The following is a 228903-nucleotide window of genomic DNA, read 5'->3' as shown; positions in this document are numbered from 1 at the left end:
TGCTGATCTTCCTCGCCGCGCTGCAGGCGATCCCCGGCGAGCTGTACGAGGCGGCCCGGATCGACGGTGCCAACGCCTGGCAGGTGGCCACGCGGATCAAGGTCCCGATGGTGCGCGGCGCCGCGATGCTCGCCGTGCTGCTGTCGATCATCGGCACGGTCCAGCTGTTCAACGAGCCCACGGTGCTGGCGGTGCGCAACGGCTGGATGGGCCCGGGCTACACGCCGATGATGATGGCGTACAACACCGCGATCGGCGGCCAGATCTCACCGTCGGGGGTGGGCCCGGCCTCCGCGATCTCCCTGGTGATGGCGGTCCTCGCCGGACTGCTCGCCCTGGTGTACATCCTGGTCCAGAGGAGGCTCGCCAAGTGAGCGCTGCATTGCCGACCCGTCGGAGCACCAAGGTGCTCACCATCATCGTGCTCTCGGTGGTGCTGATCTACTTCCTGTTCCCCATCTACTGGCTGCTGCTGGCCTCCACGAAATCCAATGCGGAGATGACCACGAGCAACGGCTTCTGGTTCGCGGACGAGATCCGCCTGAAGGAGAACTACCAGACGCTGATCGCCTGGACCCGCGGCCACTTCTGGCGCTGGGTGGGCAACTCCCTGCTCTACTCCACCGTGGCCGGCGCGGCGGGCACCCTGATCTCGGTCTCCGCGGGCTACGCGATCGCGAAGTTCCGCTTCCCGGGGCGCACCGCGAGCGTCGGCATCATCTCGGCGGGACTGCTGCTGCCGATCGCCCTGCTGACCATCCCGATGTTCATCGTGTTCCACTCGCTGGGGCTGACCGACACCATCTGGGCGATCATCCTCCCGTCCTGCGTGAGCCCCTTCGGGGTCTTCCTGGGGATGATCTACGCGGATTCCTCGGTCCCCACCGAGCTGATCGAGGCGGCCCGCATCGACGGCGCCTCCGAGCTGCGGATCTTCGTCGATATGGTGCTGCGCCTGCTGGCTCCGGCGATGGTCACCATCTTCCTGTTCATCTTCGTGGCGACCTGGAACAACTTCCTGCTGCCGCTGATGATGCTCAACTCCGACGCGCTCAAGCCGATCACGCTGGGGCTCTACGGGATGATGAGCTACTTCGACCCGACCTACGGTGCCGTGATGCAGGGCGCCCTGCTGGGTGTGCTGCCGCTGATCGTGCTGTTCCTCGGCCTGCAGCGGTTCTGGCAGGCCGGCCTCGCCGCCGGCGCGGTCAAGGGGTGAGGACCCCGCACGGCGGGCCGGGCCCGCGCAGCGCGATGTGAGAGACGTCGCTGCTCAGGGTCCGTCCCAGCAGCGGCTCGTACCATGGGCCCATGCTCCGCGTCGCCCTCCGTCCCCGCTTCCTGGGGATGCTCGCCCTGATGATCGTGGCGACCCTCGTGTGCGGGCTGCTGGCCACTTGGCAGTGGGACCGTGCGCACCAGGTCATCACCGACCAGGCCGCCGAACCCGCGCAGCTGGGCGACCTCCGCGGCGTGCTCGCGGTGGGAGATCCGGTCACCAACGAGATAGCGGGGGAGATCGTCACCGTGACCGGCAGCTTCGTGCCCGGTGAGCAGGTCATCGTGCCCGGACGGAACATCGGCGGCACTCCGGCCGTGCTCGTGATCTCCTCCCTGCTGGTGGACCAGGGCGACGGCACCCGGGCCCGCCTGCCCGTGGCCCGTGGCTGGCTCCCCGCTGCGGAGGTCACCGACGCCGACGGCCGCATCACCCCCGCACTCGTCCCCGCGGCCCCGCAGGGCGAGATCGAGATCTCCGGCCAGCTGGAAGCCAGCGAAGCGGCCTCCGGCGGTGTGGACGGGGGAGTGGCGCCCGAGATCGCGACCCCGATGCTGGTCAACGAATGGGGATCGCCGATGTACTCCGGCTACGTCTCCCTCGCCGAGCCGTCCGGGACGCTGCGGACGCTGCCCGAGGCGGAGTCCGATTTCTCGCGCGGCCTGAACTGGCAGAACATCGGCTACTCCTTCCAGTGGGTCGCCTTCGGCGGCTTCTTCCTCTTCCTGTGGTGGCGCTCCGTGCGGGCGACGCATCTCGACGAGGTCGCCGACCGTCGCGAGGCGATGCAGAAGCTGCTCGGCGAGGACGACTCCCTCCCCACCCGCTCACCGGCCGTCGTGACGACGACCGCCCCTCCCTCTGACAAGGACGTGTGACCCGTGCCCGCTCCCCGCCCCCTCGACGAAGTCGCCTGCAGGACCGCCTTCGCCCGTTTCCGCGTGGCCTCCTTCGTGGAGGGCATCGCCCTGCTGGTGCTGGTGGGCATCATGACGATGCGCTACGTCGTCTTCGGCGGCGACACCTGGTTCTCCTCGGTCTCCCCGTTCTGGGACCAGGTCTCCTCCGTCTGGTCCCCGATCCACGGCCTGATCTACATGATCTACGTGGTCCTCGGCTTCGACCTGTGGATGAAGATGCGCTGGGGCCTGCCGCGGATGCTGCTGCTGATGTTCTTCGGCATCGTCCCGGTGCTGTCGTTCTTCGGGGAGCGCTGGACCCACCAGCGGGTCGAGTCCGACCTCACCCGTCGACCCACCCTGCAGGACGATGCCCGCGCCGGAGCTCCGGGTGGGGAGTGAGCCCGGCCGGCGAGCGTGACGAGGATTGCGCTCGCGGTGGGCGGACTCCCGCGCCCGAGCGGAGCGCTCGCACGTAGACTCTCTCGGGTGAACGACACCGACCAGCGCCCCGTCCTCGTCGTCGACTTCGGCGCCCAGTACGCACAGCTCATCGCCCGCCGGGTCCGTGAGGCCCAGGTCTACTCGGAGGTCGTCCCGCACTCGCTGACGACCGAGCAGATCCTCGCCAAGCAGCCCAGAGCGATCATCCTCTCCGGCGGACCCAGCTCCGTCTACGCCCAGGGCGCCCCGCGCCTGGACCCGGCGCTGCTGGAGGCCGGAGTGCCCGTGCTCGGGCTCTGCTACGGCTTCCAGTCGATGGCCGCGGCGCTGGACGGCACCGTCGCCCCGACCGGGGTGCGCGAGTACGGCGCGACCCGTCTGGAGAGCATCGACGGCAGCTCGCAGCTGCTCGCCGCGCAGGACACGGAGCAGAACGTGTGGATGAGCCACGGCGACTCCGTGACCGCCGCCCCCGCCGGGTTCGAGGTGGTCGCCACCTCGTCCGGCAGTCCCGTCGCGGCCTTCGAGAACACCGAGAAGCGCCTCTACGGCGTGCAGTGGCACCCCGAGGTCGGCCATTCCGACCGCGGTCAGGAGGTGCTGGAGAACTTCCTCGTGCGCGGCGCCGGCATCGAGCCGACCTGGACCACCGGAGGCGTCATCGAGGAGCAGCTCGAGCGGATCCGCGCCCAGGTGGGCGAGGGCTCCGCGATCTGCGGCCTCTCCGGCGGCGTGGACTCCGCCGTCGCCGCCGCTCTGGTGCAGCGCGCCATCGGTGACCGTCTCACCTGCGTGTACGTGAACCACGGCCTCATGCGCCAGGACGAGTCCGAGCAGATCGAACAGGCCTTCGGCGCGTCCACCGGCGGCGCGAAGCTGGTCATGGTCGACGCCGAGCAGCAGTTCCTCGACGCGCTCGCCGGGGTCACCGATCCCGAGACCAAGCGCAAGATCATCGGTCGCGAGTTCATCCGCACCTTCGAGCAGGCCCAGGCGGACATCCTGCGGGAGCAGGGCGTGGTCGAGGGGGACCACGCCGAGGCGACGGCCTTCCTCGTCCAGGGCACCCTGTACCCGGACGTCGTCGAGTCCGGCGGCGGCGAGGGCGCCGCGAACATCAAGAGCCACCACAACGTGGGCGGCCTGCCCGAGGACCTCTCCTTCGAGCTGGTCGAGCCGCTGCGCGCCCTGTTCAAGGACGAGGTGCGCGCTGTCGGCTCCCAGCTGGGACTGCCCGAGGAGATCGTCTGGCGCCAGCCCTTCCCCGGGCCCGGTCTGGGCATCCGCATCATCGGCGAGGTCACCAAGGAGCGCCTGGACATCCTGCGCGCGGCCGATGCGATCGCCCGCGCCGAGCTCACCGCCGCGGGACTGGACCGCACCATCTGGCAGTGCCCCGTGGTGCTGCTGGCCGACGTGCGCTCCGTGGGCGTGCAGGGCGACGGCCGCACCTACGGCCACCCCGTGGTGCTGCGCCCCGTCACCAGCGACGACGCGATGACCGCCGACTGGGCCAAGGTCCCCTTCGATGTGCTCTCGCGGATCTCCACCCGCATCACCAACGAGGTCAGCGAGATCAACCGCGTCACCCTCGACATCACCAGCAAGCCCCCGGGCACCATCGAGTGGGAGTGAGCTCCCGCTGAGCCCTGGCGCCAGCGCCCCGCACCGATCCGCCGGATCCGGTCGCGGGGCGCTGTGCTGCCCGGGCACGGGTGCTGCCGTGCCCTCTCGCCCCGAGTCGTGAGAAGTGCGGCCTGCGCAGCGTCATGGGCCGCGGAACTCACGACTCGACCGTGCCCGGCGCGGTGATGGCCCGGGTGGATCACCTCGTAGGCAGCCGGAAGCACGGCACCGCCGCGGCGAGGGTCAGCCCGAGCCACACCGAGGTCGCGAGCGTGGTGCCCAGCAGCGTTCCGAGGAGCCCGATCAGCAGCGCGCTCACGGGCATGATGCCCATCGTCGCCGTGCGCTGGGCGCCGGCGACCGCGCCGAGCTTCTCACCAGGGGTGAAGCGCGCGATGAGGTCTGCGCCGGCGACGGCGGAGACCGAGGTGCAGACCCCGGAGACCGCGGAGAAGGCTCCGAGCCAGAGCACCGCCGGTCCCGGGAGGAGCCCGTCACGGACGGTGAGGAGCAGGACCAGCAGCACCCCGGAGCCCGCAGCGAGCGCGGCGCCGATGCGCACCCGGCGCAGTCCGTGGCGCGCCGTGATCCGCGACGCGGAGGCGGCACCGATGACTCCGGCGACCGCTCCCGCCCCGCCGATCGCGGCGAATGCGGCGGGGGAGAGGCCCAGCTCGGTCAGGGCGATGACGGGCAGCAGCGTGTTGGCGGCCATCACCGCGGCGTTGTACAAGGCGCTCGAGGCAGTGACCCGGCGCAGGGTGGGCTCGGAGAGGAGATGGGAGATGCCGTCCTTGAGGGGGACTCGTCGCCCTCTGCGCTGCCCCGAGGAGTCGCCGGCCGGGATATCGATCCCTCGGTACCTCCCTTGCGAGAGGACCGACATCAGGTAGGCGAGGATCACGGCGACCCACGCCAGAGGCGGGACGGCGACGGCGAGCAGCGCAGTGAGCGCCAGCGGGGCCAGGACCGTCCCGATCTGTGCCGTGGTGTGCACTGTGCCCATGGCGGATCGGATCTGATCGAGAGGCACCAGGCGGGGGACCGCGATCCCGCGCCCGGTGGTGAAGGCGACGTCGGCGATGCCGATCACGGCCATCAGCCCGAGCAGGATCATGATCCCGGCAGAGCCCTCGAGCCGATCGAGGGCCCAGGCGAGCAGAGCGAGGGCGAGGACCACCATCCGCAGCACGGTGCTCGTGGTCTTCATCGTGATGGGCCGGGAGAGACGGTCCCCGAGGTGGCCCAGCGGGATGCTGAGCAGCAGGAACATCCCGAGCCCGAGAGAGTGCAGGAGACCGATGGTCGCAGTCCCTGCCCCGAACATGCTCACGACGATGATCGGAGCGAGTGATCGCGCCATCTGGTCCCCGAGCGCCTCGCTGAAGCTGGTGGCGGCGAACCAGCCGAGAGAACGGGACCCGGGTGAGCTTCGTAAGGTCATGCCTGACAGTCTGTCAGGCAATGCCTGACGTTCGCCACCTCGGGATCCAGCGAGATGCGCAAGAATGTCGTGGTGAGATCCGATGACATGTGCAGCCATTGCCTGCTGCCGCGAGCGACAGTGGGCCCTCTGCTGCACAGCCCGCTGGCGACGATCTGCCGGAGTTGTGCGCTCGGTGCCGTCGAGAGGTTCGAGGCCGAGGGGGTGACCGGTGCCGATGACCCCCGGCGTCTGGCCCCGCAATGGCAGCAGGTCGACGACGACACTCTGCTGGGCCGGATCGCCGACATCGCCGGCGCTCGCGACGGGGTCGAGGAGCATCTTGGCGAGTGGGTGGGCAGGCTGCGCGAGCGTGGTGTGAGCTGGGCGCGGATCGGGGCAGCTCTCGGCATGACCCGGCAATCCGCCTGGGAGCGCTTCGAGAAGCGGCGGTGAGGGCCCTGCTGCGGTCCGACGGAGCCGAGGACGTCTCCGCAGCGCGCTGGGCTCCCTCTGGCGGCTGACGGCTCCCGCCCCGACCGATCGGCGGGGCGACTGCTTGCCGCCCCGGAGGCGGAGGGGTTATGTTCCCTGGACGTTGCGCAACGGGGCCCTCTGGTGGCCGTCGCGGCGTCGTCGACCGCAAGGAGGGCAGACCGATGTCCCAGCCTCGGACGGGCACCATCACGACCCAGGTGCCCTCCCGCCTCGACCGGCTGCCCTGGTCACGTTTTCACTGGCGGGTGGTGCTCGGCCTGGGCGGCGTCTGGATCCTCGACGGCCTCGAGGTGACGATGGTCGGCAACGTCGCCGCGCGGCTCACCGAGGACGGCAGCGGGCTGGAGATCAGCGCCGCCCAGATCGGCGTCGCCGGGGCCATCTACATCGTCGGCGCCTGCCTCGGTGCGCTGTTCTTCGGTCAGCTCACCGACCGGCTCGGCCGCAAGAAGCTCTTCCTGTGGACGCTCGTGCTCTACCTGGTGGCGACCGTCGCGACGGCGTTCTCGTTCTCTCCCTGGTTCTTCTTCCTCTGCCGCTTCCTCACCGGCGCCGGGATCGGCGGTGAGTACGCGGCCATCAACTCCGCGATCGACGAGCTGATCCCCGCGAAGGTGCGGGGCCGGGTCGACCTCGTCATCAACGGCTCCTACTGGCTGGGCTCCGCCGCGGGCTCCGCGCTGGCGCTGGTGCTGCTCAGCACGGCCCTGTTCCCCATCGATCTGGGCTGGCGTCTGGCCTTCGGCTTCGGCGCGGTGCTCGGCATCCTCGTGCTCCTCGTCCGGCGCCATGTGCCGGAGAGCCCCCGCTGGCTGTTCATCCACGGCCAGGAGGAGGAGGCCGAGCGGATCGTGCGCGGGATCGAGGAGTCCATCGAGGACGAGAAGGGCGTCGAGCTGCCTCCGGCGGAGGACTCGCTCACCGTCCGCCAGCGCACGGCCATCCCGTTCCGTGAGATCGCCGAGGTCGCGTTCCGGACCTACCCCAGGCGCTCGCTGCTGTGCCTGGCGCTGTTCGTCGGGCAGGCGTTCCTCTACAACGGCATCACCTTCAACCTGGGTGTCCTCCTCTCCACCTTCTACGGCATCGGGGAGGCTCTCGTCCCGCTGTTCATCATCTTCTGGGCGCTGTCGAACTTCGCCGGTCCGGTGATCCTGGGCCACTTCTTCGACTCCGTCGGGCGCAAGCCGATGATCACGCTGGCCTACCTCGGCAGCGCACTGGTGACGTTGCCGCTGGCATGGGTCTTCCTCAGTGAGACCGGTGGACTCACAGCATTCATGATCCTGCTGGTGGTGACCTTCTTCCTGGCCTCCTCCGGGGCCAGCGCCGCGTATCTCACGGCGAGCGAGATCTTCCCGATGGAGACCCGGGCGCTCGCGATCGCCTTCTTCTACGCGGTCGGCACGGCAGTCGGCGGCATCGCCGGTCCGCTGCTGTTCGGCACCCTCATCGGGACCGGGGAGAGGATGCCCGTGGCAGTGGGCTTCCTCATCGCGGCGGCCGTGATGTCCCTGGGCGGCCTGGCCGAGCTGTTCCTCGGGGTCAGGGCGGAGGGCCAGAAGCTCGAGGACCTCGCCACCCCGCTGACCGCTGAGGAGGCCGAGGGCACCGACGGTGACGGCGACAGCGCCGACGGGTCCTCCGGTCGCAATGGTGGCGGCCCGGGTCCGGCGCAGGAGCTCACCTGATGCCCGTGGGATGTCGGGTCTTCGGCCACCGCCCCGCCTTCCGCGCCGACGGCCCCGTCATGCGCTGGGAGTGCGAGCGCGGCTGCGGCGAGGGCGGCGAGAAGGTCTACGCCACCGCGGCGGAGGCGCAGCAGTTCGCTGCGGCCTTCGACCGGCGGGGTGACGCCGGGCTCGGAGAGCGCGCCCCCTTGCTGGGCATGTTCCCGTTGCGGATCTGGCGATGGCTGCGCCGCCGCGACGCCCGCTCCGGCTGAGCGCTGCGCGGTGCAGGGCCGGCTCAGGCCGTCGGCGGCTCGAGCAGGCGGGAGGGGTGCGTGGGGGCCGAGGAGTGCCAGGATCGGGTGCGCTCGTAGGTCGCCCAGCCCATCGCGGCGTAGAGGCCGTCGGCGCCGGTGGGGGAGTCGTCGTCGACCTCGAGCTCGACGTGCGTGCGGCCCCGTTCGGCGGCGTCCTGGAGCGAGGCGTTCAGCAGCGCCTTCGCGATGCCGTGGCCGCGGGCGGAGCGGTGCACCCCGAGGTACTCCAGGTAGGTGCCCTCGCCACGGGCGGCCGTCGCGGGGACGACGGCAGCGACCAGCCCGCCGGCGGGGAGCCAGGTCCCGTCGCGATCGATCTCGGCGATCCACCAGTGGTCCCAGCCCGCCTCGTCCGGGTTCTCGATGAGCCGCTGGACGAACTCGGCGAAGGACTCGCGGTAGGAGTTGAAGTGGTCGGCGAAGGACTCCTCGAGCATCCGGTGCACGGTGCGCACGTCCTGGGCGACCGGCAGGCCGGACTCGTGGCGGTGGACCTGCCGCACGCGGGTGCCCTCGCGGGGTGCGGGCAGCTCCGCGAGCTCTCCAGGATCGACGGGCCGCCGCATGTGCAGCCAGGTGCGGACCCTCTCGTAGCCCGCCGCCTCCAGCAGCCGCGCCCGATCGGTGTCCAGCTCGTTCGCGTCGGCGTCCAGCTGGGTGGTCTCGACCCCGCGTGCCCGGGCGAAGGAGCCGCCCACCTCGACCGCCCAGTCCAGCAGGGCGGCGGCCAGAGCATCGCGCTCGGGGCAGTCCTGGTCGAGCACGAACTGGACGTTGGTGCGACCGGTGGCCCGATCCTCGACGGCGATCCAGGCGACCGGGGGCTGGTCGAGGGAGGGGGAGCCGTCGGCGGCCGTCGGCACCACCACCACTTCCCGGCGGGCCCAGGACTTCAGCCCCACCATCCGTGAGCGCATGCCGGCCTCATCGGCGGCTCCGTCCGGCGTGTGACGGCGGATGTCCGCGGTGACCAGCGCGACGACCGCCGGGACGTCCGCCTCGATCGGCACCCGGGTGGTCAGTCGACCCTCCAGGGCCGCGGGCATCGTGGGCGGGAAGTGATCGGTCAGCAGCATCTGCCCATCTTTTCATGATTCGGTCCCGAACCGCGGTACGGCTCCGGTGCCCTCGAGCTGCTCCCGACCGCTCACCGGGATCGGGCCGGTGTGCGGGTACGGCTCCTGCGGGGTCGGGGCGCGCGGTGGTGGCCGGTGCCGGGCGTTCGGCGGCTGCGGCTCGACAGCAGACCTCGACCGAGTCCTGCGCGCCAACTGTTGCATCCACTGCACTATTTCACTGAGTGCAGAAGCTGTGCTGTGCCGGGCCTACGATGGTCCGGTGAACGAGGAGATGACCACGCCCGATCAGGCCTTGGGGCTGCGGGCGCTGAAGAAGCGCCAGTCCCGCATCGCCATGCATCGCGCCGCCCTCGAGCTCGTCCACGAGAACGGGCTCAGCGGCGTCACGGTCGAGGCCATCGCCCAGCGTGCCGGGGTCTCCACCCGCACCTTCTTCAACCACTGGACCACCAAGGAGTCCGCGATCATCGGCGTGCTCCTGGAGAGCGGCGAAGGGGTCGCCGAGAAGCTGCGGGGGCGGATCGAGGAGGTCGGCCCGCGCGCGGCGCTGCGCTCCGTGATGCGTGAAGCGCTCGCCGCCGCACCGGCGGAACCGGAGCTGCGGGAGCTGAAGCAGCGGGTGATGGCGTCCGAACCGAAGCTGCACACGCTCTCTTCGGGCAATCTGCTGTCGGTGCAGACCGAGATGGTCGAGGCGCTGGCCGATGCTCTCGAGGGCGAGCACGCCCGGGAGCAGGCGAACCTCTCGGTGCAGATCGGTTTCGCGGTCACCCGCAGCGCCTTCGCCGTCTCGATGACCCGCGGCATCGATCTGGGCACCGCCTTCGACGAGGTGCTCGAGCGCTACGACGAGGGCGCCTCGGTCTTCTGAACCGCTGCCTCAGCGCACCAGGCGTCCGTGGCCCACCTCCCAGCCTCCGCGGTCAGCCAGCTGCTCACCGACCACCCGCTCCAGACGGGTGGTGCGCGGCAGGGTCGCGGGGTCGTAGGGCGGGCGTGAGCCGAACACGAAGAACGCGGCGGAATCGGCCCCCGCGGTGCGGGAGACGATCTCCCAGCGGCGCACGAAGGCGCCGAGATTCGATTCCTCCCCGAGCTCCTGCAGCAGCAGTTCGTTCATCAACCAGGAGTCGCAGACGAACTCGTGGCCGAAGGGCGGCGCTGGTTCAGGACGCCCCGTGCCGAGATCTGCGTAGTGGGTCGTGAAGTACTCGGTGGCGCGGGCGAAGGAGTCCTCCACCGCGGCGGGATCCAGAGGGCCGGAGGCCGGGATGTGGGTGCCGATCACCCAGCGCTCCTGCGGCGTCCCCTGCTCGACCCGGTGCAGATCGAACTGCAGTCGGCCCAGATGCACGAGCCGGCCGCGCCAGTTCAGCGCCATCCAGGGCAGCTGGTGCAGTCCCAGCTCCCCGCTGCTGCGGCGGTGGACGCGCATCTGCTGGCCGAGGTCGGCGAGCACCTGCCAGGACTGCTCGGTGCTCAGCCCCCGCTCCCGATGCCAGGCGCGCACCGTGGAGGTGCTCACGGCGAGGGCGAGGATCGAGATCAGGCCCTCGCCGGGTGCGAGACGCTGCTGCAGGGAGTTGTGCGTCGCCTCCAGCGCGCCGAGATCGGCCGCCGGAACCTCGAGCCCGGCGGCCTCGCGCAGCAGGTTCGCCGTACGGGTGATCTCGGCGAGGATCTCCGGATCCTCGAGGGCCGGACCGATCAGGGCGCTGAGCTCGACATGGTCCTGTCCGGTGATGCCCAGCAGCTCCAGCAGCGCGGGGGCCGACGGGGCCCGCAGCATGGCCGCCACCGCGGGGGGTGGCAGCTCGTCGCGGGCGCGGACGGCGCGCGGCGGATCACCGAGGACTTCGAGCTGGTCATGATCGGACATGCCGATACATTAACGTCCCGCGCCCACCATAAGTGAGCTGGGCCGCATGCAGGGGAGCGTCAGCTCACTTCTTGCCCTGATTCGCGACCGCCTCGGCGGCGGCCTTCGCGGCGACCGGGTCGAGGTAGCGGCCACCCCTGGTCACGGGCTGGAAGTCCTCGTCCAGCTCGTACACCAGCGGCTGGCCGGTGGGGATGTTCAGCCCGGAGATCTCCTCGTCGGAGATGCCGTCGAGGTACTTCACCAGTGCGCGCAGCGAGTTGCCGTGGGCGGCGATCAGCACGGTCCTGCCCTCGACCAGGTCGGGCTTGATGCCCTCCTCCCAGTACGGCAGGAAGCGCTCGACGACGTCCTTGAGGCACTCGGCCTTCGGCAGCTGGTCGCCGAGGTCCGCGTACTGGGGATCCTGGTCCTGGGAGAACTCGGTGCCGAACTCGATCTCGGGCGGCGGGGTGTCGTAGGAGCGGCGCCAGGCCATGAACAGCTCCTCGCCGTACTTCTCGCGGATCTCGGCCTTGTTCATGCCCTGCAGCGCGCCGTAGTGGCGCTCGTTCAGCCGCCAGTCCCGCTTGACGGGGATCCAGTGGCGGTCCGCCGCGTCCAGGGACAGGTTCGCGGTCATGATGGCGCGGCGCTGCAGCGAGGTGTGCACCACATCGGGGAGGATCCCGGCCTCCTTGAGGAGGTCGCCGCCCTCCGTGGCCTCCTGGCGGCCCTTCTCGGTGAGGTGGACGTCCACCCAGCCGGTGAACAGGTTCTTCGCATTCCAGTCGCTCTCGCCGTGGCGGAGCAGCACGAGTGTGTAGGTCATGGGGTCAGGGTACGCGGGCCGGCCGGGGGAGTGCAGATCGTGCTCACGGGGTGCCGGGCGCTCGGTGCTCAGGCCTCGAGCAGCAGGGTGAAGGGACCGTCATTGGTGAGCCCCACCCGCATCATCGCGCCGAAGCGGCCGGTCGCGACGGTGACCCCGCGCTCACGGATCGCCTCGACCACCTGCTCCACCAGCGGCTCGGCGACCGGGCCCGGCGCGGCGCCGCTCCAGGACGGCCGGCGCCCCTTGCGCACATCGCCGTAGAGGGTGAACTGGGAGACCACCAGCACCTGCGCCGCGGCATCGAGCACCGAGCGCTCGCCGTCCAGGATCCGCAGCTCGCAGATCTTGCGGGCGATCGTGGCCACCTGCTCGGGACCGTCCGCGTGGGTCACGCCCACCAGGGCCAGCAGGCCCTCGCCCTCGATCGCGCCGACCACCTCGCCACCGACCTCGACCTGGGCACCGTCGACCCTCTGGAGCACTGCACGCATGCCCCGATGGTGGCACAGCCGGCAGGGGCTGGGCGCAGCCGGCGACGCTCGGTGGCGGTGCCGTCAGCCCGGGAGGATCGAGTCGATCCGTCGCTCCTGGGTGGGGGAGTCGTCGCCGGTATCGGACCGGCTGCCGGACGGCTGCGGAGGCGGTGCGTGCGGCTCGTTGGTCTGGACCGGCCTGGGGGAGAGGGACTGCGGAGGCAGGGGGCCGGTGTTCTCCGGCGGCCCCGACTGCGGGGCGGCGTGCTGCGGCGGAACCGGGCGCACCCCCGTCGGGCCCTGCGTCGGCGAGGCGGGATCGGCCGGTCCGGAGTCGGTGACCGGTGGGTTCGCCGCCTGCTTCGCGGCCGTGCGGGCATGCCGCTGGGCCTCGGCACGTCGGGCCGCGGAGACCCACTCCTCGGCGACCCGCACGATCGCCTCGGTCGCGGCCTCCCAGGCCGCCTCCTGCTGGCGGTGCGGACCGGTGGCCAGGGACAGCACCACGCCGGCGGAGCGCAGCGCGAGCTCGGTGGGATCGACCCGCTCCGAGAACATCTCGTGCCAGGTGCCGATGGCCTCCTCGACCCGCTCCTGGGTGGCGCGATCGATGCGGCCGGCGTTGCCGTAGTCGGCCAGGACGCTGAGGTGGGCGAGCAGGCAGGCCAGATCATCGGCCCGGCGGCCCGGACCCACGGTGTCGATGTCGAGCAGGCCCACCACCTTGCCGCTCTCGACGAACACCTGCGCCTCGTAGAAGTCTCCGTGCACCACGTCGTGCGGGCGCATGTCCATCCGCTGCTCGAGGGCGGTGAGGCCATCGCGGAGCGAGCGCACCAGGGCATCCAGCCGCGGCCCGAGCGAAGGGACCGAGGAGCTGACGATCCCGGAGTAGAACTCCACCGAGTCGGTCCACGGCGGGCGCAGCGAGAGCGAGTACATCGAGGCGGGCAGCCGGTCCAGCAGCGCCACCAGATCCTCGGCCCGGCAGGCGTCCACGCCCTCGTCGATCACCGCACGGGCCAGGGGGCGGCCGGGGAGCTCGGCGAGGACCACGAGTCCGTTGTGGTGGGCGATCACCTCGGGCACCGGGACACCGGCCGCGTGCAGTCGATGATGACGGTCCACGATCTCCCCGCTGCGATGGGGCTGCATCACCTTGAGGTAGACCGCCCGGTCTCCCTGCGAGGCGCGCAGCACCGCCCGCCGCCCCGGGCGGTAGGAGACGACGTCGATCGCGATCGGCACCGACGGGTCGGGGCCGATCGCGGCGCCGAGGTCGTGGAGGGTGCGGCCGACGATGTCCGGATAGCAGACCAGCGGCAGCATCGGCAGCCAGGGATCGTGGGGGTAGCGCCACACGCGCACGTTGATGTCGCCGTCGGTCATCACCAGGGTCTGCTCGGCGACGTAGAGGTTCTTCTCGCGCTCGCCGATGTGGGCGCTGGCGCCGAAGAGCTCCTCGCGGGCGGGTGCCTGCGGCCCGTCCAGCTCGGGCCAGGACACCTGGGTGCGGTACAGCGCCTTGGTGCTGCGCCCGGGACGGTGGTCGACGTGGTCGAGCTGCCAGCTGTGCAGCACTCCACCGGAGTTGCCGACGGCCGAGCGGAGCAGTCCTCCCGCGCCGGGCCCGGTGAGGAGCTCGGACCCGTCCTGCGTGTGTGACATGGGTGAATCATTCCGGTCATGTGGTCATCAGGCGACACCGCCTACGATGCTTGCATGGCTGATCGTACCGATAACCTCACCAGCGGGAACCTTCTGGGCATTCCCGAGACCCGACTTCCCGACGACTTCGTCGATGTGCAGGTGAGCGAGGAGCTGGTCGACGGTGACCCGCGGGAGATCACCGCGCGTCATCTCGACTCCCCGCTCGCCTGGGCCACCCTCGCCCAGGACGCGGTGACCGACGGCGACGACGTCGCCGCCTACGCTTACGCCCGCACCGGGTACCACCGCGGCCTGGACGCGCTGCGGAAGTCCGGTTGGCGCGGTCAGGGGCCGATCCCCGCCTCCCACGCCCCGAACCGCGGCTTCCTGCGGGCGCTGGCGATGCTGGGGGAGACCTCGCGCCGGCTCGGCGACGAGGCCGAGGCCGATCGCGTCACCGGCTTCCTCCGCGAGGCGGATCCGAGCCTGCTGGACTGAGCGCACCGGCCGGGCGCCCCGGTTCGCAGGGGGCGTCCGGCCGTGCTTGGTAGGATCTGCGCGGCCCTGTGCACCGCATGCGGCCACCTGTCCGCAAGACCATTCCCCGTTCCCCAGGAGTCGCCATGCCCGCCGTCGTGATCGTCGGAGCCCAGTGGGGTGACGAGGGGAAGGGCAAGGCCACCGATCTCCTCGGCGAACGGGTCGACTACGTGGTCAAGCCCAACGGAGGCAACAACGCCGGCCACACCGTGGTCGTCGACGGCGAGAAGTTCGAGCTCAAGCTCCTCCCCGCCGGCATCCTCTCGCCACAGGTCACGCCGGTCATCGGCAACGGCGTCGTGGTCCACCTCGGCGCGCTGTTCGAGGAGATCGGGATGCTGGAGTCCCGTGGCGTGGACACCGCCCGCCTGCGCATCAGCGCCAATGCGCACATCGTGGCGCCCTACCATCAGACCCTCGACAAGGTCACCGAGCGCTTCCTGGGCAAGCGGGCGATCGGCACCACCGGTCGCGGCATCGGCCCGGCCTACATGGACAAGATCGGCCGCCTCGGGATCCGCGTCCAGGACCTCTTCGACGAGTCGATCCTGCGGCAGAAGATCGAGGGTGCGCTGCGCCAGAAGAACGAGCTGCTGGTCAAGCTCTACAACCGGCGGGCGGTCGAGGTCGACGAGATCGTCGAGGAGCTGCTGAGCTACGCCGAGCGGCTGCGGCCGATGGTGGTGGACACCACGCTGCTGCTGAACGATGCCCTGGACCGTGACGAGGTGGTGCTGATGGAGGGTGGCCAGGCCACCTACCTGGACGTCGATCACGGCACCTATCCGTTCGTGACCAGCTCCAATCCCACGGCGGGCGGCGCCTGCACCGGCACCGGCATCGGCCCCACCCGGATCGACCGCGTGATCGGGATCGTCAAGGCGTACACCACCCGCGTGGGCGCCGGGCCGTTCCCCACCGAGCTCGAGGACACGTGGGGGGAATACCTCCAGCGGGTCGGCGGCGAGGTGGGCGTGAACACCGGTCGACCGCGCCGCTGCGGCTGGTACGACGCGCTGATGATCCGCCACGCGGTGCGCATCAACGGCTTCACCGACATCGTGCTGACCAAGCTCGATGTGCTCACCGGGATCGATGAGGTGCCGATCTGCACCGGCTACGACGTCGACGGCGTCATCCACCGCGAGGTGCCGATGACCCAGACCGAGTTCCACCACGCCACCCCGGTCTACGAGACCCTCCCGGGCTGGACCGAGGACCTCTCCGCGGCCCGCACCTTTGACGAGCTGCCCGAGAACGCGCGGAACTACGTGCGTCGCCTCGAGGAGCTGGCCGAATGCCGGATCAGCGCCATCGGCGTGGGTCCGGACCGTGCGGCGACCATCGCCGTCCACGACCTGTTGCCGGAGGCGACCCGCTGACGTGGTGACCCGTCGTACCGATCCCGAGGCGGGCCGGCAAGCACTGACCTCCTGGGCGACCGCCCCGGACGGTGCGGGTCGCGCGGTGCTCGCCCCCGCCGTGCGCCACACCCTGGAGCTGTTCGCCGAGGAGTACCCCGGCGGCGCCGTCGAGCTGCGGGTCCCGCCCTACGCCGCGGTGCAGGCCATCGCCGGCACCCGGCACACCCGCGGCACCCCGCCGGCGGTGGTGGAGACCGATGCGGCCACCTGGTTGGCGCTGGTGAGCGGCGACCTCGACTGGCAGCAGGCAGCGGCCGAGGGACGCGTGCGTGCCAGCGGGGAGCGCAGCGTCCTGGCCGAACAGCTGCCGCTGCTCGGTCCCCGTCGGACGGTGCGCACCGCCCGTGAGCAGGCGGCCCAGGATCAGCCAGCCCGAGAGCAGAAGGAGTGATGAGTTTGGCCGTGGAGATTGCCGTCGAGGACCTCGCCGGTCTCGAGGTCGCCGCGCATGCCGGCGCGGACCGGGTGGAGCTGTGCGTGGATCTCGCCCGGGGCGGGCTCACCCCACCTGCCCAGCTGGTCCAGGAGTGCGCGGCCCGCGCCTCCGCGCTGGTCGGAGCGAGGGATGCCAAGCCCCACTTCGACGTGCACGTGCTGATCCGCTGTCGCGCCGAGCACGGCGACTTCCTGGACCGGCCCGAGGAGTTCGCCTATTCGGCCGACGAGATCGCGCTGATGGCGCAGCAGGCCGAGGAGAGCGTCGCCGCGGGCGCGGCCGGCGTGGTGATCGGTGCGCTCACCGAGACCGGTGAGCTGGACCTGCCCGCGATCGAGGCCGTCCGGGACGGTGCGCTGAGGTCCGGCAGCGCCGCGATGCGAGGTGTCACCCTCACCGTCCACCGCGCGGTCGATGCCCTGCCCGGTCGTGCGCAGCGGGCGGACGCGGTGCGGACCCTGCTGGGCCTCGGCATCCACCGGGTGCTCAGCTCCGGGGGTGCATCCCGGGCCCTGGACGGCGCGGACGACCTGGCCGCCATGGTCGACGCCGCGGAGGGGCTGTTGGACATCTGCGCCGGGGGAGGGGTGCGCCCGGCCGACATCGGTGATCTCGTGCGCCGCACGGGGGTGGCCGATGTCCACCTGTCCGCGCGTCGCAGACCCGGTGCTCCGGTCGAGGACGGCGCACCCGATACCTGCACCGACCCGGCGATCGTCGCCGCGGCGGTCGACGCCGCTGGAGGACTGTGAGCACTGTGAAGGACCCTGAGAACGCCGAGAACCCTGGGAACCTCGAGAACGGTGAGTTCGGCGAGCGCCCCGAGGGCCACCAGAGCAACGGGCACGCCGAGATCCCCGAGCCACCGGAGTACGCCGGGGACTCCGAGCAGCCGAGGGTCGATGCACAGGGTGAGAGCGAGGTCACCAGTCTGTACGTGCGCCGGAGCCGCACCCCGACCCTGGGATTCTGGGTCACCCTCGCGCTCATCGCGCCGGCCGTGGTCGCTCTGCTCGGTTCCTTCTTCCTCCCGTTCACGGATATCAGCAGTGTCCTGAACTTCATGCTGGTGGCCGTGGTGTTCGTCGGCCTCCCGCTGGCCGCGATCGCCGCGCTGGTGGATGCGATCAGGCATCGCCGCGGGCCGAAGCGACGCCGCTGACCCCTGGGGAGAAGACCGCCGGGGCCCGGCGACGATCGCTCCCGATCCCCGCGGACGCCGCGCCGCCCGGCACGCCGCCTGTGGCACTATGGACCAGTGGCACGTGGCGACGGAAAACTCTCCCATGACCTGCTCCCCGGGGAGAAGGGCCCGCAGGATGCCTGCGGTGTCTTCGGCGTCTTCGCCCCCGGTGAGGACGTCTCCAAACTGACCTACTACGGTCTCTATGCCCTGCAGCACCGCGGGCAGGAGTCCGCCGGCATCGCGACCAGCGACGGCTCCCAGATCATGGTCTACAAGGACATGGGCCTGGTCTCCCAGGTCTTCGACGAGGCCTCCCTCGAAGCGCTCCAGGGGCACATCGCGATCGGGCACACCCGGTACTCGACCACCGGCGGCTCCACCTGGTCCAATGCCCAGCCCGCGCTCGGTCCACGCCCCGACGGCACCGTGGCCATGGCGCACAACGGCAACCTGGTCAACACCGAGGAGCTGCTGGACCTGATCGAGGAGCGCCACGGCAGGCCGCGCACCGGCGAGATCGCTCGCGGCAACACCACGGATACCGCCCTGGTCACCGCACTGCTGAACACCGAGGGAAGCCTCTCGGACGCGCTGCGCGAGCTGATGCCCCTGCTCCACGGCGCCTACTGCTTCACCCTGATGACCGAGACGACCCTGTACGCGGCGCGGGACGCGCAGGGGATCCGCCCGCTGGTGCTGGGCCGTCTCGAACGCGGCTGGGTGGTCGCCTCCGAGACCGCGGCCCTGGACATCTGCGGCGCGAGCTTCGTGCGCGAGGTCGCCCCCGGCGAGATGATCGTCATCGACGAACAGGGACTGCGCTCCGAGCAGGTCATGGAGCCCGTGCCCAAGGGCTGCGTCTTCGAGTACGCCTACCTCGCCCGCCCCGACACCCGCATCGCCGGGCGCAGCGTCAACGAGGCCCGCACCGAGATGGGCCGGCAGCTCGCCCGGGAGCATCCCGTCGAGGCCGACCTGGTGATCCCGACCCCGGAGTCCGGGACACCGGCCGCGATCGGCTACGCCCAGGAATCGGGCATCCCCTACGGCCAGGGCATGGTGAAGAACGCCTACGTGGGCCGCACCTTCATCCAGCCCTCCCAGACCATCCGCCAGCTCGGCATCCGCCTCAAGCTCAACCCGCTGCGCGAGGTGATCGAGGGCAAGCGACTGGTGGTGGTCGACGACTCGATCGTGCGCGGGAACACCCAGCGCGCCGTGGTGCGGATGCTGCGCGAGGCCGGCGCCGCCGAGGTCCACGTGCGGATCTCCTCCCCGCCGGTGCGCTGGCCCTGCTTCTACGGCATCGACTTCGCCTCCCGGGCCGAGCTGATCGCCAACGGGCTGGGCATCGAGGAGATCGCCCGCTCGCTCGGCGCCGACTCCCTCGGCTACATCACCGAGGAGGGGATGATCGCCGCCACCGAGCAGCCGGAGTCGGCGCTGTGCACCGCCTGCTTCTCCGGGAGGTACCCGGTCTCCCTGCCCGAGCCCGTCGCCCGAGCCCAGGGCATCGTCCAGGGTTCCGAATCCCAGCCCGCCGCCGAGAAGGACGCATGAACTCCACGAATCCGCACCCCGAGGACTCCCGCTCCTCCGGAATCACCTACGCCGACTCCGGTGTGGACACCGCCGCCGGCGATCGCGCCGTCGAGCTGATGAAGGAAGCGGTCGCCGCGACCCACGGACCGCAGGTGCTCGGCGGGATCGGGGCCTTCGCCGGCCTGGTCGACGTCAGCGCGCTGAAGTCCTACGACCGTCCGCTGCTGGCCTCCTCCACGGACGGCGTGGGCACCAAGATCGCGATCGCGCGTGAGCTGGACATCCACGACACCATCGGCCGTGACCTGGTGGGCATGGTGGTCGACGACATCATCGTCGTCGGCGCCGAGCCGCTGGCCATGACCGATTACATCGCCTGCGGCGCCGTGGTGCCGGAGCGGATCGCCGACATCGTGCGCGGCATCGCCGAGGGCTGCCGACTGGCCGGCTGCGCGCTGGTGGGTGGGGAGACCGCCGAGCACCCGGGCCTGATGGCCGCCGAGGACTACGACGTGGCGGGCGCTGCGGTGGGCGTGGTCGAGGCCGGAGAGCTGCTGGGCCCCGAGCGGGTCCGTCACGGCGACGTCGTGATCGGGCTGGACGCCTCCGGCCTCCACTCCAACGGCTACTCGCTGGTGCGCGCCGTGATCGCCGCCGCGGACCTCTCCCTCGAGTCACCGGTGGCGGACTTCGGCCGCACCCTCGGCGAGGAGCTGCTCGAACCGACCCGGATTTACACCGCGGATCTGCTGGCCGTGCTGAGGGACGCTCGCACCCGCGGCGCCGTCCACGCGCTGAGCCATGTCACCGGCGGGGGACTGGCCGCGAACCTCGCGCGCGTGATGCCACGGGGCCTCGCCGCCCGGATCGACCGCTCCCGCTGGGAGCCGGGCGCGGTGTTCTCCCGGGTGGCCGGGTGGGGTTCGGTGCCCCAGCTGGATCTCGAGGGCACCTTGAACATGGGCATCGGCATGGTCGCACTGGTCGAGGCGGAGGCGGCCGATGCGACGCTCGCGGTGCTGGCGGAGCGCGGGCTCGGGGCCCGGGTGATCGGGGAGGTCGTCGGCGAGGACTCCCTGCCCGAGCCGGGCTCGGCGCTGGAGCACGTCGTCACCGGCGCCAAGGGCGTCGACGGCGGTGCGGTGCTGATGGCCGGTCAGCATGCCGGCTGGGCCTGAGCCCGGGCATCGTCAGCCGTCGAGCACATGAGACAGCACGAGGGCCGACCCGTGGGTCGGCCCTCGTGCTGTGTCACGGTGCTCTCCGGCGCATGCCGGTGTCCTCAGCGGCGGTGTGCGGACGGCGCGTCCTCGTCGGCCCACTCGTCGCTGTCCTCGGCCCGGTCGTCTCCGTCGGCGCTGGAGATCTCGCCTCGCTGGGACTGCAGTTCGCGCTGCAATGCCGTGAGGTCCGTCGGCGGGCTGTAGTACTTGAGGTCCCGTGCCACCTTGGTGTGCTTGGCTTTCTGTCGGCCGCGACCCATGGATCTGACCCCCTGTGCGTCGGCTGCCGGGTGTTCTTGTCGACCCGGAAGATGGCATTAGTTTCGTGATCTCAGGGTACATGAGCGTCCTGCGGTCCGGCGAACTCCGAGGCGTGAGACGTGCCGGACATCCCTTCGGAGACTCCGGCGAGCCGGAAATCCGCCTAAGCTACCGACACGTAGGATCTTGGTCGGACACGGAGGGTTTGTTTACCAGTACGTTGAGCGTACCGATTAGTCTATAGCCGGTGCCCGCACCAGACCGCGCTGAACCGGCGTGGCGGCGCCCCGAATACCGCAGTGAAAGGTCGCACGCCCCATGAACTCAACCACGGAGGACCCTTCCGCGGGGGACGAGGACTCCACCGAGCTGCTGACGCCAGCCGAGGTCGCCAAGATGTTCCATGTCGACCCCAAGACGGTCACGCGCTGGGCACAGGCCGGCAAGCTCACGTACATGCGCACGCTCGGCGGTCATCGCCGGTACCGCAGGAACGAGGTCGCCGAGCTGCTGCGGGACAGCTCCAAGGACGTGTGAGCACCGATCCGCTCCTGGGGGAGGGGTACGAGACGCACCGGATCGACCTCGGGGTCGACGACGAGGGACCGCTGGTCGCCACCCTGATCCACCGTGAAGCGGGGAGCATGCGGCAGGCGGACGTCCCGCGTCCCCCGGTCCTGTTGATGCACGGCTGGTCGGACTACGTCCTGGATCGTGGCCTGATGGAGCATCTGGGCCGCCAGGGCCATGACGTATGGGGACTGGATCTGCGCAAGCACGGTCGCAGCCTGCTGCCGGGCCAGACCGCCACCGAGATCGACCATCTCAGCCGCTATGACGCGGAGATCGGCACCTCGCTGCGGATCATCGGCCGCGATCGCCCCCCGGTGCTGCTCGCACATTCCACCGGCGGCCTCACCGCCGCGCTGTGGGCCCAGCGGAATCCCGGCACGGTGGCCGGCCTCGCCCTGAACTCCCCCTGGCTCGAGATGCATCTGGGGCCGGTCACCCGGGCCCTCGCTCAGGTGCCCGTGCGGATGCTGGCCGAGCGCCTGCGACGGCGACCGATCCTCCCCACCGGCAGCGATCACATCGCCCGCGCCAGCCACCGGGACTTCGGCGGCGCCTATGACTACGACCTCGCCCTGAAACCGCCGGGTGGCCATCCGTTCCCGGCCGTCACCCTCAACGCGATCATCGACGGGCAGCGTCGCCTGGCCGCCGCCGGGCCGCTCGCGATCCCCGTGCTGGTGCTCCATGCGGACCGCTCCCGGATCGGACCGCGGTTCAGCGAGCAGATGCGCCGCTCGGACTCGGTGCTGAACGTGCGCACGCTCGCCACGGCGGCCGCCGCCCTGAGCCCGCAGGTGCGGATCGACGCGGTCCCCGGTGCCCGCCATGACGTGTTCCTCTCCGACGCCGATGCCCGGGCCCGCTCGATCGACATCCTCGACGACTGGCTGGAGACATCCTTTCCGCGGGTGCCTACGATGAGGGCGTCCGCTCACGCCGAGGACCCTTGCACCCCGCTACCGGCCCCGTCCGGGGAGGAGCTGCCCGATGACCGCTGATCCGCGCTCGATGCGGGGGCAGGCGGAGGCGCTGCGGCGCGCCGCCGATCGGCTCACGATCCTGCGGCTGCGTCTGGCCAACGCCATCGCGGACCTCTCCATCGCGGAGGAGGGTGGGACTCGGCAGGTGGGCGCGGAGATCCACGAGCACTGGACGCGGGAGGAGTATCCCGAGCTGGGTCGCATCGCGAGCGGTCTGCGTGCGAGCGCCCGACGTCTGGACGCGACCGCGATCGCCGCAGAGCGCAGCACCGGTCGGCGCCTGGGCGGCTACACCGGTGCCGGGTTCCTGGGTCGGGGTGACGAGGCGCACCGGCATGTGGCCGATGTCGCCGCGTTCGTCGGCACCCAGCAGGGGGCGAGCATCGGCGGATTCCCCCTGCTGCCCGGCGCCGAGGAGGGCATCCTCGCCCACCCCTCGCACACCCTCGGCATCGACACCCCCGACTACGACGAGGACGCCTGACCCGCCCGTGGAGTGCAGGCCCTCGGGCTCAGCCGATCTCCCGCCGGTCCGGGGCGAACGCGAGCGCCACCACCGTCGTGAGCGCGCCGGTCAGCACCGGCACCAGCAGCATCGTCACCAGCAGCAGGAGCATCGCGGCCGCGGCATCGGGTGCTGCGACCCCCAGGGCCACCAGCGCCGCTGCGCCGACGGTCTCGGTGACCCCGGCTCCGCCGGGCGTCAGCGGCACCAGGGACAGCACCCGCCCGAGCGCGAAGATCGCCACCGTCAGCAGCAGCGGCACCTGCGCACCGACCGCCTCGATCGCGAGCACCAGCGCGACCCACTGCAGCACCCGGGCGCCGAGCGTCGGTGCCACCAGGGCCGGCCAGCGGTGTCGCAGCATCTCGACCAGCACGTCGCGCTGGGTGAGGATCGCGCCGGCGACATGCTCCGGGACCAGCTCACCGAGCTGGCCCAGCAGCGCGGACAGCACGCTGCGGCGCAGCATCACGAGGGTCAGGACCAGGGCGAGCACCGCACCCAGGACGGCCAGCAGCGCCGCCCACAGCGCCCCGGGCAGCGAGACCTCGACCGGGGCCAGCACCGGGCTCAGTGCGTAGGCGGCCAGGCCCAGCAGCGGGATCAGCACCGAGGTGACCACCATCTCCACCAGGGAAGCGGCGACGATGCCGGTGAGGATCACCGGCAGCACCAGCCCGGAGCGGCGCAGGATCCAGCCCATCAGCCCCAGTCCGATCACACTCCCACCGGGGATCGCCAGCGCGGTCGCGCCCGCGGCGGGGTGCGCCAGCAGCACCGGGGACCAGCGCGCTCCCGGGAGCGCGGCGCGCACCGTCACCGCCTCCAGCAGCAGGGTGCAGAGCCCGAGCAGCACCATCGCGGGCACCGCCCATCCGGGCAGCGCCAGCAGCGTGCCGGTGATCCCGGCCCAGCTCGCCCCCGTGGCCCACGGCAGCACCCAGCCGAGCAGCGCGATCACCAGCACCGCGGAGAGGAGCCCGGCGACGAGACGACCGGGGGTGAGCCGGGGCGGACGCTCGGCGTCGAGCTCAGCGAGATCGCCGGGGAGCCAGGAGAGTTCCGCGGGCAGCTGCGGCGAGTCCTCCGCCTCGCGGGCATCGGGGGCGGGTCCCGGGGAACCGGGGGAGCCGGGGGAGTCGGAGGGGACCGCTGACATGCGGCGATTCTCGCACGGGACGGGCAGGGACCTCCCAGGTGAAAGGACCTAACATGGTGTCATGTCCTTCCTGTTGTCCCTCCTCGTCGTGCTGCACCTGATCTGCTGGGCCGTGGCGCTCGGCACCTGGGTGGCAGCTGCCCGCACCCGTCAGCCGAACCCCGGCATGGCCCATGCCGTCGCCGGTGCCGTCGTGATCGGCATCCTGCTGGCCGTCCTGGTCTCGATCCCCGGCCTCACCGCCGGCGACCCGAACCACATGAAGCTCGGCATCAAGCTGCTGGTCGGGCTGGTCGCCGTGGCGCTCGCCTACATCGCGCAGAAGAAGGGGCCCGAGACCCCGTCCGCGGTGTGGTTCGGGGTGCCCACCGCGATCGTCCTGAACGTGATCATCGCCGTGTTCGTCTGAGCCGCCCCGGAGCGACCTGCCATGACGGGTCCTCCCCGCGCACGCTCCGTCCACACCGGGCCCGACAGCATCCCCGCTGTCGGGCCCGGCCCTATCCTGGAACCCTCATGAGCTCTCTCTTCGACGACCTTTCGCTGCCCGATGCCTTCCGCCGCCTCGACGGGGTGTCGGTGAGCCCGGACGCCACCGGGCTCCCGGCCACCCAGGAGCGCCCGGCCGCCGCGCACGCCCCCGGCCCGGGAGCACCGCCGCTGGACGAGGAGCCGCCGTTCGATGAGGAGCCTCCGTACGACGACGCCCCGCCCCCGGAGGCAGAGGACGTGCCCCAGCCCCCGGCAGAGCTCATGCAGGCCCCGCATCCTCTCGAGCGCCCCGCCGCGGGACTCACCGTGCTCACCGACGGCCTGAACCCGGCCCAGCGCGAGGCCGTCGAGCATCGCGGCTCCCCGCTGCTGATCGTCGCCGGGGCCGGGTCCGGCAAGACCCGGGTGCTCACGCGGCGCATCGCCCATCTGCTGCGCTCCGGAGAGGCGCTGCCGGGCGAGATCCTCGCCATCACCTTCACCAACAAGGCGGCCGCGGAGATGCGTGAGCGCGTGGGCGAGCTGGTGGGTCCGGTCGCCCGCAGCATGTGGGTCTCCACCTTCCACAGCGCCTGCGTGCGGATCCTGCGCCGCGATGCCGCCGCGGCCGGGCTGAAGAGCTCCTTCACGATCTATGACAGCGCCGACTCGCTGCGCCTGATCACCACGATCGCCAAGGATCTCGAGCTCGACACGAAGAAGCACGCGCCCCGCGCGCTGGCCTCCCGGATCTCCACGCTGAAGAACGACCTGATCGACCCGGTCGATTTCGCGGACCAGGCCGAGAGCGCGAAGAACCCCTTCGAGCGGACCCTCGCGCGGATCTTCACGAACTACACCGAGCGGCTGCGCCAGGCCAATGCGGTGGACTTCGACGACCTCATCGGTCTGACCGTCACGCTGCTGCGGGAGCACCCGGCGATCCGGGAGGGCTACCGGCGCCGCTTCCGGCACCTGCTGGTGGACGAGTACCAGGACACCAACACCGCCCAGTACCAGCTGGTGCGGGAGCTGGTGGGGGAGGACCCCCGCGCCGATCTCACCGTGGTGGGCGACTCGGACCAGTCGATCTACGCCTTCCGCGGCGCGACCATCCGCAACATCGTCGAGTTCGAACAGGACTTCCCCACCGCGCGCACCATCGTGCTGGAGCAGAACTACCGCTCCAGTCAGAACATCCTGTCCGCCGCGAACTCCGTGATCGAGGAGAACGCCGGCCGGCGCAAGAAGAACCTGTGGACCGACCAGGGCGAGGGCGAGCAGATCACCCTCTACGTCGCCGACGACGAGCGGGAGGAGGCGAGGTACATCGGTCGCCAGATCGATGCCCTGGTCGACGACGGCCGCAGCGCCGGGGACATCGCGATCTTCTACCGCGCCAACGCCCAGTCCCGTGCGCTCGAGGACCAGCTGATCCGCGTGGGTCTGCCGTACAAGGTGGTCGGCGGCACCCGCTTCTACGAGCGCCGGGAGATCAAGGACGCGATCGCCTACCTCCAGGTGCTCGCCAACCCTGCCGACGAGATCAACCTGCGCCGCATCCTCAACGTCCCCAAGCGCGGCATCGGCGACCGTGCCGAGGCCGTGATCGCGATGCTCGCCGAGCGGGAGCGGATCGGGTTCGGCGAGGCGCTGCGCCGGGCGGAGGAGGCCCCCGGGATCGCCACCCGCTCGCTGAACGCGGTGCGCACCTTCGTGGCGATGCTCGAGGACCTCCAGGAGATGGCTGCCGACGGCGCCGGTCCCGCCGATCTGCTCGAGGCGATCCTGCAGCGCTCGGGCTACTACGCCGAGCTGCAGGGCAGCGACGACCCGCAGGACGAGTCCCGGCTGGAGAACCTCGCCGAGCTGGTCAGCGTCGCCGCCGAGTTCGAGGCGCAGATGGAGGAGGCCGACGCGGTCGCCAGCGAGTACGACGACGAGGAGGAGCCCGAGGCACCGGACACGGCGCCGGCTGCGGCGGCCGACACCGGCGCGCCCGGATCGGTCCCCGCGCCCGGTGCCGAGTCCGCTCCCGGCGCCGACATCGCTCCCGACGCCGCACTGACCGCCCCGGATGATCCCGAGGCCGGCCTCGTGGACCGCTTCCTGGAGAAGGTCTCCCTGGTGGCCGATGCGGACCAGATCCCCGGCGAGGAGGATCAGTTCGTCACCCTGATGACCCTCCACACCGCCAAGGGCCTCGAGTTCCCGGTCGTGTTCCTCACCGGGATGGAGGACGGCACCTTCCCCCACAACCGCACCCTGAGCGATCCCGACGAGCTGCAGGAGGAGCGGCGCCTGGCCTACGTGGGCATCACGCGCGCCCGCGAGAAGCTCTTCCTGACCCGCGCCCAGATGCGCTCGCTGTGGGGACAGACCCAGTTCATGCCCGCCAGCCGCTTCCTCGACGAGGTGCCCGAGAGCGTGCTGGACGTGGCGCGCGCCGGCTCCACCCTCGGCGGTGCCGGTTTCGGTGGCGGCTACGGCGGCTCCGGCGGCTACCGGGCCGGTGGCCACGGCACCGGTTCCGGCACGGACAGCCGTCGCGGGCCCTCCTTCAGCGGCGGCATCGGCGGTGGGCGCAGCGACATCAAGCGGCCCAGCCTGGGCTCGGGCCGCACAGCCACCCCGGCGGACAAGCTGCCCCAGCTCGTGGTGGGCGACCGGATCACCCACGACTCCTTCGGGATGGGAACGGTCACCGAGGTCGCAGGCCAGGGCGAGAGGACGCAGATCGAGGTGCAGTTCAAGGCCCCGCACGGCTCCAAGCGCCTGGTGCTGCGCTACGCCGCGATCACCAAGCTCTGAGACGAGGCTCAGCCCGCGGCGACGAGCTCCACCTCGATGCCGTGGGGGTCCTCTCCGTACCACGCCACGTGGTCCTCCCCACCGGCGTGCGGGTACCGGTCGGCGAACAGCTCCCGCCAACCGCGCCCTGGGGCCGTGGCCCGGATCTCCTCGAGCACAGCGCGGTCGGCGACCCGCAGCGCGAGGTGGTTCATCCCCGGTGAGCGCCGCTCGGCCCGAGACCCGAGCACGTCCGCGGACTGCTCGAGCACGAGGTAGGAGTCGTCGCGATGGCGCCAGATGCGCCCCAGCCCCCAGCCCTCGACCTGTTCGCGCCTCCAGCCCAGAGTGGTCAGCAGCCAGTCCCAGGCAGGTTCGGAGACAGCGAGATCTGCGGTCCACAGCTCGAGGTGATGGAGTCCGGAGCTGTGCGGCGAGGCGGTCATGGGGCGACGTTACCCGAGCGGTCGCCGGCTCAGCGGGAGACCCGGATCAGCGCCCGGGCCCCGCGCTCCAGGTCCACGAAGGAATGGTTCACCGCGGTGTAGGTGCCGGGCTCGTCGAAGACCAGCTCGACGAAGCCGCCCTGCGCGGCGGCCAGATCCAGAGCCTGCGCCCCGCCGCCGTTCTCGTTCTCCGGCCGCAGCAGGTACTCGCCCTCCTTGAACACGGTGTCGAACACGCCGCCCACCACGTGGAAGGAGATCCCGCGCGAGGGCCCGGCCGCGAGCACCCACAGCCGCACCCGCTCGCCCACACGGGCCTCGAGCGGGGAGTGCACATACTGGTTCGCGTGCCCGTTGAACACCGTCGCATCCGGGCGCTCGGCCGCGATCTTCGCCGGGCTCACCGGGTGGGCGCCCGCATGCATCGTGGCCTCGGATCCGGGAGCCCCCGCCGGCACCAGGTAGTGCTCGGACTGGACCAGGACGTATTCGCGATCCACTGCGGCCAGCCCCGCCGGCGGCACGATCAGCGCGCCCGCCATGCCCGCGGCCAGATGGACCGACATCGGCATGGTCGCGCAGTGGTACAGCCAGATCCCGGCGTGGTCGGTGGTGATCGGGTACTCGAGCGAGTCCCCCGGCGGGATCGTGGCCATCACCTCGTCGGGGGCGACGCGACCGGCATGCAGATCCAGCGAGTGCCCCATCGCGCCGGCGTTGAACAGCTCCACGGTGAGACGCGCACCCAGCTCGGAGCGGAGGATCGGGCCCATCACGGTGCCGTTGTAGGTCATCGCGTCCATGACCACGCCGGGCGCGATCTCGGCGGCCTCGTCGGTGATCTCGAACCGCACCCGCTGATCGGGACCGGAGGCCGCGGGCAGGCGTGCATCGCGCACCTGATGACCGTTCCCGGGCTCGGCCTGCAGGTCGAGCGGTACTCGGGCCAGCTCCTCGACACCACCTGCGCCGGTGGCGGGTGCGGTCCCCGCTGCGGTGCCGTCCGCTCCCGTCGCGACGAGGGAGAGGACCATCCCCATCGCCCGATGACCGACGATCGAGCACCAGCCCTCGAGGTCGTGCGAGATCACCCCGGCCTCCACGGTGGTGCCCGCCCCAGGCTGCAGCCGGCCCGAGGAGACGCCGGAGGCCAGCACGAGGTCGTGGACGTCATGGGGGTCGTCGTTGCGCAGCTCGATCACGAGCGAGTCGCCCGCAGGCACCTCGAGCACGTCGGGATGGAACCGCATCCCGGCCATGCTCACCGCGATCGTCGTGGTCCGACCGGTGGGGGCGACGGGGCCGGCGCCGGGGTCGTGCCCGCCGAACCCGGCATCGGGCGGCAGCGAACCCTGGGCGCGGTCCAGAGCGGACCCCAGAGCCGTCACCCCGAGCACCGTCCCGAGACCGAGCAGCACGCTGGTCAGTGCGCGGCGGTCCATGCCCCCGGGACGCATCGCCGGGCGGTCCCTAGCGGCGGGCCCGCCGGTCGCGCCGCTCGTGCCGGTCACGCCGGTCGCGGCGGCAGGCGCAGCGGCGGTCGGTGCGCTGCGCGCTGCGGCGCCGGCGGGCGGACCGACGGGCAGGCTCGTGCCCGGTCCGGCCCCGGGCCCGGACGGCATCGGCAGGTCGGTGCGCCGGTGCCGGATGCTGGCCCGGATCGCGATCACCAGCAGCACCGGGAACGAGAGCAGCACCAGGAAGGCCAGCACCGACAGCGCCACGCGGGAGAGGGAGCCGAAGGAGGCGATGTCCGTCGTGCCGAGGCTGAGGGCGGAGAAGAGCGCCGACGCACCGGTGCCGGCGAACCCCGCCAGCACGAGCAGCGCCAGCGCCAGGTTGTAGGTGACCACGCGCAGCACCGCGAACCGGCTCATCGCCGCGTGCGCTGCGGTGGTGGAGCGCGGCCCGCCCCGCATCGTCACGGGCAGCAGATAGCTCATCGCCCCGAAGAGCACCTGCAGCAGGAACCCGGCGACGAAGGGGACCGTGAGCTGCTGGAGGTCCGCGGCCACCAGCGCGGTGCCGAGATGCTCGTCCGCCGAGCGCCACCACATGGCCAGCAGGCCCACCACCGCCAGCGCGAACCAGGCCACGCCGGACGTGATCGAGAGGATCGGGAACAGGGGCAGGGGGACCTTGCGCTCCTGGCGGGCGGAGTTGAGCCCCAGCTTGACCAGGGTGATCGCCACCCAGGCGAAGGAGCCCAGATAGACGATCAGGAAGGCGCAGCCCAGCAGAGCGGAGCCCAGCAGCGCCCCCGCGGTCGCGCCCAGCACGGAGACCAGCATGCCCAGCAGACCGTGCGCCGCACGCTTGGCGGCCGGCAGGTCGATCCGGGTGCGCAGCACGGTGGGCCACAGGGTCAGCAGGGTGCCGGTCACGGTCACCCCCACGAAGCCCAGGATGTTCACGAGCTGATGCGCCAGCAGCAGGCGGCCCTGCCAGGGCTCACCCGGGCTGAACGCCATCACCGCGCCGAGCGTCGCCCCGACGGGGATGAGGCAGGCGGCGGCGATGTACGCCTTGACCGTGAACTCGAAGCGAGGGGCCAGAGCCGCCCTGACCTGCGAACCCAGGGAGATGGCGTACCAGACCAGTGCCGCAGAGACCATCAGTGCGCCGAGCACCACCACCCAGGGCCAGGAGGGGAGCATCCCCAGGATCGTCACCAGCACACCGGCGCTCAGCAGCAGGATCCTGCGCACCTGCCAGGGGCGGGACTCCTCACCGAGCCGGGTCTTCAGCAGCGCCTCGGCGAAATGCTGCCCCCACACCATGATGGAGGTGGTGATCAGCCCCAGGGTGACCATGTGCACCATCAGCCAGCGCGACTGCGGGATCCACTGATGGGTCAGCACCACCACGATCAGCGCCAGCATCCACCATTGCACCGGGCGCGAGGCCTTCCGATGCCATGCGCCGCGATCCATGGCGGGGGAGTTCCCCGAGCGGCCGGGTCGCCGCGGGCCGGAGGCGGAGGGGGCAGGGGAGGGCGACAGGGTCATGACCACCTCGGACGGAGCCCCGACCAGGGCTCGGCGCGGCAGGTCGGGACGCGGACAGGGACCGCTCCAGCGTACGACCGGGGCTCTCGGCCCGGTGGTGCCGAACGTCCCGCAGGCGAAGGCGCCCCCTCACGTGCTCCCTCAGCCCGGGCGCAGCCGGGCGGTGCTCGCAGCCGGGCGGTGCCCGCCGGTCAGCGGTCGCGCGGGTCCTCGGTGGCGTCGAGCACCTCGCGGGAGCGCTTCCACTGCGCGTAGAGCCCGCCGGCGAAGCTGACCACCACGATCAGGCCGACGATGATCAGCACCGTGGTGAAGGGGATCGGGATCCCGGCCGCGAAGAGCACGCCCCAGATGATGAGCAGGGACAGACCGATCAGCAGGGCATCGCGCAGGGCGCGCATGACGCGCGGGACGATGTTCACCGAGGCCACGCGCCGGCTGGCCACCGTGTAGTAGGCCGCGGCATCCTGGCGCAGACGTTCCTTGTCCACCGCCGGACGCGCTGCCGTGGCCGCCCCCGAGGGGGAGGACGACGACCGGGCACCGGTCGCCCGGGGAGCCCCTTCGGCGTCCCGGCGCGGGCCGCCCCGCTCCCGCGGGCCGTCGCCGTCACGGGTCGGTCCGGACGGCGCCCCGTCCGGGCGGTGGCCCTCGTCGATCGCCTTCCCGGCGGCACGCACGTAGGCGCTCGCCTGCCCGGAGGCCCGCCGGGCGGCATCCTTCGCCCCGGGCGCCTGCTTGCGGGCGGTGTTCCGTGCGGCCTTCGCATAGGTCTTCCAGTCGGCCATGGCGTCTCCTCGCCTCAGCGGTTCTCGTCGCGCGGGCCGCGGCGCCGCGGCTCTGCACGCTCGCGGATGTCGGCCTCACGGAGGTCGTCGCGGCGGTCGTCCTCGCGGAAGCGGATGTCGCCGCCGCCCCGCGCCTGTCGCTGCGGGCGCGGATTCCGCGCCCGGTGGTCGTTGTAGTACGACAGCCCCACGTTCAGCCCCAGCGTGATCACCACGGAGAGGGCGAAACCGGCGAAGGTCGAGCGCACCCCGGCCACGCGCAGCAGGATGAACAGCACACCGATCGTGACCACACTGAACCCGATGTGATCACGCACGCGCTGGACCAGGCTGCGGGGTCGTCGACTCATCCCGCCATCGTAGTCGCCGCACCTGAGTGTCCTCCGCAGCCGCGGCGGAGCGGTGCTCCTGGGACGAGCCGGAGACGCGATGCGGGAGGGGCCGCTCGAGTGAGACTCCCCGCACGCAGCGGCCCATGGTCCGAGCCGCGAGACAGAAGCGATACCCTGACCGTGTTCCCAGGGGTGGCATCGAGGCCAGTGCGGCCTGCCGCCCACTGCCGACATCGAGAGGAAATGCACCCCGTGGACCTGTATGAGTACCAGGCCCGCGATCTCTTCGAGAAGCACGGCGTGCCCGTGCTCGGAGGAGTCGTCGCGGAGGATCCGGCAACTGCCAAGGCCGGAGCAGAGAAGCTCGGCACCCCGGTCGTCGTCGTCAAGGCCCAGGTGAAGACCGGTGGCCGCGGCAAGGCCGGTGGCGTCAAGATCGCGAAGTCCCCCGAGGAGGCGGAGCAGAAGGCCTCCGAGATCCTCGGCATGGACATCAAGGGCCATACCGTCCACCGCGTGATGATCGCGGCCGGAGCCGACATCGCCGAGGAGTACTACTTCTCGCTGCTGCTGGACCGGGCCAACCGCAACTACCTCGCCATGTGCTCCGTCGAGGGCGGCGTGGAGATCGAGCAGCTCGCCGTCGAGCGCCCCGAGGCCCTCGCCCGCGTGGCCGTCGACCCCAATGTCGGGATCGACCAGGCCAAGGCCGAGGAGATCGTCGCGGCCGCGAAGTTCGACGCCGAGACCGGTGCCAAGGTCGCCCCCGTGCTGGTGAAGCTCTGGGACGTCTACCAGAACGAGGACGCCTCCCTGGTCGAGGTGAACCCGCTGGTCAAGACCGGTGCCGGGGACATCGTGGCCCTGGACGGCAAGATCACGATCGACGAGAACGCCGGGTTCCGCCACCAGGATCACGCCGCGCTGGTCGACGTCACCTCCGAGGACCCGCTGGAGACCAAGGCCAAGGCCCTGGACCTCAACTACGTCAAGCTCGACGGCGAGGTCGGCATCATCGGCAACGGCGCGGGACTGGTCATGTCCACCCTCGACGTGGTCGCCTACGCCGGGGAGAAGCACAGCGTCAAGCCCGCGAACTTCCTCGACATCGGCGGCGGCGCCTCCGCCGAGGTGATGGCCAACGGCCTCGACGTCATCCTCGGCGACGAGCAGGTCGCCGCCGTGTTCGTCAACGTCTTCGGCGGCATCACCGCCTGCGACGCGGTCGCCAACGGCATCGTCGGCGCCCTGAAGAAGCTCGGCGACGCGGCGACCAAGCCGCTCGTGGTCCGCCTCGACGGCAACAACGTCGAGGAGGGTCGCACGATCCTCGCGGACTTCGCCCACCCCCTGGTCACCCAGGCCGACACCATGGACGGCGGCGCCGCGAAGGTCGCCGAGCTCGCCGCCGCAGGAAAGTGAGCAGCACCCGACATGTCTATCTTTCTCGATGAGAACAGCAAGGTCATCGTCCAGGGCATGACGGGCTCGGAGGGCATGAAGCACTCCCAGCGCATGCTCGACTCGGGCACGAACATCGTCGGCGGCGTGAACCCGCGCAAGGCCGGCCAGACCGTCGCCTTCGAGGGCGGTGCGGAGGTCCCGGTCTTCGGGTCCGTCGCCGAGGCCATGGAGGCCACCGGCGCGAACGTCTCGGTGGTCTTCGTGCCGCCGAAGTTCGCCAAGAGCGCCGCGGTCGAGGCCATCGACGCCGAGATCGAGCTCCTGGTGATCATCACCGAGGGCATCCCGGTCAAGGACGCCGCCGAGTTCTTCAACTACTCGCAGGCCAAGGGCACCACCCGCATCATCGGGCCCAACTGCCCGGGCCTGATCAGCCCCGGCAAGTCCAATGCGGGCATCACCCCCTCCAACATCACCGGTGCGGGGACGCTGGGCCTGGTCTCGAAGTCCGGCACCCTGACCTACCAGATGATGTACGAGCTGGCCGACATCGGTTTCACCACTGCCATCGGCATCGGTGGGGACCCGGTCATCGGCACCACCCACATCGATGCGCTCGAGGCGTTCGAGAACGATCCGGACACCGCCGGCATCGTGATGATCGGTGAGATCGGCGGCGACGCCGAGGAGCGGGCGGCCGAGTACATCAAGGCGCACGTGACCAAGCCGGTCGTCGGCTACGTCGCGGGCTTCACCGCCCCCGAGGGCAAGACCATGGGCCACGCCGGCGCCATCGTCTCCGGCTCCGCGGGCACCGCGCAGGCCAAGAAGGAGGCCCTCGAGGCCGCCGGCGTCAAGGTGGGCAAGACCCCCACCGAGACCGCTGACCTGATGCGCGCGATCATCAAGGCCCAGGCCTGAGCGCCGAGCCCCAGGACGGCGACGGCTGAGTCCGTCGCCTCCGTGCGGCGCCCCGGATCCCCAGCGGATCCGGGGCGCCGCGCTTTCGTGGCCGAGAGCCCTGACGCCCGCGGTGAAAACGTTCCTCACCCCGCTGAGCGCCGACTAAGCTGGCCGGAACCCGCTGTGCGCCCGATCAAGGAGGAGACCCTGTGTCCGGAGATCTCATCGACACCACGGAGATGTACCTGAAGACGGTGTTCGAGCTCCACGAGGCCGGTATCGCCCCGATGCGGGCCCGGATCGCCGAGCGGCTGGGCCATTCGGGCCCCACGGTCTCCCAGACGGTCGCGCGGATGGAGCGCGACGGACTGCTGTACCTCGACGACCAGCGCCGCATCCGGCTCACCGACCAGGGCTCCGAGGTCGCCACCGATGTGATGCGCAAGCACCGCCTGGCCGAGCGGCATCTGCTGGACGTGATCGGGCTGGACTACGCCCACGTCCACGAAGAGGCCTGCCGCTGGGAGCACGTGATGAGCCTCGAGGTCGAGAAGCGCATCGCGCAGCAGGTCGCGCCCCCCTATCTGGACCCCTACGGCAACCCGATCCCCGGTCTCGCAGCCCTCGGGATCGAGGAGACCCACGCCACGCCGGAAGGTAAATTCCCGTCCACCCGGAGTCGAGAGCTGAGCGAGAGCGTCGCCGACGGGCAGAGCCTCCGGGTGCGTCTGGCCCGGATCGGGGAGCGGGTCCAGAGCGATGTCGACCTTCTCGGTGAACTCGCACGTCACGGCATCATTCCAGGAGCGGAGCTGGGGGTCGAGCGAGTGGGCGGCAGCATCATGCTGACCGGTCCCGACGGGGGAGAGGTGGCAGTGACCGAGCTCGTCGCTGATCAGCTCCATGTGACCCCGCTCCCGGCTGGGTAAAGGCTCCGTCAAGCTCTTCCCAGAACCTTCCAGTCATCCTGACTTTTCGAGCGCCCACCCCCTAGTGTCGAGGGCGTGCCGCGGCGAGAAGAGCCGGGGCATTCCCACCGGAGAGCCCCGTCGCGCACCGGATCGGGAGCAGAGACGTCCACCTGCGCGAGGGCATTGTCCGGGGGCTGGGAGCCATACGTGTCGAAGACTGCGAACTCTACCCACCGTCGCACCATGCGCACCGTGACCCCCGCCGTCCGTGCGGGCCGCGCAGGCGCCGGAGCGGCGATGGCCGCGGCGATGCTGTTCGGCGGTGCCTCCGCCGCCACTGCGGAGACCCAGGTCGAGGCCCCGCAGGCCGACGCGGCTCCGTCCCTGATCGCCCCCGCCGTCGCCCCCGCGGTCGGGATCCCGGCCGCTGAGGCCGCCACCGAGGAGGCGGAGCCCGCCCTCGCCCCCGTCGCCGGCACCATCTCCATCGAGGTCGGCCCGACGGAGGAGGAGATCGCCGCCGCAGAGGCCGCCGAGCGTGCCGCTGCCGAGCGCGCCGCCGCCGAGCGCGAGGCCGAGCAGCAGGACGAGCAGAGCACCGAGACCCGTCAGGACGAAGGCTCCTCCCGCTCCACGGAGCGCTCCAGCCGCGACGACGATCAGGACGACTCCTCCCAGGAGTCTTCCTCTGCTTCCTCCTCCTCGTCCGAGGAGTCGCAGCAGGAGAAGGCCGCTCCGGCACCCGCGGCCGGCAAGGGCAGCTCGATCCTCGCCACCGCCCGCTCCGGGGTCGGCACCCCGTACGTCTACGGCGGCACCTCCACCTCGGGCTGGGACTGCTCCGGTTTCGTGCAGTGGGTCTACGGCCAGCACGGCATCAACCTGCCGCGCGGCGCCGCCGGCCAGGCCGCTGCCGGCACCGTGATCCCGCGCTCGCAGGCGCAGCCCGGAGACCTGGTCTACAAGCCCGGCCACATCGGCATCTACGCGGGCGGCAACCAGTTCGTCGACGCCGGCAACTCCCGCGTGGACACCTCCGAGCGCAACATCTACTCCGGCAGCTGGACCTTCATCCGCGTCGGCTGAGTCCGCACGCCGCAGCGGCCCCGTCCCACCACACGTGGGGCGGGGCCGCTCCCCTTCCGGGACCCGTGCCGTGCGTGCTCGGACCGGACCGTACGCCTCGGGCGGAACCTCACAGGGCGGGCGGAGCTGCGGCGGATGCCTCCGGGTCACCGTCCCGGTAGCGTGGGGGCGTGAGCACCGCCCGCGACCTCCTCGCCCTCGTCCTGCTGCTGGGCGCCACCGTGCTCGGAGCCCTCTGGCTGCCGGCCACCTGGATCCACGACAACGTGGTCGACGAAGACGGCTTCCTGGCCATCACGGTGCCCCTCGCCGAGGATCCCGAGTTCCAGCGCCTGCTGAGCGACAGCGCGGTCGAGGAGATCCTCGGCGGCGATCGGGTCCCGGGCTGGCTCCAGCAGCGGCTGACCCCGCTGGCCGAGGAACAGGCCGAGAAGCTCACCGACACCGACGTCTACGGGACGCTCTGGGGGGCCTCGATGGCTGAGCTGCATCATGCCCTTTTCACCCCGGGTGCCTCGGAGCTCGACGTCGATCTCGCTCCCGCGATCGACCGGATCCTCACCCCGGTGGAGGAGAAGCTTCCGATCGACATCCCCCGCCCCGAGGATGCCACCGTCACCCTGGCCACCATTCCTGACGTCCCCCTGCTGACCGCACTGTCCGCAGTGACCCCCTGGGCCCACTGGGCCGGTCCTGCCGCGCTCGTGCTCCTGGTGCTCGCGCTGCTGCTCGGTGCGCACCGACGCACCCTCCTGGTGGTGGCCGGGCTCGGCGGCATCCTGGCCGGGGCCGCGGTGTGGTGGCTCGGCACCCGGATCGAGACCGTCGTGCCCGACGCCGTGGACCAGGCGACCTTCCTGGGGCCGATCGTCCTGGAGTTCGAGAGCCGGTTCCAGACCGCGATGACGCCCCAGGGGGTCATCCTGCTGGGTGCCGGAGCACTGGTGACGGCGGTCGGCGTGGTGCTGATGGGGCTGCACCGACGCTGACGCCGCTGCCCCCAGCGGCGTCCGGCGCGAGCACGGGCACCGAGCCGGCCGCCCGGCGAGAGCTGCTCGGGAGGACCGCCGTGGAGGCGCTGCTCAGAGCAGTCCGAGACGCTCGAACGCGGTGACGATGCCGTGCTGCTGCGGTCCCGGGACGCTCACTCCGCCCGCCGCCTCGAGCACGGCGGCCGGAGCACCGTCGACGGCGATCGCGGTGCCGGCGGCGCGCAGCATCCCCAGGTCGTTCATCCCGTCACCGATCCCCACCGTCGAGGCATGGTCCATGCCCAGGTGCTCGGCGACCACCCGCACTCCGTCGGCCTTGTCGACCGAGACCAGGTGCAGCTCGCCGGAGCTGACGTCATCGGTGATCGAGTTGGGCAGCGCCCCCACCTCGGGCCCGATCTCGGACGCCAGGTGCTCCACCCGGAGCGGGGAGCCCCACAGGGAGATCTTCGCGAAGGAGGCGGAGACCAGGTCCGCGGGCAGGACGATCGCATCGATCAGGTCCTGCAGCCCGTGGCCCACCCCCTCCTGCGGGAGCGGAGGACGCACCCGTGCCCGCAGCTCAGCGGCGGAGCGCGGGGTGCACAGCAGCGCCTCGGGGGTCTCGAGGGTGAACGGGATGTCGTGGTGCTGAAGCACCTCCACGGCGCGCCGGCCCAGCTCCTCGGGGAAGCGCTGATCCTGCAGCAGCTGCTCGCCGACCCGGATCCAGCCGCCGGCGGAGGCCACCACCCCGTCGAAGAGCGCGGCGACCTCGGGGGCCACGATCGAAGCCGGACGACCCGTGCACAGCAGGATCAGGTGTCCGTTCTCCCGCGCTCGGCGGACGGCCTCCGCATGCGCTCGCGGGGCCACCCCCCGATGTGCGAAGGTGCCGTCGAAATCGATGAATACGCAGCGGCGATCTGCCACGGACGCTCCCTCTTCCCTGGTGTTCTCGGAGCCCTCAGAGTAGGGGAAGGGGGCTGGGCGTCACCGGAGTCTCCGGCCCGGGGCGGGACGAGGGGTCAGCGACGCCGATGGAGGCTCGCCAGCACCGAGACGGTGACGGTCCCGTCCGCCAGTTCCTCGAGCGCCTGCGGTGCCACGTGCCGGGCGCTCGGGGTCATCGCGACCAGGTCCCGGGCGGCCCGGCCCGACACCGCCAGCGGGAAGCGCACCTCCCGCACCTCCTCCGTCGTGAACAGGGGATCCAGCACGGCATGCAGCCGCTCCTCCTTGCGCGGGTCCAGGCCCACCATCCCGGGCACCGCGGCGCGCAGCTCGGCGAGATGATCGACCGCCGGCCGCACCACCAGCAGGTGGCCGCCCGGCGCCAGCACCCGTGCGAACTCCGGCGGATTGCGCGGGGCGAACACGTTCAGCACCAGATCCGCGGACCCCTCGGCGAGGGGGAAGCGGGTGAAGACGTCCCAGGCCGCTGCGGCGGCCCGCTCATGGGCGCGGGCGGCGAAGCGCAGGGCTCGCACCGAGGTGTCCACGCCCAGCCCGTGGGCCTGCGGCAGCTCCTCCAACAGCCCGGCGAGGTAGTACCCGGTGCCGCCGCCGATGTCGAGGACTCGCTCGGTGGTCCTCGGGGCGAGGTCGCCGATCGCGTCCCGCAGCGGCGCGTAGGCACCGGTGGCCAGGAAGCCGTCCCGGGCCCGGGCCATGGCGTCGTCGTCACCGCTGGTGGCAGGGGCGCCGGTGAGCAGGGAGACATATCCGGCCCGGGCCAGGTCGAAGCTGTGGCCGGACGGGCAGCGCAGGGTGCGCTCATCGATCCGCATCCGATGGTGGCAGTGCGGGCACTGCAGGACCTCGAGCCAGGAGGTCAGGGCGGCGGGGGCGGGGCGGGACACGTCAGCCAGGGTACGTCCCGCCCGGGACGGCATGTGGACCGACACCCAGCTCAGGCGCCGATGTACTCCTTCAGGTGCCTCCCGGTGAGGGTCGAGGCGTCGGCGACGAGCTCGGCGGGAGTGCCCTGGAAGACGATCCGCCCGCCGTCGGCGCCCGCGCCGGGACCGAGGTCGATGAGGTGATCGGCATGGGCCATCACCGCCTGGTGGTGCTCGATGACGATGACGGACTTCCCGGAGTCCACGAGACGGTCCAGCAGGGCCAGCAGCTGGTCGACATCGGCCAGGTGCAGGCCGGTGGTGGGCTCGTCGAGCACGAAGATCCCGCCCGCGTCGCGCAGGTGGGTGGCGAGCTTCAGCCGCTGCCGCTCACCACCGGAGAGCGTGGTCAGCGGCTGGCCGATGGTCAGGTATCCGAGCCCCACATCGTCCAGGTGCCCCAGCAGCTTCGCCGCCGCCGGCACCGCCGTCCCCGCGGCGGAGAACAGCTCCCGGGCCTGGGCCACGGAGAGGGCGAGCACCTCGGCGATGTCCTTCCCGCCGAAGCGGTGCTCGAGCACGTCGGCGCGGAAGCGCCGGCCCTCGCACTCCTCGCAGACGGTGGCGACGGTCTCCATGAAGCCGAGCTCGGTATAGATCATCCCGGCGCCCTTGCAGACCGGGCAGGCGCCCTCGGAGTTGTTCGAGAACAGGGCGGGCCTCACCCCGTTGGCCTTCGCGAACGCCTTCCGGATCGGCTCCAGCAGCCCGGTGAAGGTCGCGGGGTTCGAGCGGCGGGAGCCGCGGATCGCGGTCTGGTCCACCACGATCGCGCCGGCGTCCTTCGGCATCGAGCCGTGCACCAGGGAACTCTTCCCGGATCCGGCCACGCCGGTGATGACCGTGAGCACGCCGAGCGGGATGTCCACGTCCACGGACTGCAGGTTGTGGTGGTCGGCGCCGCGGATCTCGAGGGCCCCGGCGGGCGTGCGCACGGTCTTCTTGAGGGAGATCCTCCGGTCCAGGTGGGTGCCGGTGAGGGTGCCCGAGACCCGCAGCCCGGCCAGATCCCCCTGGTACTGCACGCTCCCGCCCTCGGCGCCCGCCCGTGGACCGAGGTCGACCACGTGATCGGCGATCGCGATGGCCTCGGGCTTGTGCTCGACCACCAGCACCGTGTTGCCCTTGTCCCGCAGGTCCACGAGCAAGGCGTTCATGGTCGCGATGTCGTGGGGGTGCAGCCCGATCGTCGGTTCGTCGAAGACGTAGGTGACGTCCGTGAGCGCCGAGCCGAGATGCCGGATCATGCGGGTGCGCTGGGACTCGCCGCCGGAGAGGGTGCCCGAGGGGCGGTCCAGGGACAGATAGCCCAGGCCGATCTCGGTGAACGCGTCCAGCAGCTCCGAGAGGTTCTGCAGCAGCGGAGCGACCTGTGCGGAGGTGTTCTGCTCACGCAGCCGGCGGACCCAGGCGGCGAGCTCGGAGATCTGCATCGCGCAGACATCGGAGATCGAGCGCCCGTCGATCCGTGAGGTGCGGGCGTGCTCGGCCAGGCGCGTGCCCTCGCACTCCGGGCAGACGATGAAGGTGACCGCGCGATCCACGAAGGCGCGGATGTGGGGCTGCATCGAGTCGCGATCCTTGGACAGCATCGACTTCTGGATCTTGGGGATCAGGCCCTCATAGGTCATGTTCGCCCCCTCGAGCTTCACCTTGGTGGGCTCCTTGTACAGGAAGTCGTGCAGCTGGCGCTCGGTGAAGGACCGGATCGGCTTGTCAGCGGGGAAGAAGCCGGAGGAGGCGAACAGCTTCTCGTACCAGCCGCCCGCGGAGTAGCCGGGCACCAGGAACGGGCCCTCCTCGAGGGACTTGTCCTCGTCGTACAGCTCGGTGCGGTCGAGGTCGGTGAGAGTCCCCATGCCCTCGCAGCGCGGGCACATGCCGCCCACCCGGGAGAAGGTGGTCCTCTCGGCGATGGTCCTCGCACCCTTCTGCACGGTCATCGCCCCCGCGGCGCTCACGCTGGGGACGTTGAAGGAGAAGGCGCCCGGGCCGCCGACGTGCGGCTCGGCGAGCCGGGAGAACAGGGTGCGCAGGTAGGCATTCGCATCGGTGACGGTGCCGACGGTCGAGCGGACGTTCGCGCCCATCCGCTCCTGGTCGACGATGATCGCGGTGGTCAGCCCCTCCAGGGAGTCGACGTCGGGCCGGGCCAGCTGGGGCATGAACCCCTGCACGAAGGAGCTGTAGGTCTCGTTGATCATCCGCTGCGACTCGGCGGCGATGGTCCCGAACACCAGAGAGCTCTTGCCCGAGCCGGAGACCCCGGTGAAGACGGTCAGCCGGCGCTTGGGGAGGTCGAGGGAGAGGTCCCGGAGGTTGTTCTCGCGCGCGCCGCGCACCCGGATCAGATCGTGGGCGTCGGCCGGATGGACGGGAGCGGACATCGGGAGCCTCCTGGGACACAGCGGGGCGCGGGGCGTCCCACGCCCGAGACATTCTGCCACCGCTCCGCGCGGTCCCGGCTAGCCTGGGGCGGTGACCGACACGACGCACTTCGACATCGCCCTGATCGGCTCCGGCTCCGCGAACTCCTTCCCGGGGCCCGAGTTCGCCGGCCGTAGCATCGTCCAGATCGACCGGGGGGTGGGACCCGACCGCGTCTTCGGCGGCACCTGCATCAACCTCGGGTGCATCCCGACCAAGATGTTCGTGCACACCGCGGAGCTCGCCCACACCCCGGCGGACGCCGCCCGCTTCGGCCTCACCGAGCAGCTTCGGCACGTGGACTGGCCGGCGATCCGGGATCGCATCTTCGGCCGCATCGACGCGATCTCCGCGGGCGGCGAGGAGTACCGCCGTGACCACGAGGACAACGCGAACCTCACCCTGCTGCGCGGCAGCGCCCGCTTCGTGGGACCGAAGACCCTCCGGGTGAGCGCGAACGACGGCGGCGAGCAGACCCTCAGCGCCGACACCATCGTGCTCGGCACCGGCTCCCGGCCGGTGCTCCCCCCGATCGAGGGCCTGGCCGAGGCGGCACCGCACACCTCAGACACGATCATGCGGATCGACCAGCTGCCGGCCTCGCTCGCGATCCTCGGTTCCGGGGTGATCGCCGTGGAGATGGCGCACATCTTCGCCTCCCTCGGGGTGGAGGTCACCCTGATCGCCCGCTCCCAGCGGGTGCTGCGCGCCGCGGACGCGGACGTCTCCGCCCGGCTGACCGAGCTCCTCGACGAGCGCCTCCGGCTGGAGCGGGGGCTCTCCACCACCTCCGTGCGCCGCACCGCGGACGGCATCGAGCTGCGCGGCGAGCGGGACGGGGCCGAGGTGCTGATCCGGGCCGAGGAGCTGCTGGTCGCCGTCGGCCGCCGGCCCAACTCCGACCTGCTGGACGTCTCCGCCGCGGGGATCGACACGGCCGAGGACGGCAGGGTGGCGGTGGATGCGCAGCAGCGGGTGCTCGGCGACGGGAAGGTGCTCGAGGGCCTGTGGGCCTTCGGCGACCTCTCCAGCGCGCACCAGCTCAAGCACGTGGCCAACCACGAGCAGCGGATCGTGCGGCACAACCTCCTGCATCCGCAGCAGCTGCGCCGCAGCGACACCATGCCCGTGCCCAGCGGCGTGTTCACCCATCCGCAGGTCGCGTGGGTGGGGATGGACGAGGAGACGGCGCGGCGCAGCGGCCGCGAGGTGAAGGTCGCGGTCCAGGAGTACGGTGACATCGCCTATGGCTGGGCCATGGAGGACACCACCGGCTTCGCGAAGCTCGTCGTCGACGCACGGACCACCGAGATCCTCGGCGCCCACCTGATCGGACCCGAGGCCACGACCCTCATCCAGCTGCTGATCCAGGCCATGAGCACCGGGCAGACCGCCCGGGACATCGCCGCCACCCAGTACTGGATCCACCCGGCCATGCCCGAGCTGATCGAGAACGCGCTGCTGCAGCTGGTGCCCTGACCTCCGGGCGGTGCACTCGGGCCCGGTCAGCTCACTGCTCGGCGCCGGGGAGGCAGGACTGCAGCGGATCCTGCTCGATCTCGGGCGCCGGGGTGGACTCCTCCCCGCTGCCGACGGCGTCCGTCGGCGTCGAGCTCTCCTCCGCGGAGGTCGGCTGCTCGTCCTCCGGGGGCGTCTCCGTGCCGGCGCTCTCCTCCTCCTCCGGCGGGGCGCCGGTCTCGGCGGGAGCGGTGGAGCCCGGCTCGGTCTCCCCGAGCACGGATTCCGGTGACTCCTGCGTCATCGAGTCCTCGATCGAGGCCTGGACCCACTCCTCGAGGTACGCGTAGTCGGGGTCGCCGGAGAAGGTGACGTCCTGGGTGATCGGGTAAGACGTGAATCCGGCGTCCTTGATCCGCAGGGCGAGGTCCACGAAGGCATCCAGGTTCTTCACCGGGATGTCCGTCTGGATGTTGTCCTCGGTGGCGTTGACCAGCCCCGGGATCGAGAGCGCGAGCGTGGTCGGATCCGCCTCCTCGGTCACGGCGCGCACGATGCGCTGCTGGCGGCACATCCGGTTGAAGTCGTTGGACCCCTCCCGGGACCGGGCGTACCAGAGCGCGTGGAAGCCGTCGAGCTTCTGCATCCCGGGCTCGATGTAGCCGTCGATCGCGCTGGCGCCGCCACCGATCGGGATCCTGCGCTCGACGACCAGGTCCACGCCGCCGAGGGCGTTCACCAGGTCCTCGAAGCCCTGCAGGTTCACCATCGCGTAGTAGTCCATCTGCAGCCCGAGGGTCTCCTCGACGGCCCAGCGGGTCACGGTCAGCCCGGGCTCGGGATCGTTCGGGAACAGATCCGGGCGGTCGTCCGCCCAGGTCCACACCGCGTTGATCAGGGACTGGTCCGGCCCGAAGTAGTCGAAGCCGTCCGGGAACACCTCGGCGGCGGGGGTGCCCTCGGGGAACTGCACCTTCTCGAGGTTCCGGGGGATGGAGAACAGGGCGGTGCGGCCGCTGGCCGTATCGATCGAGGCGACCATGATGGTGTCGGGCCGGGTGCCGGTGCGGGTCACACCGGCGTCCTGGCCCAGCAGCATGATGTTGACCCGCCCGGCGTTCGCCCACGGGTCCTCGCCGGAGGTGAAGGGGTGCGCCCCGCCCTCCCCGCCGCCGAACACGGTCCGGGAGCCGACCAGACCCTGCAGCGCCCACAGCGACTGGACCCCTCGGGTCGCGGGCACGGCCACGGCGACCACCATCAGCGCCGCGAGGGCCAGTGCCAGGGAGCGCTTCGCGCCCGCGAGCCGTTCCCGGGTGGAGTGGGCGAGGTTCGCCAGCACGATCTGCAGGGCCCAGAGGAGTCCCACCGCGCCGAGGGCGATCATCGCCCCGATCAGGATGCCGCGCTGGGTCAGCAGCATCATGCCGGTGCGCAGCGGGTCGCCGAACAGCAGGAAGGCGCAGATGACCACGAGTGCGAGCAGCACCACCGTCAGCAGCACCCAGCCGAGCCGGCGCATCCGGGTGGTCACCAGGCCGGAGCCCGGGAGCAGCGAGGTCAGCACGGTCCAGAACGCGACCTTCGGCAGCGATCCGGAGCTCTCCCGGTCCTCGTCGGCGGGCCGGGCGTCGTCCGTGGCCCGAGGGGCGGCGTGGGTGGGGGAGACGGGAGCGGACGCGGCGGCGGCAGGGGTGCGGGGCGAGGTCGCCGCCCACACGTCCTGCTCGGCGGCGGGCTCGGCGGGCAGGGCCGCGCGGCGGCGACCGCGGGCCCCGGGCGCAGCGCCGCCGGTGCCACCGGCGTCACCGCTGCGCGCGGCGGCAGGGTCCGCGTCGAGGTCGTCAGCGGCCGCGGCGGGGGACTGTGCGCCGGCGGCGGGGGACTGTCCGCCGGCGGCGGGGGAGTGCGCGAGCTGCTCGAGCGGGAAGGCTGCGCGGCGGCCGCGCGCGCGGCCCTCGGACTGCCCCGCGGGCGGCTCGACCTCGGCCCGCGGGGGACGGGCGGCGCCGGGCTCGGGAGCGGCGGCCTCGGAGCCGGTGGCCTCGGCGGGACTGGCCCCGGAGGGTGCGGACGGCGCCGAGGCGGCGCTGCCGCCGAGCCAGGTGCGCTTCTCTCCCGACGCGCCGAAGGCGGCATTCCGATTCCGGCGTGCCTCGTCCGGTGACAGCGGCGGCGAGGCACGTCGACGGGCCGGCTGCTGGTGTCTGCCGGACCGACGGCGCCTGCGGGGGGAGTCCGAGGAGTGGTCCGTCATGGACCCCATCCTAGATTCACCAGCTCTCCTCGTCATGCCACGGCCTGTGTGGGGGTCGTGGAGGAGACGCGGGCGGTTCCGTATCCTGGACGCATGCGTCTGATCCATACCCCGTCGACCGACCTCACGTACGACGACTGCTTCTTCCTGCCGAATCGTTCGGCCGTCACCTCACGCTTCGACGTCGACCTCGGCAGCGACGACGGCTCGGGCACCACGATCCCGCTGGTCGCGGCCAACATGACGGCCGTGACCGGGCGCCGCATGGCGGAGGTGATGGCTCGCCGCGGCGGGCTCGCCGTGCTGCCCCAGGACCTCTCCCCGGAGCGGATCGACTCGATCGTCCGTTCGGTGAAGTCCCGTGATCTGCTGGTCGATCATCCGCTGACCCTCACCGCCTCGGGAACCCTCGGCCAGGCTGCGGACCTGCTGCCCAAGCGTCCGCACGGCATCGTGGTGGTGATCGACGAGCAGCATCGCCCCCTCGGGACCGTCTCCACCGAGGAGATCGCCGGGCGGGACTCCTTCTCCGAGGTGGGGGAGGTGCTCAGCGAGGACGTCCCCGTGCTGCGACCCGCGGATCTCACGGTCGATCCCGCGCAGCTCCATGCCCGTATCGCGGCCACCCACCACGATGCGGCCGTCGTCGTGGATGAGGACGGCGCGCTGCGCGGCGTCCTCACCGCCACCGGGGTGCTGCGCTCGACGATCTACCGCCCGGCCACGGACGCCGCGGGTCGGCTCCGCATCGCGGTCGCCGTCGGGGTCAACGCCGACGTCGCCACCCGGGTGCGGGAGCTGGTCGAGGTCGGAGCCGACGTGATCGTGCTCGACACCGCCCACGGCCATCAGGACAAGATGCTCGAGGCGCTGCGCACCGCGCGCGAGGCCCTCGGCCCCCGGGAGGGCACGGCGGTGCGGCTCGCGGCAGGCAACATCGTCACCGCCGAGGGCACCCGTGAGCTCCTCGAGGCCGGCGCCGACATCGTCAAGGTGGGCGTCGGACCGGGCGCCATGTGCACCACCCGGATGATGACCGGCGTGGGGCGCCCCCAGTTCTCCGCGGTGCTGGAGTGCGCGGCCGAGGCCCGTCGCCTCGGCGGGAGCGTCTGGGCGGACGGCGGGGTGCGCCACCCCCGCGATGTCGCGCTCGCTCTCGCCGCCGGCGCCTCCAACGTGATGATCGGATCCTGGTTCGCCGGCACCTTCGAGTCGCCCGGTCAGATGCGCACCGATGAGAACGGTCGACGCTTCAAGGAGTCCTTCGGCATGGCCTCCAAGCGCGCGGTCTCCCACCGCACCGCGCACGAGGACGCCTTCGCCCGCGCCCGCAAGGGCCTGTTCGAGGAGGGCATCTCCACCTCGCGCATGTACCTCGCCGAGGGGCGGGGCGGGGTGGAGGACCTGCTCGACCAGATCACCGCCGGGGTGCGCTCCTCGTTCACCTACGCGGGGGCCGCGACCACTGCCGAGTTCCGGGAGCGGTCCGTGATCGGCCTGCAGGGGGCGGCCGGATACGCCGAGGGGCGCCCCGTCTCCGATTCCTGGAGCTGAGGCCGGCCCGCTCAGGACGCGCCCGGCGGCCGCAGCCGTATCGGCGACGCCGCCGCCGGGACGTCGGACCACTGGCACCGGGTACGATCACCCCATGACGACTCTCGTGATCGGTGGCGCTGGATACATCGGATCGCACGTGGTGCGACTCCTCCTGGAGCAGGGGCAGAAGGTGATCGTGGTCGATGACCTCTCCACCGGCCTGCGCCGGCGCACCGAGGGGGCGGAGCTGATCGAGCTCGACGTCACCCTCCCGGACGCGCGCGAGAAGCTCGCCTTCCAGATGCGTGCCTCCGGTGCCGATTCGGTGATCCACTTCGCTGCCCACAAGCAGGTCGGCGAATCCGTCGAGAACCCCGAGATGTACTGGCACGACAACATCGGCGGGCTCGCCAACGTGCTGGCCGCCTGCGCGAGCGCCGAGGTGCGGGACGTGGTGTTCTCCTCCTCGGCCGCGGTCTACGGCATGCCCGATGTGGACCTGGTCACCGAGGACCTCGCCCCGCAGCCGATCAACCCCTACGGCGCGACCAAGTACGTGGGGGAGTGGATGCTCGCCGACGCGGAGCGCGCCCATGACATGCGCACCGTCGCCCTGCGCTACTTCAACGTCGCCGGGGCCGGCTGGCCGGAGCTGGCGGACACCGCGGTGATGAACCTGGTGCCGATCGTGCTGGACCGGCTCGAGAGGGGACAGGCCCCGGTGGTCTTCGGGGACGGCTACGACACGCCCGACGGCACCTGCATCCGCGACTACGTGCACGTGCTCGACCTCGCCCACGCCCACATCGCCGCCCTGGACTACCTCCGGGGCGAGGAGCGCCCGCACCGGACCTTCAACGTCGGCACCGGCGAGGGCTCCAGCGTGCTCGAGGTGATCGACGCGATCGCGCGGGCCCAGGGCATCGAGATCACCCCCGAGATCGGAGAGGCGCGCGCCGGGGACCCGGCCCGGCTGATCTGCTCCGGGGACCGCATCGCCCGGACCCTCGGCTGGAAGTCCGAGCACGGCCTGGACGACATCGTCCGCTCCGCCGTCGAGGCGCGCACGGCCGGGATCACCCCCGACGTCGAGGCCTATCCCGAGGGGTGACCCGGCGCCGCGGGGCGGTGGGGCTCGGGCTGGAGTCCGGTCCGGCGCGGCTCGGGCCTGAGTCCGGTCCGGCGCGGCTCGAGCTGGAGTCCGGTCTGGTGGGGCTCGGGCCTGTCATCCACTGGCGTCATATGAGCAGACGTCCCCGTATGCGGGGACGTCTGCTGGCACAGCGCCAGTGGATGCGATCCTGGACCGAGCCGGGTCGGCTCAGGTGAGATAGCGGTAGATCGGGTCCTCGGGATCCACGCGCTCGATCTCCATGTTCGAGGCGGCCATCCGCGCCATCAGCGGCTCGAGATCCTCACGATCACCGATCTCGAGCCCGACCAGCGCCGGGCCCGCCTCACGGTTGTTGCGCTTGATGTAGTCGAACAGCACGATGTCGTCGTCCGGTCCCAGCACCCGGTCCAGGAAGCGGCGCAGCGCGCCCGGCTCCTGCGGGAAGGTCACCAGGAAATAGTGCTTGAGGCCCTCGTGCACGAGGGAGCGCTCCACGATCTCGTTGTACCGCGAGACGTCGTTGTTGCCGCCGGAGACGACCACCACCACGTCCCCGGTCTCCTCCTCGGGATCGGCGGCCTCGTGCCCGCCGCGGCCGAGGTGCTCGATCGTGCCGGTCGCCACCGCGGTCGAGGTCAGCGCACCGGCGGGCTCGGCGATGATCCCCTCGACCTGATAGAGCTCGAGCATCTCGGTGCAGATCGCGCCCTCGTCGACCGAGATCAGCTCGGGACTGATGGCCTGCACCATCCGCAGCGGTCCGGCGCCGACCCGGCGCACGGCGGCGCCGTCGACGAAGCGGTCCATCTCGTGGAGGGTGACCGGCCTGCCTGCGCGCACCGCCGCGGCCATCGAAACCGCCCCGGCCGGCTCGACCCCGATGATCCGGGTCGAGGGGCTCCGTTCGCGCAGCCAGGCACCGCAGCCGCCGAGCAGACCGCCGCCGCCGACGGGCACCACCATCGTGCCCATCTCACGGCCGTGCTCGGTGCGCAGCTGCTCCGCCGCCTCGAGGGCGACCGTGCCCTGACCCGCCATGATCAGCGGATGGTCGAAGGGCGGGACCTGTGTGGCGCCGGTGCGCTCGGCATCGTCGGCAGCCGCCTCGGCGGCATCGTCGAAGGTGTCCCCGATCAGGATCAGCTCGACCAGCTCGCCGCCGATGGCGGTGATCCGCTCGCGCTTCTGCCGCGGCGTGGTGCCGGGGACGTAGATGCGCCCGCGGATGCCGAGGGCGCGGCATGCCTGGGCGACGCCCTGGGCGTGATTGCCGGCGCTCGCCGCGACCACGCCTGCCTCCCGTGCCGCCCGGTCGAGGGAGTCGAGGAAGAGATGGGCGCCGCGGAGCTTGTACGAGCGCACGGACTGCAGGTCCTCGCGCTTGAGCCACACCGGCACCCCGGCCAGCTCGCTCAGCCGTTCGCTGTGCTGGAGCGGGGTGCGCCGGAGCACCGGGGCGAGGCGCGCCGCGGCGGCCTCGATGTCCGGGGCGCGCACCGGCAGCTCCGCAGCCTGCACGGTCTCCGTCGTGGTGGGCTCCCTCATGCTGTGTCCTCCTCGCTCGCTCCGGAAAGTGCGATGACCAGGGCCGTCGCCATCGCGGCCACCCCTTCGCCGCGCCCGGTGAGTCCCAGGGCGTCGGTGGTGCTGCCCGAGACCGTGACTGCTGCGCCGGCGGCGGCGCTCATCGCGGCGCACGCCTCCTCGCGGCGTCGGGACAGGCGGGGCCGATTGCCGATCACCTGCACCGAGATGTTGCCGATCCGGAAGCCGGCCTCCCGCACCAGACGGGCCGCCTCGCCCAGCAGTCGCGCACCGGAGGCACCGGCCCACTCCGGCCGGTCCACCCCGAAATGGGATCCGAGGTCACCGATCCCGGCGGCGGCGAAGAGCGCGTCACAGGCGGCATGGCAGGCGACATCGGCGTCGGAGTGGCCGGCCAGTCCCGGCTCTCCCGCCCAGTGCAGTCCCGCGACCCACAGCTCCCGGGCGGGGTCGGCCGGGGCGAAGGCATGCACATCCACCCCGATGCCCACCCGCGGCAGCGGTGCCGGGACGGGCGCGGTCATCACCGCCCGTCCCCGGACCCCGTGCCGGCGGCGTCGATCCGCGCCAGCAGCCGGTCGATGTCGTCGTACGTGACCTGTGGGCTCGTGCCCAGCAGGAGCGGCATCCCGGACACCTGCGGGATGCCGAGGGCGTCCGGGAGATCCACGGTGCTGATCACCAGGTCCGCCCGGAAGTCGGCCGAGAGCAGATCCATCACGGTGGCCTGGACGACGTGCGCCTCGCGGCTGCGGGCCGCGAGGTGATCGCGCACCTGCTCCGCGATCAGTGCGGACGTGGCGATCCCCGCGCCGCACACGATGGCGATGGTGAGCATTCGTTCTCCTGGACTGTGGTGGGGTGGAGGGCGGTGCCCCGAGCTGCTGAGGTGCTCCGCAGCGGCAGCACCGGCGAGGACCGATTCTGTCATGTCCTGGCTGGGCGATCCACGGGAGGTGCGCGGGCGTCTACGATTGCCCGCGTGACCCAGCCCCGCCGCGCCCGCACCCCCCGCCCGCCCGGGCGGGCCGCCGGTGTGGTGCTCGCCGGCGGATCGGGCACCCGGGTGGGGGCCGGGATCAACAAGGCGTTCCTGCCGCTGGCCGGGCGCAGCATCGCGGCCTGGGGCCTCAATACGCTCGCCGCTGTCGAGGGCATCGGGATCCTCGTCTTCGTGGTCCGTCCCGACGATCTCGAGCATGCACGATTCGTCAACGCCCGGGAGACCGACTCCCCGCTGGAGATCATCACCGGGGGAGAGACCCGCCAGGAGTCCGAGCTGCTCGCCCTGCGGCACCTCGCCGACCGCATCGACGCCGGCGCCATCGACACCGTGCTCATCCACGACGCGGCCCGCCCGCTGGTCTCCCACGGCCTCGCCTCGGCGGTGCTGCACGCGGCACGGGAGGTCGGGGGCGCCGTTCCCGGCACCCCGGCCTCCGACATCGCTCCCGTGGGCACGGACGACACCCTCGTGGCGGCACCCGCCCCCGGTCGGGGCGCCCTCGTGCGCGTGCAGACCCCGCAGGGCTTCCATGCCGCGACGATCCTCGACGCCTACGAGGCGGCCGCGCGGGACGGCTTCGTGGGCACGGACACCGCCTCCTGCGCCGAGGAGTACACGGAGATCCCGGTCGCCTGGGTGCGCGGCGAGGAGACCAACTTCAAGATCACCTACGCGCAGGACCTGCTCCTGGCCCAGGACGTGGTCAGCGCGCTAGGTTTGAGGTCACGGTGAGGAGGAGCCGATGAGCGTCGAGGAGAGCAACCTGCGCTGCACCGCCTGTGAGCGGGAGGCGGAGCACGTGGTGGTCTATGCGGGCCGCTTCGTGTCCCAGATCCAGTGCACCGGATGCGGTGCGGTGACCAGGCTCGATGTCTCCGAGGCCTATCTTCCCGATCTGCGCCAGCGCATCTCCAGCAAGCCCCGGCGCCTGCTGCGGAGGCTGCGTCGGGATCCCGGGGAGCTGGCGAGCAGCCTCCCGATGAGCACGCTGTCCAAGCCGGCCCGGATGGCCGGGGAGTTCCGGGCGGTGTGGAGGAGCCGGCGGGGCGGCTGAGCGCGGCGCAGCGGCGGGACGCCCCCCGCGGGATCAGCTGCGGCGCGCGAGCCCATGGCGGTGAGAGGTGTCCCGGGCCAGTCCCAGGGAGATCTGCGCCTGCCAGAGGCTGAGGCGGTCCAGCACGGCGAAGCCGGCGTGCGAGCCGTGCACCGTGCGCACCCGCGCCCCGTGCTCCAGCGCCGCCCGGATCTCGTCGAAGCCGCCGGCGTCCTCGGGAGCCTCACCACCGGTGAGGACCACGGACTCGAGCATCCCTCGACGCACCAGCCGCGGGCTCTGCAGTCCGGCCAGGGTCGAGCGGTCGATGTTGCGCAGACCGTCGGGGCGGACCTCCTTGACGGAGTCCGTCATCGTGATCACCGGGACCACGGCGTCATCGTCCTGCTGCAGCGCTCCCAGCACGTCGCGCACGACCGAGCTCGGGGTGAGGGCGCGCTCGGCGTCATGGAGCAGCAGCAGCTCCTCCTCGCACCGGTCGAGGGCGGCGCGCAGCGCCGCCTCCCGGCCGCCGGCGACCCTGATCACCGGCAGGCTCCGTCCCAGACTCGTGCGCAGCTCGGCGTGAGCGGCCTCGCCGGTGATCACCAGCGGGGCCGGCAGGCCGCTGCCGTGCAGGGTGCCCAGCAGCCGATCGATGAGCCGGGAGCCTCCGAGCCGTTCGAGGCACGGGGTCGCCGCGCCCCGGGGCAGGCCCGGGGCGGGGGGTGCGAGTGCGAGGATGATCGGACGCACGGTGATCGGTCGCGAGGTGGAGGACACGGGGGAGGGCGTGCTCAGGAGGCGAGGACCTCGTCGAGGATGGTCTCGGCGCTGACCTCGTCGGTCTTCTCCGCCAGTGCGAGCTCGGAGACGAGGATCTGCCGCGCCTTGGCCAGCATCCGCTTCTCCCCGGCGGACAGCCCGCGGTCCTGATCGCGGCGCCACAGATCGCGCACGACCTCCGCGACCTTCTTCACATCGCCGGAGGCGAGCTTCTCGACATTCGCCTTGTAGCGGCGGGACCAGTTGGTGGGCTCCTCGGTGTAGGGCTGGCGCAGCACCTCGAAGACCTCCTCGAGGCCCTCCTTGTCCACGACATCGCGCACGCCGACGAGGTCGACGTTCTCCGCGGGGACCTCGATGGTCAGATCACCCTGGGCCACCTTCAGCTTGAGGTAGGTGCGGTCCTCGCCCTTGATGGTGCGGGTCTTGACCTCTTCGATGAGCGCGGCACCGTGGTGCGGGTAGACGACGGTCTCGCCGACGGCAAAGTTCATGTGGTGGGTCCCCTTTCCGCGCGCCAGTCTAGCATCGCGGGCCCGTGATAAAATGCCTGCCGACCTGGTGGATAGCCTTCTCCGAGGGCCTTCTTCGAGGGTCTTCTCCCCGAGCTCCTCCAGGGATGCGGGTGGATCCGTCGCGTCACGTGTCCCGGCATCTCGGGGAGCTCGCGGTGGGGTACCCTGTCAGGGCTGTCCCAGTACGTCCCCGCCGCTCAGCGGTATCGAACAGGAGTCCTCCGTGCGCCGTTCCCGCCGTTCCGTGCTCTCCGCCGCCGCCCTGGGCCTGGCGCTCGCGGCCACCGGCTGCACGTACTTGTCCCCGGTGCAGACCAAGGTCTTCTACAATGCGGCCGATGGCACCAATGCGACGATCCTGAAGGACGAGTCGTTCTTCGCCGGCGTGCGCAATGCGGTGCTCGTGTTCGGCTACGAGGGCGAGGGCCCGATCTTCTACACCTCGGTGGTGAACTACTCGGACGAGGAGACCACCGTCGAGCTCGAAGGGCTCGTCGAGGGCGAGAGCGTGTTCACCGCCAGCATCCAGGTCCCCGCCCACAGCACCGTCGAGATCGGGCCGGAGGAGGGTCAGCAGTCCGTGCCGGTCGGTGCTGTCGACGTCCTCCCCGGGTCGGTCATCACGCTGGACGTCGTCGCCGCCGGTCAGAGCACCACCATCTCCCTGCCGACGCTCACTACCTCGCTCGACTACTACGAGCTCGAGGAGCCGGCCGCGGGCTGAGCCCCGCCCCACCGATCCCCTCGCGGAGCGCCCCGCAACCGAGGCTGCGGGGCGCTCCGCGTCGCCGGGGCCGGCCTGCCGGACGCCGTCCTGTCAGCTGCCGGACTCGAGCTTGTAGCCCAGGCCGCGCACCGTGATCAGACGCACCGGATTGCGGGGGTCGTCCTCGATCTTCGCGCGCAGCCGCTTGACGTGCACGTCGAGGGTCTTGGTGTCGCCGACGTAGTCGGCTCCCCAGACCCGATCGATGAGCTGGCCGCGAGTGAGCACCCGGTCCACGTTGCGCAGCAGCATCTCGAGCAGCTCGAACTCCTTCAGCGGCAGCGCCACCTCCTGGCCGCGCACCTCGACCACGTGCCGCTCCACGTCCATCGTGATGTCGGCGGTGCTCAGGACGGAGTCGCCCTCCTGCTCCGCGGAGTCCTGGCCGCGACGCAGCACTGCCCTGATCCGGGCCAGCAGCTCGCGTGAGGAGTAGGGCTTGGTGACGTAGTCGTCCGCACCGAGCTCCAGCCCCAGGACCTTGTCGAACTCGTCGTCCTTGGCGGTCAGCATGATGACCGGGACGCTCGAGCCGCGCCGGATCTCGCGGCACACCTCGGTGCCGCTCATCCCGGGGAGCATGAGGTCCAACAGCACCAGGTCGGCCCCGTGGGCGGTGAAGATCCGCAGTCCATCGGTGCCGTTGTCCGCCACGGCGACCTCGTACCCCTCCTTCCGCAGGGAGTAGGAGAGCGGATCGGAGAAGGACTCCTCGTCCTCCACGATCAGGATGCGCGTCATATCAGTGTGCCTTCCCCGACCGGTGACCGGTCGATGTGGTGCGTGCGGGGGCGGGGTGCTGCGCGGCATCGGCGGCCGCGGCCCGTCGTGCCCCTGCGGTGATGGTCTCGGTGCGGCCCATCTCGGGCAGTCGCAGCGTGAAGGTCGAACCCTGACCGGGCAGCGACCAGGCGGTGACCTCTCCGCCGTGGTCGCTCGCGATGTGCTTGACGATCGCGAGACCGAGCCCGGATCCGCCCGTGGCCCGGGAGCGTGCGCGGTCCACCCGGAAGAACCGTTCGAAGACGCGCTCCAGATGCTCCTTGGCGATGCCCATGCCCTGGTCCTTGACGCAGATCTCGACCATGCCGTCATCGCGCCGGACGGAGACCCCCACCCGGGTGCGGGGGTCGGAATAGGTGATCGCGTTGGAGATCAGGTTGGACAGCGCGGTGGTGAGCATCGAGGCGGAGCCGAAGACCTGCAGGCCGGCCGCGCCTCCGACGGCGACGTCGATCCTCGCACCGAGGGCGTAGTTGCGGTTCAGGGCGATCGCGCTCTCGACCACCTCGTCGATCTCGATCGGCTCCGCATCCGGCAGTGCGGAGTGGCCCTGGACGCGGGAGAGCTCGATGATCTCCTGGACCAGATGGGAGAGCCGGTGGGTCTCGCTCTGCATGCGCGCGGCGAAGCGGCGCACCGCCTCCGGGTCCTCGGCGGCGTCCTCCATGGTCTCTGCCAGCAGCGTGATCGCGCCGACGGGGGTCTTCAGCTCGTGGGACACATTGGCCACGAAGTCCCGGCGGGTCTCCTCGACGCGCACCGCCCGCGTGAGGTCGTCGGCCAGCAGCAGCGCTCCGTGCTCGCCGAGAGCCCCGATCCGTACATCGATCACGGACTCGGAGCCGCCCTGGCTCGCACGCTGCAGCGTCAGGCGCTCGTCCCGGAAACCGCCGTTGCGGCCGACGTCGGCCGCCAGCTCCATCAGCTCGCTGCTGGCCAGGCGCGGATAGTCGCCCTCGGCCGCGCGGACGATCCCGTAGGAGTAGGCCAGCGGCGAGGCCCGCAGCACATCGCCGGCGGCGTCGAGCACCACGTAGGCGGAGGACAGGATCGCCAGCACCTCCGTCGCCGCCTCGGGGATCATCGGATCGAGTGGGGCCGGGCCCGAGCCGCGTCGCCGGTCCGAGCGGGCGAGCGTCAGCGTGGCGGCGACGCCGATCACCAGACCGATCGCGCCGGCGAGCACGAGGAGCGCAGTCAGGGGCACATGCACAGCGTAGGCCCCCACCATGCTCCGACCGGCGCAGCACCCGGCCGCGAGGCCGATCCGGCCACGAGTTCACCTGGGGGATGCTCCGGGTTCATGGCCTGTCGCCTCCTGTTCATCCCGCGCTGGGAGGATCACGGCACGAAGCCCCATCGGAGTGAGGAGAACCCCCATGCGCGAGGCGTACCAGAGCGATCTGCGGCACATCGTCGACGACCTGGTGGATATGGCCGAGATGGTCGGGACGGCGCTCGACGGTGCGACCTCCGCACTGCTCGAGGGCGAGCTGGCGCTGGCGGAGCGGGTGGTCACCGCCGATCCGCACCTGGATGCCCGGCAGCTGGAACTGGACGCGAAGGCGGTCGAGCTGCTGGCGCGGCAGGCTCCCGTGGCCACCGATCTGCGCCTGCTGGTCGCGACGCTGCGCATGAGCTCCTCGCTCGAGCGGATGGGTGATCTGGCCGCCCACGTCGCACTGGTCGCGCGCCGGGCGCATCCCGAGATCGCGGTGCCTGCACAGCACCGGGAGCAGATCGCTCGGATGTCCGAGCTGGGCCTGACCGCCCTGCGGACTGCCGCCCAGGTGATCCAGGACCGGGATCTGGCGCTCGCGGCCCAGGTCGAGAAGCAGGATGACGAGCTCGACGAGCTGATGCTCACGATCTCGCGCGAGATCTCCCGCAGCGACGAGGACACCTACACCAATGCGCAGGTGATCGACCTCACGCTGCTGATCCGCTTCTACGAGCGGATCGGCGACCACGCGGTCTCGCTGGTGCGTCGCGTCGGCTTCCTGGTCACCGGTGACTCGCTGGACACGCTCAGCGAGGGCGTGGACGTCCAGGAGTTCTGAACCCCCGGCCCCGCCGAACGCCGCAGGGCGCCCCGCAGCTGCGGGGCGCCCTGCGGCATGGTCGAGCCGGGATCAGCCGCGGTTGGGGCGCGGCCGGCGCGTGGTGAGCCGTTCCGCACCGGTCTGTGCGCCGCGCTTGGCCGCCACCCGCAGCCCCTGCAGGATCACGCCGGAGACGGTGGCCCACAGCATCATCTTCCAGACGGGCTGGTCGTGCGAGGGATCCTTGATCGCGGCGATCTCAGCCTTCGCCAGGCCGTCCTTCTTCGCCTGCTTCCGACGCCGGGCGACATCCTTCTTCACGGCCTTCTGCGACTTCACGGTCGGTGCGTCCTCGCCGAAGACGGCGCCCCAGCCGGCCGCGGCGGCCTTGTTGCCGATGACGCCGGCGATGATGCCCGCCACGGGGACGGCGATGCTCACGAGCGGATTGGCCACTGTTTCCTCCAGGCGTCGGGTGCTCCGGTACCAGGACCGGGGCGATCAGTAGGTCCCTGCATGCTGAGCGTAATAGGTTCCCATGTCATCCGTGCGCAGCGCATCCCGCAGCACGTCCATGGGTTCCTCGGCGGTGGCGACGACGCTGGCGCCGCCGCTGGTCATGTACGGATCGCCGTGCGGCACCGAGAGGAAGTACAGGTCGTTGCTGCGGATCGACCGCATGGACAGGCCCAGCTCCACCATCGCCGTCGCGCTCAGCCCCTCGTCGGTGGTGAGGAACGGGGAGATGGTCTCGATGGTGTCGGCGAGCTTGCCCGGATCGCTGAGGGTCTCGCCGCTGATCAGCTTCTGGGTGATGCCCTTGAGCACCGCCTGCTGGTTGCGATTGCGCTGGAAGTCCCCGTCGGCGAACTGCTTGCGCTCGCGCACGAAGGTCAGCGCCTCCTCGCCGTCGAGCGTCTGGACGCCCTGGGTGAACTGGTGGCCGCCCGCCGTGAAGTCCTCGGGCACCTTGACGTCGATCCCGCCGAGGGTGTCCACGAGCCCCTCGATGCCGTCGAAGTCGATGAGGGCCACGTGGTCGATGGGGACCCCGGTGAAGTTCTCCACCGTGGTCACTGCCAGCCCCACACCGCCGTAGGCCAGGGCGGAGTTGATGCGGTCCTTGCCGTGGCCGGGCACGTCGACGTAGAGATCGCGCGGGAACGACATGACGTAGACGCTCTCCCCGTCCTCGGTGACGTGCACGAGCATCATCACATCCGAGCGCTGACCGCTGACACCCTGGGAGGCCGCGTCCTCCGGGGAACGCTTGTCAGAGCCCAGCAGCAGGAAGTTGCGACCGGTGCCCTCGATCTCCTCGGGCCGCTCCCCATCGGAGGCGCCGCGCGTGATCTGCACGACCGTGCGCTTCTGGTAGGAGTTCTGGATACCGCTCAGATAGTTCCCGATCACCAGGCCGACGCCGATCACCAGCGCGGCCACGACCAGCAGCGAGATGAGGGCGGCGCGCCGGCCGCGTCGCCGCCCGGGTTCGGGCTGGTCGTCGTCCTCCCAGTCGCCGGGGAGTTCGACGTCGGCGGGGTCGTTCATTCAGGTCCCTCTCTGACGGTGCCGCCGGGGCGGTCACGGGTCCGTCGGCCCCTCGATGTCCGAGGCGCCGTCCGGTCCCGGGTGCCGAGGCACCCGGGTGTACGCGAGATCCCATATTAGGCGTCCTGCGGCACGACCCTTGCTCTCGAAGCCGGTCTTCACACGACCCTCGAATCGCGGGGCCCAGCCGGTGGTCGCGATGTTCGGCGGGATCGCGTCCGAGGAGCGACCCTCCGGGCGCGGACCGTCCGGGTGCAGCAGAGCGAGCTCGGGGCGCACGTCCAGCTGCGAGCGCATGTGATGGGCGTACTGCGCCCAGTCGGTGGCCAGGCGGAACGTGGCGCCGTCGGCCAGCAGTGGCAGCACCGCGTCCAGGAACGGCGGGTTGAGCAACCGGCGCTTGTGGTGTCGCTGCTTGGGCCAGGGGTCGGCGAAGTACACCCACAGCTGGTCGATCGAGCCCTCGGGCAGCAGGGCCGGCAGCGCCCGCTGCGCGTCCAGCGGCAGCATGCGGAGATTCTGCGGGCTCCCGGACCGCTCCACCCGGCTGAGGGTCTGTGCGAGCCCGGGCAGGTACACCTCGACGCCGAGATGATCGCGCTCGGGGTGGGCGAGGGCGGCCGCGACGATGTTCTCGCCGGTGCCGCTGCCCACCTCGACCACGACCTCGGCGCGTCGGCCGAAGACCTCCGCGAGGTCCAGTCGGGTGCCCGCGGCGGGCAGGGTGTCGCGGTGCCCCCGCGGCGGGTCGATCACATAGGCGGGGGAGAGGCGATCCCAGGCGTTCTGCCTGCCCTGCGTGAGCCGCTCCCCCCGCCGGACGAAGGAGACCACCTCCCGATGCGTGTTCCGCCCCTTGCCGGTCTCCGCCTCGTCCTCCGGGGCGGGAGCCGGGGCAGCGTCGTGCGAGCGCGGGTCCGAGGTCATCGGCGCGTCACCGCACCCGATGGACGACGTCGCCCTCGACGACGACCTCGACCTCGGGCAGATGACGGGTGGCGGGGCCCCGCAGCACCTCTCCGGTCTCGGCGTCGAAGCGCGAGCCGTGGCACGGGCAGTCGAGCACGCTCTCCTCCTGGCTCAGGGCGCAGCCGTTGTGGGTGCAGTAGCCGGAGTAGGCGGCGAGATCATCGCCGGCACCGCGGACGATCAGCACGAACGGCTGCTGGCCGCCGAAGTTCACCATGGTGCTCGCGTTCTCGGGGATCTCGGTGAGCGGGATCGTGCCGTCCTCCGCGCGCAGCGGCCCGGAGGTGCCGAAGCCCTCGTCCTCGGGGGCGCAGGCCGCGAGCCCGCCGAGTCCTGCGGCGGTGGCAGGGAACAGGAGGGCATGACGACGGGAGAGGCACGGGCGTTCCATCCTCCCAGGATAGCGAGCCGGTGATGGTCGGTGCATCCAGCGACCTGCCCGTGTGACCGCTCAGACGTCCGCGGCGTCCACCTCGCGGGGGTCCCAGGTGAGAGTTCCGCGGGCGCGCCAGCCGCGGTCCGTCACCGCGTCCAGGGCCTCGCGCCTGCGGGCCGGGGTGAGGCGGTCGAGGTAGAGCGAGCCGTCGAGGTGGTCGACCTCGTGCTGGAGGGCACGGGCCAGGACCCCGCCCTCGTCCTCGAGGACGACCTCGGCCCCCTCGAGGTCGGTGCCGGTGACCCGGGCCCCGCGATGTCTGGCGGTGGGGAAGCCCTCACCGGGCACGGACAGGCAGCCCTCGAGGGTCTCCTCGTCCAGGGCGATGCCGCCGAAGCGCTGCAGCACCGGATTGAGCACCACGCCGCGCCGCAGCGTGCCGCCCGCGTCCTCGCACGAGACGATGAACAGGCGCCAGCGCGAGCCGACCTGGGGGGCGGCGAGACCGGCTCCGGAGGCGGCGTCATTGGTCTCGAACATGTCCGCCACCAGGGTGCGGAGGTCATCGGTGACCTCGCGGACCCGTCGTGTGCGCTGGGAGAGGGCACGGTGGCCGACGATGGTGATCGGGCGGACGCTCATGCGGAGGGCGCTCCTGTGCTGGGCGGACCGGGCTGGTCCTCGGGGGTGTCGGGGGTGCTGGTGAGCTGATGGCGCGCGGAGGGGTTCACTGCGAGCGGGTTGCGGGCGTCGACGATCCAGGGCCCGCGCGGACGCCGCAGCGGCTGCCCGCTGCGGGCGGAGTCGGCGACCAGTCGGCTCAGCTGCTCGGACTCGGCGGCGTCGGCGGCCAGGAAGTCCAGGGTGTGGGAGGCGTGGGGCTCGAGCACGATGTGGTCCCAGGCATCGAGGCCGCTGGCGATCTGCCGGGCGCGCAGGAACTCCGCATCCAGCGCCGCACCGGTGATCACCACGATGTTCGCCAGCCACAGCAGGATCAGGATCGCGATCAGGCCGTTCAGCGCGGTGAGGATCTCCGCGAAGCGGGTCGCGTAGACCAGCAGCTGCCCGGCCACCAGTGCGGCGCCGAACAGCACCAGCACGCTGAGGGTGGACCCCAGGGTCATCAGCCGATAGCGGGGCAGGCGCACGTTGGGGAACAGGTAGTAGGCGAGGGACACCCCGATGATCAGGATGACCAGCAGGATCGGCCATTTCACGAGGTTCCAGGCCGCGAAGGCGATCTGGGGGATCCCGATGAACTCACCGATGCGCTGCGAGGCCTCGCCGCCCATGATGATCATGCCGACCGCCAGCAGGACCACCGACACGATCAGCATCGTCTCGCCGAACACGATGGTGCGGAACCAGAGGAAGGGACGCCCCTCCCGGGTGTCGAAGACCCGGTGGAGCGCCCGATGGAAGGCGGCGACCCCGTTGGAGGCGGACAGCAGGGAGCCGGCGGTGCCCAGCAGCAGGCCGAGCACGCCGCCGCTGGTGGTGGAGACCGTCTCGATCGCCCGGAGGAAGGGACGGGGATCCAGGGTCGGGAAGATCTCGGTGATCATCTCGGACAGCGCTCGGAGGGTGTCCATCTCGACCCCGATCAGCGACATCACCGAGACCGCGGCGACGGCGCCCGGGAACAGCGACAGGAGCAGGTAGAAGGTCATCGTCCCGGCCACGTCCCACACCTGGATGTCCAGCAGCCGCATCCGCACGCGGTTCAGGACGTGCAGGATGCTCAGCCGGGGTCGGGGGATCTCGACCTCCGACGTCGACCGACGTGGACGGGATGCTGTCACCGTGCTGCTGCTCCGGGGTCGGGGGCGGGGCGCCCGGGACGGGCGCTGGTGGGAACCATTCCACCAGGTGGGCGAGGTCCCGGGGTGGTGCCGCGCCCGTCAGCTCTGTTCGATGATGTCATCGGGGTCGCTGGCGACGGGATACTCCCAGGGGTCCTCGGGGTCGGTGGGGACGTAGGAGGTCATGATCGAGCCGTCAGCACGCTCGTCCCCCAGGCCGACGGGCCTGTCCAGCACCGAATCGTCCAGCAGCGGGCCCTGGTCCGCGAGGGCGACCGAGACGCCGTCCGCGGTGACCAGCACCGTCTGACCGCGCACGGTGACCTCGATCTCGTCACCGGTCTCGAGGGTGAAGGAGATCTCCTCCCGCACCAGGCGCACCCGGAACCGGGAGCCGTGCACGGTGAGCGGGAAGCCCAGCTCGGGCCAGTCGACGGGCAGACGCGGGTCGAAGGAGATCCGGCCCTCGTCGTGCCGCATCCCCCCGAAGCCGTGCACCAGGGCGTTCCAGACCCCGCCGGCGGAGGCGATGTGCACTCCGTCGGCGGTGTTGTGGTGCAGATTGGCCAGGTCCACGAAGAGCCCGGTGCGGAAATAGTCCTGTGCGGCCCGCTGGTGCCCGACCTCGGCGGCCATGATCGACTGCACCACCGCCGAGAGCGAGGAGTCCCCGGTGGTGATCGGGTCGTAGTACTCGAAGTTCGCGCGCTTCTCCTCCGCCGTGAACTCGCTGCCGCGCAGGAACAGGGCGAGCACCACGTCCGCCTGCTTGATCACCTGGAAGCGGTAGATCACCAGCGGATGGAAGTTCAGCAGCAGCGGGAAGGCCTCCTCCGGGGTGCTGGAGAGGTCCCAGATCTCCCGCTCGAGGAACCGGTCCTCCTGGAGGTGGATCCCGAGCGACTCGTCCTTGGCCACATGCATGCCGTCCGCGCAGGCCGTCCACTGCTCCAGCTCCAGCTCGTCCAGGTCGAGCTCGATCCGCATCGTCGCATACGCGCTCTCGTCGGCCGTGCGCAGATCGTTGACCGCGAGCGCGGCGCGGCGCAGGTTGTAGCGGGCCATGACATTGGTGAACATGTTGTTGTTCACCACGGTGGTGTACTCGTCCGGGCCGGTCACCCCGTTGATGTGGAAGCTCGAGGTGCCATCGGCCCGCAGCCGCCAGAACCCGAGATCGGCCCACATCCGGGCGGTCTCCACCAGCACCCGTACGCCGTCGCGGTGCTGGAAGTCGAGATCACCGGTGACGTCCACGTACTGCGCGAAGGCGTAGGCCACGTCGGCGTCGATGTGGTACTGCGCGGTGCCGGCGGCGTAGTAGGCCGAGGCCTCGTCGCCGTTGATGGTGCGCCAGGGGAACAGCGCCCCGCGCTGATTGAGCTCGCGCGCCCGTTCCCGGGCCTTGGGCAGCAGGTTCGTGCGGAAGCGCAGCGCGTTGCGGGCCCAGCGCGGCTGCGTGAACGTCAGGAACGGGACCACGTAGATCTCGCTGTCCCAGAAGTAGTGCCCCTCGTACCCCGAACCGGTCACGCCCTTGGCGGGGATGCCCCACTGGTCCGAACGGGCCGCGGCCTGGGCGATCTGGAACAGGCACCACCGGGTGGCCTGCTGGGCCGCCGGCTGGCCGGGCAGCTCGACGTCCGAGGTGCGCCAGAAGTCCTCGAGGTACTCCCGCTGTTCACGGAACTGGGCCTCGAACCCGGTGCTGCGCACCCGGTCCAGGGTGCGGCGACAGCGGTCGAACAGCTCGCGGTGGGGGACCGAGCGGGAGGAGTGGTAGGTCACCGCCTTGCGGACGGTCAGCGACTGGCCCTGCTCGAGATGGGCGCGGACCACCTGGCGCCCCTTGTCCTCGCTGGTGTCCACCAGCTGCTCCACCTCGGCCTCGGACTCCACCTCGTGATCGGCGCCGACGGCGAGCGTCATCCCGGAGTTCGCCACCCGGTAGCCCAGCAGCATCCGTCGCGCGCTGTGCCAGTTCTGCAGCGGCTCGAGCACGCGATGGGTGAAATCTGTGGTCTGCCGCGGGTCGGCCTTGTCGGTGAGCGGGCCGCCCTCGAGCCCCGCCCCGAAGTCGTCGCGGAAATCCTCCCGATTGATGATCTGGGAGGAGATCGCGATCGGGGCGGCGCCGTCCAGCATCTCCACCCGCAGGGTCATCAGTGCCAGATGCCGCTGCGGGAAGGAGACCATGCGGGAGGAGCTCACCCGGACCCGCTTCCCGGCGGGGGTGCGCCAGATCAGCTCGCGGCGCAGCACTCCCTCGCGGAAGTCGATCCAGCGCTCGTACTCCTCGAGGTCCGCGATCGACAGCAGCAGCGGCTCGTCGTCCACGTACAGCTTCAGCACGGAGGAGTCGGGCACCGTGACCATCGTCTGCCCGGTGCGGGCGAAGCCGAAGGCGGATTCGGCGTGGTTGATGGTCCAGGTCTCGTGGAAGCCGTTGAGGAAGGTGCCATGGCGTTCCGCGTCGCGGCCCTCCTCCGGGGTGCCGCGCATGCCGAGATAGCCGTTGGCGGTCGTGAAGAGGGTCTCCGCCAGGCCCAGGTCGTCGTGGGGGCGGGATTCGACCAGGCGCCACTCGTCCAGCGGCAGCTGGGTGCGGTCGACGGGGTCGACGGGCAGCACGCGGCGGCGGCTCATGCGATCTCCTCCAGATCGGCGACGACCAGGGTGGCGCCGGCGGCGGTGAGCTCCTCGGCACCGGCGCCCCGGTCCACACCGATCACGGCGCCGAAGTCGCCGGCAGCGCCGGCGCGGACCCCGGAGACGGCGTCCTCATAGACCACGGCCCGTGCGGGCTCGACGCCGAGCAGCTGCGCGGCGTGCAGGAACGTGTCGGGAGCGGGCTTGCCGGACAGCCCCTCCCGGGCGGCGACGTTGCCGTCGACGATGTGCTCGAAGCGGTCCAGCAGACCGGCGGCGGTCAGCACCTCCTCGGCGTTGCGGGAGGAGGAGACGATGGCCAGGCGCGCTCCGCCGGGCAGGGCGTCGAGGAAGGCGACCGTGCCCGGATAGGGCGCGACGCCCCCGGCGCGCAGCAGCGCGAGGACCAGATCGTTCTTGCGATTGCCGAGGCCGCGCACCGTCTCCGAGCCGGCGGGCTGGTCCCCGGGGTCGGAGTCCTCGCCCTCGGGCGGGGTGATCCCGCGGGAGGCGAGGAGGGCACGGACCCCGTCGTAGCGGGGGCGCCCGTCGACATGGGCGAAGTAGTCCGCATCGGTGTACGGCTCCGCGACGCCCCGGGAGGCGAGGAACTCCTCGAACATGCGGGCCCAGGCGCGCATGTGCACCTCGGCCGTCGGGGTGATGACCCCGTCCAGATCGAAGAGGTGGGCCGTGAACCCGGCAGGTCGGAAAGATTGCTCTGCAGTCACACCCGTCATGCTACGGGCAGGCTCGACCGGGTGCGGGAGCATGTCGTGGCACCGGGGCGCGTCGGTGGGCTACTCTGCGGGGGTCCGCCTCCGCGCCCGGCGCCGATGCGGAGCGGCTGAGACCTTTCCGAGGAGACGATGACTGTCACGGAGTCGCTGCCCGTGGTGGATGCGGTGCGACGTTCGCTCGAGATCGACGAGCAGGTCCCCCTCGCCACGAGGGGCCCTGGAGGGCCCGGCCGGGTACGGGCGGTCCTCACCCTCACCACGAACATCGCCCTGGCGCCGGCCCGTCTGTGGCCGCTGCTCACCGCGCCGCGCGAGCTCGCCGGCTGGTTCGGTCCGATCGACGGCGAGCTTCGCGAGGGCGGCCGGTTCCGGGCGCCGGGAGGCGCCGGTGGCCGCATCCTCCAGGTGCAGGAGCCGCACCGTCTCGGTCTGACCTGGGAGCAGCCGGCGGGGGAGGATCCGCTGCTGCTCCGGCTCGACCCGGAGGACGACGGCACCACGCTGCTGGCCCTGCACCACACGGCGCTGCTCGACGCCGAGGAGTTCGCCCGCACGGGACCGGGAGCCCTCGCCCTCGGCTGGGAGATCGCGCTGCTGGCACTGGCCGCGCACACCGACGGCTGGCATGCCACCTGCCTGGAGCCGGTGCCCGTGCCGACCCCGGAGTGGCTGCACGGGCCGCAGGGTGCGAGATACGTACGGGCCTGGGCGGTGCGCTGGGCGGCGGAGGCCGTTGCGGCCGGGGTCGACGAGGCCACCGCCCGTCGCGGCGAGAGCGAGACCGTCCGGCGCCACCTGGGTCGCTGAGCCCGGTCACCAGGGTTCCGCGGGCCCGTGCACCGCGCCGCCCGTCCGCCCCACGGAACTCTTTGCCCAGGCTCACCATCTGCTGACAGACTTCGCCGGTGACCACCCCCGCAGCGCGCTCCCCGTCCGGGGACCCGCGCACCCCGGGCCAGGTGCTGCGCGGCCTGGTGCCCTCCGTCTACGCCCCGACCCTGCTGGAGTTCGTGGGCCTGGCGGCGCTGATGCCGGTGATCCCGCTGCTCGCCCGGGAACTCGGATTCTCGGTGCCGCAGGCCGCGGCGCTGACCACCATCTTCGGACTGACCTCCTTCCTGGGGCCGATCCCCGCGGGGCGGCTGATCGCCGGGATCGGGGCGCGACGGGCCCTGAAGGTCACGGGGATGCTGCTGGTGGTCTCCAACCTCGCTGCCTACCTGGTCATCGGACCGGCGCTCGGCGGCGCTGCCGTCACCCTCCACCACCGGCTCGCCCTGGTGGGGCTGCTGCTGGTGATGGCGCTGAGCATGCAGGTGTGGCAGCTGGGGCGGCAGACCTACCTGGGCACCGCGCTGCCACCGTCGATGCGGGCCCGCGGCATGACGCTGTTCGGCGGCGTGATCCGCATCGGCCAGGTGATCGGCCCCCTGCTCGGCGCGGCGGTGATGGCACTGGGCTCGATGGCCGGGGTGTTCCTGCTGTTCGCCGTCAGCGCCGCCGCCGGCACGGTGATGATCACCGTGTTCCTGCCCCCGGGGGAGACCGGTCCCGAGCCCGCCGTGCCGCGCGAGAGGCGGCGTCGACCCAGCCCCGCCAAGATCCGCCTGGACCGGGCGGTGCTGGGACGGATGGCCGCCGTGGGGGCGGGCATCGCCCCGGTGATGATGGCCCGGGTGAACCGCCCGGTGATCGTGCCCCTGCTCGGGGACGCCCTGGGCCTGGATCCGGTGTGGATCTCGATCGTGTTCGGGGCCAGCGCCGTGCTGGAGATCCTCCTGGTCCTGCCCGCCGGCACGCTCATGGACCGGTACGGACGCGCCGCCGTGGCCGTCCCCTGTGCGCTGCTGATGGGCCTGGGATTCCTGCTGCTGGGGCTGCTCGGCACGGTGCTGGCCGCCGGGGGCACCGTGGCCGCACTGGTCGCGCTGATGGTCCCCACCCTGCTGATCGGGCTGGGCAACGGCCTGGGATCGGGGATCGTGATGACCCTCGGCATCGACGTCTCCCCGGTGCACGGACGCACCCGGTACCTCGCCTGGTGGAACACCATGCTGGGCTCGGGCAGGCTCGCCGCACCGCTGATCGTCACCGGGATCACGCTGTTCGCGCCGGTCGCGGTGGCCGGGGCGGCCACCGGTGCCGTCTGCATCGCGGGCGGGCTGTGGTTGACACGCATACTGCCCCGCGTCACCCCCTCCGGGAGCACCCGGGGGAGGTGAGACGGGGCAGTCGTGGGCCCGCGGCGCCGTCGGCCCCAGGGCCGCGGCATCGCCGGGACGGGTCTCAGGCGGCGGCGGACTCGAGGGCGTTCTCGGCGGTGCTCTGCAGGAGCAGCTGGGCGTCCTCGCGGGCGACGGAGCGGGCGATGGCGATCTCGGAGGCCAGCGGGTCGATGGCCTGCTTGAGCAGGTTGCGCTCGGCGAGGCTCGACGGAGTGCCACCCGAGTCGCGCATGATCGAGCGGATGACCTCGATGCGATCGGTGAGGCGCCCCGTCTGCAGCTGCATCTGCAGGGACTTGATGCGGTGGGCCCAGGAGGCCTTCTTCTCCGGGGCGGGGATCGGCTCCCCGAGCTGCTCGAGCAGAGTGACGATCTCGGCCTCCTCGAGCAGGGCGCGCAGTCCGATGACGTCCTTGCCGTCGGAGGGCACCGAGATCTGCATCTCGTCATCGATGACCACCAGGTCGACGTACTCCCGCTCGGTGCCGCGCACCGTCCGGGAACGCAGGGAGACGATGCGCACCGGCCCGTGGACGGGGTGGGTGAGCACGTCGTCGATCTTCGGAGCGGAGCTGTCGACGGGCGCAGTGGCGACGGGCAAGGGGTTCCTCCTCTGTGGACCTGCGCACCGCCGGTACCGCGGCCCTGGTGGGGTCGAGGCGGCTGCACACGGCACGACACGGACCCGGACAGAACCCGGATTCGCGAAGGTCTCGGAGCAACTCGAGTGCCGCTCGACCTGTAGGAACAGGGTGGCGGCACCTACGACGGCGCACCCCTATTCTCTCACGGATCTGACAACATTTCCAGAGGGTGACGTTTCCACCTGGATCACACCGGGCCAAGGGCGAGGCACGGCAGCACCGGAGCGACGGAACGAGACCAAGGTCGGACCTCATCGCCGCACCGGATGCGGTTCCATGGACACATGGCCCCTGCTGCAGCACTCCCGGCTCCCGAGCGCGCTATCGTCCGTTTCGACGACGTCGGCGTCGTGCGCGACGACCAGGTGCTCCTGCTCGGGGCCACCGGCAGCGTGCAGACGGGAGAGATCCTGGCCCTCACCGGCGCCAACGGCTCCGGGAAGACCACCCTGCTGCGGGTGCTCGCCGGACTGCTCGCCCCCACCGCGGGCACCGTGCGCATCGCCGGGGGAGCCCCCGACGACCGCGACCGCCGCTTCCGCACCGCGCTCGGCGCCCTGATCGGCCCGCCGCAGACGGCCCGCGACCTCACCGTCGCCGAGCATCTGCGGTTCATCGCCGCCACCTGGGGCATGCCCGCCCCGGCCGCGGCCCAGCGGGCCCAGGAGCTGCTCGAGGAACTCGAGATCGTGCCGCTCGGCCGCCGCTTCCCGCACGAGCTCTCCAGCGGCCAGACGCAGCTGGTCTCCCTCGCCCTCACCTTCGCCCGCCCGGCTCAGGTGCTGCTGCTGGACGAGCCCGAGCAGCGCCTGGACGCACAGCGCCTGGAGCTGGTGATCGGTGCCCTCCGCGCCCGCGTCGACGCGGGCGCCGCGATGGTGCTGGCCACCCACAGCCCGCGACTGCTCGAGGCGCTCGCCGACGTCCGCCTGCACCTGGAGGAGGCCTCGTGAGCGGTGACCTCTCGGCGGTGCGTGAGGTCTGGGCGCAGCGCAGCGGGGCCCGCACCGGCTCCGATGTGCTGTACCTGCTCTACCTGGGGGCGCTGAGCGTGCTGGTCCTGGGAGTCCCTGCGCTGCGGTTCGGGGGCGCCCTCCTGGCCCGACCCGATGTGCTCCCGGTCCTGCAGCATCCCCTGGCTCCGCGCCTCGCCGGCATCGTCGTCCTCATCGCCGCGGCGGCGCTGGTGCTGCTCGGCGGTGTCCGCGGACCGGCGCTGATGGCACCGTTCTTCACCACCACCCTCGCCTCGAGCGGGATCCGGCGGCGCACCGTGCTGTGGCGCCCGTACGTCCGGGCACTGCTGGCGCCCACGGCCTCGATGGCCGTGGTGGCCTCCCTGATCGCCGTGACGCTGAGGGCCGCCGGAGGCGGAGACGGCGCCGCCGGTGGTGGAGCCGATGGCGCCGCAGCGGTCCGGTTCGTCCTCGCGGCGACGGGCGCCGGCCTGCTGCTCGGCGCGGCATGGCTGGCGGGAGAGCTGCTGACGGCGCGGCCGCGCCGGCTCCTGGTGGGAGCGCTGCTGCTGGCGGGGGGCCTCTCCGCACTGCTGCCCCAGGGCACGGGGCTCGGTGGCTCCTGGCCGGGGGCAGAGGCGCCTCACGGGCCCGGGGCGCTGCTCGTGCTGGGGGCGGGGATCGCCGCCACCGCGGCCGGGATCACCCTGCTCGACCGGCTGCGGGGCACCGTGCTGCGCGAGCAGTCGATGCGCTGGGAGTCGGTCACCACCGTCGCCACCAGCGGGGACCTGGCCGGGGCCGCCGCGACGTTCCGTCCTCCGCCGTCGGCCGGCCGGCGCCTGCGTGCCGTCGGGCCGCGGCCGCTGGTGCTGCTGTACGCCCGCCGTGATGCGGTGGCATGGCTGCGCAGCCCCGATCGGCTCGTCGTCGGCATCGTGGTGGCGCTGCTGGCCGCGGCCGCGCTGGCCGGCTCCACCCAGCTCACCGGACCGCTCGCCGGGGGAGCGGTGCTGCTGGGTGCGGTGGCGCTGTGGGGCGCAGGCTCCACCCTGGTCGAGGGGATCCGGCACGGGGTCCACACGCTCGGGGCTCCCCGGCTGTTCGGGCAGACCGTCGCGGTCCAGGTGCTGCTGCATGCCCTCGCCCCGGCGCTGCTGCTGACCGCGCTCGCCGCTCTGGGCGGAGGCGGCCTCGTGCTGGCGGGCGGCATCGGCGAGGGCGCGCTGCGGGCGGTGCTGCTGCCGGTCGCGCTGGCGCCGGTGCTGATCGCCGGACAGGTGCGGGATGCGGCGAAGGGCCCGATGCCGCTGCAGCTGATGACCCCGATGCCCACCGCCCAGGGCGACAGTTCGGTCCTGGTGATGCTGGCCTGGCAGTCCGATGCGCTGCTGCTCGCGCTGCTTGCGGGGACGCTGCTGGCCGGTCTCGGGCTGCTCGGCCCGGTCTGGACGCTGGGCGGTGCCGCGCTCCTGACCGCGCTGATGGCACTGATGGCCCGGGGCCGGCTGCGGGCGCTGGGGAGCTGACGCGGCGGGAGGCCGCGCCCTCGGACCTGCTCAGCGGCGGGGGTGAGCGGCGATGACCTCGCCCAGCCGCCCGATGGCCGTCCCGATGACGGCGGGGGAGTGGGTGACGAAGCTCAGGCGCATCGTCGAGCGGTCCGCGTGATCGGCGAAGAACGACCAGCCCGGCAGGTAGGCGACCCCGGCCGCGACCGCATCGGCGAGCATGGCCTGGGCGTCGAAGCCCTCGCCGAGCGCGGCCCACAGGAACATCCCGCCCTCGGGATGGGTGACGTGCGCCCCGTCGGGCAGCACCGGCGCGATCGCGGCCGCCATCGCGTCACGGCGCTCGCGATAGACCGCGCTCACCCGCGCCACATGGGCATCCAGATCCGCGGTCGCCAGATAGCGGGCGACGGTCAGCTGGTCCACCACCGAGGACTGCATGGAGATCGCGGCCTTGGCGACCGCGAGGGTGTCCAGGACCGGTCCCTCGGCGCGCATCCACCCGATCCGCACCCCGGGGCTCATCAGCTTGCTCATCGAGTTCAACAGGATCGTGCGCGCACCCATCCCCGGCAGCGCGGCGATCGGTGCCCAGGTGTGCCCCGAGAAGGACAGGGCGCCGTAGGGGTCGTCCTCGATCAGCGGCACATCGGTGCGCTGCAGCACCTCGGCCACTGCCTGCCGGCGCGCCACGGGCATGGTGCGCCCGGTGGGGTTCTGGAAGGTGGGGATCAGATAGACCATCCGCGGGTGATGGGTGCGCAGCGCCTCCTCGAGGGCCTCGGGGATCACGCCGTCGTCGTCGGTGTCCACCCCGATGATGCGGGCACCGTGCACGGAGAACGCCTGCACCGCCGCGAGATAGGTGGGCGACTCCACCAGCACCACGTCGCCGGGCTCCAGCAGCGCCTGGGCCACGACGAACAGCCCTTCCTGGGAGCCGGAGGTCACCCGGATCTGGGAGGCGTCCGTGGGCAGGTCGCGGGAGAGACGGCGCGCGGCCTGCTCACGCAGCTCCGCCTCGCCCTCGCTGACCCCGTACTGCAGGGCGCGGTGGCCCTGATGGGTGAGCACCCAGTCGTAGGCCGCGGTGACGTCCTCCAGCGCGAAGAGCTCCGGGTCCGGGATCCCGCCGGCGAAGGAGATCACGCCGTCGAGGGCGGCGAGGGCGAAGATGTCCTTCAGCGGTGAGGACTCCATCCCCGCGTACCGGGCGGCGACGGGGAAGCGGAAGGGATGCTGCAGGGGGGCCTGGGGGGCGGACGGCGTCATCCGCCCATGGTGTCACGCGAGCAGGGCCCCCTCGAGGAGCAGCAGTGCCTGCTTCGTCTCGATCCCGCCCGCGTATCCCGTCATCGATCCGGTGCTGCCCACCACCCGGTGGCAGGGCACCACGATCGAGAGCGGGTTCGCGCCGACGGCCGCGCCGACCGCCTGCGCCGCGCGGGGCCTGCCCAGGTCGCGGGCGATCTGTCCGTAGGTGGTGGTGGTGCCGCGCGGGATCGCCCGCAGACGGTGCCAGACCGTGCGCTGGAACTCCGTGCCCTCGGGGGCCAGCGGCAGCGTGAAGTCCTCGCGGCGTCCGGCGAGGTACTCCTGCAGCTGGCGCTCCGCATCGTCGAGGACGGCATGGGGGCCGGCGGCCGCGGGGCCCAGCCTGGCCGGGAGCGGGAAGTGCTTCTGGTCCCGGCGCCAGACGCCGATGAGACCGTCGGCCCCGGCGGCCAGCACGTAGGTGCCCAGCAGGGTGGTGACGAGGCGATGGGTGCGGACGGGATCGGGGGTCATGAGCGGTCCTTCCTCAGGGTGCGCTGATGCGCGGGGAGCGAGTCGCGGTGGTGCCACAGGTGCATCACCGCGTAGCTGCGCCAGGGCGATGCGTCACGGAGCACGTCGTCGAGATCGGCGAAGTCCTCGGCGAGATCGAGGGCGCGGGCCACGGCGAGCAGTGCCACGTCACGGGGCGGTGCCACGTCGACGGCCCGGGTGCCGCGCAGCAGGGCGTAGTCGGCGGTCCACGGGCCGATCCCGCGGATCGCCAGCAGCTGCTCGCGCAGCTCCGGCACGGGGAGGTGGGGATCCGGGGGAGTGCTGAGCGCGGCGGTCAGGGTGCGCCGGCGGGCACCCGGCCCTCGGAACCACTCCTCGGCCCGGGCGCCGGCCTCGGCCGGAGGGATCGCGAGGCGGTGCACGCGCGCGGTGCGCAGCGCGGGCGGCAGCTCGTGCCCGGCCAGATCGGCGGCCCCCTCGAGCAGGGCGCGGGCGCGGCCGGTGCTGATCTGCTGACCGACGATCGCCCACAGCAGCGCCTCGGCGAGGCTCGGGGTGCCGGGGATCCGCACCCCCGGCCGAGCCTGCACGAGAGGGACCAGGGGCGGCATCGCGGTGCGCAGCCCGGCATCGATGCCACGGGGGTCCGCATCCAGGTCCAGCATCTTCCGGGCCATGGCGACGGCCGCGGCGTAGTCGCGCAGATCCGCCAGGCGCGCCGTCAACGGCAGCGGACCCTCCTCCCTGGCCAGGTCCACCTGCAGCACCCCCGGCCCGTGCGGGAGGGAGACCGCCCGCTGCCACAGCAGCCCCTCGACGTGCTCGACCCCGGGGATCGCCCGGCCCGCGAACCAGCGCGCCAGCCCCGCGCCGTCGAAGGGACGGCGCACCGCCAGCTCGGCGCGGACCACCGCGGCCCCGTCGGCACGATCGCCTCCCGTCTCCGGGGGCGGTCCCTCAGCCGTCCGCGGGCACATGGCCCCGCCACGAGGGCCGGCGAGCTCGCGGATCGCCGACGGCGCCCGGCCGAAGATCCGGCTGACCGTCTCGTGCAGCTGACGCTCGCTGCCGAATCCGGCTGCCGCCGCGACATCGGCCATCGGCCAGGAGGTGGAGCGCAGCAGCTCATGGGCGCGGCGGGCGCGGGCCATGCGGGCATGAGCGACCGCACCGGATCCCGTGCGGGCGACCAGGGACCGGTGCAGGGTCCGCTCGGTGACGTGCAGAGCGGAGGCCAGATCGCTCACCGGAGTGCTGCCGTCCGGCCCGGGGTCCAGGGCCCCGCCGTGGATCAGGGTGAGTGCATGGAGGGCGACGGCACCCGCCGGATCGCCGTCGACCGTGCCCGGCGGCGCCAGCGGCCCGCAGCGCTTGCACGCCCGATACCCGCGCTCGACCGCCGCAGCGGCGCTGGGCACGAACTCCACGCGGTCCCGGCCGGGTGTGCGCGAGGGACAGGAGGGCCGGCAGAAGATCCCGGTCGAGCGCACACAGGTGAAGAACATCCCGTCGAAGCGCGCGTCCCGGGCGCGGATCGCGGCGTAGCGCTCGTCATCGGTCATCTCGGCCATGGGACCAGTGAACCGCGTTGCAGCCTGCGACACCAGCGGGATCCGGACAGCGTGGTGGGGGACGGGGCCGTCGTCAGCGACGGCGGAGCCCCGGACGCGGAGGAGCCGCGGCCCTCGTGGGACCGCGGCTCCTCCGGTTTCGGAGCGGGCGACGGGAATCGAACCCGCGTAATCAGTTTGGAAGTCACCGCCCCGGAAGGGTATTTGCGCAGGCCAGGGGCCGGATCGGCTCTAGCTTGCGGGGCCTACAGTACCCCAGGAATAGGCACAGTGCCCCATGTCCAGACACCGAAAGCCCCGCAATGCCCCGCGATTCTGGAGGGGTCCAGCCGGTCGGATCCGGCGATGGTGCGAGGGTCCATCTCCCTCGGCGGCAGGGTCCTGGGCGGCGCACGGTGCGAGGCGTGCTCGCGGTGGCACCGGCTGAGGACGTGGAACGGCCCCGCACCGTGGGGTGCGGGGCCGGGCAGTGCGTGGCAGTGCTGCGCTCAGGCGGAACGGACCAGGGACAGTCGGCGGGGTGCAGCCGGTGCCGGGGCGATGGGATCCGGTGCCCTCGGCGGGGTGCTCGCGGGCACGGCCAGGCGGTCGAGCTGGTCTGCGATCCAGCGGTCACGGTCGGCGCGGGCGTGCTGGTAGATCGCGGCGGCTCGGGGCGTGCTGTGGCCGATGCGGGCCTGTAGCTCGGCCTGCGTGGCGCCCGCGATCGCGGCGAGGGTGGCCCCGGTGTGCCGCAGGTGGTGCCAGGTGGCATCGGGTCGACCGATCGCCTCGCGGGCGGGGGCCAGTGCTCGGGAGCGTGCACCGGATCCCATGGGGGACCCGTCCGGCGAGCTGAACACCAGCGCCTCGGCGCCCGGGCCGGTGTGCTCGGCCAGGTGGGCGGCGAGGGTGGCGGCGACGGATCCGGGCAGGGAGACGGTGCGGCGCCCGGCTGCGGACTTCGGCGGGCCGTAGGTGATCGCAGCCCCTGGCACCTCCTCCAGCGCACGGCGCACCGTCACGGTTCCCGCCTCGGCGTCCACGTCGGCCTGGCGCAGCGCGAACAGCTCACCAGGGCGCAGCCCGGACCATGCGGCCACCAGCACCGCAGCGCGCAGGTGTGGCGGCATCGCGGCGGCGAGGGCGCTCACCTCGGCTGAGCTCAGGGGCAGGCGCTCGGGGTGGTCGACCTGACCGGCACCCTTCACCCTCGCAGGGTTGTGGGGGATCAGCCCGTCGGCGGCGGCTTGGTTCAGCACGGCCCGCAGCAGCCGGTAGGCCTGCGCGGCGGCTGTGCGGCCCGCTGCGGGGTCGACAGGGGGCGACGGGGCCAGCGGGGCACCTGCGGCCTGCCAGGCGCCCAGAACGGCGGCAGGGACCCGCCCAGTGCGTGCCACGTCGATCCCTCGGCCCAGTGCCCAGACGCGGGCGCTCTGAGCTTGCGTCGGCTCGCGGTGGCGCTGTGCCGTCACGGCCTCGGCGTGGGCGTGCTGGCACAGGGCCGTGTGCCACTCGCGCAGCAGGGGCGTGGTCAGGGTCGACAGCGGCAGCGGCCCAAGGTCGATCCGGGCGGCGTCGGTGCCGACGGGGCGCAGGATCCAGCGCTCAGCGGTGCGGCGGTACAGGTCCAGGGTCCTCGGGCGCAGCCGGGTGGCATTGGTCCGCAGGTACGTGGCGACGGCCTCGGCCACGGTGATGCGCGTCGGGATCACGGCGGCGGTGTTGCCTGCCAGCAGCTCACCGCGCACCCGGGCCAGGTAGTCGGCAGCCTCGCGGCGGCGTGTGAACGTGCGAGGGGCCGACACCAGGCGACCGTCGGGGCCGGTGAACCGGGCGCGGTAGCGGCCTGAGCGCTGGCGGTCGATCTGACCGAACTCACGGCGGCTCATCGGGTGCTCCATTCCCGCAGGGGGCGCCCCTCGGCGTCCACGTGCGTGCTGTAGTCCTGCCAGTCGACCCCGGCGAGCATCACGACACCGGGGGGCGGCTGCGCGGGGTCCAGGCGCCCGTGGCACAGGCGGCACATGGGGGCGTAGTCGCTGGGATCGGCTGCGCGCTTGCCGTCGGTGGTGCGGCGGATGGTCTCGGCGTCGGGGAGCATCGCCCAGTCGACGGCCCCGGCGCCGCAGCGGGCGCAGGGCCATGCGCGGGGATCGCCCAGTGCTGCGCGCACGCGGTAGTGCTCGGCGGCGTAGGTCACGGGGCGGGCGGGGGTGGTGCTCGGCTCGCGGTGGGCGGATCCCGGGGCGTGTCCGAGGCTCAGGCAGGCGGAACGGTAGCAGGGACGGCACAGGCGCTGTACCCGGTGCCAGGATCCATCGGGGCAGCCGGGGGCACGGCAGGGGACGGACCCCGGATCGTCATCGGCAGGGATCGCCGGGGCGTCGACGGGCAGCCAGTACGCCCAGGAGGTCGAGCGGCGGCGACGGCCCCGGATCCTTTCGGGCGCTTTCTGGCCCAATCCGTCGCCCTCGGGCGCATCCGTTGCGATCGCCAGCAATCCGTCGATATCGGCTCTGATCTGGGCAAATAGCGGGGGCTGTGCGGGCGCCTCACGCTCTGGTTCGGGAAATTGGACATGTCCAGTTTTTTCCTGGTCAGTCGGGGGGGGATTTCCAGGGAAGGCGCGGGGTGGTCTGGGGGCCTGTGTCAGAAGAAGAGGGGTCGACCAGGGCGAGGGCGTCGAGCAGTGACGGCTGCGCAGCGGCGAGGTGATCGGCGGCGTTCATCGTGCATCGACCGATGCGTGATGATCCATCGACTGCGGCTCAGCGCTGCGCCTCGCGCGCACAGCTGTACTTACGCTGGCACGTTCGATAGGTGAGGTCAGGTCAGGTGAGGTCAGGTTGTCTCTGGAGAACTGGTCACCAACCCGTGCACCAACCTGGTCACCAACCCGTGCACTAACCCGTGCACCAACCTGATCACTGGTAGACGGCTCAGGTTCGGGATTCTGAACACTAACCCGTGCACCAACCTGGTCACCGCTGCGCAGGCTTGGCAGGAGGTCCAGCCGATACCGGGCGGGGCGCTGTCCCACGGTGGGGGCCAGGGGCAGCAGCAGGGGCGGGCGCCCCATCACAGCGCCGGGGGTGCCCTTGGGCTGGTGGCTGGTCAGGCGGGCGATCGCTTGCACTGCGGTGGTGCGTGAGATGCCGCAGAGGTGAGCCAGGCGCCGGGTGGTGACGGCTACCTCGGCGCCGTCGATCGACAGCAGGGTGAGGGTGGTCAGCACCAGGCGGTCACTCAGGGTCAGGTCGAGCCGGGGCAGCAGTGACAGCAGTCCGGTGGCGGGGCGCTCACCGTCCACAGCCATCTCGGGGTCCTCGGGTGCGGGGTCCGGCAGGGTGAGTACGTACGCGGCGCGGGCGCCCTTGCGGCCCCGTCGGGGGCGCATCAGTGCAGCGTGGTCGAACGGTGCTGCGGGGCGCGGCAGTAGTAGTCCGTTCACAGCGGTGCTCAGGTCGGAAAGGTCCAATGAGGTGAACGTGGCGAGCTTGTCGTGTCCCGGTTCGGTGCTGTCGTTCTGGGCGTAGGTGTCGGCTCCGAGGGCGACCAGGAACAGGCTCTGGCTCGGTGTGTAGTGGCGCAGGTGGGCGTAGATCGTGCGGAGCCAGGGGCGCGGCCCGTCGACGGTGAGCAGGCTCTGGTCATCGTGCGTTGGACCCTCGCGCCCGCCGTCATGCGGTGCGGACGCGGTGCTCATGCGAGGCGCCCTGCCAGGGGGCCGGTGGTCGCGGCGTAGCTGGTGCGGTCGATCAGCTCTGCCACGTCAATCGGGCGGAAGCACACCCGGCGCCCGAGGCGTGTGGGAGCGATACGCAGCGGCGCGGCGGCGTCGGGAGCGGCCCAGCGCTCCAGCGTGGTGCGGCTGATGCGCAGCCAGTGCGAGGTCTCATCGAACCGCAGTAGGCGGGCGCCGCTGAGGTCGGGCACGTAGGACGCTGGCGGGCGGGGCAGTGTCCCGGTGGCGGCGTGAGTGACCAGGGCGTCGAGCGCTGAGGCGCGGACCAGCACGCGGGATCCGAGGCGCACGACGGGCAAGCGACCAGCGGCCAGCCAGCGGTCGAAGGTCCGTTCAGTGGTTGCGGCATGGTCGGCAGCTTCGTGCCGGGCGAGCAGGGTCAGTGCAGCGGGCAGGGGAATGGGCGTCCAGGTGGGCGCAGTAGGGGCAGACATGCGGGTTTCTCCCTAGGTGTGCCGCCTAGGGGTGTGCGCGTGTATGCCGGTGCGGCCTGGTGTCAGGCGGCGAGAGAGACAGCGCAGCGCGGGTACGGCACCGGCATACCCGGGGCCGGTGGCGCTGCGGTCAGGGTCGATCGTGTCAGGGCGAGGCGTTGGGGTGCCGGTGTGGGTAGCTCTGAGGCGCGCAGCAGCAGCCCGGCCACGTACAGCGTGGCGAGGTGCTGAGCGGCCAGCAGCAGGGCGAGCAGGGCCGGGGGCGAGTCCGTGAGCGCGGCGGCACCACGGAGCTGTTCACGGGCCACTGTGTGAGCGATCGCGGCCCGTGCATCGCGGGCGGCGGTGGGCGGCACATCCCGCTCGCGGGGGTGATCGTGCTCGGCCAGCAGCAGCCGGGCGGGGTGATCCGGTGGCAGGTACCCGTCGACGGTGGCGAGGCTGTCACCGTGGCGGGCTGCGGCGCGGTTGCTCGCATCGGTGCGGCGGCGTGTGCGCGTCCGGCGCTCACGGTGCCGGGGGGCGAGGGGTGCCAGGGCGAGGGCGTCGACCTCGGCAGGGGCGGTGGTGCACGTGCACGTGAGCGGGGCACAGGGGGCATCGGCAGCGGCGAGGGTCCAGGCGCTCAGCGATCCCAGCGCGGCGGCGTGGCGGTCGGCGCTCACGGTCACGTCGGCGGCGGGCAGGGCCAGGGCGAGGGCAGCGAGGTCATCCCACAGGGCGGCGTGCTCGGCGCAGGGGTGCTCTATCGCGGCGGCGAGGGCCAACAGCACGCGACGGGGCCGGGGGCGGCGTGTGGCCGTGCCCCGGTCCCGTAGATCATGTGCTGTCTTCATGCCCCACAGCATGACAGCGTGCCCTGCCAGTTGCCAGCCACCCTTCGGTAAAACCGCAGGACAGACGGAAAAGTGAACACCTGCGAGGCGACATTAGACGACATTAGGCGACACTGGCCGACACGCGCACCCGGGCAGGCGGGGGCAGCGGGGTGTCGGCCACGGCGTCGACCACGGACCACAGTTCGTCTACGTCCAGGCCGACGTAGCGCTGCGTCACTGTGGGGGAGCCGTGGCCCAGCAGACGCTGGACGGCGTACAGGTCCCGGCTGGCGCGGTAGATGTTCGTGGCGAAGCGGTGGCGCAGGGTGTGCAGCGTGTGCGAGGGCGGCAGAACCTCGGCGGCGAGCTTGCCGACGTAGCGCGGGGACAGGTGGCCGTCGGGGTGGTCAGACGGGAACAGGTACCCGTCGGGGAGCGTGAGCAGGTAGCGGCCCAGGTGCTCGGGAACGGGCACGATGCGCTCACGGGCGCCCTTGCCGTGCACCAGGAGGGCGACCCGTCCGGCGCGCTCGCGCAGATCGCGGGTGTGGCACGCGGCAATCTCGGCCCGGCGTAGTCCCACCTCGGCAGCCAGGCGCAGGATCAGGCGGCGCCGATCGTCGGCGCGGTCGAGCGCGTCGGCCAGGTCCTCGTCGGGGATCGGGCGGGGCAGCGGCGTGGGGGTGGACACCTCGGGCAGCAGCTTGGCCGGTGAGGCGGCGACGTGGCCCACCAGCTCGGCCCAGCTGTAGAACGCTCGCAGGGTCGAGCGGCGGGCGCGGCGGGTCTCGGGGGCCAGCTCGGCGTCGGCCATGATGTACGCCAGCAGGTCGGCGGCGGTCACTGACCAGGGGTGTGTCTCGGGGTTGCGCCGGGCGAACCGGGACAGCTCCTGCCTGCGGGTGGTGCGGGTCGTCTCGGGACGGCCCCGCATCACCAGATAGGCGTCGAACAGCTCCAGCCCCTCGCGCCACAGGGCGGGCACAACTGCTCGGGGCGGACCGTAGGACCGGGCCGAGGCAGGGCCAGCTGGCGGCAGCCCCTCGGGGCGGGCACCGGGCAGAGTCCCGGCTGGCGAGCTGGTGAGGTGACCGGCGCGCACGGCCCAGGCGTAGAACATGCGCAGGGTGGCGCGGCGTGAGCGCCAGGTGGCGGGCGCGATCTGTTCGCGGGCGAGCCAGGCCAGCAGCGTGTCGGTGCTCAGGTCCCAGGGCGTGTGCTTGGGGTGAGCCTCGCGCAGCTGAGCGAGGATCGCGGCGTGCTTGCGCCGTGAGGTGTCGGCAGCGCCCTGGGCGGCCAGGTCCAGGTCGAACAGCAGCAGGTGATAGCTCCACTGGTCACGCGGGGCGAGGGCGGCGAGGTCGGCGGGGTGCGGCATGGCGGGTCTCGTCTCAGTGCTCGGGGTGGTCGTGGTCGCCGTTGGCGCGGGCGTCGGCCTGCGCGGCCCGTAGGCGGTCCTCGGCGTCGAGGATCGCCAGCGGGTGCGCGTCGGGGTCCCGCGTGAGGTGGTCGTGCTCGGCCTCGGCGGCGGTGAGGTAGTCCGGCGCGGTGCTCGCGGCGGGCGCCTGGTGCGGGGTGGCATCGGGGTGCACCAGGCGCAGCGGGGCGGCATCTGTGGGGGCGGGCAGCGGGTCACCGTCGAGCACGCCACGGGGGCACGCCCAGGCGGTGAACGATGCGAGGGCGGCGGGCAGCTCGGCGTGCTGCGTGATGGTGAGGTCGGCGCCCTCGGCGGCTGCGGCGAGGTCATCGGCGGTCACGTCCAGCGGCGAGGGATCGCCCAGGGCGCGCACGACGGCCAGCAGCACAGCGGGGTGCCCGTTCGGGGCCAGCGGGATCCCGGCAGGGCTGATGCGGTGCGGCAGGTGGGCGTGGCAGTCGTGGTCCCAGGCGAGCATGGCGACCAGCCAGGCGGGCGGGAACAGGTTCAGGTCGAGCGGGGGCAGGGCGGTGTCGGTCATAGCGGGGTGCTTTCTCTCAGGCGCTGCGGACTAGGGACAGGTGACGGCGCGTAGGCGCAGCAGGCGCCGGGGCCGGCTGCGCGGTAGGGAGAGGATCCGGGGCAGGTGCGACAGCGGACGGCGCCTCGGGCGACGGTGACGGGGGCACGGGGCCGGGCGTGGCGAGGGCGTCGAGCTGGTCAGCGATCCAGCGGTCACGGTCGGCGCGGGCGTGCTGGTAGATCGCGGCAGCGCGGGGCGTGCTGTGCCCGATCCGGGCCTGTAGCTCGGCCTGTGTGGCGCCCGCGATCGCGGCGAGGGTGGCCCCTGTGTGGCGCAGGTGGTGCCATGTCGCATCGGGGCGCCCGATCGCCTCGCGGGCACGCCGCAGGGCGCGGGTGCGGTCGGCGCCGCGCCAGGGACCACCGGCAGGGGTGGCGAACACCAGCGCCTCGGCGCCGGGGCCGGTGTGCTCGGCCAGGTGGTCGGCGAGGGCGGCGGCGACGGATTCGGGCAGGGACACGGTGCGGCGCCCGGCTGCGGACTTCGGCGGGCCGTACGTGATGGGGGACCCGGGGACCTCCACCAGTGCACGGCGCACGGTCACGGTGCGGGCGGTGGTGTCCACATCGGTGCGGCGTAGGGCGAACAGCTCACCGGGGCGCAGCCCGGACCATGCGGCGACCAGCACGGCGGTGGACAGCTCGGCGGGGACGGCGGCGGCGAGGGCGCTCACTTCCTCGGCGCTCAGCGGCAGCCGTTCGGGGTGGTCGACCTGACCGGCGCCCTTCACCCTCGCGGGGTTGTGGGGGATCAGCCCGTCGGACGCGGCTTGGTTCAGCACGGCCCGCAGCAGCCGGTAGGCCTGCGCGGCGGCGGTGCGGCCTGCGGTCTCGGGTACGGCGCCCTCGGCGGGGCCGGGGGATCCGGCAGCGTGCCAGGCGTCCAGGATCGCGGGGGACAGGCGCCCGGTGGGGGCGACGGTGTACCCGGCCTGCCGTGCCCAGGCGCGGGCCGGGTGTGAGCGGGTGGCGCGGCGGGTGGCAGAGCGCTGCGCGTGGCCGACGGCCTCGGCGTGGGCCTGGTGTGTCAGTGCCGTGTGCCACTCGCGCAGCAGCGGGGTGGTCAGGGTCGACAGGGGCAACGGCCCGAGGTCGATCCGGGCGGCGTCGGTGCCGACGGGGCGCAGGATCCAGCGCTCAGCGGTGCGGCGGTACAGGTCCAGGGTCCTCGGGCGCAGCCGGGTGGCATTGGTGCGAAGGTAGGTGGCGACGGCCTCGGCCACGGTGATGCGGGTCGGGATCACGGCGGCGGTGTTGCCTGCCAGCAGCTCACCGCGCACCCGGGCCAGGTAGTCGGTGGCCTCGCGCTTGGTGGCGAAGGTGTGGGGTGCGGTCACCAGGCGACCGTCGGGGCCGGTGAACCGGGCGCGGTAGCGGCCTGAGCGCTGGCGGTCGATCTGACCGAACTCACGGTGTGTGCGGCGGGGCATCGGGGGCACCTTTCGGGGCAGTGGCCCCGCAAAGCCCCGCAAACACCCGGTTCCCGCGTGCTCAGCCGTTCGGCCCCGCACACCTGCGCCGCTGTGACCAGCGGTGATACTTGGAGCGGGCGACGGGAATCGAACCCGCGTAATCAGTTTGGAAGACTGAGGCTCTACCATTGAGCTACGCCCGCGCTGCGACTGAGCTACGCCCGCGCTGCGACACCATTGAACCAGATCAGCGGCCTCGGAGCACATCCGCCGTGGCGGAGCCGACATGCATCTGCTCACAGCGCCCCGGCCCCACCCGGGCACCGCGCGCGGAGAGCGGGTAATATTCCCTGGGTTGCCCTCCGGGGTGTAGCTCAGCTTGGTAGAGCACCCGCTTTGGGAGCGGGAAGTCGCAGGTTCAAATCCTGTCACCCCGACTCCGCACCGGGCCGCCGCCGCGCGAGCCCCGGGGCGCCGCGAGAAACGTCCATTCGATGTCCATCCTTAGGGAGACCTGACCAGTGAAGACCGAGTCCGAGAAGCTCAGCCCGACCCGGGTGAAGCTCACCGTCGAGGTGCCTTTCGACGAGCTCAAGCCGGCCGTCGAGGCCGCCACCACAAAGATCGCCGATCAGGTGCAGATCCCGGGCTTCCGCAAGGGCAAGGTCCCCTCCAAGCTCGTCGAGCAGCGCTTCGGCCGTCCGGCGATCATGCAGGAGGCCGTCAACGACGCCCTGCCCGATTTCTACCAGCAGGCCGCCGCCGAGGCGGAGATCAAGCCCGTCGGTCGGCCCGAGGTCGAGGTCGCCGAGGTCCCCGGCCTGGACGGCTCCGAGGAGGGCAACCTCCTCTTCACCGTCGAGCAGGACGTGCGCCCTGAGATCGCCCTGCCCGACTTCTCGGCCTACGAGGTCGAGATCGAGGAGCCCGAGGTCGATGAGGACGCCGTCGAGGTGCGCCTGACCGAGCTGCGTGAGCGCTTCGGCACCCTGGTGGGCGTGGACCGTCCCGCCGCCGACGGCGACTTCGTCTCCCTCGACATGGTCGCGACCATCGGGGACGAGGAGATCGAGTCCGTCGAGGGCGTCTCCTACCAGATCGGTGAGGGCAACATGCTCGAGGGCCTCGATGAGGCGCTCATCGGCCTCTCCGCCGAGGAGACCACCACCTTCGAGTCCGAGCTCGCCGGTGGCGACCGCGCGGGCGAGACGGCACAGGTCAAGGTCACCGCGCAGTCCGTGAAGGTGCGCGAGCTGCCCGAGGCCGACGACGAGTTCGCCGAGATGGCGTCCGAGTTCGACACCATCGACGAGCTCAAGGACGATCTGAGGACCCAGGCCGCCGCCGACGCCGAGGGCAACCGCGTGGCCCTGGCCCGCAACGCCCTGCTCGAGAAGCTCCTCGAGGAGCTCGAGATCCCGGTGCCCGCGCAGCTGGTGGAGGACGAGATCACCTCCCACCTCGAGAACGAGGGCAAGGAGGCCGGCGACGCGCACGGCGAGGAGATCCGCGAGGACACCGAGAAGGCCGTCCGTGCGCAGTTCCTGCTCGACGAGATCAACGGCACCCGCGAGGTGCAGGTCGACCAGGGCGACCTGATGAACTACATGACCCAGCTGTCGGCGCAGTACGGCATCGAGTCCAATCAGCTGCTGCAGATGCTGGCCCAGTCCGGTCAGCTCGAGCAGATCTTCTCCGAGGTCCAGCGCTCCAAGGCGCTCGACGTCGTCCTCGCGGACGTCACCGTGAAGAACGCCGCCGGAGATGTCCTCGACCTGGGCCTGCAGGCCGAGGGCGACGACGCCGAGGCGACGGACGAGGAGACCGAGGAGAAGGCTCCCGCCACGAAGGCCCCGGCGAAGAAGGCTCCGGCCAAGAAGGCCGTCGCCGAGGAGACCGACACCGCCGCCGAGGAGAAGCCGAAGGCCAAGAAGGCTCCGGCGAAGAAGGCTGCTGCCGAGGCGGATGCCGCCGAGGAGAAGCCCGCCAAGAAGGCTCCCGCCAAGAAGGCTCCGGCCAAGAAGGCTCCGGCCAAGAAGGCACCGGCTGCGAAGGCCGAGTCCGACGAGGCCTCCGAGAGCAAGTGATCCTCCGCCCTCGCCAGGGCGCAGCACGACGGCGGGCCGTCACCCCACGGGGTGGCGGCCCGCCGTCGTCGGTGGAAGACTCGTCCTCCCGGACCATCCGATCCGCGGCCCCAGCGCCGGAGGAGCCCCATGTCATCGTCGAGCGCGCCCACCACGAGCAGGGTCACCTGGGGCTTCACCGCCTCGCTGGATGGATTCCTCACCGGCCCCGACCACGACATGTCCTGGCTCGAGGCGTGCCCGCGGATGGACGAGTCCGTGATCGCGCGGCTCGCCGCGCCCGTCGGCGTCATCCTCTCGGGCCGTCGCGGGTACGACGCCGCCCGTGCGCAGGCCGACGAGCGCGGCGAGCTCACGGCGGAGGCGTACGGCGGCGCCTGGTCGGGCATCGAGATCGTGCTGACCCACCGGCCCCAGGAGATCGCCGATGACCCGGCGATCACGGCGCTGGACGCCGATGTCGTCGAGGCCGTGCGATGGGCGAGGGAGCTCGCGGCCGGCAGCGACGTCCAGATCATCAGCGCCGATATCGCGCGCCAGGCGCTGGAGCACGATCTCCTCGATGAGCTGCAGATGTTCACCGCCCCGGTGATGCTCGGCGACGGTACGCGGGTCTTCGACGTCCCCGGCGGGAGGCTGGTCGAGTGGGAGCTCGTCGGCCCGATCGCCGGCGCCGAGGCGGGGCTCGGCAGGATCTACCGTCCACGACGGGTCCGGACATGACAGCGGCCCGGCTCCCCAGGGGAGCCGGGCCGCTGATGCCGCAGAGGCGGTGTCTCAGCGGTAGGTCACGAAGCCGATCGGGTTGCCCCAGATGGAGCGCTCGACGACCTGCTGACGGGACCCGGAGGCGTCGATGATCTGGCCGTTGCCGGCGTAGATCGCGACGTGTCCGGACCAGGCCACGATGTCCCCGGGCTGGGCCTGGGACTGCGAGATCCAGCGGCCGCCGTTCGCGATCTGGCTGGAGGTGCGCGGGATGTCGATGCCGACGGCCTCGTAGGCGTAGTTGACCAGGCCGGAGCAGTCCATGCCGCCGAGCGAGGCGCCGCCCCAGCTGTACGGGGTGCCGAGGGCGGAGCGGGCGGCGTCCACGATCGAGCTGCTCGAGCTCGAGGAGGAGGTGGCGACCGAGGCGCCGCCGGTGGAGACGCCGGCACCGTTGAGGGCGCCGCGGGTCTGCGGGCCGACGACGCCATCGACCAGGAGGCCCTGGGAGGACTGGTAGCTCTTCACCGCGGAATGGGTGCGGGGGCCGAACACCCCGTCGACGGCGAGGCTCGCACCGTGGCCGTTGAGCGCGGACTGGAGATCCTGGACCGCGCCGCCACGGGAGCCCCAGCGGAGCTTCTGCGTGGAATCGAGGACGGCCGACGGGGCGACGACCGAGGGGGCGGTGGGCAGGGCCTGCGCGGCGGGGGCGCTCGCGACCGGGGCGGCGGGAGCGGCAGGCGCTGCGGGGGCGGCCTGGGCCGCGCCACCGGTGAAGGCGGTGCCGAGGACGACGCCGCCGAGGACGGCCGCTCCGCCGAGGCCGCGTGCTGCGCGCTGGGCGTGGTGGGTCGGGAGCTGGGCGCGACCGGGGGTGCGGTGAGTGTTGTTCTGGGCCATGATGTGCGGTTGCTTCCTTCCGGTCCCGACCAGGGGCCGGGTATGTACTGCTGGCTGTTCGTGACGATCCGGTGGCGACTGCTGCCCACCGCTGTCGTGGCGATGGGTCCACCGTAGGAGCGCCGGGTGCGTCAGGTCTGCGGGCTTGGCAGAGCCCGACCGCGATCTTGGGACGGTTTTTACGCATCCGGCCCCTCCGTGACCAGATCGCACCCGGACTTGACGAAGCGGCAACGGGCGCCGCACACCCCGCCGCGGCATCGGGAGGGCACAGGGCAGTGCGCCTGCGGCGAACAGGGCCGGTGCGGGGTCCGCCCAGCGCCTAGAGTCGACCCATCAGCGAATTCCGGCATGAAGGAGACCCCGTGTCCTCGCAGAGCACTCAGACCTCCCCGCCCCGCAATGCGGCCGGCGACACCCCGATGGGCCTGGACGACAACGTCTACCAGCGCCTGCTGCGTGAGCGCATCGTGTGGCTCGGCTCGGAGGTGCGCGATGAGAACGCCAACGCCATCTGCTCGAAGCTGCTCCTGCTCGCGGCGGAAGACCCCGACAAGGACATCTACCTCTACATCAACAGCCCCGGCGGTTCGATCACCGCCGGCATGGCGATCTACGACACCATGCAGTTCGTCAAGCCCGATGTGGTGACCGTGGGCATGGGCATGGCCGCGTCGATGGGGCAGTTCCTGCTCTCCTCCGGCACCAAGGGCAAGCGCTACGCCACCCCGCACACGCGGGTGCTCATGCACCAGCCGCTGGGCGGCCTGGGCGGCACCGCCACGGACATCAAGATCCAGGCCGAGCTGATCCTCTCGATGAAGCGCACGCTCGCCGAGCTGATCGCGGAGCAGACGGACAAGAGCGTCGAGCAGATCACCGCCGACTCCGATCGCGACAAGTGGTTCACCGCCGCCGAGGCGCTCGAGTACGGCTTCATCGACAAGATCGTCAGCGGTTCGAGCGATGTCACCGGCGGCGGCGGCACCGACGACTGATCGCCCCGGCACCCCCCGACCGCCCTTCACGCAAGGAGACCCCGTGACCTTCGATCCCCGTCCCTTCGGCGCGATGCCGATCGCCCAGGCCGGCCGCACGGCCCCGATGCCCAGCTCGCGCTACGTGCTCCCGCAGTACGAGGAGCGCACCGCCTACGGCATGAAGCGCCAGGACCCCTACACCAAGCTGTTCGAGGACCGCATCATCTTCCTGGGCGTCCAGGTCGACGATGCCTCTGCGGACGATGTCATGGCCCAGCTGCTGGTCCTGGAGTCCCAGGACCCGGACCGCGACATCACCCTCTACATCAACAGCCCCGGTGGCTCGTTCACGGCGCTGACCGCCATCTACGACACGATGCAGTACATCAAGCCCGAGGTCACCACCGTGTGCCTGGGTCAGGCCGCCTCGGCCGCCGCGGTGCTGCTGGCCGCCGGCGCGCCGGGCAAGCGGCTCGCCCTGCCCAACGCCCGGATCCTCATCCACCAGCCCGCCATGGGCGGCGAGGGCGGCGGCGGTCAGGCCTCGGACCTGGAGATCCAGGCCAACGAGATCATGCGCATGCGCGAATGGCTCGAGGAGACCCTGGCGGGCCACTCCGGTCGCACCAAGGAGCAGGTCAGCAAGGACATCGAGCGCGACAAGATCCTCACCGCGAAGGCGGCGCTCGACTACGGGCTGATCGATCAGGTGCTGGAGTCGCGCAAGGCGCCCAGCGCACAGATCGCGAACTGACCCGCAGCCGCTGCGGAGGGGCTCTGCGCCCGCCCGCGGTCGACGTCGCACGACCCTCGGCCCCTGGATGCCCACCCTGCGTCCGGGGGCCGAGACAGCCTTCCGGGACGCGCCGCCGCGAGGCGGCACCTCCCGGGTTCCCCCCTCGGTTCGCGATACCGTGGTGAGGGTCCGCAGGGCCCGGGAGACGTTCCCGCGGAACCTGCGGGACGCACGCTTTTGACCTGACGAGAGGACACGGACATGGCGCGTACGAGCGATGGATCCGACGTGTTCAAATGCTCCTTCTGCGGGAAGTCCCAGAAGCAGGTCGAACGGCTGATCTCCGGCCCCGGGGTGTACATCTGCGAAGAGTGCATCGAACTGTGCAACGAGATCATCGCCGAGGAGATCCAGGCCGCGCAGCCCGCCTCGCAGGAGCAGGCCCCGCTGCCCGCCCCGCGCGAGATCTTCGAGTTCCTCGAGGAGTACGTCGTCGGCCAGGAGCCGGCCAAGCGTGCGCTCTCGGTCGCGGTCTACAACCACTACAAGCGCGTGCGCGCGCAGGACGCCGAGCAGACGGCCGGACCGACCAGGAGCGCCGCCACGGCCCTGGCCGCGGACACGGACACCGAGGACGACGACATCGAGGTCGCCAAGTCCAACGTGATGATGGTGGGCCCCACCGGATGCGGCAAGACCTATCTCGCCCAGACCCTCGCGCGGATGCTCGACGTCCCCTTCGCGATGGCCGACGCGACCGCGCTGACCGAGGCCGGATATGTGGGCGAGGACGTCGAGAACATCCTGCTCAAACTGCTGCAGGCCGCCGACTACGACGTCAAGAAGGCCGAGCGCGGGATCATCTACATCGATGAGGTCGACAAGATCGGCAGGAAGTCGGAGAACCCCTCGATCACCCGGGACGTCTCCGGGGAGGGCGTGCAGCAGGCGCTGCTGAAGATCATCGAGGGCACCGTCGCCGCTGTGCCCCCGCAGGGCGGGCGGAAGCACCCGCACCAGGAGTTCATCCAGATCGACACCACGAACGTGCTGTTCATCGTGGCGGGCGCCTTCGCCGGCATCGAGGACATCATCGGCTCCCGCATCGGCCGGCGGGGCATCGGCTTCGGCTCCGAACTGCACTCCCCGCTCGAGCAGGAGCAGCTCTACGGCAAGCTCCTGCCGGAGGACCTGCTGAAGTTCGGTCTGATCCCGGAGTTCATCGGCCGCCTCCCGGTGATCACCAGCGTCTCGAACCTGGACCGCGATGCGCTGATCACGATCCTCACCGAGCCCCGCAATGCGCTCGTGAAGCAGTTCCAGAAGATGTTCGCCCTCGACGGGGTCGAGCTCGATTTCGAGCGCAGCGCCCTGGAGGCCGTCGCCGATCGTGCCATCGAGCGGGAGACCGGGGCGCGCGGACTGCGCGCGATCCTCGAGGAGTCCCTGCAGGAGGTCATGTTCGAGGTGCCCTCGCGGGACGACGTGGTCAAGGTCGTCATCACCGAGGGCGTGGTCACCGAGGGGCGGGCCCCGCTGATGCTGACGGGCAAGGACGCGGACTCCGGGACGAAGCGCGGGCGCCAGGAGCGCTCCGCATGACGTCCACGGACACGGCCGCCGCCGGCGAGCCGCCGCAGGACGTGGAGCGTGCCCAGCAGCTGCTGCTGAGCGAGCGCCGCAGCATCGACAACATCGATGCCGCACTGGTCCATCTGCTCGCCGAACGCTTCTCCCACACCCAGCGGGTGGGTCTGCTGAAGGCCGAGCACGGCCTGCCGCCGGCGGATCCCTCGCGCGAGCAGGAGCAGATCGCTCATCTCCGCGCGCTGGCGGACGAGGCCGGACTGGATCCGACCTTCGCCGAGGCCTTCCTGCGATTCATCGTCACCGAGGTGATCCGTCATCACGAGCGGATCCGGGACGAGGGCTCCGACCCGCGCTGATAGCATGCCGGTATGGCACGCCTCACGTTCCTCGACTGGCCGGTCCTCCGGCAGCTCCGCGGGGCGGATCCGACCGGACGCGGCACCGCAGTCACGTCGGCGACCACCCGCGGCATGATCCCTCGCACAGCCACGGCCGACGGGGTGGCGGACAGCGTCTGCCCCTATTGCGCCGTCGGGTGCGGCCAGCGCGTCTTCCACAAGGATGGCAAGGTCATCCAGATCGAGGGCAACCCGGACTCCCCGGTGTCCCGGGGGCGTCTCTGCCCCAAGGGTGCGGCCAGCCAGCAGCTGGCCAACTCCTACCTCCGCCAGACGACGGTCCGCTACCGTCGACCGTTCGCGACCGAGTGGGAGGATCTCGAGCTCGAGACGGCGATGGACATGATCGCCGATCGTTTCATCGCCTCCCGTCGGAAGTACTGGGAGGACGAGGACGAGCACGGACGCCCGCTGAAGCGCACGATGGGGATCGCCAGTCTCGGCGGGGCGACCATCGACAATGAGGAGAACTATCTGATCAAGAAGTTCTTCACCGCCGCGGGCGCCATCCAGGTGGAGAATCAGGCCCGCATATGACACTCCGCCACGGTTCCCAGTCTGGGAACCTCGTTCGGTCGTGGAGGTGCCACGCAGTCGGTCCAGGACTTCGCCAATGCGGACCTCATCGTCATCGAGGGCTCGAACATGGCCGAGGCCCATCCGGTCGCCTTCCAATGGGTGATCGAGGCGAAGAAGCGCGGTGCGCGAGTGATCCATGTGGATCCGCGCTTCACCCGCACCTCGGCGAACGCTGATCGGCACATCCCGATCCGCGCCGGCACGGACATCGTGCTGCTCGGCGGCGTGATCCGGCACGTGCTCGAGAACGAGCTGTACTTCACGGAGTACGTCCGGGCCTTCACCAACGCCTCGACGATCGTCTCCGAGGAGTACGGCGATCCCGAGGATCTGGACGGTCTGTTCTCCGGCTACGATCCGGAGACCTCGACCTACGACGACAGCAGGTGGGCGTACGCCGGCGATGAGGAGAGCGTCGCCCGCGGCCTGCCCGAGCGTGACGAGACCATGCAGCACCCGCGCAGCGTGCTCCAGATCCTCAGGCGCCACTACGCCCGCTACACCCCGCAGATGGTGCAGGACACCTGTGGCATCGCCCCGGAGGATTTCGAGTACCTGGCGACCTCGATCGCCGAGGCCTCCGGGCGCGAGAAGACCACGATGTTCGCCTATGCGCTGGGCTGGACCCAGCATCAGGGCGGGGCGCAGATGATCCGCACCTCCGGCATCCTGCAGCTGCTCATGGGCAACATGGGGCGTCCCGGCGGGGGCATCATGGCGCTGCGCGGGCACGCCACGATCCAGGGCTCCACGGACATCCCGACCCTCTACCACATCCTCCCGGGCTACCTGCCGATGCCGAAGGTCGGGCAGGACGACTTCGCCGAGTTCACCCGCGGCATCGGCAAGAAGGAGCAGAAGGGCTACTGGGCGGATGCCGACATCTTCACCATCAACCTGCTCAAGGCGTGGTGGGGGGAGCATGCGACGGTCGAGAACGACTGGGGCTATCACCACCTGCCCAAGCTGACCGGCGCCCACGGCACCTACCAGACCACGATGCGGATGCTCGAGGACGGGATCGACGGCTACTTCCTCTTCGGCCAGAACCCGGCAGTCGGCTCCGCGAACGGGCGGCTCCACCGCCTGGGCATGTCGCACCTGCAGTGGATGGTGGTGCGGGACTTCTACATGATCGAGTCCGCCACCTGGTGGCGGGACGGTCCGGAGATCGAATCGGGGGAGCTCTCCCCGGAGCAGATCGCCACCGAGATGTTCTTCCTGCCGGCCGCGAACCACACCGAGAAGGCGGGCTCCTTCACCCAGACCCAGCGCATGGTGCAGTGGCGCGACCAGGCCGTCCAACCGCCCGGTGACGCGAAGAGCGATCTCGAGTTCATGTACGACCTCGGGGTGCGGATCCGCGAGAAGCTCAAGGACTCCACAGATCCTCGGGACCGCGCCATCCTCGACCTCACCTGGGACTACCCGGTGGGCGAGCACGGCGAGCCCGACGCGGAGGCGGTGCTGGCCGAGATCAACGGACGTCACCTCAGCGGCGAGAGGGCCGGGCAGCCGCTCGCCGCCTTCAGTGAGATGAAGGCCGACGGCTCCACCGACGGCGGCTGCTGGATCTACGCCGGCGTCTACGCCGACGGCATCAACCAGGCCCGCCGCCGCACCCCCGGTGCGGAGCAGGACCAGACCGCCGCCGAGTGGGGCTGGGCCTGGCCGGCGAACCGTCGGATCCTCTACAACCGTGCCTCGGCCGATCCTCAGGGCAGGCCGTGGAGCGAGCGGAAGAAGCTGGTGTGGTGGGACGAGGAGGCCGGGCGATGGACCGGTGATGACGTCCCCGACTTCCCGCTGACCAAGCGTCCGGATGATCCCGGCGACCCCAGCAAGGGCGGTGCCGCGGCGCTCTCCGGCACGGATGCCTTCATCATGCAGGCCGACGGGCGCGGTTGGCTGTTCGCCCCCACCGGGATGGTCGACGGCCCGCTGCCGACGCACTACGAGTCTCCCGAGTCGAACATCCGCAATCCGCTGTACGCCCAGCAGTCCAACCCCACCCGCGTCACCTTCCGCAACGAGGACAACCTCAGCTCTCCGGGGGCGATGGGTCCGGGCGGCGAGGTGTATCCCTACGTGTTCACCACCTACCGGATCACCGAGCACCACACGGCCGGCGGCATGAGCCGTTTCCTGCCCTACCTCGCGGAGCTGCAGCCGGAGATGTACTGCGAGGTCTCCCCGGAGCTGGCCGAGGAGGTCGGGCTGGAGCCCTATGGCTGGGCGACCATCATCTCGGCGCGCAGCGCGATCGAGGCGAAGGTGCTGATCACCGAACGGATGAAGCCACTGCAGGTGGGCGAGCAGACGGTCCACCAGATCGGGCTGCCCTTCCACTGGGGCCAGGGCACCGAGGCGATAGTCCGCGGGGACGGCGCCAACGACCTCATCGGGATGAACCTCGATGCCAACACCCAGATCCAGAACAGCAAGAACAACTCCTGCACCCTCGTCCCGGGGCGGCGCCCCAGGGGATCGGAGCGCGGTGACCTGGTCGAGGCCTACCGCCGCCGGGCCGGTCTGATCCTGTCGGAGCACCCGGCGGTCGACGGCGCCGAGGGAGCACCGGGCGCCGGGCCCGCGGACGACTCGGTGCCGCACCCGGTCCGGGGACCGGAGGAAGCCGGAGCGGTGCCCAGCGGAGAACCCTCGATGAAGGAGATGAAGCACCGATGAGTCTGCTCGCCGGACCGGAGGGCCCCGCCGCGGAGTCGGGCTGGGGTCATGACCACGAGCGCAAGGGCTTCTTCACCGATACCTCGATCTGCATCGGCTGCAAGGCCTGCGAGGTGGCGTGCAAGGAGTGGAACCGCAATCCCATCGACGGCGACCTGGAGATCCTCGGCTCCAGCTACGACAACACCGGTGAGCTCGGCGCCAACACCTGGCGCCACGTCGCCTTCGTGGAACAGGGCCAGGAACGGATCGAGGAGGCGAAGGAATCGGGCCGGAAGCTCGTCAGCCTCGGCATGCCCGGGATCGGTCCGAAGTCCTCGGGCGTGCGCGGCGCGACGCCTGCGGGAGACCTCTCGACCACGGATCGCACCCCGCCGGACACTCCCGAGTTCCGCTGGCTGATGTCCTCGGACGTGTGCAAGCACTGCACCAACGCCGGGTGCCTGGACGTCTGCCCGACCGGTGCGATCTTCCGCTCGGAGTTCGGCTCCGTGGTGGTCCAGGAGGACGTCTGCAACGGCTGCGGCACCTGCGTGAGCGCCTGCCCCTTCGGCGTCATCGAACGGCGCGACGACGGCACGATCTCCCCCTTCGCGCATCGCGAGGACAAGGTCGACCGCATGGGCACCGCGAGCAAGTGCACCCTGTGCCATGACCGTCTGGTCGATGGGGAGGACCCCGCCTGCTCCGCGACCTGCCCCACCCAGTCGATCAAGTTCGGCGATCATGCCGATCTGACCACGGAGGCGCAGCAGCGCGTCACCGATCTCCATGAGCGCGGCATGACCGAGGCCCGGCTCTACGGCGCGAACCCCAAGGATGGTGTGGGCGGCACAGGATCGGTGTTCCTGCTGCTGGACGAGCCCGAGGTCTACGGGCTCCCACCGGATCCGCAGGTGCCCACCGCGTCCCTGCCGGCCACCTATGCCCGGGTGGGCATCGCGGCCGCAGGCATGGTCGCCGTCGCCGCACTCTCGTTCCTGGGAGGGCGCCGATGAGCATCACCGAGTTCGACGCCGACCGCCCGCCCGAGCTGCCGCGGACGCGTCGCAGGGGCAGGGGACGACGTCGTCGCGGTCTCACCGAGGTGGGCATGGGAGACGGCTCCCGTGAGGGAGCGGTGGTCGAGGACGTCGAGGTCGAACGTGCGGACGAGTTCGACTCGTACTACGGCCGTCCGGTCGTCAAGGCTCCACCGTGGCGGGAACCGATCGCGGTCTATCTGTTCCTGGGCGGGGTCGCCGGCGGCTCCGGGCTGCTCGCTGTCGGTGCGCAGTGCACGGGACGCCCGCTGCTGCGCCGCAACTCCCGCCTCCTCGCCCTCGGCGCGGTGGGTGCGGGCACGGTCGCGCTGATCGAGGACCTCGGCCGCCCCGAGCGGTTCCTGAACATGATGCGCACCGTCAAGGTGACCTCCCCGATGAGCCTGGGGACCTGGATCCTCGGCGGGTTCGCGAGCCTCTCCGGGCTGCTGGCCGCTCTCGAGGTGGATCGTATGACGGGGGAGCGGCTCCCGCTCGGCGCGCTGCGCCCCGTGCTCGGCGCCCTGGAGGGCCCCTCCTCCCTGGGGCAGGGCGCGCTCGCACCGCTGCTGGCCTCCTACACCGGTGCATTGCTGGGCAACACCATCGTCCCCACCTGGGAGGCGGGGCGCGAGCACCTGTCCTACCTCTTCGTCTCCTCCGCGAGCCTGGCCGCGGGCGGGGCCGCCATGCTCACCACCCCGGTCGCCGAGACCCGGCCCGCACGACTGCTCGCCACCGCGGGCGTCGTGGGTGATGTGGTCTCCATGCGCCGCATGAAGGGGTCGATGCACCCGCTCGAGGCCGAGCCGCTCGAGTCCGGCCGGGCAGGGACGCTGCTGACCTGGGCCGAGCGCCTCGCGATCGCGGGCGGCATCGGGTCCGTGCTCGGCGGCCGGAACCGGTATCTCGCCGCGGCCAGCGGCGTCGCGCTGCTGGCGTCCTCCGCCCTCACCCGCTTCGGGGTGCTGTACGCAGGGCTGGAGTCCGTCAAGGATCCGCGCCGGGTGGTCGAGCCGCAGAAGCAGCGCTTGGCCGCTCGCCGCGCGGCCGGCATCACCGACGACTCCATCACCACCGCCGGCTGAGAAGCTGCGATGAGGGACGAGGTCCGCTGGGCACGACTGTCAGCGACAGATCGTCAGTCCCCGGATCGGACGGGAGTAGATGATTCGTCGGATCCGCCGGTGGAGGACCCGCGCCGATCGTGCAGCATCTGGAGCACCTGGGGTCGGAGAACGAGTGCTGCGATCCCCAGTCCGCAGGAGAGCACCAGACCGAACAGCATCGCGGGCCCGCCGACATTTGCGATCGCGCCGGCATGTACGCAGATCCCCGCCACGATCAGCAGCATGGAGAACCAGGCGGCCGTGGCTGCGTTGACCCAGCGACGGTCCGACGCATCGTGCCCTGTCGTCGACGCCACCATCCACGCCGATAGTAGCGCCAGCTCGAAAGCGACTATCGCGGCGATGGACGCCGTCGAATAGGGCACCTCCAAGTGAGCAACCTCGGGATACCTGTGGGCATAACTCGAGGCCATCCCCGGTATCACCACGAATTGGATCACGAGAGCAAGCGCCAAGAGAAGTCCAATAAATATGCGTCCCGCGAAAACTTCGTTCCTATTCACTTTGGTCGATACCTCGTCCGAGTAGTTCCTCATCCGTGCGTTCCGCTCAAGGTGCAAGCTGAACTCAGGTGAACCTTGGATCGATTCGAGTAGTTCGAATGTTGAAGTTAGTATCCGGCCAGTTGACGCTCAGATTGTCGATGAACTGCACTGTTGCCTCGCTGCCAGCGTGCCATCACGGTAGTATGAAACGTACTCATTACTGATTGCATAGCTCGATCCCCAGGTGGCTTGAGGGCTCACCGAACCTTCTGTGGGCGTAGTGGGGTAGTAGCGTTCCACGGACCCGTCTCCCGGAGTTACTTTGTACGTCTCCGTCGTAACCCGAAGCCCTTCCTCAGGCCCAAACTCTCGTCCGTCGACGACCACCGTTGCGGGCGATTCGGAATTTGCCTCACCCGCTGCGGATGCACTGTTTGCCCCGACGCCTGCAAATATCAAGGCTGCCACGACTGTCGCCCTAATAAATATAGCACGTATGAGTTCTCCGTTGAACTGTGCCGCTGAGGGTCTCTTAATTGCGCCTTCTCTGCCACGACAACACTAAGGGGGGTGGAGTTCAACTCTAAACCCTCAGCTGTTACCGGAACGTGACGTTGGTCAATGAGCCAGCGCTATGGCGCTCGTCGATCTCCCGGGGCATCGAGCTTGGGGGCGCAGAGGATGTATGGAAGTGGTCGGAGATGCCTTCTGCCGCGCTTGACCAGCTCGGGCAAGGCGTCCGGGACTTGCTTGCTCAGTGAGCTGTTGAGCTTCTGCATCATCACCATTGCCTTCGGCCGGTCAGCACACGCCAATGCCCGCCCCCTCCAGGGTCTCGCCGATGATCGGATAGCCGGGCACCTCGCCCACCACCAGCAGTCCGCCAGAGGTCTGCGCGTCGGCCAGCAGCAGCAGGTCCTCCTCGGTGATGCCCGGCCCCGTCTGCACGTGCTCGCGCACCCAGTCCAGGTTGCGGCGGGTCCCGCCGGAGACGTACCCGTCGGCCAGCGCCTCCGCCGCCCCCTCGATCAGCGGCACCGCCGACCGGTTCAGCACCGCCCCGATCCCCGAGGCGCGCACCATCTTGTGCAGGTGGCCCAGCAGCCCGAAGCCGGTCACGTCCGTCGCCGCCCGGGCCCCGGCGGCCAGCGCCGCCTGCGCGGCGTCCCGGTTCAGGGCGGTCATGGTCTCGATCGCCGCCGCCGAGACCTCCCCGGTGGCTCGCATGCGGTTGTTCAGCAGGCCCACGCCGAGGGGCTTGGTGAGGGTGATCGGCAGGCCCGGTCGGGCGGCGTCGTTGCGCAGCAGGCGGTCCGCGGGCGCGGTGCCCGTGACCGCCATGCCGTATTTCGGCTCCGGGTCATCGACCGAGTGCCCGCCGATCACCGGCACCCCGGCCTCCTGTGCGATCGCCAGCCCGCCCGCGAGGACCTCCTGCAGCAGCTCGTAGGGCAGGACCCCGCGGGGCCAGCCCACCAGGTTGATCGCGACCACCGGGTCGCCGCCCATGGCGTAGATGTCCGACAGGGCGTTGGCGGCGGCGATGCGGCCCCAGTCGAAGGCGTCGTCGACCACCGGGGCGAAGAAGTCCGCGGTCGAGAGCACCGCAGTGTCCCCATCGGCCCCGCCGATCCGCACCGCGGCGGCGTCGTCGCCGTCGTCCAACCCCACGATCACCTGCTCGTACTGCGGACCGGAGAGTGCCGAGACCACCTCCTCGAGCTCACCCGGAGGGATCTTCGAGGCGCAGCCGCCGCCGTGCGCCATCGTGGTCAGACGGATCGAGGGCTGGGCCACGGAACGGATCGGGTGCACGCTCATGATCCGAGCCTACGGTGTCCGGGTGGTCCGCGCGGGAGAGGAGTCGCCCCTGGTCCCACGGTGATAACTTGGGCGGCGGAGGCGTACGTGTCCTGGTGGGCGCCCCGGTCTTCAAAACCGGTGAGACCGAGCAGCTCGGTCTGGCGGGTTCGATTCCCGTCCGCCTCCGCCACGCGTCCGCCGCCCCGCTCCCGGGGCGGCGGACACCCGCCTTCGGCCCCAGGAGGTCCCGTGCCCGCGCCCCCGCAGCCCGGTGACAGAGGCACGGATCCGCGCCGTCACATCCCGCGCACCGACCATCTGCTCGCCCATCCCGCAGTGGCCGCCGCAAGCGCCGCGATGAGCGACCGCGTGGTGCGGGACATCGTGCACGCCGCGCAGGACCGCGCCCGGGCAGGCCGGATCCCGCCGGAGCAGGTGCAGGACGAGATCCTCGCCGCCCTCGGTGACCGCCCCGTCACCTCCCTGCGTCCGGTTCTCAATGCCACCGGGGTCATCATCCACACGAACCTCGGCCGTGCCCCGCTGTCCCCGGCCGCCCGGGAGGCGCTGCAGGATGCTGCCGGCTACACCGACGTCGAGTTCGACCTGGCCACCGGTGCCCGGTCGCGGCGGGGCGCCGGTGCACGGGCCGCACTGCTGGCGGCCTGCCCGGAGGCCGAGGACGCCCTGGTCGTCAACAACGGTGCGGCCGCCCTGCTGCTGGCCACCACCGCGCTCGCCGGCACCGGCGAGGTGGTGCTCAGCCGCGGGGAGCTGATCGAGATCGGCGCCGGATTCCGCCTGCCGGACCTGATCACCTCCACCGGCGCACAGCTGCATGAGGTCGGCACCACCAACCGCACCCACCTGGCCGACTACACCGACGCCCTCGGTCCCGGGACCGGTTGCGTGCTGCGCATCCACACCAGCAACTACCGCATCATCGGCTTCACCAGCGAGGTCCCCCTCGCCGAGCTCGCCGGGCCCTGCCGGGACGCGGCCGTCCCGCTGATCGCGGACCTCGGCAGCGGGCTGCTCGCGCCCGAGCCCCTGCTGCCGGACGAGCCCGACGTCGCCACCGCTCTGCGCGACGGCGCGGACGTGGTCATCATCAGCGGCGACAAGCTCCTGGGCGGACCGCAGGCGGGGATCCTGCTGGGCAGCGCCGAGGTCATCGCACGCCTGGCCCGCCACCCGCTGGCGCGGGCGGTGCGCGCGGACAAGCTCGCCCTCGCCGCGCTCGAGGGGACCCTGGTCGGTGCGGTGCCCCCGGTGCTCGACGCGCTGCGCACGGACCCGGCCGCCCTGCAGGAGCGCACCGTCCGTCTCGCCGCGGAGCTCGCCGCCACCGTGGTCCCGCATGAGGGGCGCGTCGGCGGCGGGGGAGGGGCCGAGGTGCCGCTGCCCGGATGGGCGATCTCCCTCGAGCCCGGGCTCGCCGGACCGCTGCGCACCGGGGACCCGGCCGTCGTCACGACCGTCCAGGGCGGGCGGTGCCTGCTCGACCTGCGCTGCCTGCCCGCCGAGGAGGACGAGCGCGTGGCCCGCGCCGTCGCCGCCGCCCGCTCCCGGACCGTCGGCGAGGTCGACCGGCGATGAGGCAGGTGATCGCCACGGCCGGTCATGTCGACCACGGCAAGTCCACCCTGATCCGTGCCCTGACCGGCAGTGATCCGGACCGCTGGGCCGAGGAGAAGCGGCGCGGGCTGACCATCGACCTCGGCTTCGCCTGGACCAGCCTGCCCTCGGGCGATGAGGTGTCATTCGTCGACGTCCCCGGGCACGAGCGCTTCCTCGGCAACATGCTCGCCGGGCTCGGCCCCGCACCGATCGTGTGCTTCGTCGTGGCGGCCGACGAGGGCTGGCAGGCGCAGTCCGCCGACCATCGCGAGGCGATCGCAGCGCTGGGCATCGACCAGGGCCTGCTCGTCGTCACCCGCTCGGATCTCGCCCCCGACCGGGTCGGGGACGTGCTGGCGCAGGCCCGCGCCGAGCTCGCCGGGACCGGCCTGGCCGCAGCTCCCGCCGTGGCCGTCTCCGCGCTCACCGGGCAGGGGATGGAGGAGCTGCGCACGGTGCTGGACACCGTGGTCACCGCCGCCCGGGCACCCGTCCCGGACGACCGGGTGCGCCTGTGGGTGGACCGCTGCTTCACCATCTCCGGGGCGGGGACCATCGTCACCGGCACCCTCAGCGGCGGCACCCTCCGGGTGGGGGAGACGCTCGAGTGGACGGGCGACGGTCCGCGGCGACGGGTCCAGGTGCGCGGCCTGCAGTCTCGTGGGGAGACGGTGGAGCAGCTCGGTCCCGTCAGCCGTGCCGCCGTGAATCTCCGCGGCCTGGACGCGGACGCGGTGGTGCGCGGCGACGCGCTGCTCACCGTCGGTGCCTGGGTGGTGTCGGACCTCCTGGACGTGCGGGCGACCTCGCGGGGAGCGTTCACCGAGGCGCCCTCGCAGCTCGTCGTCCATGCCGGGACCGCGGCGGTGCCCGCCCGGATCCGGCCGCTCGGACCCGATCACGCCCGACTCGCCCTCGAGCGCCCGCTGCCCGTGCGTGTCGGCGACCGGATGGTGCTGCGCGGCAGCGGTGACCGGGTCGTCCACACCGGTGCCCTCGTGCTCGACGTCGACCCTCCCGCGCTCACCCGACGCGGCGACGCCGCCCGACGGGCCGTCGTGCTCGCTGCGAGCGGCGAGACCGGCGACCTCGCCGCCGAGGTGGCGCGGCGCGGTGCGGTGCCCGCCGTCCAGCTGGCCCGACAGGGGATCTCCGTGCCCGAGGTGCTGCCTGCCGGTGTGCTCCGGTGCGGGACGCTGCTGGTCGCCGAGGCCGCGCACGCCGCCTGGTCCGCGCAGCTGCGGACGGCCGTCACCGCCGAGCACGCACAGCAGCCCCTCTCTGCGGGACTGCCCCGCAAAGCGGCCCTCGACGTGCTCGGCGCCCAGCCGGAGCTGCTGCCCGAGCTGATCGATCGTGCCGGCCTCGTCGAGCAGGACGGACGGATCCTGGACCCCCGGCGCCCCCCGGGCCTCGGCACGGTCGAGACCGCGATCGCGTCCCTCGAGCACCGGCTGCGCGGCGATCCCTTCGCGGCTCCCGAGGCGGACGACCTGACCGCGCTGGGCCTCGGCCCGGAACAGCTCGCCGCCGCAGCTCGGCTGGACCGCCTGCTGCGCCTGCGGGGCGAGGTGATCCTGCTGCCCGCCGCCCCCGCGCTCGCCATGCGGGAGCTGGCCCGGCTCGAGCAGCCCTTCACCGCCTCACAGGCACGGCAGGCGCTCGGCACCAGTCGCCGGGTCGTGATCCCGCTGCTCGAGCACCTCGACGCCCGCGGCTGGACCCGTCGGATCGATGCCAGCCACCGTCAGGTGGTGCGGTGAGGGGGTGCGCTCACCGGTTCCCGGCGAGCCACTGCCGGTGGGCCGAGAGCAGGGCGTGCTGCACTGCGGAGTGATCCGGGCCGCCGCTGACGGCCGAGGGGACGGTGGCCGGCTCCCACAGCGCACGCACCGGGACCTGGGAGCCGTCGCGCAGGAGCGCGGTCGCCACCAGACGCCGGTCGCCCGGAGCCGGCGGCAGCAGCCGCTCCAGCACCTGCCAGCGCACCGATCGCTGCGCCCCGACGAACCCGGCCCACACGAAGCCGTCCGCATCGATGCGCAGGCGGGAGCGTCGGGCGCCCCACAGCACGAACGCCCCGCCGCCGAGCGCGAGCGCGGCCGGGATCAGCAGTGCCAGGAATCCGGCGGTCCCCATCACGAGGGACAGGACCACGGCCGCGATCGCCGCGAAGATCCCCACGAGCATCACCATCGGCCCCACGACCACGTTGATGCGCGAGGCGGACGAGCGGAACGTGGACTCCATGAGATCCACTCTAGAGGAGGCATGGGGAGTGCTCCCCATCGCCAGCACGCGCAGGCCACCTTAGGCTCGACGCCACATCGGGGACAGTGGACGGGCAGAACAGGGATGGTGACGGGATGACCGGGTTCTTCGGAGCGGACACCGAGCAGCTGCGGGGGCAGGCGGCAGCCTGCCGGCGGAGATCCGGAACGCTGCACGACCTCGTCGGCGCCGTCTCCGCGCTCATCGAGTCCGTCCAGTGGACGGGACCCGATGCCGAGGCCTTCCGGGAACGCTGGGCTTCCGAGGTGAGGGCACGACTCACGGAGCGGGCCGAGGCGCTCCAGAGCCGCTCCGACGAGCTGAGCGAGCATGCCGCGCAGCAGGACATCACCTCCGAGGGCGACGGCGGTGGGACGGCCTACCCGCCCTTCGGCACCCCGATGCCCTTCCCGTTCCCGTGGTCGCGTCCCGGTGGCTCCGGACCGGGAGGATCGCCGCTCTTCTACGGGGACGAGGGCTACGGCACGGGCAGCGCGGCCGGGGACGAGCGGCCCGTCGGCGAGCACGCTGCCGGCGGCTCGCACGGGGACGGCCGGGAGATCGACGAGGATCTCGGGTATCTCGACGTCTACGCAAACACCCGGGCGAGCTCCGGGACGAACACCACGGTCGACGAGTTCGGGAACACCACCCATACCGCCGGTGCCCGGGCAGGTGCCGAGGTCGGGATCGATGAACAGCTGAACCTGCCCTTCGGCTCCTCGATCGCGGCCGACGGAAGGGTCGGAGCGGAGGCCTACGGGGAAGCCGGCGTGACCTACGGTGACGGCTTCAGCGCCGGTGCCGGCGCCGGGGCCGGGGTGTACGGCGACATGAGCGCCACCGCCACCGGTCCGCTCGGGTCCAGCAACACGATCGGCGTGGACGGGTATGCCGGTGCCGAAGCGCACGCGAATGTGTTCTCCCATGCGACCCGCAGCGACGAGGGCAACCTCAGCGGATGGAGCATCGGCATGGATGCGGGGGCATTCGCCGGGGCGAAGGCGGATGCCGAGTTCGCCTCCGTCTCGCCCGGCGGCTGGATGACGACGTCCGGATCCTTCGGAGCGGAGGCCGGGGCATCGATCGGCGGCGGCGCGGGAGCGGTCGTCTCGACCGACGCGGTCGGACTCAGCCTCGGGGGCGACATCGCAGCCGGACTGGGCCTCCAGGGAGACATCGCGATCTCGATCAGCCCGAACAACATCGTCGACACCTTCACTCCGGGCGACTGCAACGTGGACGATGCGATCTCCGACGCCGCGGGTGCCTTCGACAGCGCCGCGAGCACGGTGGGCGATGCGTACGACACCTTGACTCCCTGGTGATCTGACAGAGCAGGAGCGGGGCGGGCACGACGCCGCGGGCGCCGCACATCATGGACCGGGCCGCGCCGCGGTCGTCCAGAGGCGCGGCGGCGCGGCGCGAGCTCAGCCCTGGCTGCGGGGCTGCTTGACCGGCGGCTCGCCGAGCTCGACGTCGCGGGTGAGGATCTCCTCGCCCTCGCCGACGACCAGCTCGAGCTGCTCGACCCGGCCCAGCGCCGTGAGATCCGCGGCGGCGGCCTCGAGATGGGCGAGCGCCTGCTGCGGGGCCTCGATCGTCACTGCCAGGAGCGGGGTCTTCTGGGAGACCTTGGCGTCGGACTTGAGGCGCCGCAACGTGATCGCGGCCTGGGCCACCGTGTCCACGAGCGCCGGGTCCTGACCGGCGGCGGCCTCACGCAGCGGCGCCGCCACCGGCCAGGCCTGCGTGTGCACGCTGCCACCGCGCCACCACGACCAGACCTCCTCAGTCGCGAACACCACCACGGGGGCGAACAGGCGCAGCAGCACCTCGAGCGCGATCGCGAGCGCGGCGCGGGCCGAGGCGGCCCCGGCCTCGCCGGCGGGGGAGTTGCCGTGCGCGCGCTCCTTGACCAGCTCGATGAAGTCATCGCAGAACGCCCAGAAGAACGGCTCGACCGCTTCCAGACTGCGGGCGTAGTCCATGTCCTCGAAGGCGGCGGTGGCCTGCTCGACCACCTCGGCGAGCTGGGCCAACAGCGCGCGGTCCAGCGGATCGGTGACCACCGCCGGGTCCGCGGCGAGCCGTCCCGCGGGATCGGCCGGCGCCGCCCCGAAGCCGAGCGCGAACTTCGAGGCGTTGAGGATCTTGATCGCCAGACGGCGGCCGATCTTCATCTGCCCCTCGTCGAAGGCGGTGTCCACGCCCTGACGGGCACGGCCCGCCCAGTAGCGCACCCCGTCGGAGCCGTGCTGCTGCAGCAGCCCGATGGGGGTGACCACGTTGCCCTTGGACTTGGACATCTTCTTGCGGTCCGGGTCCAGGATCCAGCCGTTGATCGAGGCGTGCTTCCACGGCAGCGAGTCCTGCTGCAGGTGGGAGCGCACGATGGTGGAGAACAGCCAGGTGCGGATGATGTCGTGGCCCTGCGGGCGCAGATCCATCGGGTACACCTTCTCGAAGAGCCCGTCGGACTCCGCACCCGCGTTCCAGCCGCCCGCCAGCTGCGGGGTCAGCGAGGACGTGGCCCAGGTGTCGAGGATGTCGGGATCGGCGACGAAGCCTCCCGGCTGGTGGCGCTGGGACTCGGTGAAGCCCTCCGGCACATCGATGGTGGGGTCGATCGGCAGCGCCTCGAGCGGCGGGGTGAGCACGGTGTCGTAGTCGGTCTCGCCGTCGGCGTCGACCGCGTACCAGAGCGGGAAGGGCACGCCGTAGAAGCGCTGGCGGGAGATCAGCCAGTCACCGGTCAGGCCCTCCACCCAGTTGCGGTAGCGTGACTCCATGTAAGCGGGGTGCCAGGTCAGCTCCTGGCCACGGGCGATCAGCTCATCGCGCAGCCCGCCCTCGGACTGGTCTCGGCCGCCGTTGGTGAGGTACCACTGGCGTGAGGTCACGAACTCCAGCGGCTTGTCGCCGTTCTCGTAGAACTTCACCGGATGCGTGATCCTCTCCGGCTCGCCCACCAGGTCCCCGGACTCGGTGACCATCTCCACCACGCGCTTCTGCGCGCTGAACACGGTCAGCCCCGCGAGCTCGGCGTAGGCGGCCCGGCCGTCCTCGGTGGTGATCCAGGGCGCCTCGGGAAGGAAGCGGCCGTCGCGTCCCACCACCGAGCGGGTGGGCAGCGAGAGCTCGCGCCACCAGGTGACGTCGTTGGAGTCGCCGAAGGTGCAGATCATCGCGATGCCGGCGCCCTTGTCGGGCTGGGCGAGCGGGTGTGCCATCACCGGCACCTCGACCCCGAACAGCGGCGAGGTGACGGTGGAGCCGAACAGGCCCTGGTAGCGCACGTCGTCCGGGTGGGCCACCAGCGCCACGCACGCCGGCAGCAGTTCGGGACGGGTGGTCTCGATGTAGACCGTGGTGTCCGCGTTCGCGGTCGCCTCGGTGCGGGTGAAGCCGATCCGGTGGTAGGCGCCCTCGCGCTCGCGATCCTCCTGCTCGGCCTGCGCCACCGCGGTGCGGTAGGTGACGTCCCACATGGTGGGGGCCTCGGACTGGTAGGCCTGGCCCTGCCGCAGGTTCTCGAGGAACGCGCGCTGGGAGGTCGCGCGGGAGGCGGCGTTGATCGTCTGGTAGCTGTGGGCCCAGTCCACCGAGAGGCCGAGGGCGCGGAAGACGTCCTCGAAGGACTTCTCATCCAGCGCGGTGAGCTGCTCGCACAGCTCGATGAAGTTGCGGCGGGAGATCGGCAGCTGGTTCGCGGCCTTGGACGACTTGTTCGAGCCGCCCTCCTGCGGGGGAGTGAAGCCCTCCTGGTAGGGCAGCGAGGGATCGCAGCGCACGCCGTAGTAGTTCTGGGCGCGGCGCTCGGTGGGCAGGCCGTTGTCGTCCCAGCCCAGCGGGTAGAACACGTTCTTGCCGCGCATGCGCTGGTAGCGCACGATCATGTCCGCCTGGGAGTAGCCGAACACGTGCCCCACGTGCAGCGAGCCCGAGGCGGTGGGCGGCGGGGTGTCGACGCTGAAGACCTGGTCCCGGGTGGTCTCCGGATCGAAGGCGTAGAGGTCCTGCTCGCTCCATACGCTGTCCCACTTCTCCTCGAGGCCCTCGAGGGAGGGGCGATCGGGGATGGCGGACTCGGGGCGCGGCGCGGTATCGGTCATGAGGGACATTGTTCCAGGTCTGCGCCCCGGTGCAACGCAGGCGGCGACAGTGTGAGCGCGCTCGCGTACGGGAGCGGTGGTGGGCCCTGATCAGGGCTCGATCAGAGCGGCGCGAGGGTCCTACGGTGGGGGCATGTCCCTCCAGCGCCTCGCCGTGGTCTCCGATGTGCACGGCAACCTCACCGCGTACCAGGCGGTGCTCGCCGACATCGCCGCCCGGGGCATCACCCGGATCCTGAACCTCGGCGATGTGGTGGGCAAGGGGCCGCGGGGCAGCGCCTGCACCGCCCTGACCCGCGAGCACTGCGAGGCGACCGTGCGCGGCAACTGGGAGGTGGTCGTCGCCGGGCAGGGCGAGCTGCGCAGCGAGGGGCAGGCCTGGTGGCGCAGGGAGCTGACCGAGGAGGACCGGCGGTGGCTGTTCGCCCTGCCCGGCAGCCTGGATCTCCAGCTCTCCGGCCGCCGGGTGCGGGTCCTGCACGCGTCTCCGGCCGACGAGTTCACGCGGGTCCTGCGAGGGCACAGCGCCCAGGAGTTCGCGATGATGTTCACCCCGACGCCGTTCACCGGCGGCGAGGAGCGGGCGGACGTCGTCGTCTACGGCGACATCCACGATCCGTTCCTGCGCTCGGGCCGGGAGGGGACGCTGGTGAACGTCGGCAGCGTCGGCAACCAGCTCGATGACCCCACGCCCTCCTACGTGATCCTCGACGGAGATCCCGAGGGCGGGGCGGAGGCCCCGTTCGGGATCCAGTTCGTGCGGGTGCCCTACGACGTCGAGGCCGAGATCGCGGCGACCCGCGCACTGGGCATGCCCGAGGCCGGGGCGTGGGAGATCGAGCTGCGCACGGGGATCTACCGCGGGGCCCACGCGGCGCGGGGCCTCACCCCGGGAGCGGGCTGAGCCTCACGGCACCCGCGCGGTCCACTCCTGCGTGGCGAACTTGGTCTCCACCAGCTCCCGGGCCCTGGCGAGCTCGTCCTCGGTGTAGGTCGAGCCCACCGTGTCATAGCGGGCGCGGAAGAACTCCAGGAAGCCGTCGATGATCTGCTCGCGCGCCAGACCCGTCTGCGAGCGCATCGGGTCCACGCGCTTGTTCGCGCTGCGGGTGCCCTTGTCGGAGAGCTTCTCCTTGCCGATCCGCAGCACCTCGCCCATCTTGTCGGCGTCGATGTCGTAGCTCATCGTCACGTGGTGCAGCAGCACCCCGCCGGCGAAGCGGCGCTGCGCGGCGCCGCCGATCTTGCCCTGCTCGGAGGCGATGTCGTTCAGCGGCACGTAATGGGCCCTGACCCCGATCTCGGCCAGTGCCCCCATCACCCAGTCGTCGAGGTACGCGTAGGACTGCTCGAAGCTGAGCCCCTCCACCAGGGAGGTGGGGACCACCAGCGAGTAGGTGATGCAGTTGCCCTGCTCCATGAACATGGCGCCGCCGCCGGTGATGCGTCGCACCACGCCGATGCCGTGCTCCGCCGCGCCCTCGGCGTCGATCTCGTTGCGCAGCGACTGGTAGGAGCCGATCACCACCAGCGGGGAGTCCCAGTCCCAGATCCGGAAGTGCGGGTTGCGGCGCCCGGCGACGACCTCCAGCGGCAGCACCTCGTCGAGGGCCACGTGCATCACCGGCGGCAGCACCACCGGAGCGATGACATCGAAGGTGAGGTCGCTCCAGCTGGTGGCGTGGCCCAGAGCGCGGCGCGTCGCGATCGCCACCGCCTCCTCGTCGAAGCCGATCAGCTGCACCGGGTCCGGGCGCGCGGCCAGCCGTGCCGTGATCGCGGCGGCCAGCTCGGCGGAGGTCGCCGTGGTGGGCATGCCGACGAGTGCTGCGTTCAGATCCTCGAGGGCGTCGTCGGGCTCGAGGAAGAAGTCCCCGAAGACATGGGCGGTCCCGATCCGCCCGTCCGCGATCGTCACGTCGACCGCCACCAGCTTGCCGTCGCGGACCTTGTACTCGCCGTGCCTGACCGGGCTGTCGCTGCGCTCATCCATGCCGCCATTGTCGCGCAGCGGCACGCCCGGTGGCGCGGTCGGCCGTTCCTCCACCCTCTCTGCCATACTGAACATATGAGCAATCATGCAGACATCGGGGGTGGCGCGCTGGACGCGATCCGCGCCAGGATCCCCGGGCAGTCGGCGGTGGCGGACGTCGCGGACGTCTTCTCCCTCCTCGGGGACCCCGCGCGGCTGCGGCTCCTGCTCGCGCTGCTCGAGGGGGAGCTGTGCGTGAGCGACCTGGCCGAGGTCACCGAGCACTCCGAGTCCGCGGTGTCTCATGCCCTGAAGCTGCTGCGCGCCCACCGGATCGTCGCGGTGCGGCGAGAGGGCCGCAGGGCGTTCTACCGCCTCGACGACCCGCACGTGAGGATGCTGCTGGACCTCGCCATCTCCCACACCGCGCACAGCCGGATGGAGCATCCCGAGCGCGAGGGCGCGAGGGAGGTCGCCTCATGACGCACGGCCACGGCCCGCCCACCGGCCACGCCGGGAGCGCCCATCGCTGGCGCCTGGCCATCGCCCTGGTGCTGATCGCCGGGTTCTTCATCGTCGAGCTGGTCGCGGGACTGCTCTCCGGATCCCTCGCGCTCCTCTCCGACGCCGGGCACATGGCCGCCGATGTCGTCACCCTCGCCGCCGCGCTCGCCGCGACGCTGATCGCGGTGCGCCCGGACCGCAGCGGCCGGCGCACCTTCGGCCACTACCGCATCGAGGTGTTCGCCTCCCTGCTCGCGGTGCTGATCATGCTGGGCGTCGCCGCCGGGGTGGTGATCGCCGCGATCGGACGCCTCGGTCGCCAGATCGAGGTCGATTCCGGCCCGATGCTCGTCGTCGGCGCCCTGGGGCTCGTCGTGAACCTCGTGGTGCTGGTGATGCTGCACGGCGGCGCGGGGGAGAGCCTGAACGTCAAGGGTGCCTATCTCGAGGTCATGGCCGACACGGTCGGCTCGCTGGGAGTGATCCTCGCCGCAGTGCTCCTGCGCGTCACCGGTGCCACCTGGATCGACACCGCGGTCGCACTCGCCGTCGGCCTCTTCATCGCGGTGCGGGCGGTGATCCTGGCCCGCGAGGTGCTCGGGGTGCTGGGGCAGGCCGCGCCGGCCGGCATCGACCCGGAGCGGGTGCGCGCCGACCTCGCCGCGATCGACGGGGTCGTCGAGGCCCACGACCTGCACCTGTGGACCCTCACCTCCGGGATGGAGGTCGCCACCGTGCATCTGGTGGTGGATCCCGACCGGGACCCGCATCCGGTGCTCGATGCGGCCCAGGAACTGCTCAGCGTCACCCACGGGATCGCGCACGCCACGGTCCAGACCGAGCCCACCGATCACCACGGCTGCCTGGAGATCGGCTGGTGAGGACCCCCGGACCCGTGGTGCCCGCCTCCCCGGCCCGCGTACTGTGACGCCATGACCTCCGCGAACGCCTCGACAGCCACCGAGCCACCGTCCCGCCTCACCGCCGTCGTCACCGGCGCCTCCTCGGGCATCGGCCGCGCCACCGCACAGCGACTGGTCGCCGACGGCTGGCAGGTCCTCGCCGTCGCCCGGCGCGAGGAGCGCCTGCGCGCGCTCGCCGAGGAGACCGGCTGCGCCGTGCTCGGCGTGGACATCACCGACGACGAGTCCGTCGCAGCGCTCACGGCGCGGGCACACGAGCTGTTCGGCGGCACCCTGAACGCCGTCGTCCACGTCGCCGGCGGAGCCCTCGGCGTCGAGCCGGTCGCCGAGGCGGACCTCGAGAAGTGGCAGGGGATGTACGAGACCAACGTGCTCGGCGCCCTGCGCGTGACACGGGCGCTGCTGCCTGCGCTGCGTCGCAGCGGTCGCGGTGACGTGCTCTTCGTGACCTCCGTGGCCGCGCAGGAGGCCTATCCCGGTGGTTCCGGCTACAACGCCGCCAAGGCCGGGGAGCACATGCTCGCCCGCACCCTCCGCCTCGAGCTCAACGGCGAGCAGGTCCGGGTCATCGAGATCGCCCCCGGTCTGGTCCGCACCGAGGAGTTCTCCCTGGTGCGGCTCGGCGATCAGGAGGCGGCCGACGCCGTCTACGACGGGGTCGAGGATCCGCTGACCGCCGAGGACTGCGCCGACGTCATCTCCTACGCCCTGAACGCGCCCCATCACGTCAACCTCGACCTGGTCACCGTGCGTCCTCTCGCCCAGGCCGCCGCCCACCGCATCGCCCGCCACCACGGGGTCTGATGGTCTTCGGCGGTGGCCCCGGCGGGGGCATGGGCGGGGGCGGCGTCCGGATGCGCGATCAGCCGAAGCTCGCGCCCGGGCAGCGTCCCGACGTGCATCGCATGCTGTCGCTGTTCCGGCCCTACCGCGCCACCCTCGTCGGGGTGCTGCTGCTGATCGTGCTGGCGGCCGCGATCGGGGTGGTCTCCCCGTTCCTGATCCGCGAGATCGTGGACGTCGCCCTGCCGCAGCAGCGGGCCGATGTGCTGGCCTGGTCGGTCGGCGGACTGATCGCGGTCACGGTGGTGTCCAACGCCCTCGGCGTCACCCAGGCGATGCTCTCCACCCGGGTGGGGCAGGCCGTGATGCACGATCTGCGGGTCTCGGTGTTCTCCCACCTCCAGCGCATGGGGCTGGGCTTCTTCACCCGCACCCGCACCGGCGAGATCCAGTCGAGGATCTTCTCGGACATCGGCTCGATGCAGGCTGTGGTCACCTCGGTGATGACACAGATCGTCTCCGCCGGGGCGGGGGTGCTGATGGCCCTGGTCGCGATGGTCGCCCTGGACTGGCGGCTGACGCTGTTCTCCCTGATCGCGCTGCCCTTCGCGGTGTGGATGAACCGGCGCGTCGGCCGCCGTCGGCGCGAGATCGTGCGCACGCGCCAGGAGAAGGCGGCCGATCTCTCCGCCGGCATCCAGGAGTCGCTGTCCGTCTCGGGGATCCTGCTCGGGGTGACGATGGGCCGCACCGAGGCGCTCACCCGCACCTTCTCCACCGACTCCCGCGAGCTCGCCGATCTCGAGGTGCGCTCCACCATGGCCGGCCGCTGGCAGATGGCCGTGTTCACCACCTTGATGGCACTGTTCCCGGCGCTGACCTACCTGCTCGGCGGCCACCTGCTGTTCGCCGACCCCCCGGGGCAGGGCGTCACCATCGGCACCCTGGTCGCGTTCATCGCCCTGCAGTCGAGCCTGTTCCCGCAGCTCAACGGTCTCCTGCGGGTGGCGAACCAGGTCAGCAGCTCCCTCGCCCTGTTCACCCGGATCTTCGAGTACCTCGACGCCCCGATCCTCATCCAGGATGCGCCGGAGGCGGTGGCCCTGGATCCGGCGACGGTGCGCGGCCGACTCCGCTTCGAGGGCGTCACGTTCACCTACCCCGGCGCCGAGGAGCCCGCCCTGGCCGGCCTGGACCTGGTGGTCCCGGCCGGGAAGCACACCGCGCTGGTCGGCGCGACCGGCTCGGGCAAGACCACCACCGGCTACCTGATGGCACGGCTCTATGAGCCGACGGCCGGGCGGATCACCCTGGACGGTCATGACCTGCGGGAGATCACGAGGGAATCCCTCGCCGCGAGCATCGGTGTGGTCACCCAGGAGACCTACCTGCTCCACGCCGGCGTCGCGGACAACCTGCGCTTCGCCCGGCCGGACGCGAGCGACGAGGAGCTCGAGGCGGCGTGCCGGATCGCGCAGATCCACGACCACGTGATGGGCCTGCCCGAGGGGTACGACACGGTGGTGGGGGAGCGCGGCTACCGCTTCTCCGGCGGGGAGAAGCAGCGCCTGGCCCTGGCGCGCACGATCCTGCGGGACCCGCCCGTGCTGCTGCTGGACGAGGCCACCTCCGCCCTCGACGTCGCCACCGAGCGGGCGATGTCCGGGGCGCTGGCCGCCGCCGCCCGCGGCCGCACCACCGTCTCCATCGCGCACCGGCTCTCGACCATCCGCCACGCCGATCAGATCCTCGTGATGGAGCAGGGGCGCATCGTCGAGCGCGGCACCTACGACGAGCTGGTGACCGCCGCCGGACCCTTCGCCGAGCTGGCCCGCCAGGACGCCTGGCGCGAGGACGGGGCGTCCGGATAGGCGGTTCCCCCTCGGGTGCCGCCGGACGCCTCGGGCCGGAGTACGACCAAAGGCGGAGGCAGGTCTCCACCCGGCGCAGGATGTGCGGACCACCTCGTGCGGGAGAGGATCAGGGCCTCGGAGCGCATCGCAGGGCGAGCAGAGGTGCGCTCACCGTCTCAGCACGCACCTGATCAGCAGGGCGGAGAGGACGTCAGCATGGCGACGACGCATCCCCAGAGGTCCGTGACCCGGCTGCGCCGGGCGAAGCCCGCCGTCGGCCGTCCGGTGCTCTTCTCGCTCCTGCTCGCCGCGGCCGCCCTGGGAATGCTGCTCCTGCTGGTGACCGGGCCCAGCATCGGGCTGCCGTTCGCGGTGGGCAGTGCCGCGGCGCTCATCGTCCTGGTGGCGCTGGCCTGGATCGTCGCCGGTCCCCGTCTGTGAGGAGAGCACCCACCGGTGCTCGGTGCGGGGACGCCTCAGACGTCGATCTCGATCTCGCCCTCACCGCGTGAGACGCAGGTGATCATCTGATCGGCGTGCTCATCGTCCATCAGGAACTCGTCCATGTGCTCGACCTCGCCGGAGACCAGCGGCACCACGCAGGTGCCGCACACGCCCCCCTCGCACGAGTAGTCCATCGGGATGTCGGCGTCGAGCAGCGCTTGGAGCAGGGAGCGGCCCTCGTCGACCTCGACCGTGATCCCCGACTTCAAGCACTTCGCGGTGAAGGGCTCTCCGAACAGCGACATCCTCGCTCCTTCTGCAGCGTCCGCCGCATGATGCGGGGCGGATCCGTGAAGAATCCAGTCTTCCACGACATCACCTCTGCGACGAGGTGAGTCTCGCCTCGTCACCGCCTGCCCGGGCCGAGGCGCGGGCCGCTCACCGGGGGGCGGGATCGTCCCCCTCGATGCTCCGACGCGGCACCTCGGACGCCGTCGAGGCGGAGGCGGGGGCGGAGATCGCCGCCCGGGCCGTCGGCGCGGCCTGCGGGGAGGGCGTGACCGCCAAGGCGGAGGGGCCGAAGCTGAGCACCAGCAGCGCTGTGGCGCCCAGGGCCGAGGCTCCGGCCGTCGCCCGGCTGCGTCGGGAAGCGGTGTCGTCGTCCATCTCATCTCCTCCTGCGGGGGAGCGGCGTCCTCATCGCCGCTGCGGCCATTCCACCTGCTGCTCCTGGGCAGGTACTGGGCATTCGATCCGGTGACCCTGGGATCGCGACCAGCCGCGCCGGGGCCGACGAGCTGTTCCCCGGGTCTCCTCCGCCCGCCGCGGACGTGACCCGCCGCGAGCCTCCACGTACACTCCCCACCATCGGCATCGACCCGGCCATCACCGGAGAGCCGCGGGAAGAACCGCCCACCGTCCGCTTCCGGGCGCGGGCCCAGTAGAACCCGCCGGGACCAGCCCGTCACCGCTGAGGAACAAGGGGAGGCCCCTGCGTCGCATCCGTCGGCGCGAGGCATCAACCGAGGTGGTACCGCGCCACCGACCCCCGGGTCGGGAAGCGTCCTCGGAGCGCATGCCGTCCTTTCGCCGCCCCCTGTCCTGCCTCGGAGGTCCGTCCTGATGGTCTACCCGGTCACCGGAGACTCGCTCGTCCCCTCACCGAACCTGCCCGCGCTCGAGAACGCCGTCCAGGAGTTCTGGCGCACCGACGACACCTTCCGCGCCTCGATCGCGCAGCGCGAGGGTGCCGAGGAGTTCGTCTTCTACGACGGACCGCCCTTCGCCAACGGCCTGCCGCACTACGGCCACCTGCTCACCGGCTTCGTCAAGGACGTCATCCCGCGCTTCCGCACCATGTGCGGGGACAAGGTGGACCGCCGCTTCGGCTGGGACACCCACGGCCTGCCCGCCGAGCTCGAGGCGATGCGGGAACTGGGCATGACCGAGAAGTCCGAGATCGAGGCGATGGGACTGCAGGAGTTCAACAACGCCGCCCGGGCCTCGGTGCTGAAGTACACGAAGGAGTGGGAGGACTACGTCACCCGCCAGGCCCGCTGGGTCGACTTCGAGAACGACTACAAGACCATCGACGTCACCTTCATGGAGTCGGTGCTGTGGGCGTTCAAGACCCTGTACGACAAGGATCGCGCGTACGAGGGCTACTACGTGCTGCCCTACTGCTGGAAGGACCAGACGCCGCTGAGCGCGCACGAGCTGCGCATGGACGACGACGTCTACCAGGAGCGCCAGGACCAGACCGTCACCGTCACCTTCCCCTTCACCGGCGAGAAGGCCGCCGAGCTGGGGCTCGCGGGCGTCAGCGCACTGGCCTGGACCACCACCCCCTGGACCCTGCCCACGAACTTCTCCCTCGCCGTCGGCCCCGAGCTCGAGTACGCGGTGGTCCCCGCCGGACCGCTCGGCGCCGCCGACGGCACCGCCGCGGGCGCGGGCCGCTTTCTGATGGCGACCGCACTGCTGGGCAGCTACGCCACCGAGCTCGGCTTCGAGAGCGCCGAGGACGCGCTCGCCGCCCGCGAGGAGCGCACCTTCGCCGGGCGCGAGCTCGAGCACGTGGCCTACCGGCCGCTGTGGACGGTCTACTCCGAGGACCGGGAGAAGTGGGGCACCGAGAACGCCTGGATCGTCACCGTCGCCGATTACGTCTCCACCGATGACGGCACCGGCGTGGTCCACCAGGCCACCGCCTACGGCGAGATCGACCAGCAGGTCAACGCCGCCTACGGCATCCCGGTGATCGTCTCGGTCGACGAGGGCGCGCAGTTCCTGGACTACTTCGCCGGCACCGATCTCGACGAGATCGCCGGGGTGCAGGTGTTCGAGGCGAACCGTCCGCTGATCCGCAACCTCCAGCGCTCCGGGCGCCTGCTGCGCGAGGCCAGCTACGTGCACTCCTATCCGCACTGCTGGCGCTGCCGGAACCCCCTGATCTACAAGGCGGTCTCCTCCTGGTACGTGAAGGTCGCCGACCAGCGCGAGCGGATGCTCGAGCTGAACGAGCAGATCGACTGGGTGCCCGGCAACGTCAAGGACGGACAGTTCGGCCGCTGGCTCGAGGGCGCCCGGGACTGGGCGATCTCCCGCAACCGCTACTGGGGCTCGCCGATCCCGGTGTGGAAGAGCGATGACCCGAACCATCCCCGGACCGAGGTGTACGGCTCCCTCGCCGAGCTCGAGGAGGCCTTCGGCACGCTGCCGCGCGATGAGCACGGCGAGGTCAACCTCCATCGCCCCTACATCGATGAGCTGACCCGCCCGAACCCGGAGGACCCCACCGGGACCTCCACCATGCGCCGCGTCGAGGAGGTCTTCGACGTCTGGTTCGACTCCGGCTCGATGCCGTACGCACAGGTGCACTACCCCTTCGAGAACACCGAGTGGTTCGAGTCCCACAACCCGGCGGACTTCATCGTCGAGTACATCGGGCAGACCCGCGGCTGGTTCTACGTCATGCACGTGCTCTCCACCGCCCTGTTCGACCGGCCGGCCTTCACCTCGGTGATCTGCCACGGCATCGTGCTCGGCGAGGACGGGCAGAAGATGTCCAAGTCGCTGCGCAACTACCCCGATGTGCGCGAGATGTTCGACAAGTACGGCTCCGACGCGATGCGCTGGTTCCTGATGAGCTCGCCGATCCTGCGCGGCGGCAACCTCGTGGTCGACGAGCCGAAGATCCGCGACGCGACGCGCCACGTGGTGCTGCCGCTGTGGAACGTCTGGTACTTCCTGGGGCTGTACGCCAACGCCGCCGGGGAGAAGGACGCCGACGGGACGCCGACCGGATACCGCGGACGGTCCCGCTACGAGTCCACCGACGTCATGGACCGCTACCTGCTGGCCCGCACCGGGGACCTGGTGCGCGAGGTGAAGGAGTCGATGACCGCGCTCGCGATCGCCGACGCCGCCGAACTGATCCAGGACTACCTGGACATGCTCACCAACTGGTACGTGCGCCGCTCCCGGGACCGCTTCTGGGAGGGTGATGCGCAGGCGATCGACGTGCTCTCGACCTGCCTGGAGACGCTGTGCCAGGTGGTGGCCCCGCTGCTGCCCATGGTCGCCGAGGAGATCTGGAAGCAGCTCACCGGCGGGCGCTCCGTGCACCTGACCGACTGGCCGGAGGCGGACCTCTTCCCGCACGATCCGGAGCTGGTGGCGCGGATGGACGATGTCCGCGCCATCGCGAGCGTCGGCAACTCGCTGCGCAAGAAGGAGCAGCTGCGCGCGCGGCTGCCGCTCGCGGAGCTCTCCGTCGTCCACCACGACCCGAGCTCCCTCGAGGCGTTCTCGGCGCTCCTCTCCGACGAGCTGAACGTCAAGGCAGTGCGCCTGCTGGATGTCACCAGCCAGGAGGCGCAGGGCATGGGCGTCGAGCAGCGCCTCAGCGTGAACGCGCGCGCCGCCGGCCCGCGCCTGGGCAAGCAGGTGCAGACGGTCATCAAGGGCTCGAAGACGGGCGACTGGTCCGTGGACGGCGCCGGAACGATCACCTCCGGCGGGATCGCCCTCGAGGAGGGCGAGTACTCGCTGGACCTGGTCGCCGGGGATTCCTCCGCCATGGAGGGCCATGTCGTGGGCGTCCTGCGCGGCGGTGACTTCGTGGCGCTGGACACCCGCGTCACCCCGGAGCTCGAGGACGAGGGCACCGCCCGCGATGTGGTGCGTGCGATCCAGGCGGCCCGCCGCGGAGCAGGCCTGGACGTCTCCGACCGGATCGCACTGACCGTGGACGGCGACGAGCAGGTCGTCGCCGCTGTCGCAGCGCACCGCGAGCTGGTCGCCGGCGAGGTGCTCGCCGTCGAGATCGCCGTCCCGGCCGCTCCGGCCGAGGGAGCGCACACGGCGAGCGAGAAGGTCTCCGGAGGCACGGTGCAGGTGTCCGTGGCCCGCGCTCGAGGCTGATCCCGACGATCGCACCCGGCGGATCCTCGTGCTCCGGACGAGGATCCGCCGGGCGGTGCATTGCAAGTAGGTATCGTCCGGCCACCGAAGGTTCCCGAGCGGCGGGAGCAGGCATATGCTGGGGGGTGGATCCGACCCGGGGATCCCCTGACCTCGGAGATCACCATGGTTCCCACCGCGCCGTCCCGTCGCGCACTCCCGTCGACGATGCCCGCTCTCGCGCGCTCGCGGCGACCGGCACTGCTCCTCCTCGCCGTCCTGCTGCTGGTCGGCACCGTGCTCACCGGTGCGCCGGGGGCCCGCGCCGAGACCCCGCCGGACGGGCTCGGCGGCTTCTCCCCGGGATTCCTGATCACGGACTCGATGATGTTCGACGCGCAGACGATGACCCGCGCCGAGGTCGACGCATTCCTCGACGACAAGGGATCGCGCTGCACGGACGGCACCGATGGCGCACCCTGCCTGAAGAACCTCACCATGGACACCCCGAAGCGCCCGGCCACGAAGTACTGCGCGGCGATCCCCGCGGTCCGGAACGCCACGGCGGGGCGGATCATCACCGATGTCGCCCGCGCCTGCGACGTGAACCCGCAGGTGATCCTCGTGATGCTGCAGAAGGAACAGGGGCTGATCAGCGCCCGGAACGCCACGCCGAAACAGCTCCGTGAGGCGCTCGGGTTCCGCTGCGTCGACTTCGCGGACTGTGATCCCGCCTATCGGGGATTCGTCCATCAGATCTACCACGGCACCTCCCGGCTGCAGGAGTACGGCGACCCCGCCCGCGGCTTCCGCTACCAGGCCGGCAGGACCTACGACATCCAGTACAGCCCCTACCCGTTCTGCGGCTACGGCGAGGTCAGGATCTTCAACCGGTCCACGGCCGCGCTGTACAACTACACGCCGTTCACCCCCACCCAGGCCGCGCTGGATGCGGGTGCGGCGGGGGTCCCCGACGACGTCTGCGCGACCTACGGCAACCGGAACTTCTTCCGGAACTTCTCGCTGTGGTTCGGATCGCCGACGGGCACCCCCGAGAGCCGCTGGCCGATCTCCGCCCCGTGGGGGAAGGACCCGGCCGCGCCCTTCGTCGACGTGCCCTACGGCAGCTCGATCTTCTTCACCGAGATCGCGTGGATGGAGCACACCGGGCTGTCCCAAGGATGGGCGGACGGCACGTACCGCCCGCTGCGGCCCATCGCCCGAGACGCCATGGTCGCCTTCCTCTACCGCTCGGCGGGCTCTCCCGCGTTCACGCCGCCCACGAGGTCTCCGTTCTCCGACGTCACCGCCGGGAGTTCGATCTTCTACAAGGAGATCACCTGGGCGGAGCACGAGGGGATCACCACCGGGTGGCCCGACGGCACCTTCCGCCCCCTGGAGCCCGTGAACCGTGACGCGATGGCGGCGTTCCTGTACCGCTCCGCCGAGGAACCCTCCTTCACCCCTCCCCGCACCTCCCCGTTCAGGGACGTCCCGCGCAGCTCCTTGTTCTACAAGGAGATCTCCTGGGCCGAGGACGAGGGGATCACCACCGGGTGGCCGGACGGCACCTACCGTCCGCTGCAGCCGATCAACCGTGATGCGATGGCCGCCTTCATCTATCGGATGACGGTCGACTGATCCCGCCGGGGTCCACCGGGCCCGGGGCGGGAGCAGCGGTCGGTGCTGCGGCATGGGATGCTCGGTCATGAGCCGTCGGACGAGGGGATGAGCATGGTGAGCAGACGCGGACTGCTGGGAGGGGCCGCAGCCGTGGCGACCGCTGTCCTCAGCGGATGCGGGGTCGGACGCAAGCGGCTGGTGGCCGCGACGGAGGAGGCCGCGGCCGGTGTCGAGGGAGTCTCCGACGTCGCTCTGGAGAGGAGTGACGGAGCGAACTTCGAACGGCTCCTGCACGGCACCGTCTCCCTCGAGACGGCGGACCGCACCACCGGGCTCGCCGTGTTCGACGAGGCGATGCGCGCCATCGTCACCGTCGTCCATGCGGAGCTCGACGACCAGGAGGCACGAAGCCTCAGGGTGGGCGGGGTCGCCGGGGTGCTCGACGGCGGGGAGGTGCTGACCCCGATGGACCTCGACCCCGACATGTCCATCCCTAACCCGCGCCTGGATCGGGTGACGGCCGGATCCTTCTACGAGAAGTACGGACTGAGCTGACCCGCTCGCCGTGGCCGCGCACGGGCGGGATCACGGCTCGCCGCGACCCACCGTGACCACGTGGGACTCCGCGATATAGGTGCCCTCGCCGAGATACGTGCCCGTCAGCTCCTCCTGCAGCGCCGACAGCGTCGGATCGGTGGACGTGGCCCGACCGACGCTGCCCGAGTACCCACCGTCGGACTGGCCGCCCAGGCCCATCGAGTCATGGTTCGACTCGAGGATCCTGACCGGATGGAGCGAGGGGACGGGGTAGCCCGGCAGGGAGACCTCGTGCCGGTTCGGCGCCCCCAGGGTCCCGCCGTCGACCTGCGCGCCGCCGAGGTCGAGCCCGGCGATCAGGTCGCCGCTGACCCCTCCGGGGCCGAGCCCGGCCTCGTGGCTGACATTCACCGACTGGGTCGATCCCTGCGCAGGGACGACCGTCTGCACCGGTGAGCCCACCGAGAAGGTGTTCGTCACGTTGTACGTGCCGGCTGCGCCCGAGGCGCTGTTGAAGCTCGGGTCCGCGGACAGCCGGTTCGCCACGATGCCGCCCTGGGAGTGGCCGACGATCATCACGTCCGCCCCTGGCGGCACGCCGGCGGCCTCCATGGCGGCCCGGACGTCGTCCATCGCGGCGGGATGCTGTCCGGAGACCAGGCGCAGGTTCGAGCCCCAGTCGCGGGAGTTCCCCTGCCCGCCGTAGGCACCGGGGGCGTCGGTGACGGCAGCGCCCTCGGTGGGCGGCACCTGCACGATGTACGCCGGTTCCCCGCCGCCGTCACGATGGACCTCCTGGATGCCGATCTGCCCGTTCTCCAACGGCCCGCCGGTGGGGTTGTCCATGCGCAGTGCGTCGTTCTGCACGATCAGGTCCTGGAGGGTCTGCGGGCTCTGCGCGGGGAAGGAGTCCGTGGTGACCGACTCGACGATGCCGCCGGGACGGTCATCGAGCAGTGCCGTGTCCTCCCCGGAGACGGCCTCGTAGATCCCGACACCGGCCGATCCTGCGGTCAGCAGTCCGGCGGCGCCGACCTCGGCGATGGTCGGGACCCTCTCGCCGGTGGCCCAGTCCTCGAGGATCCCACCGAAGTGGCCCGCATCCTGCTGGAACTGTGCGATCCCGTCCGTGCGCACCCCGAACCGGCCGAGACCGTCCTCGAGCAGGTCGATCCCGGTGTCGAACCCCCAGCCGATCCCGTCGGAGACGATCCCGGCCAGGTCCGAGACAGCTCCTTCGACCGGGTTCTCCAGCCAGTTCGGGACCCAGGGGCTGTCCTCCTGGAGATATCCCTCGGAAGAGCCCGTGGAGCCCGCGGGCGGGATCGCGCCCGGAGCCCCTCCGGTCCCGTCGCCGTCCGAGACGACATCCTGCTCGTCCGCCTCCCCGGACGCCGCCTCGCCGAGGGCGAGCAGCTCTGCGCACACGCTCTCCAGCCGGCCTGTGGCCAAGGACGTCCACCGGCTCCGGAACTCCTCGGCGTCAGCTCCCTGCCACGATGCCGCTCGCACCGCGGTCTCGAGCCGGGCGGTGAGGTCTCCGACCTCGCCGGAGGCCGTGCGCAGGCGCTCGGCATGCTCGCGCAGCTGTGCAGTGTCCATCCCCCAGAACGCGGTCATCACGCACCGCCCGAGGAGGCGCAGGCGGCGGCGAAGCGGAGCCCGTGCTCGAGGATCGGCAGGAGGCTGCCGAGCACGTCGCCGTCCGAGACCGGGTGGACCTCCAGGGCGGGCGTCGCGGGCTGATCCAGCCGGTACAGGCCCCTGTGCCCTCTCACCCAGAGACGGGTCCAGGTCAGCGGCTCCTCCAGCACCCGTCGCTGCGGATCGTGGAGGGTCAGGGCGAGGGAGAGCCGCGGTCCGGTCGCCGTCAGCGCATCCCGCAGGGAGGCGTCGAGGTCGGGGACGCTCGCGAAGGCCTCCTCGGCGGGGAGGCCGCGGGTGAGCGCGGCGTGCGCGATGCGGTGCTGCTCAGGCGTCAGGCGCAGCGCGTCCTCACCGCGTGCGAGGTGCAGACGAGCCGGAGCGAGGTCGATGCCGGTGTCCTCGAGCAGCGCGGCGATCGTCGCCGGGACCTCCTGGACCTCGATCTCCGTCCAGTGCGAGGGCTGGTCGCCGTCGGCCCGCTCGACCGTTGCCCCGACGGGATCCAGAGCGATCCGGAGGCGACGGGTCCGCTCGCCGTCGGTCACCGCCACGACCAGCAGGGCAGGACTGGTCAGCTGCCGCAGCACGAGCTCGACCTCTGTCTCGTCGAGGTCCGCCGCCTCGGGGACGCTGGTCGTTGCCGGTCCGGACTCGCCGATCAGCGCCCGGTACACCGGGTTCCAGCGCGGGGCCGATGCCGGTGCGCGGTCCAGCCACCGTGCCGCATGCTCCACGGTCGCGATCAGCTCGGTCATCGCCGCCCCCGTCTCCCAACGGCCCCGTCGGCCGCTGCTCATGTGCTCGAGGCTATGGGCCGTGCCGCAGCACGGCGATGGGTACTTCTACCCATGTGGATCGGGGCCGGGTGTGGAGGAACAGTCACAGCCTCCCCTCGTACACTGATCCGCGCCCCACCCGTCCGTCATCCCCAGGAGCCGCAGTGCCGAGTTCTCCCCGCCCGGGTCCGTCCCGCCCGGCCATGTCGACCGAGCTGCGAGAGGTCTACGCGGCGCTGCTCGAGCGCGCCCCGGAGAACCGGATCGAACCGGACCTCTCCCGCATCACGCGCGTGATGGAACTGATGGGGGATCCGCAGAACTCCTACCGGTCGATCCGCCTCGCCGGCACCAACGGCAAGACCACCACCGCCCGGATCCTGGAGCGGATCCTGCGCGAATCCGGGCTGCGCACCGGCCGCACCACGAGCCCGCACCTGCGATCGCCCGTGGAGCGGATCGCGATCGACGGCTCCTCCATCGACGAGGAGGGTTTCCTCCAGGCCTACCGCGACGTCGAGCCGTTCGCGGCGATCGTCGACGCCGAGCAGGAGGCCGCCGGCGGCGTGCGCCTGACCTATTTCGAGTACCTCACCGCGATGGCCTTCCAGGCCTTCGCCTCCGCCCCGGTGGACGTGGCCGTGATCGAGACCGGGCTCGGCGGCACCTGGGACGCCACCGGTGCCGTCGACCCCGACGTCACCGTGATCACACCGATCTCCCTGGACCACCAGGACTACCTCGGCGACACCATCGCCGAGATCGCGGGGGAGAAGGCCGGCATCCTCACCGCGAAGGCCACTGCGGTCATCGCCTCCCAGCCCTACGAGGACGCGGCCGACGTGCTGCGTGAGCGGATCGCCGAGCTCGGCACCGAGGCGGCGATCGAGGACCAGCAGATCGGGGTGCTCTCGCACACGCCCGGGGTGGGCGGGCAGATGCTCACCCTGCAGGGCATCGCGGGACGCTACGAACAGGTCTTCCTCTCCCTGCTCGGCGAGCACCAGGCACGCAACGCGCTGCTGGCGGTCGCCGCGGCCGAGGCGCTGCTCGGCGACGGCGGCATCGTCCTGGACGGGGAGATGCTGCATGCCGCGCTGTCGAGCGTGACCTCCCCGGGGCGCGCCGAGGTGGTGCGCCAGGCCCCGACCATCCTGCTGGACGCCGCCCACAATCCTGCCGGGGCGCTGACGCTGGTCGAGACGGTCCGGGAGAACTTCCGCTTCACCCGCACCGTGGGCCTCGTCGGCATCCTGCAGGAGAAGGACGCCGCCGAGATCCTCGATGTCCTGGAGCCGCTCCTGGACAGCGTGGTCATCACCCAGTCCAGCTCGCCCCGCGCCATCCCCACCGACCGTCTGGCGGACCTCGCGCGGGACATCTTCGACGACGAGGACCGGGTGATCGAGCAGGCGAACCTGCCCGATGCGATCCAGGCCGCCGTGGACCTCGCGGAGGAGGGCGGCGATCAGTTCGGCGGCGTGGTGGTCGCGGGCTCGGTCACGCTCGCCGGCGAGGTCCGCGACCTGCTCGGCGTCCCCGAGGAGGAGTGAGCATGGACCTGGACCTCACGCCCTCCCCGCGCCCCCACGGCGCGCAGCGGATGTTCTCGGCCACGATCCTGGTCATCGAGGCCTTCGTGGTGTTCTTCGCCGTGCTGGCCGCCCACCAGCTGGTCCCGGGGGACCGCGTCCTGACCTGGTCCTGGGGGGTGCTCACCGTGCTCGCCCTGGTGCTGTGCTCCGGGATGCTGCGGCGCGGAGCCTGGCCCTACTGGCTCGGGCTCGTCCTGCAGCTGCCCGTGATCCTGCTCGGCCTCCAGCTCACCCCGATGTGGGTGGTGGGGCTCGGATTCGCCGCCCTCTATGCCTATGGTGCGTTCAAGGGCCACCAGCTGGACGCGGAGAAGGACACCGTGGATGCCGCGGTGCACGACGCCCGGGCCCGCGAGGAGCAGGGCCCGACGGACTGAGAGGGGCCGCGCCGAGCACCCCCGGATCCGTGGGTACCCTGGTGCCATGACCGCACAGCGCACACTCGTCCTGCTCAAGCCCGATGCCGTCCAGCGCGGCCTGCGCGGGGAGATCCTCCGCCGCATCGAGGCCAAGGGCTACGGAATCCTCGCCCTCACCCAGCGCACCGCGACCGCCGCGGAGCTCGCCGCGCACTACGCCGAGCACGAGGGCAAGCCCTTCTACCCCGGCCTGGTGGAGTACATGGGCTCCGCGCCCCTGGTCGCCGTCGTCGCCGAGGGCGTGAACGTGATCCCCGGCTTCCGCTCGCTCGCGGGCGCCACCAACCCCACCGAGGCCGCCCCCGGCACCATCCGCGGCGACCTCGCCTGCGAGGACGACCTGCCGGTGATCCAGAACCTCGTCCACGGTTCGGATTCCGAGGAGTCCGCCGCCCGCGAGATCGCGATCTGGTTCCCCGAGCTCGGCTGACCAGCACCTGCTGTGATGGTGAGGCGCACCGCACGGCGCGCCTCACCATCGGCATTCCCCGGCGTGCAGAATGTGAGACATGAATCTGTCCCTCGTCGTCATCGCCTTCCTGGCCTTCGCCGTGCTGCTCTCGGTCGGGATCCTGCTCGCGGTCGCGCTCCCTCAGCTGAGGGCCCCGCACGAGGATGAGGACGAGAGCGAGCCGGCCGATCGCCGGCACACCTCGCGCACCGGGCGCTGAGAGATCCCCGTCACCGATGGTGACCGATGCGGAGCGCTGAACGAACCCGCCTAGACTGACAGCCGACCTCGCCGCATCGTCGGCTTCCCCGACCTCGGAGGTGACCCGTGGATCCCGATGCTCTACTCGCACTGATCGCCGGCAGCGGTGGTGGTGTGCTCGTGCTCGGCGCCGGCGCCTGGGCCTACTTCCGCAGCCGAGGGCGCAAGCCCCCCGCCGGCGGCAGCACCGGTCGCGATGACGCCTCCACCGACTCAGCCGGAGCGGAGACGCCCCGCGCCGCGACCGCGGTCAAGGAGCGTCCCGCCGCTCCGACCTGGGACGACACGCTCTCCGCACCGGCCCCGAAGAAATCGGTGGCAGAGGCAGAGGCAGAGGCGAGCGCGCCGGCACCTGCCGCCGGTGCGGCTCCCGCCGCCGACGAGCCCACCACCGACGGGCCCGCCACCGACGAGAACACCACCGCGCCCGCGGCCACCGGCACCGATGTGCCCTTCGATCAGGAGACCGCTCCGGAGACCGGGACGGTCCAGGAGCAGCCCTCGGGCGGATCGGCTCCTGTCGAGCACACCGCCGAGCAGCCGGCAGAGCCCGCGCGGACGACCGGCGACGGGCCCTCCGCACCGACGGAGCAGGCTGCTCCGAGCGAGCCGTCCGAGGACGCGCCGTCGGTCGCGACCGCCGGCGCGGTCATCGAGACCCCCGAGGCTCCGGGTGACCGCATGGTGCGCCTGCGTGAGCGGCTCTCCCGCTCCGGCGCCCTCGGTCGTGGCATCCTCACCCTGCTCACCCGCGGCAGCACCGTGGACGAGGACACCTGGGACGAGATCGAGGAGACGCTGCTGCTGGCCGACCTCGGTCCCGACGCCACCGACGAGATGCTCGAGAACCTCCGCCGCCGCATCCAGGTGCTGGGCACCGACGATGCGGACGCAGTGCGCGAGGCCCTGCGGGAGGAGCTCATCTCCCTGGTGAACCCGGACCTGGACCGCCGCCTGGCGGCCACCCGCCGGGAGGCTCCCGACGGCACCGAGGTGCCCTCGGTGCTGCTCATGGTGGGCGTCAACGGCACCGGCAAGACCACCACCGTCGGCAAGCTCGCTCGCGTCCTGGTCGCCGCGGGCCGCTCCGTGGTGCTCGGCGCGGCCGACACCTTCCGCGCCGCCGCCGCGGACCAGCTCCAGACCTGGGGATCCCGCGTCGGCGTGGACACCGTGCGCTCGGACCGTGACGGTGCCGATCCGGCCGCGGTCGCCTTCGACGCGGTCAAGGAGGGCATCGCGCAGGAGGTCGATGTGGTCATCATCGACACCGCCGGCCGGCTGCAGAACAAGAAGGGTCTGATGGACGAGCTCGGCAAGGTGCGCCGGGTCGCCGAGAAGGGTCTGCACGGCGACCAGGTCGCCGAGGTGCTCCTGGTCATCGACGCCACCACCGGCCAGAACGGCATGCAGCAGGCCCGGGTCTTCTCCGAGGCCGTGAACATCACCGGCATCGTGCTCACCAAGCTCGACGGCACCGCCAAGGGCGGCATCGTCGTCAACGTCCAGCGAGAGCTGGGCGTCCCGGTGAAGATGGTGGGCCTCGGCGAAGGGATGGACGACCTCACCCCCTTCGACCCCCACGGCTTCATCGACGCCCTGCTCGAAGGGTGAGCGACGTGCTGCGAGCCTGCGGCAGGAGCTGACCGGATCGAGCAGAGGGTGAGCGACGTGCTGCGAGCTCGCGAGCGGCAGGAGCTGACCGGATCGAGCAGAGGGTGAGCGACGTGCTGCGAGCTCGCGGCAGGGGCTGACCGGATCGAGCAGAGGGAAGACAGCAGCTCCCGCCCCACGGCACCGGACCCCCGTCGCCCCGCGACGGGGGTCCGTCGTTCCCGGGGGTGTCCAGCGCACGGGACGGCAGGTCACGGAACGGTCACGGCGGCACCTCGGTCGAGGTGTTCGCACCGCGCGGACGCACCATGAGGCCACGGCCCGCACGGCCGTTCGGTCCGGGGCCGAGGACCTCGCACCCGGACCGGCCCTCCTCCCTCCAGGAGCTGCCATGGAGCCCTTCGACCTCGACACCGGAGCCACCGCCTGGATCCTCACCAGCGCGGCCCTGGTGCTGCTCATGACCCCCGGCCTGTCCCTCTTCTACGGCGGTATGGTGCGCGCCCGCACCGTGCTGAACATGATGCTGATGTCCTTCGGGGCGATGGCGGTGGTCGCGGTCGCCTGGACCCTGGCCGGGTACTCGATCGCCTTCGGCGACGACCTCGGCGGAGTCCTGGGCCACCCGCTGCAGCACCTCGGGCTGACCGGCACCGACGAGGAGTCGCTGCTCGCCGGCAGCGGCGTCCCGTTCCTGGTCGCCGCCGGATTCCAGATGACCTTCGCCATCATCTCCACCGCTCTGATCTCCGGGGCGATCGCCGACCGGGTCAAGCTCGGCACCTGGCTGGTGTTCGCGGCCATCTGGGTGCTCGTCGTCTACGCCCCGCTCGCCCACATGGTCTGGGGCGGCGGGCTGCTCGGCGGCGACGGCCCCTTCGCCGCGATCGCGGAGCCCGTCGACTTCGCCGGCGGCACCGTCGTGCACATCAACGCCGGCGTCGCCGGGCTGGTGCTCGCCCTCGTCGTCGGCGCCCGCAAGGGCTTCGGCAGCCAGCCGATGAAGCCCCACAACCTGCCGCTGGTGATGCTGGGGGCCGCGCTGCTGTGGTTCGGCTGGTTCGGTTTCAATGCCGGCAGCGCCGGGACGGCCGATGGCACTGCGGGCCTGGCCTGGGTCAACACGACCGTCGCCACGGCCGGGGCGATGCTCGCCTGGGCACTGGTGGAGCGCGTGCGGGACTCCCACGTCACCTCGCTGGGCATGGCCTCCGGCGTCGTGGCGGGACTGGTCGCGATCACCCCGGCGGCCGCGGCGCTGACCCCGTCGACCTCGATCGTCCTCGGCGGGGCCGCGGGCCTGGCCTGCGCTCTCGCCGTGGGCCTGAAGCACCGTCTGGGCATCGACGACTCCCTCGACGTGGTCGGGGTGCACCTGGTCGGCGGGCTCGTCGGCACCGTGGGCATCGGTGTCCTCGCGGCGGACGGGGGGCTGCTGCTCGGCGGCGGGTTCTCCCTCCTGGCCGTGCAGGTCCTGGTCGCCCTGGCGGCGATGCTCTTCTCCGGTGTGCTCACGGCGGTGATCGCCCTGGCGCTCCAGCACACGATGGGCTGGAGGATCCCCGAGGACCAGGAGCTCGCCGGGATCGACATCTCCCAGCACGCCGAGGCCGGTTACGATCTGGGCGGTGCTCTCGCCGCCCGACGGGAGCGGTCCCCGCACGTCCGGCCCGAGTCCTTCTCGCCCCGCACCACCGGCCCCGAGCCGCGCAGCTCCCTCCCGGCCGATGCCGGGACGGTCCCCTCCGCCGCGGACGCCGCCCGCCCGCTCACCGCAGGAGAGAACCGATGAAGCTCATCACCGCGATCATCCAGCCCCATGCCCTCCAGCCGGTCGCCGATGCCCTGCGCGAATACGGGATCACCGGGCTCACCGTCACCGAGGTCGCCGGCTTCGGCCGGCAGGGCGGGCACACCGAGGTGTACCGGGGTGCCGAGTACCGGATCGACACCATCCCCAAGCTCAGACTCGAGATCCTCGCCCGCGAGGAGGACGAGGAGGCGGTCATCGATCTCGTCGTCGCCACCGCGCGCAGCGGACGGATCGGGGACGGCAAGGTGTGGAGCAGCGACGTCGGCACTGTGGTCCGGGTCCGCACCGGCGAACGGGGGGCGGATGCCCTCTGACCCGCTCGCGGCCCGACGGATCACCCAGGTGCTCCACGAGGGCTTCGCGGACCCCACCGTCGGCCCCTCCCGCCGCCGCGCCCAGTCCGACCTGGTGGACGACTGGCTGCGCACACTGTGGGGGAGGGCCGAAGGCCCCGCGCAGGGCGCCGCATTGGCCGCCATCGGCTCCCTGGGTCGCCGCTCCCTGGGACCGGCGAGCGACCTGGACCTGGTGCTGCTGCTCGACCCCGCGCAGGTCCACGCGGAGCGCGCCGAGCAGCTCGCCACGGCCCTGTGGTACCCGATCTGGGACTCCGGCACCTCCCTGGACCATGCGGTGCGCAGCCCCGCGGAGTGCGCGGACGTCGCCCGGACGGATCTGCGGGCGGCGATCTCACTGCTGGATCTGCGCCTGATCGCCGGGGACGCGCAGCTGGTCCAGGACACCGCCGCCCGGGTGCGCATCCAGTGGCGCCGGGAGGCGAGGCGCCGAGTGGGGGAGCTGGCGGCCCTCGCGACCGACCGGCAGCGCCGCTACGGCTCCCTCGCCCACTCCTCGGAGCCGAACCTGAAGTCCGACCGCGGCGGGCTGCGGGACATCACCGTGATCCGCGCCCTCGCCGAGAGCTGGCTGGCCGACCACGACCACGCCGTGGTCGATGCCGCCGCGACCGTCCTGCGCGATGCCCGCGACGCGCTGCAGGCCGTCACCGGCACCTCCGGCACCCGGCTGCGCCGCGCCGACCAGGAGGCGGTCGCAGCCCTGACCGGCCACGCCACCGCCGACGAGCACCACCGGGTGCTGGCCGATGCCGCCCGCGCGGTGACCTGGGAGCTGCACCGTGCGGTGCGCGCCGCCGAGGCGGGGCTGGCCCCCGGCGGCTCCGCCACCCGCGGCGCCGGCACCGCCCGCCGTCCCGCCCTGCAGCGCCTGGCCCACGGCGTGCTGGTGCAGACCGGCGAGGTCTCCGTCGATCCCGACTCCACGGACCCGCTGCGGGACGTCGCGGCGGTCCGCCATGCCGCCACCACCGGGCTGCCGCTGTCGGCCGCCACCCTCGCCCGCATGGCGCAGGCGCCCATCGGCACCCTCGGCCCGGCCCAGCGCGACGTGCTGGTCGACGCGCTCGCCGGCGAGCACCTCGCCGACACCTACGAGGCACTCGACGTGAAGGGGATCGTGGCCCGCTGGGTGCCGGGCTGGGAGGAGATCCGCAACCGACCCCAGCGCTCCGCCGTGCACCGCTTCACCGTGGACCGCCACCAGATCGAGACCGTGCTCGAGGCGCAGCGCTTCCTGGCCCGGGTCAGCCGCCCCGACCTGCTGCTGCTCGCCGCCCTGCTCCACGATCTCGGCAAGCGCGCCGGCGCCCGGGACCATGCGGCCGAGGGCGCCGCGCTCGCCGAGGCGGCCGCGCTCCACCTCGGCGTCGAGGCGGACGACGCCCGCACCGTCGCGACGCTCGTGCGCGAGCACCTCACCCTCGTCGACCTCGCCACCGGCCGCGACCTCGCCGACCCCGCGACCCTGCGGGACCTGCTGCATGCCGTCGACCAGGACCTGGGGACCCTCGAGCTGCTGCGCGCCCTCACCGAGGCCGACGCGATCGCCGCCGGTCCCGCGGCCTGGTCCACCTGGCGCACCGATCTCGTCGACCACCTCACCTCGCTGGCCCGCTCCGCCCTCAGCGGCACCGCCCCCGCCCCGCGCACCCGGCTCGCCCCGCAGCGCTCGGCCCAGGAGACGGTGCGGGCCGCGGTGCGCCGCACCGGCAGCGCGCAGGTGCTCTACCCCGCGCACCTCGAGGCCGAGCCGATCTCCCAGATCTGCCTGGGCGCCCCGGACGGCGCCGGAGTGTTCGCGGCGATGGCGAGGGTGCTGGTGCGGCTGCGGCTGGACGTGCACAGCGCCGTGGTCACCACCGGCGACGGGATCGCCGTGAACACCTGGTGGGTCGCGGCCGCACCCGCCGACCTGCCCCATCCCTCGGTGCTGCGCACGGCGCTGGAGCGCGAGCTCGCCCACCGCGACCGGGCCGACGCCCGCGTGCTCGAGCTGCCGGCCGCGCTCCCGCCTCGCACCACCGAGGACACCCCGGTGGTGACGCTGCTGCCCGGCGCGTCCCGGGAGGCGACCGTGGTCCAGGTCAACGCCCGCAACCGCCCCAGCCTGCTGGCCGATGTGGCCGAGGTGATCACCCTGCACGGCATGCAGGTGCGCAGTGCGCACGTGATGACGCTGGGCCGTCGGGCCGTGGACGTGCTCTACCTCACCGACCAGCACGGCCGCGCACTGGATCCGCCCGCCACGGGCAGGATCGTGGCGGCGCTGATGGAGGCCGCCGAGACCTGAGTGAGGTGGCCGGCGGGGGCGAGCTCGGCCGGCCGGAGGGGGCGCACCGGGCGGGGTGGCGGTTCTCTCCTGTGGGTCTGACCGCGCATCCTGGGGTGACCGCCTCCGGCGCACTACACTGATGCGGTCCATACGACCAAGGGGAAGCGCTTCGTGTTCAACAACCTCTCCGATCGCATCACAGCATCGCTGAAGGGTCTGCGCGGCCATGGCCGCCTCACCGAAGCGGACGTCGACAAGACGATCCGCGAGATCCGCCGTGCCCTGCTCGACGCCGACGTCGCCGTCTCGGTGGTGCGCGAGTTCACCGGCCGGGTCCGCGAGCGGGCCCTGGGCGAAGAGGTCTCCAAAGCGCTCAATCCTGCCCAGCAGGTCGTCAAGATCGTCAACGACGAGCTGGTCGAGGTGCTCGGCGGCGCCACCGGTGAGCTCCACTTCGCCAAGAATCCGCCCACCGTCATCATGCTGGCCGGCCTCCAGGGCGCCGGCAAGACCACCCTCGCCGGCAAGCTGGCGACGTGGATGAAGTCCCAGGGGCACACCCCCTTGCTGGTCGCCGCCGACCTCCAGCGCCCCAACGCCGTGACCCAGCTGCAGGTCGTCGGCGAGCGCGCCGGGGTGCCGGTGTTCGCGCCCGAGCCGGGCAACGGTGTGGGCGACCCGGTGCTGGTGGCGATGAACGGTGTCTCGACCGCGCAGTTCCAGCAGCACGACGTGGTCATCGTCGACACCGCCGGTCGCCTCGGCATCGACGAGGAGATGATGGAGCAGGCGCGGAACATCCGCGACGCCGTCGATCCCGACGAGACCCTGTTCGTGGTCGACGCGATGATCGGCCAGGACGCCGCCCGCGTCGCCGAGGCCTTCCGTGACGGCGTCGGCTTCACCGGCGTGGTGCTCTCCAAGCTCGACGGCGATGCCCGCGGCGGTGCCGCGCTGTCCATCACCGGCGTGACCCAGCGGCCGATCCTGTTCGCCTCCACCGGTGAGAGCCTCGACGAGTTCGAGCGCTTCCATCCGGATCGCATGGCCAACCGCATCCTCGACATGGGTGACGTGCTCACCCTGATCGAGCAGGCCGAGAAGGCGTTCGACCAGGAGGAGGCCGAGAAGGCCGCCGCGAAGCTGGCCTCCGGCGAGGACTTCACCCTCGACGACTTCCTGTCCCAGATGCAGCAGCTCAAGAACATGGGCAACATCAAGAAGATGCTCGGGATGCTGCCGAACATGGGCCAGCATCGCGAGGCCCTGGAGAACTTCGACGAGGCCGAGATCGGCAAGGTCGAGGCGATCATCCGTTCGATGACGCCCGAGGAGCGCACCAACCCCAAGGTCATCAACGGCTCGCGCCGCAACCGCATCGCCAAGGGCTCCGGCACCAGCGTCCAGCAGATCAACCAGCTGCTGGAGCGGTTCAAGCAGGCCCAGACCATGATGCGGTCGATGGGCAGAGGCATGGCGGGTGGTGCCGGCGGCGGCATGCCCGGGATGCCCGGCGGCCCCGGCATGGGCATGGGCAAGAAGTCCCGCGGCAAGCAGGCCCCGCAGAAGCAGGTCAAGAAGTCCAAGTCCAAGAATCCCGCCAAGGCCGCACGCGAGCAGGCCGAGGCCGCGAAGAAGGCGACCGCGGGCGGCCAGGGCGGTTCTGCCTTCGGCGGCGGTGCCCAGCAGGCCGGCCAGCCGGACCTGTCGGACTTCGACCCCAACCAGCTCCCGCCGGAGATGCAGAAGCTCCTCGGCGGCAAGTGACCCGCGCCGCGGGAGGGCGAGCTCGTTCCCCGCGCTGCCCGGCCACCTTCGCGTTCCGCGCGGAGTCCTTGTGATCGACGAAACGTTCCAGAGCTTGGAACACCCTGTCGACCAACCTGATGTCGAGGCGGGCCGCAGGCTTCTGCGGGCGGCGCACGACGGTCGGCAGGTCGCCGGCGATCACGGGATCACGGGTGACGGCGCCGGCGGTGCCGACCGACCGTTCCTCCACGGCAGATCTCCACCGACCGCAGGACCTCGCTCTCCGCGTCGAGGAGATCATCCACCGTCGCGCTCGCTCCGCGGCCGGACTCCGACGACCGTGCGGGTCGAGGGCAGCTTCCACATCCTGGAAGAGGCCGTCGACGAACTCCGGTGCCGCGGGCCGAGAACTGCGGTGAAGACCTCTGATCCGGCACCCTGTCCCGGATAGGCTCGGAGCCATGAGTGCCGCCCGGACGTCCACTGCTCAGCAGGACCCCGTCCTCCATCTGCGCGGTCCGGTCCTGCTCGGCCCCGACCAGGAGCTCCTCGACGCCTGGGTGGTCGACGGGCGGATCCATCACGGCCGTCCTGAGCTGCCGGCGGGCACCGAGACGCAGGAGATCGACGGCTACGTGATCCCGGGCCTCGCGGACCTGCACTGCCACCTCGGGATCGGCGACGGCGGAGGGGGCACCACCCTGGAGACCGCACGAGAGCAGGCGTTGACGAACCGGGACACCGGCGTGCTGCTGATCCGGGATGCCGGCTCGATCACCGACACCTCGCCGCTGCAGCGGCAGTCCGATCTGCCGCGCCTGATCCGCTGCGGCCGCCACCTCGCCCGCACCCGCCGCTACCTGCGCGGATACGCCGACGAGCTGGAACCCGAGCAGCTCCCGGCGGCCGTGATCCGGCAAGCAGAGCGGGGAGACGGCTGGGTGAAGCTGGTGGGCGATTGGATCGACCGCGACGTCGGTGACCTCACCCCGTGCTGGGAGGCCGAGGACTTCCAGGCCGCAGCCCGCGCCGCCCATCATGCGGGGGCCCGGATCACGACCCACACCTTCGATGAATCGACCCTGCCGCTCGCCCTCGATGCCGGATTCGACTGCCTCGAGCACGCCACCGGACTCACCGACGAGACGATCATCCGTGCCGCCGAGGCCGGTGTCCCCGTGGTCTCCACGCTGGTCAACGTCGGCGAGTTCGAGAGCTATGCGAGCCAGGGGGCCACGAAGTTCCCCGACTACGCCGCGCATATGCGTCGCCTCCGGGCAGCCCGGTATCAGCGCACCCGCGACGCGCATGACGCCGGGGTGCAGCTGCTGGTGGGCACCGACGCCGGGGGAGTGCTCGGCCACGGCATCATCCATGACGAACTGGACGAGTTCGCGCGGGCGGGGCTCGACGCCCTCACCATCCTGGACGCCGCGACCTGGGCGGCCCGTCGATTCCTGCGGGTGCCCGGTCTGGAGGACGGGGCCCCGGCCGATCTGGTGGTCCTGCCCCGTGACCCGCGCCCGGACCATCGCGCCCTGCGCGAGCGGAGCCACGTCGTGCTGGGAGGGCGGATCGTCGCCTGAACGCTCCGGGGAGCGGCCGCGCACGGCCGGCCCGGCTCCGCCCGACCGGCCCGGCGCACCGGGCCCGGCGTCGCGTGTGCCCTGGTGCACATGCTCGCGGCTGGTGCCGGGGGCGCTTCGCCTGGCATACTCAGTCCCTGTATGTGCACGGACCGGCCCTCTACCCGTCCGTGCGCGACACCCCGAGGACCGTCAGCGCCCGCATGACCCCACAGGCTGCGGCGGGACTCACCCGAACATCCCTGAAGGAGAGTCCACCCACGTGGCTGTCAAGATCCGTCTGAAGCGCATGGGCAAGATCCGTGCACCGCACTACCGCATCGTCGTCGCCGATTCGCGCAAGAAGCGCGACGGCGCCGTGATCGAGCAGATCGGCCAGTACCACCCCACCGAGGAGCCCTCGTTCATCGAGGTCGAGTCCGAGCGTGCGCAGTACTGGCTCGGCGTCGGTGCCCAGCCGACCGAGCAGGTCACCGCCCTGCTGAAGGTCACCGGTGACTGGGCGAAGTTCAAGGGCGAGGGCGACGCCGCCGGCTCGATGAAGGGCTCCGGGGCGAAGAAGACCGCCGAGGAGCTCATTGCCGACGCCGACAAGGCCGCCGCCGAATCCCGCGAGGGCGCGAAGAAGGCCAAGGCCACGAAGGACTCCGAGTCCTCCGCGATCGAGGCTGGCTCCGAGGAGGCTCCGGCCGAGGGCGAGACCACCGAGGACGCCGACGCCGCGGCGACCGACGAGGCCTGACATGAGCTCCCGCGCCGACGCCCTCGACCATCTCGTCCGCGGCATCGTCGATGATCCGGATGCCGTGGCCGTGACCGAGAAGTCCACTCGTCGCGGCCCGCTGCTCGAGGTCAGGGTCGGCGCCGCCGACCTCGGCCGAGTGATCGGCCGGTCCGGTCGCACCGCCCGCGCTCTGCGCACGGTGACGGCCGCCCTGTCGGATGATGACGTGCGGGTCGACATCGTCGACGTCGACCGGCGCTGAGGTGCCGCGAGCCACTCCGAGGAGCGGTGCTGCCGAACGGACCGAGAGGTCCGGGCAGCACCGCTCCTGGCATTCACGGCCCGGACGGCGGCGCCGCGGCCCGGGCCCGACCGGGCCGGCACTGGTGGCTCTGGCGGTGCTGCTGGGCGGATGCGGCGCCGCGGGGCAGGGATCAGCTCCGTCCCCGTCGGACGCCGGGTCGGGCCTCGCGCCCACGGCGGCCCCGGAGGCCGAGGACGCGGCCGGACTGAGCACGGCCTGCACCACCTTCTGGGGCGATCCCGAGTACGCGGACCCTCTGTCCCGGACCGTTCTGGCGCGGGCCGCGTCCGCCCCCGAGGTCGGCCCCTCGGATCCGGACTTCTTCGCCCTCACCGGCGACGACATCGAGACCGCCTTCGAGGGGGCGCCCGCATCGGCGCAGGGGACCGCAGCGGTTCTGGCCGACTGGTTCCGCGCCGAGCCCGTCCGCGGCGCCGAGGCGGATCTGGACGCGTTCCGCACCGCCTGGGAGGGTCTGGCGGCCAGCTGCCAGGAGGTCTCGGCGGCGGCGCAGTGGGCCGTGGCGCCGGGGGAGGACGGCACCAAGCCCGCGGCCCTGGTCTGCGCCGACGTCTTCGACACCCCCGGAACCCTCACCCATTTCGCCAATGCCAACGTGCTGACCTCGAACATGTTCAAGCTCGTGGGCCTGTCGCCCCGTGCGGTCCCGGCCGGCCGGGAGCAGGACCTGCGGGACACCGCCGGACTGTTGGCAGCGGAGATCGCCGCGGTGGACGACGATGCGGTGCGCTCCGCGCTCGAGCAGGTGCGCGCCCCGTTCCAGGATGCGCTGGAGGGCGACACCTGGTCCGACGGGCTGAGCGGACCGCTGACCGAGCTCGGCACCGCCTGCGAGGCGATCGGCTACTCCTCCCCGGGAACCGGGGAGATCGACAACGACGCGGTCCTCGGCGCCAGCGCCGGGGACCAGCACGGCACGAACCTTGGAGGACGCTCATGAGCACGCTCGACGTCATCGTCGCGACCATCGGCAGGGCCCACGGGCTGCGCGGCGAGGTCGCGCTGATCGTGCGCACCGACCAGCCCCGGGAGCGGCTGCAGCCCGGCACCGTCTTCACGGTCGAGGCCGCGGGGCGCCCTCGCTCCCTGACCGTGGGGAGCACCCGGACGCAGCAGGACCGCTGGTACGTGCACTTCGACGAGGTCGCCGACCGCAGCGACGCCGAGTCCCTGCGCGGCATCGACCTGCAGATCGGGGTCGATGCCCAGCAGGAGTCCGACGAGGACCCCGATGCCTGGTACCCCTCGCAGCTGCAGGGCCTGCGCGTCGAGCACATCGACGGGCGCGAGCTCGGCACGGTGGTCGGGATCGAGCACTACCCCGCGCAGGATCTGCTGATCGTGCGCACCACCGACCGTCGCCGCGTGCAGCTGCCCCTGGTCGAGGAGCTCGTGCCCGAGGTGGATCTCGAGGCGGGCGTGGTGCTCGCCGATCCGCCCGGGGGGCTGTTCGACGCCCTCCCCGAGGACGAGCAGGGCCCTGAGCCCGAGACCTCCGCACCCTCCCGCACGCAGCGCTGAGGACCACCATGCGCATCGACGTCATCACGATCTTCCCCGAGTACCTCACGCCGCTGGAGCTGTCGCTGATCGGCAGGGCCCGCCGTGAGGGTCTCGTGGACCTGCACGTGCACGACCTGCGGCAGTGGACCCATGATCGTCATCGCACGGTCGACGACAGCCCGCTCGGCGGCGGTGCCGGCATGGTGATGAAGCCCGAACCCTGGGCGGCCGCCTTCTCCGGGGTGCGCGAGTCCGGGCAGGCGGCGCTGGGGACCGACGTCGAACCGCTGATCATCTTCCCGAATCCGGCAGGTGAGCCCTTCGCCCAGAGCACGGCGCAGGAGTGGTCTCGGTGCGAGTGGCTGGTGTTCGCCTGCGGGCGCTACGAGGGCATCGACGAACGCGTCTACCAGCACCTGGCCGACGTCGGGTGCGAGGTGGCCCTGGCCTCCCTCGGCGACTACGTGCTCAACGGCGGCGAGGTCGCAGTGCTCGCGATCACCGAGGCCGTGGTGCGCCTGGTGCCGGGCGTGGTCGGCAACGCCGAGTCGTTGATCGAGGAGTCCCACGCCGCAGGGCTGCTCGAGTACCCGGTCTTCACCCGCCCGGCGAGCTGGACCGACCCCGCCGGGGTGGTCCGCGAGGCGCCGCCGATCCTGCTGTCGGGGGACCACGGGAAGATCGCGGCCTGGCGCCAGGAGCAGTCCGAGGCCCGCACCCGGGAGCGTCGGCCCGACCTGCTGGCGCCGCTCGACGAGGACGCCGCCGGGTCCTGAGCCTGCCCGGGACGCCGGACCGTGGCGCAGCGGACACCCCGTCACGGTGATGGCCAGCACGGTCGGGGAGCGCCGAGCTTGCCGCGCAGGCGTCGCGCTGGCAGAATGACCCCTCGTGCGCACCGCGCGCCCCTCTGCCTCAGGGGAGGGCGCAGCAAGCGGTCGGGCAGGTCCGTGGCGATGGGAGTCGCCGCCAGAGGCCCAGCACACCGGTACGGGGAGCCTGCTCCCCGCCGGATCGACGGTTCCAGATGGACACCCGCCTCGGGGAGTCCCGCGAACGACGCCGTCCGACCTGAGGCGGAGGGCTGGAGAAAGACTATGCAGAAGCTCGATGAGCTCGACAAGGCGTCCCTGCGCGAGGACGTCCCCGCCTTCCGCGCCGGCGACAACGTCAAGGTGCACGTGAAGGTCATCGAGGGCAATCGCTCTCGTATCCAGATCTTCCAGGGCTACGTCATCGGCCGTCAGGGCCACGGCGTGGGCGAGACCTTCCGCGTCCGCAAGATCTCCTTCGGCGTCGGCGTCGAGCGCGTGTTCCCCGTGCACGCCCCGACCGTCGACAAGATCGAGGTCGTCACCCGCGGCGACGTGCGCCGCGCGAAGCTGTACTACCTGCGCAACCTCACGGGCAAGAAGGCCCGCATCAAGGAGAAGCGCAGCCACTCCTGATCTCAGGCATGTCCTGCGACAGCGTGGACGGACGGCGGCGGCCCCACCCGGTGGTGGTCGCCGCCGTCTGCGTCGTGCTGCTGCTGGCCGGCGCGCTGCTGGTGCGGCACTACGTGGCCCAGCCCTTCCGCGTCCCCTCGGCCTCGATGGCGCCGGCGATCCAACCCGGTGACGTGCTGCTGGTCGACCGCTCCTCCCGCGGCACCGCGGAGCGCGGCGAGATCGTCGTCTTCGACGGGCGCGGGTACTTCGCCCCCTCGGCGGCGGACGGGGACCGGTTCTGGGTCAAGCGCGTCATCGCCGTCGGCGGCGAGCGGGTGCAGTGCTGCGCACCGGACGGGGCGATCACCGTCGATGGGGTTCCACTGGAGGAGCCCTACCTGCCCGAGGGCACGGCGCCCAGCGAGATCGAGTTCGATCTGCGGGTCCCCGAAGGGCACATGTTCGTCCTCGGTGACAACCGGAGCGACTCCACCGACTCCAGGCACCTGCTGGGCGCGCCGGGCGGCGGCATGATCCCGGTGGACCGCGTGGTGGGGGAGGCGGACCGCATCGTGTGGCCTCTCACTCGCCGCGGTGCGCTCTGACCCCCAGCATCTGCCGATAGGATCACCGCGATGAACGCGTCCCACGATTCCCGTCCTGCGGAGCCCCACCACGAGGACCCCGCAGCCGGTGCGGACCCCGCAGCCCGGGGCGCGGGGCGCGACGGGTCGCGCAGACCCCGCCGCCAGCGCATGCCGCTGTGGCTCGACACCGTGGTCACCATGGTGGTCGCGCTGCTGATCGCGGTGCTGGTCAAGACCTTCCTGATCCAGCCGTTCTACATCCCCTCGGCATCGATGAACCCGACGCTGCTGGAGAACGACAAGATCCTGGTCTCCAAGCTCAGCCCCGGCGTCTTCGATCTCCACCGCGGCGACGTCATCGTCTTCGAGGACCCGGACGACTGGATCCCCGGGGACGCCACCGAGAACCCCACCCCGCGGGTACGGGTGATGATGCTGCTGAGCCTCGTCGGACTGGCCCCGGACCCCTCGCAGGACCATCTGGTCAAGCGACTGATCGGGGTGGGTGGCGATCACGTCGTCTGTGACTCCGAGGGGGCGGCGCTCGAGGTCAACGGGGTGACGCTCGATGAGCCGTACATCTCTCCGGAGACCCCAGCCTGCCAGGCGGCCTTCGACGTCACGGTGCCCGAGGGCAAGGTGTGGGTGATGGGCGACAACCGCTACGCCTCCGCCGACTCGGCCTGGCACGAGATCCGGGGCGACGGCGGTTTCGTGGACGAGTCCGACATCACCGGCCGGGCCGAGGTCATCTTCTGGCCGATCAGCAGCTGGCACCGTCTGAACGACGGCCGCGGGACCTTCTCCGACGTGCCGGACCGGCCGTGACCGTCACCGTCCCGACCCTCGAGGTGGAGCGGGCCCTCGCAACTCGCTGCGGGGCCGGTCGACGCCTCATCGTGGGGATCGACGAGGTGGGCCGTGGCGCGCTGGCGGGCCCCGTCGCCGTGGGCGCCTGCGCGCTCGAGGTGCTCGACGGGGCCATCGTCCCGCTGCCCGCGGGCGTCCGGGACTCCAAGCGGCTGAGCGCTCGCCGCCGCGAGGCGCTCGTGGACCCCATCCTGGACTCCGTGCATGCCGGTGCCGTGGGCTGGGCGAGCCCGGCCGAGATCGACGAGCTCGGGATCATGCCCGCGCTGACCCGCGCCGCTCTGCGCGCCCTGGAGGCGATCGAGCTGGACGGCGCGGTCGACGCGATCGTGCTCGACGGCGATGTCGACGTCCTCTCCGCGTCGCTCGCGATGGCGGAGCGTCCCGCGCCGCTGGTCCACCTGCAGGTGGCGGCGGATCGCGACTGTGCGAGCGTGGCCGCGGCCAGCATCCTGGCCAAGGTGGCGCGGGACGCGCACATGGTCGAGCTCGATGCGCAGGCCCCCCACTACTGCTGGGCCGCGAACAAGGGCTACGGCTCCGCGGCCCACCGCGAGGCGATCGACCTGCGCGGCGTCCATGAGCACCACCGGCGCAGCTGGCGGCTCGGCTCCCGGCCCGCCGTCGAGCAGCCGGGCCCCGCCGTCGTGCCCACGGCCCCCGCGCTCGCTCCGTCGATGCCCGCCGTTCGCCCGGAGGCCCCGGCGCCTCGGGGGCCCGCTGTGCCCGCGACGACCTCGGAGTCCATCGACGCTGGCGTACTGTGGGACGACCAATGGCACCCGCAGGATGGGAAGGAGCGTCGGTGAGCGCCCAGGAACTCGAGAACTTTGAGTCCGACCTCGAACTCCAGCTGTTCCGCGAGTATCGCGACGTGGTCAGCCTGTTCACCTACGTGGTCGAGACCGAGCGTCGCTTCTATCTCGCCAACCAGGTGGATCTGCAGGTCCGCTCCGGTGGTGGTGAGGTCTTCTACGAGCTGCGGCTCGCCGACGTCTGGGTGTGGGACATCTACCGCTCGAACCGCTTCGTGCGCTCGGTGCGGGTGGTGACGTTCAAGGACGTCAACGTCGAGGAGCTCAACAAGCAGGACATCTCCCTGCCCTGACCTCCGGCGGCGGCGCACCGTTCCTCCACAGCGCCCCTCCGTCCCCACTCGCGGCGCAGCCACTGCGCCGACCCGCGGATCCGGTCACGCTGGCCGCATGAACAGCCTCGCGAAGAGTCCTCGACCCGCCCCCCGTCCAGCCGCCGGCCCCGTGGACGCCCCGGACCCCGCTCCGCTGCCCGGGGCGGCCGCGGACCCGCCCACGACGGGACCGGTCGCCGCCCCGCCGCCCCGCCGGGTGCGCGATATGACCACCGGTGAGCTCGGACGCGCCGGAGAGGACCTCGCCGCCGCTCACCTGGGCGCCTGCGGCTGGCAGATCGTGGAGCGCAACCTGCGCCTGCGGCACGGCGAGCTGGACATCGTGGCGCTGGCGCACACCACGCTCGTCTTCGTCGAGGTCAAGACCCGGCGCTCCTTCGTCACCGGCGTGCCCCAGGCCGCTGTCACCCCGGACAAGCTGCGGCGCCTGCGCCGGCTGGCCGGCGAGTACCTGATGGAGCGCTCGACCCCGCATCGTGACGTGCGGATCGACGTCGTCGCCGTGCACGCCCGTCTCGACGGCACCTTCGCGATCGAGCACCTCGAGGCGGTGTCCTGATGGGCCACGCGCGCACCCTCTCGGTCAGTCTGCTCGGGCTCGACGGCACCCTGGTGGAGGTCGAGGCCGACGTCTCCCCGGGACTGCCCGCATTCTCCGTGGTGGGGCTGCCCGACTCCTCCACGCTCCAGGCCCGGGACCGGGTCCGCGCCGCCTCCGCCCGCAGCGGCATCCGCCTCGCCGCGCGCCGGATCACGGTCAACATGACCCCGGCCTGGCGTCCGAAGCACGGCTCCGGCTTCGACCTCGCCATCGCCATGGCGGTGCTCGACGCCCAGGGCGACCTGCTCGCCCACGTCCCGGCGGACCTGGTGCTGCTGGGAGAGCTGGGGCTGGACGGCCGGGTGCGGCCGATCCCCGGGATCCTGCCGGCCCTCCTCGCCGCCCGCGCCCACGGCCTCACCCGCGCGGTCGTCCCGGAGGAGAACCTGCCCGAGGCGCAGCTCGTCGACGGTATGGACATCGCGGGCGCCGGGGACCTCACCGAGCTCCTGCATCGCTTCGGCGCCGATGTCCCGCCCTCCCCGGCGAGGCCGCCGTCGATCACCGGCCTGCCGGCGACCGCCCCGGCCCCGCCGCCGGCCCATCGACCGGACTTCGCCGACGTCCTGGGCCAGGCCACGGCGCGGCACGCGGCGGAGGTCGCCGCTGCCGGAGCCCACCATCTGCTGCTGGCCGGACCGCCGGGGGCGGGCAAGACCATGATCGCCTCGCGACTGCCGAGCATCCTGCCGGCACTGGGATCCGCGGACGCCCAGACGGTCTCCGCGATCCATTCCCTGACCGGCCGATTCGACGCCGGTGCCGGGCTGCTGCGGACGCCACCCTTCGAGAGCCCGCACCACACCGCCTCCGTCGCGGCCGTGGTCGGGGGCGGCGCGGGCCTGGCCCGTCCCGGGGCGATCTCCCGGGCGCATGCCGGAGTGCTGTTCCTCGACGAGGCCCCGGAATTCCCCTCCCGCGTGCTCGAGGCGCTGCGCGAGCCTCTCGAGACCGGGGACATCACTCTCCACCGCACCCGGGGAGTCACCCGGTACCCGGCCCGGTTCCAGCTGGTGCTGGCCGCCAATCCCTGCCCGTGCGGGAAGGCCTGGGGCAAGGGCGATGCCTGCAGCTGCACACCGCTGCAGCGCCGCCGCTACCGGGCGCGGCTCTCCGGCCCGGTCCTGGACCGGGTGGACATGCGCGTCGAGGTGGGCCCGGTCGATGTGCACGGCAGCGGCGGCATGCCGGGGGAGTCGAGCGCCGTGATCGCGGAGCGGGTCAGTGCGGCCCGCGAGCGTCAGCACCGCCGCTTCGAGGGGCGGACGTGGAGTCTGAACGCCCAGCTCCCCGGACCTCTGCTGCGCAGGGAGTTCGCCCCCGAGCGCTCCGAGCGCCGCCTGCTGGACCACGCCGTCGCCCAGGGCCGGCTCACCCTGCGCGGCCACGATCGCGTGCTGCGCCTGGCCTGGACGCTCGCGGACCTCGACGATGCCGACCGTCCCGCCGCCGAACACATCGGTCAGGCCCTCACCCTGCGCGAAGGAGACCCGCGATGACCGCTCACGACCCCACGACCGTCCCGGACCCCGCACCGCTCGAGACCCTCGCGAGCGCGACCCGCGAGGACGACCGCAGCGCGCGGATCACCTGGTCGCTGATGGCCGAGCCCTCCGACCTGACCGCCTTCGCCGCCTGCGCCGTGCTCGGTCCCGCCGCCGCGCTGGAGCTCGTCCGGAGCGGGGACGCGGCCACGCTGCTTCGTGAGCTGGGCGGGCGGCTCCCCGGTCAGGCCGCGGATCCCGCGCACGGCTCACCGAGTTCCCGGACGGTGCGGGCGATCGAGCGCTGGACCGCACGCCTGGCACGCATCGACGTCGATGTGGTGCGCGCGGATGCCGAGCGCGGCGGGATCCGCATCCTCACCCCGCACGACGGCGAATGGCCGGAGCTGCTGGGGGACCTGCAGGAGACCGCCCCGCACTGCCTCTGGGTCCAGGGCCCCGGGCGTCTGGATGCCCTGCTGGGCGCCCGCGCCGCAGCGCTGGTCGGTTCCCGGGCCTCCACCCCGTACGGCGAGGACACCGCGGCGATGCTGGCCTCGGCCTTCGCCGCCGGCGGCGGCACCGTCGTCTCCGGCGGGGCCTACGGCATCGATGCCGCAGCCCATCGCGGTGCGCTGGCCGCCGACGGAGGCGCCACCATCGCGGTGCTGGCGGGAGGGCTGGATCGCCTCTATCCACGGGGCAACACCCAGCTGCTGGAGACGATCCGAGAGCGGCATCTGCTGGTCAGCGAGGCGCCGCCGGGGACCGCCCCGACCCGGTGGCGCTTCCTGGCCCGCAATCGGCTGATCGCCGCACTGTCGCGGACGACCGTCGTGGTCGAGGCCTCGTGGCGCTCGGGAGCCCTGTCCACCGCCCGTCTGGCCGATGAGCTCTCCCGCCCGATCGGAGCCGTCCCCGGACCGGTCACCTCCGCCGCGAGCGCCGGGTGTCACCGCCTGCTCCGCGACCGGGGAGCCGTGCTCATCACGGAGCCCGGGGATCTGCTGGATCTGCTCCCCGGTGGGCCCGCCTCCGGTGAGAGCGGATTCGCCGTCCAGGACGAACTGGACCTGCTGACCCCCGCGGACCGCCGGATCCTCGACGCGGTCCCGCCGCGCTCCAGCATCGCCGAGGCCCGGATCGCGGACGAGGTCGGCTACAGGCCCGCGGAGGTGGACGCGGCCCTGGCCCGTCTCGAGCTGCTGGGTCTGGTGGCGCGGTCCTCGCAGCGGGCACGGCGCGCCCGCGCCGCCTCCTGACGCGGCGGTCCACGACCGCCGATGCGCGACACTGGAGCCATGAGCACGCAGCGGGAGCACGACGACGGGACCGTCGTCGACGACTTCGCCGAGCACCTGCGCCTGGAGCGTGGCCGCTCGGAGCACACCGTGCGCGCGTACCGGCGGGAGGCCGCGGGGCTGCTCGAGCACCTTCGCGACGTCGAGCGCATCGCCGTGGGCGAGCTGGATGTGACCGCGCTGCGGTCCTGGCTGGCCGTGCGCGCCGAGTCCGGGGCCGGTGCGAGCACGCTGGCCCGCTCCGCCGCCGTGGCGCGCACCTTCACCAGCTGGCTCGCCGCCACCGGGCAGATCCCGCACGACGTCGGCGGTCGGCTCCGGGCACCGCGCCGCGGCCGCCACCTGCCCACCGTGCTCACCGGTGACCAGACCGGCGCGCTGCTCGACGGGATCGGGGCGACGACGCCCTCCCCGGCCTCCGCACCGGACCGCGCCCGGCCCCGAGGCCCCGAGCCCGGCGCCGAGGAGGCGCCGGCGCCACCGGGATCGAGCGAGCCGCAGCCTCCTGACACGTCGCAGAGCCCTCTCGAACGGGCGGTGCTGCTGCGGGACGCCGCCGTGCTCGAACTCCTCTATTCCTCGGGCCTGCGAGTCTCCGAACTGGTCGCCCTGGACCGTTCGGGGATCGATCGCGGCGGGCACACCGTCCGGGTCCGCGGCAAGGGCGACAAGGAGCGGATCGTCCCCGTCGGCATCCCCGCCCTCGAGGCCGTGCAGCGGTGGGAGGCCGAGGGCCGCCCGGTGCTGCGGGAGAGCTCCTCGGATGCGGCACGGGCCGGCGAGGCGCTGTTCCTCGGGGTGCGCGGGGGGCGCCTCGGTGATCGGGCCGTGCGCACCCTGGTGGATCGCCATGCGCACGAGGCCGGGATCACCCGCCACATCTCCCCGCACACCCTGCGCCACAGCGCCGCCACCCATCTCGTGGAAGGCGGAGCGGACCTGCGCAGCGTCCAGGACTTCCTCGGCCACTCCTCCCTGGCGACCACGCAGATCTACACGCACGTCAGCGCGGAACGCCTGCGCCGCACCGTCGACCAGGCCCATCCGCGCGCCTGAGACCCGTGCCGGCGCGGGCCGGCCCTCACCGCAGCGGCAGGGACGTCGGCGGCACCGCCGCGGCGAGAGCCGAGTCCATCGCCCGGGCGGCCGCCGTCGACAGGGGATCACCGGCCGGCGGCGGCACCGATCCGGCAGCTGCCGCAGGTCCCGGCCCGGTGGACGGCTCATCCCAGGGCAGCAGGACGCTCGGGCCGTGCGCCCCCAGCAGCAGCAGCGGGTCCAGATATCCCGTGCCCCGGCGCGCCCCGAGATGCAGGCACGTGCTGCCCGGGCAGTGCGAGGACCCGGAGGCATCGGCCAGGGTGCCGAGCACCTCGCCCGCCTCCACGGAGGCGCCCTCCTCCAGGACGCCGTGCACCGGCTCGTAGGTCGAGATCAGGCCATCGGCGTGCGTCACCGAGACGACCCCGCGCCCCGCGACCACCCCGCTGAACCGCACCGTGCCCGCCGCCACCGCGCGCACCTCCGCACCCTCGGCCGGGACGGCGATGTCGATCCCGCGATGGCCGGGACCATAGCGGTGCTCGGGTGCCTGGAACGGGGAGATCACGGTATGAGGGGGCGGCAGCGGCCACCGCCAGCGCGGACCGTCGGCCTTGGCGGACCCGGGCAGCGCGACCATCACGGCCAGCACCAGTAGCAGCGCCGCCGCCCGCAGCACGCGTGCCCTCCGCCCGGTGCCGGGGGAGGGAGGCCGGGGGAGGGGGAGCGATGGCAGAGCGAGAGCGGGCGAGGGCGGCATGCCCCGCATCCTCCGACAGTGCCCGCGACCCTGCACGACGCGGGCCCCGGACGGTGGACCCACCGGGGGTGGGGAGGAGCCGTCGCCCCCGACACAACCCTGCCGGCCCTGCCGGCGCTCCGGAGGGTGACGCACGCCGCGCCCGGCAGGGCCGCTGCGTCGGATAGACTCTTTCCAGCATCCGGTCCGTCCGGATGACTTCGCGTGCCCACCAGGGCCCGTCGACCATCGGTCCCCGACCGTTCCCGCACCTCAGGCGCGGGATCTCTCGGGGCGGTCGGCGACCCGGGCACCAGGCCCCGCACCGACCGGTGGCGGGGGAGCAACCGAGAATGCAGGTCCTGCGCGATGACCGCGGACGCCCACGGGCGCGCCGTGTGAGCCCAGGGCCGGAGAACAGAGGACACCATCATGGCAGTCGTCACCATGCGCCAGCTCCTGGAGAGCGGCGTCCACTTCGGACACCAGACCCGTCGTTGGAACCCGAAGGTCCGTCGCTTCATCTTCACCGAGCGCAACGGCATCTACATCGTCGACCTGATGCAGACCCTGACGTACATCGACAAGGCGTACGACTTCGTCAAGCAGACCGTCGCTCACGGCGGCACCATCCTGTTCGTCGGCACCAAGAAGCAGGCGCAGGAGTCCGTCCAGGAGCAGGCCACCCGCGTGGGCATGCCCTACGTGAACCAGCGTTGGCTGGGCGGCATGCTCACCAACCTGCAGACCGTCTCCCAGCGCGTGAACCGCCTCAAGGAGCTCGAGCAGATCGACTTCGAGGATGTGGCCTCCTCCGGCCGCACCAAGAAGGAGCTGCTGATGATGCGCCGCGAGAAGGACAAGCTCGAGCGGACCCTGGGCGGCATCCGCGACATGGGCAAGGCGCCCTCGGCCGTCTGGATCGTGGACACCAACAAGGAGCACCTGGCCGTCGACGAGGCCCAGAAGCTCAACATTCCCGTCGTCGCGATCCTGGACACCAACTGCGATCCCGACGAGATCACCTACCCGATCCCGGGCAACGACGACGCGATCCGCTCCGTCACGCTGCTGACCCGCGTCATCGCTGATGCCGTGGCCGCTGGTCTGCAGGAGCGTCACGCCAAGTCCACCGGCGGCGAGAAGAACGTCTCCGCCGTCGAGGTCGAGCCGCTGGCCGAGTGGGAGCAGGAGCTGCTCAAGCAGTCCGAGGTCCAGCAGCAGGGCGCTCCCGCCGAGCAGTCCGTCGCCGCGGAAGCCGCCGAGACCGCCGAGGAGCCGGCCGGCATCTCCGCCGCGGCCCCGGCCCAGGCGGCCGACAACGCTCCCGCAGCGGATGCCGCCGCCGAGGCAGCTGCCGAGGAGAAGTCCTCCGAGGCTCCGGCCGCCGAGTGACTCACCGGCCCGGGAACGGCATCACCGTTCCCGGGCCCCTCTCCGGGAGGCGCACCCCGCCTCCCTCCCCCTCCCGCAGCTCCCACAAGGAAGAGGAACATGGCCAACTACACGGCAGCAGACATCAAGGAGATCCGCGAGTCCACGGGCGCGGGCATGCTCGACGTCAAGAAGGCGCTCGACGACGCGAACGGCGACAAGGCCAAGGCCGTGGAGCTGATCCGCGTCAAGGGCCTCAAGGGCATCGCCAAGCGCGAGGGCCGCACCGCCTCCGAGGGCCTCATCGCCGTCGATATCCGCGACAGCGAGGGCGGCCGGACCGGCACCCTGGTCGAGCTCAACTCCGAGACCGACTTCGTGGCCAAGAACGACAAGTTCGTCGCCCTGGGCGACGAGGCCGTGGCCGCGGCCGTCGAGTCCGGTGCGGGTGAGCCCGAGGACCTGGCCGCCACCCCGTTCGGCGAGGCGCTCACCAACGCGGGCGCCACCATGGGCGAGAAGATCCTGGTGCGCCGCATCGGCCGCGTCTCCGGCGAGGTCGTCACCGAGTACATGCACCGCACCAACAAGGACCTGCCCCCGCAGGTCGGCGTGCTGGTCGCCACCGACGAGGCCGGCGCCGAGGTGGCGCGCGACATCGCGATGCACATCGCCGCGTTCACCCCGACCTACCTCTCGCGCGAGGACGTCCCGGCGGAGACCGTCGCCGAGGAGCGCCGCATCGCCGAGGACACCGCGAAGAACGAGGGCAAGCCCGAGAAGGCGATGCCGAAGATCATCGAGGGTCGCCTGAACGGCTTCTTCAAGGAGAACTGCCTCCTGGACCAGGCGTTCGCCAAGGACTCCAAGAAGTCCGTCGGCCAGGTCATCGAGGAGGTCGGCGGCACCGTCACCGGTTACCTCCGCTTCCGCGTCGGCAGCTGAGACGCCGGGGCGGGGATCATCCGATCCTCACCCCACCGGCGATGCGTGAGCGTCGCCACCGCTCTGCGGCCCCGCACCATAGGTGCGGGGCCGCACCGGTATCATCGCCGGGAACCCAGCGCGGAAGGACCGACATGACCCAGACGTTCACGTCACCGATTCCTGTTCTCCCCCAGCCAGAGGATGGACGTCGCGTTCTTCTGAAGCTCTCGGGCGAGGCCTTCGGAGGGGGCGCCGTCGGCATCGACCCCGATGTCGTCGCCCGGATCGCCGGGGAGATCGCCGAGGGCGTGGCGCTCGGTGTCGAGTGCGCCGTCGTCGTCGGCGGTGGCAACTTCTTCCGCGGGGCGGAGCTCTCCCAGCGCGGGATGGACCGCCGCCGCGCCGACTACATGGGCATGCTCGGCACCGTCATGAACTGCCTCGCCCTGCAGGACTTCCTCGAGCAGCGCGGTGTCTCCACCCGCGTGCAGACCGCCATCGAGATGGGACAGGTCGCCGAGCCCTACATCCCGCTGCGCGCCGTGCGCCACCTCGAGAAGGGCCGCGTGGTCATCTTCGGCGCCGGTGCCGGCATGCCCTACTTCTCCACCGACACCGTCGCCGTCCAGCGCGCGCTGGAGATCGGCTGCGAAGAGGTGCTGATGGCCAAGAACGGCGTCGACGGCGTCTACGACTCCGACCCGCGCGCCAACCCCGACGCGGAGAAGCTCGACCACGTCACCTACAACGACGCCCTCCAGCGCGGCCTGAAGGTCGTCGACTCCACCGCCTTCAGCCTGTGCATGGACAACGCCCAGCAGATGATGGTCTTCGGTCTCGACGCCCCCGGCAACATCACGCGCGCCATGCGCGGCGACCGCATCGGCACCGTGGTCACCAAGTGACCCCGGCGGGGCGGGTCACCGTCCTGCCGGCACCGCACAGCACCCCCGAATCCGCCTGCCGCCCTTGACGGGGCGGGACAATGGATCACGAACACCTACCGAGAACCGAGGAGCATCCCGTGAGCGACGACACCCCGAGCATCCTGAAGGACGCGGAGTCCAAGATGACGAAGTCCGTGGAGGTCACCAAGGACGACTTCACCGCGATCCGCACCGGCCGCGCGAATGCCGCGATGTTCCAGGGCATCACCGTCGAGTACTACGGCGCTCCGACACCGCTGAACCAGCTGGCCTCCCTGCAGTTCCCCGAGGCGCGCACCGTCATCGTCACGCCCTATGACAAGTCCGCCATGTCCGGCGTCGAGACCGCGCTGCGGGATTCGGACCTGGGCGTGAACCCCACGAACAACGGTGACACCCTGCGCGTGGTGCTGCCCGCGCTGACCGAGGAGCGTCGCAAGGACTACGTCAAGCTCGCGCGCACCAAGGCGGAGGACGGGCGCGTCTCCGTGCGCGGTTCCCGCGGCAATGCGAAGAAGGCGATCGAGAAGCTGGTCAAGGACAAGGAGATCGGCGAGGACGAGGGCATCCGCGCGGAGAAGGAGCTCGAGGCGCTGACCAAGAAGTACATCGAGCAGATCGACGAGTCGCTCGGCCTCAAGGAGACCGAGCTCGAGACCGTCTGAGTCGCACCACAGGAGCGCAGAACCCTGCACCGCAGACCACGATCCGGCGGGCCGTCGGCGTGAGCACCGACCCGGCGCTCACCGTCCCGACCGCCTCGAGCCCGCTCGAGGCGGCCGTCGACGCGCCCGGGAACGAGCCCGAGCACGCCAAGCGCCGCGGTGCCGGCCGGAACCTGCCGGCCGCGATCGCGGTCGGCGCGGGTCTGGCCGCCCTGCTGGTCGTGGCGGTGTTCGTGGTGCCGCAGGCCTTCGCGGTGCTCGCCGCGATCGCGATGGTGATCGCGGTGCTGGAGGTGACGCGGGCGCTGGCGGAGGGCGGCCTGCGACTGCCGCAGATCCCGCTGCTGGTCGGCGTGATCGGGATGGTGGTCTCCACCGTCGTGTTCGGCGCCGAGGGGCTGCTGGTGGCGACCGCCGCCGCCGTCTGCGTGCTCATCCTGTGGCGCGTCAGCGAGTCCATGGGCCTCAGCGCGCTGCGTGATGTGGCCGGGGGAGTGTTCGCGCTGGCCTGGATCCCGTTCCTGGGCTGCTTCCTGCTGCTGCTGTTCGCGAGGGAGCAGGGCCAGATGCTGGTGCTGCTGGCCATCCTCGGACCGGTCGGCAACGACATCGGCGGCTACGTCGCCGGGGTGCTGCTGGGGAGGCATCCGATGGCGCCCCGGATCAGCCCGAAGAAGAGCTGGGAGGGATTCGCCGGCTCCCTGCTCCTGGGCACCGCCGGGGTCACCGCGGTCGGCATCTTCGCCCTGGACCTGCCCTGGTGGGCAGGAGCCGCGATCGGGGTGGTGCTGGTGCTCGTCTCCACCGGCGGCGACCTCGCCCAGTCCCTGCTCAAGCGCGATCTCGGCATCAAGGACATGGGGCACCTGCTGCCCGGCCACGGGGGAGTGCTGGACCGGATCGATTCCATCCTGCTCGCCGCCCCCACCACTTACATCATGCTGGAGGTACTGCTGCCATGAACACCCCCGAGGATCCGACCGACCGCCCCGCCACCCCGGTCGCGCTGCCCCCCACCCCTGACCTCTCCCGGGAAGCGGTGCCCGGGCAGAAGGTCGCCCTGGCCCCGGGCCAGCTCCAGATGCGTCCCTCCCGCCGGGGCAAGCCGCCGGTGCACCTGGCCGACCTCACCCTCGCCGAGCGGAAGGCCGCGGTCGAGGAGATGGGACTGCCGGGATTCCGTGCGAAGCAGCTCTCGGTGCACTACTTCGAGCACTTCACCACCGACCCGGGCGACCTCACGGACCTGCCCAAGGAGCGCCGGGACGAGCTGGTCGAGAGGTTCTTCCCCCCGCTGCTGACGCAGGTCTCCCGGCAGTCCGCCGACCACGGCGCGACCCAGAAGTTCCTCTGGCAGCTGTTCGACGGCCCCATGGTCGAGTCGGTGCTGATGCGCTACAGCGACCGCAACACCCTGTGCATCTCCTCCGAGGCCGGCTGCGGCATGAACTGCCCCTTCTGCGCCACCGGTCAGATGGGCCTGACCCGCAACCTCTCGGCCGCGGAGATCCTCGAGCAGGTGCGCATCGCCAACCGGATGCTCGCCCGTGGCGAGCTGCCCGGCGGGACCGGCAGGGTCAACAACATCGTCTTCATGGGGATGGGGGAGCCGCTGGCGAACTATCGCCCCGTGGCGACCGTGTGCCGGCGCCTGAACGCGCCGGCCCCGGAGGGCTTCGGGATGGGGGCGCGGCACATCACCGTCTCCACGGTGGGTCTGGCCCCGGCGGTCCGCAAGCTCACCGCGGAGAAGATCCCCCTGACCCTCGCGGTCTCGCTGCACGCGCCCGACGACGCGCTGCGCAACGAGCTGGTGCCGATCAACACCCGCTTCGACATCGACGAGATCCTCGATGCGGCCTGGGAGTACTTCGAGACCACCGGGCGCAGGGTCAGCATCGAGTACGCGCTGATCCGCGACATCAACGACCAGCAGCACCGGGCCCAGCTGCTCGCGGACCGGCTGATCGCCAAGGGCGGTGCCCACTGGATCCACGTCAACCCCATCCCGCTGAACCCGGTCAAGGGATCGAAGTGGACCGCCTCGGACCCCCGCGTGGAGAAGATCTTCGTCCAGACGCTGCGGGACAACGGGATCTCCGCCACCATCCGCGACACCCGCGGCTCCGACATCGACGGCGCCTGCGGCCAGCTCGCCGCGGAGGTCATCGAGACCGACACCCACCGGGAGGACCGCGAGGCGCGGGTCGCCCGCGTCGAGGCCATCGCCGGGGCCACCGACTGAGCCCGACGCGGCCCCCGGCCCCGCACGCCTCCCCGCACCACCCCGCCCACGCCGCTACAGTGGGACCCCGACAGCACCGAGGAAGGACCCACTGGTGAGCACATCGTTCGAGCGTGTCTCGCGCTTCAGCGTCGGATATGACATGCGCGAGGTCGACGAGTTCCTCTCCCGCGCCCGCACCGCCTACGAGGGGCGCGACCCCTCGTTCACCGGCGGTGACATCACGGCGGCCAGCTTCGGCACGGAGCGGGGCGGATACGACATGCGCGTCGTCGACGAAGCGCTGGACCGGCTCTCCGACGCCTTCGCCCTCCAGGCCCGGGACGACTCCGTCGCCGAGCACGGCGAGGAGCTCTGGGTCGCGAAGCTCACCGAGCGCGCCGAGGTGCTCAAGGAGCGGCTGGAGCGTCCCGCCGGGGATCGCTTCGCCCCGGCCGCACAGGGCGAGCCCGCCTACGACAAGGCCGACGTCGACGGTCTGTGCGACCAGCTCGTCGCCTACTTCACCGACGGCCACCCGATGAGCGTCGATGATGTGCGCCGGGCGGCCTTCGGCCGTCGCCGCGGCCCGGACGGCTACCGCGAGGCCGTGGTCGACGTCTACCTCGATCATGTCGCGGACGTGATGGCCTCCGTGCCGTGATCGGCCCCCGCGAGCGTCGGCTCGCCCTGCTGGGCGCCACCGGATCCATCGGCACCCAGGCGCTGGACGTCCTGGCCCGGTTCCCCGAGGTCGCCCGGCTGCACGGTCTCGCCGTCGGCGGGTCGCGCCCCGCACTCGTCGCCGAGCAGGTCCTCGCCCATCGTCCCGAGCGCGTGGTGGTCTCCGACCCCGCACGGGCCGAGGAGGTCGAGGCGGCCGTGCGGCGCAGCTGCCGCGCGGAGGGACTCAGCCCCCCGAGGTTCGATGCGGGTGCGGAGGCCGTGGTCGACCTCGCCGGCTCCCTCGGCGACGGGGACGTGGTGCTGAACGCCATCACCGGTTCCGTCGGCCTGCTGCCCACCCTCGCCGGCCTCGCCTCCGGCGCCCGGCTCGCCCTGGCCAACAAGGAATCCCTGGTGGTCGGCGGGGACCTGGTCACGGACGCCGCCGCACCGGGACAGATCCTGCCGGTGGACTCCGAGCACACCGCGATCGCACAGGCGCTGGTCGGCGTGCGCCACGACCAGATCGATCATCTGGTGGTCACCGCCTCCGGCGGACCCTTCCGCGGACGCAGCCGCGAGCAGCTGGCCGCCGTCACCCCGGAGCAGGCCCTGGCCCACCCCACCTGGTCCATGGGCCGGGTGATCACCACCAACTCCGCCACCCTGGTCAACAAGGCGCTCGAGGTGATCGAGGCCTGCTTCCAGTTCGGTCTTCCCGAGGAGCGCGTGCAGGTGGTCGTGCACCCCCAGTCGATCGTGCACTCGATGGTCACCCTCGTGGACGGCTCCACCATCGCGCAGGCGAGCCCACCGGACATGCGCCACGCCATCGGCTGGGCGCTGGCCCACCCCGAGAAGCTCCCCGGGCTGGCTGCGGCGCTGGATTTCTCCGCCGCCCAGTCCTGGACCTTCGAACCGGTCGACGAGGACACCTTCGATGCGATCGCGCTCGCCCGTGCCGCCCACCGCGAAGGCGGCGGGGCGATGGCTGTCTACAACGCCGCCAACGAGGAGGCCGTGGAGGCCTTCTTCGACGGTGACCTCGGCTTCCTGGGGATCACCGCGCTGATCCGTGCCGTGCTCGAGCATCCGGAGCGGCCCCGTGCCCTCCCGGCCGACGGGGTCCAGCCGCTGCTGGACGTCGAGGCGTGGGCACGCCGGAGCGCCCGGCAGCTGATCACGTCCGCGGAGCGCTGAGGCATGCGGCTGTTCTTGCTCGGCATCCTGGTGATCGCGGTGGGACTCGCCGTCTCGATCGCCCTGCACGAGGTGGGCCACCTGGTGCCCGCGAAGCTGTTCGGCGTACGGGTCACCCAGTACATGGTCGGCTTCGGTCCCACCGTCCTGTCCCGCACCCGCGGGGAGACCGAGTACGGCATCAAGGCGATCCCGCTGGGTGGCTTCATCCGGATGATCGGCATGTATCCGCCGCACAAGGGGGAGCCCCCGGGCACCATCCGTGAGGACTCCACGGGCCTGCTGCAGCAGATCACGGAGCTGTCGGAGGAGGCGAAGCAGTACGAATCCTCCCTGTACGGTCCCGGGGACGCCCACCGCACCTTCGTCGCCCTGGCGGTGCCGAAGAAGCTGGTGGTGATGCTCGGCGGCCCGCTGATGAACCTGCTCATCTCCGTGCTGCTGATGGTGGTGCTGGTCAGCGGCATCGGTCTGCCGGCCGTGACTCCGACCGTGCAGACGGTCTCCGAGTGCGTGGTCCCCGCCGATGCCCCGGCGGACGTCAGCTGCGAGGGGCGCGAGCCCGCCCCCGCCCTCGCGGCGGGCATCCGCCCCGGCGACACGCTGACGGAGATCGACGGCCAGGAGATCCACAGCTGGCAGGACGTCACCACCTCGGTGCGCGCCTCCCAGGAGCGCACCGTCGAGATCGTCGTCGAGCGCGACGGCGAGCTGATCCCGCTCGAGGCCACGATGGTGATCGATGACCGCCCGGTGCTCGACGAGGACGGCGCGGCGGTGCGCGACGCCGAGGGGAACCTGGTCACCGAACAGGTCGGCTTCCTCGGCGTCTCCGGGACCCCGGATCTGGTGCCGCAGTCCCCCGCGATCGTGCCGGAGATGGCATGGTCGGCCTTCACCCGGACCGGGGAGCTGGTGCTCACCCTCCCGGTGCGGCTGTGGGAGGTGGGGCAGGCCGCCTTCGGCACCGCCGAACGCGATCCCAACGGCCCGCTCGGCGTGGTGGGGGTCTCGCGCCTGGCCGGTGAGGTCGCCGCCGCCGAGCAGCCCGGCTTCGAGCTGCGCGAGAAGGTGGGCACGATGATCTCGATGCTCGCCTCGCTGAACATGGCGCTGTTCGTGTTCAACCTGGTGCCGCTGCTGCCGCTGGACGGCGGGCACGTCGCCGGAGCGCTGTACGAAGGGGCTCGCCGGTTGCTCGCCCGGCTGCGGGGCAGGCCCGACCCCGGCCCGGTGGACATGTCCCGCATGCTGCCGGTCACCAACGCGGTCGCTCTCGTGTTCATCCTGATGACGGTGCTGCTGCTGTATGCGGACATCGTCGAGCCCATCACGTTCTTCCCCTGACGGCCGTCCGCATCCCGGTGACGCGCGCCACCGGCGTCGTGCAGGTGCGGTGGAGGTGTCTCACCTCGCCTCGCAACCCCTGCCTCGGACGTCCATAATGAGGAGGTGACTTCTGTGAGCCTGGGTATCCCGTCCGTCAAGCAGCCGCCGCCGGTGCTCGCCCCCCGGCGGAAGACCCGAAAGGTCAAGCTCGGCAACCTCCACGTGGGCGGCGACGCCCCGATCACGGTGCAGTCGATGACCACCACCCCCACGCACGACATCAACGCGACCCTGCAGCAGATCGCGGAGCTGACCGCTGCGGGCTGTGACATCGTGCGCGTGGCCTGCCCGCGCCAGGAGGACGCCGACGCGCTGGTCGCGATCGCCGCCAAGTCCCCGATCCCGGTGATCGCCGACATCCAATTCCAGCCCAAGTACGTCTTCGCCGCGATCGAGGCCGGCTGCGCCGGGGTGCGCGTGAACCCCGGCAACATCCGTCGCTTCGACGATCAGGTCAGGGACATCGCCAAGGCCGCGAACGACCACGGCACCGCCCTGCGCATCGGCGTGAACGCCGGCAGCATCGACCAGCGCATGATGACCGGCGACCGCGTCACCCCCGAGGCGCTCGTGGCCTCCGCCAGATGGGAGGCGTCCCTGTTCGAGGAGCACGGCTTCCACGAGTTCGGCATCTCCGTGAAGCACAACGACCCGATCATCATGGTCGAGGCGTACCGCCAGCTCTCCGAGGCCGGTGACTGGCCGCTGCACCTCGGCGTCACCGAGGCCGGCCCCGCCTTCCAGGGCACCATCAAGTCCTCCGTCGCCTTCGGCATCCTGCTGGGCGAGGGCATCGGCGACACCATCCGGGTCTCGCTCTCCGCGCCGCCGGTCGAGGAGGTCAAGGTCGGCAACCAGATCCTGCAGTCGCTGAACCTCAAGCCCCGCAAGCTCGACATCGTCTCCTGCCCCTCCTGCGGCCGCGCCCAGGTGGATGTCTACACGCTCGCCGACGAGGTCACCGAAGGGCTCAAGCACCTCGAGGTGCCGCTGCGAGTGGCCGTGATGGGCTGTGTCGTCAACGGTCCGGGCGAGGCCCGAGAGGCCGATCTCGGCGTCGCCTCCGGCAACGGCAAGGGCCAGATCTTCGTCAAGGGACAGGTCATCAAGACCGTCCCCGAGGCCGACATCGTGCCGACGCTGCTGGCCGAGGCGAACCGGATCGCGGCAGAGATGGGCGAGGACGCGCCCGCCTCCGGCGCCCCGTCCGTCTCCGTGAGCTGATCGGAGATGTTCCGGCGCGGCGGGCGGGTCCGAGCGGTCCGCTCCGGCGGCCATGAGGCCGCGCTCGCCCTCGCGCTGACCGATCCGGTCACCAACGCCCTGCCCGGCGCGCGCCTGCGCGAGCTCGGCCGCTCCGCCTCCCTGTCCCAGGAGTTCTCCGTGGCCGGGGAGGAGCAGAGCCCCGAGGGACTGCTGTGGCACGGGGTGAACCTCGCGCCGATGTCCGCCACCGACCGGGCGCTGTCGGACTTCGGGCGGCACCAGGCGTCCCGGCCGCGCCGCTCCAGCTCGGTGGTCGGCGACCGTCGCGCGGTCGAGATCCTCTGGAGCTCGCTGGCGGAGGTCTGGGGCGCCGAGGTGCGGGAGCACCGCTGGAGCCAGCCGCTGCTGCTGGCCGAGGACCCGGCCGCCGTCCCGCGTCTCACCCCGGTCGGTCTGCGCGCCGCCGTGCCGGGGGAGGAGGCCGCGGTGTTCCCCGCCGCCGTCGCGATGTTCCGCGAGGAGGTGGGGGTGGACCCGGCGGCCGGGGACGGCGGCCGCGCCTACCGGGCACGCATCGCCGACCTGATCCGTCGGGGCCGCACCTATGTCGTCATCGAGGACGGCGAGGTGCTGTTCAAGGCCGATGTCGGTGCTCTGTTCGGCGCCGTCGCCCAGATCCACGGGGTCTGGGTGCGCCCGGACCAGCGGGGCCGGGGGCTGGGCCGGGCAGGCATGGCGGAGCTGGTGCACCTGGTGCGCCGCGATCACGCTCCGCAGGTCTCGCTCTACGTCAACGACTTCAACGAGCCGGCTCGGCGTGCCTATGCCGCCTCCGGCTTCCGCCAGGTCGGCGAGCTGTCCACGATCCTGTTCTGAGCGACGGGCCGCCGCTGGGTCCAGGACGGTCAGTCGCGGAGGAGCTCATCGAGCGCCAGCACCGTGTTCGCCGCGGTCCAGGCCAGCGGCGCCACCTCCGCGGGGCGCCCGTCGAAGAGCACCTTCTCCGGCAGCGAACCGCGCTCGGTGCGGTGCTCGGCGAGCCAGCGGAGGGTCGCCGCGGCCGCCTCGTGCTCCCCGGTCCGGGCCAGGCCGAGGCCCAGCAGACTGGTCGAGGGCGTCCAGCTCACCCCGTCCGCGCGCCAGCCGGCGCCGGGAGCGATCCCGCCGCCGGGACGGGCCAGCTCCTGGCGCAGCGCCAGCAGCTGCGCGCGCGGAACCAGGTCGTGGCTGCCGGTCGCATCCAGCAGGGCCCGTGCGGAGTCGGCGCCTCCGCCTGCGCGGTAGCGCTGGTATCCGCTGCGCCCGAAGGTGCCCTCGAGCAGCAGCGCGAAGGTCCCGGCCGCACGCTCCGCCTCCGGATCGTCCGTGAGTCGTGCCCCGGCGCGCAGCCCCGCCAGGGTCGCGGCCATGGTCCACAGCGTGACCGAGCTCTCGCGCACCTCCCAGTAGTCCGGAGTGACCGGCGGCATCCCGGTGCCGTCCCGCGTCGCCGTGCGCAGGGTGCCCACGGACAGGGTGAGCAGCGGGCCCAGCCGCTCCAGGACGTCGTCCCGGCCCAGCGTCGAGGCCGGCCCCGCCTCCGCAGCGGACTCGGTGCCGTCGGCCGCATCGGCGACCTCGGCCGCCGCCCACAGCAGCAGACCGATGCCGTCGAACTGCCGGGCCCTGCCGTCCGGCGCCCGACCCGTGGCAGGGTCGTACCGGGCCTCGAACCAGCCGTCGGCCGCCTGCAGGGACTGCAGATGGGCCAGCACCTCCAGCGCCCGCTCGAGCAGCCCCGCCCGGGCCAGGGCCACGGCGCAGAAGGCGGCATCGCGCGGCCAGAGATACCGCCAGGACGGGCTCCACCCCGCGACGGGAGCGGGCAGGGCGTCGCCGAGGATCCAGAGGTCCTGCAGCGCGGAGGCGGCGAGCTCGTGCAGCAGCGGCTCCTGCGGGCGGGCGACCGCGAGACGGTCCCGCCAGGCGGCGGTGCCCTCGTCGAAACCGGCGGCGCGCCGCCGCACCGGGGAGGACTCCGGCAGGTCCGCGGCGATCCGGGTGCCGGGGATCAGCTCGAGCGGGTCCGCGCGCCCGCCGACGAGCCTGCGGGTGCCGTCGGCGGCGTAGGCGACGGTCTCGGACCACAGCGGGATCACGGTGCGCGGATCGACCGGGGACCGCGCCAGGTGCCGGGCGCCGAGGGACCCCGCCGCGATCGCGCCGAGCACGGCGGCGGCCCCGGCGCCGCGCAGCAGCTGCCGTCGGGACGCCGCGGGCGGCGGATCGGTGCTCTCCGCGCCCGTGGTGCTGGTCCCGGGCCCCGGAGCTCTCGGGACCCACTGTCCTCGCCGGTGCATCCATCAAGGGTACCGAGACGCCGGGTGCCGGCGCCGGCCGGGCCACCACCAGTACGGCTCGACCGCCGCGCCCAGTACGATGGGGCCGCGCGCGCCCCGGTGGCCCCGCCCCGAACCACCCCGTGTGAAAGGCCTGCCCCATGATCCGTCTGTCCTCGTCCTTCGTCCGCACCCTGCGGGAGGACCCGGCCGACGCCGAGGTCGCCAGCCACAGGCTGCTGGTGCGTGCGGGCTACATCCGTCGCAGCGCCGCCGGGGTGTACACCTGGCTGCCGCTGGGGCTGAAGGTGCTGCGCAAGGTCGAGCAGATCGTGCGCGAGGAGCAGGACGCGATCGGCGGTCAGGAGGTGCTGTTCTCGGCGCTGCAGCCGCGGGAGCCCTACGAGATCAGCGGCCGCTGGGAGGACTACGGTCCGAACCTGTTCCGGCTGCAGGACCGCAAGCAGGACGACTACCTGCTCGCCCCCACCCACGAGGAGATGTTCACCCTCACGGTGAAGGACCTGTTCTCCTCCTACAAGGATCTGCCCACGATGCTGTACCAGGTCCAGTCGAAGTACCGCGACGAGGCGCGCCCCCGGGCCGGGCTGCTGCGCACCCGCGAGTTCATCATGAAGGACGCCTACTCCTTCGACGTGAGCGACGAGGGACTGGACGTCTCCTACGAGAAGCAGCGCGGCGCCTACCAGCGCACCTTCGAGCGGCTCGGACTTCCCACGGTGATCTGTCAGGCCGACGCCGGCGCCATGGGCGGCTCCCGCTCCGAGGAGTTCCTGCACCCCACCACCGTGGGGGAGGACACCTTCGTGGTCTCCGACGGCGGCTACGCCGCGAACGTCGAGGCGGTCACCACGATGGCCCCGGCTGCGCTGGACGACGCAGAGATCGCCGCGCTGCCGGCGATGCACATCGAGGACACCCCCGGCGCGTCGACCATCGCGAAGCTCGCCGAGTTCTCGAACCGGGCCTTCCCGGGGAAGGGCCCGATCACCGAGACGGGGGAGTGGACCCGCTTTGAGATGCTCAAGCACCTCGTCTACCTGCTGACCTCCCCGGACGGCTCCGCGGAGCCGCTGGTGATCGCGGTGCCCGGAGACCGCGAGATTGATCCGAAGCGGCTCGAGGCCGCTGTGGCGCCGGCGCTCGCGACGCCCTTCAGCGAGGCGGACTTCGAGAAGCACCCGGTGCTGAAGAAGGGCTACATCGGCCCCGAGGGGCTCGGGCTGGAGTCCGAGTCGGGGATCCGCTACCTGGTCGACCCGCGCGTCGTGCCCGGCACCTCCTGGGTCGCCGGCGCCGGGGAGCAGGACCAGCACGTCTACGACCTCGTCTTCGGCCGGGACTTCACGGCCGACGGCACCATCGAGGCCGCAGAGGTGCGCGACGGCGATCCCGCGCCCGACGGCTCCGGCCCGCTGCGCCTGACCCGGGGGATGGAGATGGGGCACATCTTCCAGCTCGGCCGCAAGTACGCCGAGGCGCTGGACCTCAAGGTGCTCGACGAGAACGGCAAGACGGCCGTGGTGACCATGGGCTCGTACGGCATCGGCGTCACCCGTGCCGTGGCCGCGGTCGCCGAGCTCTACCATGACGAGAAGGGTCTGGCCTGGCCCCGTCAGCTCGCTCCCGCCGATGTGCACATCGTCGCCACCGGCAAGGGCCAGGAGATCTTCGACGAGGCCGAGCGGATCGCCGGCGAGCTCGAGGCGCGCGGCCTCGACGTGCTCTACGACGACCGGCCCAAGGTCTCCCCGGGCGTGAAGTTCAAGGACTCCGAGCTGCTGGGCGTGCCCACCTCGGTGGTCGTGGGCAGGAGCCTCGCCGAGGGCACGGTGGAGCTGCGGGACCGTGCCAGCGGCGAGATCCGCGAGATCAGCCCGCAGGAGATCGTGGACGCGGTGGTCGCAGAGGTCCGCAGCGCCTGAGCCGGCCCCGCCCGGCGGGGCGCGCGGCCGCCCTTCGGCTCCCGCCCGTCACTCCTCGACGGGCGGGGGCGGCTCGACCTCGAGGCTCGGCAGCGGGTCCAGCCGGTCCACCAGCAGGGCCAGCAGCTCCGCCTCCTGGAGGGCCGCGGCGATCGACAACGGGCGCCGCTCGAACGGAGCGGCCCCGACCAGTGCGATGTGGTCGACCAACAGCCCCTGGGCCAGCAGGGTCGGCAGCTCCGCGGCGGACTGCTCATCGAGGGTCCCCCCGGGTATCGCATAGACCGCCTGGCGGGTCACGACCGGGGCGCCGTCCTCCTCCGCGATCCGGCCCAGCTTCGCAGCACGCTCCCGGTGGAGCGCGGTGAGGTCGAGATGCTGCTGCCGCGCCGCGTCCTCGGAGCGGGCGGCGAGCACCTCGTGGAGGAAACCGGCGTACCACTCCTCCAGCTGGGCCCGCTCGATCGTGCTGTGGTAGTCGGACTCCGCCCCGATCGACGGCGGATCGGTCGCGGGCACCTCCCGGGTCGGCACCAGCTCCTCCGCCGTGGGGGCGGGGGCGACCCCGCCGCTGCCCGCGCCGCCGCGCAGTCGCCGCACCGCCCACGCGGTGTGGGCAGCGATCGCGACCACCGGCCGTGCCAACGATCCGGAGACCTGGCGAGCCGCTGACGCAGCGAGATCGCGCAGCCGGACGAGGGCGTCGACCAGCCCGGGCAGATCGGTCGGCGCCTCCTCGGGCGGCGGGGGCGAGGTCTGCCCCGGAGCGGGGTCCTCGCCGGCCTCGCGCTCGTCCTCCGCCTCCGCGCCGGTGAGCAGTGCGGTGCGCTGCACCGGCAGGGCGGCGGAGAGCGCGGCCACGGTCGAGGACAGCAGCGGGTCGCCGTCGGCATCGCCGTGGTCGGCCACCCGTGCGGTGCCGACGATCGTGCGCTCCAGCAGCTCCAGCAGATCATGACGGTAGAGATCATCGATCCCCGGCGGGGGAGGCGTGTACTCCTCCGGCCCGCCCAGCGCGATCCGCCCGCAGCCCGCCAGCGGCAGCAGCACCGCGACGCCCGCGGCCCGCAGCAGGATGCGGCGGGAGGGAGCGGGGGCGGCGCGGGGCGGGACAGCAGGACGGGACACGGGATGATTCTCGCATCGGCGACCCGGGTGGAGGCACGGACCGGCCGCGGCCACTATCCTGGTGCCATCGCCCCGGGGGACGTCCCGGGCACCACAGACACCCATAGCAGCAGGAGGCGTGCGGGCCATGAGCGCACTCGACGACCAGACCATCCTGCGGGAGACGGCGACCCGGGTGCTGGACGCCCACGGGCTCGTGCTCGAGGACGTCGAGATCCGCCGCAGCAGCGGGATGCCGCAGGTGCGCCTCGTCGTGGATCTCCCCGAGGACCAGCTGGGCAGCGCGGATCTCGATGCCGTCGCCGATGCCTCGCGGGCGCTCTCCGAGGCGGTGGACGCCGACGACGCCGTGCTGGGCAGCGCCCCGGTGCTGCTCGAGGTCACCACCCCGGGCGTGGATCGCGCACTGACGGAGCGGCGTCACTTCCGCCGTTCCCGCGGCCGCCTGCTGGCACTGGACACCGTCGACGGCACCCGCTACCGGGCCCGGCTGCTCGCCGTGCACGGCGAGGACCTGCACCTGCGTCAGGAGCCCGGTCGCGATGACCGCGGCCGCCCGCTGAAGCTGCCCCAGGGCACCCCCGAACGCCCGGTGATCCCGATCGCCGAGGTCACCACCGCCCGGGTCGAGGTCGAGTTCGACCCGCCCGCCGACCTCGCGCAGCTGCTCGCTGATGCCGAGACCACCGCTGCGGACCACCCGGCCGCACAGAAGGAGAGCTGAGATGGACATCGATATGGGTGCCCTGCGGGCCCTCGAACGTGAGCGCGAGATCAGCCTGCCCGTGCTGCTGGACGCGATCCGCTCGGCGCTGCACGCCGCCTACCTCCACACCGACCACCCGGTGCGGGACTCCGAGGTGCTCATCGACGACAGCACCGGGGAGGTCGCCGTGATCGCCCGCGAGCGCGACGGCGAGGGCATCGTGCTGGAGGAGTGGGACGACACCCCCGAGAACTTCGGACGCGTCGCCGCCTCGACCGCCCGCCAGGTGATCTTCCAGCGCATCCGCGACCTGGAGGACGAGGCGGTGCTCGGGGAGTACGCCGACAGGGCCGATCAGATCGTCTCCGGCATCATCCAGCAGGGCCGTGACCCGCGGATGGTGCTGGTCGACCTCGGCGAGGTCGAGGCCGTGCTGCCCCCGCACGAGCGGGTGCCGGGCGAGGACTACTCGCACGGCCGTCGGCTGCGGGCCTACGTCACCGAGGCGCGGCGCGGCCCGAAGGGCCCGCAGATCACGCTGTCGCGCTCGCACCCGAACCTGGTGCGCCGCCTGTTCGACCTCGAGGTCCCCGAGGTCGCCGACGGCACGGTCGAGATCGCGGGCCTCGCCCGGGAGGCCGGCCACCGCACCAAGATGTCCGTGCGGGCGACCGTGTCCGGTGTCAACGCCAAGGGCTCCTGCATCGGCCCGATGGGGGCCCGGGTGCGTGCGGTGATGAACGAGCTGGGCGGCGAGAAGATCGACATCGTCGACTTCGACGAGGACCCCGCCACCTACATCACCAATGCCCTCTCGCCGTCGCGGGTGACCAGCGTGACGGTGCTCGACGAGGTCGGCCGCTCGGCACGCGCCGTGGTGCCCGAGACGCAGCTCTCCCTCGCGATCGGCAAGGACGGGCAGAACGCCCGGCTCGCCGCCAAGCTGACCGGCTGGAAGATCGACATCCGGTCCGACAGCGCACCGGAGCCGGCACCCGCCGACTGAGGTGTGTCCCACGCCTCCCCGCTGCTGGAGGTGCGTGGATGGTCCGCTACACTGGGGAGGCTGTTCGCCGGGTGACGGCACGCATCGTCGATCGATCGTGCCGGCTGTCCGAGCGGAAGCGCACGGAACGGAGGTGGAGGAATGGTCACCCGCTCCTCCCATCGTCCCGAGCGCACGTGCGTCGGCTGCCACCAGGTGGCCCCGCGCGACGACCTGGTGCGTCTGGTCCGGGAGCCTGCTCCCGGCGGTGCCGCTCCGCGAGTCCGCGTCGACCCCTCGGGGTCGGCCCCCGGCCGCGGATCGTGGCTCCATCCCGCCGCGTCATGTCTCGAGCTCGCCCTCCGGCGAGGCGGTTTCCCCCGGTCGTTCCGGGGGCCGGTCGACACCGGGCTCCTCGCCCAGTCGCTCGAGAACCCCGATTTCACCCGAACGTGGAACAGGTAGAAGAACCATGGACATCCGATGAGTACTCACCAATGAGCACCTTCAGGAATTAGTGGTCCGAGCCCTCTTGTCGGCCGGACCGAGACAGGAGAAATGTGGCTAAGGTCCGCGTCCACGAGCTCGCCAAGGAGCTCGGACACCCGAGCAAGGCAGTGCTGCAGAAGCTGCAGGACATGGGCGAATTCGTTCGCTCCGCCTCTTCGACCATCGAAGCGCCCGTCGCCCGCCGACTGCGTGAGGAGCTCCCCGCCAAGAGCGGTGCCGATGCTCCCGCAGCGAAGAGCGGCACCGGTGCGCCCTCCAAGACCCCCGGCGCTCCCCAACCCGGTGGCGCGTCCGCTCCCAAGCCGGGGATGAAGCCTGCCGCGAAGCAGCCGGCCGAGTCCGCCCCCCAGGAGCCCGCCGCCCCCGCCCCGACCGCGGAGAAGGCGGAGAAGTCCGCTCCGGCACCGACACCGGGCGCCGAGAGGCCGGCCCCGGCGCCGAAGCCCGGTGCCGAGAAGCCGGCCCCCGCGCCGAAGCCGGGCGCCGAGAAGCCGGTCCCCGCGCCGAAGCCCGGGGGTGAGCGCCCCTCGCCCCGTCCCGGCAGCGCCCGTCCCGGCAACAACCCCTTCGCCAGCTCGCAGGGCATGCCCCGCCCCGGTTCCCGCAAGCCGGGCCAGGGCGGCGGTCGCCCGCCGCGCGGTGAAGGAGCTCCCCGTCCCGGGAACAACCCCTTCGCCAGCGCTCAGGGCATGCCCCGTCCGGGCCAGCGTCCCCGTCCTGCCGCCGGCGACCAGGCCTCGGGCCGTCCGCCTCGTGAGGGCGCCCCGCGTCCGGCCGGCGGTCGTCCCGGGATGCCGACCCCCGGCATCATGCGTCAGCACTCCAGCGGTGGTCTCACCGAGGCCAACCAGGGCGGCGGCGGTCGCGGTCGCGGCGGCCGTCCCGGCCCCGGTGGCCCGGGAGGTCCCAGCCGTCCCGGCGGCGGTGGCGGCGGTCCTCGCGGCCGTGGCGGTCGCGGCAGCACCCAGGGTGCCTTCGGCCGCGGCGGCAAGCCGGCCCGTTCGCGCAAGTCGAAGCGCGCGAAGCGTCAGGAATTCGAGCAGCAGCAGGCTCCCGCACCGGGTGGCGTCTCGATCCCGCGCGGCAACGGCCAGACCGTTCGTCTGCGCCGCGGCGCGTCACTGTCGGACTTCGCCGACCGCATCGATGTCAACCCCGCGTCGCTGATCACGGTGATGTTCGCGATGGGCGAGATGGCCACCGCGACCCAGTCGCTCGACGAGGTCACCTTCGGCCTGCTGGGCGAGGAGCTGGGCTACAAGATCGAGATCGTCTCCCCGGAGGACGAGGAGCGCGAGCTGCTGGAGCAGTTCGACATCGATCTCGACGCCGAGCTCGCCGAGGAGGACGACGCGGACCGCCTGCCGCGCCCGCCCGTCGTCACCGTCATGGGCCATGTCGACCACGGCAAGACCCGCCTGCTGGACACGATCCGCAAGGCGAAGGTGGGCGCCGGCGAGGCCGGCGGCATCACCCAGCACATCGGTGCGTACCAGGTGGAGGTCGAGCACGAGGAGCAGGACCGTGCACTGACCTTCATCGACACCCCGGGCCACGAGGCGTTCACCGCCATGCGTGCCCGCGGTGCGGACGTCACCGACATCGCGATCCTGGTGGTCGCCGCCGACGACGGCGTGATGCCGCAGACGATCGAGGCGCTCAACCACGCCCAGGCGGCGCACGTCCCGATCGTGGTCGCGGTCAACAAGGTCGACAAGCCCGACGCCAACCCGGAGAAGATCCGGCAGCAGCTGACCGAGTACAACCTGATCGCCGAGGAGTACGGCGGCGACACGATGTTCGTGGACGTCTCCGCTCGCGAGAACCTCAACATCGAGGCGCTGCTGGAGGCTGTGCTGCTCACCGCGGATGCCGCTCTCGAGCTCACTGCGAACCCGGACAAGGACGCGCGCGGCGTGTCCATCGAGGCGAACCTCGACAAGGGTCGCGGCCCGGTCGCCACCGTGCTGGTCCAGCAGGGCACCCTGCGGGTCGGCGATGCGATCGTCTGCGGCAGCGGCCACGGCCGTGTCCGCGCGATGCTCGACGAGAACGGCGACACCGTCACCGAGGCGGGCCCGTCCCGTCCGGTCCAGGTGCTCGGTCTGACCTCGGTGCCCGGCGCCGGTGACTCCTTCCTGGTCGCCCAGGACGAGCGCACCGCCCGTCAGATCGCCGAGAAGCGCGAGGCCGCCAAGCGCGCCGCGTCGCTCTCGAAGGTCCGCAAGCGGATCAGCCTCGAGGACATCAACCAGCACATGGCCGACGGCAAGGTCGAGACCCTCAACCTCATCCTCAAGGGCGACGCCGCCGGTGCGGTGGAGGCTCTCGAGGAGTCGCTGCTGGGCATCGAGGTCGGCGAGGGCGTGGATCTGCGCATCATCGACCGCGGCGTCGGTGCGATCACGATGAACAACATCAACCTCGCGGTCGCCTCGAACGCGGTCATCATCGGCTACAACGTCCGCGCGGAGGGTCTGAACGCGGACTACGCCGATCGTGAAGGCGTGGAGATCAAGTACTACTCGGTCATCTACAACGCCATCGACGAGGTCGAGTCCGCCCTCAAGGGCATGCTCAAGCCGGAGTACGAGGAGGTCGAGCTCGGTTCGGCGGAGATCCGCGAGATCTTCCGCTCCTCCAAGTTCGGCAACATCGCCGGTTCGATCGTGCGCAGCGGCATCATCAAGCGCGGTGCGAAGGCGCGCATCACCCGCAACGGTGTGGTGGTCGCCGAGAACATCGAGGTGGCCGGCCTGCGCCGGTTCAAGGATGATGTCACCGAGGTCCGCGACGGGTACGAGTGCGGTATCAACCTGGGCTCGTACAACGATCTCCAGCTCGAGGACCACATCACCACCTACGAGATGCAGGAGAAGCCCCGCATCTGATCCTGGAGCGTCCGGGCGTCCTGCGGGACGCCCGGACGCCACCCGGCGGGGGAGGAGACCACGATGACCCAGGTGTCCCTCGCCCTGCGAGCACCCTCGGCCAACCGCGTCTACGCGCAGGCCGCGGGTGCTCTTGCGCTCGCGGAGGCGCACTGGGTGCTCGGCGCCCACCAGGGAGCCGCACCCGTCGTGCGCGAGCGCATGGTCAGCGGCATGGACGCTCTCGAGGTGCGCACCGAGGAGGACTCCTCCACCCGCGCCACGGCGGCCGACAGCGCCTCCGCTGCCACCACGGTCCGGCTGCTGGCATCGCTGTCCGCCACGCTCGGCGTGCTGGACGTGATCGAGGAGGCGGCCGCGGGCTCCGCGGTGCCGACCGCGCCGCTGCTGCGCCCCCGTGATCTGCCCGGCCTCCTGCACCATCCCGCGGATCTGGAGACGATCCTGCGCTATCCCGGCAAGACCAACGAGCAGTTCACCGCCCTGCTGATCAACCTCGCCGCGGCCCTGTCGACCCGACGTGCCGGGCTGTTCGACGGCACCCTGTCGCTGCTCGACCCGCTCTGCGGTCGCGGCACCACCCTCAACCGTGCCCTGCGCCTGGGTCTGAGCCCCGTCGGCGCCGAGATCGATCGCAAGGACGTCGAGGCCTATCGCGCGTTCCTGGGCACCTGGCTGCGGGACCACCGCCTCAAGCACACGCTGGACAGCACCCGGCTCACCGTGCACGGCGAACAGCTGGGAACCCGGTTCGAGGCGGAGCTCGCTCCGGACAAGCAGACCCTGCGCGCCGGCGGCGGCCAGCGCCTCACCGTGCTCGGCTGCGACACCGCCCGGTTGGGACAGCTGCTGCCGGCCGCCTCGGTGGATGCCCTGGTCGCCGATCTGCCCTACGGTGTCCAGCACGGCTCCCGCGCCGATGGGGCATGGCGGCGCTCCCCCCTGGAGGTGCTGCGCGCCGCGGCCCCGGGGTGGCGCCGACTGCTGCGGGACGGGGCCGGGATCGCCCTCGCCGTGAACCGCCGCACCCTCGATCACGACCAGGCCTCCGCGGTGCTCGCCGAGTCCGGGCTGCGGGTGCTCAGCACCGACGGCGCCTTCCGCCACCGGGTCGACCAGTCCATCGACCGCGACATCCTGCTCGCGGTCCCCACGAACCACCCCCGCGTCGAGCAGCTCTCCGCTCTCGCCGCCGATCAGGAGAACGAGATCTCATGAACGACAACCCCCGCGCCCTCAAGCTCGCCGACCGCATCAAGGTCATCGTCGCGACCATGCTCGACAACCGCGTCAAGGACCCGCGCCTCGGGTTCGTGACCATCACCGATGTGCGCGTCAGCGGCGACCTCCAGCACGCCACCCTCTTCTACACCGTCTTCGGCACCGACGAGGAGCGGGAGGAGACCGGTGCAGCGCTGGTCAGCGCCACCGGCATGCTCCGTCGCGAGGTGGGCCGCCAGACCGGCGTGCGCCTGACCCCGACCCTCGAGTTCATCGCCGATGCGGTGCCCGAGAACGCCCGCGTCATCGAGGACCTGCTCACCGAGGCCCGTGGGCGCGACGCCGAGCTCGACCAGGCCAAGGCCGGTGCCACCTATGCCGGGGAGGCGGACCCGTACCGCAAGCCGCGTGAGGAGGAGCCGGAGGACGGATCGGTGCCCTCCGACGACGACCTCGGCCGCGAGCAGGCGTGAGCACAGCCCCGCACGGCATCCTCCTGGTCGACAAGGCCCCGGAGCGCACCAGCCACGACGTGGTCGCGCGGGTCCGGTGGCTGCTGGGCACGAAGAAGGTCGGTCATGCGGGGACCCTCGACCCGATGGCGACGGGGCTGCTGATGCTCGGCATCGGACAGGGCACGCGCCTGCTCACCTACCTGGTGGGACTGGACAAGACCTACCGGGCGACGATCCGGCTGGGCCGGGCCACCACCACGGATGATCGCGAGGGGGAGCCGCTGGGCGACGTGGCCGACGCCGGCGTCCTGTCCGAGGACCGGATCGAGCAGTCGCTGAGCGCCCTGCGCGGCGACATCGAACAGGTGCCCTCCACCGTCAGCGCCATCAAGATCGACGGCAAGCGCGCCTATGCACGGGCTCGGGCCGGGGAGGACGTCGAGCTCGCCGCCCGCCCGGTGCGGATCTCCCGCTTCACGGTGACGGGACGGTCCGTCGACGGCCCGTTCCTCGACCTGGACGCCGTGATCGACTGCACCTCGGGCACCTATGTGCGCGCCCTGGCACGTGATCTCGGCGCCGCGCACGGCGTGGGCGGCCACCTCACAGCGCTGCGGCGCACGGCGGTGGGGCCGTTCACCGTCGAGGATGCGCTGCACGTCCCGGCGCGCGGCGAAGGGGACGACGTCGAGCTGCCGCTGCACGGCCTGGGCACCATCGCCGCCCGGGTGCTGCCCACGCTGCCCGTCGATGAGGGGCAGGCCGAGGCGCTCGGCACCGGACGCCGGATCCGGTCCGACGCGGTCGTGGCACCCGCCCCTGCACCGCACGGACGTCACGAGCTCGAAGCGCGGGACCGCCCGGTCGCCGCTCTCGACGCCGCCGGACACCTGATCGCGATCCTGCAGCAGGACGGCTCCTCCTGGCGGCCCCTGCTGGTGGTCCCGGTCGACGCGCGCTGCTGAGGCACCGCCCCGTGATCCCGCCGAGGCTCGCCGCCGGGGTCCTGCCGAGGCGCCGCTGCTGGGCGCCGGGACCACCGACGCGGGGCACCCACCGGCCGGTGGATGCCCCGCGTCAGCTGCCCTCGGGGCAGGATGATCTGCAGATCAGTAGTGGACCACGGTCTTGGTGCCGATGCTCGCCCAGTCGTACAGCCACTTCGCATCGGAGACCGGCATGTTGATGCAGCCGTGCGAACCGGAGTACCCGAAGGAGGAGCGCCACGGCGCACCGTGGAAACCGAATCCGCGGTGGAAGTACTGCACCCACGGGACGTCCTCGGTGAGGTAGTACTTCGGGTGATCCTCGGGGTAGTACGCCGCGTTGGTCATGTCCTGGCGCTCATAGCGCAGGTAGATCTCGTAGGTGCCGGTGACGGTCTCGTTGCCGGGCTTGCCGTCGACCATCGCACGCGGGCCCCACACCGGGGTGTCGCCCACGTAGGCGGTGACGGTCTTCTGGGAGAGATCGACGTCGATCCACTTCTCGCCGGTCGGATTCGCCGGGACCGTGCTCTTCTCCCCGTCCGCGGCCTTCTCCTTCTCGGGCTCGGGAGCGTCCACCTGCTCGACCTCGGCCTCGATCGTCGTCGACTCGAAGGCGGCCTCGAGGGGCGTGATGCCCTTCAGCGCGGTGATCAGCTGTTCCGCGATCGCGTCGGTGTTGGTGATCTTCAGGCCGTCCTGCTTCTCGGCCACGACCTTGACGACCTCGCCGTTCTCGTCGACCTGTTCGATCCCGTCCTCCGCCTCGACGGCATCCTGCTCGGCGCGGGCAGCGACCCACTCGCGCACGGACTCCTCGTCCACGACGATGTGCAGCGACTGGCCGTCCTCGGCAGGGGCCACGGAGATCCAGTCGTTGCGGCGCTCAGGGGAGACCTCGTGGGTCTCGCCGTCGGCGCCGGTGATCGACATCGGCTGCTCGAGCAGGGTGGAGATGGAGCCGACGACCTCCTCCGCCTCGTCGGTGGTGATCGCCGGGGCGATCTCCTCGATGGGCTGCTCGACGGCGAAGTCCTCGAGTGCGGCGGCGTTCTCGGTCACCGCGGCGACCAGGGGCTCCGGGTCGACGCCCTGGCCGTTGCGGCCGGGCTCGGTGGTCCAGGTCCGGGCATCCTCGTCGAAGGTGACCGAGGCGTTGACCGGGTTCGTCCGGTCCTCGGGCACGAGGCCCTCGGCGAAGGCCGCGGTCGCTGTCCGGTCGACGGTCACGACCGGTTCCACGACGAATTCGCCCGACCAGGTCGAGGCGAGCACGCCCGCGAAGGAGTCGTCGCGGTCGACGGCGGCCTGCGCGGTGGCGGCTGCATCGACGCTCACGCCGAGATCTGCGAGGCTCTTGTCGAGCTGCTGGTCCCCGGCGGTGACGGTGACCGTCACCCCTTCTCCCCGCTCGGCCACCAGTGCGGCGATCTCCTCCGGGGTCTGGCCGGCGACGTCCTGACCGAGCACCGTGGTGCCCGGCAGCGCACGGCCCTCGAACTGCTTGGCGTAGGCCAGCGCACCGCCGGCGAGGACGACGGCGATGACGGCGAGGACGGCCACCAGCAGGAGTGCTGCTCGGCGACGGCTGTGACGGCCGGTGGGTCGGGACGGGCCGCCCGGCGCGGCCCCATCGGTCACGTTCGTCATGGAAACAGATCCGTTCTCGGCGGCCGTCGTGACTGCCCCCGCTGGTGTATGCGGGAGGGCACAGGGGTCCCTCCCCGGCGCCGCCTTGTCTCTCAGACTAACGGAGGGGCAATATCCCACGATATGGAGAACCGTCGGACCTTCGTCACAACTCTGCATCGCTGCAGCGGTCGGCGCCTGGTGAGCCGGTCACGGTGGCGGCCGGCGGCGAACCGTCCTCGACTCCGCTGCGGGCAGCGGGCTCGGCCGTGCTGGATGACACCGGCGCTCACCGTGCGACCGGCCGGCGGGCGCTACAGTATGCACCGGCGATCCTCGTTGCCGCGTCGACCCCGGCGCCCCCGAGCTCACTCGAACCCTGTGAACACTGCGCACTCCTGGCAGGAGCGCATCCGGCCCCGGAAGGACATGACCGCGTCGTGACCCGAGTCCCCATCTGGCATTCCGTCCAGGAGGTGCCCGCTGAGCTCGGACCCACCGCGGTCTCGATCGGCAACTACGACGGGGTCCATCGCGGGCACCGGTTCGTGCTCGATCAGCTGCGGCACCATGCCGAGACGCGATCGCTCGCGCCGGTGGCGCTCACCTTCTGGCCCCATCCTCGTCATGTGATGGGCGACCCCGCCCGCACCCCGCTGCTGACCGGTCACGAGGACCGTGACCGCCTGCTCCTGCTGGCCGGGATGCACGGCGTGCTGGATCTCGAGTTCACCGTCGACTTCGCGCAGCACTCGCCCGAGGAGTTCGTGCGCATCTTCCTGGTCGAGGGGCTCGGTGCGCGGTGCGTGGTCCTCGGTGAGGACGCGCTGTTCGGTCGGGGCAACCTCGGCACCATCGAGACCATGCGCGAGCTCGGTGAGCAGTACGGCTTCGAGGTCGTGACCGTGGACGAGCTGGGCCCGGACGGCGTCGGAGCCGGTCGCATCTCCTCCTCGGGGATCCGCCGCGACCTGCTCGACGGGGACGTGGCCGCCGCGAACCAGGCACTGGGTCGGCTGCACACGGTCACCGATGTGGTCCATCACGGCTTCCGCCGCGGGCGCGAGCTCGGCTTCCCGACGGCGAACCTCGGCCCCTCACCGGCCGGACTGATCCCGGCGGACGGGGTCTACGCCGGATATCTGACCGTCGCCGAGCAGATCCCCGCCCACCTGGGGACCTCGCCGCTGGCCGGGGCCCCCGCGACCATCTCCATCGGCACCAATCCGACCTTCGCCCCCGACGGCGAGGGCGGGGCCGGCGGCGCCCCCTGCCGCACCGTCGAGGCGTACGTGCACGGCGACCATGACCTGGACCTCTACGGAGACCTGGTGCGCCTGGAATTCGTCGACTATCAGCGCCCCACGCTGAAGTTCGACTCCATCGAGACGCTGGTCGAGCAGATGGACGAGGACGTCGAGGTGACCCGCCGCACTCTCGCCGCGGAGTACTCCCGGCCCGGCATCCCTGACTGATATTCTGCCCGAGCCGTCTTATCGGCCGCGGAGAGCGATTCCGCCCCACTCGTCGCACCGGCCCCCGGGCAGGCGCGTCGCGGGGCCCGCTCGTCCCAGAGCCCGGACACGAGGTCCCGGAGCGCCGCGCAACGACCCAGGAGAGCCATGGCCTTCGACACCGCTACGAAGCAGCAGATCATCAAGGAGTACGGGACCACCGAGGGCGACACCGGTTCGCCCGAGGTCCAGGTCGCGCTGCTCACCCATCGCATCACCTACCTGACCGAGCACCTCAAGGACCACAAGCACGACCACCACACCCGTCGTGGTCTGATGCTGCTGGTCGGTCAGCGCAAGCGCCTCCTGCAGTACCTGCAGGGCGTCGAGATCGAGCGCTACCGCTCGCTGATCAAGCGTCTCGGCATCCGCCGCTGACGATCGCCGCCGCTCGCCCCTGAGGGCGGGCGGCGGTTTCGTGTGCCCACCGTCCTCGGACGGCGGGACACCCGTCCACCGCCCCGACCAGGTTCGGTCCTCGGCAGTGGCCCGCGGAGCAGGAGACCCGGAGGCCCGGGACCCCGGCACCGCAGGTGACTGACGAAGGCCGCACCGGCAGGGCCCCCGTCATCAAGGAGAGTCACATGGCCATGGAAGGCCCCGACATCACCACCACCACCGCAGTCATCGACAACGGCTCCTACGGCCGGCGCGAGATCCGCTTCGAGACCGGCCGGCTGGCCCAGCAGGCCGCCGGCGCCGTCGCCGTCTACCTCGACGACGACACCATGGTCTTCTCGGCGACCTCCGTGTCGAGCAAGCCGAAGGACCACTTCGACTTCTTCCCGCTCACGATCGACGTCGAGGAGCGCATGTACGCCGCGGGCCGCATCCCGGGCTCGTTCTTCCGTCGTGAGGGCCGTCCCGGCACCGACGCGATCCTGGCCTGCCGCCTGACCGACCGCCCGCTGCGCCCGGCCTTCGTGAAGGGCCTGCGCAACGAGGTCCAGGTCGTCCTGACCGTCATGGCGAACGGCCCCGAGGACGCGTACGACGTCGTCGGCATCAACGGCGCCTCCGCCTCCACCCAGATCTCCGGTCTGCCCTTCAACGGCCCGATCGGCGCGGTGCGCATCGCCCTCATGCCGAACGCCCAGGGCGGCGGCCAGTGGGTCGCCTTCCCGACCTTCTCGCAGCTGGACGAGGCCGTGTTCTCCATGGTCGTCGCCGGCCGCATCGTCGAGGACGAGGCGGGGAACCAGGATGTCGCGATCATGATGGTCGAGGCCGAGGCCACCGACAACGCCTGGACCCTCATCAAGGAGCAGGGCGCGATCGCGCCCACCGAGGCCGTCGTGGCCGAGGGCATGGAGGCCTCCAAGGTCTTCATCCGCAGCCTCTGCGTCGCCCAGCAGGAGCTGGCCGTCACCGCCGCCAAGCCGGTGCGCGAGTTCCCGCTGTTCCTGGACTTCCAGGACGATGCCTACGCCGCGGTCGAGGCCGCTGCCGGCGAGCGCCTCGCGGAGGTCATGTCCATCGCGGCGAAGACCGAGCGCGAGGAGCGCACCGACCAGCTGGTCGCCGAGGTCACCGAGGAGCTCGCCGGCGAGGGCAAGCAGCTCGAGGGCCGCGAGAAGGAGGTCTCCGGGGCATTCCGCGCGCTGACCAAGCAGGTCGTGCGCACCAAGGTCCTCACCGACGGCGTCCGCATCGATGGTCGCGGCCTGCGCGACATCCGTGCGCTCTCCGCCGAGGTCGAGGTGCTCCCGCGCGTGCACGGCTCCGCCCTGTTCCAGCGCGGCGAGACCCAGATCATGGGCGTCTCCACGCTGAACATGCTCAAGATGGAGCAGCAGATCGACTCGCTCGGGCCGGTCACGCGCAAGCGCTACGTGCACCACTACAACTTCCCGCCGTACTCCACCGGCGAGACCGGCCGCGTCGGTTCCCCGAAGCGCCGCGAGATCGGCCACGGCATGCTCGCCGAGCGTGCCCTGGTCCCCGTCCTGCCCACCCGCGAGGAGTTCCCCTACGCGATCCGTCAGGTCTCCGAGGCCCTCGGCTCCAACGGCTCCACCTCGATGGGCTCCGTCTGCGCCTCCACCCTGTCGCTGCTGAACGCCGGGGTGCCGCTGCGCGCCCCGGTCGCCGGCATCGCCATGGGCCTGATCTCGGACACCATCGAGAACGCTGCAGGGGAGTCCGAGGTTCGTTATGCGGCCCTCACCGACATCCTCGGTGCCGAGGACGCCTTCGGCGACATGGACTTCAAGGTCGCCGGCACCGGCGAGTTCGTCACCGCGATCCAGCTCGACACCAAGCTCGACGGTCTGCCGACCTCCGTGCTCACCGGCGCGCTGTCGCAGGCCCACGAGGCCCGCCTGGCGATCCTCGGCGTGCTCGGCGAGGCCATCGACGTGCCCGACGAGATGAGCCCGCACGCCCCGCGCGTCCTCGCGGTCACGGTCCCGGTCGACAAGATCGGTGCGGTCATCGGCCCGAAGGGCCAGATGATCAACAAGATCCAGGACGACACCGGTGCGGACATCACCATCGAGGACGACGGCACCGTCTACATCGGCGCCACCGACGGCCCCTCGGCCGAGGCCGCCCGCGCCGCGGTCAACGCCATCGCCAACCCGATGGTCCCCGAGATCGGCGAGCGCTACCTCGGCACCGTCGTGCGCGTGGTCGACTTCGGCGCCTTCGTCTCGCTGACCCCGGGCAAGGACGGACTGCTCCACGTCACCCAGCTGCGCAAGCTGAACGACGGCAAGCGGGTCGACAACGTCGAGGACGTCGCCAAGGTCGGTCAGAAGATCGAGGTGGAGATCCGCGAGATCGACGCCCGCGGCAAGATCTCCCTCGCCGTGATCGAGGACGAGGCCGAGGAGACCCCCGCGGAGGGCAGCTCCGCAGAGTGATCCGCCTGCCGGCCGCGGTCGGCACCCCAGGACGGGGAGGCATCCGCGCGGATGCCTCCCCGTCCTGCCTCTGCGCCCTCCCTCGCCGCCCCTGTCCGTCCTCGCCGGGGCAGTGACGCACCGCTCGCCCCGTGCAGGCCCCGACCCGTGGAACAATCGATCGATGCCTCTCGACCTCTCCTTCGATGACCCTGCCTCCGACGTGCTGCTGGATCCCGCGACCGGGGTGCGCCGCAGCATCCTGCCCGGGGGAGTGCGGCTGCTGACCCAGACCGACCGCAGCGTGCGCAGCGCGACCATCGGGCTGTGGCTGCCGGTCGGCTCCCGGGACGAGACCCCGGCCCATGCCGGCTCCACCCACGTGCTCGAGCACCTGCTGTTCAAGGGCACCCGCCGCCGCAGCGCGATGGACATCGCCACCGCCTTCGACGAGGTGGGCGGGGACTCCAACGCCCTCACCGCCAAGGAGCACACCCTCTACTACGGTCGGGTCCGCTCGGCGGACATCCCGATGGCCGTGGACGTGCTCACCGACATGATCACCGCGTCCCTCCTCGAGCAGGATGCCCTGGTCACCGAGCGCGAGGTCATCCTCGAGGAGCTCGCGATGGCCGAGGACGACCCCACCGATGTCGGCTACGAGACCTTCCTCGCCGACGTGCTCGGCCCCGAGACGCCGATCGGCCGGCCCGTCGGCGGTACCGCCGCGAGCGTGCAGGCGCTGACCATCGAGGACGTGCGCGCCCACTTCGCCGAGCACTACCGGCCGGACAACCTGGTGGTCACCGCCGTCGGCGATCTCGATCATGACGAGCTCGCCGGGCTGCTCCAGGCCGGGCTGCGCCGCGGCGGCTGGGAACTGGCCGACGGTGCCCTGCCGGATCCGGGCACCCGCTCCGCGCACCGGGCGAGGGACGGCGGAGGCCTCGCCGCCGCCCCCGCCGAGGTCGCCGCGCTCTCCCCGCACCGCCTCGACCGGTCCACCGAGCAGAACCACATCTTCCTCGGCGGCCACGGGCTCACCGCCCTCAGCGAGGACCGCCACGCCCTCTCGGTGCTGATGTCGATCCTCGGCGGGGGGATGTCCTCCCGCCTGTTCCAGAACATCCGCGAGCAGCGCGGGCTGGCGTACTCGGTCTACTCCTTCAGCGCCGGCTATCGCGATGCCGGGCTGTTCGGCATGTATGCCGCCTGCCGGCCCGGCCGCACCTCCCAGGTGGTCGAGCTGCTCGCCGAGGAGCTGACCCGGATGGGGGAGCAGGGCATCGACGAGCTCGAGCTCGCCCGCGCCAAGGGGCAGATCACCGGCTCCTTCGCCCTCGGGCTCGAGGACACCAGCTCCCGGATGGGCCGGCTGGGCACCATCGAGCTCGTCCACGGCCGCTACACCGGCGTCGACGAGACCCTGGCGCGCATCGGTGCCGTCGGCGTGGACGATGTCAGCGCGCTCGCCACCCAGCTCGCCGGCTCCTTCAGCACCCGGGTCGAGGTCGGCCCGGAGCGCTGAGCGCACCCCGCCCCGTTCGTCCCGCACCGTCCCCCGCTCATCGCCCTCGAGGAGAACCATGACCCAGTCGCCGTCCCGCCCCACCCGCGTCGCCGTGCTCGGCGCCTCCGGCCGCATGGGGGCGGCCGCCTGCGCCGCCGTCGAGGAGGCGGAGGATCTCGAGCTGGTGGCCCGCATCGGCCGCGGCGATCCTCTCGACGCCGTGGCCGCGGCCGGCGCCGAGGTCGCGATCGACCTCACCGTCCCGTCCGCGACCGGCGAGAACGTGCACTGGCTGGTCGAGCACGGCATCCACGCCGTGGTCGGCACCACCGGCTGGACCGAGGAGTCCCTCGGCGAGCTCCGGGCCCGGCTCGAGGGCACCGACGGCGTCGGCGTGCTGATCGCCCCGAACTTCGCCATCGGTGCGGTGCTGGCCATGCGCTTCGCGGAGATCGCCGCCCGGTACTACGAGAGCGCCGAGATCATCGAGATGCACCACCCGAACAAGCTCGACGCCCCCTCCGGGACCGCGACCCACACCGCCGCCGCGATCGCCCGCGGCCGGGCCGCCGCGGGACTGGGCCCGGTGCCGGATGCGACCGAGAAGGACCCGGCCGGAGCCCGTGGCGCGGTCGTCGACGGCATCCACGTCCACGCCGTGCGCCAGCGCGGCCTGGTCGCCCACGAGGTCGTCCAGTTCGGCGGGGTGGGGGAGCAGTTCACGCTGCGCCACGACTCCTTCGACCGCATCAGCTTCATGCCCGGCGTGCTGCTGGGCGTGCGCGAGGTCGCCGCCCATCCGGGCCTCACCGTGGGCCTCGACGGCTTCATGGACCTCGGCTGAGCCGGGCGAGCAGATGAAGGAGAAGCTCTTCGTCGCCGCGCTGGTGCTGATCACCGCGGCCTATGCCTGGGGCCTGGGCTGGATCGCCTGGGGCTTCGTCCGCGCCGGCAGCGCGCTGGGCTTCGGCCTCGCCCTCGGCATCGTCATCCTACTGCTGCTCACGATCTGGGTGACCTGGCGGGAGATGCTCTTCGGACTCGGCTCCGGGCGCCTCGCCCGGCAGTACGAGCCCCCGGCCGAGGCCGACGACGAGGATGCCCGGGCCGAGTTCGAGGCCGCCCGCACCGCGATCCAGGACGGCGCCGAGCACGACTGGCGCGCCTGGTTCCGGCTAGCCCTGGCCTATGACGCGCTGCGCGACCGCAAGGGTGCCCGGATGGCGACCCGACGCGCCATCGCCGAGCATCGCGGCTGAGGACCGAGTTCCTTGCCCCCGCAGCATCGGCGATCACCGCCGCAGGGCGCCTGTCGGAGGAGGAGCGGTGAGCGCCTTGCGAAAAGCCGACGGCGAACGACGCGTCGCCGGGGAGACGAGCAGGGTGCCCAGGGAGAGGCGCTCGGCGTGCTCACCTCGATAGGGGAGGACCAGGATGGTCTCGAGCCCCGTGCGCCACGCCGGGACGAGCGCGTCCAGACACACATGCTCGGGTGACGTCCGGGCCGCGGTGAGGTCGACGGGAGCCACCTCGTCGAACCATCGTGACCGTTCGTCGTCGTCGAGAACCTCCCGCCCCGCGTCGTCACGGATCCGGTGCCTCGGTGGAGACTCCGGGGGAGTGTCACGGGTCCTGGTGCGATACCACTGCCGTGTGGCGTCCCAGCTTTGCTCCCACTCGTCCTGCCAGCTCTTACCCGAAGGATGCACGGGCTCAGAGGCGGCGATGATCGGCGGCTCCGAGATCAGCGGTGGGAGGCCGCGCGTATTCTCGAGGCGCAACGCCGAGTGGTCGTACAGCAGGTGGAGCAACCGGCTTCGAGGATCCACTGCGATGACCATGCCCCGAGGCCATCGTGTTCTCCGCATCATGCCCTCACCGTCCTTATCGACGTGCAGGCCATTCCGGGCGGTTCTCAGGCCCAGCCTAGTGCCCGCAGCCCCGCCGCGACCACTGCGGCCCCGACCACGACGACCAGGAACGGGGCGCGCAGTACGAGCAGCACCACCGCCGCCGCGAGCCCCGCCAGGCGCGCATCGAGCACGATCTCGCTGCCGCTGGTCGCCGTCTGGGTCGCGACCAGGGCGCCCAGCAGAGCGATCGGGAGCAGAGTCGTGATCCGGGAGACCCGGGGCCGTTCGAGCACATCCGGTGGGGCCTGGTAGCCGATCCACTTCTGGGCGAAGGACAGCACCGAGGCGGCGATCACCGCGATCCACAGCAGGCTCATCGCTGCTCCTCCTCGATCTCGACTCCGTCGCGGTGGACGGGCCCGCGCCGCGAGGGCAGCAGCCCTGCGACCACGGCCACCAGCGCCGCCGCCAGCACCGGCAGCCCCGAGGGCAGCGCCGGGGTGGTCACCAGGGCCACGAAGGCAGCGGCCACCGCGACCGCCACCGCCTCCCCGCTGCGCAGGCGCGGCCACAGCAGCGCGATGAACGCCCCCGCCGCGGCCGCATCCAGGCCCCATGCTCCCGGATCCGCGATGTGCTGCCCGGCGAGAGCCCCCACCAGGGAGAACAGGTTCCAGAAGAGGTACACCGATACCCCCGCCGCCCAGAACCCGGCCCGCTTCTGGGCGGTGCTGGCGCCGCCGGCCGCCAGCGCGGCCGACTCGTCGATCGTCAGGTGCGCCCGGGCGAGACCCCGGAACCCGCCCCGCGGCAGCGAGGGGGCCAGGATCAGGCCGTACAGCGTGTTGCGGATGCCCAGCAGCAGCGAGGCCAGCGCCGCCCCGAGCGCGGAGCCGCCGCCGCCGACCACGCCGATGAACGCGAACTGGCTGCCGCCGGTGAACATCACCGCCGAGAGCACCATCGCCTGCCAGACATCGAGTCCCGAGGCCGTCGCGAGCGCGCCGAAGGAGATGCCGTACAGACCGGTCGCGACCCCGATGGACAGGCCGTTGCGACGGATGCTGCGCAGGCGCTCGGCGGTGGTGCCCGAGGGGGAGGGGCGCGCCGCTCGCGGGCCGGGTGAAGCGGTCGTCATGATGCTCGCCACTCTACGATCACCAGGGACGACGCCGCCGAGCCGTCCATCGTGCGATGTGAGAATCTAGGACCATGACCGCCTCTTCGGATCCTGCCTCCCGCCGCGAGCACGAGCACGCACTGCCGCTGCACGGAGCAGTGCTGCTGCTGGACATGGACGGCACCCTGATCGACTCCGGCGCTGCCGTCGAGCGGTCCTGGAACCGACTGTTCACCGAGCTCGGCGCCGACCTCGAGTTCGGGGCCGAGCAGCACGGCAAGCCGGCCCGGCAGGTGCTCGCCGAGGTCCTCCCCGAGCTCGGTGAGGACGAGCTCACGGCGGCGCACCACCGGGTGGAGGCGCTCGAGATCGCCGACGTCGACGAGATCGTGGTGCTGCCGGGCACGGCGCGGCTGCTCGCCGAGCTCGATGCCGCCGCCGAGCAGCTGGGCCGACCCACCTGGACGATCGTCACCTCCTGCACGGCGCCGCTGTTCGAGGCCCGCTGGGCCCGGACCGGACTGCCGGTCCCCGCCGGTCTCGTCACGGCGGACCAGGTCACCCGGGGCAAGCCCGACCCGGAGCCCTATCTGCTGGGGGCCGAGAGGCTCGGTGCGGAGCCGGCCGCGAGCATCGTGATCGAGGACTCGATCGGCGGGCTGCGCTCCGGGGCGGCCGCCGGGGCCCGCACCGTCGCGGTGACCAGCACCACGCCGGCGGGGGACCTTGCTCCGCTCGCGGATGCGCTGGTCACCTCGCTGGACGATCTCGAGGTGCGGGTCGACGGCACCGAGCTGCTGCTCTCGCGCCGCGGACGCTGAACCTCACGTCGCGCCTGCATCGACGTGCCCACCGGCGTTGATAGGCTCGGGCGGCCGAACCCGGTCCGTCCGCACGCCCGGAGCCGACGGAGGCGTCCTCGACGCCCCTGCGCCCCGCCGTCGGGAGTCGTGATCGCGGGCGGAAGCCGTCCCCCTCGAAAGGACTCGTCGTATGTGCGGAATCGCCGGTACCTATGGATTCGGTGCTGACACCGAGGACATCGCCCGCCGGATGAGCGGCGCGCTCGCCCATCGCGGTCCCGACGGTGAGGGCCTCTTCGTCGATGACCGGACCGGGCTGGCCCACCGCAGGCTCGCGATCATCGACCGCGAGCACGGCGCCCAGCCGATGACCACCGCGGACGGTCGGTACACGATCATCTACAACGGCGAGGCCTACAACTACCTCGACCTGCGCGCCGAGCTCGAGGGCCTCGGCCACGTCTTCCGCACCGACTCCGACACGGAGGTGCTGCTGGAGGCCCATGCGGAGTGGGGCACCGACGCCTACGACCGCTTCAACGGCATGTTCGCCTTCGCGATCCATGACGCGCACACCGGCACCGTGACCGTGGCCCGTGACCACTTCGGCATCAAGCCGCTCTACTACTGGAGCGACCCCGACGCCGCGGACGGTCCGCGCGTGGTGTTCGGCTCGGAGATCCGCTCGCTGCTGGCCGCGCGCGTGTTCGAGGCCGCGCCGGACGACCGCGCGGTCTACCGCTACCTGAAGTTCCGGGTCCAGGACGACGACTCGCAGACCTTCTTCGCGGGAGTGCACCGGCTGATGGCCGGCGAGGTGCTCGAGATCCGTGCCGACGGCACCGAGGTCTCCTCCTTCACCCGCCTGCAGGACGAGCTGCGCGAGATCGCCGCCCGCCCCGCCCGTCCCTACGACGAGCAGGTCGTGGACGAGTATCGCGAGCGGTTCCAGGAATCGGTGCGTCTGCGTCTGCAGTCCGAGGTGCCCGTGGGCACCTCGCTCTCCGGCGGCCTGGACTCCTCCGCGGTCGCCGCCGTGATCGCCCGTCAGCTGCGTGAGCAGCCCGAGGACGAGCGCTACAGCGCCGTCGGCACCCGCCAGAACACCTTCTCCGCGGTGTTCCCGAACTCCTCGAACGATGAGGAGCGCTACGTGGACGCGCTGCTGGAGGACTACCAGAGCCAGATCGCCTCCCACAAGATCACCCCGCAGCCCGCCGCCTTCCTCGAGGACGTGCACGACTTCGTGCGCACGCAGGAGGAGCCGATCATCTCCACCGGCCCGTACGCCCAGTACGCGGTGATGCGCGAGGCCAGCCAGCACGTCACCGTGCTGCTGGACGGCCAGGGCGCGGACGAGATGATGGCCGGGTACAACCCGTACTTCTACGTCTACCTGCGCCAGCTGCGTCGCCAGAAGCGGTTCAAGGAGCTCGCGAGCGAGATCGTCGGCTCCCGCGACATCCTGCGCAAGCTCGCCCGCACGAAGTTCTCCGGCCGCACCTCGGTGCCGATCGAGGCGCTGCTGAACTCCGGCTTCGTCGCCGAGCACAGCGGCGAGAAGGTCTCCTCCGTCCAGGACGACCTCAAGGAGCGGCTGCTCGAGGACACCTTCCGCTCCTCGCTGCCCTCCCTGCTCCGCTATGAGGACAAGAACACGATGCGCTTCAGCATCGAGGGGCGGGTCCCCTTCGTGGACAAGGAGCTGCTGAAGTTCCTGTTCTCCCTCGATGAGTCCGCGATCATCCACGACGGCTGGAACAAGCGGATCCTGCGCGAGTCCATGGACGGGATCCTCCCCGACATGATCTCCAAGCGGCGCAACAAGATCGGTTTCACCACGCCCGAGGGGGAGTGGTTCCGCTCGATCGCCCCGCAGCTGCGGGAGATCTTCGCCTCGCCGTCCTTCGCCGCGCGCCCCTACTTCGACGCCGCGAGCGTGCTGGCGCTGTTCGACGACTACATCGCCCATCCCGAGAACCACGGCACCCTGATGTTCTGGCGCTTGCTGAACGTCGAGCTGTGGATGCGCACCTTCTTCGACGATGCCGACGGTGCGGTCCGCGCGCTCGGCGGCTCGGCCGACGCCGACGCCGACGGCGCCCCCGCATCCGCGCCGGCGGCGGCCGCCGCGCCGGAGGCGGAGACCGAAGCGCCCAAGAGCGACTACGTCGCCAACCCCGGCAAGCAGCTCGATCTGGTCTCCGCTGCCGATGGACACCCCTGGCGCCGGCTGCCGCTGCAGACCGAGCTGGTGGCGCGCGGGGACGACATCGAGTCGCTCGCCCGGCAGCGGATCGAGCGCTTCGCCGCCGATCTCCCCGCCGACGCCGTGCCCGCAGGTGCGCCGTGGTACTTCGTGATCAGCGAGAAGATCATCGCGATCTCGCAGGGCCGCTCCTGGTTCACCTGGGAGGTCAGGCCGCGTCGCTCGGCGAAGGTGCTCAGCCGCTTCGTCAGCCGCACCCCGGCCGGCATCGGCCTGGGCGACCCAACCACCATGGAGCTGGCCATCCGCGAGGTCGGGCTGCCCCGCGTGCTCGCCGCCTCCGCCGCGGGCGCCGCCGGCAAGGTGGTGGGCCGCAGGGGACTGTTCTACGAGGTCGTCGGCGCGAACGTGCGAGCCATCGACGGCCCCACGCCCTACTCCGCCTTCCCCTCGAACGTCTCCGCCAAGCTCCCGCCGAAGGATCCGGATGCGGTCTCCGCACGGATCTCCGCCGCGATCCGCGCAGCGGACATCCCCGCCTCCCTGCGCGAGAGCTTCGTGGGCACCGTGGTGATGGATGCCAACGACATCGGGCGCAACGTCCTGGGGTCCGATGTGGCGACCCCGCACGAGCACCTCGAGGCGACCTTCGCCGACAATCCCCTCGGTCAGGGCCGCCAGCGCACCCCGATGGCGATCCTGGTGGATCTCGGCATCGCGTCACAGCGGTGAGATCACGCCGTCCTGGTCTAGGCTCCGGGAGTCAGAGTATTTTCGGGAGGAGATCATGACCAGCACCGACCTGCGCCTCGCGCGGCCCTTCGGCGCGGTGGGGACCGCAATGGTCACCCCGCTCACCGAGGACGGCCACAAGGTGGACCTCGAGACCGCCCAGCAGCTCGCCGTCCACCTCGTCGAGCACGGCCACGACATGATCGTGGTCTCCGGCACCACCGGCGAGGCGCCCACCCTCACCGATGTGGAGAAGTTCGAGCTCGCGCGGGCGGTGCGCGACGCCGTCGGCCCCGAGATCACCGTGGTCGCCGGCGTGGGCACCTATGACACCGCCCACTCGATCGATCTCGCACGTGAGCACGCGAAGCTCGGCATCGACGGCCTGCTGGTCGTCACGCCGTACTACTCGAAGCCCAGCCAGGCCGGGATCATCTCGCACACCACCGCGATCGCCGACTCCACGGACCTGCCGGTCATGCTCTACGACATCCCGGGCCGCACCGGGACCCCGCTGGCCTACGAGACGCTCCTGCGCCTGGGGGAGAACCCGCGGATCCGCGCCGTCAAGGACGCCAAGGCGGACCTGCAGCAGGCCTCGCGGATCATGGAGCAGACCGACCTCGTCTACTACTCGGGTGAGGACGGGCTGAATCTCCCCTGGCTGTCGATCGGCGCAGTGGGGATCGTGTCCGTGGTGGGGCAGGTGGCCGGCGACCTCGAGAGAGCGATGATCGATGCTGTCGACCGCTTCGACCTGGCCGCCGCCCGCGAGGCCCATCACCAGCTGGTCCCGGTGGTCGACGCGATCATGAACCACATGCCCGGAGCCGTGGCCGCGAAGGCGGCGCTGCATCTGCAGGGCGTGCTGCCCCACGCCGCGATGCGCGGCCCCCACGTCCCGGCGGACGCCGACCAGCTGCGCATGCTCAGCGCCGCACTGGACGCCGCCGGCCTGCTCTGACCTGCCCCACCAGGCACGTCCACCCGCTGACGCGCTCCCGCCCGCTGACGCGCTCCCGCCCGCAGATGCTCGGAGGTCCCGATGCCCGCCGTCCACTCCCAGCGACTCTCGCCACCACCGCCGCTGCCGGAGGGCACGCTGCGCATCGTCCCCCTCGGCGGGCTCGGTGACGTCGGCCGCAACATGACCGTGCTCGAGTTCGCGGGACGGCTGCTCATCGTCGACTGCGGAGTGCTGTTCCCCGAGGACACCCAGCCCGGGGTGGACCTGATCCTGCCCGACGTCGGCCACATCGCCGACCGGCTCGACGACGTCGACGCCATCGTGCTCACCCACGGCCACGAGGACCACATCGGCGCGGTGCCGTACCTGCTGCGGAAGAGACCGGACATCCCGCTGGTGGGCAGCCGGCTCACGCTCGCCCTCCTCGAGGCGAAGCTCAGGGAGCACCGCATCCGGCCCGTCACCCTCACAGTGACCGAAGGGCAGCAGCAGGGTCTCGGCCCCTTCGACTGCGAGTTCGTCGCGGTCAACCACTCCATCCCCGACGCCCTCGCGGTGCACGTGACCACCCCGGCGGGCACCGTGCTGCACACCGGCGACTTCAAGATGGACCAGCTGCCGCTGGACGGCCGGATCACGGACCTGCGCGCCTTCGCCCGTCTCGGCGAGGCCGGGGTCGACCTGTTCATGACCGACTCCACCAACGCCGAGGTCCCCGGCTTCACCGTCGGCGAGCAGGAGATCGGTCCCACCCTGGACGCACTCTTCGCCCGGGCCGGGCAGAAGATCGTCGTCGCCTCCTTCTCCAGCCATGTCCACCGCGTCCAGCAGGTGCTGGACGCCGCCGCCGCGCACGGACGGAAGGTCGCCTTCGTCGGCCGCTCGATGGTGCGCAACATGGGCATCGCCGCAGAGCTGGGGTACCTCGACATCCCCGAGCACACCGTGATCGACGTCAAGCAGATCGACAGCCTGCCCGCGGAGCAGGTGGTGCTGATGTGCACCGGGAGCCAGGGCGAGCCGATGGCGGCGCTGGGCCGGATCGCGCAGGGCGACCACCGGGTCAGCGTGGGCCCGGGAGACGTCGTCATCCTCGCCTCCTCCCTCATCCCCGGCAACGAGAACGCCGTGTTCCGGGTGGTCAACGGACTGCTGGCGCTCGGCGCCGAGGTGGTCCACAAGGGCAATGCGAAGGTCCACACCTCGGGCCACGCGAGCGCAGGCGAACTGCTGTACTGCTACAACATCGTGCGGCCGAGGAACGTGATGCCGATCCACGGCGAGATCCGCCACCTCGTCGCCAACGGGAAGCTCGCCGAGGCCACCGGAGTGCCGCGCGAGCGGATCGTGCTCGCGAGGGACGGCCATGTGGTCGATCTGAAGGACGGGATCGCGCGGACCGTCGGCCAGGTGCCGAGCGGCTACGTGTACGTCGACGGCTCGAGCGTCGGAGAGCTCTCCGAGGCCGACCTGAGGGACCGCCGGATCCTGGGGGACGAGGGCTTCATCTCCCTGTTCGCCGTGGTCGACTCCGAGACCGGGGCGCTCGTCGCCGGCCCCGAGATCCACGCCCGCGGCGTGGCGGAGGACATGCGGGTCTTCGAGACGATCCGCCCCGAGATCATCGCGGCGCTCGAGCAGGCCGTCGCGGATCAGGCATACCGCCGCGACACCCAGCAGCTGCAGCAGGTCATGCGCCGGGTGGTGGGGCGCTACGTCGGTCGGCGCCTGCGCCGCCGACCGATGATCATCCCCCTCGTCATCGAGTCCTGAGGACACCGTCCCCGGGCCTCCGCCCCCACGTGATCTGTGCCCGGCGGGATGGTGCCGTCCGCGTCGCCTCCCGGGTGCGAGGCGGTGCGGGCGGTAGGATCGGGGCCATGGCGACACGTACGTCTTCCCCCGCACGTGCGTCGAAAGGCTCCTCGCGGACCTCTGCTGCCGGCACCTCGCGCACCAGCGGCTCCGCGGCGAACGACCCCTCGACGCTCCCCCTGCCGGTGCGCGCAGTGCGCTCCGGCTATCTGGCGATCGCCCGGATGGTCGGTGGCATGGTCCGCTCGATCGGCGTGCAGCGCTGGGAGGTGGCGCCCGAGCAGCGGCGCGACGGCTACGCACTGTTCCTGCTGCTGATCGCGACGCTGGTCGCCGTCGTCGAGTGGTGGCAGTCGGCCGGCCCCGTGTTCGGGGCGGTCCACACCGTGGTGGCCGGCACCTTCGGCATCTCCTCGATGGTGATCCCGCTGCTGGCCGCCGGCTGGTCGCTGCGGATGTTCCGCCGTCCCGACCAGGTGCGCGCCAACTCCCGCATCGCGATCGGGATCGCGATCCTGCTCACCGCCCTCTCCGCCATCGCCTCGGTCTCCGCCCGGCTGCCCGCCCCGGCCGACGGCATCGATGCCCTGGCCCGCGGCGGCGGCGTGCTGGGCTACCTCGCCGCCGCGCCGCTTCAGGCGCTGGTGCCCCCGGTCGCCGTGATCGTCCTCCATTCGGTGCTGATCGCCTTCGGCGTCCTGGTGCTCACCGCCACCCCGGTCGAGTCCATCCCGTCGCGCCTGCGCGGCGTGTACGAGGAGATGGTGGGCCGCAGCGAGGAGGAGGACGAGGAGCGCATCGCCTTCGGCCTGCGTCCGCGCCGGGTGGATCCCGCCGTCCACGAGCAGTCCACCGAGGCGCAGCCGACGGGCCGCCCCCGTCGCCGCACCCGGAAGGAGAAGGCCGAGGCCGCCGAGCGCGACCACGAGAGCTTCGGCTACGTCGGCGACGAGGCCTTCGAGCAGGGCGTGGACGAGGACGCCGCGGCCACCGCGACCGCGAAGCGCAAGCGCCGCCGCTCCGCGCCCCGCCGCAGCGCCGCCACGGACTCCGAGGACGTCGTCGACGGCGTCCAGGACGAGAACCATCGCGCGAAGACGTTCCCCGCCCAGGGCGCTGCGGGCGCGTCCCATGCCACCACGCCGATGCCCACCCCGGGCAAGGGCGCGGGGCGGACCGCGGCGGTGCCCGCCACGACGACCGCGCAGAAGCCGGCGGCGCAGGAGAAGCCCGAGCTGGTCCCACCGCCGATGGGCGACCTCCCGCGCGCCGGGGAGCAGCTCGAGCTCGCCGGCGATGTCGTCTACACCCTGCCGGAGTCCTCCTTCCTGCTGGAGGGACCGCCGCACAAGACCCGCTCCGAGGTCAACGACCAGGTCGTCGCCGCGCTCGGCGAGGTCTTCGAGCAGTTCAGCGTCAACGCCGAGGTGGTCGGCTTCTCCCGCGGGCCGACGGTCACGCGCTACGAGGTCGAGCTCCACCCCGGCACCAAGGTCGAGAAGGTCACGGCCCTGGACAAGAACATCTCCTACGCCGTCGCCAGCGCTGACGTGCGCATCCTCTCGCCGATCCCCGGCAAGAAGGCCATCGGCATCGAGATCCCCAACACCGACCGCGAGACCGTGGTCCTCGGCGATGTGCTGCGCAGCTCGGTGGCCCGCCGCAACGAGCACCCCCTGGTGATGGGCGTGGGCAAGGACGTCGAGGGCGGCTACGTGGTCGCGAACCTCGCCAAGATGCCGCACCTGCTGGTCGCGGGCGCCACCGGCGCCGGCAAGTCCAGCTTCGTGAACTCGATGATCACCTCGATCCTGATGCGCGCCACCCCCGAGGAGGTGCGCATGGTGCTGGTGGACCCCAAGCGTGTCGAGCTGACGATCTACGAGGGCATCCCGCACCTGATCACCCCGATCATCACCAACCCGAAGAAGGCCGCCGAGGCCCTCGAATGGGTGGTGAAGGAGATGGACGCCCGCTACGACGACCTCGCCACCTTCGGGTTCAAGCATCTCGACGACTTCAACAAGGCCGTCCGCGCCGGGGAGATCCAGGTGCCCGCGGGCAGCGAGCGCAGGCTGGCCCCGTACCCCTACCTGCTGGTCGTGGTCGACGAGCTCGCGGACCTGATGATGGTCGCCCCGCGCGATGTCGAGGCGTCGATCCAGCGGATCACCCAGCTGGCGCGCGCGGCCGGGATCCATCTGATCCTCGCCACCCAGCGCCCGTCGGTCGACGTCGTCACCGGCATCATCAAGGCCAACGTGCCCAGCCGGCTGGCCTTCGCGACCTCCTCGCTGCAGGACTCGCGCGTCATCCTCGACTCCGTCGGCGCGGAGAAGCTCATCGGTCAGGGCGATGCCCTGTTCCATCCGATGGGCAAGGCCAAGCCGATGCGCGTCCAGGGCGCCTGGGTCAACGAGTCGGAGATCCACAAGGTCGTCGACCACGTCAAGACCCAGATGAAGCCGAACTACCGCGAGGACGTCCAGGTCGTCGCCGCCAAGAAGCAGATCGACGATGACATCGGCGACGATCTCGACGTGCTGCTGCAGGCGACCGAGCTGGTGGTGACCACGCAGTTCGGCTCCACCTCGATGCTGCAGCGCAAGCTGCGGGTGGGCTTCGCGAAGGCGGGCCGCCTGATGGACCTGCTGGAGTCGCGCGAGATCGTCGGCCCCTCCGAGGGGTCCAAGGCCCGCGACGTGCTCATCCATCCCGACGAGCTCGGCACCGCCATCGCCCGCATCCGCGGCGAGGACGTGCCGTCCGAGGACACCGGGGAGGAGCCCTACGGCGCGGACCAGGCCGTCGATCTCACCCCGGGCACCCCGGTCGGGACCGAGGGGGCGGGAGAGCCCCACGACCGCTACGGCGAGGACCCGCTGGCCGAGGACGACTCGGAGCCGGACACCGACTACTACGACGACGACTCCGGCGAGGACGGTGAGGACGCCTGGAGCCTCACCGGGCGCTGAGCACCCTGCGCCACCCTGACCCGTCCCGCCGCTCACCCCACCACCAGCCCAGGAGCTCCTGATGACCGCACCGCGCACCGCAGAGGTCCCGCTCTGGAACATCGCCAACATCCTCACCATGGTGCGGTGCGCGATGGTCCCGCTGCTGGTCGTCCTCGCGATCCTGTACCCGGAGACGGTGCCCGGCCGGCTGCTGGTCGCCGGGGTGTTCGTGCTCGCGATGATCACGGACTTCGCCGATGGCCACCTGGCCCGCAGCCGGAACCTGATCACCGACTTCGGCAAGCTCATGGACCCCATCGCGGACAAGGCGATGACCGGCGCGGCGCTGATCATGCTGTCGGTCTGGGAGTACGTGCCGTGGTGGATGACGATCCTGATCCTGGTGCGCGAGATCGGGATCACCGTCATGCGGTTCACGATCCTGAAGTACGGCGCGCTGCCGGCGAACATGGCGGGCAAGGCCAAGACCATGGTCCAGACCATCGCCATCACCTTCTGCCTGATCCCGTTCGAGGTGTGGTGGGCCCCGGCACGCTGGATCGGGCTGGCCATGATGCTGCTGGCCGTGGTGCTGACCGTGTGGTCCGGACTGGTCAACCTCAAGGACGGCCTGCGGCTGCGGCGTGAGGCCCTGGCCGGCGGTGCCGAGGCCTGATGCCCGACGGCACCACGGCGGGCCCCGAGGACACGACCGGGTCCGCGACGGGCCCCGATCCCGTCGACGTGATCCGGCGGGCCGGGGAGCGGGGATGGACGCTCGCGACCGCGGAGTCCCTGACCGCCGGAGCCGTGGTGGCCCGTCTGGTGGATGTCCCCGGCGCCAGCGCGGTGATCGCCGGGGGAGCGGCCTGCTATTCCCTGGAGGCCAAGACGCGGGTGCTCGGCGTGGATGCGGCTCTGCTCGCCGCCACCGGCGCGGTCACCGCGGAGGTCGCCGCTGCCATGGCCGAGGGCGCGCTGTCCCTGTACCGCGCGGACCTCGCCGTCTCCACCACGGGGGTGGCGGGCCCCGGTCCGGATGAGCGCGGGGCCGCCGAGGGGACCGTCGTGCTCGGGCTCGCCCGACGGGGCCTGCCCACGCTCATCCGTGAACTCCGTCTCAGCGGCGGGAGAGCCCGGATCCGCGCCCTGACGGTCGACGCCGCGATCGAGATGCTGTCCGTCGCGCTCACGGAGTAGACGGCTCCCCAGCTCAGCTGCGGACGGCGGAGGGTTCCTCCCCACCGTCCCACCATGCACACGGTTCAGCGAACTGTCGGGGGTGGGCCACTACACTCGGGGGAACACTTCCGTGGTCCACCGCGTTGGACTGTTCGTGATGACATCGACGTACCGGAATCCCGCACTGCACCACGTGTTCACCCCGAGTCAGAGGAGAGGAGGCAGGTCCATGATCCTGTTCCGCCAGGAGCTGGGCGACGTGCTGCGCGACGCGCGCCGCACGCAGGGCCGCACCCTGCGACAGGTGTCCTCCGATGCCCGTGTGTCGCTGGGCTACCTCAGTGAGATCGAGAGAGGTCAGAAGGAGGCATCCAGCGAGCTGCTGGTCTCGGTGACCGACGCATTGGGTCTCCCCTTGTCCTTCGTCCTCCGCGAGGTGTCCGAGAGGATCGCGATCGCCGAGCAGGTGACGATCCCGGACACGGTCCCGGAGGGTCTCGCGGACGGCACCGCGCCGCTCGTCGGCGCCCGCTGAGGTGCGGCGCAGCGAGTTCTCGGAGCTGGCCGACCACGTGTTCGGCCCTGCCCTCGCCCGCGCCTATACGCACGACCTCGTGCTCGAGGAGATCGGCGGCCTGAGTGCCGCGGAGGCCCTCGAGCACGGGGTCGCCGTGCGTGCGGTGTGGACTGCGCTGTGCGAGGCGATGGAGGTCCCGGAGTCCGCGCGCTGGGAGATCCCCGCGCAGCAGCGGCGCCGCTGAGACCGCAGCGCGCGACACGCCGAGATCTCCCTCGTGTTCGAACGCCTGTTCGGTAGGATGTCCCCTGACGGTCCCTCCAGCACCACCTCCACGTACCGATCTCCCCTCCCCATCGCCCCGCTGTCCACAGCGCGGCGGGGACGACGGCGAATGTCGGGGTCGGCGCCTAGTGTGGCCGCACTGGTCACCCGCGTCGGCACTCCCGGCCCTCAGGAAGGAACAAGCACATGGCTGCACCGAAGTCCGCGTCCAAGCCCCCGGTCTCGAAATCGACCGAGAAGAACCGCAGCTCCTCGCTCGACAACGCCCTCGCGCAGATCGACCGCCAGTTCGGCAAGGGCTCGATCATGCGCCTGGGTGACGACACCCGGCCGCCCGTCGAGGTCATCCCCACAGGCTCGGTCTCGCTGGACGCCGCGCTCGGCATCGGCGGGCTGCCCCGTGGCCGCATCGTCGAGATCTACGGCCCGGAATCCTCCGGCAAGACCACGCTCGCCCTGCACGCGGTGGCCAACGCCCAGCGCAACGGCGGCATCGCCGCGTTCATCGACGCCGAGCACGCGATGGATCCGGAGTACGCGAAGAAGCTCGGCGTGGACACCGACGCGCTGCTGGTCTCCCAGCCGGACACCGGTGAGCAGGCCCTGGAGATCACGGACATGCTGATCCGCTCCGGCGCGCTGGACGTCGTGGTCATCGACTCGGTCGCAGCCCTGGTGCCGAAGGCGGAGATCGAGGGCGAGATGGGCGACTCCCACGTCGGCCTGCAGGCCCGCCTCATGTCCCAGGCGCTGCGCAAGCTCACCGGTGCGCTCTCCGCCTCGGGCACCACCGCGATCTTCATCAACCAGCTGCGCGAGAAGATCGGTGTGTTCTTCGGCAGCCCCGAGACCACCACCGGCGGCAAGGCCCTGAAGTTCTACGCCTCCGTGCGCATGGACATCCGCCGCATCGAGACGCTGAAGGCCGGTGCCGACTCCGTCGGCAACCGCACCCGCGTCAAGGTGGTGAAGAACAAGATGGCCCCGCCCTTCAAGCAGGCCGAGTTCGACATCCTCTACGGAGAGGGCATCTCCCGCGAGGGCGGCCTGCTGGACCTCGGCGTCGAGCACGGCGTGGTGCGCAAGTCCGGTGCCTGGTTCACCTACGAAGGGGACCAGCTGGGACAGGGCAAGGAGAACTCCCGCCAGTTCCTCAAGGACAACCCGGATCTGGCTGCCGAGATCGAGGAGAAGATCCTGCGCACCCTCGGTGTGGGCAAGTACGCGGCCGAGCCGGAGGCCCCGGAGGCCTCGGAGGCTCCGGAGGTCGCGGCGCCGCTCGGCGAGGACGAGTTCCTCGACGAGGACGTTCCCCTCACCATCTGAGTGATGTCCCCGTCTCCCCGCGCCGGCGGCGCCGACGACCAGCCGGTCGTCCCCGCCGCCGGCGTCCCCGTGCCCGGCTCGCCCTCGGACAGCGCCGCCTCCGGGGATGTCGCCGCGCGCCTCGCCGACCGCACCCGGCAGATCCTCGAGGCGCCTCGGCCGGCCCCGGACCCGGAGCGGGCCGCGCAGGAGAAGGCCGTGGTCCACGAGTGTCGGTACCTGATGCGGCTGCTCGCCTCGCGGCGCCGGTCGGCCGGGGAGATGCGGGAACGGCTCCGGCAGCGCGAGGTGCCCGGCGCGATCGCCCACGAGGCGATGGCCCGCATCGACCGGGCAGGCCTGATCGACGACGAGGCCTTCGCCCGGGACTGGGTGCAGCAGCGTCGTGACCTGCGGGCCCTCGGCGACGCGGCACTGCGCCGAGAGCTCGAGACGAAGCAGGTCGATGCGCAGTGGATCGATGGCGCCCTGGGCAGCGGCGACACGGACGAGGAGCGGCGCTGCCGGGACCTGGTGCGCTCCCGTATCGGGCACCGCGACCGGGAGCAGCTCCGCAGCGAACGTGACGGCACCCACCGTCGGCGACTCTCACGGCGCCTGGACGCGCTGCTGACCCGCAAGGGATACCCGGGCTCCCTCGCCGTCCACGTGATCTCCGGCGAACTGCGCACCGCCGCGGAGGTGTCGACGGGCTGAGCGCCGTAAACTCGCCTCACTATGTCCTTCAGCTCGCTCGCCCCGCACCCGGCGCCGGATTCCCCCATCGACGGCGCCGCTCCCCGACCCCGCGGCACCTACCAGGTGCGCACCTTCGGCTGCCAGATGAACGTCCACGATTCCGAGCGCCTCACCGGCATGCTCGAGGACTCCGGCTACGTCGCCGCTCCCGCGGAGTCCGACGCCCGCCGGGGCGAGGTCGACGTCATCGTGTTCAACACCTGTGCGGTGCGGGAGAACGCGGCCAAGAAGCTGTACGGCACCCTCGGCTCTCTGCGGCCCGGCAAGGACGCCAATCCCGGCATGCAGATCGCCGTCGGCGGCTGCCTCGCCCAGAAGGACCGGGACACCATCGTCGAGCGCGCACCCTGGGTGGACGTCGTCTTCGGCACCCACAACCTCGGCTCGCTCCCGGTGCTGCTGGACCGCTCGCGGCACAACGCCGAGGCCCAGGTCGAGATCCTGGAATCCCTCGAGGTGTTCCCCTCCACCCTGCCCACCCGGCGCGACTCCGCCTACGCCGCCTGGGTCTCCATCTCGGTGGGCTGCAACAACACCTGCACCTTCTGCATCGTGCCCTCGCTGCGAGGCAAGGAGAAGGACCGCCGTCCCGGGGAGGTCCTCGCCGAGGTGCGGGACGTCGTCGACTCCGGGGCCCTCGAGGTCACACTGCTGGGGCAGAACGTGAACTCCTACGGTGTGGAGTTCGGGGACCGCGGCGCCTTCGCGAAGCTGCTGCGGGCCTGCGGTGAGATCGACGGCCTGGAGCGGGTGCGCTTCACCTCCCCGCACCCGGCGATGTTCACCGACGATGTCATCGACGCGATGGCGGAGACCCCGAACGTGATGCCGCAGCTGCACATGCCGCTGCAGTCAGGCAGCGACGACGTGCTGCGCCGGATGAAGCGCTCCTACCGGTCCCGAAAGTTCCTGGGCATCCTGGACCGGGTCCGGGAGCGGATCCCGGAGGCGGCGATCACCACCGACATCATCGTCGGCTTCCCGGGGGAGACCGAGGACGACTTCCAGCGGACGCTCGAGGTCGTCGAGGCCTCCCGCTTCGCCAGCGCCTTCACCTTCCAGTACTCGATCCGGCCCGGCACCCCGGCGGCGACGATGGAGGGCCAGCTGCCCAAGGAGATCGTGCAGGAGCGCTTCGAGCGCCTGACCGCGCTCCAGGACCGCATCACCCATGAGGAGAACCTCGCCCTCGAGGGCAGGGCGGTCGAGATCCTGGTCGCCGAGGGGGAGGGCACGCGGGATGCGCGCACCGACCGCCTCTCGGGCCGGGCCCGCGACCACCGACTGGTCCATTTCTCGCTGCCCGAGGGGATCACCGGGACGGAGCGCCCGCGCCCCGGCGACCTGGTGACGGCAACCGTCACCCATGCCGCCCCGCACTACCTGATCGCCGACAGCGCGCTGGAGCCGGCCGGTGCGGGCCGCCCCGGCGGTGAACGCTTCTCGGTGCGGCGCACCCGCTCCGGCGATGCCTGGGAGGCGGGCGAGCCGGGGCCGGACGTCGGCGGCTCCTGCGGCACCGGCGGCGCAGGGACCGGCGGACCGATCACGCTGGGGATGCCGGGGCTGCGTCCGCGCTGAACCGGGACCTCCCGCAGAGCTCTGCGGCCCCACCTCCGGGACGAGGCGGGGCTGCCGGGCGGGGCAGTCGGGGTCGAGCCGGGCACGGGGTCCCGGTCGCGGGTCCTCAGCTGTCGAGATCGTCCAGCTCCGCGCCGAGGCGCTCCTCGAGGCTGTGGAAGAAGGCGATCACGGTGCTCAGCCCGCAGGTGATCGCATTGTCGATCTGGGAATCCAGCGCACCGGCGCGGTAATCCGCGGCGAGCTCGCCGTAGACGCCCAGCAGCCCCTCGGATTCGCGGCGCACGTAGACCTTCGGCCAGATCCGGTTCATGTTCCACTCGTTGCAGAGCTTGACCATCTCGACCTTGCGGGAGACATCCACCGAGTGGCTCCAGCGGCCGCGGGTCTGGAGCACGCCGTGCTCGTCGCCGGAGATCATGAACTGGAAGCGGTAGTCGTCGAAACGAGCGCGCAGGATCTCCGGGTGCTCCTCGTCCTCGACGAAGGCGTAGCCATGCCGCGTGAGGCTCTCCTCGACCCTCGACAGGGACAGAGGGGCCAACTCGTCGGCCGAGTCCTTGCCCAGCTGAACAGGGGACTCGTTCGGTGCAGTCACTTCCCACCTCGGGCGTTCGGTACAGGGGTCCATGGCGATCCGAGGGCTCGGATCGCCGATCACCCTACTCCCTCGGCCTCGGAACGGCCGCCGCGGCCGTCGTGATCCCGCTGACGCTCCGCCGGCCGGGCCGATCCGCGCCGGCGGGGACGCCGCTACCATGCCTGCCATGGACGCCCCCGCCGCACCGCCCGCCGCCGCCGCGACGGGCGCGACCGTGCCGCTGGTGGCGGTGGTGGGCGCGACCGCCACCGGCAAGTCCGACCTCGCGATCGATCTGGCCGAACGACTGGGCGGCGAGGTCGTCAACGCCGACGCACTGCAGCTGTACCGGGGGATGGACATCGGCACCGCCAAGGTCACCGCGCAGGAGCGTCGCGGCATCGCCCACCACCTGCTGGACGTGCTGGAGGTGACCGAGGAGGCGAGCGTCTCCGCCTTCCAGCGGGACGCCCGCGCCGCGGTGGCCGGGATCCGCTCCCGGGGCCGGGTCCCGATCCTGGTGGGCGGCTCCGGGCTGTACGTCCGCGCCGCCCTCGACGAGATCGAGTTCCCGCCGACGGACCCCGAGGTCCGCGCCCGCCTCGAGGAGCGGGCCCAGAGGGAGGGCGCCGAGGCCCTGCACCGACAGCTCAGGGACACCGACCCCGAGGCCGCACGCACCATCGGGTCCCACGACACCCGCCGCATCGTGCGCGCGCTCGAGGTGGGGGAGCTCACCGGGCGCCCCTTCACGGCCTTCCTTCCCCGACCCCACCACCACGACCCCTCCACGGTGCAGCTGGGACTGCGCCTGGACCGTCCGCTGCTGCACGAGCGGATCCGGGCGCGCGTGCACCGGATGGTCGAGCAGGGCCTGCTCGAGGAGATCCGCACCCTGCGGGCGCGGGGTCTGGACGAGGGGCGCACCGCGCGCCGGGCGATCGGCTACGAGCAGGGGCTCGCGGTGCTCGACGGCACCCTGAGCTGTGAGCAGGCGATCGAGGACACGATCGCCGGCACCCGGCGCCTGGTGCGCAAGCAGGACACCTGGTTCCGCCGCGACCAGAGGGTCCGCTGGCTCCCGGCCGACGCCGGTGCGGGGCTCGTCGAGCGGGCGCTGGCGCAGATCGCGGCCGCGGCCGCGATGAGCAGCGCGCCCCCGTCGTAGGCTCGGTGCCATGAGCGAGCGCATCGACTTCACCAAGGGGCACGGCACCGAGAACGACTTCGTGGTGCTGGATGACCCCGAGGGCCTCCTCACGCTCGACGCGGCCGCCGTCGCCGGGCTCACCGATCGCCGCGCCGGCATCGGCGGGGACGGCGTGATCCGCGCAGTCCGCTCCCGCAGCGCCGGGATCGATGCCCCACCCGACGCCCCGGAGTGGTTCATGGACTACCGCAACGCCGACGGTTCGATCGCCGAGATGTGCGGCAACGGGGTGCGGGTGCTCGCCGCGCACCTCCAGCGCGCGGGACACGTCGCCGACGCGCGCTTCGCGATCCTCACCCGTGCCGGAGTGCGCACCGTCGAGATCCTCGATCGCCCCACCAGCCCGGGCCGGCCGTGGAGCGTCCGCGTGGGCATGGGCGCCTCCCGCAGCACGCCCGAGGCCCGTCTCGTCGAGATCGCCGGGCAGCGCCTGCCCGCGACGGATGTCGACATGGGCAACCCCCATGCCGTCGCCTTCCTCCCGGAGGGGATCGTGCTGGAGCAGCTCGACCTGACCCGGCGCCCGGCCCTGGACCCCGAACCCGCCGACGGGGCGAACATCGAGCTGGTCAGCGAGCGAGGTCCCCGGCACGTGGCGATGCGGGTGCACGAGCGCGGGGTGGGGGAGACCCGCTCCTGCGGGACCGGGGTGGCCGCTGTCGCGGTCGCTGCGGCGCGGCGCGCCGGGGACGATTCGCGCGCGCCGTGGACCGTCGACGTGCCGGGCGGGAGGCTGCAGGTGGGCTGGTCCGCGGAGGGGGAGGTGCTGCTCACCGGGCCGGCCCAGCTGGTGGCGGACGGGACCACCCTGGTATGAGCACCCGCTGACCGGGGCCGGGGCGCGGGCATTCAGCCGGCGGGCCCGACCTCGATCACCCGGAACCCCTTCGCGCTGGCGACCTTCGCGACCGGACGGTCGGGCAGCTGCTCGCCGAGCCAGCGGGCCAGCGGATCGGCTCCCAGGTTCCTGCCGACCACGAGCGCCGCGGTGCCCTGTGGGGCCAGTCGCGCGGTCCACTCCTGCAGCAGTGCATGCAGTGCCTCCTTCCCGATGCGGATCGGTGGGTTCGACCAGATCGCCTCCGGTGCGAGAGTCTCCGGCACCTCCTGCGGCGCGAGGACCCGCACATTGGTCAGCCCCGCTCGCCGGGCGTTCTCCGCCGTGAGCTCCCGTGCACGTTCGCTGACGTCGACCGCCCACACCTGCGAGCCCGGATGCAGCAGCGCGGCGGTCAGGGCGATCGGACCCCAGCCGCAGCCGAGGTCCACGATCGTCGCCCCGGGCGGCGGGACGGTGATCTCGTCGAGACGGTCCAGCAGCACCGCGGTGGCCTTGTCCAGGCCGCGTCCGCTGAACACGGAGGCGCTCGAGACCAGGTCGAGGTCACGACCGGCCAGGCGCACCCGCAACGGGAAGCGGCGGTCGTCGGTCGCGGGGGAGGGGGTGAAGTAGTGCTCGTCCACCCGAGCAGGATACGGAGCCCGCGGGCGCTCCGGGGCCGGCGCGGCCATCGCGTGAGTGCGCTCCGCTCCGCCCAGCGCAAAATCCCTCGACCCCCGGGCCGGGACGTGGGATTCTGGAGACCTTCGTATCCCCCACCCGAGGAGTGCCCCGACCGTGCCCATCGCTTTCCATCCCGAACCCGCCTCCGACGCCGACGTCGACGGGACCAGCGCGGAAGGAACCGGGGCCGTGGAGCACTCGAGCAGTGCGGACCGACCCGCACCTGCCCGCGACCCGCTGACCGCACGGATCCTCGCCCGCGGCGACGCCTCCCTCGCGGCGGCCACCTACGGCTCCGAGGCCGACGGCGAGCAGTACGACCTGGCCGACCGGCAGGCGCTGCGACGTGTCGCGGGTCTGTCCACCGAGCTCGAGGACGTCACCGAGGTCGAGTACCGCCAGCTCCGCCTGGAGCGCGTGGTCCTCGCCGGTCTGTTCACGTCCGGCAATGCCGAGCAGGCCGAGACCAGCCTGCTCGAGCTCGCCGCACTGGCGGAGACGGCCGGCTCCGAGGTGCTCGACGGGGTCCTGCAGCGCCGTGCGCATCCGGACCCGGCGACCTTCCTCGGCAAGGGCAAGGCCGCAGAGCTCGCCGAGATGGTCGCCGCCAGCGGTGCGGACACCGTGATCGCCGATGGCGAGCTGGCACCCGGCCAGCGCCGCGCCCTCGAGGACATCGTCAAGGTCAAGGTCATCGACCGCACCGCGCTGATCCTGGACATCTTCGCCCAGCATGCGAAGTCCCGCGAGGGCAAGGCGCAGGTGGAGCTCGCTCAGCTCGAATACCTGCTGCCGCGACTGCGCGGCTGGGGCGAGTCGATGTCGCGTCAGGCCGGTGGCCAGGTGGGCGGCGCCGGCGCCGGCATGGGGTCGCGCGGACCGGGCGAGACGAAGATCGAGCTGGACCGTCGGCGGATCCGCGACCGCATGGCCAAGCTGCGCCGCGAGATCTCCGCGATGGCCCCGGGCCGCGACGCCCAGCGTGCGGACCGCAAGCGCCACAAGATCCCGGCCGTCGCGATCGCGGGCTACACCAACGCGGGGAAGTCCTCCGTGCTGAACCGGCTCACCGGTGCCGGGGTGCTGGTCGAGAACGCGCTGTTCGCGACCCTGGACCCGACCGTGCGGCGCTCGAGCACGCCGGACGGCCGGGAGTTCACCTACGCGGACACCGTCGGCTTCGTGCGACACCTGCCCACGCAGCTGGTCGAGGCCTTCCGCTCCACCCTCGAGGAGGTCGGGGACTCCGACCTGCTGCTGCACGTGGTCGATGTCTCCCATCCCGATCCGGAGGGTCAGATCACCGCGGTGCGCACGGTGCTCGGCGAGCTCGAGGGCTTCGACGTGCCCGAGATCGTGGTGCTGAACAAGGCCGACCTCGCCGAGCCCGAGACCATCGCCAGGATCCGGAGCCAGGTCGAGGAGAGCGTCGTGGTCTCCGCACGCACCGGCCTGGGGCTCCAGGAGCTGCGCGATCTGATCGCCGAGCGGCTGCCCCGTCCCGCCGTCGAGGTGGACCTGGTGGTGCCCTACTCCCGCGGGGACCTGATCTCCCGGGTCCACACCACCGGCGAGGTGCTCGCCGAGGAGCACCTGATGGAGGGCACGCACCTCCGTGCCCGGGTGGACGAGGCCCTCGCCGCCGAGCTGCGCAGCGCGTCCTGAGCGGTGCGCGGCCGCGGCGCGGATACCCTGAGCGGATGACCGCTCCGTCCACCCACCCCGTCGCTCCCACGGCGGGGGACATCCCGCTGTCCACCCTGATGGATGCTGCGGTGACGGCGATCGGCGGGGCCTCCCGCGAGGGCCAGCAGACGATGGCGGAGGCAGTGGACCTGGCCATGTCCGGAGGTCGGCACCTGCTGGTGCAGGCCGGCACCGGCACCGGCAAGTCGCTCGCCTATCTCGTCCCGGCCATGCGCCACGCCCTGGTCAGCGGCCGACCGGTGGTCGTCTCCACCGCCACCATCGCGCTGCAGACCCAGATCGTCCGCAAGGATCTGCCGCGTCTGGTCGAGGCGCTCGCCCCGCATCTGCCCCGCACCCCCACCTTCGCGCTCCTCAAGGGCCGGGCGAACTACCTGTGCAAGCACAAGATCGCCGGCGGCTACCCGGTCGATATCGAACCCGGCGCGCTGTTCGCGGAGGCCTCGGCGGATCCTGCGCGCGGTGGTGGGGAGCGGCTGGGGCAGCAGGTGCGACGCCTGCGCGAATGGGCCGAGGAGACCGACAGCGGAGATCGCGACTCCCTCGAGGACGCCGTCTCCGACCGCGCATGGCGCCAGGTCTCGGTCACCGGCACCCAGTGCATCGGCAGCAGCTGTCCGATGGTGGAGGACTGCTTCGCCGAACGCAGCCGGGAACTGGCCCGGGAGGTCGACGTGGTGGTGACCAATCATGCGCTGCTCGCCATCGACGCCTTCGACAACCACGGCATCATCCCCGACCACGACGTGGTCGTCTTCGACGAGGCTCACGACCTTTCCACCCGTGTCACCAGCGCCGTCACCGATGTGCTGACGCCGGGCATGCTGCGTGGCACCGTCCGCGACCTCCGCGGGCTCGGCGTGGCCGGGACCGCTCTGGAGGACGCCTCCGAGGAGCTGCGCGAGTCCCTCGAGCTCGCTCCCGACGGGCGGGTCATCGGCGAGCTGCCCGAGCGTCTCGACGACGCGGTCACCCAGCTGCGGGTCGAGGCGCGCACGGCGCACTCCGAGGCGAAGGACGCCGGCGACGACACCTCCGCGGGGGCCCGCAAGACCGTCCGGGCGAACCTGCAGGAGATCATCGACGTCTGCGAACGGCTCGCCTCTCCGGGCGAGGATGACGTGGTCTCGATCTCGCATTCCCCGGCCACGGGACGCTCCAGCATCCAGGTCGCGCCGCTCAGCGTCGCGGCGGCCATGCGCGGGGCGATCCTCGAGGAGCGCACCGCGGTGCTCACCTCCGCGACCCTCGCGCTCGGCGGCCGCTTCGAGCCGGCGGCCGGGGAGGTGGGCCTGGCCCGCCGGGATCGGGTCGCCGAGGACGAGCTGCCGCCGCGGGCGGAGACGAGCGCATGGGCCGGGCTCGATGTGGGCAGCCCCTTCGAGTACCGGCGCCAGGGCATCCTCTACACCGCGCGGCATCTGCCGCAGCCGGGCCGGGACGGGCCCTCCCCGGCGATGCTGGATCACCTCACCGAGCTGGTGGAGGCTTCCCGGGGCGGAGCGCTGTGCCTGTTCTCCTCACGCCGCGGCGCGGAGCTCGCGGCCGAGCACGTGCGCGCCCGGTTGGATCTGACGATCGCCGTACAGGGCGAGGACTCGATGGCGAATCTGGTGCGGACCTTCCGCGAGGACGAGGACGCGAGCCTCTTCGGCACCCTCACCCTGTGGCAGGGCGTGGACGTCTCGGGACGGTCGCTGCGGCTGGTCACCATCGACCGGATCCCGTTCCCCCGCCCGGATGATCCGTTGACCGCGGCGCGGCAGGAGCGGATCGGGCGCCATGGCGGCAACGGTTTCATGACGATCTCGGCACAGCACGCCGCACTGCTGCTCGCCCAGGGTGCCGGGCGCCTGATCCGCTCCGACGAGGATCGCGGCATGGTCGCGGTGCTGGATCCGCGCCTGGCGACGGCGCGCTACGGGAGCTTCCTGCGGGAGTCGATGCCGCCGCTGTGGCCGACCGCGGACCCGGAGATCGCCCTGGCGGCGCTGCGCCGTCTCGCGGACGGCTGACCTCGCGGACGACGGAGCGCTGGGCCACTCCGTCCGGAGGGCGGCCAGGGCTGCTCAGACCGCCCGCAGCACCGCCACGACCTTGCCGAGGATCTCGGCGTGATCGCCGAGGATCGGGGCGAAGGCCGGGTTGTGGGGCATCAGCCAGACGTGGTCGTCGCGCTGCACGAAGGTCTTCACCGTCGCCTCGCCGTCGATCATCGCGGCCACGATCTCGCCCTTCTCCGCGGTGCTCTGCGACCGCACGACCACCCAGTCGCCGTCGCAGATGGCGGCGTCGATCATCGAGTCCCCGACCACCTGGAGCAGGAACAGGTCACCGTCACCCACCAGTCGTTGGGGGAGGGTGAAGACGTCCTCGACGTGCTCCTCGGCAGTGATCGGGACTCCGGCGGCGATCCGTCCCACCAGGGGGACGGCCACGGAGTTCGGGATGATCTCGGGCTCCGGCGCGGAGGACGGCGGAGCCGGGGCGTCGTCCGCGTCGGGCATCACCACCTCCATCGCACGCGGTCGCTTGGGGTCGCGACGCAGGAACCCCTTGCGCTCGAGCGACTGCAGCTGATGGGCGACCGATGAGGAGGAGGTCAGCCCGACCGCGTCACCGATCTCGCGCATGGTGGGCGGGTAGCCGTGCGCGGCCACCGCCTCGTTGATCGTCTCCAGGATCAGCCGCTGACGACGCGTGAGGCCCGCGGTGCGCTCATCCGCCGGAGCGTCGTCGCGCAGCGGGATCGGCTGGGGGGTGCTCGGCGTCATCGTGCGGCCTCCTGGCGTCGTCTGTCGGACCCGTGCGGTTCCGTTGTCCTGTCACCCAGGGTAGAGCGGTGCACCCCGGAAGCCAAACATGTGTTCGAGGTTTCTGTTGCGTGTCGCGAGCTGCCCGGGTTACAGTCGCACAGACATTCGATCGAACAGGAGTTCGGATATGCGTACCGATATCGCCACGGTCCTTCCCATCCCGTCGCGGGTCACGTCTCGTCACGACGTCGCTCCTCGAGCGCGCGTTCGACTCGAGCCGACCCGTCGCGGGCGCCTGCTGATCACCGCGCTCGCCTTCGTCCTCGGCCTGCTCGTCGCCGGTGCCGTGCTGCTGTCGGTGGACCTGCCCGCACTGGCGGGCACCGAAAGCGAGCAGCCCGTGACGATCACCGTCGAGGCCGGCGACACCCTGTGGGGCTTCGCCGAGCAGTACGCGCCGGAGGGCGTGAGCGCACAGGAGTTCATCACCGAGGTGCGCGTGCACAACCAGCTGCCCACCGGCCGCGTCACGGCCGGTCAGGAGATCGAGCTGCCGTTCCTGGAGGATGCGGCCCGCTGAGCCGGTCGGGGGCCGGTATTCTGGGCGGATGCACTGCCCGTTCTGCCGCCATCCCGACTCCCGCGTCGTCGACTCCCGCACGTCCGACGACGGCGCGACGATCCGTCGTCGGCGACAGTGCCCCCACTGCTCCCGACGCTTCTCGACGTCGGAGACCGCCTCCCTCTCCGTGCTCAAGCGCTCCGGGGTCAGCGAGCCGTTCAGCCGAGCCAAGGTGATCTCCGGGGTGCGCAAGGCCTGTCAGGGGCGTCCCGTCAGCGATGACCAGCTGGCGATGCTCGCCCAGCGGGTGGAGGAGAGCATCCGCTCCAGCGGCCTCGCGGAGATCGCCGGCGATCAGGTCGGCCTCTCGATCCTGCAGCCGCTCCAGGAGCTCGACCTGGTCGCCTATCTGCGCTTCGCGAGCGTCTACCGGGGCTTCGAATCGCTCGAGGACTTCGAGGCGGCGATCGCACGGCTGCGCGCGGAGATGCCGCAGGACGGGGACCCGGCAGCGGAGTCGAGCGTCTGAGGCCGTCCGCCACAGCGCGGGACGTGTCCGATGGCACGTGATGCGGGCGGAATCTTGCCACATCTCGGATGCGGTGCGGGGGCACCGGCGGATGTGCATAAGATATGCCTCGTGCGCTCATGCAGCGCACAACTGATCGGCGGTCGTGGAGGGGAAGCCACGGCCGCCGATCGCGGTCCGGGGAGGCGGCCGCCGCACTCGCCCCGCCGCACTCGCCCCACCGCACTCACTCCGCGATGCCGGCAGGCAGCTCCCGGGCGTGGACCATGCCGAGATGCTGGGTGGAGCGGCTCATCGCCACGTACAGGTCCCCGGCGCCGTGGGCGTCGATCAGCTCCGCCGGCTCGACGATCACCACGGCGTCGAACTCGAGGCCTTTGGCATCCTGAGCGGTCATCACCGCGATCTCGTCGTCCACGCCCGCCGAGCCCGCACCGATGACCGGCAGCGACCTGCGGGCGCGCAGGGCGCCGACGAGGGTGTCGAGCCGCTCCTGCGCCGCGATCACGGCGATCCGTCCCAGTCGCTGCCCGTGCACCGCCACCACCGCCTCGGCGGTGGCTGCGGCGAGCCCGGTGGCTGGGACCCGCTCGATCAGCGGGCCCCGGTCGCCCTCGCGCACGGAGCTCACCGGCGTCACCGGCAGCTCGTGGGCCTGCGCCATCGCCACCGCGCGATCCATGATCCGGCTCGGCGTGCGGTAGTTGACCGTGAGGTGCTCGACCTGGAGTCGATCCTGGATGTAGGGGGAGAGCGCGGCGGCCCAGGAGTCGGTGCCGCCGGCGGAGGAGGTCTGGGCGACGTCGCCCACCACCGTGAACGATTTCGTGGGCGCCCGTCGCATCAGGGCCCGCCAGCTCATGGGGGAGTGCTCCTGCGCCTCGTCGACCACCACGTGCCCGTAGGTCCAGCTCCGCTCCGAGGAGGCGCGCTCGGCCAGGGTCCGGCCGTCGCGGATGTGGCTGACCTGGTCGGCGAGGTCCTCGGCACGGATGATCCCCGAGGTGTCGATGTTCTCGATCACCTTGCGGGCGTACTCGACCTCCGACCGTCGGCGCTCGGCATCGTCCCGGGCCCGGGCCTCGCTCGGCGCATCGTCCTCGCCGAGCAGCTCGGCGACCTCGTCCAGCAGCGGGACGTCCTCGACCGTCCAGGGGGAGTCCTTGGGGCGGACCAGCAGGTCCACCTGAGCCGCCAGCGACCGTGGGGCGGCCTCCCGCAGCCGCTCGGGACGGGAGAACAGGATCCGCAGGAAGCCCTGCGGGGTGTAGGGGAGCCAGGCCAGGTTCAGCTGGCGCTTGACCTCGGGATCGTGGCGCAGATCCGAGAGCAGGTCCGGGCGATCCTCGGGGATGACGGTGTGGCCCTGTCTGCGCAGGGACTTCTCGTAGCTCTCCACCAGGCGGTCCATCGCTGCACGGACGAAGACCGCACGGGCGGCGTTGTGGGGCTTGTGGGACGCTCGGGCCTCGCGCCGGGCAGAGCGGACCGCGTCCGGCGTGAGGGTGATCGGGGTGCCGTCGATGCGCAGCTCGACCTCGGCCTGCGGGATCACCTGACGCTGCCTGACCGCTCGGCCGAGGAGCTCGGCCATGGCGGCATCGCCCTTGAGGCGGGCGGTGGCGTCCTGGTCATGCAGGAAGGTCTGGACCCCGGGGAACAGCTCGCCGGGCGTGAGCATCACGACTCCGGATTCGCCGAGGCTCGGCAGCACTCGCTCGATGTAGCGCAGGAAGCCCGGGGTGGGGGCCATGATCAGCACGCCGGTGTGCTCCAGCCGCCGACGGTGGGTGTAGAGCAGGTACGCCGCCCGGTGCAGGGCGACGGCGGTCTTGCCGGTGCCGGGCCCTCCCTGGACCACCAGCACGCCGCGGTTCTCGGAGCGGATGATGCGGTCCTGCTCGGCCTGGATGGTGGCCACGATGTCGCCCATCCGGCCGGTGCGCTTCCCGGAGACGGCGGCGAGCAGCGCACCCTCGCCCTGGAGCACGACATCGTGGTCGGGATCCGCGAGCACGGAGGGGTCCAGGACGTCGTCCTCGAGGCCGGACACGGTGCGGCCCCGGTTGATCAGGTGTCGCCGCAGCCGGACCGAGAGCCGGTCGGTGCTGGTGGCTCGGTAGAACGCGGCCGCGGCGGGGGCGCGCCAGTCCACCAGCAGCTGCTCCCGCTCGGAGGTGAACAGGCCGATGCGGCCGATGTAGTGGCGGGCCGCATCATCCATGTCGAGACGGCCGAAGACCAGGCTCCGGGACACGGAGCGCAGCAGCGCGAGTCGGTCCTCGTACAGCGCCATGAAGGAATCGCGCTCGGAGCGGTTCTGGTGGGTCGAGGCGTGCTGTGATCCCTGGATCGTGTCGAGATTGTGCTCGATCTGGGCGATCAGCTCGTCCAGCCGTCGGTAGAGACGGTCGGCGTACGTCTGTTCACGTGCGATCTCCCGGGCGATCTGTTCCTCAGCGTCGTCCACGGCCCTGCCTCTCACCCTGTGCGTCCTCTAGCGGTGCCCGTCTCCGGCGGACCCCGGATCGGCGAAGCACGGTGGTCCATTATGGTGGACGGGCCTGGGTGCGCGCGCCATCAGGTGATCCACGTCCAATCGGCCGCGAGGGAGGAGCCACGATGCGAGACCCTCGCGATCTGTATCGGTTCGAGTCGACCGAGGTCCTGGAGGCCGTTCCGCGCTCCGGGCTCACGCTGGTGCATGCTCTGCCGGGGATGGTCGATGCCGGCAACGCCTGCCGCATCGCCGCCACCTATCTGCGGGACGAGCTGCGCCACCTGCGCCTGGTCTCCTTCGACACCGATGAGCTGCTCGACTATCGCGGTGCCCGCCCGCACGCGACCTTCGACGGCACCTCCTTCGTGGAGGTGGAGGTCCCCGAGCTCACGCTCTCGCTGATGTACGACGAGCAGGACCGGCCCTTCCTCTTCCTCGACGGCCCGGAGCCGGACCTGCAGTGGCGCCGCCTGGCCGAGGCCCTGATCGATCTCGTGGAGTACTTCGACGTCGAACGAGTGGTCGGCATGCAGGGGGTGCCCATGGCCGTGCCCCACACCCGCCCGATCGGTCTGTTCGCGCATGCCAACGACCCCTCCCTGCTGGGCCGTCCGGGCGCCGGGGCGACGCCGGCCCCCGGGACCACTCCCGACCTCGGGGAGGAGGGGACCCCGGAGCTGGTGATCCCGGCGGCCTTCAGCACTCTGCTCGAGCACCGGCTGGGCCGGGCCGGTCACCCCGCGATGGGCTATGCCGCCCAGATCCCGCACTACCTGGCTCGGACCGACTTCCCGGCCGGCGCGCTGGCACTGCTGCGGCGGGTCAGCGAGGCGGCCGGGCTCGACCTCCCGCTGGTCCACCTCGGAGACCTCACCGATGCCGCCACGGTGGCGCTGCAGGGGTCCCTCGAGCAGAACGGGGAGGTGCGTCAGATCGTCGGCGCACTCGAGGAGCAGTACGACTCGCTGGGCGAGAGCGAGGACTCCTCGCCGCTGGCGACCACGATGGACCTCCCGACGGCCGACGAGATCGGCGAGCACTTCGAGCGCTTCCTCGCCGATCACGACAGCGACTCCCCGGAGGATCCCCCGTCGCTGTGAGCGCCGGTGCGGAGCGGTCCGCGGCCGTGAGGGCCCCGATCGACCGCAGTTCGTTACCTCTTCGTGATCCGGTCGTGATCAACTCCGTGTGAACCGGGCCACGGTCATGACAGAATGGAGTCGTTGCGGTGATGCAGGTCCGGCAGGACAGTCCGACGACGGTGCCTCGGCACAGCAGTACGGCTTGCACCTGACGCCACCCGCTCCGGCGGGGGACGGCTTCACGCGGCACCGCGATCGCGTCGTGCGATCGATGAAGGACGACACAGAAGGTGACAGGTATGGCACAGGGCTCGGTCAAGTGGTTCAACGCCGAAAAGGGCTACGGATTCATCGAGATCGACGGAGGCGGCGCAGACGTCTTCGTGCATCACAGCAAGATCGACATGGACGGCTACCGCGCCCTCGACGAGGGTCAGCGCGTGGAGTTCGAGGTCAGCCAGGGCGACAAGGGGCCTCAGGCCGAGCAGGTTCGCCCCGTCTGATCGACGGCACCTCCGTCAACATCACGGACCGGGCAGGAGCAATGCGCTCCTGCCCGGTCCGTCGTCGTCCGGGCCGCTCGCGCTCACCGGGTGATCTCACCGGGTGATCTCACCCGTTGATCTCAGCGTGACCGCAGCACGCGTCCGGCACGGGCGAGCGCCTCGACCTGGGGCCGGCTCGCCAGACGCACCGAGACCGCATCAGAACGCAGGTCGCGGTCGATGCCCTCGGGGAGCGGGCGCCGGGAGGCGAGCAGGACGCAGTTCCCCCGCCGCTTGCCCGAGAGATGGGCGGGCTCGGCGATGACGCCGACGTGCGGGAAGACGGCGGACAGGGTGGCGACCTCGTCCGCCATCAGGCCGCTGCCCGGCGGCGCCGCGCAGTTGGCCAGATAGATCCCGCCCTCGCGCAGCACCCGGTCGGCGTGGGCGGCCGCCTCCGACGTGGTGAGCTCCGCAGGCGTGACCATCCCGCTGAAGACGTCCCTGACCAGGACGTCGAACCGATCCTCGCGCCAGGAGGCGAGGGCGCTGAGCGCGTCCTCGGTGCGCAGTCTCAGCTGTGGTGAACGGGGAAGGTCGAACCAGTCCCGCACCTGCTGGGCGAGCAGCTCGTCGATCTCCACCACGGTCTGCCGGGTGCGCGGATGGCGGGCGACGATCGCCCGTGGCAGCGAGCAGCCGCCCCCGCCCAGGTGCGCGAGCTGGGGCGCGGAGGTCGGGGTGCCGCCCGGTGTGACCGTGGTGCCCGAGCCCTCCGGTGCCGGGAGCTCTGCGAGGTGGCGGTCGATCACCAGCAGCATCCAGCGCATGTACTCGAACACCAGGTGCTCGGGATCGGGATGCAGATGGGAGGAGGGGACCCCGTTGACGTCCAGCAGCACCGAGCCGTCGTTCTCCAGGGTCAGGCGTGCGGTCCCGGTGGAGACGGGGATCGAGGTGTCCAGGGGGCCGAGATGCGTGAAGGCAGCGCGGCGCGAGCGATCGCGGCGGGGCATCGCCCCACTCTAGGAGACCACCGGCAGCACGGACACCGCGGAGATCCGTGAGACCGCCGGGGGCGGCGATTGCTCCTCCCCATCCCGTGCTCGTCCACCACGTCCGTGGACCCTCTTCGTCTGTCGGCCCCCGCGCATAGCGTTCCCGTCATCGAATCCGCGCAGAGAGCGCCCCGTGCCCACGGAGGAGGAGAACGATGACGCGCACCATGTCCCGCCCAGGAGGAGCCGCGAGACCGGTCAGCGCCGGCACCCGCGCCCTGCGTCTGCGCCTGGCTCGCCTGGATCAGGATCAGGCGGACCTCGAACGCGCCCGGGAGCTGCTGCGCCAGGGCCGATCCCAGCTGGAGGCGGATCCGCGCGCGGCCTTCGAGCTGATCCATCGCGCCGCACTGCGAGGAGCCGGGGTGCTGGTCTCCCGCGCCAACCGAGAGCGGCGCCGGGCGCTGCCGCTGAACGTGTGGACCGCGCTCGAGCGTCTCGGCGGGCAGGACGCCGAGCGGGCGGAGCAGCTGGACCCGCTGGTGGCCGAGAGGGCACGACTGGATCGGGAGGGGGCCTCCCTGCCCGATCCGGTGCTGCTGCACCGTCACCTCGAGGGGACCGGTGCACATCTCGAAACGGTCGCGCAGCGTCTGCTCGAGGACCTTCCCAGCCACGTCACCGAGCTCGCCGACGTCGGCTGATCGCGGCGGGAAGGAGGGCGGCGACCCGGGTAGGATCTCCCACGAGGGAGGTGCCGATGGACGAGTGCGGTGATGCGGGGTCGACGCAGGAGATCCCCGGCATCCTGCACCTGGACATGGATGCCTTCTTCGCCTCCGTCGAGGTGCGTGACGACCCCCGGCTGCGGGGCCTGCCCGTGGTGGTGGGCGGTGCCGGTGCGCGCGGTGTGGTCGCCGCGGCCAGCTATCCCGCACGGACCCGTGGCATCCGCTCCGCGATGCCGATGGCCTCGGCGCGGCGACTGGCGCCGGATCTCGTCATCGTCCCACCGCGGATCGAGCACTACCGTCGGATCTCCGCCCGCGTGATGGAGCTGCTCGGCGACGTGGTCGCCGACATCGAGCAGATCAGCGTCGACGAGGCCTTCCTCGACGTGCGCGGCGCGCGTCGGCTGTTCGGCGCCCCGGAGCAGATCGCCGACCTGCTGCGACGCCGGATCCGGGAGGAGCTCGGCCTGCCGAGCTCGGTCGGGGGCTCCGTCTCCCGTGCCGTGGCGAAGATCGCCTCCGCCCGAGCCAAGCCCGATGGGCTGCTCATCGTCCCCGCCGCCCGCACCGCCGAGTTCCTCGCCCCGTTGCCCGTCTCCGTGATCTCCGGCATCGGTCCCAAGGCGCAGGAGGCGCTCGACCGGATCGGCGTGCGCACCATCGGCCAGCTGCGGGAGATCCCCCGCTCCGCATTGGCGCGGGCCGTGGGCCCCCGGGCGCCGGAGATCCTGGCGCTCGCCGACGGCAGCGACCGCACCGGGCTGGGACACCGCACCCGGGACAAGTCGCTGGGGACCGAGCGGACCTGGGACGAGGACCTCACCGACCCCGCAGAGGTGCGGCGGTGCATCACGCAGATGGCGGACGATGTCGCCCGGCAGCTGCGCCGCGGAGACTTCGTGACACGGACCGTCGTGCTCAAGCTCCGCGCCCCGGACGGCACCACCATCACCCGCTCCTCGACGTGGGATCAGCCCACCTCCAGCGGTGAGCGGCTCCGCGAACAGGTGGTCTCGCTGTGGGAGCGGGAGCGCTCCAGGATGCGCCGTGTGCGACTGGTCGGAGTGCGTGCCTCGCATCTGGAGCCGGCCGCCGGCACGCCCGTGCAATCGGAGCTCACCGCCCGGGCAGCGGGCTGGCAGGACCTGGAGGCCGCGATGGATCGGGCGCTCGAGCGCTTCGGCACGCACAGCCTGGGCCGGGGATCGACGCTCTCCGCCGCCGACGGCGCGCAGCGAGGCCCGGCGGACCCCGTCCCGGATCCCGCTGCGTCCTCGCCGGGGCACCCCGCCGAGGACGGGCCGCACCCCCGAGAGCGCGGCGGTCGATGAGGGCGCAGCAGTGACCCCGTGTGATGCCGTACCGTGACTGTTCACATAATCCAGGAACAGGATCTAAACTGGAGGCACCACCGATGAGGGCCAGGTTCCTCGTTCGGTGGATGTGCGCCGACCGGCGCGAGAGGACGGGGACAAGGAGCGGGATCATGCCGCTGTCTGAACACGAGCAGAGGATGCTCGACGAGATGGAGCGTCAGCTCTTCGCTGATGATCCGCGCCTCGCACGAGCTTTCGCACCGAAGACGCCGCCGCGACGCAGCGGGCGTCGGATCCTCATCGGCCTGAGCGCCGTCGTCGTGGGACTCATCGTCCTCGTGCTGGCGGTGAGCCTCCCGGCGATCTGGCTGGGCGTGATCGCCTTCATCGGCATGCTCGCCGGTGCGGTCTACGCGGTCACGGGATCCGGCAGCTCCTCGGAGGGCAAGGGCACCGCCGACGGCGACGGAGGCGGCGGAGGATCCGGTCCCGCCGCTCCCGGCGGGGACGACGGCGGCACCTTCATGCGCAAGATGGAGGAGCGCTGGGAGAAGCGGGCAGGAGACGACCCCCGCTCCTGATCGCCCGCCACGGCGATGCGGCACGACCGCACTGACGGACCACGATGCCCCGGCTCTGCGCCGGGGCATCGTCATGTCCGCAGCCGGCAGGTGACCGATCGGTCGACGCTCCGGCAGGGGCGACTCCGGCAGCGGTGACTCCGGCAGGGGCGACTCCGGTGGGGTGACAGAGCTCGCCGCCGCGCGTCCTCCCCGCGACTCCCCACATTCCTCCACCGCGGCTCTCCCCGCCCCTCCACCTCGCTCCCTGCCTCTCAGCATCCCCGCCGGGGGCGCTCTGGCCTGCGGTTCTGTCGACCGCGATGCTGCGAAGCTGGCGTGAGGGCAGTGGGGGACGGAGCTGGAGCTCCCTGGGAGACATGCCCGACGGGAATTTCCCCCCACCTCACACCACCTCTCTGACCTGGTGCGTTATCGCGTCGAGGGCACGATTCTGGGGTTTCTGGGTCCAGTGGTGGGGGGTAGTGGGGTAAAGTGGAGTGCGTTGGGAGGAGAGGGAGTCCGGATCGCGAGTCGCGGCAGGTGAAGGAGGGCGCTGATGTTTCTCGGCACCTTCACGCCCAAGCTCGATGAGAAGGGCCGCCTGATCTTCCCGGCGAAGTTCCGCGACGAGCTCGCCTCGGGACTGGTCATGACACGTGGACAGGAGCACTGCATCGCCGTGTATCCGCTCATGGAGTTCCGCCAGAAGCTCGAGGACGCCCGTCGGGCGCCCACCACCGACAAGCGCATCCGTGACTACCTGCGGGTGCTGCTCTCCGGCGCGGAGGACGTCATCCCGGACAAGCAGGGCCGCATCACCATCCCGGGCCATCTGCGCGGCTACGCGGACCTGGACCGGGAATGCGCCGTCATCGGTGCTCTGGACCGGCTCGAGATCTGGTCGCTCCCGGCCTGGGAGACCTACCTCGAGCAGAAGGAGGAGGGCTTCGCGGAGACCTCCGAGGAGGTGATCCCCGGCCTGTTCTGAGCTCGGCCCGAAGGATCTCCGTCCTGTGAGACCTCTCGTCGTTCCCGCCCCGACGCAACTTCCCCGGTGGCGGGTCGGGAACGACGAGGAATCTGGCAGGACGGCATCGCGGAGAGTTCGCGGAGCCGGGCAGGTGCAGGACCCGGACCACCACAGACAGCACGGCAGCACCGACCCAGGGGAGGGGTGACATGGATCAGACGCAGAGCGGCCGGTCAGCAGAGGACCGGCACGTCCCCGTCCTCCTGGACACCTCGGTCCAGCTCCTCGCCCCAGCGCTGCAGGAGCCGGGAGCGATCCACCTCGACGCCACGGTCGGGATGGGGGGCCACGCCTCCGCCGTGCTCCGGGCCGCGCCGGGCGCGCGACTGGTCGGCATCGACCGCGACCCCCAGGCGCTCGTCCTCGCACGGGAGCGGCTGGACCGCGACGGGGTGGGGGAGCGGGCCACGCTGGTGCATGCCACCTACGACCAGATCCCCGAGGTGCTCGCGGATCTCGGACTGCCCGGCGCGCACGGCGTGATGATGGACCTGGGTCTGTCCAGCTTCCAGATCGACACCACGGACCGCGGCTTCTCCTATGCCGTCGACGCGCCGCTGGACATGCGGATGGACCCGTCGTCCGACGGGCCCACGGCCGCGGACCTGCTGCGGGACCTGCCGGAGGCGGAGATCGCCCGCATCCTGCGCGACCTCGGCGACGAGCGCTTCGCGAAACGGATCGCGCGCCGTCTCGTCGAGCAGCGCCAGGAGGCGCCGCTGACCCGCAGCGGCCAGCTCGTCGAGCTCCTGGAACGAGCGATCCCGGCGGCCTCCAAGGCCAGCGGGGGGCATCCGGCCAAGCGCACCTTCCAGGCGCTGCGGATCGCCGTGAACGAGGAGCTCGAGATCCTCGCCTCGGCGGTCGAGTCCGCCCTCGACTGTCTCCACCTCGACGGCCGCATCGTCGTGGAGTCCTACCACTCCGGCGAGGACCGGCTGGTCAAGACGGCGTTCACCCGTCGCACCCGCTCCTCCGCGCCACCCGGGTTCCCGGTCGAGCTGGAGGAGCACAAGCCCACCTTCTCCCCGCTCGTGCGCGGCGCCCTCCAGGCCGACGACGCCGAGCGCGCCACCAACTCCCGCGCAGCCTCCGTCCGGCTGCGTGCCCTGACCCGCACCCGACCCGACCAGGGAGCACACTGAGATGGCCAGCACGTCTGCCGTTCATGCACCCGCGATCCGCCCGGTTCGAGGGACCCGGCGCTCCTCCGCTGCGCGACCCGGGCTGACGGTCGTCACCACGCCCAGGACCGCGGGCAGCTCGATGCCGTTCACCATGCTGTGCACGCTGATCGTCGTGGCGACCCTCGCCGCACTGCTCTACCTCAACATCCAGATGTCGGACACGAGCTACGAGATCACCCGGCTGCAGGGTCAGTCCCAGCGGCTCACCGAGGAGAGCCAGGCGCTCGCCGAGACCGATGAGCGCCTGGGCACGCCGCAGGAGCTCGCACGCCAGGCGCGTGAGATCGGCATGGTCCCGGTGTCGGATCCGGCATATATCGACCTCGACACGGGCGAGATCATCGGGGAGACGTCCCCGGCGGCGCAGACTGGTGCCACTCCGGAGCTGACGCAGGTGCCCGAGAGGGTCGCCGTGCCGCCGGCGCAGATCTATGACGAGCCCACCGCCTACCACGGCATGGGCAACGAAGGGGCCTGAGGATGACGCCACCGCACAGCAGCAGGCGGACCACCACCCGCAGCACGGGCGGTGCTCGCAAGCCCCGCTCCGGTGGCACGGGACGAGCCCTCATCCCGCCGGCGAGGGTCGGCGACCCCTCCACCCGGCATCGGCTGCTCATCAGCGTGATCCTGGTGGCCGTCCTCGCACTGTCCGGACGCCTGATCTGGGTGCAGGGCCTGGATGCGAGCGCCCGTGCCGAGGAGGCGATCGCCCAGCGCACCGTCACCCGCACCATCCCCGCCCTCCGCGGCGACATCACCGACCGCCACGGCACCACCCTGGCCAGCTCCGTCGAGCGCTACGACCTGTGGGTCAACCAGCTCCAGGTCGACGGATACCTCGAGAACTCGAAGACCGCCGAGGTCACCGGGGTGAAGGCGGCCGCGCAGGATCTCGCCCCGGTCCTCGGCTGGAGCGTCTCGAAGACCGAGGAGGCGCTCACCGGCGACGCCGGGTTCTCCTATCTGCGCAAGAGCATCGAGCCCGAGGTGCGAGATGCCGCGCTCTCGCTGCGCATCCCCGGCATCGGTGCGGATCGGGTGGCGGAGCGGATCTACCCGGCCGGCTCCGTCGGCGGGAACATCCTGGGATTCGTCGGCGCCGACGGCGCCGCGCTGGCCGGCACCGAGCTCTCGTTCGACGACGAGCTCAGCGGCACCGACGGCAAGACCACCTACGAGCGCGGAGCGCAGGGCCAGATCATCCCCACCGGGAGGCAGGAGACCACCCCGGCGGTCGACGGCGAGGACGTGGTGCTCACCATCGACCGGGATCTGCAGTGGAAGGCGCAGCAGATCGTCGCCGGCGCCGTCGAGACGTGGGGCGCCACCGGGGGCAGCGCCGTCGTCTACAACGCGCACACCGGTGAGGTGCTCGCCCTCGCCGAGCACCCCAGCTTCGACCCCAACACGCCCGGCGCCTTCGCGCCCGAGGACCTCGGCAACCGCTCGATCTCCAACGTGTTCGAGCCCGGCTCCACCGGGAAGCTGTTCACCCTCGCCGCCGCGATCGAGGAGGGGACGGTCACTGCCGAGTCGCAGTACGAGATCCCCTATGAGATGTGGTTCGACGGCCACCGCGTCAAGGATTCGCATCAGCACCCGGACCAGCGCCTCACCCTCGCCGGCGTGCTCAGGTACAGCTCGAACGTCGGCACCGTGCAGATCGCCGAGACCCTCACGCCCGAGGTGCGCTACGACTACCTCAAGGCCTTCGGCCTGGGGACGAAGACCGGGGTGGAGCTGCCGGGCGAGTCCGCCGGGGTCGTCCATCCGGTCGAGGAGTGGCAGGGGCGCACCCGCTACACGACCGCCTTCGGCCAGGGATACAGCGTCAACGCTCTGCAGATGGTCACCGCCGTCGGCACCTTCGCCAACGACGGCGTGCGGGTCCAGCCCTCCCTGATCAAGGGCATCCAGCAGGATGACGGCTCCGTGCGACCGCTCGGCGAGCCGCAGAGCACGCGCGTCGTCTCCGGCGAGACCGCCGCGACCATGCGCGCGCTGATGGACAACTCGGTGGACGAGGAGACGTCCTCCGCCGCGGTGGACGGCTACGCGGTCGCCGGCAAGACCGGCACCGCCCAGGTCGGCGACGGCACCTACACCGCCTCCTTCATCGGCTTCGCCCCCGCGGACGACCCCGATCTGGTGGTGGGCGTGTTCGTCTTCGGGCTGAGCTCCTTCATCTCCGGCAGCCGCGCCGCGGCCCCCGCCTTCTCCGAGCTGACCACCTTCGCGCTCCAGAACCAGGGCATCGCCCCGACCGGCGTGCCCGGTCGTGAGCTCGAGAACGAATGGTGAGCGCATGATGACCTCGATGACCGAACCCGTCCCCGAACCGGCGCGTCCGCGGCGTGCCCGCGGGGCGAGCGCGGCGGACCTCGCCCACCTGCTCGGCGCCCCCGTGCCCGACGTGGCCGGCGGGGCAGCCGAGCGCATGCTGCTCGGCGTCACGCTCGATTCGCGCTCCGTGGAGCCCGGTGATCTCTGGTGCGCGCTGCCCGGCGCCCATGCCCATGGTGCGCAGTTCGCCGCGCAGGCCGCCGGTCTCGGCGCCTCGATGGCGCTCACCGACCCCGCAGGTCGTGAGCGCTGCGAGGCCGCGGGACTGCCCGTGCTCGTGGTCGAGGACCCGCGCACCGCCACCGCGACCGCGGCGGCCGTGGTCCAGGGCAGACCCGCCGATCGCCTGGCCACCATCGGCGTGACCGGCACCAACGGCAAGACCTCCATCACCACCGCGATCACCCGCACCCTGCTCGAGCTCGCGGTCCCGGCCGGGGCGATCGGCACCAGCGGCACCAGCTACCGCGACGCGCGCGGTGCGGACCACGCGATCGGCACCGTCCGCACCACTCCCGAGGCTCCTGAGCTGCACGGACTGCTGGCGCGGATGGTCGAGGACGACGTCGAGGTGGTCTCCATGGAGGTCTCCAGCCACGCCCTGGTCCTGCACCGCGCGGACGAGGTCGTCTACGACGTCGCCTGCTTCACCAACCTCACCCAGGATCACCTCGACTTCCACGGCACGATGGAGAACTACTTCCAGGCCAAGCGGCTGCTGTTCACCCCTGCGCACGCACGGCGGGGCATCGTCTGCGTGGACGACGAATGGGGTCGCCGGCTGGCCCGCGAGGCGCAGATCCCGGTGACGACCTTCACCACCCGGGCCGACGTCGAGGCCGACCACCGGGCCGGCCCTCATCGTCCCCAGGGCTACGGCTCCACCTTCGAGGTCGAGGGCCCGGAGGGTGCCCGCACCCTGCAGGCGGCACTGCCCGGACGCCACTACGTCGCCAACACCCTGGCCGCCGAGCTGCTGCTGGCCGCGATCGGACACACCGGCGAGGAGGTCGCCGAGGCGCTCGGCCGGGCCGGGACGGTCCCCGGGCGGATGGAGCCCGTGGCCCTCGACCCGATCCGCGGCATCGTCGACTACTCCCACACCCCCGACGCCCTCGAACAGACGCTCTCCACCCTCCGCGGGGTCCCCGGGACCCGCCGCGTCCTCGTGGTCATGGGCGCCGGCGGCGACCGCGACCGCGGCAAGCGCCCCCGCATGGGGGAGGTCGCAGCACGCCTCGCGGACGTGGTGATCGTCACGGACGACAACCCGCGCACTGAGGATCCGGCAGCGATCCGTCGCGAGGTGCTCGACGGCATCCCTGACCGCACGAACGCGCAGGTCCACGAGGTGGGTGGGCGCGGAGAAGCGATCGCCCTGGCCGCGTATCTGGCGGACGTGTCCGACACCATCCTGGTCGCGGGCAAGGGCGCCGAGACCGGGCAGCAGATCGGCGGTATCGTCCAGCCGTTCGATGACCGCCTCCGACTGCGGGATGCACTGCGGGATGCGCACACGGCGCGCGGAGACGCCGACGACATGGACGAAGGACGCTGAACATGCTCCAGACCACGGCACGGGAGATCGCCGACCTCACCGGCGGCGCACTCGTGGGAGGTGCGACCGGCGATGAGCTCGTCACCGGCACCGCAGGTATCGACTCGCGCGACATCGGCCCCGGCGACCTGTTCGCCGCCTTCCGCGGCGAGCATGTCGACGGCCATGCCTTCCTCGACGCCGCGCGACGGGCCGGAGCCGTCCTCGCCCTGGTGAGCGAGGACCACGGGATCCCGGCGGTGCAGGTCGACGACGTCCGGGAGGCGCTGTCCGCACTCGCTCGCGGTCAGCTCGCCCGTGCTCGCCAGGAGAACCCACAGCTGGTGGTGCTCGCGGTGACCGGCAGCGCCGGCAAGACCGGCACCAAGGACCTGCTGGGCACGATCCTCGGTGCGGCCGGGCCCACCGTGGCCCCCGTCGGCAGCCTGAACAACGAGCTCGGCCTGCCGCTGACCGTGCTGCGAGCGACCGCGGAGACCCGCTTCCTGGTGCTCGAGATGGGGGCTCGCGGCATCGGGCACATCGCCCAGCTCACCGCGATCGCCCGGCCCGACATCGCGCTCGTGCTCAACGTCGGCTCCGCCCACCTCGGCGAGTTCGGCAGCATCGACGCCATCGCACAGGCCAAGGGCGAGCTGGTGGAGGCCCTGGCACCCGGTGGACGGGCGGTCCTGAACGCCGAGGACCGGCTCGTCGCCGGTATGGCCGAGCGCTCCTGCGCCCCCGTCGTCACCTGGGGATTCACCACCGGTGATGTCCGTGGCGGCGAGCTCTCCCTGGACGATCAGGCCCGGGTGAGCTTCGCGCTCGAGATCCCGGAGGGCCTGACCACCCTGGACGGTGACCCGGTGGGCGCGGGCAGCTTCCCGGTGCGCCCGGATCTGCTGGGCGAGCACCAGGCCGCCAATGTGCTGGCGGCGCTGACCGCCGCCCTGGTCGCCGGGGTCGCACCCGCCGCGGCCGCCGCCGCCCTCGACGGGGCCACCCTCGCCTCTGCGCAGCGGATGCAGGCACTGCGCGCCGGCGGTGCGCTGATCATCGACGACGCCTACAACGCCAACCCCGATTCCATGAAGCAGGCGCTGAAGACGCTCGCGCACCTCGGTCGCAGCCACCGCACCATCGCGGTGCTCGGCGAGATGCTGGAACTGGGCCCGGACAGCGTGCGGCTGCACGACGAGATCGGTCGCCTCGCGGTGCGGCTGAACATCGGCCAGCTGTACGTGGTCGGCGACGGTGCCGCGCCCATCCACCACGGGGCGAGCCTCGAGGGCAGCTTCGGCGGGGAGTCCGAGCACCTCGACACCGTCGAGGAGGCCATCGCCGAGCTGGAACGGACCGTGCGGCCCGGGGACGCGGTGCTGCTGAAGTCGTCCCGTGATGCGGGACTGCGCCGTATCGCGGGCCCCCTCGTGGAGCACCTCGGGCGGCGCGCCGACCACGACGGACTGCAGACAGGAGCCGATCAGTGATCGCGATCATCGTCTCGGGGGCGATCGCACTCGTGCTGTCGATCTTCGGCACGCCCCTGTTCATCAAGGTCCTCGAGCGCCGGGGCTACGGGCAGTTCGTCCGCGACGACGGTCCCACCACGCACGCCACCAAGCGCGGCACCCCGACCATGGGCGGCGTCGCGATCATCCTGGCGGTGATGGCGGCCTACTTCCTCACCCACCTGGTGCTGTGGACCTCTCCCAGCGTCTCCGTGCTGCTGGTGCTGTTCCTGACCGTCGGCCTCGGGATCGTCGGCTTCCTCGACGACTACCTCAAGATCTCCCAGCAGGACAGCACCGGCCTGCGCCCCCGGTACAAGCTGGTCGGCCAGTTCCTGGTCGCGACCGCCTTCGCCGTGATGGCCCTGCTGTTCCCGGACGAGAACGGGCTGACCCCGGCGTCCATGCACGTCTCCTTCGTGCGCGACGTCCCCTGGCTGGACCTCGCCTTCCTGGGCACCGTGGTCGGCTTCCTGCTCTTCGCCATCTGGGCGAACTTCCTGGTCGCCGCCTGGTCCAACGGGGTGAACCTCACCGACGGCCTCGACGGCCTCGCCAGCGGTGCGACCATCATCTTCACCGGTGCCTATCTGATCATCAGCTTCTGGCAGTGGCGGCAGGTGTGCAACGTCGACCTCGACGCCGGGGGCCTCGTGCACTGCTACGACGCCCGGGACCCGTTGGACACCGCCGTGCTGTGCGCGGCCATCATCGGCGCCTGCGTCGGCTTCCTGTGGTGGAACACCTCGCCCGCGAAGATCTTCATGGGCGACACCGGCTCCCTGGCCCTCGGCGGCGCGATCGCGGGCCTGACGATCACCTCCCGCACCGAGATCGTCGGCGCGGTCATCGGCGGTCTGTTCGTGATCATCTCGCTGTCGGTCATCATCCAGGTCGCCAGCTTCAAGCTCACCGGCAAGCGCGTGTTCCGGATGGCCCCGCTGCAGCATCACTTCGAGCTCAAGGGGTGGAACGAGGTCACCATCGTGGTGCGCTTCTGGATCGTGGCGGGCATCCTCGCCGGCATCGGGCTGGGCATCTTCTACCTCGACGCCCTGCCGAGGCTCACCTCATGAGCATCCCCGCGCCCGGGGGTCCCGCCCTGGAGCGCTCCTGGCCGGGCCTGGACGTGAGCGGGCTGCGGATCCTGGTGACCGGCTTCGGGGTCTCCGGCTACGCCATCGCGGACCAGACCCTGCAGCGCGGCGCCCAGGTGCTCGTGGTCGAGGGGGCCGATACCCCGCAGCTGCGGGAACGGGCCCGGATCCTCGAGGTGCTCGGGGTGGAGTTCCGTCTCGGCACCGTCCACACCCTCGAGCTGCCGCAGGATCGCGAGATCGACCTCGTGGTCACCTCCCCGGGCTGGCGCCCCGACCAGCCGCTGCTGGTCGCCGCCCAGGCCGCGGGGATCCCCGTCTGGAGCGAGATCGAGCTGGCCCGCCGGATGCAGGCCGCCGACGGCCCCGCGTGGCTCGGCATCACCGGCACCAACGGCAAGACCACCACTGTCACCATGCTGGAGTCGATCCTGGTCCAGGCCGGGCTGCGCGCCGTCGCCTGCGGCAACGTGGGCCTGCCCGTCATCGAGGCCGCACTGGACCCCGAGGGCTTCGACGTGCTCGCGCTCGAGCTGTCGAGCTTCCAGCTGCACTGGACCGAGCACCTGGACTGCGAGGCGGCCGTGGTGCTGAACGTCAGCGCCGACCACCTGGACTGGCACGGCGGCGCCGCGGCCTACGCCGCAGCCAAGGGCCGCATCTTCGAGGGGGTGCGCACCGCCTGCGTGTACAGCGTCGCCGACCCCGTCACCCGAGAACTGGTCGAGGAGGCGGACGTGGTCGAGGGCGCCCGCGCCGTCGGCCTCACCCTGGGACCTCCCGGCCTCTCCGAGCTCGGGCTGATCGACGGGGTGCTGGTGGACCGGGCCTTCCTCGCCGAGCGGCGCTCGGCCGCCGCCGAGCTCGCCACCCTCGAGGACCTCGCCCACCTGGGTCCGCAGGGCGCCGGCCCCCACCTCGTGCTCGACGCGCTGGCCGCCGCCGCGCTCGCCCGGGCCCACGGGGTCGAGCCCGCCGCGATCCGTGACGGGCTGCGGGCCTATCGGATGGGCAGCCACCGAGCTCAGCACCTCGCCACCATCGACGGCATCGACTACGTCGACGACACCAAGGCGACCAATCCCGCCGCCGCGGCCGCCTCCCTGCGCTCCGCCGAGCGCGTGGTCTGGGTCGCCGGCGGCGACGTCAAGGGCGCGGACCTCGACCCGCTGATCGCCGCGGTGCACGACCGCCTGGCCGGCGTGGTGCTGCTGGGCCTCGACGCCGGTCCGTTCACGACCGCACTGTCGCGACACGCGCCCGAGATCCCTCTGCGGCGCATCGATCCGGGTGACACTGGCGACGACGCCGGGCGATCCCGGCTGATGGAGGATGCGGTGCGGGCCGCCCGCTCGCTCGCCGCCGCCGGTGACGTGGTGCTGCTGGCGCCCGCCGCCGCCTCCATCGACCAGTTCCGTGACTACGCGGAACGGGGGGATCTGTTCGCGGCGGCCGTGTCCCGACTGCCAGGAGAGCACGCATGACGATGGAGGACACCCGCCGGGAGCCCCGTCGGGATGCGCGTCGCTCTGCCGAGGTCGTGCGGCCGGACGAGGAGCACCCGCTGGGCAATATCGGCGGCAGGGTGCGCCAGGGCGTCGGCAGCTGGCTGAAATCCCCGGCGCTCGACTTCTACGGTCTCATCGTCGTCGGCGCGCTGCTGATCAGCGTGGGCCTGGTGATGGTGCTGTCCTCCAGCTCGGTGAGCAACATCTCCCGCGGCGACTCCGGCTTCGCCGGACTGCTGCGCCAGGGCACGTTCGCCGGCATGGGCCTGGTCGCGCTGGCGGTCGCCGCGCTGATGCCGCCGGGCTTCTACCGCCGTGCCGCCTGGTTCCTGTTCGTCCTCGGCCTGGCGCTGCAGTGCCTGGTGCACGTGCCCGGCCTGGGCGTGGAGGTGTACGGCAACCGCAACTGGATCCAGATCGGCTCCCAGCGCCTGCAGCCCTCGGAGTTCCTCAAGCTCGCCCTCGCCGTCTGGCTGGGAGCCGTGCTCGCGATGAAGCGACCGCTGCTGCACCGCCCCTTCCATCTGATCATCCCCCTGCTCCCCGGCGCCGGCGTCGCGCTCGGTCTGGTGATCCTCGGCCACGACCTCGGCACCATGCTGGTGATGGCGATGCTCGTCGCCGGCGCCGTCTGGGTCGCCGGGGTGCCGCGACGCTGGTTCGTCGGCGTCGGGCTGGCCGGGCTGGCGGGCGTCATCGCGCTCACCATCACCAGTGGCAACCGCATGGCCCGCATCAACAACTGGCTCCACGGCACCTGCCCGGGGGACACCTGCCTCCAGTCGGAGCAGGGGCTGATGGGTCTTGCCGAGGGCGGCTGGTGGGGCCTGGGTCTGGGCGAGTCAAGGCAGAAGTGGGGTCGGCTGCCCGCCGCCGAGGACGACTACATCTTCGCGATCATCGGCGAGGAGCTCGGTCTGATCGGCACCCTCGGCGTGCTGGCGCTGTTCACCGCCCTGGCGCTGCTCATGTTCCGGATGATCACCCGGCTCGACGACCACTTCATGCAGATCACCGTCGCGGGCATCAGCGCCTGGCTGCTCGGACAGGCCTTCGTGAACATGATGGTGGTCACCGGGCTGCTGCCCGTCATCGGGGTGCCGCTGCCGTTCATCTCCTCGGGCGGTTCCGCACTGCTGGCCTCCATGACGGCGCTGGGCGTGCTGATCTCCTTCGCGCGGCGGGAGCCGGGCGCGGCGGAGGCGATCGGTGCCCGACTGAGCTCGGTGCGCAGTTCCATCAGCGTGCTGCCCGCTCCGCGCGGGCGCTCCGCCGCGCCCGCGACCGCCCGCTCCGCCCCCGCGAAGCACCCGGTCAAGGGCACGCCGCGTCAGGCTGCCGCGAAGCACCCGGCCAAGGGCACGCCGCGTCAGGCTGCCGCGAAGCGCCCGGCCACGGGCACGCCGCGCTCCTCGTCCTCCCGCACGCGGCGCTCGGGCCGCGGCACCGCTCCCTCCCGAAGGTCCTGATGTCCTCCACCACGCCGCGCATCCTCCTGGCCGGTGGCGGCAGCGCCGGGCACGTCTCGCCGCTGCTGGCCACCGCCGCCCAGATCGCCCGTCGCTGTCCCGAGGCGGAGATCACCGTGCTGGGGACCCCGCAGGGGCTCGAGGTCGACCTGGTGCCCGCGGCCGGCTTCGAGCTGGTCACCATCGACAAGGTGCCCTTCCCCCGTCGTCCGAATGGTGCCGCGCTGCGCTTCCCGGGCCGCTTCCTGAGCACGCTGCGCGAGGTCCGCACCCTGCTGCGCGAGCGCGAGATCGACGTGGTCGCCGGGTTCGGGGGCTACGTCTGCCCTCCCGCCTACCTCGCCGCCGCCTCGCTGCGGCGCCCACTGGTGGTCCATGAGGCGAACCGGCGGCCGGGCCTGGCCAACCGGCTCGGGGCGCCCCGCGCCGCGGCCGTCCTCACCGCCTTCGAGGGCTCGAGCCTGCCCGGCGCCCGCCGCATCGGCATGCCGATGCGGGCAGCGATCGCCCATCTCGACCGCGCCGCACGCCGTGAGGAGGCGGTGCGCAGCATGGGCCTGGACCCCGCCCGCCCCGTGCTGCTGGTCACCGGGGGCTCCCTCGGCGCCCAGCGTCTGAACGCCGCCGTGGCGGAGGCCGCGCAGGCGTTCGTCGACGCCGGTGCGCAGATCCTGCACGTCTCCGGTCGCGGCAAGGCCGAGGACCTCCCCGAGCACGAGGGCTACCGCGTGCTCGAGTACGTGACCGCGATGGAGGACGCCTACGCCGCGGCCGATCTCGCCCTGACCCGCTCCGGCGCCGGGACCGTCAGCGAACTCACCGCCGTCGGCCTCCCCGCCGTGCTGGTCCCGCTGCCCATCGGCAACGGCGAGCAGGCGCTGAACGGGGAGCAGGTCGTCGCCGCCGGCGGCGCCCTGCTGATCCCGGACGCCGAGCTCGACGCCGCGCGCCTCACCGAGCAGGTGCTGCCCCTGCTGCAGGACCGGGACCGGCTGCAGGGGATGAGCGAGGCCGCGCGCGCCTTCGGGATCACCGACGCCGCCGAGGTCATGGCCGACGTGGTGACCGGCGTCGCACGCCGGGCGTGACGCGGGCGAGGCGCCCAGCGGATTACGGTGAGCACATGACTTCTGCCCCCGAGAACGGTTCCCTGCCGCCGGTGACCCCGCGCACGATCCTGCGTGCCGGCGACGTGGTCACCCAGCCGGGCTGGCCGGCGGAGGACGTGCGCTCGGTGCACGTGGTGCGCATCGGCGGAGCCGGGATGAGCGCCGTCGCCCGTCTCGCGCTCGAGTCCGGGCTCACCGTCAGCGGCTCCGACTCGCAGGAGGGCCAGTTCATCGCCCCGCTGCGCGCAGCCGGTGCCCGCATCGGCATCGGCTTCGACGCAGGCCTGCTGGCCCCGGACCTCGACCTGGTGATCGTCTCCACCGCCGTGCGGGCCGACAATCCCGAGGTGCTCACCGCCCGCGAGCGGGGGATCCCCGTCATCCACCGCGCCGCCGCCCTCGCCGGTCTGCTCCGCGACCGCGACCTGGTCGCCGTCGCCGGCACCCACGGGAAGACCACCACCACGGGGATGGCCGTGACCGCGCTGCGCGGCGCGGGGCACGACCCCGCCTGGGCGCTCGGCGCGGCGGTGCCCGATCTGGGCCGCAACGCCGGCCTCGGCGCCGAGGCGTCCCTGCCGCCCGCACCGTCCGATCGCGCCACGGGCAGCGGGCTCGCGGTGGTCGAGGCCGATGAGTCCGACGGCTCCTTCCTCGCCTTCGCCCCGCGCTCCCTGGTGGTGACCAACCTCGAGCCCGACCACCTCGACTTCCACGGCGACGCGGCGCACCTCACCGCGGCGTTCGATGCCCTCACCACGCAGCTCGCCCCGGGCGGCACGCTCGTGGTGTGCGCCGACGACCCGGGCGCCCGCGCGCTCGGGCAGCGCGCGGCCGAGCGCGGCCTCAGCGTCGTGGGCTACGGCACCGGCGAGGACGCCCAGTGGGCGCTGCGGCAGGAGCGCAGCGGCCCCCGCGGCGCCGAGATCGTGATCGACACGCCCCGCGGGGAGCTCACCGCGCAGCTGTCGGTCACCGGGCACCACAACGTGCTCAACGCCCTCGGCGCGCTCGCCGCGAGCGCCGCCGCCGTGCCGGAGGCGGACCTCACCGCCCTCGCCGCCGGGCTGGGGACCTTCACGGGCGCCTCCCGCCGCTTCGACGTGGCCGGGACCGCCGGGGGAGTGACCGTGGTGGACGACTACGCCCACCATCCGCGGGAGGTGGCCGCGACCATCGCCGCCGCCCGCGGGATCGTCGCCGCGCAGCCGGTGCCGGGTCGGGTCCTCGTCGGATTCCAGCCGCACCTGTTCTCCCGCACCCGCGACTTCGCGGTCGACTTCGCCGCCGCGCTCTCGGCCGCCGATCTGGCCTGGGTGCTGCCCGTCTACGCGGCCCGTGAGGACCCGGATCCGACGGTCGATGCGCGCACGATCACCGACCTCGCGGCCGCGGCCGTGGAGCCGGTCGCCGGGGACGAGGACCTCGTGGCACGGGTCGTCGCGACCGCCCGCCCCGATGACCTGCTGCTGATGCTCGGTGCCGGGGACATCGTGGAGATCACCCCCGGGCTGATGGCCGCGCTGGACGCCGCCCGAGGACGCCCCTGATGGCCCGGCGCCCCACCGCCCCTCGGCCCCGGCAGAGCCCCCGACGGCCGGCGGCGTCGGCGAGCTCGCAGCGCACCTCGAAGACCCCGGCCGCCCGGCGGCGCGCGCCCGAGGTCCCACCCGCTCCCGCGCCCTCGCGCACGGCGGGTCCGGCGCGTCCGGCACGCCCTGCGCCGGCGTCCCCGGCCTCGTCGGCCGCCGCCCCGTCGGCCTCGGCGCGCTCCGCCCCCTCCGCATCGTCCGCGCCCGCGCGCTCCGCCCCCGCGACCCGCTCTGTCCCGTCGGCTGCGTCGCCCGCACCGGCTCCCCGCTCCCGGACCGTCGGCCGCCCGCGCCCCGTCGCCGCGGCGGCTGAGGAGCCGACGGACGGCGGCCGGGTGGTCCAGGCCGCCGGCCGCTTCCGCGAGCTGGTGGTGGGCCGTCCCTGGCGCCGTCGCCGCCGCGCGATCGTCATCGGCATCGCGATCACCGCGGCACTGGTGGTCGCCGCCTTGGTCACCGCGATCTTCCTGCCCGCGCTGCAGGTCCACGAGGTGGAGGTCGAGGGCACCGGCTACGTCGAGGACGCGGACATCCGCGCCGCGATGGGGCCCGGCGCCGACGGCAGCGTGCTGCTGCTGCCCTCCGGGGAGATCGCCGAGCAGGTCGGCGCGGTGCCCGGGGTCGCCTCCGTCGACGTCGAGCGGGTCTGGCCGGACGGGGTCCGGGTGAGCATCACCGAGGCCGCCCCGATCGCGCTGCTCACCGAGCTCGACGGCACCTCGGTGGTGGTCGGGGAGGACGGGCAGGAGCTGCCCGCCGCGGCGGGGGAGGGGCAGAGCCTGGTCCCGCTCACGGTCACCAGCGGTTCCACCGATCCCGAGGGAGCGGCCGCCGCGATGAGCGAGGTCCTCGCGGAGATGCCCGCCTCGCTGCGCGGCGCGATCCGGGAGGTCTCGGCCTCCAGCACGAGCGACGTCACCTTCGAGCTCGCCCTCGAGGGCGGGGGTGCCAAGACCGTCGTGTGGGGTGATGCCCGTGACGCGGAGCTCAAGGCCGAGGTGGTCCAGGCGCTGCTCGGCCGGCCGGGCTCCGTCATCGACGTCTCCTCGCCGGTCGCCCCCGTCACCCGCTGACGCCGGCCGAGCTCGCCACGGTGATCTCGCCCGCCCCGGGCGACGACACGCACCCTTTGTGTTTGCGTGCACGTGCACCGGTCCCTAGCGTCAGAGGAAAGGAGAGGCGCCCCGAAGTCCGAACCTCAACTCGAGGTCGAGGGTTTTGGAAGTCCACGACCAGGTGCGACGCAGGCCCCTCTCCGCGGAGGAACGACAAGAGCAAGGACCCAAACGTGGCCGGAACCCAGATCTCACTCGCAGTCATCAAGGTCGTCGGCGTCGGCGGCGGAGGTGTCAATGCTGTCAACCGCATGATCGAGTCCGGGATGAAGGGCGTCGAGTTCATCGCGATCAACACCGACGCCCAGGCGCTGCTGATGTCCGACGCGGACGTCAAGCTCGACGTCGGCAAGGACATCACCCGTGGACTCGGCGCCGGCGCCGACCCCGAGGTCGGCAAGCGGGCCGCCGAGGACCACGCCGAGGAGATCGAAGAGGTCATGCGCGGGGCCGACATGGTCTTCGTGACCGCCGGCGAGGGCGGCGGCACCGGCACCGGCGGCGCCCCCGTGGTCGCCAAGATCGCCCGCAGCCTCGGCGCGCTGACCATCGGCGTGGTCACCCGCCCCTTCACCTTCGAGGGCCGCCGTCGCTCCACCCAGGCCGAGTCCGGCATCGCCGGGCTGCAGGCCGAGGTCGACACCCTCATCGTGATCCCCAACGACCGGCTGCTGTCCATCGCGGACAAGCAGGTCTCCATGCTCGACGCCTTCAAGAGCGCGGACCAGGTCCTCCTCTCCGGTGTCCAGGGCATCACGGACCTGATCACCACCCCGGGCCTGATCAACCTCGACTTCGCGGACGTCAAGTCCGTCATGCAGGGCGCCGGCAGCGCCCTGATGGGCATCGGCTCGGCGCGCGGCGACGACCGCGCCCTGCAGGCCGCCGAGCTCGCGGTCTCCAGCCCGCTGCTCGAGGCCTCGATCGACGGCGCCTACGGCGTGCTCCTGTCCATCCAGGGCGGCAGCGACCTGGGCCTGTACGAGGTCTCGGAGGCGGCCCGCCTGGTGCAGGAGGCCGCGCACCCGGATGCGAACATCATCTTCGGCTCCGTCATCGACGACGCCCTGGGCGATGAGGTCCGCGTGACCGTCATCGCCGCCGGCTTCGAGGGCGGCGGTCCGGCCCCGCGCCATGACATCGCCCCCCAGCAGCGCGCGACCCCGCGCGTCGAGCAGGCCGCGGCGCCGCGTGCCGCCCAGCCCCGCCCGGCGGCCCAGGAGCAGCGCCCCGCCCAGAGCGGGCACGGCGCCGCGCCCGGCGCCTGGGGTCTGCCGCAGCAGGCCTTCTCCCCGTCGCGCGGCAGCGCCGCGGAAGCCGAGACCGAGGTCATGGATGCCGCGGACACCGAGGGAGGCCAGGACGCGGCGCAGAGCCAGGCCGCCCCGCAGCCGGCACCGCGGGCCCCCGAGCGGGAGCCCGCGCGCCCGCCGCACATCGAGGAGCCGCCGTCGGACGACGACGATCTCGATCTGCCCTCGTTCCTCAAGTGAGCTCACCGCTCACCGCACGGGCCCCGCGTCTTCGCGGGGCCCGTGCCCTGTTCACGGGCCGGGACGGGGGAGTGAGCACCGGGGACCACGCCGGGTTGAACCTGGCCCGCCACGTCGGGGACGTCGAGGACCGCGTCCAGCACAACCGCGCCCTGCTCGCCGCGGAGATCGGAGCACCGTTGGTCTTCGTCGACCAGGTCCACTCCGCTGACGTCCACGTGCTGCCGGCGACGGGGGAGGTGCCGGTGCGCACAGCGGATGCGATCGTCACCGACCGGGACGACGTCGCCCTGGCGATCATGGTCGCCGACTGCCTGCCGGTGCTGCTGTCCGATCCCGTCGCCGGCGTCGTGGCGGTCGCCCACGCCGGCCGCCAGGGCCTGCTGACCGGGGTGCTCGAGCGCACGGTCGAGGCGCTGATCGGGCTGGGGGCGCACCCGGGGGATCTCGAGGCGAGCATCGGCCCCTCGATCTGCGGCGCCTGCTACGAGGTGTCCGCCACCATGCGCGAGGAGGCCGCGGCCGTGCTGCCCGAGACCTGGGCACGGACCTCCTGGGGCACGCCGTCACTGGACCTGCGCGCCGGAGCGGCTGCCGTGCTCGAAGCCTCGGGGGTGGCGCGCGCCGCGCTCGATGTGGAGCATCCCTGCACCCTCGAGGACGAACGCTTCTTCTCCTACCGCCGCGCTGCGCGCACCGGCCGCTTCGCCGGGGTGCTCCGCCGCGCGTGAGCCCGCGGGCCCGGCGGCGCCGGCCGGGTGAGCCCTGCCGCACCGGACACGCCCACGACACGCCGGTCGCCTCCCGTCGCGGAGGAAATGCCTACGGTACTTTCAGTGGGCAAGGGCTCCCGCGCACTCCCCGTGCTTCCCTGGAGCCCAGGTCAGCGTGAACAACAGACTGGGAGATCTGCGATGGGAAACTGGCGCAACGCCATGGTCGCCCTCGGCCTCGCCAACGAGGTCGACGACGAGTACTACGAGGACGAGCGGCTCCGCCATGACGAGGCCGTCGCTGCGCCCCGCCGCACCGAGCGAGGCCCTGAGCCCGCACCAGACCGGGAGGCCCAGGTGACCCCGATCCGTCAGCATTCCAACGTGGTCTCGATGGCCCCGGCAGTGGAGGAGTCGATGCACCGCATCACCACGATCCATCCGCGGTCCTACAACGACGCGAAGGCGATCGGCGAGTCGTTCCGTGACGGCGTGCCGGTCATCATGAACCTCACGGACATGCAGGACGGCGACGCCAAGCGCATGGTCGACTTCTCGGCGGGCCTGGTGTTCGGTCTGCGCGGGACCATCGAGCGCGTCACCTCCAAGGTGTTCCTGCTCTCCCCGGAGTTCGTCCAGGTCGACGGAGACAGCTCTGCCGACGAGGGCAGCTTCTACAACCAGAGCTGAGATCCCGTGCAGCTCATCGCGGGAGCGCTGTACCTCGCAGTCCTGATATATCTGATCGTGCTCATCGCGCGACTGGTGCTCGAATGGATCCAGTCCTACGCGAGGGAGTACCGGCCCTCGGGACTGGTGCTCGTGCTGTTCGAGGTCGTCTACACGCTGACCGACCCGCCGGTGAAGGGGCTCCGGCGCCTGATCCCGCCGCTGCGCATCGGCGCCGTCTCCCTGGACCTGAGCCTGATGCTCCTGCTGATCGTCGGATGGATCCTGCTGCGGGTCCTCGGCAGCCTGGCGATGTGACGACCTTCCGGTTCGGGAAGTTCCGCGGCATCCGCTAGGCTGACGGCACTGCGCGCACCGCGCTTCTGACGTAATCACTAGGAAAAGGTGACCCATGGCTCTGATGCCCGAAGACCTGCAGAATCAGCGGTTCACCCCCGTCCGGTTCTCCGAGGGCTACGACATGGACGAGGTGGACAACTTCCTCGACAACGACGTGGAACCTCGTCTCAAGGAACTCATCGCCGAGAACGAGCGGCTGAAGAAGGAGCTCGAGGAGGCGCACAACCGCATCGCCGAGCTCGAGACCGGCGAGACCGCCGTCGCCCCCGTCGCGGACGTGTCCGCGACCGGCGAGACCGACGCGATCATCGACACCGCCCCGGTCACCGACGCCGATGAGACCGCGGACGAGACGGACGCGGTCGCGGCCGACGAGGACACCGTCGTCGCCGACACCGCCGTGCAGGAGACCGCCTCCGCGGACGCCGCCACCGCGCCGCAGCCCGCCGTCGAGGCCGCTCCCGTGCAGGAGACCCCGGACCAGTCCGCGGCCGGCATCATCGCCCTGGCGAACCGTCTGCACGACGAGCACGTCAAGAACGGTGAGGACGAGCGCGACCGCC

212 protein-coding genes and 3 tRNA genes (2 of these 215 running past the window's edge) are annotated in these 228903 nt (G+C 71.8%); 149 read left to right on the top strand and 66 right to left on the bottom strand.

Annotated elements, in window-relative coordinates; translation table 11 throughout:
- From CFK38_RS17425 to guaA, 5 genes are all read left to right on the top strand, one after another.
- Positions 1–374, top strand: the 3' portion of a protein-coding gene (locus CFK38_RS17425; RefSeq protein ID WP_157773506.1) for a carbohydrate ABC transporter permease. The gene continues 619 nt to the left of window position 1, outside the view; only the last 374 of its 993 coding nucleotides appear in the window; its start codon lies beyond the left edge, outside the window; its stop codon occupies positions 372–374.
- The gene (locus CFK38_RS15105; RefSeq protein WP_245851110.1) at positions 371–1219 is read left to right on the top strand and encodes a carbohydrate ABC transporter permease; all 849 of its coding nucleotides are present in this window, start codon (positions 371–373) and stop codon (positions 1217–1219) included. Before CFK38_RS17425 ends, CFK38_RS15105 begins: the two co-directional genes overlap by 4 nt.
- A 92-nt stretch (positions 1220–1311) precedes the next feature.
- Positions 1312–2157 carry an SURF1 family protein gene (locus tag CFK38_RS15100; RefSeq protein WP_096803815.1) on the top strand — a complete coding sequence of 282 codons (846 nt, stop codon included), beginning with the start codon at positions 1312–1314 and terminating at the stop codon, positions 2155–2157.
- 3 nt (positions 2158–2160) lie between these two features.
- Positions 2161–2580: a DUF3817 domain-containing protein gene (locus CFK38_RS15095; protein WP_096803814.1), complete on the top strand. Its 420-nt coding sequence runs from the start codon at positions 2161–2163 to the stop codon at positions 2578–2580.
- A gap of 87 nt (positions 2581–2667) precedes the next feature.
- On the top strand, positions 2668–4257 hold the full coding sequence (gene guaA, locus CFK38_RS15090; protein ID WP_096803813.1) for a glutamine-hydrolyzing GMP synthase: 1590 nt from the start codon (positions 2668–2670) through the stop codon (positions 4255–4257).
- 190 nt (positions 4258–4447) lie between these two features.
- On the opposite strand, the gene CFK38_RS15085 is transcribed toward guaA, so the two are convergent.
- Positions 4448–5692 carry an MFS transporter gene (locus CFK38_RS15085; protein ID WP_172895812.1) on the bottom strand — a complete coding sequence of 415 codons (1245 nt, stop codon included), beginning with the start codon at positions 5690–5692 and terminating at the stop codon, positions 4448–4450.
- Between the two features lie 72 nt (positions 5693–5764).
- Between CFK38_RS15085 and CFK38_RS17320 the strand changes: the two genes are divergently transcribed.
- The 3 genes from CFK38_RS17320 to CFK38_RS15070 all read left to right on the top strand — a co-directional run bounded on the left by CFK38_RS17320 (position 5765) and on the right by CFK38_RS15070 (position 8114).
- Complete coding sequence (locus CFK38_RS17320; RefSeq protein WP_172895750.1) at positions 5765–6127, top strand: hypothetical protein; 363 nt, start codon at positions 5765–5767, stop codon at positions 6125–6127.
- Positions 6128–6330: 203 nt separating this feature from the next.
- Positions 6331–7860, top strand: coding sequence for an MFS transporter (locus tag CFK38_RS15075; RefSeq protein ID WP_096803811.1), 1530 nt, complete (start codon positions 6331–6333; stop codon positions 7858–7860).
- Positions 7860–8114 (top strand): hypothetical protein, encoded by a 255-nt coding sequence (locus CFK38_RS15070; protein WP_157773505.1) that lies wholly within the window; start codon positions 7860–7862, stop codon positions 8112–8114. The genes CFK38_RS15075 and CFK38_RS15070 overlap by 1 nt, the downstream gene beginning before the upstream one ends.
- 23 nt (positions 8115–8137) lie before the next feature.
- Here CFK38_RS15070 and CFK38_RS15065 read toward each other — a convergent pair whose 3' ends face one another.
- Entirely contained in the window at positions 8138–9232 is a 1095-nt protein-coding gene (locus CFK38_RS15065; RefSeq protein ID WP_096803809.1) for a GNAT family N-acetyltransferase, read from the bottom strand.
- Positions 9233–9494: 262 nt separating this feature from the next.
- On the opposite strand from CFK38_RS15065, the gene CFK38_RS15060 reads away from it, so the two are divergent.
- Positions 9495–10106 (top strand): TetR/AcrR family transcriptional regulator, encoded by a 612-nt coding sequence (locus tag CFK38_RS15060; protein WP_245851109.1) that lies wholly within the window; start codon positions 9495–9497, stop codon positions 10104–10106.
- A 9-nt stretch (positions 10107–10115) separates the two neighbouring features.
- Here CFK38_RS15060 and CFK38_RS15055 read toward each other — a convergent pair whose 3' ends face one another.
- The 4 genes from CFK38_RS15055 to CFK38_RS15040 all read right to left on the bottom strand — a co-directional run bounded on the left by CFK38_RS15055 (position 10116) and on the right by CFK38_RS15040 (position 14069).
- Positions 10116–11114: an acyltransferase domain-containing protein gene (locus CFK38_RS15055; RefSeq protein WP_096803808.1), complete on the bottom strand. Its 999-nt coding sequence runs from the start codon at positions 11112–11114 to the stop codon at positions 10116–10118.
- Between the two features lie 64 nt (positions 11115–11178).
- Complete coding sequence (locus CFK38_RS15050) at positions 11179–11925, bottom strand: phosphoglyceromutase (RefSeq protein WP_096803807.1); 747 nt, start codon at positions 11923–11925, stop codon at positions 11179–11181.
- Positions 11926–11993: 68 nt separating this feature from the next.
- Positions 11994–12419 (bottom strand): D-aminoacyl-tRNA deacylase, encoded by a 426-nt coding sequence (gene dtd / locus CFK38_RS15045; RefSeq protein ID WP_096803806.1) that lies wholly within the window; start codon positions 12417–12419, stop codon positions 11994–11996.
- 63 nt (positions 12420–12482) lie between these two features.
- A complete protein-coding gene (locus tag CFK38_RS15040; protein WP_096803805.1) occupies positions 12483–14069 on the bottom strand; it encodes a phosphotransferase in 1587 nt (528 codons plus the stop codon).
- Positions 14070–14123: 54 nt separating this feature from the next.
- Between CFK38_RS15040 and CFK38_RS15035 the strand changes: the two genes are divergently transcribed.
- From CFK38_RS15035 to purM, 7 genes are all read left to right on the top strand, one after another.
- A complete protein-coding gene (locus CFK38_RS15035; protein ID WP_096803804.1) occupies positions 14124–14549 on the top strand; it encodes a DUF3151 domain-containing protein in 426 nt (141 codons plus the stop codon).
- A 125-nt stretch (positions 14550–14674) separates the two neighbouring features.
- The gene (locus tag CFK38_RS15030; protein WP_096803803.1) at positions 14675–15973 is read left to right on the top strand and encodes an adenylosuccinate synthase; all 1299 of its coding nucleotides are present in this window, start codon (positions 14675–14677) and stop codon (positions 15971–15973) included.
- 1 nt (position 15974) lies between these two features.
- Entirely contained in the window at positions 15975–16406 is a 432-nt protein-coding gene (locus tag CFK38_RS15025; RefSeq protein ID WP_096803802.1) for a sterol carrier family protein, read from the top strand.
- A complete protein-coding gene (locus CFK38_RS15020; RefSeq protein ID WP_096803801.1) occupies positions 16406–17203 on the top strand; it encodes a copper homeostasis protein CutC in 798 nt (265 codons plus the stop codon). The genes CFK38_RS15025 and CFK38_RS15020 overlap by 1 nt, the downstream gene beginning before the upstream one ends.
- Positions 17200–17613: a hypothetical protein gene (locus tag CFK38_RS15015; RefSeq protein WP_096803800.1), complete on the top strand. Its 414-nt coding sequence runs from the start codon at positions 17200–17202 to the stop codon at positions 17611–17613. Before CFK38_RS15020 ends, CFK38_RS15015 begins: the two co-directional genes overlap by 4 nt.
- A 96-nt stretch (positions 17614–17709) precedes the next feature.
- Positions 17710–19197 (top strand): amidophosphoribosyltransferase, encoded by a 1488-nt coding sequence (gene purF / locus CFK38_RS15010; protein ID WP_096803799.1) that lies wholly within the window; start codon positions 17710–17712, stop codon positions 19195–19197.
- Positions 19194–20357: a phosphoribosylformylglycinamidine cyclo-ligase gene (gene purM / locus CFK38_RS15005; RefSeq protein WP_096803798.1), complete on the top strand. Its 1164-nt coding sequence runs from the start codon at positions 19194–19196 to the stop codon at positions 20355–20357. The genes purF and purM overlap by 4 nt, the downstream gene beginning before the upstream one ends.
- A gap of 104 nt (positions 20358–20461) precedes the next feature.
- Here the strand turns inward: purM and CFK38_RS15000 are convergent, their stop codons facing one another.
- Positions 20462–20662 carry a DUF3073 domain-containing protein gene (locus CFK38_RS15000; protein ID WP_096803797.1) on the bottom strand — a complete coding sequence of 67 codons (201 nt, stop codon included), beginning with the start codon at positions 20660–20662 and terminating at the stop codon, positions 20462–20464.
- 319 nt (positions 20663–20981) lie between these two features.
- On the opposite strand from CFK38_RS15000, the gene CFK38_RS14995 reads away from it, so the two are divergent.
- The 3 genes from CFK38_RS14995 to CFK38_RS14985 are packed head-to-tail and all read left to right on the top strand — an operon-like array spanning position 20982 to position 22700.
- Positions 20982–21200 (top strand): BldC family transcriptional regulator, encoded by a 219-nt coding sequence (locus CFK38_RS14995; RefSeq protein ID WP_096803796.1) that lies wholly within the window; start codon positions 20982–20984, stop codon positions 21198–21200.
- Positions 21197–22234 carry an alpha/beta hydrolase gene (locus CFK38_RS14990; RefSeq protein ID WP_096803795.1) on the top strand — a complete coding sequence of 346 codons (1038 nt, stop codon included), beginning with the start codon at positions 21197–21199 and terminating at the stop codon, positions 22232–22234. The genes CFK38_RS14995 and CFK38_RS14990 overlap by 4 nt, the downstream gene beginning before the upstream one ends.
- Positions 22224–22700, top strand: coding sequence for a hypothetical protein (locus tag CFK38_RS14985; protein ID WP_096803794.1), 477 nt, complete (start codon positions 22224–22226; stop codon positions 22698–22700). The genes CFK38_RS14990 and CFK38_RS14985 overlap by 11 nt, the downstream gene beginning before the upstream one ends.
- A 28-nt stretch (positions 22701–22728) precedes the next feature.
- Here CFK38_RS14985 and CFK38_RS14980 read toward each other — a convergent pair whose 3' ends face one another.
- Positions 22729–23880: a lysylphosphatidylglycerol synthase domain-containing protein gene (locus tag CFK38_RS14980; protein ID WP_245851107.1), complete on the bottom strand. Its 1152-nt coding sequence runs from the start codon at positions 23878–23880 to the stop codon at positions 22729–22731.
- A gap of 61 nt (positions 23881–23941) precedes the next feature.
- Between CFK38_RS14980 and CFK38_RS14975 the strand changes: the two genes are divergently transcribed.
- Together CFK38_RS14975 and CFK38_RS14970 are read left to right on the top strand one after the other, a co-directional pair.
- Positions 23942–24289: a hypothetical protein gene (locus tag CFK38_RS14975; RefSeq protein WP_096803793.1), complete on the top strand. Its 348-nt coding sequence runs from the start codon at positions 23942–23944 to the stop codon at positions 24287–24289.
- A gap of 107 nt (positions 24290–24396) precedes the next feature.
- Complete coding sequence (locus CFK38_RS14970) at positions 24397–27162, top strand: UvrD-helicase domain-containing protein (RefSeq protein ID WP_096803792.1); 2766 nt, start codon at positions 24397–24399, stop codon at positions 27160–27162.
- Positions 27163–27170: 8 nt separating this feature from the next.
- On the opposite strand, the gene CFK38_RS14965 is transcribed toward CFK38_RS14970, so the two are convergent.
- From CFK38_RS14965 to CFK38_RS14950, 4 genes are all read right to left on the bottom strand, one after another.
- Positions 27171–27587 (bottom strand): VOC family protein, encoded by a 417-nt coding sequence (locus tag CFK38_RS14965; RefSeq protein WP_096803791.1) that lies wholly within the window; start codon positions 27585–27587, stop codon positions 27171–27173.
- A gap of 29 nt (positions 27588–27616) precedes the next feature.
- Positions 27617–30595 (bottom strand): multicopper oxidase domain-containing protein, encoded by a 2979-nt coding sequence (locus CFK38_RS14960; protein ID WP_096803790.1) that lies wholly within the window; start codon positions 30593–30595, stop codon positions 27617–27619.
- Positions 30596–30786: 191 nt separating this feature from the next.
- A complete protein-coding gene (locus tag CFK38_RS14955) occupies positions 30787–31383 on the bottom strand; it encodes a hypothetical protein (RefSeq protein ID WP_096803789.1) in 597 nt (198 codons plus the stop codon).
- 14 nt (positions 31384–31397) lie between these two features.
- Positions 31398–31733 (bottom strand): hypothetical protein, encoded by a 336-nt coding sequence (locus tag CFK38_RS14950; RefSeq protein ID WP_245851105.1) that lies wholly within the window; start codon positions 31731–31733, stop codon positions 31398–31400.
- Between the two features lie 234 nt (positions 31734–31967).
- Between CFK38_RS14950 and sucC the strand changes: the two genes are divergently transcribed.
- From sucC to CFK38_RS14925, 5 genes are all read left to right on the top strand, one after another.
- Positions 31968–33137, top strand: a complete 1170-nt coding sequence (gene sucC, locus CFK38_RS14945) for an ADP-forming succinate--CoA ligase subunit beta (RefSeq protein ID WP_096804392.1) — start codon at positions 31968–31970, stop codon at positions 33135–33137.
- A gap of 12 nt (positions 33138–33149) precedes the next feature.
- Positions 33150–34040 carry a succinate--CoA ligase subunit alpha gene (sucD, locus tag CFK38_RS14940; protein WP_096803788.1) on the top strand — a complete coding sequence of 297 codons (891 nt, stop codon included), beginning with the start codon at positions 33150–33152 and terminating at the stop codon, positions 34038–34040.
- Positions 34041–34231: 191 nt separating this feature from the next.
- Positions 34232–34951: a metal-dependent transcriptional regulator gene (locus CFK38_RS14935; RefSeq protein WP_096803787.1), complete on the top strand. Its 720-nt coding sequence runs from the start codon at positions 34232–34234 to the stop codon at positions 34949–34951.
- Positions 34952–35176: 225 nt separating this feature from the next.
- Complete coding sequence (locus CFK38_RS14930; protein ID WP_245851103.1) at positions 35177–36019, top strand: C40 family peptidase; 843 nt, start codon at positions 35177–35179, stop codon at positions 36017–36019.
- 170 nt (positions 36020–36189) lie between these two features.
- The gene (locus CFK38_RS14925; RefSeq protein ID WP_096803785.1) at positions 36190–37008 is read left to right on the top strand and encodes a hypothetical protein; all 819 of its coding nucleotides are present in this window, start codon (positions 36190–36192) and stop codon (positions 37006–37008) included.
- 93 nt (positions 37009–37101) lie between these two features.
- On the opposite strand, the gene CFK38_RS14920 is transcribed toward CFK38_RS14925, so the two are convergent.
- From CFK38_RS14920 to CFK38_RS14910, 3 genes are all read right to left on the bottom strand, one after another.
- Positions 37102–37923: an HAD hydrolase family protein gene (locus CFK38_RS14920; protein WP_096803784.1), complete on the bottom strand. Its 822-nt coding sequence runs from the start codon at positions 37921–37923 to the stop codon at positions 37102–37104.
- Positions 37924–38018: 95 nt separating this feature from the next.
- The gene (locus CFK38_RS14915) at positions 38019–38852 is read right to left on the bottom strand and encodes a putative RNA methyltransferase (RefSeq protein ID WP_096804391.1); all 834 of its coding nucleotides are present in this window, start codon (positions 38850–38852) and stop codon (positions 38019–38021) included.
- 50 nt (positions 38853–38902) lie between these two features.
- Positions 38903–41278 carry an ATP-binding cassette domain-containing protein gene (locus tag CFK38_RS14910; protein ID WP_096803783.1) on the bottom strand — a complete coding sequence of 792 codons (2376 nt, stop codon included), beginning with the start codon at positions 41276–41278 and terminating at the stop codon, positions 38903–38905.
- A gap of 91 nt (positions 41279–41369) precedes the next feature.
- On the opposite strand from CFK38_RS14910, the gene CFK38_RS14905 reads away from it, so the two are divergent.
- Positions 41370–42797 carry a mycothione reductase gene (locus CFK38_RS14905; RefSeq protein WP_096803782.1) on the top strand — a complete coding sequence of 476 codons (1428 nt, stop codon included), beginning with the start codon at positions 41370–41372 and terminating at the stop codon, positions 42795–42797.
- 31 nt (positions 42798–42828) lie between these two features.
- Here CFK38_RS14905 and CFK38_RS17800 read toward each other — a convergent pair whose 3' ends face one another.
- Positions 42829–45033, bottom strand: a complete 2205-nt coding sequence (locus CFK38_RS17800; RefSeq protein WP_096803781.1) for an LCP family protein — start codon at positions 45031–45033, stop codon at positions 42829–42831.
- A 93-nt stretch (positions 45034–45126) separates the two neighbouring features.
- On the opposite strand from CFK38_RS17800, the gene CFK38_RS14895 reads away from it, so the two are divergent.
- Both CFK38_RS14895 and galE read left to right on the top strand, forming a co-directional pair.
- Positions 45127–46587 (top strand): GuaB1 family IMP dehydrogenase-related protein, encoded by a 1461-nt coding sequence (locus CFK38_RS14895; protein WP_096803780.1) that lies wholly within the window; start codon positions 45127–45129, stop codon positions 46585–46587.
- A gap of 94 nt (positions 46588–46681) precedes the next feature.
- Positions 46682–47680 (top strand): UDP-glucose 4-epimerase GalE, encoded by a 999-nt coding sequence (gene galE / locus CFK38_RS14890; RefSeq protein ID WP_096803779.1) that lies wholly within the window; start codon positions 46682–46684, stop codon positions 47678–47680.
- A gap of 210 nt (positions 47681–47890) precedes the next feature.
- On the opposite strand, the gene ilvA is transcribed toward galE, so the two are convergent.
- The 3 genes from ilvA to CFK38_RS14875 are packed head-to-tail and all read right to left on the bottom strand — an operon-like array spanning position 47891 to position 50066.
- The gene (gene ilvA, locus CFK38_RS14885) at positions 47891–49228 is read right to left on the bottom strand and encodes a threonine ammonia-lyase IlvA (protein ID WP_096803778.1); all 1338 of its coding nucleotides are present in this window, start codon (positions 49226–49228) and stop codon (positions 47891–47893) included.
- Positions 49225–49752 carry a 2-C-methyl-D-erythritol 2,4-cyclodiphosphate synthase gene (gene ispF, locus CFK38_RS14880; RefSeq protein WP_096803777.1) on the bottom strand — a complete coding sequence of 176 codons (528 nt, stop codon included), beginning with the start codon at positions 49750–49752 and terminating at the stop codon, positions 49225–49227. The genes ilvA and ispF overlap by 4 nt, the downstream gene beginning before the upstream one ends.
- Complete coding sequence (locus CFK38_RS14875) at positions 49752–50066, bottom strand: PTS sugar transporter subunit IIB (protein WP_096803776.1); 315 nt, start codon at positions 50064–50066, stop codon at positions 49752–49754. The genes ispF and CFK38_RS14875 overlap by 1 nt, the downstream gene beginning before the upstream one ends.
- A 144-nt stretch (positions 50067–50210) precedes the next feature.
- Between CFK38_RS14875 and CFK38_RS14870 the strand changes: the two genes are divergently transcribed.
- Positions 50211–50966 (top strand): IspD/TarI family cytidylyltransferase, encoded by a 756-nt coding sequence (locus CFK38_RS14870; protein WP_096803775.1) that lies wholly within the window; start codon positions 50211–50213, stop codon positions 50964–50966.
- A 10-nt stretch (positions 50967–50976) separates the two neighbouring features.
- Positions 50977–51288, top strand: coding sequence for a hypothetical protein (locus CFK38_RS14865; RefSeq protein WP_096803774.1), 312 nt, complete (start codon positions 50977–50979; stop codon positions 51286–51288).
- Positions 51289–51321: 33 nt separating this feature from the next.
- Here CFK38_RS14865 and CFK38_RS14860 read toward each other — a convergent pair whose 3' ends face one another.
- Positions 51322–52050 (bottom strand): IspD/TarI family cytidylyltransferase, encoded by a 729-nt coding sequence (locus CFK38_RS14860; protein ID WP_096803773.1) that lies wholly within the window; start codon positions 52048–52050, stop codon positions 51322–51324.
- Between the two features lie 14 nt (positions 52051–52064).
- Positions 52065–52547 carry a CarD family transcriptional regulator gene (locus CFK38_RS14855; protein WP_096803772.1) on the bottom strand — a complete coding sequence of 161 codons (483 nt, stop codon included), beginning with the start codon at positions 52545–52547 and terminating at the stop codon, positions 52065–52067.
- Positions 52548–52791: 244 nt separating this feature from the next.
- Here CFK38_RS14855 and CFK38_RS14850 point away from each other — a divergent pair, with 244 nt between their 5' ends.
- Positions 52792–53292, top strand: a complete 501-nt coding sequence (locus CFK38_RS14850; RefSeq protein WP_096803771.1) for a hypothetical protein — start codon at positions 52792–52794, stop codon at positions 53290–53292.
- 93 nt (positions 53293–53385) lie between these two features.
- Here the strand turns inward: CFK38_RS14850 and CFK38_RS14845 are convergent, their stop codons facing one another.
- Together CFK38_RS14845 and CFK38_RS14840 are read right to left on the bottom strand one after the other, a co-directional pair.
- Positions 53386–54075, bottom strand: coding sequence for a response regulator transcription factor (locus CFK38_RS14845; RefSeq protein ID WP_096803770.1), 690 nt, complete (start codon positions 54073–54075; stop codon positions 53386–53388).
- Position 54076: 1 nt separating this feature from the next.
- A complete protein-coding gene (locus tag CFK38_RS14840; RefSeq protein WP_096804390.1) occupies positions 54077–55324 on the bottom strand; it encodes a sensor histidine kinase in 1248 nt (415 codons plus the stop codon).
- Positions 55325–55496: 172 nt separating this feature from the next.
- Between CFK38_RS14840 and phoU the strand changes: the two genes are divergently transcribed.
- Positions 55497–56177 carry a phosphate signaling complex protein PhoU gene (phoU, locus tag CFK38_RS14835; protein ID WP_096803769.1) on the top strand — a complete coding sequence of 227 codons (681 nt, stop codon included), beginning with the start codon at positions 55497–55499 and terminating at the stop codon, positions 56175–56177.
- Between the two features lie 72 nt (positions 56178–56249).
- Here phoU and CFK38_RS14830 read toward each other — a convergent pair whose 3' ends face one another.
- From CFK38_RS14830 to CFK38_RS14795, 8 genes are all read right to left on the bottom strand, one after another.
- Positions 56250–56600 carry a DUF4235 domain-containing protein gene (locus CFK38_RS14830; RefSeq protein WP_245851101.1) on the bottom strand — a complete coding sequence of 117 codons (351 nt, stop codon included), beginning with the start codon at positions 56598–56600 and terminating at the stop codon, positions 56250–56252.
- A 60-nt stretch (positions 56601–56660) separates the two neighbouring features.
- Positions 56661–57710 carry an LCP family protein gene (locus CFK38_RS14825; protein ID WP_096803767.1) on the bottom strand — a complete coding sequence of 350 codons (1050 nt, stop codon included), beginning with the start codon at positions 57708–57710 and terminating at the stop codon, positions 56661–56663.
- A gap of 33 nt (positions 57711–57743) precedes the next feature.
- Positions 57744–58637 carry a tRNA (guanosine(46)-N7)-methyltransferase TrmB gene (gene trmB, locus CFK38_RS14820; RefSeq protein ID WP_096803766.1) on the bottom strand — a complete coding sequence of 298 codons (894 nt, stop codon included), beginning with the start codon at positions 58635–58637 and terminating at the stop codon, positions 57744–57746.
- 7 nt (positions 58638–58644) lie between these two features.
- On the bottom strand, positions 58645–59070 hold the full coding sequence (locus CFK38_RS14815) for a QcrA and Rieske domain-containing protein (protein ID WP_096803765.1): 426 nt from the start codon (positions 59068–59070) through the stop codon (positions 58645–58647).
- 60 nt (positions 59071–59130) lie between these two features.
- Positions 59131–59697 (bottom strand): peptide deformylase, encoded by a 567-nt coding sequence (gene def, locus CFK38_RS14810; protein ID WP_096803764.1) that lies wholly within the window; start codon positions 59695–59697, stop codon positions 59131–59133.
- The gene (locus CFK38_RS14805) at positions 59694–60860 is read right to left on the bottom strand and encodes a YihY/virulence factor BrkB family protein (protein WP_245851099.1); all 1167 of its coding nucleotides are present in this window, start codon (positions 60858–60860) and stop codon (positions 59694–59696) included. The genes def and CFK38_RS14805 overlap by 4 nt, the downstream gene beginning before the upstream one ends.
- Before the next feature lie 99 nt (positions 60861–60959).
- Complete coding sequence (locus CFK38_RS14800) at positions 60960–63506, bottom strand: glycoside hydrolase family 65 protein (protein ID WP_096803763.1); 2547 nt, start codon at positions 63504–63506, stop codon at positions 60960–60962.
- Positions 63503–64249, bottom strand: a complete 747-nt coding sequence (locus CFK38_RS14795) for an HAD family hydrolase (RefSeq protein WP_096803762.1) — start codon at positions 64247–64249, stop codon at positions 63503–63505. The genes CFK38_RS14800 and CFK38_RS14795 overlap by 4 nt, the downstream gene beginning before the upstream one ends.
- Positions 64250–64378: 129 nt before the next feature.
- Between CFK38_RS14795 and CFK38_RS14790 the strand changes: the two genes are divergently transcribed.
- Together CFK38_RS14790 and CFK38_RS14785 are read left to right on the top strand one after the other, a co-directional pair.
- The gene (locus tag CFK38_RS14790) at positions 64379–65056 is read left to right on the top strand and encodes an SRPBCC domain-containing protein (protein ID WP_096803761.1); all 678 of its coding nucleotides are present in this window, start codon (positions 64379–64381) and stop codon (positions 65054–65056) included.
- A 98-nt stretch (positions 65057–65154) separates the two neighbouring features.
- Positions 65155–66471, top strand: a complete 1317-nt coding sequence (locus tag CFK38_RS14785) for an MFS transporter (protein WP_096803760.1) — start codon at positions 65155–65157, stop codon at positions 66469–66471.
- Positions 66472–66535: 64 nt separating this feature from the next.
- Here CFK38_RS14785 and CFK38_RS14780 read toward each other — a convergent pair whose 3' ends face one another.
- Positions 66536–67075, bottom strand: coding sequence for a CarD family transcriptional regulator (locus CFK38_RS14780; RefSeq protein WP_096803759.1), 540 nt, complete (start codon positions 67073–67075; stop codon positions 66536–66538).
- Between the two features lie 327 nt (positions 67076–67402).
- On the opposite strand from CFK38_RS14780, the gene CFK38_RS14775 reads away from it, so the two are divergent.
- Together CFK38_RS14775 and CFK38_RS14770 are read left to right on the top strand one after the other, a co-directional pair.
- Positions 67403–68071 carry an ABC transporter ATP-binding protein gene (locus CFK38_RS14775; protein ID WP_245851097.1) on the top strand — a complete coding sequence of 223 codons (669 nt, stop codon included), beginning with the start codon at positions 67403–67405 and terminating at the stop codon, positions 68069–68071.
- Entirely contained in the window at positions 68068–69603 is a 1536-nt protein-coding gene (locus CFK38_RS14770) for a hypothetical protein (protein WP_096803757.1), read from the top strand. The genes CFK38_RS14775 and CFK38_RS14770 overlap by 4 nt, the downstream gene beginning before the upstream one ends.
- A 30-nt stretch (positions 69604–69633) precedes the next feature.
- Here CFK38_RS14770 and CFK38_RS14765 read toward each other — a convergent pair whose 3' ends face one another.
- The 12 genes from CFK38_RS14765 to CFK38_RS14710 form a co-directional block, all read right to left on the bottom strand.
- Positions 69634–70857: an aminotransferase-like domain-containing protein gene (locus CFK38_RS14765; protein WP_096803756.1), complete on the bottom strand. Its 1224-nt coding sequence runs from the start codon at positions 70855–70857 to the stop codon at positions 69634–69636.
- 12 nt (positions 70858–70869) lie between these two features.
- Entirely contained in the window at positions 70870–71373 is a 504-nt protein-coding gene (locus CFK38_RS14760; protein ID WP_096803755.1) for a methylated-DNA--[protein]-cysteine S-methyltransferase, read from the bottom strand.
- On the bottom strand, positions 71370–72926 hold the full coding sequence (locus CFK38_RS14755) for an Ada metal-binding domain-containing protein (protein ID WP_096803754.1): 1557 nt from the start codon (positions 72924–72926) through the stop codon (positions 71370–71372). Before CFK38_RS14755 ends, CFK38_RS14760 begins: the two co-directional genes overlap by 4 nt.
- 488 nt (positions 72927–73414) lie before the next feature.
- On the bottom strand, positions 73415–74797 hold the full coding sequence (locus tag CFK38_RS14750) for a tyrosine-type recombinase/integrase (protein ID WP_096803753.1): 1383 nt from the start codon (positions 74795–74797) through the stop codon (positions 73415–73417).
- Positions 74794–75108, bottom strand: a complete 315-nt coding sequence (locus tag CFK38_RS14745) for a hypothetical protein (protein ID WP_096803752.1) — start codon at positions 75106–75108, stop codon at positions 74794–74796. Before CFK38_RS14745 ends, CFK38_RS14750 begins: the two co-directional genes overlap by 4 nt.
- A 525-nt stretch (positions 75109–75633) precedes the next feature.
- Positions 75634–76614: a hypothetical protein gene (locus tag CFK38_RS14740; protein ID WP_096803751.1), complete on the bottom strand. Its 981-nt coding sequence runs from the start codon at positions 76612–76614 to the stop codon at positions 75634–75636.
- Positions 76611–77087, bottom strand: a complete 477-nt coding sequence (locus CFK38_RS14735) for a MerR family transcriptional regulator (protein WP_157773504.1) — start codon at positions 77085–77087, stop codon at positions 76611–76613. Before CFK38_RS14735 ends, CFK38_RS14740 begins: the two co-directional genes overlap by 4 nt.
- Before the next feature lie 62 nt (positions 77088–77149).
- Entirely contained in the window at positions 77150–77923 is a 774-nt protein-coding gene (locus CFK38_RS14730; RefSeq protein WP_157773503.1) for a hypothetical protein, read from the bottom strand.
- 103 nt (positions 77924–78026) lie between these two features.
- Positions 78027–79283, bottom strand: coding sequence for a tyrosine-type recombinase/integrase (locus CFK38_RS17420; protein ID WP_157773502.1), 1257 nt, complete (start codon positions 79281–79283; stop codon positions 78027–78029).
- Positions 79284–79296: 13 nt separating this feature from the next.
- The gene (locus CFK38_RS14720; RefSeq protein ID WP_096803748.1) at positions 79297–79866 is read right to left on the bottom strand and encodes a hypothetical protein; all 570 of its coding nucleotides are present in this window, start codon (positions 79864–79866) and stop codon (positions 79297–79299) included.
- 16 nt (positions 79867–79882) lie between these two features.
- Positions 79883–81337 carry a tyrosine-type recombinase/integrase gene (locus tag CFK38_RS14715; RefSeq protein ID WP_096803747.1) on the bottom strand — a complete coding sequence of 485 codons (1455 nt, stop codon included), beginning with the start codon at positions 81335–81337 and terminating at the stop codon, positions 79883–79885.
- 111 nt (positions 81338–81448) lie between these two features.
- Positions 81449–81522: transfer RNA gene (locus CFK38_RS14710), tRNA-Gly, on the bottom strand.
- Positions 81523–81682: 160 nt separating this feature from the next.
- On the opposite strand from CFK38_RS14710, the gene CFK38_RS14705 reads away from it, so the two are divergent.
- The 3 genes from CFK38_RS14705 to CFK38_RS14695 all read left to right on the top strand — a co-directional run bounded on the left by CFK38_RS14705 (position 81683) and on the right by CFK38_RS14695 (position 84129).
- Positions 81683–81756, top strand: a tRNA-Pro gene (locus CFK38_RS14705).
- Positions 81757–81840: 84 nt separating this feature from the next.
- The gene (tig, locus tag CFK38_RS14700; protein WP_096803746.1) at positions 81841–83406 is read left to right on the top strand and encodes a trigger factor; all 1566 of its coding nucleotides are present in this window, start codon (positions 81841–81843) and stop codon (positions 83404–83406) included.
- Between the two features lie 129 nt (positions 83407–83535).
- Positions 83536–84129: a dihydrofolate reductase family protein gene (locus tag CFK38_RS14695; protein WP_096803745.1), complete on the top strand. Its 594-nt coding sequence runs from the start codon at positions 83536–83538 to the stop codon at positions 84127–84129.
- 54 nt (positions 84130–84183) lie between these two features.
- Here the strand turns inward: CFK38_RS14695 and CFK38_RS14690 are convergent, their stop codons facing one another.
- Positions 84184–85017: a C40 family peptidase gene (locus tag CFK38_RS14690; protein WP_096803744.1), complete on the bottom strand. Its 834-nt coding sequence runs from the start codon at positions 85015–85017 to the stop codon at positions 84184–84186.
- 422 nt (positions 85018–85439) lie between these two features.
- On the opposite strand from CFK38_RS14690, the gene CFK38_RS14685 reads away from it, so the two are divergent.
- The 7 genes from CFK38_RS14685 (at position 85440) to nrfD (ending at position 94098) form a co-directional block, all read left to right on the top strand.
- On the top strand, positions 85440–86015 hold the full coding sequence (locus CFK38_RS14685) for an ATP-dependent Clp protease proteolytic subunit (protein ID WP_172895892.1): 576 nt from the start codon (positions 85440–85442) through the stop codon (positions 86013–86015).
- Positions 86016–86088: 73 nt separating this feature from the next.
- Positions 86089–86751 carry an ATP-dependent Clp protease proteolytic subunit gene (locus tag CFK38_RS14680; RefSeq protein WP_157773593.1) on the top strand — a complete coding sequence of 221 codons (663 nt, stop codon included), beginning with the start codon at positions 86089–86091 and terminating at the stop codon, positions 86749–86751.
- A gap of 243 nt (positions 86752–86994) precedes the next feature.
- Positions 86995–88335 carry an ATP-dependent Clp protease ATP-binding subunit ClpX gene (clpX, locus tag CFK38_RS14675; protein WP_096803741.1) on the top strand — a complete coding sequence of 447 codons (1341 nt, stop codon included), beginning with the start codon at positions 86995–86997 and terminating at the stop codon, positions 88333–88335.
- Positions 88332–88679, top strand: coding sequence for a chorismate mutase (locus CFK38_RS14670; protein WP_096803740.1), 348 nt, complete (start codon positions 88332–88334; stop codon positions 88677–88679). The genes clpX and CFK38_RS14670 overlap by 4 nt, the downstream gene beginning before the upstream one ends.
- Positions 88680–88691: 12 nt before the next feature.
- On the top strand, positions 88692–91988 hold the full coding sequence (gene fdnG / locus CFK38_RS14660; protein ID WP_172895808.1) for a formate dehydrogenase-N subunit alpha: 3297 nt from the start codon (positions 88692–88694) through the stop codon (positions 91986–91988).
- Entirely contained in the window at positions 91985–92986 is a 1002-nt protein-coding gene (locus tag CFK38_RS14655; protein ID WP_096803737.1) for a 4Fe-4S dicluster domain-containing protein, read from the top strand. The genes fdnG and CFK38_RS14655 overlap by 4 nt, the downstream gene beginning before the upstream one ends.
- The gene (gene nrfD, locus CFK38_RS14650; protein WP_096803736.1) at positions 92983–94098 is read left to right on the top strand and encodes an NrfD/PsrC family molybdoenzyme membrane anchor subunit; all 1116 of its coding nucleotides are present in this window, start codon (positions 92983–92985) and stop codon (positions 94096–94098) included. Before CFK38_RS14655 ends, nrfD begins: the two co-directional genes overlap by 4 nt.
- Before the next feature lie 53 nt (positions 94099–94151).
- Here nrfD and CFK38_RS14645 read toward each other — a convergent pair whose 3' ends face one another.
- Complete coding sequence (locus CFK38_RS14645; protein WP_096803735.1) at positions 94152–94676, bottom strand: DUF2975 domain-containing protein; 525 nt, start codon at positions 94674–94676, stop codon at positions 94152–94154.
- Positions 94677–95426: 750 nt separating this feature from the next.
- Entirely contained in the window at positions 95427–96446 is a 1020-nt protein-coding gene (selD, locus tag CFK38_RS14640; RefSeq protein ID WP_096803734.1) for a selenide, water dikinase SelD, read from the bottom strand.
- A 77-nt stretch (positions 96447–96523) separates the two neighbouring features.
- On the opposite strand from selD, the gene CFK38_RS14635 reads away from it, so the two are divergent.
- The 3 genes from CFK38_RS14635 (at position 96524) to selB (ending at position 99811) form a co-directional block, all read left to right on the top strand.
- Positions 96524–96618 (top strand) — tRNA-Sec (locus CFK38_RS14635).
- Between the two features lie 59 nt (positions 96619–96677).
- Entirely contained in the window at positions 96678–98027 is a 1350-nt protein-coding gene (gene selA / locus CFK38_RS14630) for an L-seryl-tRNA(Sec) selenium transferase (protein ID WP_096803733.1), read from the top strand.
- Positions 98024–99811, top strand: coding sequence for a selenocysteine-specific translation elongation factor (gene selB, locus CFK38_RS14625; RefSeq protein WP_096803732.1), 1788 nt, complete (start codon positions 98024–98026; stop codon positions 99809–99811). Before selA ends, selB begins: the two co-directional genes overlap by 4 nt.
- Before the next feature lie 10 nt (positions 99812–99821).
- Here the strand turns inward: selB and CFK38_RS14620 are convergent, their stop codons facing one another.
- Positions 99822–100298 carry a hypothetical protein gene (locus tag CFK38_RS14620; RefSeq protein ID WP_096803731.1) on the bottom strand — a complete coding sequence of 159 codons (477 nt, stop codon included), beginning with the start codon at positions 100296–100298 and terminating at the stop codon, positions 99822–99824.
- A 116-nt stretch (positions 100299–100414) separates the two neighbouring features.
- Here CFK38_RS14620 and CFK38_RS14615 point away from each other — a divergent pair, with 116 nt between their 5' ends.
- Entirely contained in the window at positions 100415–101647 is a 1233-nt protein-coding gene (locus CFK38_RS14615; protein WP_096803730.1) for a WXG100 family type VII secretion target, read from the top strand.
- 102 nt (positions 101648–101749) lie between these two features.
- Here the strand turns inward: CFK38_RS14615 and valS are convergent, their stop codons facing one another.
- Positions 101750–104434, bottom strand: a complete 2685-nt coding sequence (gene valS / locus CFK38_RS14610) for a valine--tRNA ligase (protein WP_096804387.1) — start codon at positions 104432–104434, stop codon at positions 101750–101752.
- A 133-nt stretch (positions 104435–104567) separates the two neighbouring features.
- On the opposite strand from valS, the gene CFK38_RS14605 reads away from it, so the two are divergent.
- On the top strand, positions 104568–105338 hold the full coding sequence (locus CFK38_RS14605; protein ID WP_096803729.1) for a metallophosphoesterase family protein: 771 nt from the start codon (positions 104568–104570) through the stop codon (positions 105336–105338).
- Between the two features lie 3 nt (positions 105339–105341).
- Here CFK38_RS14605 and CFK38_RS14600 read toward each other — a convergent pair whose 3' ends face one another.
- The gene (locus tag CFK38_RS14600) at positions 105342–106427 is read right to left on the bottom strand and encodes a lipoate-protein ligase LplAB (protein WP_096804386.1); all 1086 of its coding nucleotides are present in this window, start codon (positions 106425–106427) and stop codon (positions 105342–105344) included.
- A gap of 75 nt (positions 106428–106502) precedes the next feature.
- On the opposite strand from CFK38_RS14600, the gene CFK38_RS14595 reads away from it, so the two are divergent.
- The 5 genes from CFK38_RS14595 (at position 106503) to CFK38_RS14575 (ending at position 110910) form a co-directional block, all read left to right on the top strand.
- The gene (locus CFK38_RS14595; protein ID WP_096803728.1) at positions 106503–106889 is read left to right on the top strand and encodes an ArsR/SmtB family transcription factor; all 387 of its coding nucleotides are present in this window, start codon (positions 106503–106505) and stop codon (positions 106887–106889) included.
- Complete coding sequence (locus CFK38_RS14590) at positions 106886–107791, top strand: cation diffusion facilitator family transporter (protein ID WP_096803727.1); 906 nt, start codon at positions 106886–106888, stop codon at positions 107789–107791. Before CFK38_RS14595 ends, CFK38_RS14590 begins: the two co-directional genes overlap by 4 nt.
- Positions 107792–107842: 51 nt before the next feature.
- Positions 107843–108637 (top strand): SDR family oxidoreductase, encoded by a 795-nt coding sequence (locus CFK38_RS14585; RefSeq protein ID WP_096803726.1) that lies wholly within the window; start codon positions 107843–107845, stop codon positions 108635–108637.
- 50 nt (positions 108638–108687) lie between these two features.
- Positions 108688–110487: an ABC transporter ATP-binding protein gene (locus CFK38_RS14580; RefSeq protein WP_245851095.1), complete on the top strand. Its 1800-nt coding sequence runs from the start codon at positions 108688–108690 to the stop codon at positions 110485–110487.
- 198 nt (positions 110488–110685) lie between these two features.
- A complete protein-coding gene (locus tag CFK38_RS14575) occupies positions 110686–110910 on the top strand; it encodes a hypothetical protein (RefSeq protein WP_096803724.1) in 225 nt (74 codons plus the stop codon).
- A 35-nt stretch (positions 110911–110945) separates the two neighbouring features.
- On the opposite strand, the gene CFK38_RS14570 is transcribed toward CFK38_RS14575, so the two are convergent.
- Positions 110946–111218 carry a 2Fe-2S iron-sulfur cluster-binding protein gene (locus tag CFK38_RS14570; RefSeq protein ID WP_096803723.1) on the bottom strand — a complete coding sequence of 91 codons (273 nt, stop codon included), beginning with the start codon at positions 111216–111218 and terminating at the stop codon, positions 110946–110948.
- A 133-nt stretch (positions 111219–111351) separates the two neighbouring features.
- The gene (locus CFK38_RS14565; protein WP_096803722.1) at positions 111352–111579 is read right to left on the bottom strand and encodes a hypothetical protein; all 228 of its coding nucleotides are present in this window, start codon (positions 111577–111579) and stop codon (positions 111352–111354) included.
- Between the two features lie 456 nt (positions 111580–112035).
- Between CFK38_RS14565 and ileS the strand changes: the two genes are divergently transcribed.
- The 3 genes from ileS (at position 112036) to CFK38_RS14550 (ending at position 117495) form a co-directional block, all read left to right on the top strand.
- On the top strand, positions 112036–115338 hold the full coding sequence (gene ileS / locus CFK38_RS14560) for an isoleucine--tRNA ligase (RefSeq protein ID WP_096803721.1): 3303 nt from the start codon (positions 112036–112038) through the stop codon (positions 115336–115338).
- A gap of 165 nt (positions 115339–115503) precedes the next feature.
- On the top strand, positions 115504–116958 hold the full coding sequence (locus CFK38_RS14555; RefSeq protein ID WP_096803720.1) for an S-layer homology domain-containing protein: 1455 nt from the start codon (positions 115504–115506) through the stop codon (positions 116956–116958).
- A 93-nt stretch (positions 116959–117051) separates the two neighbouring features.
- A complete protein-coding gene (locus tag CFK38_RS14550) occupies positions 117052–117495 on the top strand; it encodes a hypothetical protein (RefSeq protein WP_157773501.1) in 444 nt (147 codons plus the stop codon).
- A gap of 30 nt (positions 117496–117525) precedes the next feature.
- Here the strand turns inward: CFK38_RS14550 and CFK38_RS14545 are convergent, their stop codons facing one another.
- Complete coding sequence (locus CFK38_RS14545) at positions 117526–119097, bottom strand: WXG100 family type VII secretion target (protein ID WP_096803719.1); 1572 nt, start codon at positions 119095–119097, stop codon at positions 117526–117528.
- The gene (locus tag CFK38_RS14540; RefSeq protein WP_157773500.1) at positions 119097–119921 is read right to left on the bottom strand and encodes a hypothetical protein; all 825 of its coding nucleotides are present in this window, start codon (positions 119919–119921) and stop codon (positions 119097–119099) included. The genes CFK38_RS14545 and CFK38_RS14540 overlap by 1 nt, the downstream gene beginning before the upstream one ends.
- 182 nt (positions 119922–120103) lie before the next feature.
- On the opposite strand from CFK38_RS14540, the gene CFK38_RS14535 reads away from it, so the two are divergent.
- From CFK38_RS14535 to CFK38_RS14425, 24 genes are all read left to right on the top strand, one after another.
- On the top strand, positions 120104–121453 hold the full coding sequence (locus tag CFK38_RS14535) for a bifunctional folylpolyglutamate synthase/dihydrofolate synthase (protein WP_157773591.1): 1350 nt from the start codon (positions 120104–120106) through the stop codon (positions 121451–121453).
- 2 nt (positions 121454–121455) lie between these two features.
- Entirely contained in the window at positions 121456–121872 is a 417-nt protein-coding gene (locus CFK38_RS14530) for a DUF4233 domain-containing protein (protein ID WP_096803716.1), read from the top strand.
- 46 nt (positions 121873–121918) lie between these two features.
- Entirely contained in the window at positions 121919–122344 is a 426-nt protein-coding gene (ndk, locus tag CFK38_RS14525; protein WP_096803715.1) for a nucleoside-diphosphate kinase, read from the top strand.
- Between the two features lie 79 nt (positions 122345–122423).
- Positions 122424–122585 (top strand): hypothetical protein, encoded by a 162-nt coding sequence (locus CFK38_RS17205; protein ID WP_157773499.1) that lies wholly within the window; start codon positions 122424–122426, stop codon positions 122583–122585.
- A 107-nt stretch (positions 122586–122692) separates the two neighbouring features.
- Complete coding sequence (ftsY, locus tag CFK38_RS14520; RefSeq protein WP_096803714.1) at positions 122693–124240, top strand: signal recognition particle-docking protein FtsY; 1548 nt, start codon at positions 122693–122695, stop codon at positions 124238–124240.
- Between the two features lie 391 nt (positions 124241–124631).
- On the top strand, positions 124632–126032 hold the full coding sequence (locus tag CFK38_RS14515) for an ammonium transporter (RefSeq protein ID WP_096803713.1): 1401 nt from the start codon (positions 124632–124634) through the stop codon (positions 126030–126032).
- Entirely contained in the window at positions 126029–126367 is a 339-nt protein-coding gene (locus CFK38_RS14510) for a P-II family nitrogen regulator (protein WP_096803712.1), read from the top strand. The genes CFK38_RS14515 and CFK38_RS14510 overlap by 4 nt, the downstream gene beginning before the upstream one ends.
- Entirely contained in the window at positions 126357–128702 is a 2346-nt protein-coding gene (locus CFK38_RS17795; RefSeq protein WP_096803711.1) for a [protein-PII] uridylyltransferase family protein, read from the top strand. The genes CFK38_RS14510 and CFK38_RS17795 overlap by 11 nt, the downstream gene beginning before the upstream one ends.
- A gap of 153 nt (positions 128703–128855) precedes the next feature.
- Positions 128856–130451, top strand: coding sequence for a signal recognition particle protein (ffh, locus tag CFK38_RS14500; protein WP_096803710.1), 1596 nt, complete (start codon positions 128856–128858; stop codon positions 130449–130451).
- A 443-nt stretch (positions 130452–130894) separates the two neighbouring features.
- Entirely contained in the window at positions 130895–132019 is a 1125-nt protein-coding gene (locus CFK38_RS14495; RefSeq protein ID WP_096803709.1) for an amidohydrolase family protein, read from the top strand.
- Positions 132020–132281: 262 nt separating this feature from the next.
- The gene (rpsP, locus tag CFK38_RS14490; RefSeq protein ID WP_096803708.1) at positions 132282–132761 is read left to right on the top strand and encodes a 30S ribosomal protein S16; all 480 of its coding nucleotides are present in this window, start codon (positions 132282–132284) and stop codon (positions 132759–132761) included.
- A gap of 1 nt (position 132762) precedes the next feature.
- Positions 132763–133005: an RNA-binding protein gene (locus tag CFK38_RS14485; RefSeq protein ID WP_096803707.1), complete on the top strand. Its 243-nt coding sequence runs from the start codon at positions 132763–132765 to the stop codon at positions 133003–133005.
- A gap of 124 nt (positions 133006–133129) precedes the next feature.
- Positions 133130–134008 carry a hypothetical protein gene (locus CFK38_RS14480; RefSeq protein WP_245851094.1) on the top strand — a complete coding sequence of 293 codons (879 nt, stop codon included), beginning with the start codon at positions 133130–133132 and terminating at the stop codon, positions 134006–134008.
- Positions 134005–134589: a ribosome maturation factor RimM gene (rimM, locus tag CFK38_RS14475; RefSeq protein ID WP_096803705.1), complete on the top strand. Its 585-nt coding sequence runs from the start codon at positions 134005–134007 to the stop codon at positions 134587–134589. Before CFK38_RS14480 ends, rimM begins: the two co-directional genes overlap by 4 nt.
- Before the next feature lie 8 nt (positions 134590–134597).
- On the top strand, positions 134598–135347 hold the full coding sequence (trmD, locus tag CFK38_RS14470) for a tRNA (guanosine(37)-N1)-methyltransferase TrmD (protein ID WP_096803704.1): 750 nt from the start codon (positions 134598–134600) through the stop codon (positions 135345–135347).
- 321 nt (positions 135348–135668) lie between these two features.
- Positions 135669–136019 (top strand): 50S ribosomal protein L19, encoded by a 351-nt coding sequence (gene rplS / locus CFK38_RS14465; RefSeq protein WP_089065816.1) that lies wholly within the window; start codon positions 135669–135671, stop codon positions 136017–136019.
- Between the two features lie 8 nt (positions 136020–136027).
- Positions 136028–136606, top strand: a complete 579-nt coding sequence (gene lepB, locus CFK38_RS14460; RefSeq protein WP_096803703.1) for a signal peptidase I — start codon at positions 136028–136030, stop codon at positions 136604–136606.
- 30 nt (positions 136607–136636) lie between these two features.
- Positions 136637–137416, top strand: coding sequence for a signal peptidase I (gene lepB, locus CFK38_RS14455; RefSeq protein WP_096803702.1), 780 nt, complete (start codon positions 136637–136639; stop codon positions 137414–137416).
- Positions 137413–138267, top strand: coding sequence for a ribonuclease HII (locus CFK38_RS14450; RefSeq protein ID WP_096803701.1), 855 nt, complete (start codon positions 137413–137415; stop codon positions 138265–138267). The genes lepB (CFK38_RS14455) and CFK38_RS14450 overlap by 4 nt, the downstream gene beginning before the upstream one ends.
- The gene (locus CFK38_RS14445; protein ID WP_096803700.1) at positions 138264–138566 is read left to right on the top strand and encodes a DUF2469 domain-containing protein; all 303 of its coding nucleotides are present in this window, start codon (positions 138264–138266) and stop codon (positions 138564–138566) included. The genes CFK38_RS14450 and CFK38_RS14445 overlap by 4 nt, the downstream gene beginning before the upstream one ends.
- A gap of 97 nt (positions 138567–138663) precedes the next feature.
- A complete protein-coding gene (locus tag CFK38_RS14440; RefSeq protein WP_096803699.1) occupies positions 138664–139167 on the top strand; it encodes a YraN family protein in 504 nt (167 codons plus the stop codon).
- The gene (locus CFK38_RS14435) at positions 139167–140708 is read left to right on the top strand and encodes a YifB family Mg chelatase-like AAA ATPase (protein ID WP_096803698.1); all 1542 of its coding nucleotides are present in this window, start codon (positions 139167–139169) and stop codon (positions 140706–140708) included. Before CFK38_RS14440 ends, CFK38_RS14435 begins: the two co-directional genes overlap by 1 nt.
- On the top strand, positions 140705–141955 hold the full coding sequence (dprA, locus tag CFK38_RS14430; RefSeq protein ID WP_096803697.1) for a DNA-processing protein DprA: 1251 nt from the start codon (positions 140705–140707) through the stop codon (positions 141953–141955). Before CFK38_RS14435 ends, dprA begins: the two co-directional genes overlap by 4 nt.
- Positions 141956–141994: 39 nt before the next feature.
- Positions 141995–143050 carry a tyrosine recombinase XerC gene (locus CFK38_RS14425; RefSeq protein ID WP_096803696.1) on the top strand — a complete coding sequence of 352 codons (1056 nt, stop codon included), beginning with the start codon at positions 141995–141997 and terminating at the stop codon, positions 143048–143050.
- Between the two features lie 25 nt (positions 143051–143075).
- Here the strand turns inward: CFK38_RS14425 and CFK38_RS14420 are convergent, their stop codons facing one another.
- Positions 143076–143714 carry a murein hydrolase activator EnvC family protein gene (locus CFK38_RS14420; RefSeq protein ID WP_245851091.1) on the bottom strand — a complete coding sequence of 213 codons (639 nt, stop codon included), beginning with the start codon at positions 143712–143714 and terminating at the stop codon, positions 143076–143078.
- A gap of 492 nt (positions 143715–144206) precedes the next feature.
- Between CFK38_RS14420 and rpsB the strand changes: the two genes are divergently transcribed.
- The 11 genes from rpsB to CFK38_RS14365 all read left to right on the top strand — a co-directional run bounded on the left by rpsB (position 144207) and on the right by CFK38_RS14365 (position 155227).
- On the top strand, positions 144207–145169 hold the full coding sequence (rpsB, locus tag CFK38_RS14415) for a 30S ribosomal protein S2 (RefSeq protein ID WP_096803694.1): 963 nt from the start codon (positions 144207–144209) through the stop codon (positions 145167–145169).
- Between the two features lie 99 nt (positions 145170–145268).
- Positions 145269–146093: a translation elongation factor Ts gene (gene tsf, locus CFK38_RS14410; protein ID WP_096803693.1), complete on the top strand. Its 825-nt coding sequence runs from the start codon at positions 145269–145271 to the stop codon at positions 146091–146093.
- 134 nt (positions 146094–146227) lie between these two features.
- Entirely contained in the window at positions 146228–146980 is a 753-nt protein-coding gene (gene pyrH, locus CFK38_RS14405) for a UMP kinase (protein WP_096803692.1), read from the top strand.
- A gap of 119 nt (positions 146981–147099) precedes the next feature.
- A complete protein-coding gene (frr, locus tag CFK38_RS14400) occupies positions 147100–147666 on the top strand; it encodes a ribosome recycling factor (protein WP_096803691.1) in 567 nt (188 codons plus the stop codon).
- 59 nt (positions 147667–147725) lie between these two features.
- Positions 147726–148628, top strand: coding sequence for a phosphatidate cytidylyltransferase (locus tag CFK38_RS14395; RefSeq protein ID WP_096803690.1), 903 nt, complete (start codon positions 147726–147728; stop codon positions 148626–148628).
- Complete coding sequence (gene rlmN / locus CFK38_RS14390) at positions 148625–149911, top strand: dual-specificity RNA methyltransferase RlmN (RefSeq protein ID WP_096803689.1); 1287 nt, start codon at positions 148625–148627, stop codon at positions 149909–149911. The genes CFK38_RS14395 and rlmN overlap by 4 nt, the downstream gene beginning before the upstream one ends.
- Before the next feature lie 94 nt (positions 149912–150005).
- Positions 150006–150554, top strand: a complete 549-nt coding sequence (locus CFK38_RS14385; RefSeq protein ID WP_096803688.1) for a DivIVA domain-containing protein — start codon at positions 150006–150008, stop codon at positions 150552–150554.
- Positions 150551–151756: a 1-deoxy-D-xylulose-5-phosphate reductoisomerase gene (gene dxr / locus CFK38_RS14380; RefSeq protein ID WP_096803687.1), complete on the top strand. Its 1206-nt coding sequence runs from the start codon at positions 150551–150553 to the stop codon at positions 151754–151756. The genes CFK38_RS14385 and dxr overlap by 4 nt, the downstream gene beginning before the upstream one ends.
- Positions 151757–151759: 3 nt before the next feature.
- Entirely contained in the window at positions 151760–153103 is a 1344-nt protein-coding gene (locus tag CFK38_RS14375; RefSeq protein ID WP_096803686.1) for a M50 family metallopeptidase, read from the top strand.
- Positions 153104–153208: 105 nt separating this feature from the next.
- Entirely contained in the window at positions 153209–154369 is a 1161-nt protein-coding gene (ispG, locus tag CFK38_RS14370) for a flavodoxin-dependent (E)-4-hydroxy-3-methylbut-2-enyl-diphosphate synthase (RefSeq protein ID WP_096803685.1), read from the top strand.
- A 6-nt stretch (positions 154370–154375) separates the two neighbouring features.
- Positions 154376–155227 carry a GNAT family N-acetyltransferase gene (locus CFK38_RS14365; RefSeq protein WP_096803684.1) on the top strand — a complete coding sequence of 284 codons (852 nt, stop codon included), beginning with the start codon at positions 154376–154378 and terminating at the stop codon, positions 155225–155227.
- 29 nt (positions 155228–155256) lie between these two features.
- Here CFK38_RS14365 and CFK38_RS14360 read toward each other — a convergent pair whose 3' ends face one another.
- Positions 155257–156690: a glycoside hydrolase family 15 protein gene (locus tag CFK38_RS14360; protein WP_177371015.1), complete on the bottom strand. Its 1434-nt coding sequence runs from the start codon at positions 156688–156690 to the stop codon at positions 155257–155259.
- Positions 156691–156830: 140 nt separating this feature from the next.
- Here CFK38_RS14360 and CFK38_RS14355 point away from each other — a divergent pair, with 140 nt between their 5' ends.
- Complete coding sequence (locus CFK38_RS14355; RefSeq protein ID WP_096803683.1) at positions 156831–158615, top strand: proline--tRNA ligase; 1785 nt, start codon at positions 156831–156833, stop codon at positions 158613–158615.
- A gap of 48 nt (positions 158616–158663) precedes the next feature.
- Here the strand turns inward: CFK38_RS14355 and CFK38_RS14350 are convergent, their stop codons facing one another.
- Positions 158664–159743, bottom strand: a complete 1080-nt coding sequence (locus CFK38_RS14350; RefSeq protein ID WP_245851089.1) for a DUF4439 domain-containing protein — start codon at positions 159741–159743, stop codon at positions 158664–158666.
- Between the two features lie 127 nt (positions 159744–159870).
- Here CFK38_RS14350 and CFK38_RS14345 point away from each other — a divergent pair, with 127 nt between their 5' ends.
- The 7 genes from CFK38_RS14345 (at position 159871) to truB (ending at position 167476) form a co-directional block, all read left to right on the top strand.
- Positions 159871–160467 (top strand): ribosome maturation factor RimP, encoded by a 597-nt coding sequence (locus CFK38_RS14345; protein ID WP_096803681.1) that lies wholly within the window; start codon positions 159871–159873, stop codon positions 160465–160467.
- A 1-nt stretch (position 160468) separates the two neighbouring features.
- Positions 160469–161455 (top strand): transcription termination factor NusA, encoded by a 987-nt coding sequence (nusA, locus tag CFK38_RS14340; protein ID WP_096803680.1) that lies wholly within the window; start codon positions 160469–160471, stop codon positions 161453–161455.
- 141 nt (positions 161456–161596) lie between these two features.
- Complete coding sequence (locus CFK38_RS14335; RefSeq protein ID WP_096803679.1) at positions 161597–161899, top strand: YlxR family protein; 303 nt, start codon at positions 161597–161599, stop codon at positions 161897–161899.
- Positions 161900–161994: 95 nt separating this feature from the next.
- A complete protein-coding gene (infB, locus tag CFK38_RS14330; protein ID WP_096803678.1) occupies positions 161995–164835 on the top strand; it encodes a translation initiation factor IF-2 in 2841 nt (946 codons plus the stop codon).
- 63 nt (positions 164836–164898) lie between these two features.
- Positions 164899–166053, top strand: coding sequence for a TRM11 family SAM-dependent methyltransferase (locus CFK38_RS14325; protein WP_096803677.1), 1155 nt, complete (start codon positions 164899–164901; stop codon positions 166051–166053).
- Complete coding sequence (gene rbfA, locus CFK38_RS14320; protein WP_096803676.1) at positions 166050–166529, top strand: 30S ribosome-binding factor RbfA; 480 nt, start codon at positions 166050–166052, stop codon at positions 166527–166529. Before CFK38_RS14325 ends, rbfA begins: the two co-directional genes overlap by 4 nt.
- Positions 166526–167476, top strand: coding sequence for a tRNA pseudouridine(55) synthase TruB (gene truB, locus CFK38_RS14315; protein ID WP_096803675.1), 951 nt, complete (start codon positions 166526–166528; stop codon positions 167474–167476). Before rbfA ends, truB begins: the two co-directional genes overlap by 4 nt.
- Before the next feature lie 144 nt (positions 167477–167620).
- Here the strand turns inward: truB and CFK38_RS14310 are convergent, their stop codons facing one another.
- Positions 167621–169147: a L,D-transpeptidase family protein gene (locus tag CFK38_RS14310; RefSeq protein WP_096803674.1), complete on the bottom strand. Its 1527-nt coding sequence runs from the start codon at positions 169145–169147 to the stop codon at positions 167621–167623.
- Positions 169148–169566: 419 nt separating this feature from the next.
- On the opposite strand from CFK38_RS14310, the gene CFK38_RS14305 reads away from it, so the two are divergent.
- The 6 genes from CFK38_RS14305 to CFK38_RS14280 all read left to right on the top strand — a co-directional run bounded on the left by CFK38_RS14305 (position 169567) and on the right by CFK38_RS14280 (position 176252).
- Positions 169567–170601 carry a bifunctional riboflavin kinase/FAD synthetase gene (locus CFK38_RS14305; RefSeq protein ID WP_096803673.1) on the top strand — a complete coding sequence of 345 codons (1035 nt, stop codon included), beginning with the start codon at positions 169567–169569 and terminating at the stop codon, positions 170599–170601.
- A gap of 147 nt (positions 170602–170748) precedes the next feature.
- Positions 170749–171018, top strand: a complete 270-nt coding sequence (rpsO, locus tag CFK38_RS14300) for a 30S ribosomal protein S15 (protein ID WP_096803672.1) — start codon at positions 170749–170751, stop codon at positions 171016–171018.
- A gap of 212 nt (positions 171019–171230) precedes the next feature.
- The gene (locus tag CFK38_RS14295; protein WP_157773589.1) at positions 171231–173504 is read left to right on the top strand and encodes a polyribonucleotide nucleotidyltransferase; all 2274 of its coding nucleotides are present in this window, start codon (positions 171231–171233) and stop codon (positions 173502–173504) included.
- A 163-nt stretch (positions 173505–173667) separates the two neighbouring features.
- Positions 173668–175011 (top strand): M16 family metallopeptidase, encoded by a 1344-nt coding sequence (locus CFK38_RS14290; protein ID WP_096803670.1) that lies wholly within the window; start codon positions 173668–173670, stop codon positions 175009–175011.
- Positions 175012–175069: 58 nt separating this feature from the next.
- Positions 175070–175837, top strand: coding sequence for a 4-hydroxy-tetrahydrodipicolinate reductase (gene dapB / locus CFK38_RS14285; RefSeq protein ID WP_096803669.1), 768 nt, complete (start codon positions 175070–175072; stop codon positions 175835–175837).
- A 13-nt stretch (positions 175838–175850) separates the two neighbouring features.
- Positions 175851–176252: a hypothetical protein gene (locus CFK38_RS14280; RefSeq protein ID WP_096803668.1), complete on the top strand. Its 402-nt coding sequence runs from the start codon at positions 175851–175853 to the stop codon at positions 176250–176252.
- 33 nt (positions 176253–176285) lie between these two features.
- On the opposite strand, the gene CFK38_RS17415 is transcribed toward CFK38_RS14280, so the two are convergent.
- The 3 genes from CFK38_RS17415 to CFK38_RS14265 form a co-directional block, all read right to left on the bottom strand.
- Positions 176286–176834 carry a hypothetical protein gene (locus CFK38_RS17415; RefSeq protein WP_096803667.1) on the bottom strand — a complete coding sequence of 183 codons (549 nt, stop codon included), beginning with the start codon at positions 176832–176834 and terminating at the stop codon, positions 176286–176288.
- 74 nt (positions 176835–176908) lie between these two features.
- Positions 176909–177223 (bottom strand): AzlD domain-containing protein, encoded by a 315-nt coding sequence (locus CFK38_RS14270; RefSeq protein WP_096803666.1) that lies wholly within the window; start codon positions 177221–177223, stop codon positions 176909–176911.
- Positions 177220–177984, bottom strand: a complete 765-nt coding sequence (locus CFK38_RS14265; RefSeq protein ID WP_096804384.1) for an AzlC family ABC transporter permease — start codon at positions 177982–177984, stop codon at positions 177220–177222. Before CFK38_RS14265 ends, CFK38_RS14270 begins: the two co-directional genes overlap by 4 nt.
- Before the next feature lie 74 nt (positions 177985–178058).
- Here CFK38_RS14265 and CFK38_RS14260 point away from each other — a divergent pair, with 74 nt between their 5' ends.
- The 12 genes from CFK38_RS14260 to miaB all read left to right on the top strand — a co-directional run bounded on the left by CFK38_RS14260 (position 178059) and on the right by miaB (position 193078).
- Complete coding sequence (locus tag CFK38_RS14260; protein WP_096803665.1) at positions 178059–178787, top strand: HAD family hydrolase; 729 nt, start codon at positions 178059–178061, stop codon at positions 178785–178787.
- A 172-nt stretch (positions 178788–178959) separates the two neighbouring features.
- Positions 178960–181710 carry an asparagine synthase (glutamine-hydrolyzing) gene (gene asnB / locus CFK38_RS14255; protein ID WP_096803664.1) on the top strand — a complete coding sequence of 917 codons (2751 nt, stop codon included), beginning with the start codon at positions 178960–178962 and terminating at the stop codon, positions 181708–181710.
- A 55-nt stretch (positions 181711–181765) separates the two neighbouring features.
- Positions 181766–182674 (top strand): 4-hydroxy-tetrahydrodipicolinate synthase, encoded by a 909-nt coding sequence (gene dapA, locus CFK38_RS14250; protein WP_096803663.1) that lies wholly within the window; start codon positions 181766–181768, stop codon positions 182672–182674.
- Positions 182675–182755: 81 nt separating this feature from the next.
- Positions 182756–184450, top strand: coding sequence for a ribonuclease J (locus CFK38_RS14245; RefSeq protein ID WP_096803662.1), 1695 nt, complete (start codon positions 182756–182758; stop codon positions 184448–184450).
- 107 nt (positions 184451–184557) lie between these two features.
- Complete coding sequence (locus CFK38_RS14240; protein WP_172895804.1) at positions 184558–187467, top strand: FtsK/SpoIIIE family DNA translocase; 2910 nt, start codon at positions 184558–184560, stop codon at positions 187465–187467.
- Positions 187468–187528: 61 nt separating this feature from the next.
- Positions 187529–188125: a CDP-diacylglycerol--glycerol-3-phosphate 3-phosphatidyltransferase gene (gene pgsA, locus CFK38_RS14235; RefSeq protein ID WP_096803660.1), complete on the top strand. Its 597-nt coding sequence runs from the start codon at positions 187529–187531 to the stop codon at positions 188123–188125.
- A complete protein-coding gene (locus tag CFK38_RS14230; RefSeq protein ID WP_096803659.1) occupies positions 188125–188649 on the top strand; it encodes a CinA family protein in 525 nt (174 codons plus the stop codon). Before pgsA ends, CFK38_RS14230 begins: the two co-directional genes overlap by 1 nt.
- A 211-nt stretch (positions 188650–188860) precedes the next feature.
- Positions 188861–189166: a helix-turn-helix domain-containing protein gene (locus CFK38_RS14225; RefSeq protein ID WP_096803658.1), complete on the top strand. Its 306-nt coding sequence runs from the start codon at positions 188861–188863 to the stop codon at positions 189164–189166.
- 1 nt (position 189167) lies between these two features.
- Positions 189168–189392, top strand: a complete 225-nt coding sequence (locus tag CFK38_RS14220; protein ID WP_096803657.1) for a DUF3046 domain-containing protein — start codon at positions 189168–189170, stop codon at positions 189390–189392.
- A 227-nt stretch (positions 189393–189619) separates the two neighbouring features.
- Positions 189620–190759, top strand: coding sequence for a recombinase RecA (gene recA, locus CFK38_RS14215; protein ID WP_096803656.1), 1140 nt, complete (start codon positions 189620–189622; stop codon positions 190757–190759).
- Between the two features lie 3 nt (positions 190760–190762).
- Positions 190763–191455, top strand: a complete 693-nt coding sequence (locus tag CFK38_RS14210; RefSeq protein ID WP_096803655.1) for a regulatory protein RecX — start codon at positions 190763–190765, stop codon at positions 191453–191455.
- A 21-nt stretch (positions 191456–191476) separates the two neighbouring features.
- On the top strand, positions 191477–193078 hold the full coding sequence (miaB, locus tag CFK38_RS14205; RefSeq protein WP_096803654.1) for a tRNA (N6-isopentenyl adenosine(37)-C2)-methylthiotransferase MiaB: 1602 nt from the start codon (positions 191477–191479) through the stop codon (positions 193076–193078).
- A gap of 106 nt (positions 193079–193184) precedes the next feature.
- Here the strand turns inward: miaB and CFK38_RS14200 are convergent, their stop codons facing one another.
- On the bottom strand, positions 193185–193676 hold the full coding sequence (locus CFK38_RS14200; RefSeq protein WP_245851087.1) for a YbjN domain-containing protein: 492 nt from the start codon (positions 193674–193676) through the stop codon (positions 193185–193187).
- A 169-nt stretch (positions 193677–193845) separates the two neighbouring features.
- Here CFK38_RS14200 and miaA point away from each other — a divergent pair, with 169 nt between their 5' ends.
- Entirely contained in the window at positions 193846–194826 is a 981-nt protein-coding gene (gene miaA / locus CFK38_RS14195; protein ID WP_096803653.1) for a tRNA (adenosine(37)-N6)-dimethylallyltransferase MiaA, read from the top strand.
- Positions 194827–194836: 10 nt separating this feature from the next.
- Positions 194837–195685 carry a diaminopimelate epimerase gene (gene dapF, locus CFK38_RS14190; RefSeq protein WP_096803652.1) on the top strand — a complete coding sequence of 283 codons (849 nt, stop codon included), beginning with the start codon at positions 194837–194839 and terminating at the stop codon, positions 195683–195685.
- Positions 195686–195717: 32 nt separating this feature from the next.
- On the opposite strand, the gene CFK38_RS14185 is transcribed toward dapF, so the two are convergent.
- The gene (locus CFK38_RS14185; protein WP_096803651.1) at positions 195718–196332 is read right to left on the bottom strand and encodes a class I SAM-dependent methyltransferase; all 615 of its coding nucleotides are present in this window, start codon (positions 196330–196332) and stop codon (positions 195718–195720) included.
- 154 nt (positions 196333–196486) lie between these two features.
- Between CFK38_RS14185 and hflX the strand changes: the two genes are divergently transcribed.
- A complete protein-coding gene (gene hflX, locus CFK38_RS14180) occupies positions 196487–198037 on the top strand; it encodes a GTPase HflX (RefSeq protein WP_096803650.1) in 1551 nt (516 codons plus the stop codon).
- Positions 198038–198072: 35 nt separating this feature from the next.
- Positions 198073–200094: an ATP-dependent DNA helicase gene (locus CFK38_RS14175; RefSeq protein WP_096803649.1), complete on the top strand. Its 2022-nt coding sequence runs from the start codon at positions 198073–198075 to the stop codon at positions 200092–200094.
- A gap of 54 nt (positions 200095–200148) precedes the next feature.
- Here the strand turns inward: CFK38_RS14175 and lexA are convergent, their stop codons facing one another.
- A complete protein-coding gene (lexA, locus tag CFK38_RS14170) occupies positions 200149–200853 on the bottom strand; it encodes a transcriptional repressor LexA (protein WP_096803648.1) in 705 nt (234 codons plus the stop codon).
- 169 nt (positions 200854–201022) lie between these two features.
- On the opposite strand from lexA, the gene CFK38_RS14165 reads away from it, so the two are divergent.
- Both CFK38_RS14165 and nrdR read left to right on the top strand, forming a co-directional pair.
- The gene (locus CFK38_RS14165; protein ID WP_096803647.1) at positions 201023–201415 is read left to right on the top strand and encodes a LysM peptidoglycan-binding domain-containing protein; all 393 of its coding nucleotides are present in this window, start codon (positions 201023–201025) and stop codon (positions 201413–201415) included.
- 28 nt (positions 201416–201443) lie between these two features.
- Complete coding sequence (gene nrdR, locus CFK38_RS14160) at positions 201444–201926, top strand: transcriptional regulator NrdR (RefSeq protein ID WP_096803646.1); 483 nt, start codon at positions 201444–201446, stop codon at positions 201924–201926.
- A 226-nt stretch (positions 201927–202152) separates the two neighbouring features.
- Here nrdR and CFK38_RS14155 read toward each other — a convergent pair whose 3' ends face one another.
- Positions 202153–204396 carry a HelD family protein gene (locus tag CFK38_RS14155; protein WP_096803645.1) on the bottom strand — a complete coding sequence of 748 codons (2244 nt, stop codon included), beginning with the start codon at positions 204394–204396 and terminating at the stop codon, positions 202153–202155.
- A gap of 152 nt (positions 204397–204548) precedes the next feature.
- Here CFK38_RS14155 and CFK38_RS14150 point away from each other — a divergent pair, with 152 nt between their 5' ends.
- Positions 204549–205526 carry a proteasome assembly chaperone family protein gene (locus tag CFK38_RS14150; RefSeq protein WP_096803644.1) on the top strand — a complete coding sequence of 326 codons (978 nt, stop codon included), beginning with the start codon at positions 204549–204551 and terminating at the stop codon, positions 205524–205526.
- Positions 205527–205807: 281 nt separating this feature from the next.
- Positions 205808–206011: a cold-shock protein gene (locus tag CFK38_RS14145; protein WP_096799793.1), complete on the top strand. Its 204-nt coding sequence runs from the start codon at positions 205808–205810 to the stop codon at positions 206009–206011.
- A 122-nt stretch (positions 206012–206133) separates the two neighbouring features.
- Here CFK38_RS14145 and CFK38_RS14140 read toward each other — a convergent pair whose 3' ends face one another.
- Positions 206134–207009 carry a spermidine synthase gene (locus tag CFK38_RS14140; protein ID WP_096803643.1) on the bottom strand — a complete coding sequence of 292 codons (876 nt, stop codon included), beginning with the start codon at positions 207007–207009 and terminating at the stop codon, positions 206134–206136.
- 197 nt (positions 207010–207206) lie between these two features.
- On the opposite strand from CFK38_RS14140, the gene CFK38_RS14135 reads away from it, so the two are divergent.
- The 20 genes from CFK38_RS14135 to CFK38_RS14040 form a co-directional block, all read left to right on the top strand.
- Positions 207207–207695, top strand: coding sequence for a hypothetical protein (locus CFK38_RS14135; protein WP_096803642.1), 489 nt, complete (start codon positions 207207–207209; stop codon positions 207693–207695).
- A gap of 56 nt (positions 207696–207751) precedes the next feature.
- On the top strand, positions 207752–209053 hold the full coding sequence (dinB, locus tag CFK38_RS14130) for a DNA polymerase IV (protein ID WP_096803641.1): 1302 nt from the start codon (positions 207752–207754) through the stop codon (positions 209051–209053).
- A gap of 155 nt (positions 209054–209208) precedes the next feature.
- Positions 209209–209619 (top strand): DUF3040 domain-containing protein, encoded by a 411-nt coding sequence (locus CFK38_RS14125; protein ID WP_096803640.1) that lies wholly within the window; start codon positions 209209–209211, stop codon positions 209617–209619.
- A gap of 538 nt (positions 209620–210157) precedes the next feature.
- Entirely contained in the window at positions 210158–210589 is a 432-nt protein-coding gene (mraZ, locus tag CFK38_RS14120) for a division/cell wall cluster transcriptional repressor MraZ (protein WP_096803639.1), read from the top strand.
- A gap of 191 nt (positions 210590–210780) precedes the next feature.
- Positions 210781–211776, top strand: coding sequence for a 16S rRNA (cytosine(1402)-N(4))-methyltransferase RsmH (gene rsmH, locus CFK38_RS14115; protein ID WP_096803638.1), 996 nt, complete (start codon positions 210781–210783; stop codon positions 211774–211776).
- 121 nt (positions 211777–211897) lie between these two features.
- Entirely contained in the window at positions 211898–212296 is a 399-nt protein-coding gene (gene ftsL, locus CFK38_RS14110; protein ID WP_245851085.1) for a cell division protein FtsL, read from the top strand.
- Between the two features lie 2 nt (positions 212297–212298).
- On the top strand, positions 212299–214122 hold the full coding sequence (locus tag CFK38_RS14105; protein ID WP_096803636.1) for a peptidoglycan D,D-transpeptidase FtsI family protein: 1824 nt from the start codon (positions 212299–212301) through the stop codon (positions 214120–214122).
- 16 nt (positions 214123–214138) lie between these two features.
- Entirely contained in the window at positions 214139–215722 is a 1584-nt protein-coding gene (locus CFK38_RS14100) for a UDP-N-acetylmuramoyl-L-alanyl-D-glutamate--2,6-diaminopimelate ligase (protein WP_218192315.1), read from the top strand.
- A gap of 2 nt (positions 215723–215724) precedes the next feature.
- Complete coding sequence (locus tag CFK38_RS14095) at positions 215725–217194, top strand: UDP-N-acetylmuramoyl-tripeptide--D-alanyl-D-alanine ligase (RefSeq protein WP_096803635.1); 1470 nt, start codon at positions 215725–215727, stop codon at positions 217192–217194.
- A complete protein-coding gene (gene mraY / locus CFK38_RS14090; RefSeq protein ID WP_096803634.1) occupies positions 217191–218291 on the top strand; it encodes a phospho-N-acetylmuramoyl-pentapeptide-transferase in 1101 nt (366 codons plus the stop codon). The genes CFK38_RS14095 and mraY overlap by 4 nt, the downstream gene beginning before the upstream one ends.
- Positions 218288–219796, top strand: coding sequence for a UDP-N-acetylmuramoyl-L-alanine--D-glutamate ligase (gene murD / locus CFK38_RS14085; protein ID WP_096803633.1), 1509 nt, complete (start codon positions 218288–218290; stop codon positions 219794–219796). Before mraY ends, murD begins: the two co-directional genes overlap by 4 nt.
- A complete protein-coding gene (ftsW, locus tag CFK38_RS14080) occupies positions 219793–221289 on the top strand; it encodes a putative lipid II flippase FtsW (protein ID WP_096803632.1) in 1497 nt (498 codons plus the stop codon). The genes murD and ftsW overlap by 4 nt, the downstream gene beginning before the upstream one ends.
- A complete protein-coding gene (gene murG, locus CFK38_RS14075) occupies positions 221289–222377 on the top strand; it encodes an undecaprenyldiphospho-muramoylpentapeptide beta-N-acetylglucosaminyltransferase (RefSeq protein WP_096803631.1) in 1089 nt (362 codons plus the stop codon). The genes ftsW and murG overlap by 1 nt, the downstream gene beginning before the upstream one ends.
- Positions 222378–222412: 35 nt before the next feature.
- The gene (gene murC / locus CFK38_RS14070) at positions 222413–223948 is read left to right on the top strand and encodes a UDP-N-acetylmuramate--L-alanine ligase (protein ID WP_096803630.1); all 1536 of its coding nucleotides are present in this window, start codon (positions 222413–222415) and stop codon (positions 223946–223948) included.
- Positions 223949–224325: 377 nt separating this feature from the next.
- Complete coding sequence (locus CFK38_RS14065; RefSeq protein ID WP_245851083.1) at positions 224326–225063, top strand: cell division protein FtsQ/DivIB; 738 nt, start codon at positions 224326–224328, stop codon at positions 225061–225063.
- A 215-nt stretch (positions 225064–225278) separates the two neighbouring features.
- A complete protein-coding gene (gene ftsZ / locus CFK38_RS14060) occupies positions 225279–226598 on the top strand; it encodes a cell division protein FtsZ (RefSeq protein ID WP_096803628.1) in 1320 nt (439 codons plus the stop codon).
- Positions 226595–227329: a peptidoglycan editing factor PgeF gene (pgeF, locus tag CFK38_RS14055; protein WP_096803627.1), complete on the top strand. Its 735-nt coding sequence runs from the start codon at positions 226595–226597 to the stop codon at positions 227327–227329. The genes ftsZ and pgeF overlap by 4 nt, the downstream gene beginning before the upstream one ends.
- 183 nt (positions 227330–227512) lie before the next feature.
- Positions 227513–228001, top strand: a complete 489-nt coding sequence (locus CFK38_RS14050) for a cell division protein SepF (RefSeq protein WP_096803626.1) — start codon at positions 227513–227515, stop codon at positions 227999–228001.
- Between the two features lie 6 nt (positions 228002–228007).
- Complete coding sequence (locus CFK38_RS14045) at positions 228008–228298, top strand: YggT family protein (RefSeq protein WP_096803625.1); 291 nt, start codon at positions 228008–228010, stop codon at positions 228296–228298.
- 94 nt (positions 228299–228392) lie between these two features.
- Positions 228393–228903 carry the 5' portion of a DivIVA domain-containing protein gene (locus tag CFK38_RS14040; protein ID WP_096803624.1) on the top strand. It continues 233 nt past the right edge of the window, so only the first 511 of its 744 coding nucleotides appear in the window; its start codon is at positions 228393–228395; its stop codon lies off the right edge, out of view.

The organism is Brachybacterium vulturis (assembly GCF_002407185.1).
In the GTDB taxonomy this organism is placed as follows: Bacteria; Actinomycetota; Actinomycetes; order Actinomycetales; family Dermabacteraceae; genus Brachybacterium; species Brachybacterium vulturis.
Note: the sequence above shows the minus strand (reverse complement) of the source record. Positions and strands in the feature narration are given on the sequence as shown.

Coding starts and splice junctions, on each gene's coding strand:
- CFK38_RS15100 (WP_096803815.1), top strand. CDS start 1,312: ATGCTCCGCGTCGCCCTCCGTCCCCGCTTCCTGGGGATGCTCGCCCTG.
- CFK38_RS15085 (WP_172895812.1), bottom strand. CDS start 5,692: ATGACCTTACGAAGCTCACCCGGGTCCCGTTCTCTCGGCTGGTTCGCC.
- CFK38_RS15075 (WP_096803811.1), top strand. CDS start 6,331: ATGTCCCAGCCTCGGACGGGCACCATCACGACCCAGGTGCCCTCCCGC.
- CFK38_RS15070 (WP_157773505.1), top strand. CDS start 7,860: ATGCCCGTGGGATGTCGGGTCTTCGGCCACCGCCCCGCCTTCCGCGCC.
- CFK38_RS15065 (WP_096803809.1), bottom strand. CDS start 9,232: ATGCTGCTGACCGATCACTTCCCGCCCACGATGCCCGCGGCCCTGGAG.
- CFK38_RS15055 (WP_096803808.1), bottom strand. CDS start 11,114: ATGTCCGATCATGACCAGCTCGAAGTCCTCGGTGATCCGCCGCGCGCC.
- CFK38_RS15050 (WP_096803807.1), bottom strand. CDS start 11,925: ATGACCTACACACTCGTGCTGCTCCGCCACGGCGAGAGCGACTGGAAT.
- dtd (WP_096803806.1), bottom strand. CDS start 12,419: ATGCGTGCAGTGCTCCAGAGGGTCGACGGTGCCCAGGTCGAGGTCGGT.
- CFK38_RS15040 (WP_096803805.1), bottom strand. CDS start 14,069: ATGTCACACACGCAGGACGGGTCCGAGCTCCTCACCGGGCCCGGCGCG.
- CFK38_RS15035 (WP_096803804.1), top strand. CDS start 14,124: ATGGCTGATCGTACCGATAACCTCACCAGCGGGAACCTTCTGGGCATT.
- CFK38_RS15030 (WP_096803803.1), top strand. CDS start 14,675: ATGCCCGCCGTCGTGATCGTCGGAGCCCAGTGGGGTGACGAGGGGAAG.
- CFK38_RS15020 (WP_096803801.1), top strand. CDS start 16,406: ATGAGTTTGGCCGTGGAGATTGCCGTCGAGGACCTCGCCGGTCTCGAG.
- purM (WP_096803798.1), top strand. CDS start 19,194: ATGAACTCCACGAATCCGCACCCCGAGGACTCCCGCTCCTCCGGAATC.
- CFK38_RS15000 (WP_096803797.1), bottom strand. CDS start 20,662: ATGGGTCGCGGCCGACAGAAAGCCAAGCACACCAAGGTGGCACGGGAC.
- CFK38_RS14995 (WP_096803796.1), top strand. CDS start 20,982: ATGAACTCAACCACGGAGGACCCTTCCGCGGGGGACGAGGACTCCACC.
- CFK38_RS14985 (WP_096803794.1), top strand. CDS start 22,224: ATGACCGCTGATCCGCGCTCGATGCGGGGGCAGGCGGAGGCGCTGCGG.
- CFK38_RS14980 (WP_245851107.1), bottom strand. CDS start 23,880: ATGTCAGCGGTCCCCTCCGACTCCCCCGGCTCCCCCGGTTCCCCGGGA.
- CFK38_RS14975 (WP_096803793.1), top strand. CDS start 23,942: ATGTCCTTCCTGTTGTCCCTCCTCGTCGTGCTGCACCTGATCTGCTGG.
- CFK38_RS14970 (WP_096803792.1), top strand. CDS start 24,397: ATGAGCTCTCTCTTCGACGACCTTTCGCTGCCCGATGCCTTCCGCCGC.
- CFK38_RS14965 (WP_096803791.1), bottom strand. CDS start 27,587: ATGACCGCCTCGCCGCACAGCTCCGGACTCCATCACCTCGAGCTGTGG.
- CFK38_RS14960 (WP_096803790.1), bottom strand. CDS start 30,595: ATGACCCTGTCGCCCTCCCCTGCCCCCTCCGCCTCCGGCCCGCGGCGA.
- CFK38_RS14955 (WP_096803789.1), bottom strand. CDS start 31,383: ATGGCCGACTGGAAGACCTATGCGAAGGCCGCACGGAACACCGCCCGC.
- CFK38_RS14950 (WP_245851105.1), bottom strand. CDS start 31,733: ATGAGTCGACGACCCCGCAGCCTGGTCCAGCGCGTGCGTGATCACATC.
- sucD (WP_096803788.1), top strand. CDS start 33,150: ATGTCTATCTTTCTCGATGAGAACAGCAAGGTCATCGTCCAGGGCATG.
- CFK38_RS14930 (WP_245851103.1), top strand. CDS start 35,177: ATGCGCACCGTGACCCCCGCCGTCCGTGCGGGCCGCGCAGGCGCCGGA.
- CFK38_RS14910 (WP_096803783.1), bottom strand. CDS start 41,278: ATGTCCGCTCCCGTCCATCCGGCCGACGCCCACGATCTGATCCGGGTG.
- CFK38_RS17800 (WP_096803781.1), bottom strand. CDS start 45,033: ATGACGGACCACTCCTCGGACTCCCCCCGCAGGCGCCGTCGGTCCGGC.
- CFK38_RS14895 (WP_096803780.1), top strand. CDS start 45,127: ATGCGTCTGATCCATACCCCGTCGACCGACCTCACGTACGACGACTGC.
- galE (WP_096803779.1), top strand. CDS start 46,682: ATGACGACTCTCGTGATCGGTGGCGCTGGATACATCGGATCGCACGTG.
- ilvA (WP_096803778.1), bottom strand. CDS start 49,228: ATGAGGGAGCCCACCACGACGGAGACCGTGCAGGCTGCGGAGCTGCCG.
- ispF (WP_096803777.1), bottom strand. CDS start 49,752: ATGACCGCGCCCGTCCCGGCACCGCTGCCGCGGGTGGGCATCGGGGTG.
- CFK38_RS14875 (WP_096803776.1), bottom strand. CDS start 50,066: ATGCTCACCATCGCCATCGTGTGCGGCGCGGGGATCGCCACGTCCGCA.
- CFK38_RS14865 (WP_096803774.1), top strand. CDS start 50,977: ATGAGCGTCGAGGAGAGCAACCTGCGCTGCACCGCCTGTGAGCGGGAG.
- CFK38_RS14855 (WP_096803772.1), bottom strand. CDS start 52,547: ATGAACTTTGCCGTCGGCGAGACCGTCGTCTACCCGCACCACGGTGCC.
- CFK38_RS14845 (WP_096803770.1), bottom strand. CDS start 54,075: ATGACGCGCATCCTGATCGTGGAGGACGAGGAGTCCTTCTCCGATCCG.
- phoU (WP_096803769.1), top strand. CDS start 55,497: ATGCGCGAGGCGTACCAGAGCGATCTGCGGCACATCGTCGACGACCTG.
- CFK38_RS14825 (WP_096803767.1), bottom strand. CDS start 57,710: ATGAACGACCCCGCCGACGTCGAACTCCCCGGCGACTGGGAGGACGAC.
- trmB (WP_096803766.1), bottom strand. CDS start 58,637: ATGACCTCGGACCCGCGCTCGCACGACGCTGCCCCGGCTCCCGCCCCG.
- CFK38_RS14815 (WP_096803765.1), bottom strand. CDS start 59,070: ATGGAACGCCCGTGCCTCTCCCGTCGTCATGCCCTCCTGTTCCCTGCC.
- def (WP_096803764.1), bottom strand. CDS start 59,697: ATGAGCGTCCGCCCGATCACCATCGTCGGCCACCGTGCCCTCTCCCAG.
- CFK38_RS14800 (WP_096803763.1), bottom strand. CDS start 63,506: ATGAGCCGCCGCCGCGTGCTGCCCGTCGACCCCGTCGACCGCACCCAG.
- CFK38_RS14795 (WP_096803762.1), bottom strand. CDS start 64,249: ATGACGGGTGTGACTGCAGAGCAATCTTTCCGACCTGCCGGGTTCACG.
- CFK38_RS14790 (WP_096803761.1), top strand. CDS start 64,379: ATGACTGTCACGGAGTCGCTGCCCGTGGTGGATGCGGTGCGACGTTCG.
- CFK38_RS14775 (WP_245851097.1), top strand. CDS start 67,403: ATGGCCCCTGCTGCAGCACTCCCGGCTCCCGAGCGCGCTATCGTCCGT.
- CFK38_RS14765 (WP_096803756.1), bottom strand. CDS start 70,857: ATGACGCCGTCCGCCCCCCAGGCCCCCCTGCAGCATCCCTTCCGCTTC.
- CFK38_RS14760 (WP_096803755.1), bottom strand. CDS start 71,373: ATGACCCCCGATCCCGTCCGCACCCATCGCCTCGTCACCACCCTGCTG.
- CFK38_RS14755 (WP_096803754.1), bottom strand. CDS start 72,926: ATGGCCGAGATGACCGATGACGAGCGCTACGCCGCGATCCGCGCCCGG.
- CFK38_RS14750 (WP_096803753.1), bottom strand. CDS start 74,797: ATGAGCCGCCGTGAGTTCGGTCAGATCGACCGCCAGCGCTCAGGCCGC.
- CFK38_RS14740 (WP_096803751.1), bottom strand. CDS start 76,614: ATGAGCACCGCGTCCGCACCGCATGACGGCGGGCGCGAGGGTCCAACG.
- CFK38_RS14735 (WP_157773504.1), bottom strand. CDS start 77,087: ATGTCTGCCCCTACTGCGCCCACCTGGACGCCCATTCCCCTGCCCGCT.
- CFK38_RS14730 (WP_157773503.1), bottom strand. CDS start 77,923: ATGAAGACAGCACATGATCTACGGGACCGGGGCACGGCCACACGCCGC.
- CFK38_RS17420 (WP_157773502.1), bottom strand. CDS start 79,283: ATGCCGCACCCCGCCGACCTCGCCGCCCTCGCCCCGCGTGACCAGTGG.
- CFK38_RS14720 (WP_096803748.1), bottom strand. CDS start 79,866: ATGACCGACACCGCCCTGCCCCCGCTCGACCTGAACCTGTTCCCGCCC.
- CFK38_RS14715 (WP_096803747.1), bottom strand. CDS start 81,337: ATGCCCCGCCGCACACACCGTGAGTTCGGTCAGATCGACCGCCAGCGC.
- CFK38_RS14695 (WP_096803745.1), top strand. CDS start 83,536: ATGTCATCGTCGAGCGCGCCCACCACGAGCAGGGTCACCTGGGGCTTC.
- CFK38_RS14690 (WP_096803744.1), bottom strand. CDS start 85,017: ATGGCCCAGAACAACACTCACCGCACCCCCGGTCGCGCCCAGCTCCCG.
- CFK38_RS14685 (WP_172895892.1), top strand. CDS start 85,440: ATGGGCCTGGACGACAACGTCTACCAGCGCCTGCTGCGTGAGCGCATC.
- CFK38_RS14680 (WP_157773593.1), top strand. CDS start 86,089: ATGCCGATCGCCCAGGCCGGCCGCACGGCCCCGATGCCCAGCTCGCGC.
- clpX (WP_096803741.1), top strand. CDS start 86,995: ATGGCGCGTACGAGCGATGGATCCGACGTGTTCAAATGCTCCTTCTGC.
- CFK38_RS14670 (WP_096803740.1), top strand. CDS start 88,332: ATGACGTCCACGGACACGGCCGCCGCCGGCGAGCCGCCGCAGGACGTG.
- CFK38_RS14655 (WP_096803737.1), top strand. CDS start 91,985: ATGAGTCTGCTCGCCGGACCGGAGGGCCCCGCCGCGGAGTCGGGCTGG.
- nrfD (WP_096803736.1), top strand. CDS start 92,983: ATGAGCATCACCGAGTTCGACGCCGACCGCCCGCCCGAGCTGCCGCGG.
- CFK38_RS14645 (WP_096803735.1), bottom strand. CDS start 94,676: ATGAGGAACTACTCGGACGAGGTATCGACCAAAGTGAATAGGAACGAA.
- selD (WP_096803734.1), bottom strand. CDS start 96,446: ATGAGCGTGCACCCGATCCGTTCCGTGGCCCAGCCCTCGATCCGTCTG.
- selB (WP_096803732.1), top strand. CDS start 98,024: ATGAGGCAGGTGATCGCCACGGCCGGTCATGTCGACCACGGCAAGTCC.
- CFK38_RS14620 (WP_096803731.1), bottom strand. CDS start 100,298: ATGGAGTCCACGTTCCGCTCGTCCGCCTCGCGCATCAACGTGGTCGTG.
- CFK38_RS14615 (WP_096803730.1), top strand. CDS start 100,415: ATGACCGGGTTCTTCGGAGCGGACACCGAGCAGCTGCGGGGGCAGGCG.
- valS (WP_096804387.1), bottom strand. CDS start 104,434: ATGACCGATACCGCGCCGCGCCCCGAGTCCGCCATCCCCGATCGCCCC.
- CFK38_RS14605 (WP_096803729.1), top strand. CDS start 104,568: ATGTCCCTCCAGCGCCTCGCCGTGGTCTCCGATGTGCACGGCAACCTC.
- CFK38_RS14600 (WP_096804386.1), bottom strand. CDS start 106,427: ATGGATGAGCGCAGCGACAGCCCGGTCAGGCACGGCGAGTACAAGGTC.
- CFK38_RS14595 (WP_096803728.1), top strand. CDS start 106,503: ATGAGCAATCATGCAGACATCGGGGGTGGCGCGCTGGACGCGATCCGC.
- CFK38_RS14590 (WP_096803727.1), top strand. CDS start 106,886: ATGACGCACGGCCACGGCCCGCCCACCGGCCACGCCGGGAGCGCCCAT.
- CFK38_RS14585 (WP_096803726.1), top strand. CDS start 107,843: ATGACCTCCGCGAACGCCTCGACAGCCACCGAGCCACCGTCCCGCCTC.
- CFK38_RS14580 (WP_245851095.1), top strand. CDS start 108,688: ATGCGCGATCAGCCGAAGCTCGCGCCCGGGCAGCGTCCCGACGTGCAT.
- CFK38_RS14575 (WP_096803724.1), top strand. CDS start 110,686: ATGGCGACGACGCATCCCCAGAGGTCCGTGACCCGGCTGCGCCGGGCG.
- CFK38_RS14570 (WP_096803723.1), bottom strand. CDS start 111,218: ATGTCGCTGTTCGGAGAGCCCTTCACCGCGAAGTGCTTGAAGTCGGGG.
- CFK38_RS14565 (WP_096803722.1), bottom strand. CDS start 111,579: ATGGACGACGACACCGCTTCCCGACGCAGCCGGGCGACGGCCGGAGCC.
- ileS (WP_096803721.1), top strand. CDS start 112,036: ATGGTCTACCCGGTCACCGGAGACTCGCTCGTCCCCTCACCGAACCTG.
- CFK38_RS14555 (WP_096803720.1), top strand. CDS start 115,504: ATGGTTCCCACCGCGCCGTCCCGTCGCGCACTCCCGTCGACGATGCCC.
- CFK38_RS14550 (WP_157773501.1), top strand. CDS start 117,052: ATGGTGAGCAGACGCGGACTGCTGGGAGGGGCCGCAGCCGTGGCGACC.
- CFK38_RS14545 (WP_096803719.1), bottom strand. CDS start 119,097: ATGACCGCGTTCTGGGGGATGGACACTGCACAGCTGCGCGAGCATGCC.
- CFK38_RS14540 (WP_157773500.1), bottom strand. CDS start 119,921: ATGAGCAGCGGCCGACGGGGCCGTTGGGAGACGGGGGCGGCGATGACC.
- CFK38_RS14535 (WP_157773591.1), top strand. CDS start 120,104: ATGTCGACCGAGCTGCGAGAGGTCTACGCGGCGCTGCTCGAGCGCGCC.
- CFK38_RS14530 (WP_096803716.1), top strand. CDS start 121,456: ATGGACCTGGACCTCACGCCCTCCCCGCGCCCCCACGGCGCGCAGCGG.
- ndk (WP_096803715.1), top strand. CDS start 121,919: ATGACCGCACAGCGCACACTCGTCCTGCTCAAGCCCGATGCCGTCCAG.
- CFK38_RS17205 (WP_157773499.1), top strand. CDS start 122,424: ATGAATCTGTCCCTCGTCGTCATCGCCTTCCTGGCCTTCGCCGTGCTG.
- CFK38_RS14515 (WP_096803713.1), top strand. CDS start 124,632: ATGGAGCCCTTCGACCTCGACACCGGAGCCACCGCCTGGATCCTCACC.
- CFK38_RS14510 (WP_096803712.1), top strand. CDS start 126,029: ATGAAGCTCATCACCGCGATCATCCAGCCCCATGCCCTCCAGCCGGTC.
- CFK38_RS17795 (WP_096803711.1), top strand. CDS start 126,357: ATGCCCTCTGACCCGCTCGCGGCCCGACGGATCACCCAGGTGCTCCAC.
- CFK38_RS14495 (WP_096803709.1), top strand. CDS start 130,895: ATGAGTGCCGCCCGGACGTCCACTGCTCAGCAGGACCCCGTCCTCCAT.
- CFK38_RS14485 (WP_096803707.1), top strand. CDS start 132,763: ATGAGCTCCCGCGCCGACGCCCTCGACCATCTCGTCCGCGGCATCGTC.
- rimM (WP_096803705.1), top strand. CDS start 134,005: ATGAGCACGCTCGACGTCATCGTCGCGACCATCGGCAGGGCCCACGGG.
- trmD (WP_096803704.1), top strand. CDS start 134,598: ATGCGCATCGACGTCATCACGATCTTCCCCGAGTACCTCACGCCGCTG.
- rplS (WP_089065816.1), top strand. CDS start 135,669: ATGCAGAAGCTCGATGAGCTCGACAAGGCGTCCCTGCGCGAGGACGTC.
- lepB (WP_096803703.1), top strand. CDS start 136,028: ATGTCCTGCGACAGCGTGGACGGACGGCGGCGGCCCCACCCGGTGGTG.
- lepB (WP_096803702.1), top strand. CDS start 136,637: ATGAACGCGTCCCACGATTCCCGTCCTGCGGAGCCCCACCACGAGGAC.
- CFK38_RS14440 (WP_096803699.1), top strand. CDS start 138,664: ATGAACAGCCTCGCGAAGAGTCCTCGACCCGCCCCCCGTCCAGCCGCC.
- CFK38_RS14435 (WP_096803698.1), top strand. CDS start 139,167: ATGGGCCACGCGCGCACCCTCTCGGTCAGTCTGCTCGGGCTCGACGGC.
- dprA (WP_096803697.1), top strand. CDS start 140,705: ATGACCGCTCACGACCCCACGACCGTCCCGGACCCCGCACCGCTCGAG.
- CFK38_RS14425 (WP_096803696.1), top strand. CDS start 141,995: ATGAGCACGCAGCGGGAGCACGACGACGGGACCGTCGTCGACGACTTC.
- rpsB (WP_096803694.1), top strand. CDS start 144,207: ATGGCAGTCGTCACCATGCGCCAGCTCCTGGAGAGCGGCGTCCACTTC.
- tsf (WP_096803693.1), top strand. CDS start 145,269: ATGGCCAACTACACGGCAGCAGACATCAAGGAGATCCGCGAGTCCACG.
- pyrH (WP_096803692.1), top strand. CDS start 146,228: ATGACCCAGACGTTCACGTCACCGATTCCTGTTCTCCCCCAGCCAGAG.
- rlmN (WP_096803689.1), top strand. CDS start 148,625: ATGAACACCCCCGAGGATCCGACCGACCGCCCCGCCACCCCGGTCGCG.
- CFK38_RS14375 (WP_096803686.1), top strand. CDS start 151,760: ATGCGGCTGTTCTTGCTCGGCATCCTGGTGATCGCGGTGGGACTCGCC.
- CFK38_RS14365 (WP_096803684.1), top strand. CDS start 154,376: ATGTTCCGGCGCGGCGGGCGGGTCCGAGCGGTCCGCTCCGGCGGCCAT.
- CFK38_RS14360 (WP_177371015.1), bottom strand. CDS start 156,690: ATGCACCGGCGAGGACAGTGGGTCCCGAGAGCTCCGGGGCCCGGGACC.
- CFK38_RS14355 (WP_096803683.1), top strand. CDS start 156,831: ATGATCCGTCTGTCCTCGTCCTTCGTCCGCACCCTGCGGGAGGACCCG.
- CFK38_RS14345 (WP_096803681.1), top strand. CDS start 159,871: ATGAGCGCACTCGACGACCAGACCATCCTGCGGGAGACGGCGACCCGG.
- nusA (WP_096803680.1), top strand. CDS start 160,469: ATGGACATCGATATGGGTGCCCTGCGGGCCCTCGAACGTGAGCGCGAG.
- CFK38_RS14335 (WP_096803679.1), top strand. CDS start 161,597: ATGGTCACCCGCTCCTCCCATCGTCCCGAGCGCACGTGCGTCGGCTGC.
- CFK38_RS14325 (WP_096803677.1), top strand. CDS start 164,899: ATGACCCAGGTGTCCCTCGCCCTGCGAGCACCCTCGGCCAACCGCGTC.
- rbfA (WP_096803676.1), top strand. CDS start 166,050: ATGAACGACAACCCCCGCGCCCTCAAGCTCGCCGACCGCATCAAGGTC.
- CFK38_RS14310 (WP_096803674.1), bottom strand. CDS start 169,147: ATGACGAACGTGACCGATGGGGCCGCGCCGGGCGGCCCGTCCCGACCC.
- rpsO (WP_096803672.1), top strand. CDS start 170,749: ATGGCCTTCGACACCGCTACGAAGCAGCAGATCATCAAGGAGTACGGG.
- CFK38_RS14295 (WP_157773589.1), top strand. CDS start 171,231: ATGGAAGGCCCCGACATCACCACCACCACCGCAGTCATCGACAACGGC.
- CFK38_RS14290 (WP_096803670.1), top strand. CDS start 173,668: ATGCCTCTCGACCTCTCCTTCGATGACCCTGCCTCCGACGTGCTGCTG.
- dapB (WP_096803669.1), top strand. CDS start 175,070: ATGACCCAGTCGCCGTCCCGCCCCACCCGCGTCGCCGTGCTCGGCGCC.
- CFK38_RS14280 (WP_096803668.1), top strand. CDS start 175,851: ATGAAGGAGAAGCTCTTCGTCGCCGCGCTGGTGCTGATCACCGCGGCC.
- CFK38_RS17415 (WP_096803667.1), bottom strand. CDS start 176,834: ATGGTCATCGCAGTGGATCCTCGAAGCCGGTTGCTCCACCTGCTGTAC.
- CFK38_RS14270 (WP_096803666.1), bottom strand. CDS start 177,223: ATGAGCCTGCTGTGGATCGCGGTGATCGCCGCCTCGGTGCTGTCCTTC.
- CFK38_RS14265 (WP_096804384.1), bottom strand. CDS start 177,984: ATGACGACCGCTTCACCCGGCCCGCGAGCGGCGCGCCCCTCCCCCTCG.
- CFK38_RS14260 (WP_096803665.1), top strand. CDS start 178,059: ATGACCGCCTCTTCGGATCCTGCCTCCCGCCGCGAGCACGAGCACGCA.
- asnB (WP_096803664.1), top strand. CDS start 178,960: ATGTGCGGAATCGCCGGTACCTATGGATTCGGTGCTGACACCGAGGAC.
- dapA (WP_096803663.1), top strand. CDS start 181,766: ATGACCAGCACCGACCTGCGCCTCGCGCGGCCCTTCGGCGCGGTGGGG.
- CFK38_RS14245 (WP_096803662.1), top strand. CDS start 182,756: ATGCCCGCCGTCCACTCCCAGCGACTCTCGCCACCACCGCCGCTGCCG.
- CFK38_RS14240 (WP_172895804.1), top strand. CDS start 184,558: ATGGCGACACGTACGTCTTCCCCCGCACGTGCGTCGAAAGGCTCCTCG.
- pgsA (WP_096803660.1), top strand. CDS start 187,529: ATGACCGCACCGCGCACCGCAGAGGTCCCGCTCTGGAACATCGCCAAC.
- CFK38_RS14230 (WP_096803659.1), top strand. CDS start 188,125: ATGCCCGACGGCACCACGGCGGGCCCCGAGGACACGACCGGGTCCGCG.
- CFK38_RS14225 (WP_096803658.1), top strand. CDS start 188,861: ATGATCCTGTTCCGCCAGGAGCTGGGCGACGTGCTGCGCGACGCGCGC.
- recA (WP_096803656.1), top strand. CDS start 189,620: ATGGCTGCACCGAAGTCCGCGTCCAAGCCCCCGGTCTCGAAATCGACC.
- CFK38_RS14210 (WP_096803655.1), top strand. CDS start 190,763: ATGTCCCCGTCTCCCCGCGCCGGCGGCGCCGACGACCAGCCGGTCGTC.
- miaB (WP_096803654.1), top strand. CDS start 191,477: ATGTCCTTCAGCTCGCTCGCCCCGCACCCGGCGCCGGATTCCCCCATC.
- miaA (WP_096803653.1), top strand. CDS start 193,846: ATGGACGCCCCCGCCGCACCGCCCGCCGCCGCCGCGACGGGCGCGACC.
- dapF (WP_096803652.1), top strand. CDS start 194,837: ATGAGCGAGCGCATCGACTTCACCAAGGGGCACGGCACCGAGAACGAC.
- CFK38_RS14175 (WP_096803649.1), top strand. CDS start 198,073: ATGACCGCTCCGTCCACCCACCCCGTCGCTCCCACGGCGGGGGACATC.
- lexA (WP_096803648.1), bottom strand. CDS start 200,853: ATGACGCCGAGCACCCCCCAGCCGATCCCGCTGCGCGACGACGCTCCG.
- CFK38_RS14165 (WP_096803647.1), top strand. CDS start 201,023: ATGCGTACCGATATCGCCACGGTCCTTCCCATCCCGTCGCGGGTCACG.
- nrdR (WP_096803646.1), top strand. CDS start 201,444: ATGCACTGCCCGTTCTGCCGCCATCCCGACTCCCGCGTCGTCGACTCC.
- CFK38_RS14150 (WP_096803644.1), top strand. CDS start 204,549: ATGCGAGACCCTCGCGATCTGTATCGGTTCGAGTCGACCGAGGTCCTG.
- CFK38_RS14145 (WP_096799793.1), top strand. CDS start 205,808: ATGGCACAGGGCTCGGTCAAGTGGTTCAACGCCGAAAAGGGCTACGGA.
- CFK38_RS14140 (WP_096803643.1), bottom strand. CDS start 207,009: ATGCCCCGCCGCGATCGCTCGCGCCGCGCTGCCTTCACGCATCTCGGC.
- CFK38_RS14135 (WP_096803642.1), top strand. CDS start 207,207: ATGACGCGCACCATGTCCCGCCCAGGAGGAGCCGCGAGACCGGTCAGC.
- dinB (WP_096803641.1), top strand. CDS start 207,752: ATGGACGAGTGCGGTGATGCGGGGTCGACGCAGGAGATCCCCGGCATC.
- CFK38_RS14125 (WP_096803640.1), top strand. CDS start 209,209: ATGCCGCTGTCTGAACACGAGCAGAGGATGCTCGACGAGATGGAGCGT.
- mraZ (WP_096803639.1), top strand. CDS start 210,158: ATGTTTCTCGGCACCTTCACGCCCAAGCTCGATGAGAAGGGCCGCCTG.
- rsmH (WP_096803638.1), top strand. CDS start 210,781: ATGGATCAGACGCAGAGCGGCCGGTCAGCAGAGGACCGGCACGTCCCC.
- ftsL (WP_245851085.1), top strand. CDS start 211,898: ATGCCGTTCACCATGCTGTGCACGCTGATCGTCGTGGCGACCCTCGCC.
- CFK38_RS14105 (WP_096803636.1), top strand. CDS start 212,299: ATGACGCCACCGCACAGCAGCAGGCGGACCACCACCCGCAGCACGGGC.
- CFK38_RS14100 (WP_218192315.1), top strand. CDS start 214,139: ATGACCGAACCCGTCCCCGAACCGGCGCGTCCGCGGCGTGCCCGCGGG.
- CFK38_RS14095 (WP_096803635.1), top strand. CDS start 215,725: ATGCTCCAGACCACGGCACGGGAGATCGCCGACCTCACCGGCGGCGCA.
- murD (WP_096803633.1), top strand. CDS start 218,288: ATGAGCATCCCCGCGCCCGGGGGTCCCGCCCTGGAGCGCTCCTGGCCG.
- ftsW (WP_096803632.1), top strand. CDS start 219,793: ATGACGATGGAGGACACCCGCCGGGAGCCCCGTCGGGATGCGCGTCGC.
- murG (WP_096803631.1), top strand. CDS start 221,289: ATGTCCTCCACCACGCCGCGCATCCTCCTGGCCGGTGGCGGCAGCGCC.
- murC (WP_096803630.1), top strand. CDS start 222,413: ATGACTTCTGCCCCCGAGAACGGTTCCCTGCCGCCGGTGACCCCGCGC.
- CFK38_RS14050 (WP_096803626.1), top strand. CDS start 227,513: ATGGGAAACTGGCGCAACGCCATGGTCGCCCTCGGCCTCGCCAACGAG.